Below are 180,843 nucleotides of genomic sequence, written 5' to 3' on the forward strand. Positions count from 1 at the left end.
ACATGGCGACCGGGCAGGGCACACGTCTGGAGGGGCACAAGGGCAAGATCGCGGCGCTTGATGTGTCGCCGGATGGGCAATGGATCGCCTCGGCCAGTTGGGATGGCTCGATCGGAATTTGGCCGGTGGCGGGGGGCAAGGCACGGTTTCTCACCGGGCATGACGGGGCGGTCAGCGATGTCGCCTTTGGCCGGGAGGGAGCGCTCTTATATTCCTCTTCAGCCGACGGGTCGTTGCGGGAATGGCGCTGGCACGAGGCGGGGGCTGCGCCGCGCGAGGTGCTCAATCAGGGATTTGGCATCAATCGGATTGTTCTGGGGCCGGACGATGCCTGGCTGGCCTATGGCGCAGTCGACGGGGCGACTCGGGTGGTCGACCCGAGGAGCGGTCAGCAGATCGCCGATTTCACGCTGGAGCGCCGCCCGGTTCTGTCGCTGGCCTATCATGCGGCAACTTCGCAATTGGCGGCGGGCGATGGGCAGGGCTATATCATGGTGATCGACACGGACGATTGGAGGATCAGCCGCGATTTTCAGGCCATGGCGCGCGGCCCGGTCTGGGCGTTGGAATTTTCGCCGGACGGGCGTATGATCTATGCGGGCGGCCTGAGCGAGGTGGTCTATGGCTGGCCGGTGGACATGCTGGACAGTTATGATCCGGCAGGCGAAACAGAGCACAGTTTTCTGCGGCCTGCGCAGGAGATGGAGAATGGCGAGCGGCAATTCATGCGAAAATGCTCGATCTGCCACGCACTGACGCCGCCACCCTCGCGCAAGGCAGGTCCGACCCTCTACGGTCTCTTTGGCCGTCGTGCAGGCACAGTGCCCGGCTATGCCTATTCCGAGATCCTCGACGGATCGGGGATCGTCTGGACTGACGACACCATTGACGCGCTTTTTGACCTTGGACCGGATCATTATATCCCCGGCTCCAAGATGCCGATGCAACGGATCACAGCGGCAGAGGACCGGCAAGATATGATCGACTATCTGCGCCGGGCGACCGCAACAAGAAGGAACTGAGAGAATGAAAGCAATGATTGCCGCCTTTGCAGCCTGCGCGGTGATTGCCGCCGCTGCCCCGACAGTCCTGCACGAGTTGGGCTATACGTCCGAGGCCAAGCGCGCGGGCGATGCTGTCCGGCTGGGTGACGCGGCCGAATGATGCCGCAACCCGCGCCCGAGGATACACGGGACGAATATGGTCAGAACCTTGCGCATGCGTCGGTGCTTATCATTGACGACGAACCGGGGATGCGCAATTTTCTGATCAAGACGCTGGGGCCAAGATGTCGCCATGTGGAGCAGGCGCGGTCCTGTGAAGAAGGGGCGATGATCCTCGATCAGGCGCATTTCGATCTGGTCATTCTCGACAATATCATGCCGGGCAAGACGGGCCTCGACTGGCTCGAGGAGCAGCGGCGTGTCGGGCTCTTTGCCGATACGATTCTGATCACCGCCTATGCCGATCTTGATACCGCGATCAAGGCGCTGCGCGCGGGGGTCACGGATTTCGTGCTCAAGCCGTTTCGCGCCAATCAGATTCTGAATGCCGTGGCGCGGGCGCTGGACCGCAAGTATCTGGCGCGCGAGAACTATCTCTTGCGGCATGAGTTGTCGGCGGGCGGGCAGGCGGCGCGCGGGCGGTTGCTTGGGAATTCGACTGCCATTCAGGCCGTGCGCGCAATGCTGGGAAAGCTGGCGGCGGCGCCCACCTCGGTGCTGTTCACCGGCGCAAGCGGGACCGGAAAAGAGATTGCGGCGCGCACCCTGCATGGATTATCGAACCGGGCTGACAAGCCATTTGTCGCGGTCAATTGTGCCGCGATTTCGGCGGATCGCATCGCTGAGGAGTTGTTTGGCGTGGTCGAGGACGGGCGGGCGCGCAAGGACGGGCTTTTGCTTCATGCCGATGGTGGCACGCTCTTGCTCGACGAGGTGGCGCAACTGCCGGAACATGTGCAGGCGGCCTTGTTGCGGGTGCTGGAGGACAAGCGCATTCGTCCCATTGGGTCTGAACGGGAGATCCCGCTGAACCTGCGATTTCTCTTTGCCACCAATGCCGATCTGAAAGAGGCGGTGCGGTCTGGACGCTTTCGGGCTGATCTTTATCACCGGATCAATATCGTCAATGTCCAGATGCCAAGCCTCAAGGAGCGTCAGGAGGATATTGTCGAATTGGCGGCCCTTTTCATGAGCGAGTTTTCCGGCGCGCTGGGCATGCCGGTGCTCGATCTCGATGCCGAGGTTCTGCTCAAGCTCAGCCGCTACGATTGGCCCGGCAATGTGCGCGAATTGCGCAATCTGATTGAGCGGTCGGTGATCCTTGGGGCCCTTCCAGAGGAATTCGCGGGTTCTGGTCGGGAGGGCGGCGAACCAGCGCTAGAGACGCTGGAACATGTGGAGCAGCGCCATATCATGGCCGTGCTCGATGCCTGCGGCGGCAACCGGGCCGAGGCGGCGCGGCGTCTGGGCGTGGCGCGCAAGACGATTGACCGCAAATGCGCGGCCTGGGGCGTCTGAGGCGGTTTATTTGGGCGCGCGGGCGCGGGCGGCCATGACATCGCGCCCAAGGGTGAGCGTATAGGCCTCAAGCTCGGTCAGGGCCGATTGCGCGGCCTCTGCGTCAGAGGTGGCCAGCGCATCGGCGATGCGGGTGTGAAAGCCAACGATTGCCCCGCGCGAGCGGGCGGTAAAGGTGATCATGTTCATCAGGGGCTGCATCGCCTCGACCGCTCCTGCGAGTTGATAGCTGAGCACGGGGTTGCCCGCACTGTCCACCAACGCGCGGTGAAAGGCCACGTCAGAGGCGCAAAAGCTCTCATCCGTCAGCCCCGGTTGCCCTTGGCGGTGGATTTCGGCGCGCATGGTGGCCAGAGTATCGGGTGTGCGGCGCTGGGCGGCAAGCGGTGTGCAGGCGCGTTCCAGCGCATAGCGCGCTTCGCAGGCGACATCAAAGCTGATGGCGTTCATGCTGAGGAGGAGCGTGGCGGTGGTGATCTGTTGGCCGTAAGCCTCTGTATAGCTGAGGCGATTGACGAAAGCGCCGCCAAACGCGCCGCGCTGCGTGCGAATGAGCGATTGCGCGGCAAGGCGTTTCAAGGCCTCACGCACCGTGGGGCGCGACACCGCGAAGTGATCGGCAAGCTCTGCCTCGGAGGGCAGGCGTTCATCGACGATGAGTTGACCCGAGACAATCGCATCGCGGATTGCCTCGGCGATCTGGGCCGAGAGGTCGGCTTTGTTATCGGGGTCAATTTTCATTTGTCTTACATTTAAATGTCTGACAATTTAAACGCAAGAGGTGAGTCGCGGGGATGAGGCGATGATTGCGGCGCAGGTCAGGCGGATGGGCGGAGGGCACTGGCTGGTGCTGTTCGGCCTTATTCTCGGGGCCTGGGGGCTGCTCTATGCGATGGCTTTGCCCGCTGATTTGCGCGACGGGGCGGTGATTTTTGGGGCCGATTTCCTGCAAAGCCTGTGCATTGTCACGCCCGATGCCGCTGGATTTGGCCGGATCATCCTGATGTGGGCGCTGATGTCTGCGGCGATGATGGCCCCCACCGCGCTCCCGGCCTTTGCCACCTATGAGGAGCTGAGCCACACCGGCGAGACACGGTTTGGCGCATTGGTGGCGGGGTATCTGGCGGTCTGGCTCGGGTTTTCGGTGATTGCGGCGGGGGCGCAGATGGCGCTCTTTCAGGCGGGGTTGCTGACGGCGTTTGGCGATAGCCGCTCTGGCGTTTTGTCGGCGGGGCTGCTGGCTGTGGCCGGGGCCTATCAGTTCAGCCCGGTCAAGGACGCGTGCCTGTCGAAATGCCGCCGCCCGCTGTCGTTCTTTATGCAGCATTGGGATGAGGGCGCTGTGCGCAATGGCGTGCGGCTGGGGCTGGTCTGCCTTGGCTGCTGCTGGGCGCTGATGGCGCTGGCCTTTGTTGGGGGGGTGATGAACCTCGCCTTCATGGGGCTGGCGACGGTGATCATGGTTCTGGAAAAACTGCCCCAACTTGGTCGCTATCTGACCCGGCCCTTGGGGGCCGGGCTGATGGCGGCGTCTGTTTGGGTTCTGTTCACGTCAATCTGAGAGAGGAGGCTGGAAAATGGCTTTGGATACGTTGGGCACTGTGCCCTGGGCGATCAAAGGGGAGTTGATCCTCAACTGCAACTGCACGGTATTCTGCCCCTGCGTGGTCTCTTTGGGCAAACATGCGCCCACCGAGGGCTATTGTCAGGCGTGGTCGGGCGTGCGCATCGACGAGGGTCACTATGGCGACGAGGACCTGAGCGGCCTCAACGTGGGTCTCATGCTGGAAATCCCCGGCCTCATGGCGCGCGGCAACTGGAAAGCGGCGGCCTTTATCGACGAGCGCGCGAGCGAGGATGCCTATGAGGCGCTGGTCAATATCTTTTCGGGCAAGGCGCGCGGCACGACGGGTCTTTTCGGCGTGCTGGTCAGCGAATTTCTGGGGGCCGAGCGCGCGCCGGTCATTTTCGAGACCGAAGGCAATGCGCGCCGCCTGATGGTGGGCAAGAAGATCCAAGGCGAAGTGGTGCCGGTGCCGGGCCACAAGGGCGAGGATATTGTTGTCACCAACACCGAATACTGGATGGGTCCCGACATCACCGTCGCCACCGCCACCAAGGGGCGCGTGCGCGCCTTTGGCCGGGTGTGGGATTTCGACGGGCGCAGCGCGGAAATCTGCCAGATTGATTGGAAAGGTCCGCGCTGATGCTGCTGGCGGCGGATCATGTGCGCCTGATGGCGCGCTATAATGCCTGGCAGAATGCGCAGATCATGCGCGCGGTGGATGGCGTGAGCCGCACGGTGCTGACCGAGGATCACGGGGCCTTCTTTGGCTCGATCCTCGGAACGCTCAACCATATCCTTTGGGCGGATCGGCTCTGGCTGCATCGGTTCGGGGCCAAAGTCGCGGCGCCGGAGGGCGGCATGGCCGAGAGCACGACACTCACGCCGACGGGGGCTGCGTGGGGCGCGGAGCGGTTCGCCACCGATGGGGCGCTCCGGCTCTGGGCGCGGGGCCTGCACAGCCTTGACCTCACCGGTTACCTCAAATGGTTTTCCGCCGTCAAGGGCGCGGAGGTCAGCCGCCCGATGGCGCTTTGCGTCACGCATTTCTTCAACCATCAGACCCACCACCGGGGGCAGGTGCATGCGATGCTGACACGCGCGGGCCTGCCCGCCCCGGTCACCGATCTTGTCTTCATGCCTGAGGAGGCTTTATGAGCGCACCCCTTTTGTCCCTGTCACGCCGGTTGCGTCGCACGCCTTTTTCTGAAGGGGTCGAAGCGGCGGGGGTCAAGGCCTATACGGTTTATAACCACATGCTCTTGCCCACGGTGTTCCGTTCGGTTGAGGAAGATTATCGCCACTTGAAAGACGCGGTGCAGGTCTGGGACGTGGCCTGCGAGCGGCAAGTGGAATTGCGCGGCCCGGATGCGGCAAAGTTGATGCAGATGCTGACGCCCCGCGACTTGCGCGGCATGACGGCCGGGCAGTGCTATTATGTGCCCATCGTCGATGAGACGGGCGGCATGCTCAACGATCCGGTGGCGGTCAAGCTGGCCGAGGACCGCTGGTGGATTTCGATTGCGGATTCGGACCTGCTCTATTGGATCAGGGCCACGGCACATGGATGGCGGCTGGACGTGTTGGTGGATGAGCCGGACGTGAGCCCGTTGGCGGTCCAAGGCCCGCGCGCCGATGATCTGATGGCGGCGGTTTTTGGCGACAGTGTGCGTGATATCCGGTTCTTTCGCTTTGGGCATTTCGATTTTCAGGGCCGGGATATGGTGATCGCGCGTTCGGGCTATTCCAAGCAGGGCGGCTTTGAGATCTATGTCGAGGGCGGCGATATCGGTATGCCGCTCTGGCATGCGCTGATGGAGGCCGGGAAGGGCATGGATGTCCATGCCGGATGCCCCAATCTGATTGAGCGGATCGAGGGCGGATTGCTGAGCTATGGCAATGACATGACCGACGACAACACGCCGCACGAGTGCGGATTGGGCAAGTTTTGCAACACCCATACGGCGATTGGCTGTATCGGGCGGGATGCGCTCTTGCGGGTGGCCAAGGAAGGGCCGGTGCAGCAAATCCGTGCGCTGGAGATCGAAGGAGCGGCTGTGCCACGCTGTGACCGGTGGTGGCCGGTGATGGCGGGAGGTAAGCGCGTGGGTCGGGTCAGTTCGGCAACGTGGTCGCCGGATTTCGGGACGAATGTGGCGATCTCAATGGTGCGAATGACGCATTGGGATGCCGGGACAGAGGTGACGGTCGAGACCCCGGAGGGGCCGCGCGCGGCACGGGTTCGAGAGAAGTTCTGGGCCTGAGAGGGGATGGGGGCGCTGCCCCCGCCGCCCGTTCCGGGCGTCCCCCCGAGGTATTTTTGGCCAGATGAAGCGGGGCGTAACGCCTGCATGACAGAAGGAGAATGAAATGTTCAAGGCATTGGTCGTCGAGAAAGACGCAGAGAGCGGTAAGACATCCGCTGCGGTGAAGACCTTGACGTTGGACGATTTGCCGGACTCCGAGGTGACGGTGGCGGTCGAATATTCCACGGTGAATTACAAGGACGGGCTCTGCATCGGGCCGGGCGGCGGTCTGGTGCGGTCCTATCCGCATGTGCCGGGAATTGATTTTGCGGGCACGGTCGAGGCAAGTTCTGACGACCGTTACAAGCCCGGTGACAAGGTGGTTCTGACCGGCTGGCGCGTGGGCGAGGCGCATTGGGGCGGGTATTCCCAAAAGGCGCGGGTGCGCGCCGATTGGCTGGTGCCCTTGCCCGAGGGGCTGGATACGCGGGCGGCGATGGCGGTGGGCACCGCTGGCTTTACCGCCATGCTGGCGGTGATGGCTCTGGAGGATCACGGGCTCGTGCCGGGGCATGGCGAGGTGCTGGTCACCGGGGCGGCTGGCGGTGTGGGCAGCGTGGCCACAGCCATTCTGGCGCATCTGGGGTATGACGTGGCCGCTGTGACAGGGCGGCCTGAGCAGGAGGGCTATCTGCATGGATTGGGGGCCAGCCGCATCGTGCCGCGTGAGGAGCTGGCCGAGACGGTCAAGCGACCGCTCGAGAGCGAGAATTGGACGGGTTGCGTCGATGCCGTGGGCGGCGCGATGCTGGCGCGGGTTCTCGGCCAGATGAAATATGGCGCAAGTGTTGCCGCCGTTGGGTTGGCGGGGGGCGTGGGCCTGCCTGCGACAGTCATTCCGTTCCTGTTGCGCGGCGTCAATCTCTTGGGGATCGACAGCGTGATGCAGCCTTATGCGAACCGTCTGCGGGCCTGGGAGCGGATCGCACGAGACCTGCCGATGGACAAGCTCGAGGCGATGATCACACCTGCCACGTTGGCAGATCTGCCGCGTCTGGGGGCGGATATTCTGAAGGGGCAGGTCAAGGGCCGGGTTGTGGTCGATCTGAACGGCTGAGACTTGCCAAAGTGTCTCGCCCCCGCTAGCCATTGCGGGCGGGGGAGAGTGGTATGACAGAACAGGCAGGTATCACGATCAGGCTGGCGCGCGAGGCGGATTTTGCCGCGATCTGGCCTATCGTGCGCGATGTGATCCGGTTGGGTGATACCTATGCCATCGAGGCGGGTCTGACCCGCGAGGCGGTGCGTTCGCTCTGGATGGAGGCGCCGCGCGCCACCTATGTGGCCGAACGCGGTGGCGAGGTTCTGGGCACCTATTACCTCAAGACCAATCAGGCCGGGGGCGGGGCCCATGTGTGCAACGCAGGCTATATGGTGGCCGAGGCGGCGCGCGGGCAGGGCATCGCGCGCGCCATGTGTGTGCAGTCGCAGGATGAGGCGCGCGAGCTTGGCTATCTGGCGATGCAGTTCAATTTCGTGGTCGAGACAAACCGGGGCGCGATTGCGCTTTGGGAGCATCTGGGATTTGAGACGGTGGGGCGTTTGCCTCGGGCGTTTCGCCATCCCCAAGCGGGTCTGGTCGATGCGCGCGTCATGTTCAAGTGGTTGGGCCCCGAGGAGGCGTGATCTCAGGCGTGCAGGCTGAGGAATTGTGTAAGCCTGCCCGCAAAGGCTTGGGGAGCCTCGATCAATCCGAGGTGGCGCAGGGCGGGCAGGATCAGGCACTGGCTGTCCGTGATCTCTGCGGCGATGGCCTCGGCCATGGTCGGGGTTGAGCCGCTGTCGTTTTCACACGTCATCACCAAGCTGGGCAGGGTTAGCGGCGGCTGGGGCCGGATCAGTTCGGTTACGCCCTCTGCCAGCACGAGCCGATGCGCCGCATAGCTGGCGGGATCGGTGGCGAGCACGGTTGCGCGGATGGTGTCGATCTTTTCGGGGCTTGAGGCGCGGAACTCGGGGGTGAACCACCGTTCCAGCGCGGCGTCGATGGTCGCGGCAGGGCCGCCTGCGGCGGCATCGCGCGCCTGTGCCGCGACCCGCGCTTGCAGGTCGGGGGCCCGTTCATGGGGCGAATTTAGGATGGCGAGCGCCGAGACACGGGCGGGGTGATCAAGCGCCACGCGTCGGTTGATCATGCCGCCAAGCGAAAATCCCACGAGGGCCGCGTGCGGCAGCGCCAGCCGGTCCATCAGGGTGACGAGTTGAAGTGACAGCGTGGAGAGGGTGAGCGGCCCCGCGTGGGGGGCGCTCTGCCCATGTCCCGGCAGATCGTAGCTGAGCACGCGGAAGCGTTTCGCCAAGAGCGGCGCGATCACGCCCCATGTGCTGTTGCGCGACAGACCAAGGCCGTGGATCAGCACCACGACGGGGCCCTGTTCGGGGCCGCTCAGGTCATAGGCGGTGCCATCGGGGGAGAGTGCCATTCAGATGCCAGCGGGATTGTCGGGATCATGGCCCATTTCGCGCAGATCCTCGTAGCGGTTGCCGATGCGGTGATGCGGATGCCCGCCAACCGACGCGCCAAGGGCGAGGATGATTTCATCCTCGGCGGGCGCGTCTGGCACAACGGTGTGGATGGTCTGGTAATGCGAGCGCCGCCCGGCGTCGTCCTTGTCCATCAGCGGGATCATCAGGGCGGCCCCGGCGGCGCCGCGGGTGTTGGTGAAGGCGAGGTAGGTCTTGGCCTTGACCGCGTCGCGGAACTGATTGCCGAACCAGAGCGTGTGGGTGAGGGCCATGGCATGTTCCAACTCGCCGCCCATGCCGACGACGCTGGCCTTGCCATAGCCTTCGAGGCGGTCGCCGGTGACCTCAAGGATCATGTCGGTCAGCATGCGGCCCAACACCGGGCCTTGCGCGCGAATTTCGGGGCCGAGATCCTCGACATGACCACGCCCGAACCACGGGTTGCGGATGATCGCCATGGCGGCGACGAGCAGCGTGGGGTCGGCCACATCCTTGCCGCCTTCGCCGTGGGTGCGTTGCACGAGGGTGAGGCTGCGGCGAAGCTCTAGGGTCATGGTCTGTCCTTGGTGATTTGAGGCGGCCGGTGGAAGGTGACACAAAGGGAGCATTCTTGAAAACGAATTGTTTTGCTGCAAACATGCGGAAAATCCGAATTGAGAGTCCTTGATGAACATCACCGCCTTGCAGACCTTTCTGGCCATCGTCGACACCGGCAATCTGGTGCGCGCCTCGCAAAAGCTGAACGTCACGCAATCGACGGTGACGGCGCGGCTCAAATCGCTGGAGGATGAGCTGGGGCAGCAGCTTCTCAATCGGCAGAAATCGGGCACGACGCTGACCCCGGCGGGCACCAAGCTGTTACGTTATGCGCGGATCATGACCGGGCTGTGGCGGCAGGCGCGCTATGAGACGGGTTTGCCTGCGGGTCTCAGTTCGGTCTGCACCTTTGGCTGTGATCGCGAGTTGTGGCACGGGCCGGGGCGGGCGTTTTTCGATGGGGTGGTGCAGGGCCATCCCGATATGGCCGTGTCGGTGCAGCAGGGGGGCGGGCGCGAGTTGGAGGATTGGCTGGCGGCGGGGTTGGTGGATGTGATCCTGACCTATGGGGCCTCGGCGCGGGGCAATCAGACGGTCTATGCGTTACCGCCGGAAGAGTTGGTGCTGTATTCCGACCGCGAAGTGACCTCGATTCGGGCCGATCCCAAGTATATTTTCGTGGATCACGGCGAGGACTATCGCCGCGCCCATGGCGAGACCTATCACGATGCAGGCATTGCGCGGGTCAGTTTCGACAGTTCTTTTTGGGCGCTGCAATTCCTGTTGGAGCGGGGCGGGTCGGCCTATTTGCCGCGTGCATTGGCGGCCCCGCTCGTGGCCGAGGGGCGGCTTTTTGAGTTGCACGAGGCGCCGATCTATAGCCGCAAGAAGATGCTTGTGGTCAATGACAGTGCTGCGGCGAATTGGGAGTGGTTCGCGCCCTTGGTGGGCGCGCTCAGGGCGCGGTCGGCGGATTGGCTGGAGCATCCTGACCGTCGGTTTGTCATTCCGGGCTAGGGGATGTTTCTATTGCGCCTCGTGCGCCCCCCTATTCTAGAAAGGCGCGCTCTTCGTCCGGGGTCATGGGCTGGCTTGCGCCTGTGGCGCTGAAGAAGGCGTCAAGCGCGTCGAGGGCTGAGGCAGGGGCATAAGCGCCCGCTGCATCCGCCGCGCCAGCCTGCGCCATGGCAAACTGCAACTGCCAATCGCCATCTGCGCGACAGGCAACGGCGACATAGCCGCCGCGCTCGGGTGTTGCCGCCTCATATTCTCGGCAGAACTGGCCTGCTGCATCGGTGAAGGAGGCGACCACGGTCAAGGCGGTGCCATCCGAGAGTTGCGCCGCATTCCCCGAAGGCAGGCTGTCGAGGCGTTCGGTAAGGGCGATGCTGAAGGGCGCGCCACGCGGGGTCTCTTCTGCACCGCCTGACAGAAGCAGCCCCGCGCCGATTCCAACGGCGAGGGCGAGGCTGGCAGCGAGGGACAGCGGCTGCCAACGGGTCGGCGCGGCGGGCGCTGGCGCTGTGCGCAGGGACACCACATTGGATGCCTCCGGCGGTGCGCTGGCCTCGCCCATGGCGCGGACGCGCGCGATGAGCGCCTCGGAGACCTGTGCATCGGGATGGTCCTGCATCGCTTGCTGTGCCAAATGTGCGGTCTCGACGAAGAGGGCGTAGCGTGCAGCCAAAGCCTTGTCGGTGACAATCTGGGCAAGCAGTGCCTCGGCCTTGGGGCCTGTGATTTCGCCATCGGCGAGGGACATCAGTGTGTCGTCATCAATCTGCATCGGTTCTGCTCCTTCCCCTTGCCTGAGGATAACGGCTGGGGCTGCTGTCTATTCCCACGGCTTTTGCAAGGGCAAGCCGGGCGCGACTGAGGCGGCTCATGACGGTGCCCTGAGGGATGTCGAGTGTCGCGGCGGTTTCGGCATAGCTCAACCCTTCGATGCAAACCAGATGCATCACCATGCGCTGATCCTCGGGCAAGTCCGCCATCGCGATGCGCACGGCGTTCAGGGTCAGCCGATCATCTGTCTGGGCGGCGCTGTCGATAGGATCAGGTTGCGGGCTTTCGTGGATATCAACGGTCTCGCCGCGCGTCGCGTCGCGTCGCAGGGTGTCAATCCACGCGTTGCGGAGAATGCGAAAGAGCCAAGCCTGTAGATGGGTCGCGGTGTCAAACCGGTCTCGGGCGCGAAACGCGCGCTCGGCCGTGATCTGCACCAGATCGTCGGCGAGATCACCGCGGCGGCAGAGCGACAGCGCAAATCGCTTGAGGGCGGGCAAAAGAGCCACGACATCCTCGGTGAACTTGTCAGACATTGTGGCTTGGCCTCTGAAACTGGGGGGTGTCGGGAATAAAGTCTGATCTATTTCGTTTTACACAACATGGCATGTAGCGTGGGGACGACAAGAGGAGAAAAACAGGTGAGACAGTGGCGACCAAGCGCCGTGCTGATTTTGATTGGCCTCATTGCCCTGACCGGGCCGTGGTTTTCTGGGCTGTCCCCGGTCAGTGTGGCCTGGGCTGACGATGGCGACGGGGATGGGGATGGCGATGATGGGGATGACGGCGATGATGGCGGCGGCGGGTCCGGTGCAGGTCGTATCGGCGTCGGGGAAACCAGTTTCCGCGAATACCGCCGTAATTTGCGCTCGCTGTTCAATCTTCAGCTGCCTCGCCGAACGCAACGCGCAAGCCCTGCGCCGCGCGCCGCGCCCCGCCCGACCGAGGCCGAGCGTGAGATCATTGCACGCGGTCTGAGCGATGAAGACGCCGCAGCGCTTGTGGCGCAGGGCTACGGCATTTTGGACCGCGTTGATCTGGCGAGCCTTGGATTGACCATGCAGCGGCTCTTGGTGCCCGAAAACACCAGTTTGCAAGAGGCGCGTGCGGCGGTTCAGGCACTGCCCACGGGTGAGGTGGCGGATTTCAATCATTACTACCGTGCCGGTGCAGACATGGCATCGGATGCGGTGGGGACAGAGAGTGTCGCGGAGCCATGTGAGGGTCTGCATTGCCCGGCGCGCGGCTTGATCAACTGGCCTGATCATATCGGACCGGGGGGCTGCGGCATGCCGGTCATCATCGGCATGATTGATACCGGGATCAATACCGACCACGCGGCGCTTGCGGGGGCGCAAGTGGCGCTCCTGCGGGTGGCACCTGAAGAATACAATGCCTCGGATGCCATTCATGGGACGGCTGTGGCCGCTCTTTTGGTGGGCGATGCCGCCTCGCGCGCGCCGGGTCTCTTGCCCGGTTTGCCGCTGGTCGCGGTGGATGCGTTTCACAAGGCGTCAGGGGATGAGCGCGCCGATGCCTTTACTCTCGTGCGCGGTCTCGATCATCTGGTCGAGGCCGGGGCGACGGTGATCAACCTCAGTCTCACGGGCCCAGCCAATGCGGTGTTGGAGCAGACATTGGCCGAGTTGGAGCGCGCAGAGGGGATTGTGGTCGTGGCAGCGGCGGGCAATGGCGGGCCCAATGCCCCGCCCGCCTATCCTGCCGCCTACGAGAGCGTGATTGCCGTCACGGCGGTGGACAAGGCAGGGGGCCCCTATCGTCGCGCGGGACGGGGTCCGCATGTGCATCTTGCCGCGCCGGGGGTCGAGGTTTGGACGGCTGCGTCCATCAAGGGGGCGCGGTGGAAAACCGGCACATCCTTTGCCGCCCCCTATGTCACCGCTGCTGTGGCGCTCTGGCAACAGACGCATCCGGGTTCGTCCCCGGCGGAAATCCGGGCCGCCTTGGCGCAAAGCGCGGTGGATCTCGGGGAGGCTGGAACGGATGACATCTTTGGTCATGGACTGCTAAATCTTGGGAATAGCTGCCCGAACCCGGCTCGGGTCGGCATCATTCCGGTTCTGGCGGATTAGATTGGCCCAGAGCCACGGCTGTCACTGGTGACGCTCCAGCATTGGGCGCAGGGCGACGCGGGCCCGGAGTTTGGTGGCGAGCAGGTACATGCCGCCAATCTTGCGGTGCAGGAACATCGTTGCGGGCGGGGGCACATGGGTCAGATCGCGCTCTGACCCCATCGCCAGCCCCATGTCGCGCAGGGTTTTCATAAGATCGGCGCTGCCGAAATCAAACGGTGTGCTCTGGCGCAGCGGGGCCATGGCGGTGTTGAACATCTCGAGGATCAAATCCTGATGCCGGGTGGACGTCGCGGCATCAAAATAGCCGATGCGGAGCATGGCGGCGCGGGTGCGAGCGGCATCGCACTCGAGCGCGGCGTTCAGCAAGCCACGAAAATCCTGTGTGAGATCCGGGGCAATCGCCATTACGGCCCCAAAATCCAAAAGGACGATGCGGCGCGCGGCCGTGTCAAAGCGGTAATTGGCGAGGTTGGGATCGGTCTGCATCAGGCCAAAGTCGAAGAGTTCCCGCAAGGTCAGAGCGATCAGATGCTGTGCAATGTGGTCGCGCAGGTCTTGGGGGGCGTCGATCAGCGCGTCTATGGGCTGGCTCTCGATATAGGACATGGCCAGCACATGTGGCGTGCTGAGATCGGTGTGGAGGTCAGGGAGACGGAACGCGTCTGAACCCGCGAGACGTTTCTGAAACGCGGTGAGATGTCGGGCCTCGGAGAGGTAGTCGGCCTCTTGATGCAGGTGCGCCTTGGCCTCGCGCAGTATCGGGCCAAGGTCCATCTCGCGCGGGATCAGGCCCGGCACGCGCAAGAGTGTCGCCAGATTGTCGATGTCGCTGTCGATGCTGGCGCGCACGCCGGGATATTGCACCTTGATCGCAAGATCGCGGCCATCGACGGTCTGCGCGCGGTGCACCTGTCCGATCGAGGCGGCGGCGAAGGGGCGCAGATCGAAGCGTTTGAACCGCCCATACCAGCCCGCACCCCATTCGGCATTCAGCACTGATTGCAGCTGTTTCGGGGGCATATGCGGCGCCTCGTCGCGCAGGGCGGCCATGATCGCGGTCATCTCGGGCGGCAGCACAAGGCCTGTGTCCATCGACAACATCTGCCCCAGCTTCATCGCCGCGCCACGCATCTGGCCCAGATCTCGGGTCACGCGCCGGGCTGTGGCGGGCGTCAGCAGCAGTCCGGGAAGCCGTGGTCGCTGGCCTTGCGCGGCTTGACGCACTCCACTGGCCACCATGTCGCCCAAGATACCGGTGGTCATGCCACCAAGGCGCAGCATGCGGCCAAGACGGTTGCCGGGCACGGGGTAAGACCCGTCCAGATCGTCGTTGCGCGCCATTTGATCCACTCCTCAGCCCGATGTGAGGGGCAAGATGGGGCGCTGTCGCGTGATTGCCAGACCATGTTGCGGGGGCATAAGCATCGATCAGGCGGTGCTACCCGGGACGAGACGGAACTCTATGCGGGTGATTTTTGGCGGAGTTTCGCCGGCGAGGCTGCGCAGGATGTGATCTGCCGCGACAAAACCGATGCGTTCGCGATTGGACGCGATGGTGGTGAGAGGCGTCGGCAGTGCTTGCCCGATGCTGAGGCCGTTGAATCCTGCAAGGGCGATGTCACCGGGAAGCGATAGCCCGGCGGTCTGACAGTGAAAGACGCCGCCGACGGCCATGTCATCATTGGAGAAGAACACCGCTTTGGGGGCCGGGGACGCGGTGGCGAGAAGCTGCGCCAGACCTGTCCGACCCAGTGGCACCGAGGATGGGCCGTCAAGCATGAGCGTGTTTGCAAGGGTAAGGCCCACTTCGGCTAGACCGTCCTTGAACCCGTCAAGCCGGGCCAACGCGCGAAAATCGGTTGAGATGTCATGACCGATATAGGCAATTCGGCGATAGCCGCGCCCGATCAGGTAATGCGCCATCGACCGTCCGGCGGCGCGGTGCGAGAAACCGACGACCATATCGGCCACATCCGAGTCGGTATCCATCACCTCAACCACTGGCATTTCGGCGGCGCGCAACAGGCGGCGCGTCGCCTCGTTCCCGGCGGTTGGGGCCAGAACGAGGCCCGCAGGTCGCCATGACAGCAGGTCGCGCAAGAGGTGCTCTTCGCGGGCGGCATCATAATGTGAAATGCCGAGGATCGGGTGATATCCGTCCTGTTCGAGGCGGGTTTCGAGGCCCTTGAGCACATCGGCAAAGACGATGTTCGAGAGTGAGGGCAGGATCACCGCGACCTGACGAGAGGCCCCGCCCGCGAGCGTTCCGGCCAGACGGTTTGGCACGTAATTGAGGGCGCGCGCGGCCTTTTCGACCTTGAGGCGGGTGTCATTGGCAACAGCGCTGCCGCCCCGCAAGGCGCGGCTTGCGGTGATTTCACTCACGCCTGCGGCCTCGGCCACCTGCGAGAGGGTCGGGCGGCGGGGCGGTGGATCGGGCGGGTTCGGGTCCATAACTCCAGATTGCGCAAAATGATGGCGCTGTCATTGAGAATCTGTGTGGGAAGGGGTGCAGAGCCGCTCGGCGGCGCGCCGCGACTTGTTCCGCGTGGGGAGGATACGGTCATTTTTGGCGACACAGGAGTTCAAGTTCCGAGGCGGCTTCTCTACCTCCGGCGCCATCGGACAGAACCATATTGACAGCGCTGTCATTACTTGGTTCAGTCCGGATCGAGGGGGATTTGGCGTGCGTATTCTGATCACCGGAGCAGCGGGATTCATCGGTCAGCGGGTCGTGCGCGCGCTCTCGGAGCGGGACAGCCTGATCGTGGATGGTCAAGAGCGCCGGATTGCGGCCCTCCTTGCCACAGATATTGCCGAGGCACCGTTGCTTGATCTGGCGCAGTCCTGTCGGCGGGTGCATGCCCTGCCGGGGGCGCTGGACAGTGCGGAAATATTGGCGCGGGTTGTCGAGGATGCGCCCGAGTTGGTGATCCATCTGGCCGGTGTCGTCTCGGGTCAGGCGGAAGAGGATTACGCGCTGGGCATGGCGGTCAACTTGCAAGCGACGATTGCCCTGATCGACGCCTGCCGCAGCCTGCGCAAACCGCCGGTGTTTGTCTTTTCCTCGTCTGTCGCGGTGTTTTCCTGCGCCGACAATGACACGATTACAGAGGAGACCCAGCCCGCGCCGCTGTCGTCCTACGGCACGCAAAAGCTGATGGGGGAATTGCTGGTGCGCGATGCCAGCCGCAAAGGGTATATCCGGGGCCGCGCGCTGCGCTATCCGACCATCGCGGTGCGGGCGGGCAAGCCCAATCGCGCGGCATCGGGCTTTGCCAGCGGGATCATCCGCGAGCCTCTGGCGGGGATGGCGGCGGAATTGCCGGTGGGGCGCAATTTGCGGATGCATCTTGCCTCGCCCGCCAAGGCGCTCGACTATACGCTGACCGCCATAGGGCTGGCGCAATCCGATCTGGGTCTGGAAACCACCGTGACCCTGCCGGGGATTTCGGTGACGGTGGGGGCGATGCTGGATACGTTGGAGACCTTGGCGGGGTCCGAGGTGGCGGCGCGCGTTACAGAGCGGCCCGATGCCGCGATCGAGCGGATCGTGACCACATGGCCGGGGCAGATCATCACGCCGCGCGCCGAGGCGCTGGGATTTGCACCCAACGGGGATTTTGCAGAGATTGTGCAGGAGTATATGGATAGTCTGGCACGGAACTGACGGGGCACGGGAGGCTCCGGATGACTGAACCAACGAAAACCAAGGAGGAGGATCACATGAGACATTTTGCACTGGGTGCGCTTGCCGCGCTGGGTCTGGCCACCACGGCCGGGGCACAACAGAATATCGTGGTGGGCCACGCGCTGTCACCCACATCGCATTACGGGGTGGGGGCGCAGGCCTTTATCGACACGCTGACCGAATTGTCGGGCGGTGCCTTTACCGGCGAGCAGGCCCCCGCCGGGCAATTGGGCGGCGAGCGGGACATGATCGAAGGGCTGCAAATCGGCTCGCTCGATGTGGTCATCACCTCGACCGGCCCCTTGGGCAATTTCGTGCCGCAGGTCTATGCGCTCGATCTGCCGTTCCTCTTCCGTGACTATGACCATGCCCGCACCGTGCTGGATGGCGAGATCGGGCAGGAATTGCTGGATGAGATCAGCAAGAACAATCTGGTGGCGCTGGCCTGGTCCGAGAACGGGTTTCGCCATGTGACCAACTCGCAGCGCGCCGTGCGCACGCCCGAGGATCTGGCGGGGCTCAAGCTGCGCACGATGGAGAATAAGGTGCATATGGCGGCTTTCGAGGGCATGGGTGCTGCTCCGACCCCGATGGCCTTTCCTGAACTGTTTACCGCGTTGCAGCAGGGTGTCGTGGACGGTCAGGAAAACCCGGTCACGGTGATCACCGCGTCGAAATTCTGGGAGGTGCAGAAATATGTCTCGCTCACCGGGCATGTCTATTCGCCCGCAGCCGTATTGGCCTCGCCGGTCCTGCTCGATGGTTTGAGCGATGAAGAGCGCGGCTGGTTTGCAGAGGCGGCCAAGGCCTCGGCGGCGGCGACGCGCGCAGAGGTCAACCGGCTTGAAGAGGCGGGCGTCGCGCTCTTGCGGGAAAACGGCATGGAGGTGATCACCGACATCGACAAGGCCCCGTTTGCGGCGCTGGCCGAAAAGGCGTCTTACTCGGTCTATACGGATCAGTATGGCGGCGAGATGATCGAGCGGATCAAGGCCGTCGAGTGATCCAAGGCACGAAGCTGCCCCCGGCGCGGGGATCGCGCCGGGGGCTGACGGAAGGGCAAAGATGTCGTTGTTTCTGAGATTTGAGGCCATGACCACGCAACTGGCCTTGCGGTTGGCGATTGGCTTTTTGCTGATCGCGGTCGGACTTGCGCTGTATCAGGTCACGACGCGCTTTGTCTTTGGGCATCCCTCGACATGGTCTGAGGTGATCACGCGCTCGGCGATGATCTGGTGTGTGTTTCTGGCTGTGGCACCAGCGTTTCGAGAAGGGGCGATGATCGCGGTCGAGATCGTGCAAAAGATGCTGCCGCCGCGCCTTGGCTTTGTGCTCTATCTGGTGTCGATGGGATTGTCGGTGGTGTTTTTCTGCATCCTGTTCTGGCAGGGCTGGGCGATGACCGAACGGGTCATGTCGCAAAAGCTGGCGGCGCTGGAAATCTCGATTGCCTGGGTCTATGCGGCGCTGCCGGTGGGGTCGGTGTTTATCCTGCTGGCTATTTTGGGTTGTGTGATACGGGCGGTTCGAAAGGGCGCGGTTGAGTTCTCGGCGGGCCTGCAATGAACGCGGCACTGGCGCTGTCCCTTGCGATTTTCTTTTTGGCCGGGGTTCCGATTGCGGTGGCGATTGGTCTCGCCTCGGTCATCGGGATTGAGGCCAATGGCCGCTTGCCGCTTCTTCTCGTGGCGCAGCGGATGTTCACGGGCATTGACAGTTTCCCGCTGATGGCGATTCCACTTTTCATTCTCGCGGGCAATCTCATGTCGGCGGGGGGGATTTCACATCGTTTGGTGGAACTCGCGAAATCCATAGTGGGCGGCATCCAAGGGGGGCTGGCCGCGTCCTGTGTGCTAACCTGCATGATGTTCGCCTCTGTCTCTGGCTCGTCGGTGGCCACGACCTTTGCGATTGGCGCGATCCTCATTCCGGCGATGGTGAAGCACGGCTATCCGGCCCCCATGGCGGCCTCGGTTCAGGCGAGTTCCGCCGAGTTGGGCGTACTAATTCCGCCGTCGATCCCTCTGATCCTCTACGGGGTGTCTACGGACACCTCGATTGGCCAATTGTTCCTTGCGGGTATAGGGCCGGGGTTTCTGGTGGCAGGATCGTTGATGGCACTGGTGCTGATCCTCTGTCGGGTGCGGGGCATCGGGCTAGAGGATGGGCGAGACCGGCCACGGGTGGGCCCGGCGCTCTGGTCCGCCTTACCTGCGTTGATCGTGCCGGTGGTCATCCTGGGCGGCATCTATTCGGGCGTTTTCACACCGACAGAGGCGAGTGCGGCGGCCGTGGCCGCAGCCGTGATCGTGGGCATGGTGTTCTACCGGGAATTGCGCTTTGCGGACCTGCCCGAAATCCTGAAAAAGACGGTTTTGGCGACGGCGGCGATCATGCTCATCATTGCGGCGGCGGCGCTTTTCTCGTTTCTCATAACGCGCTCTGGCCTGCCCAATGAAATTGCAGCCTGGTTCAAGGATATTTTTGAGAGCCGCTTTGCCTTTCTGCTGGTGGTGAACCTGATGCTGCTGGTGGTTGGCATGTTCATTGAGACATCGGCGGCGATCCTTGTGCTGGCGCCGATATTGGCGCCGATTGCGGTATCCTACGGGGTTGATCCGGTGCATTTCGGATTGATCCTCGTGGTCAATCTGGCGCTGGGGATGATTACGCCGCCGCTGGGCGTCAATCTCTTTGCGGCCTGTGCGGTGGCGAATCTCTCGATTGAAAAGGTCATTCCGCACCTCTTCTGGTTCGTGCTGACCGTGTTCGGCGCGCTCATGCTGATCACCTATATTCCGGCCATCACGCTCTGGCCGATGCAAACCATTCTTTCGGTGGGACCATGACAGAGATCGTGCATTTTGTGGGGCTGGGGTCGATGGGCCTTGGCATGGCGCAATCGGCGCTGCGTGCCGGGTTCGAGACCTATGGCCATGATCCTGATACCGCGCGTCGGGATTTGCTGGGTGCCGCGGGCGGGCATGCGCTGGACCGGGTGTCGCCCAAGGCGGGGGTGCTGGTCTGCGTCGTGCTCAATGCCGCACAGACGCGCGATGCGCTCTTTGGGGCGCAAGGCTGGGCCGATGGGGTGAAGACGGGCGGCGTCATTCTGGGCTGTGCCACGGTCGCGCCAGAGTTTGCCCGCGAGATGGAGGACGAGGCCATGCGCCGGGGGCTGCATTATCTCGATGCGCCGATTTCGGGCGGGGCGGTCAAGGCGGCGGAGGGGCGACTGTCAATCATGGCGTCGGGGCGGCCTGAGGCGTTTGACCGTGCGGCGGGGGTTCTGGCGGCACTGGCGGAAACGGTGCATCGCTTGGGCGATTGCGCCGGGCCGGGATCGGCGATGAAGGCGGTCAATCAGTTGCTGGCGGGTGTGCATATCGCGGCAATGGGCGAGGCGCTGTGTTTTGCCACCTCTCAAGGGCTTGATTTGGCCCGTGTGTTGGAGGTGATCAAGGTGTCGGCGGGCAATTCGTGGATGTTCGAGAACCGCGCGCCGCATGTGATCGAGGCGGATTATAGCCCGCGCTCGGCCATCGACATCTGGCCCAAGGATCTTGGGATTGTCCGGGATATTGCTGCGCGCGCGACCCTGCCCCTGCCGCTGGTCGAGGCGGCGCTGGGCGAATATCGCGCGGCCTCTGCTGCGGGGTTGGGCCGCGCCGATGACGCGGCTATTACCAAGCATTTCGCCGCGCGCGCAGGCCTTCGATTGCCGGGGGACGGCTGATGCTCTTGGGCTGTATTGGCGATGATTTCACCGGGTCGAGCGATCTGGCCAATACGCTGACCAAGACGGGCATGCGGTCGGTGCAATATGTGGGCGTGCCGGTTGCGCCTTCCGGGGCGGGGGTAGAGGCCGGGGTGGTCGCGCTCAAATCTCGCTCGATCCCGGTGACGGAGGCGGTGGCGCAATCGCTGGCGGCGCTTGATTGGTTGCGGGCGCAGGGGTGCCGGCAGTTTCTGTTCAAGTATTGCTCGACGTTTGATTCAACGCCTGAGGGCAATATCGGCCCGGTGGCCGAGGCCTTGGCCGAAGCCTTGGGCGCGCGGCAAGTGATCTTTTGCCCGGCCTTTCCGGGGGCGGGGCGGACGGTCTATCAGGGGCATCTATTTGTGAATGACCGGCTCTTGAGCGAGAGCGGGATGCAGCATCATCCGCTCACCCCGATGACCGACCCCGATATTCGCCGCTGGCTGGCGGCGCAGGTGCGCGGCACGGTCGGTCATCTGGGCGCGCAGGTTGTGCGGCAAGGGGCGGGGGCGATCCGGGCGGCATTGGCGGCGCAAGAGCATCGGTTGATCGTGGCAGATGCGATCAGCGATGCGGATCTGGTGGCCTTGGGCCATGCGGCGGCGGACTTGCCGCTGATCACAGGCGGATCAGGGATTGCCATGGGTCTGCCGGATAATTTCCGGTCGCGCGGGGAGTTGGCGGGGCAGGATGGCCTTTGGCGCGGGCAGGCTGGTCCGGTCGCGGTTCTCTCGGGGTCTTGTTCCCTTGCCACGCGCGGGCAGGTGGCGCGGCACGCGGCCTCTCATCCGGCGAGGGAAATCTCTGCGGCAGAGGTCATGGCGGGTCGGGTTGCCCCGGAGGATCTGGCGGATTGGGCCTTGGCGCAGGGGGGGATTCCGTTGATCTATTCCTCCGCCGATCCCGCCCGTGTGGCGCAGGATCAGGCGACGTTCGGGACCGGGGCTGTGGCCGGGGCGATCGAGGCGCTCTTTGCGGAATTGGCGCAGGCGCTGGTCGCGCGGGGTGTGACGCGGTTGATCAGTGCAGGCGGCGAGACCTCGGGCGCGGTGGTTGAGGGGCTGGGTCTGACGCAGCTAGAGATCGGGCCGGAAATTGCCCCCGGCGTGCCGGTGATGCGCGCGGGGGATGAGCTGTTGCTGGCGCTTAAATCAGGGAATTTTGGCGGGCCGGATTTCTTTGTTGAGGCGGCGCAGATGATGGAGCATTCCGCATGACCGAAAGCCGCCTGCGCGAAGACCTGTGTTTCTGGGCCAAGTCGATGTTTGATCGCGGGCTGACCGGCGGGGCGTCGGGCAATATCTCGGTGCGGACCGAGGATGGCGGGCTGTTGGTGACGCCGACGGGGGTCAGCATGGGGCGGCTTGATCCGGCGCGGCTCAGCCGGTTTGACGCCGGCGGGCGATTGATTTCGGGGGATGCACCGACCAAGGAAATGCCGCTGCACGCAGCCTTTTACGAGACGCGGCAGAGTGCGGGGGCGGTGGTGCATCTGCATTCCACCCATTCGGTCGCTCTCTCGATCCTGCCCGACACGGACCCTGACAATGCCGTGCCACCGCTCACGGCCTATGCGGTGATGCGAGTAGGCAAGGTGGCGCTCTTGCCGTTCTTTGTGCCGGGAGATGCCGCGATGGCCGGGGCGATCCGAGGGTTGGCGGGGCGACGCGCGTCCGTCTTGTTGGCCAATCATGGCCCGGTGGTGGCGGGCAAGGATCTGGAGGCGGCGGTGTTCGCGATGGAAGAGCTGGAAGAGACCGCCAAGCTCGCGCTGATTTTGCGGGGAACCGGGGCGCGGGCGCTGGATGCGGAGCAAATCGCGCAGGTGGTGCGCAAGTTCGAGGTGGACTGGGACTGATGCGGTATTCGGCCAATCTGGGCTTCTTGTTCACCGAGCGGCCCTTGCCCGACGCGATCCGTGCTGCGGCGCGGGTGGGATTTGCGGCGGTGGAATGTCATTTTCCCTATGAGTTTGCCGCAGCAGAGGTGCGCGCGGCGCTGGAGGAGACCGGCCTGCCGATGCTGGGGTTGAACACATGGCCCGGCGACCGGGCGGCGGGCGATTTCGGCTTGGCTGCCCTGCCGGGGCGCGAGGACGAGGCGCGCGCGGCCATCCGGCAGGCGGTGGACTATGCGCAGGCCATTGGCGCGGGCGCGGTGCATGTCATGGCCGGACGCATAGATGGCGGGGCAGAGGCGGAGGCGGTGTATCGCGGCAATCTGGCCTATGCCTGTGATCTGGCCGCGCCCATGGGGCTGACGATCCTGATCGAGCCGATCAATCACCGCGATGTGCCGGGCTATCACCTGTCGTCGAGCGCTGCGGCGGCGGCGGTGATTGCGGCGCTGGGGCGGGATAATCTGCGGATGATGTTTGACTGTTATCATTTGCAAATCATGGAGGGTGATCTGCTGCGGCGGTTTACGCGCTATCAGTCGATCATCGGCCATGTGCAAATCGCCGGGGTGCCGGATCGTGGTGCGCCGGACAGGGGCGAGGTGGATTATGGCTGGCTCTTGCCGCAGATGGTTGATCTGGGCTGGCAAGTGCCGTTCGGCGCAGAATACCGCCCCGGCGACGCGGGCACGGAGGCCACGTTGGGTTGGCTGGCGCACTTCGGGGCGTTGTAAGCCTGTGTCGTGACCCGCGAGCGATCCGGTGCCGGATAGATCATGAAATGTAACGGGGTCCGTCTCTCGGCGCATGGAATTTCTGGAGTCTTACAGGTGCCGGAATTATCCAGGGATCGGGGGCGGCATCGCCGGATTGGCATGCTGAAAGAGGCCGACGCTTAGGTATGTGGATCCCGAACCTTACAATCATGCGCTGATCCTCATACGTCGCCATGTTGGGTGGATTTTTTAATCCAGAGCGGGATTCAATACTGGATCATGCAACGTGGGCGGATATTCTAATTATTTCTGTTCAAAGATCAATCGCAGATAGACTTTTACTGATACTGTTAAGTATCTCATCTCTATAGGTAAAAGCACGATCGCGGGTCTAATTGGGTGGCTGTTTCGCGCGGAGTTTATGGGCATTGGGCGAGTTGTTGGGCTGAATCTCGCCTGCGGAATTTAATAACATATTGACCTTAAACATATTTATTCTGTATCCGTGATGATCGATCCGGAATGACAGGGGCCGAGGCCAGTTGGTATCTCAAATGGATTCTGCAACCTATAAGGTCTTAACAATTAGTTAACTGACCTTTTAATTGAAATTTTAAGAATTCAAGATAACGCAAGGCATTTTTTGTTCGAAAAGGCGTCAGTAATGCATGTTTCATTCTTGATTGAGGAGTAACGAAATGGTTACCTTATGCCGAAGCAGGCGATCATCCATTGTTGGATGGCTGTGCTTCGTACAATTGGACCGATGTTTGCGTGTGAGTAGCCAAGTGTTTTAATCTCAAAGTATGGAATTTCCATCACAGACCTAGAATTCCTAAGAGCAGATACCAAAAACCTACGCCGTTGCGCGTCAAGAACCTGCATTGTCTCGTGTTTAGGCACTTTCATGCGGAAAGAATCCTGTGACCGGAGTTCAGTTCGAACTTGGCGCTAGGTGGGGAGGCACGACATTACCACGTATCGATCAACGGCTCAGTGTTATGGGCTATCTTCCGCAGGACCCAAGACGCACTCGGACTCGAGTCCAGAGCCAAGCGGCAACCAGGAAGTGTTACATGCCAACGGCGGGCCGGTTTGGGCCAACGCCGGGCATTTCCAAAGGGGCATCAGCACAGGTGGGCCGGACGCGCCCAGCCTTAGCCATCACGCAGACAAGATCACGACAGTCCTGTTGCCGGATCAGTCCGGACACAGCCAACCCCGCATCCCTTGTTGTTCCATCACGTTGATCCCGGCCCTCCATCACGGTGCCGCCGGGTCATTCCCCTACTGACCGATCAGGAGAGTTTCAAATGGCCACTGTTGACGATTTTTTGTTTTCTTTCAGTCAATTGCCACGCGTTCCCATGGGCGCGCACGCGGGTCGCGACCCTCTCAGATCCTAATTTCATGGCGCAAGCGGGGCATCACCCACCGCTTGTGTAAACACACATAACGCCGCAGAGCGCGGCACCAAAAAATAGAGCAGGAGCATCCTAAATGGCTTTCAATGTTGAATATGCAGACTCCACCGGCACCATCAATACGAACGAGCTTGCAGTTGATCTGCTGAACGGCACCGTGTTTACAGACACGTCCGTGGTCGTCAGCTTGGTCGAGATTGGCTTGTCTGGCGGTTCAGAGGATGGTTTTGCGGTGCGTTTCAAAGGCGTCGTGAATTTCACTGAAGCAGGTATATGGACGTTTGAGCACAACGCAGATGATGGGTTTGTCCTTTTCATAGACGGTGTGATTGTCGCACAGCGCTTCTCTGGAACTGACATCAACCCTGCCTGGTCCACCACATCTACCTATGAGCTCACGGCTGGGGACCACAATGTCGAGGTTCTCTTCTGGGACAATGCTGGCGGTCAGAGCGTTTTCCTTTCCGCCCAACCGCCCTCTGCAATCGGCTTCACCCAGATTGGCGATTCCAGCGGACTGGTAGTGACTCCCGGCACCTTTGCGAACGGTGAGCTTGCCACGGACATTTCCGCGGATGAGGATGCCACCCCGTTGTCAGTTGCCTTTGATCATGGCGATGCCGTTCTGAACGCGAACGATGCCGCAGGCGATCAGACGCTGACCGTGACTGGTATTGACGCCGATCAGGCGTCGGTTGTGGTGACCGTATCGGATGGCACTACCATAGTGACCGCAACCCTTGGCACGATTGCCGACGGCGGCGCCACTGCGACCCTTTCCGCGGCGCAACTCGCCACTTTGACGGACGGCACGCTGACGGCAACGGTGACGGTGACGGATGCGTCCAACAACGTTGCAACCACGAGCGATACAATTGGCCTCGACACTAACGCAGATGCGGATGCAAACCTGTCTGTTGCCTTTGCGGGCGCGGGCAGCGACACGACATTCAATTCCGGAGAGCTGATCCAGGTGTCTTTCAGCGGCATTGATGCCGATGCGTCAGGGACGTTGACGATTGCATCCACTGGTGGCGGCTCGGTTGTTATTGAGACTGTGAGCAATGGGACATCCAGCCCAATCACACTCAGCCCTTTGCAAATGGCTGCGCTGAACGATGGCACGCTCTCGGTCACGCTTGATGTGACGGATGAGGCGGGCAATACGGCGCAGGTTCAGTCGAACGGCTTTGATCTGGACGTCAACGCGCCTGTGATTGCGTCCGTGACCCTTGCGGGGGGGACCGGTGTTGATGGCGCTGTGATTGACGGTGACGTGGGCGGCTCTGTCACGCTGACGATTGCGTTCAACGAAGCGATGGATACGGCTGTTGATCCGACTGTTGCGCTGGATGTGGCGTCGGCCAGCAGCTTTAGTGAGACCGGGCGTGTGTGGTCGAGTGATGGCCTGAGCCTGACGATCACCTACACGGTTGAGGATCAGAACGTTGATCTGGCCGCGATCACAGTGGATGTCTCGGGCGCGCAGGACGTGGCGGGCAATGTGATCTCTGCCGTATCCGAGGTGTCCACCGGCACCGCGATTGACACCGAGAGCACAGCCTCTGAGACCGAGTCCGTCACGATTGCCGAAATCGCCGATCAGGCTGCCGCGACAACTGGCACGCCAATTGTTCTGGCCTCGCTGTCGGGTGTTGATGGCACGACCTATACCGTGACAGGTGAAGCGGCGGTCAATGCGCATGTCGAGATCGTCAGCGATGGCGGTACCGGATACCTGCTCCAGATCATCGACACCGAAGCCGCGCGCGGATTCTTTGACTTCGAAGAGAACGGCCAGAGCTTTGACATTTCCGTGACCGGCACGGATGACGCGGGCAATGCAACCGCGTCGGTCCTGTCGATCACGCTGACCAATCTCAACGATGCGCCGGAACTGGTGCCGGGTGAGAACGATCTGACCGGCACGGTCAATGAGCGCGATGACGGGGTGCTTGGCGAGAATGCCGCGCCCTTGGGCATCACCGGCACCTTTGGTGTGCATGACGACGATGTGGCTGATGGCCACTCGGTCACGGTGTCCAATATTTCCAGCACCAACGGCGGCTTCCTTGGTGTGTTCCAGGCGGGGTTCTCTGATCCAATTCAGGGTGATGGCAATGGCACGGTGCAATGGACCTTTAACATCGGCGCACCGATCACCAATCCGACGGTTCTCGCAGCCCAGATGGCGATTGTCGATGCGCTGGCCGATGGCGAGAGCATCACGCAGGTCTATGATGTGACGACGACCGAAACCGTTGGCGGCCTGAGCTTTGTTCAGCGGATCGTGGTGACGATCGAAGGCAGCAATGATGCGCCGGTGATTTCCGGTGCGGCCGTTTCGGCGGATCTGACTGAAGTCGTCGATGACGGCAGCAGTGACCAATCGCTGAGCGCAACGGGCACGTTGACCGTGGCCGATAGCGACACCACCGATCAGGTTTCGGTTGCTGTGAGTACGGTTGCGGTTTCGGGGACGTTCGAGGGGCAAAGCCCGCTGGACAATTCAGCCTTGCTTGCGATGATGCAAGTGGCTGCTCAGGGTGGTGAATTTGGTGCCGCTACCGGGCCGATGACGGCAGATCAATCCGCTGCCTCGTCCTTTACATGGCAATTCGCCGCCGGGTCGAGCGAAAGCTCGTCGTTTGATTTCCTGCCTGCGGGCGAAACGCTGGTTCTGGAATATACGCTGACGGCGACGGATGATTCCGGAACCGAGAACGTGACCGATGCGCAGGTCGTGACCATCACCATTACCGGCACAAATGACGTACCGCAGATCGGCGCCAGCAGCACCGCCGGGACCACAGTGGTCGAAGCCGGTGGCGTCGAGAATGGCGCCGAGGGCACAGCGCAAGCCACAGGCAATCTGTCGGCGGATGGCAACTGGACCGATGCCGATGATGGCGAGGCCGCAGCCTTGGTTGTGAGCGAGATTGCCTTTGGCGAAACCAGCGTCGAGGTTGGCGTTGAGGGTGAAACCGAGATCGCAGGCACCTATGGCACGCTCTTTGTCAGTGCCGATGGCAGCTATCGCTATGTGCTGGACGACACGCTGGACGCAACCCAGGCGCTGAATGACGGTGAAGGTGTCACAGAGGTCTTTGACTATACCATCGCCAACAACGGTGGCGGTGCGGGCAATGAGGCAAGCGCCTCGCTGACCGTCAATATCACGGGTGCCAATGACGCGCCGGTCATCAGCTTTGTCGAAGGTCAGGAGGTGGGTACGGTCGAAGAAGAGGGCGTTGATGGGCAAAACGCCGCCATCAACACGCCGCCGACCACCGCCACTGGTACGTTGAGTGCCGATGATGTGGATGCCGAGGATGCACCGGTTGATCTGATCTGGAGCGCTGGAGCGGATACCTTGGCTGGCCAAGCGCAGACAGATTCCCTCACAATTGAAGGGGTTTACGGCAGCTTTGCGATTGACGCGACTGGCAACTGGACATTCACACTGGATAACGAGGCCGAAGCGGTTCAGTCGCTGCACGACTCGGACTCCGTCTTGGAAACCTTCACGGTCACAGTGACCGACGCTCAGGGTGCAACGACCACACAAGACGTGGTGATCACCATCAACGGCACCAATGACGCGCCGGTGATCGTTGCGAATGGCGGGGCCGATACCTCGGTCACAGAGCGAGGCATAAGTGCGGATGCAGTGGATGGGCTCGAGGGGCCAATCCCCTCGGGCGATCCCGACGCCTCGGGCAGCTTCTCGACGTCGGATGTGGACACCGGAGGGACCGATCAGGTGATCTGGTCGATCACCGGAGTGAACGGCGAGCCGATCGAGCATTCGGTTGCGAACGGGTTCGTCGCAGAGGCGGCTGGCACCTATGGTTTCCTGGTTCTGACCAGCGCTGGTGAGTGGTTCTACCAGTTGGACGATCGGGACGAGGACACACAGGCGCTCGCCGCCGGTGTTACGGTCACGGATACGTTCACTGTGCGCGTGGCCGATGGGCTGGGTGGCTATTCCGAGGACACTGTCACCGTTACTGTGACCGGCACCAATGATGCGCCTTCAATTGACATCTTCGGGGGCGATTTGGCGGGTCCGTTGGGTGACGATTCAGCGTCTGGCATCCTTGTGGAATCCGATGCTGCAAACCTGACAGCCAACGGCACGCTGACCGTATCGGATGTGGATGCGAATGATACGGTTTCGGTAACAGTGACCGCGGTTTCGGCATCGGGCACATTGGGCAACTTTGCAGCGGATGACGCGGCGCTTCAGAGCATGATGACCATCAGCGCAGGTTCCCCGCTTGAGACGGGTGCTGGCAATGCAAGTACCCAGATCACCTGGAGCTTTGACAGCGACGCAGAGACGTTCGATTATCTTGGGGCGACGGACAACATCACGTTGCGGTTTACCGTGACCGCGGATGATGGCGACACGACCGTAAACAATACGGTCGTTATCACGCTGTTCGGCACCAATGACCGGCCTGAGATTGTGATCGGTGTCAACGGCGCCAATGCATTTCGACACCCGCTGGAGTGTCGTGGTTCAGCTGGCGGGAAGCAAACTTTGGCAAGTGGGGCCGGGGCCAGCAGTGGCGGAGCCGCTCTGCAATGTCGTGGCGGATGAGCAAGCCGGCGAAGCATTTCATCTTGGTCAACGGATCGCCCTGCCTGAACAGATGAGTTTCGTTAATCTTCAACCTGGTGATTGGCTGATGCTGCCTTGGGGAACCTGGCACGGCACGTATTCTCTTGGCGGATCGGTTTCGGCGACGCTTGCCTTTGCAGAGGGAATCCGACCGAATTTCAATGCTGATTTCTGGGCAAATGGCACGACACGTCTGCCAGAAGGGCTGCGCCTCTTATGTTGAAGGACCTTCAGCGAACCGCCTGTGCGGGTCGGTTTCAACGGCGCGCTGCCGTGCGGCAACAACGGTTGGGCTCTTTGTCCGACTTGCTCTCGGGCAAGAGTGTAGACCCCAATTCGATTGAGCCAATGGCACGGCAGCAGGAACGTGCTCGACTCTTGGCAGAGGCCCGCCCTGCGCTGTCCGCGTCCGATTTGCAGGACGGGCGACGCATCCTTGAAGCGGTGGTGGGGCGTGATGACCGATTGCCGCGCAGCTTTTTGGTGGATGGCGCGCGCACCGCCGATGCAGTTTGCCGTGTTGCAACGCTAACAGACTCGGGACAGCCATCCCTGGGCAGCGGATTTGCGGTTGCGCCGGGGTTGATCCTGACCAACAATCACGTGTTGCCGGACTGGACCGCCGCAGCGCGCGGACAGGTCGAATTCGGGTATTGGTCGAACGAGTCCGCGCGCCAGAACTCCCGCGTTGTTTTGGCATTGGATCCGGGAACATTGTTCCTGACGGACGTGATGCTCGATTTCACATTGGTTGCCTTTGAACCCAACGCTGCCGAAGCAGCACACCGGGTTTTCGGCTCTATCGACATCTTGCCAGACACAGGCAAGGCTCTGATCGGCGAAGCCCTGAACGTGATCCAGCATGGTGACGGAGAGGCTCAGACCATAAGTCTGCGCGACAACGTCGTGGTCGATGTCTTTGATGACTGGATTCACTATACCAGCGACACATCCGCGGGTGCCTCTGGGGCCCCTGTGCTGAACGATCAATGGCAGCTTGCGGCCCTGCATCATGCCGCGTTCGAACATACGGCGGCCGATGGCCGTCGGGTTCTGGTCAATGAAGGCGTGCGGATCAGCTCAATTGCAGGCGCGCTTGCGAGGATGTTGCGATGATGGCAAATGGGTTCCGATCTGCGGCTCAGGCGCTGGATGGCACATTTGGCACTGAAAATGCCGCGCCGTTGCTCTACGCGCTGGCACGATTTGTCAGACCGCGTCGGATATTTGAGGTTGGAGCGGGGCTCAGCACGCTTTACCTCTTGCAAGCGCTCGCTGACACTGCGGCGGATGACCATGAAGATCGCAGTTCTGACCGCAACATCTACGGCAAGACGTCTTGGTATGATCGCCCCTATGCGCCGCGACTGATGACATTGGATGATCAATCCCACGGTCAGAACAAGGTTGAACGGCTTTTGCGTGTTGTCGACGATCTGGGTCTCGCGCCCTATCTAGACCTGCGTCACGATGTCTTTGAAGGCTATGCCGCAAAGCTGTCAGACGACATGCTGCCCCTGGATCTGGTGTGGTTCGACTGCGGAGGATTGGAGGCGTATGTCGACTTCACGCTCGAGTATTGGCCGCTGATCAATCCGAATGGCGGTCTGATCGCCTATCACTCGACCCTGACGAATGCCGAGCTGCGGGTTTTCACCGAGGTCTTGATCAATCGTCAGCGGGCAAGTGGCGAATTTGAGCTTATCAACCTTTTGGAGCCGCATAAGAAGATGCAGAACAGCATGTCTATTCTGCGGCGGCGGTCGGGTCGTCTATCGCCACTCTACACTTGGGAGCCATGAGGCCGCGCTCTGGCGCTGCTTTGGGGTATGCGCGGTCAAGGTTGCGCATGGTCCCGCGTTTCGTTTGGCGGCTTGTGACCACATCCATCACAGCCTTTGACAATGTGATGACAGCGGCGTTGCGTGTTGCGAAATCAGCATCGGCATCCGACAGAAATACCGTGATGACATAGGGGGGCTGATCCGGCGGCGTCACCATCGCGACTATATTCCGGCTATAGGCGCTACTGCCTGATTTATCCGCGACCTGCCAGCCTTTTGGGGTGCTTGCCCGGATCAAGGCGCCTGTGACACCCCCAGCGCTCATCCATTTGATAAGCTGTGCGCGGGATTGCGGGGAAAGAGCATCGCCTGTCAGCATGGTTTCCAGCGTTGACGCCATTGCAGCCGGTGTCGTCGTGTCGCGAGCGTCGCCGGGCGTGAACGTGTTCAGGTCCGGCTCGCGTCGATCAAGCCTGCTGACCGGGTCACCGATAGCGCGTAGGAATGCCGTAACCTTGTGAGGTCCGCCAAGGCGGTCAATCAGAAGGTTTGTTGCCGTGTTGTCGCTCATATCAAGCGCCGCAAAGCAAAGCTCCCCTAGACTCATGGTTTTGCCAATCTCGCTTTCCGTTATTGGCGCGTATTCAAGGATATCCTGGTCTGTGATCTCAAGCTGCTCATCAAGATCGAGCGTGCCCTTGTCGACCCTGCTCAAAACCGCGCCACAAAGCATGGCTTTGAACGTGCTGGCCATGAGAAACCGCTCGTTCGGTCGATGGCTGACAGACCAGCCTGTTGCGCTGTCGTGGATATGGAGCCCGACGCGCGCGTCAAGAGAGTGTTCAATTTGTGCGATTGTCTGGGCAAGGCGGTATTCGGCGTCTTGTGCGACGGCTGACGACGAAGCGAGAAGGCCACAGGCCAAGCCGACCGCCAGAAACGGCATGGAAATACGTGGGAGAAGCATGCGCATATCCTTGGTTGTACCAGACCATATGTGTTTGCCTGACCCTCGGGTGAGGGTGTTAGCCGAAGACGTTGGATCTGGCCGCGACGTGATCACAGATATCACCTGATGTCATGGAGAACGCATAGCCTTACGATTTACGGACCTCAAACGACAAAGTATAACCCATGTCATTAGCTGGAGTAATGGCAATGGATCGTCCGGATATACCATTGAACGGGCTGCGCGCCTTTGAGGTCGCGTTGAGGCAGGGCAGTTTCACACGCGCGGCAATCGAATTGCGGGTCACTCAGGCGGCAGTCAGCCATCAGATCGCGCGCCTAGAAGACCGGCTTGGGGCCAAACTGTTTCTGCGCACCTCCGGCGGTTTGGTTCCAACCGACGAAGGGCGGGATTTGTATCCGGTTTTGGAGCATGGTCTGGACGCTATCGCGCGTGCGTTGGACCGAATTACCGGGCACCGCGACATCGAGACGCTCAAAGTCGGTGTCGTCACGACCTTTGCTGTTGGATGGCTTTTGCCAAGGCTGTCAGAGTTTCGACGTAGCCATCCGACGATTGATCTCCGCATCTCGACCAATAACAACAGGGTTGAGATACTGCGAGAAGGCCTCGATATGGCCATACGTTACGGTGCCGGAACTTGGACAGGACACAATGCCGAACTGGTTTTGGAGGCGCCGCTGACACCGCTCTGTGCGCCATCCGTCGCGGAAACTCTGAGCCACCCGGATTGTTTGAGTCGGCAAGTCCTGCTTCGAAGTTATCGAAGTGACGAGTGGTCGCGATGGTTTTCGGCGGCGGGCGCGTCTTGTCCAGCGCTTACGGGCCCAATCTTTGACTCGTCAATCGCTCTGGCTGACGTTGCATCCGCTGGCGCGGGTGTGGCGCTGTTGCCGGTCGAGATGTTTGCGCGACGACTGGCCGAAGGACAGCTGGTTCAGCCATTTGCAACGACGGTATCGGCAGGACGCTATTTTTTGACTTGGCCGGCTGAACGACCGTCGACGCCAGCCATGATGGATTTTACGAGATGGATCACTCGGGAATCTGCTTAATTACATCCGATTGATGACGCGCAGATCACAGGATTGAGGGCGGAGTAGGCGGCAGGCGTGGGTTAGCGTGGCGGGCTTTATCCCCTTCTCGGTCCGCGAGGCGGCCCCGTGTGGTTGCATCAGCGTTCTGACGTATCGAAGGTCTGCATCCCGACACCGCGCTGTTTCAATGCTGCCCGAGAGGTTTTCTCGGTCGGCGTTCTTGGGAGGAGATCGTCGGTGATTTCGATGTATCGCGGCACCAAGTGACGTGGCGCATTCTCGAGAAAATAGTCGCGCAGCATCTCTGGTTTGAGACCCGAACCGGGACGCCGCAACGCGACCACCATGATATCTTCTTCGGTCAAGTCCGACGGCACGCCGAATGCAGCGCTTTCGACGATATCTGGGTGGCCCTCGGCGATGCTCTCGACTTCATAGGCCGATACATTCTCACCTCTGCGCCGGATCGCCTCGTTGATGCGGTGTTTGAAATAAAGCCAGCCCTCCGCGTCGAGACAACCCGCATCTCCCGAGTGATACCATAGGTTTTGGAGCGTTTGGATCGTCTTTGCCTCAAAGCCGTCATAGCCGGAGAACATGCACCAGCTTTTCTTGGGACGGGCGACGATCTCACCAATCACACCTGCAAGAACTGGTCGATCATGTTCGTCAACCACCGCGACCTCCCAATCGGGGTGCGCGCGCCCACAGGAATTCTCACGGGTCTGATCAACGCTGTCCAGTGTGACAAAGCTGGTTTCCGTTTGCCCGTAGCCAGTGACAACTTTCAGGCCAAAGCGGCTCTCAAAGGCTGGCTTGTCTGGCACGAGGGGGATGCACTGGCAAACGCGCAGAGGGTTTTCGGTCTCATTCGCGGCGGGCGGTGCTCGCATCAAGATCACCGCCATGGCACCCAGCATGTTGGATGCGGTCGCGCCACTGGCCCGCACTTGTTCCCAGAACCGGGAGGCGCTGAACCGATCAACGATCGTGGACTTTGTTCCAAAAACGAGCGGCATGTAGACGCCGAACATCTGCGCGTCCGTGTGAAACAGGGGCAGTGCGGAAAAATAGCTGTCGGACGACGTATAGCCAAGATTGCGGGCCATCGCCTCGGTCCAAGCAAAACATTGATGATGCGACATCACCACGCCCTTTGCCGGACCCGTCGTCCCGGAGGTGTACAAGATCGCCATTGGATCAGAATACCGCACAGCCGGACGATCAAAGGCAGTTTGTGAAGACAGGCACTCTTCATAGGGAATGATCCGGTCGATGAGCACTCCGGCCGCACGCGCTGACGCTGGCGTTGCGTCAACCAGAATGAGGGTGTGGATCAGAGGAAGATGCTGTTGAACGGCGGCAATCTCTTGGAGGGTCGCACCATCCGCAGCCAACACTTCGGCACGGCTGCTCTGCAAATTGTGGATCAGGAGATCACCGCGCAGCCCCGGATTGCTGGGCACCTCAATCGCGCCGAGCTTGGACGCCGCAAACCATAGCGTGACAAATTCGAGGCAATTGGGAAGCAAAAGAGCGATGCGATCCGAGTGTTTGACCCCGAGGTGCCGAAGGCCGTTGGCAAGCTGGTCGGTGATCCGGTCCATTTCGACGAATGTAACCGGGCGCCCGCAGATTTCGAGGAATGGCATATCGCCCAATTGTTCCGCCTGTCGACGGAGAATGAGCGACAAGACGCGATCCGTCATGGATACCATCGCTGACGCCGGGTCACAGGTCACGCCCTGAACCGAAGTGTCGACGCTCATCAGAATTCCCTCACCAAGGCCTGCGACGCGGGTGACAGAAAGCCGCGAACGGTCGCCTCGGTCTCGATCTCCATTGCGTCCTTGAGGGTCGAATGAAACCCTTGATTGATCGCGCGCTTGATGTCCGCGACTGCGACTGCCGGCTTTTCGATGATCGCTGATGCCAGTTGGCGTGCTTCGTTCAAAAGGGAGTCTTCGGGCACCAGCTTCCATGCGATGCCAAGATCGAGTGCCATCTGAGCATCCTGACGCGCCCCGAGTATCATAAGTTCCTTGGTTTTTTGGGGGCCGATCTGTTTCGTCAGCAATGCCGTAACGCCCCCTGTGACGAAAAGCCCATACGACACTTCTGGAAAGAACCACCGGGTGGTTGCAGCAAACAGCCGGAAATCGCAATTGATCACCCATTCGAGCGCGCCGCCCACGCACCAGCCATGGACGGCAGCGATAACGATTTTGTCGGAGTCCATGATCTGCAAGGTGACGCGTTGGATGGTTTCAACCCAGGCCGCCGTTGCGGCGTCCGAGGCGGTCTGCGCATCAAGATCCTTAAGATCATCGCCGGAGCAGAACGCGCGGCCCTCTCCATGCAGGATGATGACCCTGACAGACGGGTCGGCATTGGCGGAGTCGAGCGCGCGAACAAGCCCATCGACCAATGGCGCGTTCATTGCATTCAATCTTTCGGGACGATTCAGCCTGATCCAGCGTATGGGGCCATCACTGTGTGTCAGGACGGGTTCAGGCATCTCGGACTCCTCAGACAATATTGGGTTCATCATAAGCCCCCCAAACCTCGCGCAAGGCGCCGCAGATTTCGCCCAGCGTGGCGCGTGCTTTGACCAATTCGATCGTTTTGGGCAGCAGGTTGGTTTGCTCTGTCCGGGCCTGTTGTTTGAGGGCGCTCAGAAGGTCATTGACCAGGCTGTTGTCTCGGTTTTCGCGAAGCTCCTTCAGACGGCTGACCTGAAGGGTGGTGCAATTCTCGTCGTAGGGATGAATTTCGACTGCTGCTGGCGCGCTATTTGCATCCACATGGCGGTTCACCCCAACCGAAATTTTCTCGCCTCGATCAATGAGCTTGAATGTCTGATAGGCAGAATCCGCAAGTTTCTGTTGGAACCAGCCTTCTTCGACCAGTTTTACAGCCCCACCAAGACGATCCACCTCGTCCAGAACCTTCCAGATTTCCCGCTCCATCTCGCTTGTCAGGCTTTCGACGAAGTAAGAGCCGCCAAGGGGATCAACGACGGACGTTACGTTGATCTCGTCGCGAATGATCTGCTGTGTCCTGATTGCGAGCTTCATCGCCTCTTCGGTGGGAATGGCGAAGGCCTCGTCAAGGCCGTTGGTATGCATGCTTTGACAGCCGCCCAGCACAGCGCCAAGTGCCTGAAACGCTGTTCGCATCAGGTTGTTCTGGTGCTCCATCTTTGTCAGGCTCATCGCTGCGGTCTGGACATGGACACGCAACCGCATGGATTCTGCTTTTTTCGCGCTGAATCTTTCGGCCATGATCTTGGCGAAGACCCGCCGGGCCGCGCGGAATTTGCAAATCTGCTCGAAGAAATCCTGATGACTGATGAAGAAGAACGACAGACGTGGCGCAAAGTCGTCAATGTCCATGCCCGCAGCGATCACCTCTTCACAATAGGCGATGGTAAAGGCCATGGTAAACGCGATTTCCTGAATGGCATTCCCGCCGACGTCCGAAAGGTGATAGCCGCTGAGGCTTATTGGGTTGATTTTCGGGGTCGTTTTCGTGCTGTACATGATCAGGTCACGCAGCAGGCGAACCGCTGGCCGGACTGGATAGATCCATTCCTTTTGCGCGACATACTCCTTGAGCGGATCGGCCTGGAGCGTTCCGGTGAGTTTGGTGAGATCATTGCCGCGACGTTCAGCACTGGCGACAAACATCGCATAGATGACCCAGGCAGAGGGATTGATCGTCAGCGAGACCGATATTTTTTCAAGGTCGATCCCGTCGAACAGCCGGTCAACATCATCAATCGAGTCGATTGATACCCCAACGCGGCCAACTTCGCCAAAGGCCATAGGATCATCAGAGTCGAGACCGAGCAAGGTTGGAAGATCAAAGTCCGTGGACAGGCCCGTCTGCCCTGTTTCGATCATGTACTTGTAGCGCTGGTTGGTCGACTCGGGGTTGCCAAATCCTGCGACCTGCCGAATTGTCCAGGGGCGGCCGCGGTACATCGTTGGGTAAGGCCCGCGCGTAAAGGGAAACTTGCCGGGAAAGCCGATGTCTTCGAGTGGAATATCGGCCACATCCGCCGCCGTGTAGATGCGTTTGAGGGGAATGCCACATTCGGTGCGGTAGTCGGTCTTTTCCTCGGGGCGGATGTTCAGCGTCGCGGCGAGTTCATCCTGCTCCCATTCCGCAAGGCTTGCCCGCAGCTTTTCGGTTGTCTCTGGGGAATCGTCGGTCATGGTTTGGCTTCCATCCTGTTCAATCCCAAAAGCGCGAGAGCTGCCGTCATCGGATCCGAGCTACGGTCGGCCACGGCCTGCAAGTGCGCGGCGAGGTTTGTGGTATTTTCGTCGAACTCTCGGCGGAGGAGATGGTTGAGGGTCGCGAGAATCCGCGTTCGGCAAATGGACCTTTGACGCAGGGCGAGTTCGCCGCTGGCCACGAGGTGGGCGTGGTGGCTGTCGAGACATTGCTTCAGGTCAAGGATGCCATCCCCCGTTGCGACGCTGAGCGTCAGGATCGGAGTCTCCCATTCTGATGGTCTGGCCAAAGGCGTCAGAGACATCATGCCCTTGAGCGCGGAGGCGGTGGCGGCTGCGTCGGGTTTGTCGCCTTTGGAGACAACATGAATGTCAGCAATCTCCGTCACGCCGGCCTTGATGGCCTGTATGTCGTCTCCGAGGCCGGGTGGCGACAGCACCACCACCGTATGAGCGGCGGTGACCACTTCGACCTCATCTTGGCCCACCCCGACAGTTTCGATGAAAATGGGCGAGTATCCCGCTGCATCCAGCACATCAACGGCTTGGAGTGTGGCCCGTGCAAGACCGCCTAAATGGCCGCGTGTGGCCATGCTCCGAACAAAGGCCTGCTGCGCCTCGGCGCTGTCACCCATGCGGATTCTGTCGCCCAGGATGGCACCGCCGGAATAGGGGCTGCTCGGGTCTACAGCGACCACCGCAACCTTGTGACTGTCACCCGAGTAGGCGCGGATCAGCGCCGAGATCAGTGAGGATTTTCCGCCGCCCGGCACGCCTGTGACGCCGATCACATGCGCGCGCCCGGCATGGCGATAGAGTGCTGCCAAGGCACCAGACGCCTCGTCATAGCCAGCTTCGGCGCGCGAAATCATCCGGGCGATATCGGGTCTGGAACCCGCCAGCACTTTGGGCACGAGGTCAGCCGAGGGGCGGTAAATGCCCCGCTTGGGTGTGGCGTTGCGCGTGACCAAAGTCATATGCTACCGCGCGCGTCTACAAGGTCTCGGATCGCGGATACAATCACATCAGACCGCGCCTCTTGCGGCACGATGACATCCACCCCGCTGTTCATCAGCGCGCCATAGTCCTGTTCCGGGATCACGCCACCAGCGACGAGCAGGATATGATCGGCCTGCTGGTCTCGTAGCAGGCTGCCGAGTGCGGCAAAGAGAGGGACATGGGAACCGGACAGAAGGCTGACCCCGATCACGTCAACATCTTCCTGAATCGCGGCGTCCAGAATTTGCGCAGGAGTTTTGTAGAGGCCGGAATAGATGACCTCCATTCCGGCATCGCGAAGGATGCGTGCAACCACTTTGGCGCCTCGATCATGCCCGTCAAGGCCGAGTTTTGCGACAAGAACGCGGATTTTTGTGGTGTTGGACATGGTTTCTGAGCTGGGCATCCGGTCTATCTCGGTGGTCATGTCCTTGGGTCCTTTGCACGGGCATCATGCGTGTGTGCTGTCCCGATCTTGATGCTCTGGCCGCTGGCTCGGTCGGTGGGTGTGACCACGCGCGTCATGGTGGCCTCTATCGCGTCTGCGATTATGGCAAGCCCCTGTTCGAGATCGGTTTCGGTAATCGTGAGAGGGGGGGCGAGGCGGAACACACCGCCCATGCTGGGAAGTTTCACGATGTTCATGCTGAGGCCTCGACGTAACGCTTCGGCGGCGATGCGCGCCCCTGTCTCATGGTCCGGGATGCGGGTTTGCCGGTCAGACACAATTTCGAGCCCGGCAAGCATGCCGCGACCCCGCACATCGCCGACGCAATCAAACCGCTGTTTCAGCGCATGCAGCCCTGCGAAGAGCTGCTTGCCCATAAAGCGCGCACGTTCGACCAGTTGTTCCTGTTCGACCACATCAATGACGGTCAGGCCTACCGCAGCCGGTAATGGATCCGAAACATGGGTGGTGTAGAACAGAAAGCCCTTTTCATGTGCCTTGTCTTCTATTTCGGCCGTGGTCATCACTGCGGCAAGTGGAAGACCGGCGCCGATCGTCTTGGAAAGTGTCAGAATATCAGGTGTTATTCCGTCACGCTGATAGGCAAACATGTCGCCTGTGCGGCCCAGCCCAGTTTGGGCCTCGTCAAGGATCAGCAGCATCCCGCGCTCGTGACACTTTTGCTGCAAGGCGCTCAGATAGCCCTCGGGCAATTCCAGCACACCGCCGCTGGACAGAATTGGTTCTGCAATGAAGGCAGCAAGGTTTCCGGTTGATTGCGCATCAATGAGCGCGAATCCATCATCCAACTCGGCTTTCCAATCAAGGAGCCCTTCTGGAGTTTTAAAGCGGGGGCGGTAGCTGTTTGGCGCCGGTATCGCCAAAGAGCCGACGGATGATGGTCCATAACCCTTGCGTCCAGCGCTATAGGTTGCCGATGCCGCAGCCCCGGTCATGCCATGCCAGCCTTGCGCAAAGGCGACGATCTCGTGCTTGCCTGTCACCAGCTTGGCCAAGCGGATGGCGGCTTCGTTGGACTCCGCCCCGGTCGACAAAAGAAGCACGCGATCCAATCCCGGTGCAATTCCCGCTAACCGACGCGCCAAATCGACAACTGGCCAAGAGAGCATTCCACTGAAAAGGTGAATTGAATCAGCGGCTTGCCGTTGAATTGTGGCGACCACGCTTGGATGGGAATGCCCAAGAAGCGCGCTCATCTGTCCCGACGTGAAATCAAGGATCGCGCGCCCGTCAGCGTCATACACGAAACTGCCCTGTGCCCGCTCGATTATGACCGGATCAAAACTTCCGCCATAACGGAGGAGGTGGGTTCGAACGGAAGTCCAGAACTCGTGATTGCTGTTCGCCGACATTGATCACTTCACCTTTCTTGTCCGGAGACCCGTCTGCATGGGAAAGACTAGACGCCCGTGGTGAATCCAGTAAAATTGATAATAATCAAATGGGATATTAGGGATGCTGATATGCTGCAAACATTGGACCTGCGCTTGCTTCGCACATTCGTGTGTGCTGCGCGGTCAAGATCGCTGAGTGCCACGGCCATTCAGGTGCTGCGGACTCAGTCGGCCGTCACAATGCAAATCCAACGGCTAGAAGAGGTGCTGGAGCAGAAACTGTTTCACCGGTCGGGCAGCGGTATTCGTGCGACCGAGGCTGGGGAGCGATTTCTGATTTATGCTGAGCGCATCCTGAAGTCGCATGACGAGGCGATCTCGGAGTTTACCAACAAGGGTCTCTATGGTTCACTCAGTTTTGGGTGTCCGGAGGACTATCTGATCGCCTTCGGCCCGTCTTTGTTGCAAAGTTTCGGGGCCATTCATTCTGCGGTTGATATCACGGTTGTCGCCGCGCCGACAGTTGAACTGCGCCGATTGGTGCAGCAGCGCCAGATTGATCTGGCTCTGATCTCTACCTCGCATCCGACAGAAGCAGATGAAATCCTGCGGCAAGAAAAGTTGGTTTGGGTTGGAAACAAACCCAAACTTGCCTTGGAAGAGTATGGCGAGTCCTTACCGTTGGCTCTGTCAGCCTCCAATACAATGGATCACAAGGCGGCCTGCGATGCGATGGATCGGGCTGGGATCAACTACAGAATATCCTTTGCAAGTAACAGTTTGGGTGGCTTGATCGCCATTGCAAGATCAGGATTGGCAGTTTGCGTCTTTACGCAGAAGGCGGTTCCGCCAGACCTTTATATCCTTGATCGCTACTTGCCGCGCCTGCCACACATTGGGGTTCTTGTGGATTATTCAGACACAGAACGCTCTGCGGTGGTGAAGACCTTTGGGGAGCATATCCGCAATCTGCTACCCTCTCTGTGACCTGGCTGACGTCAGGACCTGGGGATGGTTGTCATCGCGGCGCTGCTCGGCACTTTTGTGTTGGGTCAGGAGGTCTTTATCACCCTGTCCCGCGACGACAGCGGTCCGGGCTAAGGTGCGGGGCCCGCGTCGATGCGGTCTGCCGAGATGGCCCCGGATCCTTCAATAATGAGACAGACCTCCAGCAAGCCGCGGTCCTCCTCAAGACCATGTGCGAGGATCGCCCCTCCGACCTATAGGACGCCTTTGAAGATGCTATGGCGCGTGGCCCCAAGTGGCGTGGATGGGTCAATGGTGCCATTCTGTGCCTGCAAGTGGGAAGCGACGCGGACAATCACCATCAGTGCGGTCGGGTCTATATAGATCGTTTGCCCGTGACCCCCACGGGCAGCATAGGCACCGTGATCATTGTGGAACACCCACCATTGGCTGGTTTAGCTGCCGTTCGGCATGCTTGGGGGGCCGGTAAATCTTGACGGATCGCCACCCGATGAAATCGATGCAACCATCTCGGCGGGATAAAGGCGCTCACCATTGAGCACGACACCGTTCAGCAAAAGCATTCCCAGCCGCCCAAGGTCTCGAAGGCTCGCGGTGACGCTTCCTCCTGCGAACGGCACGCCTTTGCCATCGACAGTCTGATAGGCGGGTCGCCTCGACGCCTGTCTGATGGAGTTCTGCCCGCTCTGGTCCGGCTATCATTTCTACCTCATAGGCGGGCACCAGAAATCCACCGCACTCACGGCGCTGTTCGAGTATGTTCAAGCCAACCGGCGACGCAACCTGTGAGTGGGACAGGACATCAGGCAGACGAGCGCGGGTGCATGAGCCTCTCCAACTGGATTTTTGCATCTCTGGGCCCGTCAGCAGCTTTGCGTGTCGTCCGCAACACTAGCCGAGAGTGGCTGGCCCATCTTATGCCGCAGCGATGATGGGCCGCTGGCTGTCGAGGGCGCCTTCGCAGAGCGCTCTGAGACGCTGAGTTGGCCGCTCAGCCGTCGATGCCTCTCCCTACGCCAGCACTGGCGGCACGCGCCACTTTCTAGTGGGCACCCTTCCAGCATTCCGCGAGGAGCAGGACGGAGACAGAGGCGTTGCAAGGGGTCCAGGCCGGAGGGAGATTTCCCTCAAATCTGACCACCGACGTTAGGCACCCGTCAGGTAATCGGAGGTCGGATGAGTCTGAGAGGCAAAACTATGATGACTCTCCGACAGAAGTCGCAAGCCCAGCACCATAGCAGCAAAGGATGCGCCGAAATGGCTTTGAAGGCCTGTTATCTTGATTTCACCAAGAGGATTCAACAACTCATTGCCAGGAGCCTGATTACAGTCAGCGATCCGAATTGCAGTGGGCATCACAGCCAGGAATTGCAACATGCCCAAACCACATAGTGCCATCATTCTCGGATCGAACCGCGCGTTGCGCTTTGCGGACAAACCCGCAGCCTGGCTCAAGGAGAAGGCGCAGGCGCGTGACGATATGACGTTTGATGTTCTGGATCTACGGGATCAGAACTTGCCGTTTTTCGATGAGCCGGCTTCGAACCTCTGGATACTCTCACAAGATCCGCAGGCAGGGGCCTGGGAGGAACAACTGGCCAAATTCGACGGCTTCGTTTTCTTGACGTCAGAGCACAACCGCTCGATCACCGGTGCCCAGAGAAACGCGCTGGATCAGGCCTATCAGGAATGGGTCCGCAAGCCGATGGCGGCGATGGGATACGGCGGCGTGGGCGCTTCACGCGCGATGACCGCGCGGGCGCAATCTTGAGCCGTTTCATTCAAAAATGAGGGCCACGCGACACTCAGGAGGCGCGGGTTCCGGATGATCTGCAAGGCAAGGCCAGCAACAACGGGAGCGAAGTCACCATGAAAATCTACCTATTATCACTGGCTGTGGGGATTTTGGTCGGTGCGATCTACAGCTTTTTGAACGTCCGTTCGCCTGCGCCGCCGGTGATCGCACTGGTGGGCCTGTTGGGCATCTTGATCGGCGAGCAGACCGTGCCGCTGCTGCGGCAGGTCATGTCTGGAAACAGCGTCAATCTGACGTGGTTCAATCATCACTGCGGCCCGCATCTGTTTGGGCGGCTTCCTCAATGCCGTGATGCGGCGAGTGACCTTAAAACACCACCATCGGAGAACGCGGGATGAAACCGGACAATCAATCGCACCCCAGCCTCAGTTTCAACCGCCGCGAGGTGATGATCACCGGATCAACCTTTGCAGCCGCGCTTTCCCTTTCCGGTCCCGCGTTTGCTGCGGGCCCGGCCCCCCTTGACCCTTCAACAGGAGATCTGACCATGGGTTATGTAACGACAACGGACGGCACCGAACTCTTTTACAAGGATTGGGGCCCCAAAGATGCGCAGCCTATCGTATTTCACCACGGCTGGCCGCTCAGTTCGGATGACTGGGATGCGCAACTGCTGTTCTTCGTATCGAAAGGCTACCGCGTCGTGGCCCATGACCGTCGCGGCCACGGCCGGTCGGCGCAGGTGTCCGAAGGTCACGATATGGACCACTACGCGTCAGACGCCTTTGCGGTGGCCGAAGCGCTGGATCTGACCAACGCCGTCCATATCGGCCATTCGACAGGCGGCGGCGAAGTGGCGCGCTATGTTGCGAAACACGGTGAGCCGGCGGGCCGCGTGGCCAAGGCGGTTCTGGTCGCCGCAATCCCGCCCCTGATGCTGAAAACCGACAGCAACCCGGATGGCACGCCGATGGAGGTCTTCGACGGGTTCCGCACAGCACTCGCAGGCAACCGCGCGCAATTCTTTCGGGATGTTCCAGCGGGCCCGTTCTACGGCTTTAACCGCGAGGGGGCCACGGTTCATGACGGCGTGATCCAGAACTGGTGGCGTCAGGGCATGACCGGCAGCGCCAAAGCGCATTACGACGGCATCAAGGCCTTTTCCGAAACGGACCAGACCGAAGACCTGAAGGCGATCAGCGTCCCCACATTGATCATGCACGGCGAGGATGACCAGATCGTTCCGATCGCCGCATCGGCGGAACTGGCGGTCAAGCTGCTGCCGAACGGCACGCTCAAGACCTATCCCGGCTTTTCGCACGGCATGTTGACCGTGAACGCCGATGTGCTGAACGCCGACCTGCTGGCATTCATCGAAACCTGAAATCCGTCCTTGTCAAAACCGAAGAAAGACCACGAACATGTCCAAAACCGAAGTTCTTACCCCCGCAAACAGCCAACTGATCTTCATCGACCACCAGCCGCAGATGGCCTTTGGCGTGCAGTCGATTGACCGTCAGGTGTTGAAGAACAACACAGTGGGTCTGGCCAAAGCTGCAAAGATCTTTGATGTTCCGACCACAATCACCACAGTCGAAACCGATGCTTTCTCGGGCCACACCTATCCCGAACTCCTGGACGTTTTTCCCGAAGCACCGCTATTGGAGCGGTCTTCGATGAACTCATGGGACGACCAGAAAGTGCGTGACGCGCTGGCCAAGAATGCCTCCAACGGTCGCAAGAAAATCGTGGTGTCGGGCCTGTGGACCGAGGTGTGCAACACCACCTTTGCGCTCAGCTGCCTGCACGACACTGACTACGAGATATATATGGTCACGGACGCGTCGGGCGGCACCACGCTTGAAGCGCATGACCGAGCAATGGACCGGATGGTTCAGGCGGGCGTTGTGCCGGTCACGTGGCAACAGGTGCTGCTGGAATGGCAACGCGACTGGGCACACCGCGACACCTATGACGCCGTGATGGCATTGGTTCGCGAGCATTCGGGTGCCTACGGCATGGGCGTCGATTACGCTTATACGATGGTTCACAAGGCCCCTAGCCGCAGTCAACACACCGGCAAACGTCTTGATCCGGTAGCCGCAAAGTAAGTCACTCTGGCTGCCGCGGCGCACGCTTCGGCGGCCCGATCTTCTGAAGCTGGAGAACATCATGTCTACACGCCGCCGCACCGTCCTGGCGGGTCTGGGGGCCACCACGGCCCTTGGCCTGATCCATCCCCGATTTGCCTGCGCACAGGAAGAGACCATGACCGACACCACGCTCATCTTGCGAAACGGCAAGATCACCACGCTTGATCCCGACACGCCCGACGCCACGGCGATCGCAATCATTGACGGCAAGGTGGCCGCTGTCGGTACGGATGCAGATGTGATGCGGCTGCATGGCGATGATGTGGACAAGGTCATCGACCTTGGGGGCCGCCGGGTGATCCCCGGTCTGAACGACAGCCACACCCATGTGATCCGCGGCGGTCTGAACTACAATATGGAACTGCGCTGGGAAAACGTGCCATCGGTCTCTGACGCTCTGGCGATGCTGCGCAAGCAGGCCGCCAACACGCCCGCGCCGCAGTGGGTGCGGGTCGTCGGCGGATGGTCGGAATTCCAGTTTGCAGAACGACGGATGCCCACGCTGGACGAGATCAACGACGCGTCTCCGGACACGCCGGTGTTCGTGCTGCATCTCTACGCCGCAGCCCTTCTCAACCGCGCGGCGCTCAGGGCGCTCGGCTTTACCAAGGACACGCCCAACCCTCCCGGTGGAGAGATTGCCCGCGACGCCAAGGGCAACCCCACTGGCATGCTGATTGCGCGGCCATCGGCGTTGATCCTCTATTCAACGCTGGCGCAGGGGCCGAAGCTGGCCATTGAGGACCAAAAGAACTCGACCCGCCATTTCATGCGCGAGTTGAACCGTCTGGGCGTCACATCGGTGATTGACGCAGGCGGTGGCGGTCAGAATTATCCTCAGGACTATGATGTCATTCAGTCGCTGCACGACGCGGGCGAGATGACGCTGCGTGTGGCCTACAACCTCTTCGCGCAGACCGCAGGACAGGAACTGTCGGATTATGAGCGCTGGATTGGCATGACCGAACCGGGGGCTGGTGACGATTGGTTGCGGATGAACGGCGCGGGGGAGAACCTTGCGTGGTCGGCGGCTGATTTCGAGAACTTTCTGGAGCCGCGCCCCGATCCCGCGCCGGTGATGGAGGAGGAACTGGAGCGGATCGTGGAGTTGCTGGCGACGAACGAATGGCCGTTCCGCATCCATGCCACCTATGACGAGACCATCGACCGGTTCCTGAACGTGTTCGAGCGGGTCAACGGCACCACGCCGTTCAAGACGCGGTTTATCATCGACCACGCCGAAACCATCAGCACCCGCAACATCGAACGCATCAAGGCCTTGGGTGGCGGCATTGCCACCCAGCACCGCATGGCGTTTCAGGGTGAATATTTCGTGGACCGCTACGGGGCGCAGGCCGCCGACGCCACACCGCCGATCCGCGAGATGCTGAACACCGGTCTGCCCGTGGGCGCAGGCACCGACGCCACGCGCGTCGCCAGCTACGATCCCTGGGTTTCGATGCACTGGCTGACGACGGGCAAGACTGTGGGAGGGACGACGCTTTACGGTGATGACAAACTGCTCAACCGCGAGGAAGCTTTGGCGCTTTGGACCACCGGCTCGGCGTGGTTCTCGGGCGAGCAATCGGTCAAGGGTCGCCTGACGGTGGGCATGTACGGTGATCTTGCGGTGTTGTCCGACGATCTGATGAACGTGCCCGATGGCAAGTTGCGCGGAATTACGTCAGTGATGACCGTGGTCGGCGGCAAGGTGGTCTTTGCCGAGGGCGACTTTGCCGACCACAACCCGCCGCTGCCACCCGCCAGCCCTGACTGGGCCGCCAACGCACAGTTTGCCAGCCCGGCGCAACGGCAGGCATCGCTGGCACCCGCCTCGATGGACATGCGCGCTTGTCATGACGGCTGCTCTAACGGCTGTGGCCTGCACGGCCACAGCCACGGCATCGCATGGGCCAATCCGATACCTGTACGCGACGCATCGGCGTTCTGGGGGGCATTGGGATGTGCATGCTTTGCGGTTTGAACACGGGCGGGCGCGGGGAGCGCGCCGCTGGACAGGGGGCAGATCAATGTACCTGAGCCGTGCCTTTGTGACCGCGACCAACGTGGTTATTACATGCCCCTTCTGGGCCAGTGCCTTGGTCAAAGCTGCCGATTTTGACGGCACCGTGGCCGAGGTCGCCGCTATGGGTCTGCCCTTGCCTGTCTTCGTCGCCGCCATGACGGTTCTGGTGCAACTGGGCGGTTCCATCAGTCTGATCACTGGACTGTTTGCGTCTGTCGGGGCCGCCATGCTGGTGCTCTTCTCAGGGGCAGCGTCGGTTCTTGCTCATCATTTCTGGAGCATGCCACAGGACGCCTTCCTTCCGAATTTCGCAGCGTTCACGGCCAACATGGGCCTGATCGGCGGGCTGATCGCCGCGGCGATACTGATCAGACTCCAAGAGGACACGTATCCATGACATCACCAAAAATCACCTATACCGAGACAGACAGCAAGGGCCGCTATGCGGCAACCGTTGAGGGCAAGATCGGCGAGGCTGACCTGACCACCTCCAAGCTCTCGGACACGCTTGTGATCGCGGATCATACCGACGTTCCGGACAGCATGCGCGGCACCGGCGTCGGTCGGGCGCTGGCCGAACAGTTGATTGCGGACGCGCGCGCCAAGGGTCAGCGCATCGTGCCGCTGTGTCCCTTTGTGCGGGCCCATGCCATGAAACACCGCGAAGAGCTGGCCGATGTTATCCAGTGGTAACGCTCCCTTAGCGGTCAGCGCCTATGCGCCCTTCGGTCAAGCCGCCTTTGTCTTGCTTTGGACCGCAACGTTGATTTCCAACATCGGCACGTGGATGCACGATGTGGGCGCGGGCTGGTTGATGACCACGCTCGATCCCAGCCCTGCGGTTGTCACATTGGTGCAGGCGGCGACGACCCTGCCGGTGTTCTGCTTTGCCCTGCTGGCTGGAGCATTGGCGGACCGTTTGGACAAGCGGCGGATGCTGCTGGGGATCAATATGGGGCTGCTGGTCGTTGTCAGCCTGTTGACCGTGCTGGTCTGGTTAGAGGCGATGACGCCGGTGCTGCTGATCGTCTTTACGCTGGTGATTGGAACGGGTGCTGCCTTTATGGCCCCTGCATGGCAGGCCATCGTGCCGCAACTGGTGCCGCGCGAGCAGTTGAAGCCTGCCATCGCGCTGAACTCCATGGGCATCAACATATCGCGCGCCATCGGTCCGGCAATTGCTGGGGCGCTGATCGCCAGCGTCGGCCTTGCCGCACCTTTCGCCGTCAACGCCCTCAGCTTTCTGGTCATTCTCACGGCACTGGCGCTCTGGCGGCCCGAGAAGACCGAACGGCGACGTCCGACCGGATCGCTCTTGTCTGACATGGCGACCGGCCTGCGCCATGTCCGCCACAACCCCGCGATGCTGGCCACTGTCGTGCGGGCTGCGGCGTTCTTTTTGTTTGCTTCGGCCTATTGGGCCTTGTTGCCGCTGATCGCGCGCAGTGCCGAAGGCGGCGGAGCGACGCTTTACGGTGCGCTGATGGCACTGATCGGGGCGGGGGCGGTGACGGGTGCCGTGCTTTTGCCCCGGCTCCAGCGGGTCGCCTCCTCGGACGCGACCGTGCGGATCGGCACCGCAGGCACGGCACTTGCGCTGATCCTGATGGCTGTGGCGCAAGTTCCCGTGGCCCTGCTGGTGGCTGCGTTCATGGGTGGCATGTCGTGGATCGCCGTGCTGAGCTCTTTCAACGTCTCTGCGCAGACCGCCCTGCCGAACTGGATCCGGGCGCGGGGGCTTGCCGTGTTCCTGATGGTGTTCTTCGGCTCAATGGCGCTGGGGTCGATCCTTTGGGGGCAGGTGGCGGCGGCGACGTCCATCGCAACGGCTCTGTTCATTGCCGCTGTAGGCCTTGGCGTCGGCGCTGTCCTGACGCGCAACCTGACGATCGGTCAGGGCGAGGCGCTGGATCACAGCCCGGCGTCCGTCTGGCCCGAAGCGCCGACGCATGCAGGTGCACAAAGTGGTGACCAGCCCGCGATGGTCACTGTCGAATATCGCATCCGGCCCGAGGACACGGCGGAGTTTCAAAAACGAATGAAGGCGGTCGCGAAAGAGCGGCTACGCAACGGTGCCACACAGTGGTATGTTCACCAAGGCGTCGAGGAGCCTGCTCTCTGGCTGGAGACCTTTCATCTGCCGAGTTGGGCCGAGCACCTCGAACAGCATGGTCGTGTCAGCGTTGCGGATATGGACACCCACCGGAGCCTGCGCAGCCTGCACCAAGGACCGGATGCACCCCGCGTGCGTCACTATATCGGATCGCACTAGACCTCCCTCTCAACCTGCAAAGGAGACTTACATGAGCTGGAACCCGACCCATACCCCCGAATGTCCAACCACTGGCAACGACGCGCTTGAAACGCTTATTATTCCGCGCGCCCGCGATCTGGGGGGCTTCGAGGTGCGGCGCGCACTGCCCTCGCCAGAGCGCCAAATGGTGGGGCCGTTCATCTTTTTCGACCAGATGGGCCCCGCTGAATTCATCACCGAAGGCGGCATCGACGTGCGGCCGCATCCGCATATCGGCCTCGGCACTGTGACCTATCTGTATAATGGCGAATTCGAACACCGCGATAGCATCGGCACGCATCAGATGATCTATCCCGGAGAGGTGAACTGGATGGTCGCCGGCAAGGGCGTGACGCACTCCGAGCGCACCAGCGCCGAAACACGCGCGACGCGCCACAAGGTCTTTGGCATCCAGACATGGATCGCCCTGCCCGAAGATCGCGAAGAAATGGAGCCGGATTTCGAGCATCACAAGGAAAAAGCGCTTCCGGTGCTGCGTGATACCGGAGCTGAAGCGCGGCTGATCCTTGGATCGGCCTATGGCGAGACCAGCCCCGTCACGATGCAATCCGAGACCTTCTATCTTGATGTGGTTCTCGAGCCCGGCGCGGCCTTTCCTCTGCCAGACAACCACGAGGATCGCGGGCTGTATATTACCCAAGGTTCAATCGAAGTTGCAGGCGACCACTTTGACGAGGGGCGAATGATGGTGTTTCGTCCCGGGGATCATATCTCGGTCAAGGCGGGCCCTGCCGGCGCGCGGTTGATGGCATTGGGCGGGGCCACGATGAACGAGAAGCGGTATATCTGGTGGAATTTCGTTTCCTCTTCGAAAGACCGCATCGAGCAGGCCAAGGAAGACTGGAAAGCAGGTGACTGGACCAAAGGGCCGTTCCGTCTTCCGCCCGGTGATGACGCAGAATTCATCCCGATCTCTGCGGAACTGGATCGGACAAGCCCCAAACAGTTGTAAGGGTTGAAAGTTCGTCCACGGCACAACATCGTACGCCGCGCTGTCATGGCGCGGCGTACGAGAGTGTATCAGGCCGGTGCCGGAACGCGGGCGATGACCTTGATCTCAAAGTCGAACCCCGCAAGCCAGGTCACGCCGATTGCGGTCCAGTTCGGGTAGGGTGCCTGATCAAAGACGGTCGACCGTACTTCCATGATGTCCGCGAATTGTGGGTCCGGGTCGGTATGGAAGGTGGTGACGTCGACGATGTCGTCGACCGTACATCCGGCGGCTTTGAGCACAGCCTGAAGATTTTGGAAGGCAAGCGCGACCTGTTTCTTGAAGTCGGGTTCCGGCGAGCCGTCTTCGCGGCTGCCCACCTGGCCGGAGACAAAGACCAGATCGCCTGATTTGATCGCTGCAGAATAGCCGTGTTCTTGGTAAAGCGCATGGCGGTCTGCGGGGAAAATTGCTTCGTTTGCGAGTTTCATTCTGTCCTCGGGATTTCGTAGGTTGAAGGGATACCACTGTTTTAGATACGCAACGTATGTGAAATGGGAAGATACGCTGCGTATGTCAATGGATGCGGGCTGTGGATCTAAAGCGAAGTTAGATGTGTCTGGGAGACGCCGTGTGCTGCACAAACCGGAAAGGCAGCAAGATCGGCAGGCTTTGCGGTGCAAGTCCACGGAAGTCCGAGACTTTACGAGGGATTTTTCGTAGTTCCGGCAAAAGAGAAATACAACGCAAGAGGTCAGGAAAATGAGCGCGACGCCTAGCACGAAATCTGTAACTGGCATTCATCACGTCACCGGCGTTACCGGTGACGTGCAGGCCAATGTGGATTTTTACGCCGGTTTCCTTGGCCTCAGGCTGGTGAAACAGACCGGCGGGTATACGGATGCCGAACAGTTGCACGTGATTTACGGTGACGGCATCGGCAGTCCGGGATCGCTGCTGACGTTTCTCGTGTGGGAGGCGTCGGGACGGGGCCGGACCGGCATCGGACAGGTCTCAGAGGTGGCGCTTGCCGTGTCGCCCAGATCCTTGGGTGACTGGGTGACCAAAGCGCTCGCGGCCAACGTCCCGTTCGAGGGGCCATCGCGCGAGTTCAATGAACCGGTGCTGCGGTTGAAAGACCCCGACGGGCTGATCGTGAAGCTTGTGGGCATCGACATGCCGACGGCGGCTGCGCTGGCTGATGCGCCCACGCGGGTGCGGGGCGTTACGGTTTTGACCGACAGGGCGGACGAGACCGCATCGTTTCTGTCCAGATTTGGATATGAGCCGGGCCTGCGCGAGGGCCTGACGCAACGTGTGGTGTCCGACACAGATGCGGTCGATGTGCGGGAAGTGTCGGGTTTCGTGCCATCCGTCGCCGGCGCAGGGGTGCCGGACCACGTAGCGTTCCGCGCGCCGGATGCTGATGCCATTCGATCCATGCGCCTTTCGCTCAGAGGTCATGGGCCGACCGACGTTCACGACCGGAAGTATTTTGTGTCGCTTTATGTACGTGATCCGGCGGGTATTCTGCTGGAATATGCCACGGACGGGCCAGGGATGACTGTCGACGAAGCGCCGGACGCGCTTCGTGCCGGATACGGTTGTCGTCGGTGACCCACATCCCGACGTAAGGGTGCTGGTCGGCGCGGACGAATTCGGCGCCGATGGCCAGAAGGGCGGCGGTGAGCATGATTGACTTCTCCATGGTGGACCTCAATTTGCGGATGCTGTGGGGCGGATGGTGATTTCGGTTGTGTCCACGGTCGCCGGGGCGTCGATCAGCTGGCTTACGGCGCGTGCGATATCTGCCGGTTTCAGCGCAATAGCTCGGTAATCCCCCATAAGCGCCTGCGTCTCCTCGTGGGTGATGGTGGAGGCGAGTTCGCTCTCCACCACGCCGGGATTGACGCAAGTGACGCGAATCGAGGTGCTTTCCTGGCGCAGCCCGTCCGAGATCGCGCGCACCGCGAACTTTGTGCCGCAATAGACTGCCGCCGTCGGTACGGCCTGCAACGCGCCGATGGAGCCGATGTTGATGATCTGGCCTTCGCCCTGGCGTTCCATGATAGGCAGGACGGCGCCGATCCCCCACAAGACACCCTTGATGTTGACATCCACCATCCGCGCCCATTCGTCGAATTTGAGGGAGGACATGGGCGACAGGGGCATGACGCCGGCGTTGTTCACAAGCACGTCGATGCGGCCCCACAGGTTGAGCGCCGTCTGCGCAAACTCCTGCATGGAACCGATGTCGGTGACGTCGAGCGACCATGTGGCGACTTCGGCACCGTGGCCGCGCAGCTCCTCTGCGATGGCGTCGAGCCGATCCGTGCGGCGCGCGCCTATCAGCACCTTCGCGCCCCGGGCCGCAAGCTCGCGGGCGATGCCTTCGCCGATGCCGCTCGAGGCTCCGGTGATCAGTATGACCTTGTCCATGGCTTTCTCCTTTTCAGCCTGATTACACGGAGCAACATGGACGAAGGCGGCTGTAGAGGGTATTAGTCTAGTGCTGAACTGGGTGGTTAGCGTTGCGCGACAATGGAGGCGCCGGATGGACCTGAACCTGCTGCCGCTGCTGCTTGCTGTCGCCGAGGAGCGGAACTTCCGCGCCGCTGCGGACCGGCTTGGTGTCACGCGGTCCGCCGTAAGCCAAGGCATACGTCGGCTTGAGGATGCCGTGGGTCTGCAGCTTGTCATGCGGACAACTCGCGCAGTGCGTCTGACGGAGGCCGGGGAGAGGCTAGTGGAGAGCCTCCGCGCGCCGTTGGGGGCGGTTCAGGACGCGCTTGAGGTGAGTACGGACGCGCCCAGTGGCAGGCTGCGGCTGGCCGTCACCTCCATCGCCGAGGACTTCCTGTCGGGGCCCTTGCTGGCGCGCTTTGCCGAAGCACACCCCAAGGTCACATTGGACGTCACTGTGACGGACGACGAGTTGGATATCGTCGCGCATGGCTACGACGCGGGTGTTCGCCTTGGCGAAGTGATCGAGCAGGACATGATCGCCGTGCCCGTCAGCGGCCCGCAATCGGAATTGGCGGCGGCGTCACCCCGCTACCTTGCGGAACATGGCGCACCGGAGCATCCAAAGGATCTTCTGGATCACCGCTGCATCGGGTGGCGGCCCGGTCCCGACACGGCCCCGTGGCGATGGGAATTCGAGCGGGACGGCAAGCCCTTCGATGTCATGGTCGATCCGCAAGTGACGACAAACGACTTGCGTCTGATGTTGCGTGTGGCGCTCGCGGGAGGCGGCATCACCTTCGCGCCACGCGACTGCATGCGGGATCATCTGGATAGTGGCGCGCTGGTCCCGCTGCTGATGGACTATCTGCCGCCATTTGCGGGCTTCTACTTGTATTTTCCGCAACGAGAGCACATGGCCCCCAAGCTGCGGGCTTTGATCGACCACGTTCGCCAGTGGCGCGGTGCGGGCTGATCACGATTTCGCGGTCGGAGCCTCGAAACCGCAGCCTGGAAGTCTCTGCGCGCTTCGACTTGCGTCAGTGGAGGGGGCCGCGCCAGGTTGGGCGCGGCCGCGACTATCTTACCGGCTTGTCACGACCTGCATGACGGCTTCGGACAACTCGATCACCGCGCCGTTGCGGGTGGTGAAGTCGGCATCTGCATCCGACAGGAAGATTGCGATGAAGTAGGGCTCCCGATCCGGAGGCGTTACCATCGCCACGATGTTGCGGTTGAAATTGCCGCTGCCCGACCTGTCCGCGACATGCCAGTCTTCCGGAGTGCTTGCGCGTATCAGGGCGCCGGAGACGCCACCCTCGCTCATCCAGTCGACCAGTTGCGCGCGCGATTGCGGTGTAAGGGCGTCGCCCGTCAGCAACCTCTCCATCGTCGACGCCATCGCTTCGGGCGTGGTTGTATCGCGCGGGTCGTCCGGCGCGAAGGTGTTCACCTCCGGCTCGCGGCGGTCCAGACGGCTCATCGGATCGCCGATCTCGCGCAGAAATGCGGTCACGCTTTGCGGTCCGCCAATTCGGTCTATCAGCAGGTTGGTCGCCGTATTGTCGCTCATGTCGAGGGCTGCATGACACAGCTCACCCACGCTCATCGTGTCGCCGACCATCGTTTCAGTGACAGGGGCGTACTCGAGGACATCTGCCGCCTCGATCGCAATCCGTTCGCCAAGGTCGAGGTCGCCTTCGTCAACGCGATGCAAGACGGCGCCGCACAGCATGGTCTTGAAGGTGCTGGTCATCAGAAAGCGTTCGTCGTCACGATAGCTGACGGACCAATCTGAGGTGCTGTCGCGGATCACAAGTCCGACGCGCGCGTCGAGGTCTTGTTCGATGCGGTCGATGGTTGCGGCAAGATGCAGTTCCGGGTTCTGGCCGAAGGCAGGGGCGCCCGTCAGCAGTGAGAGGGAAAGCCCGGCAGCCAGTAGAGGCAGCATAGCGGGATGTGTCAACATGGGTTCATCCTTGTCTGAAACGATGGCGCACGGCACTGGTTCGTCGCCTGCTCGAGGCGAGTGATGACGAGCGGCCATCAAGGTCTGGAATTTACGAGACATTAATTGATGTCACGCCTTGCCCCTTAGTTTGCTGCTTTACGGCCATCAAACGACAAAGTATCACCCCCGACATTAGCTGGAGTAATGCCGATGGATCGCCCCGGACCTGCCTCTGAACGGACTCCGCGTGTTCGAGGCGGCCTACAGGCAGGGCAGTTTCACCCGCGCCGCCATAGAGTTGCGCGTCACCCAAGCCGCGGTCAGCCATCAGGTGGCAAGGCTCGAGGATCGGCTCGGCGTCACATTGTTCGTGCGCGCATCCGGCGGATTGGTGCCGACCGATGAGGGCAGGGCGCTTTACCCCGTTCTGGAACACGGCTTCGACGCGATGGCGCGGACGCTCGACCGCATCACCGGACATCGCCACATCGAGACGTTGAAGATCGGTGTTGTCACGACCTTTGCCGTCGGTTGGCTTTGGCCGCGTTTGCCTGAATTCCGGCGGGACCATCCGTCGATTGACCTTCGCATCTCGACCAACAACAACCGCGTCGAGATCCTGCGTGAAGGGCTCGACATGGCGATCCGCTATGGCAGCAGTTCCTGGACCGGGCTTGAGTCTGACGTGCTGCTCGAAGCGCCGCTCGCACCGCTATGCGCGCCGTCGATGGCCGAATATTTGGCGACTCCTGAATACCTCGGCCGCGAGGTCCTGCTGCGGAGCTATCGCGGCGATGAGTGGTCGCGCTGGTTCGCAGCGGTGGGGTCGCCCTGTCCACCGCTCACCGGTCCCATGTTCGACACATCGCTGGCCATGGCCGAGATTGCATCGGACGGCGGGGGCGTGGCGCTCCTTCCCATGGACATGTTCACGCGCCACGTTGCAGAAGGGCGGCTGGTTCAGCCGTTCTCGACGATGTTGTCCGCCGGCAGCTACTTCCTGACATGGCCTGCGGATCGGCCGCCCACACCCGCCACGGGGATTTCAGAAACTGGTTACGGGTTGCATCGGCAGAACCGGCCTCACGCACCACTGCCGAGCAGCTGTATCTACCAGCACTTCGGGATCGCCCAATCTGAGGGCTCTCGCAGCCTGCGGGCATGATCTGGCTTAGTTATTGATCATGGTGGGGCCTGGCGAGCCAAAAGAATAGCTATCCTCTTGCGCTCACTGTCACTAAGTGACATTTAGTGCTCGTGTCACTTAGTGACACGTTGGAGCGGGTGAGTCGCAACTCCTCACTTGCCGGAAGTGAAAGACCGCCCAATGGCATCATGGTGAGTGAACAGAGGACACAGAGTGACAGACGGATCGAGACTAGAGGACGCGCGGCTCGACGTGTCCCGACATGCAGCAAGGCTGTTCTGGGAGAAGGGCTTTGATGCGACCAGCGGTGACGACATAGCCGCCGCGGCTGGCATCTCGACGCGAACTGTCTGGCGATACTTCCGATCCAAGGAAGCCTGCGTCGAGCCGATGCTGAAAGTCAGCGAACTGCGCTTCGCGGCACTGCTCGGCCAATGGCCGAAAACCAAGAGCATCGACCAATTCCTGGCCCGGTCCATGACGGCATTCGTCTCTGACGATGCCTTCGTCCGGGACAGCATTGCCGCTGTCCGAATCCTCGCGATCCTGCATCGCGAGCCGGCCCTGCGCTCGGCCTGGCTCATGGCGTGTCACGCTGCGGAGATGGAGCTAATCGGCGTCGTCGCCGACCGTGCGGCGCGGACTGCGGACGATTTCGAGGTCAGGCTCTGCGCCGCTGCCATCACAGCGGCGATGCGCCTGGTGGACGAAGAGATCAGTGCGGCCGTGATCAACGGCGGTATGCACGTGACGTCTGAGGAGGCGACGGCCCGCATCATTTCGGCGATCCGGGCAACCGCGACACTACCGATCTGCGACGCCGTCGCCTGACGGCGGCAGCCCACTCAGGCCAGCGCGTCCGAAAGAAGTAAAGGAAACATCACCATGACAGCACAAAGCAGCCGGCCCGCCGGAGACACAACCATCCGCCAATTGCGCCGAAAACTGGCCGAGCGACAGGGGCGGCGCTCGATGACGATGCACCTTCTTCGAGGGACCGCCGCGGCGCTGCTCATGTCCATCGCCCCGGCTGTTGCACAGGAGAACCCACCGATGACCTACCCGGAAACACGTCAAACCGATACCGAAGAGGTGCATTTCGGCGTCACTGTCGCCGACCCGTTCCGCTGGCTGGAGAATGATCCGCGCCAGGATAACGAGGTCGCGCAATGGATTGCGGCGCAGAACGCCGTCTCAGCGCCCTATCTCGAGGGTCTTTCCGGGCGGGATGTCTTTCATCGCAGGCTGACGGCGATGTTCGACCACGAAACTTTGACCCCACCCGTCGAGCGTGGCGGCCTCTACTTCCTCACACGCAACGGTGGGCTCGACAACCAGGCGCAGCTTCTCGTGCGTGAAGGAGCTGACGGCGCAAACCGTATCCTGATCGACCCGAACACCTGGTCAGAGGATGGCACCGTGGCGCTGGCCGACTGGGCCGCCTCGCCCGATGGCGCGTTCGTGGCTTTTGCCATGCAGGACGGCGGGTCGGACTGGCGGACCATTCGGGTGAAGAAGACATCGACAGGCGAGATCCTGGACGACACGGTGGAATGGGCGCGGTTCACCACGATCGCCTGGCATCCTGATGGGTCGGGGTTCTACTATTCCCGGTTTCCCGAACCCGAGGCAGGGGCAGCCTTCAGCGCCGGCGTCGAAGGCCATGCCGTCTATTTTCATCGACTTGGTTCGCACCAGTCGAAAGATCGGCTGATCCATGTGGCGACGGCGGAACAAGCTCTGTTGCATACTGTCGATGTCACGCCGGATGGCCGTTACCTGATCGTCTACACGTCCGCGCTGACGGGGGGCGTTGCGGTCACGGTGACGGACCTGACTTCCGCCGATCCCGCGCCTGATACCATCATCGAAAGCTACGATGACCGTTGGCTCTTGCTAGGCAACGTCGGCACGAAACTCTTCTTTGCAACGCAGAAGGATGCGCCTCGGGGTCGGATCGTAACAATGGACCTCTCGGAGGCGCAGCCCGAGTTTTCGGAAGTGATCCCGGAACGGCCCGATGCAGTCTTGCGCGAAGGCGGATCCGCGATGCTGGGCGACCGGATGCTCCTGTCCTACACGATTGATGTCCAGTCGCAGGCCGAGCTCTACAATCTAGATGGAGCGTTCGAGGGTACCGTCCCGCTACCGGGGCCCGGCAGCACCGGCCTCGTCCGCGGCCGTCCCGGTGCGAACGAGGCCTTCTTCGCCTTCACCAGTTATGATGCGCCGCTGACCGTCCTGCGCCTTGACGTCGATGCAAACCGCACGACGGTCTGGGCCGAACCCGAAATCGCAGTCGATCTCGACACGATCACGGTCGAGCCGCATTTTTACGCCTCGCAGGACGGCACGCGGGTGCCCCTGTTTGTCGTTCGGCGCAAAGACGTTGACGGTCCGGCGCCGACAATGCTGAATGCCTATGGTGGTTTCGGGATCAGCATGGTGCCACATTTCTCGCCAGCCGCCATGGCCTGGGTCGAGCAGGGCGGCGTCTACGCAGTGGCGAATATTCGTGGCGGTGGCGAGTACGGCCAAGCGTGGCACCATGCCGGTCGGCGCGCCAACAAGCAGAATGCGTTCGACGACTTCATCGCCGCCAGCGAGTATCTGATCAACCAAGGCATCACGCCTTCCGATGGGCTTGCGATCCATGGCGAGTCCAACGGTGGACTGCTGATCGGCGCCGTCGTCAATCAAAGACCGGACCTCTTCGCGGCAGCCCTGCCGGGGGTGGGGGTGCTCGACATGCTGCGTTTCGAACGCTTTACAAGCGGCGTTACTTGGGTTGAGGAGTTTGGCAGCCCTGCAATCGAGGAAGAGTTCCAAACCCTTCTATCGTATTCGCCCCTCCACACAATCCGCGAGGGTGCGCGCTACCCTGCAATTCTTGTCACGACGTCGGATACGGATAACAGGGTCGTTCCCGCGCATTCTTTCAAATATGCGGCCACGTTGCAGGCCGTCGACATCGGGAACAGGCCGCATCTTCTGCGTGTGGAAACCCGCGCCGGGCACGGGACCGGCAAGCCAACTAACATGGTGATCGCAGAGTTCTCCGACATGTGGGCCTTTGCGGCCCACTGGACCGGGCTCGAGGTCAGGGAATTCGACTGAGCAAATCAGTAAAGAGCGCCCTCGCTTTCAGAGGCTGCGCAACATTCCGGTTACCTGACCGATACGTCCGGCAGAGGGTGAATGGATCACCACGGTCCCGGTTGCCGGTGCAGCTATCTCCTGATTTTCGCCAATTACCGATGAAAGGACACCTCAATGACCGAAATCCATCCAGCCAATGGTTCCGAGGATGAAGCACGAGGACGCATCTTGGCGCTACTCGATCAACATTCCAAGGCGGCCGGGAAATCATTCAAGTCCGAGATGGTGTTATTCGAGGCGCATGAAGACGGTCGTTACCTCGGTGGTCTTGCTGCCCGTTTTTCGCTTGATCTGAAGTGGGTGTTCGTCGAGCTCTTGGCAGTGGCCGAGGAGGGCCGCGGCAAGGGGATCGGTGGCCAGCTGATGGCGCGTGTCGAGCAGGAAGCACGCCTGCGAAGGATGGACGGCATTTGGCTCGACACTTTCTCGTTTCAGGCACCTGAGTTCTACAAGCGCTTGGGCTACAGCGAATTTGGCCGGATCGACGGTTATCCTGAGAACGAGGCAAGGCTCTTTTTTGTAAAGCGGCTCTGAGATCTGAAGGTCGAACCCTTCTGCAATGATTGGCTAAAACTCGACGTTGAATGCTTTCCAAGCGTTTTGGCGAAGGGGTCAGGATCTGGATACGAGTATCAACCCCGCAGATTTCCGCTGGGGCCGAGCTTGACATGCAACGGGTGCTCGAACGGGTTTCTACTGCACAGAGGACATCATCCGAAGGGCCCAAAGCGGGCCGCGATTGCGTAGGGCGCGGCATAACGCTCCTCGTGGGTGGACTGAAAGAAAGGAAGATAATGCGTAGCAAGAGCGAGAGTTGGTTCCTGGAACCTGACGAGATTATACGCGTACCTCGGGTTCCTGCCGACTTGGAATACCATCGCGTCTACGCGGGCGAAAAACGGAAGATCGGCCGAAGATTCGTCGCGGTCATCCTGCTATTTGCGGGTCTTATTGTTTTCGCGCAATTGTGCCTCGCCGTCGCCTCTACGGTCGACACCCATATCCTCGGGCGGACAGGCTTCACGCCCCTGATGCACGCTGCGGGGGCCCTTGCTTTGGCTCTACTCATTCCATACAGCATGCTGCTTCAGCGCTGGCTCTATGGAATTCCCACCCGCTCCCTGCATTCGGTGGCAGGACGATTCAGGTTCGGGGTGGTCGGCCGTGCGTTGATTGTATTCGGCCCCTTGCTCCTCATCGTCATGTCCGTCGGATTTCTTCTGACACCCGGTTCCAGGGTCCCATGGAGCACGGCGGACTTGGTCGCGTTCTTCATCATCGGTATGACGCTCACCCCGCTGGCTGCCGCTGGTGAGGAATACGGGCTTCGTGGCTTGATGTTCCGCGTTGTTGGCAGCTGGACACGCGGACCCATTTCCGGCGCAATCCTAGGGATCTTTGTCACGACGGTCTTGTTCTCGCTTTTTCACGGTACCTTGGACCCTTACATCCTTGGCTCGTATCTCGTGCTTTTCGGTGCAATGGCCATCATAACCTGGAGGACGGGGGGCCTTGAGGTCGCCGTCGTGCTGCACGCGGTCTACAACGTCAGCGCCATCGTCTTGGCCACGACGCTCCATCTCGACCTGGGAGGCGACCTGAGCAGGCGCGGTGAGATCGCCGGAACCCCCGCCAACCTCGTGCCGAGCGCCGGGCTTGTCGTCATCACCGCGATCGTCTGGTGGACCACGCGTAAGAGCGGACCGGCGCGGACGCCGGCGATATCGAGCGCGTGATCTGTATCGGTGAGCTCCGGAATTGCCTGAATCACGTTGCAATCAGCGGTTTTCGGAGATCGAGAGGAAACCCTTTGCATGAGCATGCTTCTACCTGTTTCCAGATCGACGCGTTGAACGCGATTGCTCCGCGCGTCGCGAGATGCTTCTCTTGGGTCTAGTCTTGCCTGATCGCGTCAACGAAGTCCGCAACCGCATCCACGACCGAAGGAGCAATCGGCATGGTCGTGTTGGCGTAAGTCGCGAGGTTCGCCGAGGGATCTTCGGATGCCACGGTCTTGAGGACGTGATTGACGTCTGGAAGCAATGCGAGGGTCGCATCAGGTGTGGCATCTGCCAAGATACGTGCGTCCGCCACGCTGACTTGCAGGTCGCGCGTGCCTTGCAGAATGAGCATGGGAACCTCGACACGAGCAGCCAGTTCAATAGGGTCGTAGGACATTGCGTCGATCAAGAAGCCCTGAACCTCTGCGCCAAAAAGGGGCCGCAGGGCGGGACTCATGGTGCCCGCATCGACCCTATCGCCGCGCTTTAGCGTCGCGAGTGCCGCCTCGGCCTCCTGCAGGAAAGGCGTATTCGCGGGGTTGGCGCGCAGCTGTTCGTCTATTACCTCATTCAAGGGTCGGCCAATGCTGGCGATCAAGATCAACCCACAAGCATCCGGCATGCGCGCAATTGCTGCCAAGGCGACCAGTCCGCCCTCGCTGTGCCCAATAGGAATGACGCAGCGCGTGCAGTCCTCCGCGGGCAGCCGCTTCCTGATGGCGGCCGTCCAGGCAAGAAGATCGTCGCCATAGCTTGCGATCGTCACATCGTTCGGGTCCAGAATGGCGCCCTCGGATCCGAACATGCCGCGCTTGTCGATGCGCACCGATGGGTAGCCCCGCTCGGCCAACGCTTCGGCAAGCAGTCTGTAGGGCGCCGCCGCGATGCCGAGAGGTGAATTGCCGTCGCGGTCAGTGGGACCCGAACCGGGCACGACCAGAAACACCGGCACGTCCGCCGGAAGCGGCCCACGCTCGGTCGGTAGGGTCAAGGTTCCCCTGAGGGGGCCAATCGGGCCCGATGCGGTCAGTTCTTCCTCTATCGGCATGATTTCTCCTGTGTCCAAATCGCCGCCTGTTTGAGTGCTCGCGGGCGATGTCATTGCGAATCCAAGCGATACGGCAAACAGTCGGGCGATGATGACGAGCGAAGGTTGCATGTGGATGATGCTCCATGAATTTTCTGAGTAGGGAATGGGCAACTGCGCGCCGCAGTCCTGCGAAGAGCTCAGATCGCTCAGGTTTGTGCAACCGCCAGATCGACCCCCGGCGCATGCAGGCCCTGGGGCGAGAGCGTGAATATCTCGAATCCTTCCGCGGTAACCCCGATCGAATGCTCGAATTGCGCCGACAATGACCTGTCCCGCGTCACGGCGGTCCAGTCGTCGGCAAGCATCTTCACGTCAGGCCGTCCGAGGTTGATCATCGGTTCCACGGTAAAGATCATCCCTTCCCGAAGTTCGGGTCCTGTGTTCCGTCTGCCGACATTCAGGATGTTCGGAGAGTCGTGAAAGACTCGTCCGATGCCGTGACCGCAGAAGTCGTGGACGACGGAACACCGCTGCGACGCCGCGTAACTCTGGATGGCATGACCGATGTCACCCAACCGAGCGCCGGGACGAACTGCCCGGATGCCCCGCATCATTGCCTCATGCGCGATACGGATCAGCCGCTCGGCGGCTCTCTTGGGTTTGCCCACGGCGTACATGCGGCTGGCATCACCATACCAGCCATCAAGGACAAGCGTCACATCCACGTTCACGATATCGTCCTCGCGCAGCTTTCGCGCCGTGGGGGTACCGTGGCACACCACGTGATTGACCGACGTGCAGCAGGGGTATTCATAGCCCTTGTAGCCCAAGGTAGCCGGTCGGGCGCCATGCGTTGCGGCGAAGTCGAGCACGAAGGTGTTGATCTCGGACAGCGGAGTTCCGTCCCGGACAAGGGCGGCGATCTCGTCCAGGCATTGGGCGGTCAGGGCCCCTGCGCGGCGCATGCCCGCGAAGGCGTCCGGCCCGTAGAGCTTGATGCGTTCCGTTCGCCGGGCGCTCTGCGCGGGCGGAGCGACAGGGACGTTGATGTAAGTGACCACCCGATGTCCCTTCTTTGTTGGTGAATCTTCTTGCCGGCGCCGCCCGATTGACGGATCATCACACCGAATATGCGTTTCGTATATGATTCGTATAATTGGGGAAAGGAGAGATCCGGATGGGCATCGTCAAGATCGCCGAGGACCTGCATGAGGAGCTGCGCAAGTCGAGCGCCGTCATGTGCCGTTCGATCAACGCTCAGGCCGAGTTCTGGATGAAGGTCGGCATGTTGGCCGAGGCGAACCCTGGCTTGTCCTACACCGAAATCATGGCCCGGCAACGCAAGCTGGCCGATGTGAAGGTGCCCGAGATCGACGCCGCCTGAGAGGCTCATTTTTCGGCCAGACTTGCCAAATCCGCGGCGGCGTCCCTCAAGGCCATTCGACCCTTGTCCCTTGTCTCTGCCTCGATGCCGAGGCTTCTCGACAGCCAGGCGAACGTCAGACGCCGCGTCGCTTCAAGCGTGTCGGGGACTTCGGCCTCTGTCTCGATTGCGTCCAGACCGGCGATACCGCCAAGGCCGTGGCCCACGCCTGCGATCATCAGCAGCGCGTTGGCTCCCGACGCGTCGGTAAATGCGTCGGCATTCCAGTCGGGACCGCGCGGGACCTTCTCTCGCGCGGAGGCCTGACCAACGCCGAAATCGCGCATCGGGTCGGCTATGGCTCGGCCGGCGCCTTTGTGATGGCTTTCGTCCGCCATGAAGGAACGTCGCCCGGTGTCTTCGCCGAACGGCACGGAAATGCGCAACGCGATGAGGATGTCTGATCCGACGCCGTCAACTCGCGCCCGCTCAGGCGATCCCAAGGACTGACCGCACGCCCAGAAGGCCGACGCCAGCCTCCTGACCGCCAGTTGACGCAGCGAGAACTCGGCAACGGCCGGCAATTTCTGAACTGCGCCATGTTCCTGCAATCTTCTGCTGCATCTTGCGCGGCGACAGAGGTTCGCTGCGATGCGGACAGCCGTCAACCACGAGCAAACAAGAGCCCGAAAGGAAAACTCAATGCAAGATATCTCTTTGTCACACGGTCTGCGAACGACTTCGCGCCTTTTCGTCGTGGCAGCAGTCACGGTCTTGGTAGCCGGGTGCATGCAGGACGACTATTCTTCGTCAGAAAGGTTAGAGAGGGCCCAACTGCAGAACCTGACCAGCGAGACCGCGCTCAATGCCCAGATCATGACCGATCGGGCGCGCGAGCAACGCTGCGACCGCGATCCAAACCGAAGCGAGTGCTGACGTCGTCAGGATCTTGGGCGTGATCCACCATGTTGACCGCGCTTGTGACGCCAACTGAAGAGTTGGAAGTCGCCCAGCGTAGCGGGTCATGCACCAATCAGGGCTGGATCATGTCAGACTGAATGTGTGGAACGGGCGACGGCGTCTAATGCCCGAAGGTGCCCGTTCCGCTATCTGCAAGGGCTGTTTTCCAGACGGGTTCGGTCCACCTCGACGGGGAATTCTGCCGAGATCTGCGTCGCCTCAGTTCGCGGGGTGAGCACACCTCTTTCCACCATGGATGGTCGAATGAGGTCTCAAGGCCGTATCGATTTTCGACTTCACCGATTTATCTGCGCGAAAGAAACCAAAATTCTCGTTGCTTCAGGTTCAGCGCGACAAAGCTGCCGAAGGAGCGGATCGCAGGGGACAATCGCGTGGAGGCGTAAGCGAGCGAGATGCCGATTTTGGGCAGAGGAGGCAATCCGTTGTTGATGATGGAGAGGTCGCAGGGCACGGCGGCGCGGGTCGCCACGCTGACCGCGAGGCCGGAGCGCGCGATAGCCACCAGGCCGGAGAGCCCGTTGCTGGCGTGGGCCACGCAATAGGGACGGGAACTTGCATCCATCGCGCGGCGCGCCTCGATGTGGTCGAGGGAGTCGGGTGCGGCGAGGGCAAGCGGCAATATCGGCTCCTGCAGCAAGGCTGGCGCGTCGGTCGACGCGATCCAGACCAGCGGTTCATAGCGGATGACGTCGGACGGGCCCGCCGTGTCTGGCAGGGACACGAGCGCGAGGTCGATGCGGCGGCGTTGCAGGAGCGACTGCAGTTCGACGGTGGGGGCGCTGATGATCTCGATCTTGAAACCGGAATGCGCGGCGCCGTAGCGCCGCAGCAGGTCGGGGAAGAAGGTAGTCAGGTAATCCTCGGGGCAGCCGAAGACGATCGAGCCGCGGAGGTTGTCCTGCCTGATCGATCCTAGCGTTTCGTCATGGGCGGCGAGGACGCGTTCGGCTCCGGGAAAGAAGCGCTCCGCCGCCACTGTGAGAGCGACGCCGGAACCGGTGCGGTGAAAGAGCTCCACGCCCACGAGGTCCGCCAACCGCTTGATCTGCAGGCTGACCGCTGATTGCGTACGTCCGATGCGTAAGGCGGCGTCGCGCATGGAGCCGGACCGGGACACGGTGACGAAACTGCGCAAAAAGGCAATGTCGAGATCGGGCGTATGAGGTTTTCTCAATTCAGCGGTCTGTAGAATGAATTATACTTGAAGGTCAATCGGCGTTAGCTCTTGTCGCAACTTTTTCCATCGAAGGCATGGTGCAATGCCCGACTCGAGCCGACACTCCGCTTTCTGGTCCGATGTGGACAGCCACGTGATGCGCTACGGCCCGGTGTTCGAACGGCGGATCATCGACCGCGCTGAGGGTTGTTTCGTCTATGACACTGACGGCAAGGCTATCCTCGATTTTACCTCGGGGCAGATGCGTGCCTTGCTGGGGCATTCGCACCCGGAGGTCGTCCGGGTAATTCGCGAGCAGGCAGGGCGGCTGGATCACCTTTTCAGCGGCATGCTCTCACAGGCGGTGGTAACGCTATGCAGCCGGCTGTGCCGCATGGTGCCAGGGCTGGAGAAGACTATGCCGCTGTCGACGGGTGGCGAAGCCAACGAGGCGGCGATCCGGTTGGCGAAATGCGTGACCGGCAAGCACGAGATCGTGGCGTTTACCAAGAGTTGGCACGGCATGACGGGGGCTGCGGCCTCGGCCACCTACAGTGCAGCGCGCAAGGGGTACGGTCCTGTGACGGTCGGCTCTTTCGCGATCCCCGCGCCGGATGCCTATCGGCCGCGCTTCACCCATCACGATGGCAGCCTGGACTGGCAGACGGAGCTGGACGACGCCTTTGCGCTGATCGACGCGCAGTCGACGGGCAGCCTTGCGGCCTTCATAGTCGAGCCGATCCTGTCGTCGGGCGGGATCATCGAGTTGCCAGAGGGCTACCTAGCCGCGTTGAAGCGCAAGTGTGAGGAGCGCGAGATGCTGCTGATCCTCGATGAGGCGCAGACCGGGGTGGGGCGTACCGGCACAATGTTCGCGTTCGAGCGGGACGGGGTTGTGCCGGATATCCTTACCCTTTCAAAGGGGACTGTTGCGTTAATCGGGTGAGCATAGTCGCGGGCCCTTTCATTACCAGAGGTCATGCGGCTGCGTCGAAGAGGCGGTCAATAAACGCCATCTCGCCAAAGACACCGGGTTGTTTGTAATGGATGCAGCCACGTTTGATGGTTCGGATCGTCTCTATCCCGCTTAGGGTCGCTTTGGCCGTTCGGAGTGAGCGGACGCTCTGGCGATACCCTAGCAGCCGCTTCATCGCCGCATGATCGCTTTCGATCCGATTGTTACGCCATTTTCGATCAATGTGGCGGATGCTTTTAAAATGCGGGTCAGAGCGGTAGTTGATCTCACGGATGACTCGGGCGTAGGCCTGCGCCTTGTCGGTACAGATCGTGACCGGGCAATGCAGACGGACACGCTCGATCGCCTTGTTGAGAAAGGCTTTGGCCGCCTTCGCATCGCGCCGCGTGGTGAGGCGGAAATCCACCATCTGGCCGTTGGCATCAATAGCGCGCCAGAGGTAGCGCCACTTTCCAGCGACGCGGATATAGGTTTCATCGACATGCCAGTCGACGCTCGCTCGGCGCAGATGCTTCTCGGTTCGTTTGGTGATCTCCGGGCCAAACTTTTGCACCCAGCGATACACCGTAGAGCGATCAACCGTGACATCGCGCTCGGCAAGCCGATCCACCACGTCCTGATAGGACAGCGGATAGCGCAGATACCAACGTACGGCACAAAGGATGATCTCACGGGGAAAGCGATGATGTTTGAACGGTGACTTGCGCGGCATGTTCAACCTCAAAAGCCAATATCTGGCCGACAAGAAGAGTTAATGCAACAGTCCCGTTGCTGAGCCATGAGATGCTGTTCGATGCCCGTGAGCCGCGCACAGCCTCCCGCCTGACCCGATTCGGAAGGGCCGCGTTCTGGCGGACCGGGTAGAGAGGATGACTGTGCTGGACGTCGCAGCCTGTCGATCTTGCGTAACCGACCGAACGCACCATGAGACATGACGAAAGGGCCGCGCCAAGCGCGACCCCATCTCTTCAGTCCTGTGACGCCGTCTTCGCTGGATCCGCAACCCGCATGACCGTCAGGCCTTTCGCTTTCGCCTTCTGCCCGAGGTTCAGCGCGACCCCGTTGCCGCGATTACGCGCCCAAGCTCTCGAGGATCCTTTTCGTCTCCGGCATCCGGGTCAGTGAGTTCCCGATGTGCTCCCGCCAGCGCGGGCCAACCTCCAGGGCAGCGGCATAGGCAAGGGCCAGATCATCAGGGCGGTCCTCGGCCATCGCCTCGATCAGAAAGGCCGCCTGTTCCCGGTCCTTCGCGGACTTGAGGCTGCCTGCCCCGTCACGCCGCCGATCAGCAACGATCAGTTTGTGGATCGAATAGCGCTCTGGACGAGGAACCTGCACGAGTATGCCGGATCGATAGATCGCCGCCGCATGGATCGGCTCGGCAATCAGGAAGTTGAGGTAGTTCAACGCCTGAGCGTTCACGCCCAAGGCAGGCAAATCGCGGATGGTCTCATCCCCAAACGCCGGTGTAAGAAACTCGACCAACTGGCCGCTTCCACCCTGGGCCCATCGCCACGTCCGACCTTGGTCAAGGGCCGGCAAAGGGTCAAATTTAAGCGCCGCGAAGGTCTCGGCCAGACCCGGGTCGACCTGATCCTGCAGCGCCACGCTGAGCTTCTCGAACTGCGCGATGTCTATGTCGCCGGTATTGGCCATGCCACCTAGGGGCAGACGGATGCCAAGTTCGCCCTCGTAGAGCCGGAATGCGTTCGTTCCGACGATGGTACCGCCCAGTCGGAAGGTTCCGGTTGCCGCCATGGCCGACAGGATAGAACCGGTGGCCCGGTCGGTGGGCGTCATGCCTTCGGCACGCAAGAGCCGAACAAGCCGCGACCGCTCTGCCTGTCGGTCCTTCCCAGTGGCACGCAGCTCTTCGATCCTGTCGATGCGTGCACGCGTATCTTCGCTGTCCTCGCCGATATAGATGAACCGCATCTCGGTTCCGACGCGTCGCGCGGCGTACCAATAGGCCTTATCGCCACGCTTCTTGAGTGTTGGTTTGCCGTCGACGCCCGACAAGGCGTCGTCCTTCAGAAGGCGCACCAAATCGGTGTAGGCGCTCATCGCGATACTGCTGAGAGGTCTCATGCCAATCATTTCCAAGTTTTGCTTAGCACACATATACCTATCAAAACAAAAAATTGCTAGGCATAAGGTTCTAGGGATACGATCACGCCGATGAGAAATGCAAAAAGGGCCGCCCACAGGCGACCCTTCTCAGTTCATGACTCCGCAGTCTTCTTCGCCGGGTCCGCAACCCGCATGACCGTCAGGCCTTTCGCTTCCGCCTTCTGTCCGAGGTTCAGCGCGACCCTGTTGCCGGGATGAAAGCGTGGCCCGTCTCGATCTCGTAGCGTTCCGCCGCTGCCTCGCTCATCACCTCAATGGCGCCGACAATCTCGCGCAGCTGTACCACGCGGTGGATGACCCCTCACAGTGCCGGCCTTGTTGCTGTAGAGCCTCCGAGTAAGAGCGGCCGCTTTGCACGTACTGCGATAGCTGCCTTAAAGATTTCTCGTTTCTAGGCGCGACGTTACATCACAATCATGTTGACGGATCGTACAGCATAGAACGACGCTCAGACGCGCATTTCGCTGAACACATCTGAGACGACCTTGCGCAACCACTTCTGGCCCGGCTCGCGCTCTGTTCTGAGATCCCAGCAAAGATCGAAGGAAAATACCACTTCCTGCAACGGCAGGGGGGCAGACCGCAGGTTGTTCAATCGAGGGTCCAGCGAGAACAGGCGTTGTGGGGCGATGGCGATGAGGTCTGAATTGGCCACGATATCGGGTATTTCAAACCAGCTTGCGACCGTCATTGCCATGTGCCGCGTCAATCCGCGTGCCGCCAGCGCGTCGTCGATGACGGTCGTGCCCGTAGCCGATTGCGACAATTTCACGTGGGCCAATTCAGCGTATAATTCGGCGGTCATCGGCTCGTGCGCGCGCGGATGGTCGCGCCGCATCAGGACGACAATCTCGTCAGCTAGCAGCCGCTGGGACCGGACCATTTCCGGTTGCAGACGCCCCGGTGTCAGACGCACCTGCATGTCGACGCGGTCCCAGACGCTCTCCGGCGAAATGGTAAAGGGCAGGATGTCGATGGACACGCCCGGCGCTTCGATCTGCAGCCGTTCAGCAAGCCGCGGCAGCAGAAAAGCTGAGACATAGTCAGCCACCTGCATGGTAAAAACCCGCTCGGCCTTGGCGGGAAGAAACTGGTGCTGCAAGGAAATAGCTGTCGAGATAAAGCCGAGACCGCGCTCGATATCGGCATAGAGCTCTCGGGCGCGCTCGGTGGGCCTTACACCCTCTGCTGTCCGAAAGAAAAGCTCGTCGTTCAACATCACGCGCAGCCGTGCCAGCGCGTGGCTGACGGCGGAAGGCGACAGACCGATCTCTTCCGCCGCACCCGCAATCGAACCACGATTCATGATTGCCCGAAAGATAACCAGCAGGTTCAGGTCAAAATTGCGCAAATTCACCATGGCGTCACCGCAGTAACTCGACGATTTTCAGGGTCACCGGCGGCACGAAAGCCACCAGAAGCAAGACCCCGATCATCACCCCCAGCATGGGCATCAAGGGTCGGGCGATCTGGCCGATCCTAAGCCCACTTATCGCCGCCCCCACAAAAATCGTGTAGCCAAAAGGTGGCGTGGCCATCCCGATGGTGAAATTGATCGCGACCATCGCCCCGAACTGGACAGGATCCATCCCAAGCTGCTCTCCGATGGGTACAAGAAACGACGCCAGAATGATCATCGCGGCGAGATTGTCCATGACGCAGCCGATCACCAACAACAGAAAATTGACCATTAACAGGTACAGCATGGGAGTGTCGGCAAATACGTCCAGCGTGTGCGTGACTTTCCCGGGCAGTTGTTCAAATGCCATGACCCAGCCAAATCCGTTCGCCAGAGCAATAATGAACATGACGATGGTCATGGTCTTGAGTGATCCGCGGGTGACAGGGACGATGGTCTGCAAAGTCAGTTCCCGGTAAACACCGAAGCCCAGAATGATCGCGAATGCGGCGGCGACGATGGCCGCTTCGGTCGGTGTGACGATGCCGCCATAGATTCCGCCCAAAACGATGATCGGCCCGCACAAAGCCCACTTTGCCGCATTGAAGGCGGCCCAGACTTCGGCGCGGGTGGCCTTGGGTTGGGCTGCGATCTCGTGCTTGCGCGCGTGGTTCCAGCACAGCACCATGAGGCCGAGGGCCAGCAGTATCCCTGGAGCGATGCCAGCCAGGAACAGATCGCTGATCGACGTTTCGGACATGACGCCCCAGACCACCATCGGGATCGACGGGGGCAGCATGGGTCCGATGATGCCACCGGCGACCGCGAGGGCCGTCGCGAAAGCACGCGAGTATCCGCGCTTTTCCATTTCGGGGATCATGATGGCACCGATGGCCGCTGTGGTGGCGGGGGCGGAGCCCGAGAGCGCGGCAAAGAAAGCAGCCGCCAGAACCGCAACCATCCCGAGGCCCCCAGTGCGATGGCGAACCAGCACGTCCGCGAACCCGACAAGACGGCGCGAAATGCCACCCGCTGTCATCAGGTCCCCCGCCAGGATGAAGAACGGAATGGCCAGTAGGCTGAAGGATTGCGTGCCCGACACCATGCGTTGCGCAAAGATCATCATGTCGATGTCGGCAGTCCAAAGCGCGCCAATCGTGGCAAGCCCGACCGCAAAGGCCAAAGGCACGCGCAGCAATAACATCAAGGGAAGGCCGAGCGTCAGTACGAGTACGGTGTTGCTCATGCGATTGCCTCGGCGGGGTCCGGTTGCACAAAGAGCCGGGCGACCCCGTGCAGGATGAAAAGCGCGCCGCATACCGGCACACAAAGATAAAGCGCCTCTATGGGAATTTGCAGCGCTGCACTCTTTTGCGCCGCCGTGCGCAAGACATAGTCGCTGCCTGCGGTCAGGGTGATCCAACCAAAGAAAACAGCCAAGGCGGCGACCCAGCGATTGGCCCATCCTTGCAGCCGCACGAACCGCGAAGGGATGGTTTCAATGGCGACATGAAACCCCTCGCGAAGACCCACGGTCGCATAGAGGAGCACCAGCCAGGCAAAGAGAATAATCGCCAGTTCCTCGGTCCAGCTGGGTGGTGAGCCATGGAAATATCGCATCAGGACCTGTGTCAGCAAAAGGCCAAGTATCACGAAGATCAGTCCAACACATAAATTGGCCACCAGCCGCGAGATCACGCGGCTGGTGGTATCGATACAAGATGCAATTTTCCTCACCGGACCAGTCCAATTGCGTCAGTTCGAGGACACGGCTTGAAGCGCGTTCTCAAGAAGTTCGGTGCCGATGGTTGGCTCGAAGCGTTCGTATACCGGCCCAACCTTGGCCCGGAACGCCGCGACATCATCAATATCGTTGACTTCCATGCCCTTCTCCTGAAGGGCGGCGACCGTGTCAGCCTCAGCTGCCGCCACCGCCTTACGCTGTGCTACAATCGCGGCGCGGCCCGCATCCATCACCGCCTGCTGCACATCCTCTGGCAGACGCGCGAGGCTGCGTTCGGACATCAGCAGATGGATCGCGGAATAGGTGTGCCGCGTAAAGCTGAGAAACTTGGTGACGTCAGCGTAATTGTTGGAATTGACTACAGAAGTGGGAATCTCCAGACCATCGACCGTACCCTGTTGCATGGCGGTGAACACTTCACCCCAGGCCATCGGAACGGGGCTACCACCAAGTGACGAAAACATCTCGATGAACACCGGGTTCTGCATGGTGCGGTATTTGACGCCTTCGACATCCTCGGGCGTGCGCACGGGCCGAGTGTTGTTGATCATATTGCGAAAACCGCCTTCCGCGGCACCGAGAGAGACGACACCGTCGTCGCGCAGGTTGGCGGCAAGCTGTGCGCCAACTTCGCCATCAAGAACCATATGCGCCTGCTCGGTACTGCCAAACAGGAACGGCAGATCGACAAGCTGGTAGGTCGGCTCAAGATTGGCGACCACGGCATTGGTGATCACCCCCATGTCGATGGTGCCAAATTGCAGACCTTCAAGGATCTCCTTGTCGTCGCCCAATTGGCGGTTGGGAAAGAGCTGCACCTCGACCCGGCCGGGCATCGCGGCTTCAAGCTCTTTCTTGAAGGCATGCGCAGTTATCGCATAGGGGTCGGTGGGGCTGTCCGCCGTGAGCCATGCAAGCTTCAGCTCATATTCCGCAGCGTGCGCGGCTCCCGTCAGGGCCGCTGTTGTCAGCACTGCACCAAAAAGTCTGCGCGTCAAAGTCATGGTCATCAGGTATCCTCCCTTAGATGAATTCCGGGCCGAAATCATGCGGCATCCGAAACGTCTGTGAAAAGACTACGCAGGTGATGCCCAATGCAAACAGTGCATAATTTACACATTAACCTGCATATCTTGCATGTTATCAAATGCATATCATGCAGTAAGGCGTGAAAGAAATGAAGTTTTCGCAGGTCCTGCATGACCCTATGCTGTTGAAAATGCAGCACTCGGTACCGGCATGACCGGAAGAATGGGGACGACCATGTCAGAAACTGAATGCGAAAATGGCCTTGGAAAGCAGGGTCTATGCTGGCCGGGGGGACGCCGGATCGCAGTTGTCTTCAACCTTGCCTATGAGATGTGGTCGCCCGGCGCCACGTCCGGCGTCGGTCCGATGGGCAACTTGCTGGCAGATGGTCTGTTCGATCCCAATGCCGACAGCTACGGGCGCTACAACGCCACTCACGGCATCCCACGACTGGTTTCGATCCTTGAACGCCACGGCATATCAGCGACGCTGATGACCTCGGGTTTGGTGGCGGAAGCCTTTCCAGACCAACTGCGCACCTACGCCGAGCGAGGACACGATATTGTCGGGCACGGGCTGGCTCAGAATATGATCTTCCCAACCCTGTCCACGCAAGACGCGCTGCATTCCATCACCCGAACGACCAAACTGATCGAAGCGGCGACTGGCCGACGTCCTGTCGGCTGGATCAGCCCTAGGGTGACGTCGTCGATCGATATACAAGAAATGTTGTCGGCGCAGGGCTATGCTTGGCACGGGGATGTGCTGGACGGCGACCATCCTTACATCCAGCAATTTAGACATGGCAGTATCCTCGCCATCCCCATGTCTGTCGAGTTCAACGACCTGCCGCACGCAATGCGTTTTGGCCGGACGCCCAGACAATTTGTCGATCTCTTCAACGAGGCCCTCGCCGGGATTCGGGCGCAACCTGCAGAAACCATCATCCTTGACATACTTGCCCACGGCCACTGCTATGGCCGCCCCGCCGCGGCCTGGGCCATCGACGAAATTGCAAAGATATGCCGAAACGATGAAACAATCTGGTTAACAACCCGTTCCGAAATCTCGACACTTTGCGCCGGACTGGGCAAAGGCCCTATTTGAATAGGGCAGTCCAGTTCTACGTGGTGGTGAGGAAAATATGTGAGCCCATCGTGGGTCTTTTAGTGATCACCTAAACTGGCCATTTTGTGCCACGTCGCAGGATTTGGAAGACCCTTTACCCATCTACCAGCGACTTTGGATTGGCCAGCAATTCGTTCATGTCCGACATGGCTTTGAGAAACAAGGCGTCAGATGCGCATGTATTTACCGCGAGTCGCACTGCATTCGGGGACCTGCAGTTTGGCAAAGCAAATTCATCTGCGGGCTTGATCAAAATGTCCCGCTTCTCGCAGGCCATAGCAAAACCTGATGCTCGCCATCCCTGTGGCATGTTCAGGTATACGAAGGGTGCATCTTCCCGCCATCGCAAATCCCAAGCGCCAAGAGCATTGACTGCCATCCGTGCCCGCCTTGCGGTCTCTGCTATGACACGATCACGAATTTTGAACGCTGCCCCGCTCACAATCAGTTCGTGGCACAGATCCAGAATTGGCTGTGCCACCCCGTAAAACGAGCTTTGCGCGACTTGTCTCAGTTCTTTATCACGCCCGACCGGGGCTATGGCGTATCCAAACCGTAATGCCCCACTGACTGACTTGGTCAGGGACGAAACAAGGTAGCTCTGGTCGGGCAGGATCGAACGATAGCTGGGGATTTCGCTCGGAGCCGTCGTATGGCAATCATCTTCTATGATTGTAATGTCCAATTCACGTGCGACCTGAGCTATTTCCTGTCTGCGCGCGAGGCTTGTCCGGATTGTTGTCGGGCTATGCACTTCAGCTGCAGTCAGCAGAATTCGACCACCATGATCGCGGCAGGCATGTCTGAAAAATTCTGGTATGATGCCCTCCTCATCCATCGGCAAGCCGACCGTCTGAGCGCGCAGCAAGCGAGCGGCATGACGCGTGCCGGGGTAACCTAGCTCTTCCGTCATGATGATCGGATTTTGACCGCTCAGTTCGGCCTGCAGCGCCAAGAGGCAACAGTTTTGTGCGCCGTTTCCCAGAACGACATTCTCAGGTTCAACCCCGCCCAATCGGTCCTGGTCAATCCAGGATGCGACGGCAATACGTGCTTCCAGATCCGTTTCCGTGGTCGGGTAGTTGATGTGACGACGCCGGTGGGTTTCGGCCAGCTTGATCAGGACAGCATCTATTGTTTGACCCTGCCCTACATCAGGAACGCGGCTACTTCGAAAGTCTGCGACCGCATCGAGGGGCAAATTTACCAAAGGGGTTACGGGCTCTATTTTCACAGCCCGTCCCGCCGCCACGAAAGTGCCGCGGCCCACCTCTGCCCGAAGACGCCCTTCCTCGGTCAACAGGGAATAGGCCCGCGCAACAGTGCCCGGCGTCACTTTCACGCGGAAGGCAAGATCGCGCACGGGCGGCAGTTTCATTCCGGGTGCAAGACGCCCTGTTGCGATGCCTTCGCGAATGGCTTGTGCCAAGGCTTTGTACTTGGACTTCCCTGAAGGTGGCAGGTCAATCGGCCAAATTGTACTAGGCACAATCATTTTGTATCCCTCATGACCGGTTTATTGTATCGTGTTATTGTGCTGATTTTTAATATTGTGTCAATACAATTAAGAGGAACGTCTCCATGGCACCATCGCTTCACACAGCAAAGCTTGCGCTTCTGAACGATCAGGCGCGCCTCCCGCCAGTCGCGCATATCTTGATAGCCATGGCGATCATGGTGACAAAATGGGACCAGCACCGGCGTACGCGCAAAGCTTTGAATGGCCTTGAGCCGCATCTCCTCGAGGATGTTGGGCTCACTCGGGATGCTGCATATAATGAAGCTAGAAAGCCGTTCTGGAAAGATTAGGGATGGCTCTTTAGCGGACAGTTGGCAACGGCGGCAATCATCCGATTGGACGGCACTGGCACCGCTCGCCGGTCGTCGATCATGCACCTGCAACGACTGTCCGATCTAGCTTGGGCGGCGGTGTAGCACCGAACACGTCGGCGAGCAGAAGGTCAGGTCCGCGAACACGAGGAAAATCGTGTGCTGGAGACGCGTGATCGTTCACGCGCGCGCCGCAACCCACTTGGTCCGAGAAATTTGACCGGGACGCATTGGCACGCGTTCTCGGTCCGGTCGTTTCAGTGCTTCCGCGTGTTTTCTGACATGGTCGAGCCAGATGTCCGGCTTCGCGCCTCGCGTGCGTAGCGTCTTGGGGAATGACCCGTCTCGCGTTTGAACGCAGCCGCGAAGGCACTTTCCGAACTGTAGCCAACATCCGATGCAATCCTCACCAAGACGGCGTCTGGTACCAAGAGCCGGTCCATGGCCAGCAACATGCGCCACTGGGTCAAGTATCCGAGCGGCGTTTGCCCGGTGATCTGCCGGAAGCGTTCTGCGAATGTTGTTCGAGACAGTCCGGCCTCGGTGGCTAGACCGGCCACCGTCCAGGATCGCGCTGGCTCGGCATGGATGGCTGCAACCGCACGCGAAATGTTGAGGTCAGAAAGTGCGGCAAGCCAACCGGTGACGCCGCTAGACTCCTGTACGAGAAACGCGCGAAGTGCCTGCACAAGAATGAGGTGGGCCAAATGTGCGATGGTCAGTGCGCTGCCCGGTTCCGGCACGCGCAACTCGCGTGCGATACGGTTGACTGCCCACGACAGCACCTCTCCCTTTTCGCCCCCCCTGACGACCAAAATAGGAGGCAGGGACGGAAGAAGCATCTCGGCGGCAGGCCCCGAGAGCAGGAAACGGCTTCCGGCCATGAAAAACTCTCCACCGCCGCGATAGCTGGCCGTGCCGCCATGCGCGACGGGCGCATAAATTTCATGGGCATCAGTTCCATGACTGACGGAACGCGCTGACAAAATGAACGGCAATCCATGCGGCAGGATCGCGCAATCCCCGGCATCCAGCCATACCGGCTTACCGCCGTCCACGGTGATCCAGCATCCACCCTTGATGACAGAGTTGCACTTCAGCCCGGCATGGCGCTCGAACTGAATGGACCAATCGCCCGCAGCATCGAATCCGGCCGCGACGCAATCGTGAGGCTGAAGCAGAGCGACGATTCCGGACAATGTATCCATGAAGATCCGGACGATGGCGACAAAAATGCGGACTTGCAAGCATAGAAAGTCCGCGCGGTTTGCGTAGATGGTCGAGGGTCAAATGAAAAAGGAAATACCATGATCCTGATCACTACCCCCACTGGCGATATCGGTGCCCGCGTTCTGTCGAACGCTCTGGAAGCAGGGGAAAAGGTCCGCGTTATCTTGCGCGATGCGTCAAAGCTCGATGCGGACACGCGAGGCCGGGTCGATATCGTCGAAGGCTCCCACGCTGACGGTGGCGCGATTGCACGGGCGCTCGATGGAGTCTCGGTGGTGTTCTGGCTGCCGCCGGGATCACTCCGTGCGAAGACTCCCGAAGACGCCTATGTCGACTTCTCACGCGCGTTTTGCACCGCACTGCCCGGTTCGTCGGTGAGCCATGTCGTTGGCGTCTCGGCCCTCGGGCGAGGATGGCCTAAGCCCGCAGGCCTCGCCGCCGCAAGCGTTGCCATGGACGATATGATCGCGGGAACCGGCGTAGCCTATCGGTCGCTTGCCTGCGCCTCACTCATGGACAATATCACGCGTCAAATCGGTCCGATCCGCGACCAGGGCGCATTTTATCAGCCAACGCCGGGCAATCTGAAACTTCCGCATGTCGCGAAGGCCGACGTCGCCACGATCGCCTCTCGGTTGCTGATCGGACAAGACTGGGACAGCGTCGCGGAGCTTGCGCTTTGCGGACCAGAGGACCTGAGCTTCGAAGAAATGGCGACGATCCTGTCAGACGTGCTCGGCCGCGAGATCGCATTCCACGAGATGTCAGTGGAAGATTTCGGCGGCATGATGCGCGGCATGGGTGCGACGGAAGGCATGGCGCAAGGCTATGTCGAGATGATGACCGCCAAGAACGAGGGGATGGACAACGCGGCGTGCCCCAAGGATCGCTCCGCGACGCCGACGACGTTCCGGACCTGGTGCGAGACCGAGCTTCTGCCTTCCATTCAGGCGCAATGATGCGCAGCGCGAGGCATTTGCTCGAACCCCCGGTGTCTGTCAGATCGCGGGCATTATGCGCTCAAGTCAGGTGATGCGTAACCGGGATATCTTATGACAATGCGTTGGACAAAAAGCCCGTAACACAAACCAAGTATCCCAAACGGTCCTTCCCGCGGGCGATTCAAAGGGTTGAGTTTTGGAACATTCTGCGGTGCGGAGAAGGTCCGGAAGGGGCTCATTCTAACGGATGTTATGCTAGACATGAACGTCTAGTGGACCCCTGTATTGACATTCTTCGCGAATCGTAACATGAATTATTACATGAAAAAAGACAGCCGCCTTTCCTCCGTCCTGCACGCGCTTCTCCACATGGCAGAGCATGAGGGGCCCATGACTTCAGATGCTATCGCGAAGTGCGTGGGCACCAATCCCGTTGTAGTCCGACGCACCTTGGGATTCTTGCGTGAGGCAGGGATCGTTTCGTCCGATCGTGGCCAGGCCGGGGGATGGCGCATCACCGCTGACCTTACGGTTGTGAGCCTGCAGCAGTTGCACAGAGCACTTGGCGAACCCGCCATTTTCGCGATCGGAAATCGGACAGAGAACCCTTCCTGTCTGGTGGAGCAGTCGGTGAACGCCGCGCTGGAAGACGCGTTTGCTGATGCCGAAGCGTTGCTGTTGGACCGTTTCGCCCATGTCACCCTTGCCGACCTGGCGGGAGATTTCACGCGCCGCCACACGGAAACTCTTAATCAGAAAGAATGAAAATGCAGGATGTAATTGTAGTCGGGGGTGGCTATGCCGGAATGGCTGCCACCCTGCAGCTTCTGCGTGCGCGCAGGTCAGTGACGATCATCGACACCGGGATGCGACGTAACCGGACAGCGAGCCACTCTTACGGCTTTCTGGGACAGGACGGCGTCGATCCGGCCGAACTGGCCCGCACCGCCAGAACCCAGCTCGAGGCTTATCCGACCCTGACCTGGAAAGAAGGCGAAGCCACCAGCGCTACGCGAAAGAACGATGCGTTCCAAGTGACCCTCAGTACAGGCAAAAGCTTCGAAGCGCGTCGTCTGCTGTTTGCCACCGGCGTCGCGGATGGGCTGCCTGCGGTGAAAGGACTAGCTGAGCGGTGGGGGCGCTCAGTGTTTCACTGCCCATATTGTCATGGCTATGAGCTAAATCAGGGCAATATCGGCGTGATTGCAACCGGGCCCATGTCTGTGCATCAGGCGCAGTTGCTGACCGAGTGGGGCAAGGTCACATTCCTGACCAACGCCGTCATGTCACTCGACGACGAACCCCGTGCCGATCTGGATTGCAGGGGCGTCACTCTCGAGGAAACACCCATCGATCGGATCGAAGGCGAGGCTGAAGTGATCTTGACCGATGGTCGCCGCATGGACTTTGCCGGATTGTTCACGGCGCCCTTCTGTTCGCCGGCCAGCGCGGTCGCCGAAACCTTGGGCTGTGCCCTGGTAGAAACGCCCTTGGGGTCGCAGCTGCGGACCTCCGATGAAAAAGAGACATCCATCCGCGGCGCATTCGCATGTGGTGATGTCGCACGCGTCCCCCACTCGGTGTCGCTTGCCGTGGCTGATGGCGCACTTGCCGGTGCGCAAATTCATAGATCGCTTGTGTGGCCCGCGTGCTGAGATCAGGCTCTTGAAAGGAAACACAATGAAGCTCTACGAACTGAACTGGGCGCTCTTTCCACGTCGCATTGGGATCTACCTTTCCGAAAAGGGGATCACTGATATCGACCGAATTGCCTTTGATGCGATGGATCCCGAAAGCCTTGGCGAACTGAAGGCAGCGAGCTCCCTCGGCACAGTCCCGGTGCTGGAAACTGAAGATGGCCTCAAGATTCGATCCTCGATCGCAATCCTCGAATATCTGGAGGATCGGTATCCGCATCCGAACATGATCGGGCGGTCACCCGCCGCGCAGGCCCGAACACGGGAAGCCATGAGCATCGCAGATGAGGCCGCACTTCAGCTTGGGGTATGGGCCCATAAGGGCAGTCCGGTCTTCGCCGGCATGGAGGAGCAGCATCCGGCCCCTGCGCGTTTCGCAGCGGAGGCCTACCTGAAGCAGCTGGAACGCCTCGATCTTATCCTGACAGAGGCTCAGGGCCCGTTCCTGACAGGCCGTGAAATCACCATCGCAGACTGTATCGCGATGGCGACCGTGCAATTTGCAGCGGACGTCTACGGTGTTCCCTTGCCTGAAAGACTCGAAAGATTGTGCGCTTGGTACGATCTCTGCCTGCAAAGACCGAGTGCCATTTGCCCGCCTTACCCAAAGGATTTCCTGGCGGTTGCTCATGGGCTTCCGGATCACGGTCTCGATTGGTCGCTTGATGATATTGGCTGGAATGCTGCGCGGGCGGTTTGATGCTGATCGGTATGGAGACCGCTGCTTCGAGAGGCTCATCAGAGGTTAAGTCGGGTTGCTGCGTCTCAAGCTTGGCCAGACGTATCAAGAACGATGGCTGCTTGCTATATTCCTAAAGCAGCCATCAGTGCAACGGCAGCGAAAACTCACTTCGTCCCACTATGCGGACCTTCCGCTCTCCGCCAAAAGGGGCCTTCCCGCGACGTTCGAAAGCGGTCCGTCACGCTTGAACGGATCTACCCGTCCGCGTCTCAAGCGGCGCACAATTCAACGCGGAATACGGTGCCACCTCCGGGCGCATCGAGGATCTTCACGCGCCCGCCATGTTGGTCAATCACCTCTCGCACAAGGTTAAGGCCAAGGCCGCTTCCGGTGGCGCGTGGCCGAAGGCGGTGAAAGGGTTCGAATACGCGCTCGCGTTCCGCGGGCGGTATTCCCGGACCGTCATCAGCTACCTCGAAGGCCGCTCCAAGGACGCGGACAACAATATTGGTCCCACCATGATCCATTGCGTTCTGAACAAGGTTCATGAGCACGCGCTCCAACGCAGCCGCGTCGCCTATGCAGATTTCGCTGCCCTCGGCTTCAAGCGAGATAGACCCTCCGTTTGCGATGAGGAGCGGTGCCATATCTCCGACAACCCGTCGGCCAACCTCCGCAAGGTCGAATTGGGCATCATGGCGGTTGTTCTCGAGGCGGTGCAGGTCGAGAAGTTGTTCGGTCATGGTGGCGAGCCTTTGCACATCTAACGACAAGGCACGGACGGCCCTATTGTCAGCAGCATCAACCTTGCTTGCTAGTACCGCGATGGGCGTACGCAACTCATGTGAGGCCGACGCGATGAACCGCTGCTGGCGTTCGTATCCGTCGTCGAGGCGGCGCAGGGCGTCGTTCACCGCCCGCACAAGCGGCGCGATCTCTTGTGGGACATAGGCTTCGCTCAGACGGCGCCCTCGGCTGTTCGCGTCGATTTCCTCCGCCTCCCGCGCAATGCGTGACACGCCTGCGAGCGACCGCCGGACGATCCAGGGTGTGACGACCAGCGAGGTCAGCGTCAGCAAGACGAAGATCGGCAGGATGATGGTGTTGGTCGCAAACACCACCATAAATCCGAGTTCCGACAGCGCGCCATGTCCTAGGATGGTCAGGGTGCCTATGTCCGTATTCTCCCTCCGGATCACCGCTGCCAGATCGTAGGGCGCGACACGGTCGCGTAGTTGTGCATAGGAGAGGTCGCTGAGGCGGCCCAGCAGGGAAGCGTAGTTTTCGGGAACCGTGCCGAAGACCACGCTCGCCCCCCCGTCGTCCTCGGCCACGAACCAGAGGTCGGTCGCCTCCGTGCGCAGGTCGGCTAGTTCCGGCGTCATCACGATGGAGAGACCGCCCGCGGCGTCGCGCGCCACCGCGTCCGCGATGATCGGGATGATCCGTTCATCCGTGTAGGGCCCGCCGCTGTCGATGCGGATCGCAACCGCGATGAGGATGGAGAAGGCGGCAAGTAGCGTGAGGAAGTGGAAGATCAGCGGATAGACGATCAGTGGTCGCTTAAGCGACGGCGACCGTGTCATGTGACTTCGCGCAACAGGTAGCCGACTCCGCGGATGGCGTGGATCTCGATCCGCGCACCGGCGGCGGTCAATTTTCGACGCAAACGGGAGATGTGAGAGTCGAGCGTGTTGGACTGGATTTCGTCGTCAAATCCGAAAACCGCGCTCTCCAGTGCTTCGCGTTGCACGGTCCGCCCGCGACGCTTGATCAATGCCGCAAGGACCCGCAACTCACGCCGCGGAAGGTCGATACGCGCGCCGTCCACCTCCACTCCCTCGTGGGCGAGGTCGAAAACGAGCGATCCGGCACGGATTGTAGCGCCGGCCAATTCCACAGGACGGCGGCGGACCGCTCGGATCCGGGCGAGCATCTCGTCGATGGAAAAGGGTTTGGTGAGGTAGTCGTCCGCCCCGCCGTCAAGACCCGCAACACGGTCATTTACCCCGTTGCGGGCACTTAGGACGATGACGTGGATCCCGGGGTTGTCAAATCGAAGGGAAGGAAGCAGTGAAAGGCCTTCGCCATCCGGCAAAGACCTGTCGAGCAGGACCAGATCGAACGATCCGAGCATGCTGGCTTCCCGGGCGGCCTCCACCCCCTCCGCGTGATCCACGATGAACCGTTCGCGTTCGAGGACCGAGCGCAGCGATTCAGCAAGCCGAGGTTCGTCTTCGACCAATAGAACCCTCATACTGCTGCCTCAACCTGCTTGGATTTATTCTTGGTAGGGGGATCACTTCCCCTGCCTTTCCGGAGGCGACCTAGGCCAGCTTGTGGTGCACCTGCAAGCAAAAACGCGCAAAGATCGAAAGCACGCGGATTCTCTCCGATGGGTGGTTTCGGATGGGCCATTTGGACTTCCGGGGTCGGCTTCGCGCAGGGTCTTTGGTCAAATCAGATGCATGGGTCAGTTTCTATCGGCTCATGCGGAACGCCTCCGCTCGACCTTGAACAGGAAGATAAGCGAGGCCGTCAGCAGGAGCGCCGCGTTGAAGGGGTGAAGGGCAAGGGCGCCAGGGCCGAACGATGCCAGCGCGAGTTGGAGCGCATAGAGGAGACCGATCACACCGGCCCACCATCCGAACCCCCTTAGACGCCGCATGATGAGGGAGCAGCCGAGGAGCGTGAAGACCGGGATCGCAATGACGCCGCCAAGCGCGCCGTGCAGGTTCCAGGGTAGCCCGGTAAAGAGCGCCTGACCGGCCAGAAGGAACTGAAGGGCGATAAGCGGGGGCAGGCTGAATGCTGCGGCAATGAACGGGGCAGGCGTGCCGAGACGAAGCTCGGCGAGGGTGTCGTGGGTCGTTTTTGTCATGGGTCAGGCCGCCGTCTGATCGAGGATGGTCGTTGTCGCGATGAAGTCATTCAGGGCGCGGACATAGCTTTCCTGGGCGGCTGCCAGTTCCGCAGGCTTCAGCTTGTCGGCCCGGAAAACCAGATGGGGCGAATGCCACGGCAGGCCGCAGCGCAGCGCAGTCGCCTTCAGCGGCGCCATGAGTTCATTCATCGTAAAGTGGTTGGCGCCGTTGCGACCGTAGGCAGCAGGCGTATTGCCCGCCGTCGCGGCGATCATCAGCGGCGTGCCGGCCAGCCTTTCACCCTCTGTCACGGCATGGATGTAGTACATCCGCGTCAGCACGGCATCCTGCCAGGTTTTCAGAAGAGGGGGCGTCGAATACCACTGGATTGGGAACTGTAGAACGATCCGGTCGGCTTCCAGAAGCGCGCGCGCCTCGGCTTCGCCGTCTGCATGCGTGTCTATAAGGCCGCTCGGATAACGGGCCTGCATGTCCACGACCTCCGCACCGGGGACGGTGCGGGCAGCGGCTTGCAAGGCGGCATTTGCCTTCGATTTTGCGAGGTTGGGGTGAAAGAGCAGGATGAGAGTCTGGGTCATGGGTGCCTCCTTTGGCTTGGGAATGCTCCGAAGATGGGTCTGCGGCAAAAATTCTTCCAATGGATATAAAATATACCGTAATATTCGTTTTATGAATTTACGTGGCATTGACCTGAACCTCCTTGTTGTCCTCGACGCGCTGCTTGACGAGGCGCATGTCAGCCGTGCCGCGCATCGGCTGAACATGTCGCAGCCTGCCGTCTCGAGTGCCCTGCAGAGATGTCGGGACCTGTTCGGGGATCCCTTGCTTGAACGCGGACGCGGCGGCATGACACGCACGAGCTTGGCACAGTCGCTGCGCGCGCCGTTGCGGTCCATCCTGTCGGAGGTGGACTCGCTTCTCGATCGCGGGGACGTGCCGTTGGACCGGATCGAACGGGTGGTGCGCATCACGACGGCGGACGATCCCGCCGCGATGCTGGCCTGCCCGCTGATTGAGGAGATCGCGCGGACCGCACCGGGCATCACCATCGTGTTCAAGCCGTGGCAGGGGCAGGAGGCCGTAACCCGGGACATCCTGGATGGGGCGACGGACATCGCCATCGCCGTGCTGGATCGCGAGATCGAGAATGTCGAGATCCAGAAGCTGCTCGACGTCGATTACGTAGTTGCCATGCGGCGGGGTCATCCGGCCGCTGATGCCTTCACCCTCGATACCTGGCTGGCCTGGCCGCATGTCGTCGTGTCCGGTCGGGGTGATCTTCGCACCCCGCTTGATGCGCAATTGGCGGCATCCGGACGACGGCGCCGCGTCGGTCTGACCGTTTCGTCGTTCCAGCTTGTGCCGAGGGTTCTGGCAGAGACCGATCTGATCGCAATGCTTCCGCGGCAAAGCGTGGCGACGCAGGCCGAATTCGACCTGATGCTTCACCAACCGCCGGTTCCGGTCGATGGGTTTCCGTTGCACCTTGCCTGGCACGCCCGGCAGAACCACGACACAGTCGTCCAACATGTTGTAGAGGTCATTCGAGCCGTGTTTCGAAGGGCGGGTGTATAACTTCCAGACAGGTCGCTGGACATGGCGCGCGAGCCTCATCCATGACCCGAGATCAGCTCTGGACGCGGTCGGACGAGGGCCGGTGCGGCTGACCGTTGAATCGCTCAGGGAGCTGGTTTTTCTTGAAAGCTGCATCAATCCAATCGATGAAGGCGCGTGTCTTGGCCGGGAGAAAACTCCGCGAGGCGTAGTACACCGAAATCCCGCCGTCGTCCGCGTACCAGTCCGGGAGTAGCCGGATCAGGCGACCCTCCTCCAAGTCCGACAAAACCTCCGCCACCGCCAGAAGGGCGATGCCGAGCCCGAGCTTGGCGGCCTCGCGGATCGCGCTCGGCTCGTTCACGACGACGGTCTCGTTGAGCGCGGCCTCCATCTCCTGTCCGGCTCCGTTGCGCATGGTCAAATGCCGGATTCGACCTGTTCGCAGCACGCGCATCGCAATTCCGTCTAAATCGGCAAGCCCGGCCGGATCGGTCGGACCGCTTCGGCCGGCCATGTATTCTGGCGAGGCGACGGCAACGACGTGCAGCGGCGCGAGCGTGCGGGCGACGGTCCCTGGCGAGCGTTCAATCGCGCCGCCGATGGCGGCATCGTACCCTTCTGCGACCAGATCGACGACGCGGTTCTCGAAATGCCATTCGGCCCGGATCAGAGGATATTGCGCGAGAAAGCCGGGCAGGAGCGGGAGCACATGCGCCAGCCCGAACGAGGGCGGCATGCTGAGCTTGAGCCTACCAGCGGGCGTCGGCCCCTGCGCGGTGACCGCTGAAATGGCGCCTTGAAGCCTGTCGAGCGGTTCTCCCACCGAGGCGAGAAAGCTTTCTCCCGCCTCGGTGAGCCTCAGTCCGCGCGTCGACCGGTGGAACAGCCGGACGCCCAGATTGCGCTCCAACATGGCGACGCTGCGGCTGACCGCGGCTGGCGTTAGCGCAAGCATGCGGGCAGCCCCGGAAAAGCTGCCGCACTCTGCGCTTCGTACAAACGCTTCAAGGTTCGAAAGAGTCTCCATGCTCCCAGCTTCAACGATTCGTTGAAAGAAATGCAAGCCGATTGCGACTAACGCCGACGGCCCACACCGAAGATATTCCCCCCATTCGCAACGCAACGAACCGCGAAAATGGAAATCACTCAAACCAAGGTCGCCTGACCAAAGCCAATGCGCGACATCCCGCACTTGGTCCGGTCGCCCTTCGAGTAACGAAAGGAGCAGAACCATGCCTTCCACTCGTCGACTGCCTCTGGCGCTCAATCGTCGCGACGCCCTGTTCGCGGCCTCCGCGCTCACCGCGAGCGTCGGCCTTCCTCTGGGCGCTGCGCAGGCCAATAAAACCACAACTCCCAACCTGCCAGAAGGAGAACCTTCTATGGGCTACGTTACCACCGATGATCACGTGCAGATTTTCTACAAGGACTGGGGCCCACGCGACGCCCAGCCCATCGTCTTCCATCACGGCTGGCCGCTCAGCTCTGACGACTGGGACGCGCAGATGCTGTTTTTCCTCGCAAGCGGGTATCGCGTCGTCGCCCATGACCGGCGCGGGCATGGACGCTCAAGCCAGCCCACCGAAGGGCATGACATCGACCACTACGCCGCCGACGCCTTTGCCGTCGCCGAGGCACTGGATCTGCGGAATGCAGTCCATATCGGCCATTCGACCGGTGGAGGTGAGGTGGCGCGCTACATGGCCCGGCACGGTGGACCGGCAGGCCGTGTGGCCAAGGCGGTCCTCGTCGCCGCCATCCCGCCACTGATGCTGCGGACCGACACGAATCCCGAGGGCACGCCGATGGAGGTCTTCGACGGCTTTCGAGCGGCGCTTGCCGGCAATCGCGCGCAGTTCTTCCGGGACGTGCCTGCCGGTCCTTTCTACGGCTTCAACCGAGAGGGCGTGGAGGTCCAGGAGGGTGTGGTCCAGAACTGGTGGCGCCAGGGCATGATGGGCAGCCCAAAGGCACATTACGACGGCATCAAGGCCTTTTCCGAGACCGATCAGACCGAGGATCTGAAAGCGATCACCGTCCCAACCCTTGTGCTGCATGGCGAGGACGATCAGATCGTTCCGATCGCCGCCTCTGCACTAAGGGCCGTCGATCTCCTGCCCAATGGCACGCTCAAGACCTATCCCGGGTTCTCGCACGGCATGCTGACAGTGAACGCCGACGTGCTGAACGCCGATCTGCTGACCTTCATCACCGCCTAGGCGACCAACGGCGCGACGTTAGCGCCGCGCCTTCCCCTCACTTTTCCCACCGGCAACAGTCTTTGCCATCAAAGGATGCGGATACATGTCCAACCGAAAAGCTATCTTCCCCGCGAACCGGCACGCGCTCTACGAGGCGCATGGCTACTCCGCTGCAGTTCGCTCCGGCGATCTCCTCTTCATCTCCGGGCAGGTCGGCAGCCGCAATGACGGCTCGCCGGAGCAGAATTTCGCCAAGCAGGTCGAGCTGGCATTTCAGAACCTCGAGGCCGTGCTCACGGCGGCTGGAGCGAGATTCGACGACATCATCGACGTGACCACCTTCCACACTCATCCCGAGACCCAGTTCGAGACGATCATGCCGGTGAAGAACCGGTACTTCACGGCGCCTCCCCACCCGACCTGGACGGCGGTCGGGGTGAATTGGCTCGCCGACTTTGATTTCGAGATCAAGGTTATCGCTCGCATTCCCGGCCAAGCCTGACGCCCGCTGACCGACCATGAGGTGTCCCGAGACGAGGCACCGAACCTCGGGACAAACCCGGTCAAAACCCAGAAAGGAAACCCAATATGCCAACCACCTCCGCGCAAATCCGCTACAAATTCCGACAGGTCGGCGACGTCAACGTGTTCTATCGCGAGGCCGGACCGGCCGATGCCCCGGTTATCCTGCTGCTGCACGGGTTCCCGACGGCCAGCCACATGTTTCGCGACCTGATGCCGCTTTTGGCCGATCGCTATCGGCTCATTGCACCTGACCTGCCTGGCTTCGGGCAGACCAAAGCACCGCCCCGTGGGACGTTCGACTACACCTTTGACCGGCTCGCCGATGTGATCGGTGGGTTCACGGAAGCCCTGTCGCTCGATAGATACGCGCTTTACATCTTCGATTATGGAGCGCCGGTAGGTTTGCGGCTCGCGATGCGTCATCCCGAACGGGTTTCCGCGATCATCAGCCAGAACGGCAACGCTTACACCGACGGTTTCAGCGACCAGTGGGGGCCATGGGAGGCCTATTGGCGTGATGGAAGCGACGCGAACCGCGAGGCCTGCCGCCCATCACTGTCCCCCGACTCGATCAGGACCTGGCAATACGGCACCGGAGCCGATCCCGAGCGTCTTTCTCCCGATGGATACGAACTCGATATCGCCTACATGGCCCGGCCCGGTGCGGAGGAAATCCAGCTCGACCTGATCCGCGACTACCGCACCAACGTGGCGCTCTATCCGGGGTTCCACGCGTATTTCCGCCAGCATCGTCCGCTGCTGCTGGCCACGTGGGGGCGCCATGATCCGGCCTTCATCCCCGCAGGCGCTATCGCCTACAAGCGTGATTTGCCGGACGCCGAGGTGCATCTGCTGGATGCGGGACACTTTGCATTGGAAACGCACGCTGGCGAAATCGCAGCGCTGATACGTGAGTTTCTCGGTCGCGTTCTGTCGGTGGGAAACCAAGACACCGATGCGCTCTCAATGTCCGGAAACCGAATAGCGTAGTGAAAAGCCATCTGGGTCTGCTTTCTGCAGGATTGGACACACCCACCAGGCAGATAACTACCTTTGCTCACATCAGACCCCGCACAATTACCGCCCTTCGCCTGTCTTCGTTCGGGGCAGGGTGGCAGGTCATCCGTCGTGTGCGTATGGTGTAGACTGCCGGTGAGTCGTAAAAGATGGTGGGCCCGAGGAGACCTTTGAATGCCTAGAAACGCAGCCACCGCGGCAGCGCGTCTATCTTGTGCGCCTATGATGGATTGGACAGACCGGCATTGCCGGTATCTGCATCGGCGGCTTAGTCGGCATGCGTTGCTCTATACTGAGATGGTGACGGCGCCGGCTTTGGTGCGGGGGGGGGCGGTGCATTTGCTGGAGCATAGCCTAGAGGAATACCCGGTCGCGTTGCAACTGGGGGGATCGGACCCTGTAGAACTGGCGCAGGCGGCGCGGATGGGGGCGGAGGCGGGCTATGCCGAGATCAACCTCAATTGTGGGTGCCCGTCGGATCGGGTGCAGTCGGGGCGGTTCGGGGCGATTCTGATGACGGAACCGGCCCTTGTGGCCGAGTGTTGCGCCGCCATGATAGCCGCGCAACCTGTTGAAGTCACAGTGAAATGCCGGATCGGGGTGGACGATCAGAACCCCGAGGAGGTGTTGCCGGAGTTCCTCGCGCGGATCATCGCGGCGGGTGTGCAGCGGGTGCAGATCCATGCGCGCAAGGCCTGGCTGGATGGTCTTAGCCCCAAGGAAAACCGCGATATTCCGCCCTTGGATTACGATCTGGTGCAGCGGATGAAGATGCTTTTCCCCAATCTCCACATCTCGATCAACGGCGGAATTACATCATTGGATCAAGCAGTTAGCCTGCTCGATCAGGGGCTTGACGGGGTTATGGTGGGGCGCGCGGCCTATCATCAACCGGCGGATATTCTCTGTGCGGCGGATCGGCGGATTTACGGCACCACTGGGCCGGATACCACAGCAGAAGGGGCCGTGCAGGACATGCTCCCCTATATCGAGGCGCATCTCGCAAGCGGTGGGCGGTTGCACCAGATCACGCGGCATATGTTGGGTCTTTTTGCCGGAAAACCGGGCGCGCGGGCGTGGCGGCGGCATCTGTCGGAGGGCGCATCGCGGCCTGGTGCCGGGCCGGAATTGGTCGAGCGGGCCTTGGCCGAGGTTACAGACCTTACGGACTCCCCCTCTATTTTGTAAGGTCGCGCAACCCCTGACGCGCCCCACGGCGCAGCGCGCGGGTGAGCGGCGCAAGCGCCCCGCCCAAAAGCCGGGTCCATTGCCAATAGAGCGGCGTATCAAACGGGCAATCGGCGTGCAGGAGGCAGAGCGTGCCGCGCGCCAAATCATCGTGCAAGAGCGCCTCGGGGGCCATGCCCCAGCCCATGCCAAGCCGCGCGGCCGTCACGAACCCCTCGGAGGACGGCAGGCGGTGACAGGGCGGCGAGAGCGTGGCGCCGGTTGCCTGCGTGATCCAACGGTGCTGTAACTGATCGTTCATATTGAATTGCAGCATCGGGGCACTGGCGAGGCTCTGGGCAGTGATCCCATCGGCAAAGTTGTGGGCGATGAAATCGGGGCTGGCAATGGCCTGATAGCGCAGCGATCCGAGCGCCATGACATCACAGCCGGGCAGGGGGCTGGCGCGGGTGGTGAGCGCGCCGAGAACTTCGCCGCGCATCAGGCGGTCGTGGGACACATCCTGATCGTCGATCACCAGATCGAAGAGGTGATCGGGCAGGCTGGCCAAGGCCGCGGGCAGCCAGGTGGCGAGGCTGTCGGCATTGACCGCGAGGCGCAGCCGGGTGTGCGGCGCCGGGGTCAGGCTGGTGAGGTCATCGCTGAGGCGCGCCTCGAGCAAGGCAATCTGATCGGCATGGGCGGCAAGGCGTTGGCCCACGGGGGTCGCGGTGCAAGGTGTCGTGCGATGCACAAGCTGCGCGCCGACGCGGGCCTCAAGCGCCTTGAGCCGCTGCGAGATGGCCGATTGCGTGAGGCCAAGCGCCTGCGCCGCGCCCTCGAAACTGCCGGTTTGCAGGATGGCCGTGAGGGTGGCGAGGTGATCGGGCGGCAGCGACATTAGGAAATCTGATTCAAGATAAGCATAATGAATTTGAGTAATGAGGTGCGACCCGATAGGCAAGCCCCGGCGGCGCGGTCGCGATTGAGTATTTGAAGAACGATGAAAGGGCGGGCGGATGCAGGCGGGGCTGGCGGGATTTGCCTTGGGGTTGAGTTTGATTCTGGCCATCGGGGCGCAGAATGCCTTTGTCCTGCGGCAAGGCCTCAGACGCGCGCATGTGTTGGCGGTGGTGCTGGTTTGTGCGCTGTCCGATGCGGTGCTGGTGGCGGCGGGTGTGACCGGCTTTGGCGTGCTGGCCGAGGCGGTGCCGGGGCTGGAGCGGATCATGCGCTATGGCGGCGCGGCATTTCTGCTGGTTTACGGCGCGCGCAGTTTCTGGGCCGCGTGGCGGGGTGGGGCCGCGCTTGAGGCCGGAGAGGGTGCGGGCAGTCTGCGGCGCGCCGTGCTCACATGCCTCGCGCTGACATGGCTCAATCCGCATGTCTATCTCGATACGGTTGTTTTGCTGGGGTCCATCTCGGCGCAATATGCGGATCGCTTTGCCTTTGGCTTGGGGGCGGTCACAGCCAGTTTCGTGTTTTTCTTTGCGCTGGGCTATGGCGCGCGCCTGCTGGCCCCGCTGTTCCAGCGGCCTGACAGTTGGCGGGTGCTTGATGCCGGGGTGGGTTGTGTGATGTGGGCCATCGCAATCGGGCTCTTGCGGGGCTGAGCCATGCGCTGTGCGGCAGGGTGTGTTGCGCAGGCCGCATGGCAAAGCGCCAAGCCAGCCTCGACAGGCGGGCAGAGGCATGAATTAATGCAGGCATGAGCGCGCAACAGGCAAGCAAGGCAGAGAGCACGGCACAACCGGGCTGGGGCATCTTCTGGATGGTGGTGACGGGTATCCTCTTTGTCGGGGTGACGGCGCTGGTCAAGGTGTTGGGCACGCGCGTGCCAGCCCCGCAGGCGGCATTTTTGCGCTATGCCATGGGGCTGGTGTTTCTCATTCCGATGCTCGGATCGCTCTGGCGGTTGCGGCTTGATCGAGGCACTTGGGGATTTTTCGCGGCGCGCGGCGTGGTGCATACGGTGGGCGTGGCGCTGTGGTTCTATGCGATGGCGCGGATTCCCATCGCGGATGTGACAGCGATGAATTATCTGGCCCCTATTTATGTCACGCTGGGCGCGGGGCTGTTTCTGGGCGAGCGTTTGGCGCTGCGGCGGATTTTGGCGGTGGGCGTGGCCCTGATCGGCGCGCTGATCATCCTGCGGCCGGGATTTCGCGAGGTGGGGCCGGGGCATCTGGCGATGATCTTTACTGCCATCTTCTTTGGCGCGTCTTACCTGATTGCCAAGGTGGTATCGGGCCGCAGCAGCCCCGGCGTGGTGGTGGCGATGCTGTCGATCACGGTCACGATTGGTCTGGCCCCCGTGGCGGCGGCGGTCTGGGTCACGCCAACGCCGTGGGAATTGGCGATCCTCTTTGCAGTGGCGACGCTGGCGACGGCGGGACATTACACCATGACGCTGGCTTTTCGCGCGGCCCCTCTGGCGGTGACGCAGCCGGTCACGTTCCTGCAACTCGTCTGGGCCGTGCTCTTGGGCGCGCTGGTCTTTGGCGAGGGGGTGGATGTGTTCGTGGTCCTGGGCGGCATGGTGATCGTGGGCGCCGTCAGTTTCATCAGCTGGCGCGAGGCGGTGCTGAAGCGGCGGATCACGCCGACGGTTTCGGCCACCAAGGTCTGAGCGCGCGCCCGGTCAGGCGCGCGGATCGAGCAGCTTGGCCAGGATGCGGTTGCGGGTGATCTGACCCAAGAGTTTACCATTTTCGGTGACACCGACCGGGCGATCATGCCCTTGGGCGCATTCCATCACGTCCTGAATGCTGGCGTTGGGGCCAACGCAGGTTTCGGGCGTGCCGATCGCAGGCTCCATCACGTCGCGGGCGCAGAGCACGCCAAGCGGATTCATATGGGCCACGAAATCCGCCACATAGTCCGTGGCGGGATTGGTGAAGATGTCCTGTGGCGTGCCGCATTGCACGATGCGCCCGCCCTCCATGATGGCGATGCGGTCGCCCAGTTTGAACGCCTCATCCAGATCATGGCTGACAAAGATGATGGTGCGGCCAAGGGTCTTTTGCAGGTCGATCAGTTCGTCTTGCAGGTGGTTGCGGATCAGGGGATCGAGTGCCGAAAAGGGTTCGTCCATCAGCAGGATTGGCGCATCGGTGGCAAAGGCGCGGGCGAGGCCCACACGCTGTTGCATGCCGCCCGACAGCTCGCCCACGCGGCGGTCTGCCCAGTCTGAGAGGTTCACGAGGGAGAGTTGCTTTTCCACCCGCGTGTTGCGTTCCGCCTTGGGGATGCCCGCAAGTTCCAGTCCGAGGCCCACGTTCTCGCGCACGGAGCGCCACGGGAGGAGGCCGAATTGCTGGAACACCATGGCGATATGGTGCTGGCGCAACCGGCGCAGGGTTGCGGGGTTGGCGTGGGTCACATCCACCATGCCGGTGCCGTCGTGGATTTCGACCGTGCCGCGCACCACCGGGTTGAGGCCGTTGACCGCCCGCAGGAGGGTGGATTTGCCCGATCCTGAGAGGCCCATCAGAACGAGGATTTCACCGGCGGCGACCGAGAGGTCACAGTCATGTACGCCCAGAACCTGACTTGTCTGTTGCTGGATTTCGGGGCGGGTCATGCCCTGATCCATAAGCGGCAGAGCGGTTTGCGGGGCATCGCCAAAGACGATGGAGACCTTGTTGAAATTGACGATTGTATCGGTCATTTGCGTCCCTCCATCCGCAGCATGCGGTCAAGGACGATGGCCACAACGACAATCATCAGCCCCGATTCAAAGCCAAGGGCGATGTTGACCGTATTGATCGCGCGCAGCACCGGCACGCCGAGGCCATCGGCCCCCACCAGCGCGCCGATCACGACCATCGAGAGCGAGAGCATGATGGTCTGGTTGAGCCCGGCCATGATTTGCGGCAGGGCGTAGGGGAGTTCCACCTTCCACAGGGTCTGGCTGTTGGTGGCGCCAAAGGCCTGCGCCGCCTCTAGCAGCGGCTGAGGCGTGTTGGAGATGCCCAAATGCGTGAGGCGAATGGGGGCAGGGACGACAAAGATCACCGTGGCGATGAGGCCGGGCACCATGCCGATGCCGAAAAACACGATCGCGGGGATGAGATAGACGAAGGGTGGCAGCGTCTGCATGAGGTCGAGCACGGGTCGCATCCCGTCATAGAGCCGGGGTCGGTGGGCGGCGGCGATGCCGAGAGGCACGCCCAAGGCCATGCAGAAAATGCAGGAGGATATCACCAGCGTGAGGCTCTCGGTGGTTTCTTCCCAATAGCCTTGGTTCAGGATGAAGAGAAATCCGAGAATGACGAAGAGGCAGGTTTTCCAACTGCGCTGCAACGCCCAGGTCAGGGCGACAAAGACGCCGATGATAACCAAGGGATGCGGCGTTTGCAGCACCCAGAGAAAGGCGTCGATCAGCCCTTCCATCAGCACCGACAGCGCGTCAAAGAAGGCCGCCGCATTGTCCTGAAGCCACAAGAAAAAGGCTTCGGCCCATTTGCCCACGGGGATTTTGTGATCGCTCAGCCAGTCCATTAGTTCGCCTTGTTCAGTGGAATCCAGTTTGCTTGTTTTTCAGACAGGATAGCCGCATGTTCGATCATGACGCGAACAATCTTGGATTTGAGATCGGCACCCTGTCGGATGGTGCCGGCGATCGTCATGGCATCAGTGCAGGTCTCGAGTAACACAAGCTCGCCGTTGCGAAGCCGGTTTCGCAAATGATCGTTGACCCAAACCGACGTCGTCTGAGTTGCCCCGGGCCTGCGGTAATTCTGCATTCGTCGTTGCAGATTAACCGTTTCGCCGACATAGACTGATCGGCTGACCGGCAGTCTTATGCGGTAGAGTCCAGCGCGTGCAGGGAGGCGCGGAAAGTGCAGAGTCTCATCTAGAAACTGAATTTCGCCCACGCTTTGCCAAAAAAATTCGATGTTGATGGATGTAGGCGCGACAGCTTGGATAGTTCCACCCGGCGGCTCCGCCGGGCGGCCCCCGACCGCCCCCGCGGGCGGGGGCTTCTCCCCCACCCGCGGTGGGGGGCTGCCCTCAGTGCCTAGTTTTGACGTTAGAGGAAGATTAGTAATCGCGCCGATGGAGGGCTTTATCCTTCGGATAAGACCCTGTTCCGCAAGTTTGCGGCAGCGAGCATTGACTTGCTGGTGGCGCGATTTAGCCCCCGGAATCATGCGCACGATTTCAGCGTCAGTGATCCCGGGTCTTTCTTCGATCAGGGCGAGAATATCGTCCCTGAGCGTCATTATCACAGCCCCAACTCGGCCTTGACTGCCGCCATGGCGTCGCCACCGTCCTTGGTGGTCACGCCGTCGAGCCAGGGGCCGATGGTGTCCGGGTTGGCCTTGAGCCAGGCGCTTGCTGCCTCTTCAGGCTTGGTCCCGTCATTGAGGATCGCGCCCATGATCTCGTTTTCCATCGCCAGCGTGAATTCGAGGTTCTCCAGCAGTTTTCCCACGTTGGCGCATTCCGCGACATAGCCCGCTCGGGTATTGGTAAAGACCGTGGCACCGCCCAGATCGGGGCCGAACCAGTCATCGCCCCCCGTCAGATAGGTCATGTCGTGATTGGCGTTCATCGGGTGCGGTTCCCAACCGAGGAAGACAATCGGCTCTTCGCGTCGATCGGCGCGCGTCACCTGCGCCAGCATCCCCTGTTCCGAGCTTTCCTTGACCTCGAATCCCTTGAGGCCAAAGGCATCCGCTGTGATCATGTCGAGGATCAGGCGGTTGCCGTCATTGCCGGGTTCGATGCCGTAAATGGTGGATTCGAGCGCCTCAGCGTGTTGCGCGATCGTGTCGAACGAGCTGATCCCAAGGGCGGCACCCGCCGCATTTGTCGCCAAGGTGTACTTTGCGCCCTCCAGATTGGCACGCACCGTGTCCACGGTGCCGGCCTCGCGGTAGGGGGCGATGTCGCCTTCCATTGTGGGCATCCAGTTGCCCAGGAACACGTCGATATCGCCCGCGGCGAGCGACGTGTAGGTAACCGGCACAGAGAGCACCTTGATGTCGGTCTCATAGCCGAGCGCCTCGAGCACCACGGTGGTGGCGGCGGTGGTTGCGGTGATGTCGGTCCAGCCGACATCGGCAAAGGTCACGCTGTCGCAATTGGCCAGTGCGGGCCCGGCGGCTGCCGTGGCGAGGGCAATGGCGGTCAGGGTTGTTTTGAAGGTCATGGCAGGTCTCTCCCGGTTTCGGATTATGCGGGCGCTTGGCCCGGTTTGGCAAAGGCCCGAGAAGAGAACCCCCGGGCCTTGCAGTCAAGTCAGACGGTGTGGATCAGGCCATCCACCACCGCTCGACAAAGCGCATGCCGTCCACATCCCAGTTGGCGCCGAGTGTGTCGGAATGCGCCACTTTGGTGGAGTTGCCAAAGACGTAATTGGCAAACATCGGTACGATCACGCCGCCATCATCGCTACAGATCGCCTGCATTTCGAAATACATCTCGCGGCGTTTGGCCTCATCGAGTTCCGAGCGCGCCTTGAGCATCAGCTCTTCAAAGCGGTCATTGCACCAGAATGTATCATTCCATGCCGCCCCGCATTTGTAGGTTGTGGCAAAGACCTGATCTTCGACCGGACGACCGGACCAATAAACTGCGCAGAACGGCTTTTTCATCCAGACATCGGACCAGTAGCCGTCATTGGGTTCACGGACCGGGGTCAGCTTGATGCCTGCCTGTGCTGCCGAGCTCTGATAGAGCACTGCTGCGTCTACCGCCCCGACAAAGGCCGCGTCTGCCGCCGAAAGTTTGACTTCGATATTGTCGAGGCCTGCCGCCTTGAGGTGGAATTTTGCCTTATCGGGATCAAAGGACTTTTGCTCCAGATCGGTGTTGAAGAAGCGTTGACCGCGACCGATCGGGTGGTCATTGCCAACGGACCCGTAGCCGAACAGGATCTTGTCCACCAGTTCCTGCCGGTCAATGCCGTATTTGAGGGCAAGGCGCAGGTCGTTGTTGTTATAGGGTTCGGCGCGGGTGTCCATGGCAAAGGTGTAATGCTGGGTGCCTGCGACCGAGTTGATCTGGATGTTTGGATTGCGCGCCAGAAGGCCCACGGTCTTGAGGTCGAGCCGGTCTACCACATCCACATCGCCTGAGACGAGCGCAGTCGTGCGGGCGTTCTGATCGACGATGGCAAGCACTTCGGCAGTGTCGAACCATGCCACATCATCGCGCCAGTGGTTCGGATTGCGTTCGACAGCGTAGGACACACCGGGATTGAAATCCTTGAGCACATAGCTGCCGCAGCCATCGCCCGATTTCCAGTCGATGCTTTCGCCTTCGGCCTTGCAGATCACGAGGTGATAGTCGCTGAGGAAGAAGGGGAAGTCGGCATTGCCGCCGCCAAGGGTGATGACAACCGTGTCATCGCCTTCGGTGGCAAGGTCGGTGATTTCAGCCACCAACGGCCCTGCCGCCGAGGTCGATCCCTCGCCACGGTGGAAGTTGAGCGAGTTTGCCACATCGGTCGCTGTCACAGCCTTGCCGGAGTGGAAGGTGACGCCGGGCCGCAGCTTGAAGCGCCAGACGGTGGCATCGTCCGAGGCTTCCCAGCTTTCGGCCAGTTCGGGGATGAGCGTGCCATCGGCGGCCACTTCGGTCAGCCGGCCATGGATGGCAAAGGCGAGCGAGGTGGTGAAGCTGTTGGAATAGGTGCCCGGATCGAGCGTGTCGGTGGTCTGGCCGTGGCCGATGGCCGCGCGCAGATGTCCGCCGCGTGACGGTGCCGCCTTGGCCCGCAGGGGCAGGCCTGCAATGAGCGCCGCGCCAGCGGTGGTGGCCATGAAGCCGCGTCGGTTGATGCGGCCAGAATTGAGAATGGTCATGGTGGTCGTCTCCCTTTGGTTTGCTATCCCGAACCGTCCTTGTGCCTCTTTCAGGTCTCCGCGGCCCCCTGCCGCGTGGCGGTTGGTTTATACCTGCCAAGGCTAATATGACGCTGTGATGAAATACAACGCCATTCTGGCAGGGGGGTATGTCTTGTGATGCGGTCCCTCGTGGTTTTTTATTGATTGACGAGTCAATTAAACACGATTAGGCCAGTCTGGCAACTGGTCTTTGGAGGGGGTGCATGCCGAAAATTGGGATGGAGCCGATCCGGCGCAGCGCGCTGGTGGAGGCCACGATTTCAGAGATCGGCGCGCATGGCAGTCTGGATGTGACGGTGGCGCAGATTGCCCGGCGGGCGGGCATGTCCTCGGCTTTGGCGCATCATTATTTCGGCTCCAAAGAGCAGATGTTCGTGGCCGCGATGCGCCATATCCTCACGCTTTATGGGGCGGAGGTGCGCGGCGCGCTGATCATGGCCAAGACCCCGCGAGACCGGATCGAGGCCATCATCCGCGCCAGTTTCACGCCTGCGCAATTCCGCGCCGAGATGGTGTCGGCCTGGCTCAATTTCTATGTGCAGGCGCAGCGCTCGGACGAGGCGCGGCGTTTGCTGCACATCTATCAGCGGCGGCTGCGGTCGAACCTGCATCACGCCTTTCGTGCGTTGGCCCCGGATGAGGCGCGCACGCTGACGCGTGGCCTCGCGGCGATGATCGACGGGCTTTATATCCGTCAGGCGCTGCGCGAAGGGCCGATGCAGCCCGGCCTCGCGATAGAAGTGCTGCTTCATTACCTCGACACCAGCCTACCCCAGAAGGAGACGCCATGACCGCCCCCAATATCCTGATTTTCATGGTTGATCAGTTGAATGGCACCCTCTTTCCCGATGGTCCGGCCGACTGGTTGCACGCGCCCAATCTCAAGGCGCTCGCGGCGCGCTCCACGCGTTTTGCAAATAGCTATACCGCCTCGCCGCTCTGCGCGCCGGGGCGGGCGAGTTTCATGTCGGGGCTCTTGCCGTCGCGGTCCCGCGTTTATGACAATGCCGCCGAATTCGCCGCCGATATTCCCACCTATGCGCATCACCTGCGCCGCGCGGGCTATCAGACCTGCCTGAGCGGCAAGATGCATTTCGTGGGCCCCGATCAGTTGCACGGGTTCGAGGAGCGGTTGACCACCGACATCTACCCCGCTGATTTCGGCTGGACGCCCGATTATCGCAAACCCGGCGAGCGGATCGACTGGTGGTATCACAATATGGGCTCGGTGACGGGCGCGGGTGTCGCGGAAATCTCGAACCAGATGGAATATGATGACGAGGTGGCGTTTAACGCGCGGGCCAAGGTCTATGATCTGGCGCGGGGGCTCGATGCGCGGCCGTGGTGTCTGACGGTCAGCTTCACCCATCCGCATGACCCCTATGTGGCGCGCAAAAAATACTGGGACCTCTATGAGGACTGCGACCATCTGCTGCCAGAGGTTCCGGCCATGGCGTATGCCGATCACGACGCCCATGCGCGCCGGATTTTCGACGCCAATGACTGGCGCAATTTTGACATTACCGAAGAGGACATTCGCCGCTCGCGGCGCGCCTATTTCGCCAATATCTCGTATCTCGACGACAAGATCGGTGAGATTCTCGAGGCTCTGGAAGCCACCCGGCAAGAGGCGATCATCCTCTTTGTCTCGGATCACGGCGACATGCTGGGCGAGCGCGGGTTGTGGTTCAAGATGTGCTTTTACGAGGGGTCCGCCCGCGTCCCTCTGATGATCTCGGCCCCAGGTATGGCACCGGGGCTGATCACCGATCCGGTCAGCAATATCGACGTCTGCCCGACGCTCTGCGAATTGGCCGGGGCGGATATGTCCGAGGTGATGCCGTGGACCGAGGGGCAATCGCTGGTCTATATGGGGCAGGGGGGCACGCGCGAGGCGCCGGTCGCCATGGAATATGCCGCCGAGGCGTCCCAAGCGCCGCTTGTGTCGCTGCGCTATGGCAAGTGGAAATACAACCGCTGCACGCTCGACCCCGATCAGCTTTTCGATCTGGAGGCTGATCCGCACGAGTTGACCAATCTGGCGGCGGACCCCGCCCATGCCGGAACGCTGGCGCAATTGCAGGCCAAGGCCGCGGCGCGCTGGGATCTTGCCGCCTTTGACGCCGCCGTGCGCGAAAGTCAGGCGCGCCGCTGGGTGGTCTACGAGGCGCTGCGCAAAGGCGGCTATTACCCATGGGACTACCAACCGCTGCAAAGGGCCTCTGAGCGGTACATGCGCAACCACATGGACCTCAACGTGCTGGAGGAAAGCAAGCGCTTCCCGCGGGGTGAGTGATGCGTTCATCGTTCTTTAAATACTCAATTTCGGCCGGGTTCGGCAGGGATTGCGCGCAAGGAAAGAGAGACTGATGCAAGCCGATTATGTCATCGTTGGCGCAGGCAGCGCGGGCTGTGCCATGGCCTACCGTCTGGCCGAGGCAGGCAAATCCGTGCTGGTAATCGAGCATGGCGGCACCGATGCCGGACCGTTCATCCAGATGCCCGGCGCGCTGAGTTACCCGATGAACATGAAACGCTATGACTGGGGCTACCTGAGCGAGCCAGAGCCGCATTTGGGCAATCGTCGCCTTGCCTGTCCGCGGGGCAAGGTGATCGGCGGCTCGTCCTCGATCAATGGCATGGTCTATGTGCGGGGCCATGCGCGCGACTATGACCATTGGCGCGACGAGGGCTGTGATGGCTGGGGCTATGCCGATGTGCTGCCCTATTTCAAGCGGATGGAAAACTGGCATGACGGCGGCCATGGCGGCGATGCGGGCTGGCGCGGCCATGATGGCCCGCTGCATGTCAGCCGGGGGCGGCGCGACAACCCGCTGGTGCGCGCCTTTGTCGAGGCGGGCAAACAGGCGGGCTATCCCGAGACCCATGATTACAATGGCCATCAGCAAGAGGGGTTTGGCCCCTTTGAGATGACCGTCCACAAAGGCCAGCGCTGGTCGGCGGCCAATGCCTATCTGCGGCCTGCGCTGAAACACGGCAATTGCGATCTGGTGCGGGGGCTTGTCACCCGCGTGGTGATCGAAGGGGGGCGCGCGGTGGGCGCCGAGGTGATCATCAAGGGTCACAAGCAGGTCGTGCGGGCCCGACAAGAGGTGATCCTTGCTGCCTCCTCGCTGAATTCGCCCAAACTCTTGATGTTGTCCGGGATTGGCCCGGCTGCGCATCTGGCGGAACACGGCATCCCGGTGGTCGCCGACCGTGCGGGCGTGGGCCAGAACCTACAGGATCATCTGGAGCTTTACATCCAGATGGCCGCAAGCCAGCCCGTCAGCCTCTACAAATACTGGAACCTCTTTGGCAAGGCTTGGGTCGGCGCGCGCTGGCTCTTGAACAAGAGCGGGCCGGGGGCCAGCAACCAGTTTGAAAGTTGCGGCTTCATCCGCTCGGGCGCGGGCGTGGATTATCCCGACATCCAGTATCATTTCCTGCCCATCGCCGTGCGCTACGATGGCAAGGCCGCCGCCGAGGGGCATGGCTTTCAGGCGCATGTCGGCCCCATGCGCAGCCCGTCGCGCGGGGCCGTGACCCTGCGCAGCGCCAATCCCGCCGATGATCCGGTGATCCGCTTCAACTACATGAGCGAGGCGCAGGATTGGGAGGATTTCCGCACCTGTATCCGCCTCACCCGCGAGATTTTCGCACAAAGCGCCTTTGCGCCCTATGTGAAGCATGAGATTCAGCCCGGTGCGGCGGTGCAGAGCGACGATGAGCTTGACGATTTCATCCGCGAACATGCCGAGAGCGCCTATCACCCCTGTGGCACCTGCAAGATGGGGCGCGCGAGCGATCCGATGGCGGTGGTCGACCCAGAGGGCCGGGTGATCGGGGTTGAGGGGCTGCGCGTGGCGGATTCGAGCCTGTTTCCGCGCATCACCAACGGCAATCTCAACGCGCCCTCGATCATGGTGGGCGAAAAAATCGCCGATGCCGTGCTGGGCCGCAGCCCGCTGCCGCCCGAGAATGCAGAGCCTTGGATGCATCCCGATTGGGCGCAGAGCCAGCGGTGAACCGTTAACCTTTTGTTCACCTTCTGTCTTGAATGACGGGCGCGGCCTCTTGCATAAGGGGGCATGTTAAGAATTTGTTTACTCATCGTTCTCGGTCTGGTCCCGCTCTCTGCGGCGGCGGCGGAGGAGTTTGGCGGCCCTGTCCGGGTCATCGACGGCGATACGTTCGACGTGGGCGAGGTCCGCGTGCGGCTGCACGGGATCGACGCGCCGGAACTGGGGCAGATCTGCACCAACACCGATGGCGAGACCTGGGATTGCGGCACGTGGGTGGCCGAAGAGGTACGCGCCCGCATTGAAGGCCGCGCGGCGCGCTGCGAGGCGGTGGAGAAGGACCGCTATGACCGCACCGTCGCGCGCTGCACGGTGGTGGGGCAGGATGTGGGCCGGATGCTGGTGGCGGATGGTCTGGCGCTGGCCTATCGCAAATATTCGATGGCCTATGATCTGGATGAAAAGGCCGCTGTGGTTGCGGGGCGCGGGCTGCACGAGGTGCTGATGGCCCGCCCCGAGGATCACCGCCGCATGGTGCGCGAAGAGCGCGCGGCAGAGGCCCAAGCAAACGCGCCCGCGCCGCAAGGGGGCTGCGTCATAAAGGGCAATCGCAGCGGATCGGGCAATCAGATTTATCATATGCCCGGACAGGCGGATTACGACGCGACGGTCATCACCGAGGCCAAGGGCGAACGCTGGTTCTGCTCCGAGGCCGAGGCCCGCGCCGCAGGCTGGCGGCGCGCCAAACGCTGAGCTGGGCCTGACGCCTCGGGCTTGCCCCGGGGCCTCTTAGCTTGTCACGCGAGGCCCCGGGGCAAGCCCGGGGCGTGAGTTGAGTATTTTTGGAACAGTGAAAGGCGCGCGGCGCTCAGAGCGTGATCGGCTGCATCACCTGCGGTTCGATCACATCGACCCCCGGCAGGGCCGCCGCCAAAGCGTCGGCGGATTGCTCGAGGATCGGGAAAGTCCGGTAGTGGCAGGGGATCACCGTCTTGAAGTCAAAGAAGGTCTTGGCCGCATAGGCGGCGCGGCGCATGTCCATGGTGAAATGCCCGCCTGCGCAGAGAATCCCAATGTCGGGCGCATGCAGCGCGTTGAAGACGCCCATATCGGCCATCACATCGGTATCGCCCGAGACATAGATCACATGCCCTTCGCCTGCGATCATGTAGCCACATTCGCTGCCGGTGACCTGCGGCCCGGCGTCGGTTGCGATCGAGGTGGAATGGGTGGCATGCACCATCGTCACCTGCACCCCGCCCAGATCGACCGTGCCGCCCTTGTTGAAACCGACGGTCTGGATATTCTCCTTGGCCTCCCAATGGGACATGAGGTCATATTGCCCCACGACCGGCACGCCGAGGCGTTTGGCCAGAGGCAACACATCCGCGACATGGTCGAAATGCGCATGGGTGAGCAGGATATGGGTGGCCCCCTCGGTGGCGGGGCGATGTTGATCCTCGGGCAGCATCGGGTTGCCGTTGAGCCATGGGTCAAGGAGCAGGACCTGTCCGCCGATTTCGATCCGGAAAGAGCTGTGGCCGAGCCATGTGATGTGCATTTTTATCTCCGCTTGTTTCCTGATTGCGTTATCTTAGCGGTCCAGCCGCTCAAGGAAAGGGGCGGATGGTGCTGCGCGCCGCGATCCGCTTGCGCCCACGCGGCCCCGGCGGTAAACGCAGGGCAAACGGATCATGGGAGAGGCTCATGTCGATTGATCTCGAAACCGCCGCCAAGGTGGCCAAGCTGGCGCGGATTGCTGTCAAGGACGAGGCGCTGCCGGCGCTGGCCGATGAATTCAACACGATTCTCGGGTTTATCGAGCAGCTGAACGAGGTGGATGTGTCGGGCGTGGAGCCGATGACCTCTGTTACGCCGATGCGGTTGCGGCGGCGCGAGGATGTGGTCAATGACGGCAATCAGCAGACGGCGGTGCTGTCGAACGCGCCGGATGCGCGCGAGGGCTTCTTTGCCGTGCCGAAGGTGGTGGAATAATGACCGAGTTGAACAGACTGACGATTGCCGAGGCGCGCGATGCGCTGCGCAAGGGGGATGTGACGAGCCTCGAGTTGACCGAGGCCTGTCTCGCGGCGGTAGAAGGGGCTGGGGCGCTCAATGCCTTTGTGCATCACACGCCCGATCTGGCGCGGGCACAGGCGCAGGCGGCGGATGCGCGGATTGCCAAGGGCGATGCGCCCGCGATGTGTGGCATCCCGTTGGGCATCAAGGATCTTTTCTGCACCAAGGGTGTGCCAAGCCAAGCTGCGAGCCGGATTCTTCAGGGGTTCCTGCCTGAGTACGAGTCGACCGTATCGCAGAACCTGTTTGATGCGGGTGCAGTCATGTTGGGCAAGCTCAACATGGACGAGTTTGCCATGGGATCGTCCAACGAAACCTCATGCTATGGCAATGCCGTCAATCCGTGGCGGCGCGGCAATGACGCGGCGGCGCTGACCCCCGGTGGATCGTCGGGCGGGTCGGCCAGCGCCGTGGCCGCCGACCTCTGCCTTGGGGCGACCGGCACCGACACGGGCGGCTCGATTCGCCAACCTGCGGCCTTCACTGGCATCACCGGCATCAAGCCCACATATGGCCGCTGTTCGCGTTGGGGGATCGTGGCCTTTGCCTCAAGCCTCGATCAGGCCGGGCCGATGACAAAGACGGTGCGCGATAGCGCGATCATGCTGGGCGCGATGTGTGGCTTTGATCCCAAAGACAGCACCTCGGCCGATATTCCCGTACCGGATTTCGAGGCGATGCTGACGGGCGACATTCGCGGCAAGGTGATCGGCATACCGCGCGAATACCGGATGGAGGGCATGCCCGCCGAGATCGAAAAGCTGTGGTCTGATGGGGCCGATATGCTGCGCGCCGCCGGGGCAGAGATCCGCGATATCAGCCTGCCGCATACGAAATACGCACTGCCCGCCTATTACGTGATCGCGCCTGCCGAGGCGTCAAGCAACCTCGCACGCTATGACGGGGTGCGCTATGGCCACCGGGCCAAGCTGGCGCAGGGCGATGGCATCACGGAAATGTATGAGAAAACCCGCGCCGAAGGCTTTGGCGCGGAGGTGCAGCGCCGCGTGATGGTGGGCACCTATGTGCTCTCGGCCGGGTTCTATGACGCCTATTACAACCGTGCCCGCAGGGTGCGCGCGCTGATCAAGCGTGACTTTGACGACGCCTTTGCCGCTGGTGTCGATGCGATCCTGACACCGGCCACGCCAAGCGCCGCCTTTGGTCTGGGCGAGATGACCGATGCCGATCCGGTGCAGATGTATCTCAACGACGTCTTTACCGTGACGGTCAACCTCGCGGGGTTGCCGGGCATTGCCGTGCCCACCGGGCTGGATGGCAAGGGTTTGCCGCTCGGGCTGCAACTGATCGGGCGGCCTTGGGAAGAAGGCGATCTGCTCAACACCGCCTATGCGCTCGAAGCGGCTGCAGGCTTTGTGGCCAAGCCCGCGAAATGGTGGTAAGGCGCGGGTCGATAGAGTTTTTGGCAGGATTAGGACAGATGCGGTTCACTCTTGGTTTGGTCGCCCTCGTGGCGCTTGTGGCCTGCGCGCCCGCAGTTCCCGATAGCGGTGCCGGGGTCGGGTTTCAGGATTATGGTAGCTATGAGCGTGAGAAAGCGGCGCGCGAAGCCGCCTTGGCGCAAGGTGGTTTGCCACCGCCCGATGCGGTCTCGACCGAGCCGCTGAACGCCACAGGACAGTCCATGTCGGCGGGGTCCGATGATGCAGCGGCCATCGCGGCAGACGCGCGTGCCGCTCTTGATGCGGCGGCGGCCAATTCCGGTGAGGTGCCGCTACAGGCAAGCCCGTCCAACCCTCCGCCCGCAGTCGAGAATGCCGCCGGGATCTCAGAAGAGAATAATTTTGATGCCGTTGGCGCAGAGCGTTCCATCGAAGAGGATGCCGCGCGGATTGCCAATAATCGCGCGCAATATCAGGTGGTCCAGCCGCAAGCGATTGGCAGCCGTCCCAATGACGTTGGTCCCAATATCGTGGAATATGCGCTGAACAGTAAACATGCCGTGGGCACGCCGGTCTATCGACGGATCGGATTGAGTGCGTCGAGCAAGTTCGAGCGGAATTGTGCGCAATACCCGTCTTCGGATCAGGCGCAGTTGGATTTCCTGCGGCGTGGTGGGCCGGAGAAGGACCGCCAAGGTCTTGACCCCGACGGCGATGGCTATGCCTGCGGGTGGGACCCGCGCCCGTACCGCAATGCGGTGCGCGGCTGACAAGCCCGTGATCTCGCGCCCCTCGCCCAATTTCGGTCCGCGCCGAGGGGGCGTGTGGCCGGACATGATTGTCTTGCATTACACGGCGATGGCGACCACAGAGGCGGCGCTGGAGCGCCTCTGTGATGCGCAGGCCGAGGTGTCGGCGCATTACCTGATCTGCGAACATGGCCGCGTCTGGCAACTGGTCGAGGAGGGCGCGCGCGCCTGGCATGCCGGGGCTGGGCAATGGGGGGATGTGACGGATGTCAATTCGCGCTCCATTGGAATTGAGTTGGCGAACACTGGGGCGCATCCGTTTTCCGAGCCGCAGATGGCGGCGCTTGAAGGGGTGATGGCAGGGATCATGGCGCGTTGGGATATTGCGCCCGCGCGCGTCATTGCCCATTCCGACATGGCACCCGCGCGCAAATGCGATCCGGGGCCACGTTTTGACTGGCTGCGGTTGGCGCGGCAGGGTTTGTCGATCTGGCCCGAATTTTTGGCAGAGGCTGAGGTCGCGCCCGCGCAATTCGCCCGCGATGCCGCGCACTTTGGCTATATCCAGGCCGAGGGCGTCAGCGACGCCGATATCCTGCGCGCCTTTCGCCTGCGGTTTCGCCCGATGGCCTCTGGCCCGCTGGAGCCGCAGGACTGCGCGCTGATGGCAGACCTCGCCGCACGCTTCGCCGTTGACCGCACCGCCCCAAGCGCCTAAGTCAGCGCTTGCGCGGAGGGCCGGATGGCCGCGGCACCTGCAAGGGTGACGAGGAAAGTCCGGACTCCACAAGACAACGGTGCCGGGTAACGCCCGGCTGGGGTAACCCAAGGGAAAGCGCCACAGAGAAGAGACCGCCCCCGAGTGATCTGGGGTAAGGGTGAAACGGTGGGGTAAGAGCCCACCGCGGGACGGGCAACCGGACCGGCACGGCAAGCCCCACCGGGAGCAATGCCAAATAGGGACCGCGCGCGGGGGCTGGTCCCGGACCCCGGTCCGGGATACCGCCCGCAGGCACGTCTTGGCCCGGCGGTCCGGGTTGGCAGCTAGAGGGGCGTTGGCAACAACGTCTCAAGAGGAATGGTCATCCAACCCCGGATCACGGTCCGGGGTGGACAGAATCCGGCTTATAGGCCCTCCGCGCCCTTTTCATTTTCCACCGGCGGGTTAAAACCCCGACATGCCGTATGAATGGACCACGCCTCGCACCGAGGCAGACACAGATGTGACCCTCTCGCTCTGGCCGCACCGGTCGCTGCCGCGTCGGGGGTTTGCTGCCTTTGTGCTGGCCACCTTCACGCTCATCACCGTCCCGCTCTATCCGCTGCTAGGCACGGCGGTGCTTTGGGGGCTGTTGCCCTTTTTGCTCTTGGCGGTCGGTGGGGTGTGGTGGGCGCTGGAGCATAGCTATCGCACCGCGCGGCTGCGTGAGGTTTTGACTATCGCGCCCGAAGACGTGCATCTGGTGCGCACCAATCCGCGCGGTAATGTGCAGGAATGGACCTGCAACCGCTATTGGGCGCAGGTCACCATGCATGACACGGGCGGGCCGGTGGCGCATTACCTGACGCTCAAAGGGGCGGGACGCGAGGTCGAGATCGGGGCGTTCTTGTCCGAGGAGGAGCGCAAGGTGCTTTACGGCGAATTGCTCCGCGCGCTGCGCCCGCCTGCGCCGCTGGCCGGGTAAGGGGGCGCGAACGATTGGGCCTGATGATCCCAGAAGCATGACTTTGGCGTGACCCTTGCATGACGGCGCATACCGCCGCAGTGGTCTGCGTCTGGAGGATCGGGGAAAGGCAACAATTGGTCATCACGGACGAACTGCCCGGTCGATGCGCCTAACCGAGGCGGGTTTTGACTTGTGGGCCGACCGCGCCGAAATCCATTTGTCCGGCATGACGATCCTTGAGCTTGCCCATGATCTTGCCCATGTCGCGGATCGTGCTGGCCCCAACGTCGCTGATCGCCTTGTCGATGGCTGCGCTGACCTCGTCCTCTGTCAGTTGACGTGGTAGAAATTCTTCGATGACCTTGATTTCGTCGCGTTCCCGTTCGGCCAGATCAAGACGCCCGCCCTCTTCATAGGCGCGCACGCTCTCGTTGCGTTGCTTGGTCATCTTGGCGAGAATGGCCAAGATGTCGGCATCGCCGACAGGCGTGGCTCCGTCAGCGCTTCGGCCGGCAATTTCTTGATCCTTGATTGCAGCGTTTATCAGGCGAAGCGTTGCCAGCCGGTTTGCCGCCTTGTCCCGCATGGCCTGTTTCAGCGCCTGATCGACCCGGTTGCGCAATTCCATTCCAGTTCATCCCCATGATCTTTACAAGAGGAGGAGCCTAACGTTAATGGGGTGTGATGGCAACTGCCTGACGTGTCGGTCAGCGGGGCAACTGGGCCTTGACCCGACCGGGGCACGCCCGTAGGTATGCGCAAATTTGCCCGCGCCGGAGACTCGCACCCATGGCCCACGCCTCCACTCCCCGCCCGACTGCCTGCCTTGCCCTCGCGGATGGTTCGCTCTTTTACGGCTACGGGTTTGGCGCGGTGGGCGTGACCACGGCAGAGCTGTGCTTCAATACGGCGATGACGGGCTATCAGGAAATCATGACCGATCCCAGCTATGCCGGGCAGATCGTGACCTTCACCTTTCCGCATATCGGTAACACCGGAGTGAACATCGAGGATGATGAGACCGCCGAGCCTGTGGCCGAAGGTATGGTGGTGAAATGGGACCCGACCGAGCCGAGCAATTGGCGCGCGCAAGAGCATCTGACAAGCTGGTTGACCCGGCGTGGTCGGATTGCGATCGGGGGGATAGATACCCGTCGCCTCACCCGCGCCATTCGGCAGCAGGGGGCGCCGCATGTGGCCCTTGCCCATGATCCTGAGGGAAATTTCAACGTTGAGGCGTTGGTGGCACGGGCCCGCGGCTTTCGCGGGCTGGAGGGCATGGACCTGGCCAAGGATGTGACCTGCGCGCAATCCTATCGCTGGGATGAAATGCGCTGGGCCTGGCCCGACGGATATCTGCGTCAGACCGAGGCACGGTATAAGGTGGTCGCAGTCGATTACGGCGCCAAACGCAACATCCTGCGCTGTTTGGCAAGTGCCGGGTGTGACGTGACCGTCCTGCCTGCGACGGCTACCGCCGAGGATGTGCTGGCGCATTCACCGGATGGTGTGTTCCTGTCCAATGGACCCGGTGATCCGGCGGCGACCGGAAAATATGCCGTGCCGATGATTCAGGGTGTTCTGGAGACGGGGCTGCCGCTTTTTGGTATCTGTCTCGGGCATCAGATGTTGGCACTGGCCCTCGGGGCGCAAACGATCAAGATGAACCACGGACATCACGGGGCCAACCACCCGGTCAAGGATCTGGAAACCGGCAAGGTCGAGATTACCTCTATGAATCATGGCTTTGCCGTTGATAGTCAGACCTTGCCTGCAGGGGTTGTCGAGACGCATGTCTCGCTTTTTGACGGATCGAATTGTGGTATCCGGATCAAGGATCGTCCTGTGTTTTCGGTTCAGCATCACCCCGAGGCCAGCCCCGGACCGCAAGACAGTTTCTATCTGTTCGAGCGGTTTGCGGCCTCAATGGCGGATTAAGCCGACAGAAAGTCGTCTCTGTTAACTTCTCCTTAAAACATCGTTAACCAACGGCGCGGTAGCGTTCCTTGAACCGAATGGGGAAAGGGCGCAGCATGGGAATTTCCGAACTCCGCCACATGGGCGCGCACGGGTCTGGAGCGCGGGTGCCGATCAATCCGCTGGGGCGCGCCCTGGTTCGGGCCGGTGCCATCAGCCGATCCGATGCCGCCTTGGCCGAGATGGTGCGGCGGCATTGCGATACGTCCCTCGACCGCATTCTGCAGGCTGAGGGGCTGGCGACTGAAGAAGATTTGCTCGCCGCCCACGCCCGCCGCCTGTCCAGCCAACGGTTGACGGCCCAAGACCTCGCGGTTGCCGACCCTGTTGACGCAGGCATCGACCCACGCATTCTGCTCAAATATGGCGTGCTGCCTTTGACCGGAGCCTCTGGGGCTACGGTTCTGGCCACGGGTGGGCCAGAGAGCCTTGCGGCGTTGCGCCCATCCTTGCCCAAATCGTTGGAGCGTGCGCGCGCAGTAATGGCGCCGCGCCACGCGATTCAGGACCGCATCGCCCAAGAGCACCGTGACCTCTTGCGAGAGAGGGCAGAGGCCCGCGTGCCGGAGACTGAGAGTTGCCGCACCTGGGAGGGAGCGTTTGACCGCCGCTTGCGGATAACATTGGCCGGTCTGGCCGGAATCGCAGTGCTCAGCCTTGCGTTTCCGGTGATGATTTTCGCTCTCTTTGCCTTTTGGGCATGCTTTACCCTTGTGGTGTCTGCCGGGCTCAAGATCGCTGCATTTGTGGCGCATCGTGTGGCCGAGACAGCCACTCCGGCGCTCGATCCCCGATCCCAACGTCCCCTGCCCAAAGTGTCGATCCTTGTACCACTCTTTCGCGAGACCGAAATCGCGCATGCGCTCATTGCCCGGCTGAGCCGCCTCACATACCCGAAGTGCCTGCTCGATGTGATCCTCGTGCTCGAAGAGGAGGATGATCTGACCCGTCAGACGCTGGCGGGTATCGACCTGCCGCCGTGGGTGCGGCCCGTGATCGTGCCCGATGGCAAACCGCGCACCAAGCCGCGCGCGATGAACTTTGCGTTGGATTTCTGCGAAGGCGACATCATCGGCATTTTCGATGCCGAGGATGCGCCCGATGCTGATCAGATCACTGTTGTCGCCCGTCGGTTTCAGCAGGTGCCGCGCGAGGTGGCCTGCCTGCAGGGGATATTGGATTATTACAACCCCACACAGACTTGGTTGGCGCGTTGCTTTACCATCGAATACGCCACCTGGTTCCGCACTCTTATGCCCGGTATGGCGCGGCTGGGGCTGGCTATTCCGCTTGGGGGCACCACGCTTTATTTTCGGCGCGATGTGCTCGAAGAATTGGGCGGATGGGACGCGCATAACGTGACCGAGGATGCCGATCTGGGCTTTCGTCTGGCACGGCATGGCTACCGCACGGAAATGATCAATACCGTGACCGAGGAAGAGGCCAATTGCCGCGCCTGGCCTTGGATCAAGCAACGCTCTCGCTGGCTCAAGGGCTACATGACCACCTATCTCGTGCATATGCGCCAGCCCCGATTGCTTTATGCGCAGCTCGGGCCGCGCAAGTTCTGGGGGTTTCAGGCGCATTTCGTCTCGGCGCTCTCACAATTCCTGCTGGCGCCGTTCTTGTGGTCCTTTTGGCTGGTGCTGCTTGGCCTGCCGCATCCGCTCGACCCGGTTCTGCCGCGTGGGCTGCTGGTGGGATTGGGCAGCCTCTTTCTGACGGTCGAGGTTCTGAATGTCTGCATTCACATGGCGTCTGTCGCGGGGCCGCGTCACAGACACCTGATGGCATGGGCACCGACCATGCATTTTTACGCACCCTTGGGGGCTATTGCCGCCTATAAGGCGCTGTACGAGCTGATCCTCAAGCCGTTTTTTTGGGATAAGACCACGCATGGCCTGTCAGTCGCCGCCCGAGGGCGGCGCACGTCAGACGGTGGATTTGACCTCTCCGGAATCAAGCTTGAGCCGGGTCACAAAGGCCTTTGAAATATGATCGCGCAGGGCCTGTGCCGCAGCCTTGCCATCATGGGCCTCGATCGCCACGACGATCGCGTCATGTTCGCGCAGCGCGTCCTCATCCCGACCCACCGCCGCAAGTGACGTGGTCGCCAAAAGCGCCATCGAGCGATGCACAAGATCGAGTTGTTGCACCAGAAAGCGGTTGTGCGAGGCCAAGTGAATCTGCTTGTGAAACCGCCGGTTGGCGCGCGCGAGTTCCACCGGCTTGCCCAAGAGCGCGCGATCATCCTCGACCATATCACGCAACACGCGCACCTCTTCGGGCGTGGCATGGCGCGCGGCCAGCTCTGCCGCCAGTCCCTCCAATTCGGCGCGCACCACGTAAAGCTCTGCCAACTGGTTGTAATCCAACGAGGATACAATCAGGCTGCGCCCATCCCGGCTCAGCATGGATTGCGTCTCGAGTCGTTGCAACGCCTCGCGGATGGGCGTGCGCGAGACACCGAAGCGTTCGGCAAGATCGCTCTCGACCAGTCGGTCACCGGGTTTGAAGATGCCAACATCTATTGCCTCAAGTATGAGCGAATAGGCATCGGTAGGGGGCGGTTTCATCAGCATGTCCGTTTCTTCTGATTGTTGGTGGGAACCTTACGCGCTTTGGGCGCGGGATCAAGCCTTGGGCGATTGCACGCCATGTCGCGGCCGCCTATATCTGCGCCATGCCCAAGACAGATTTTTCTCACATCCGCACATGGGTCTTCGACCTCGACAATACGCTCTATCCTCCTTCGGCACGGCTCTTTGACCAGATCGAAGTGCGGATGACGCAGTTTGTGATGGACACGCTTCGCGTGACCCATGCAGAGGCGGATAAGTTGCGGCATCACTACTGGCGCGAGCATGGCACGACACTGGCGGGGTTGATGCGGCTGCATGATCTTGATCCGGGGCCATATTTACAGTCTGTGCACGATATCTCGCTTGATCATCTGGAGCCGGACGCCGCGCTGAATGCAGCTATTCGCGCATTGCCGGGACGCAAGATCGTCTATACCAACGGCTCAGCACCCTATGCGGAACGGGTGATCACGGTGCGCGGACTGACCGGGACGTTTGACGCGGTTTACGGCGTGGAACATGCCGGATATCGACCGAAACCCGAGGCCGAAGCGTTTGAGATCATACTGAGGCAGGATGGGAGCGCGCCGCAAACTGCGGCCATGTTCGAGGATGACCCGCGCAATCTTGCGGCGCCGCATGCCATGGGAATGCGCACCGTGCATGTGGCGCCCGAACGGATCGAGGCAGAGCACATACATCACCACACCGATGATCTGGGCGGATTTCTGGCGGCTCTGGTCTGAGCGCTGCGGCGATACGTCCCTTTGAACTCGGCGGGTGGGGCATATCTATGCGGCACGAGATTCATCTTTGACCCATGAGGCCCGACATGACCGCGACCACAGCCCCCAGCAATGCCAAGCAAGCCCTCGCCAAGAGCCACGATCCCGACGCCGCCGCCGTTGGCCCGATCCTGCTGAGCGTGGCGGTTTTTCTGGCCGGATGGGCCACAAGTATTGTGCTTTGGGGCATTCCGGGGCTTTATATTCCGGCACTGGCCCTTGTCCCGGTGATCTGGGTTATGCTGATTTTGATCTCGCGCGGCTGAGCAAGCGCTCGACCGCTTTCGGAGGCTCTGAGAATGGCGCAGGCAGACTATGATATCGTGGTCTCGGGCGGCGGTGTGGCCGGTCTGACGGCGGCTGCGGTTTTTGGCGGCGCGGGGTTTTCCGTGCTCTGCGTTGATCCCGCGCCACCTGTGACCGCGCGTGATGCCGAAGGGTCTGACTTGCGCACTACGGCGTTCTTGCAACCCGCACAGGCGCTCTTGGATCAGGCGGGCCTCTGGGCGCGGCTGGCCCCTTTTGCCACCGACCTGCAAGTGATGCGGATCGTTGATGCGGGCGGCGAGGTGCCCGAACCGCGGGTCGTGCGCGAGTTCAACGCCAGCGATATTTCCGAGCGCCCCTTTGGCTGGAACCTGCCCAACTGGCTCTTGCGCCGCGAGATGGCGGCGCATCTGGAAAGCCTGCCCTCGGTTACGTTCCGGCCCGGCACCGGCACGACCACGCTCTTTACCCGCGAGGCGGAGGCGCGCGTGGGGCTGACTGACGGTGCCCGCGTGCGATGCCGTTTGGTGATTGCCGCCGACGGGCGCAATTCACCGATCCGTGAAGCGGCAGGTATTGGTGTGAAAACAACACGTTATGGGCAAAAGGCGCTTGCCTTTGCCGTCACGCATCCGATCCCGCATGACAATGTATCGACCGAAGTTCACCGTTCTGGTGGGCCGTTCACTCTTGTGCCGCTCCCTGACCACGAGGGACGGCCGTCGTCGGCGGTCGTCTGGATGGAAGAGGGACCAGAGGTGGTTCGCCTGGCTGCGCTGCCGGTGGCTGAATTCGAGGCCATGATGAACGCCCGCTCCTGCCAGCTGTTTGGCCCCCTGACGCTGGCGTCGCGCCGCACCGTCTGGCCGATCATCAGCCAAGTGGCCGAGCGCATGTCAACCGAGCGGGTGGCGCTTGTGGCTGAGGCTGCGCATGTGGTGCCGCCAATTGGTGCGCAGGGCCTCAACATGTCATTGGGCGATATGCGGGTATTGCTGGAACTGGCGGAGGCGAACCCTGAGCGTTTGGGCGACCGCCAGATGCTCGACACCTACCATCGCCGCAGGCATTGGGAAGTGCAGGCGCGCGTGACGGGGATCGACTTGCTCAACCGCGCCTCGATGCTGAGCGCACAGCCCCTGCGGGATGCACGCGCGCAGGCGTTGAGTGCGATCTATTCGCTGGCCCCGGTGCGCAAGACCCTGATGAAGATGGGACTTGGGGCGCGGGGGTGAGGCTCAGAGCACCTTAGCAAGCACCACCTCTAGCCGCTTCAGCGCTGCGGGCACATCGTAGAGCTTATCAAGGCCAAAAAGCCCGAGGCGGAAGGTGCGGAAACCCTCGGGCTCGCCCACTTGCAGCGGCACGCCTGCGGCAATCTGCATGCCCTCTGCCATGAATTTCTTGCCGTTCTGAATGTCGGGATCGCTGGTGTAGCTGACGACCACGCCGGGCGCACCAAACCCCTCGGCGGCGACAGACATCACGCCGCGCGCGGCCAGCATGGCGCGCGCGCCATTGCCCAAGTCCCATTGCGCATCGCGCAGACGCTCGAACCCATAATCGCGGGTCTCGATCATCGTATCGCGGAACCCGCGCAGCGCGTCTGTGGGCATGGTCGCGTGATAGGCATGGCCGCCATTTTCATAGGCCTGCATGATCGCGCGCCATTTCTTGAGATCGAGCGCGAAACTGTCCGACGTCGTCTCTTCCAGCCGCGCCACTGCACGGGCCGAGAGCATCACCAGACCGGCGGAGGGAGAGGCCGACCAGCCCTTTTGCGGCGCGGAAATCAGCACATCGACGCCCGTGGCGCGCATATCGACCCAAGCACAGCCCGAAGCGATGCAATCGAGCACCAAGAGCGCACCAACCTCATGTGCGGCATCGGCCAAGGCGGTGATATAATCATCGGGCAGGATCAGACCGGCAGAGGTTTCCACATGCGGTGCAAAGACCACATCGGGCTTTGCTTCGCGGATCTTGGCCACGACCTCGTCGATAGGCGCAGGCGCAAAGGGCGTCGTTGCCCCGTTGCCGGTTTGCCGCGCCATACACACGGTGGTGTCAGAGGTGAACTGACCCGCGTCGAAAATCTGGCTCCAGCGGAAGGAAAACCAGCCGTTGCGCACGATCAACGCATGCGCGCCGCGCCCGAATTGCCGCGCCACGGATTCCATCGCATAAGAGCCACCGCCGGGCACGAGCACCACGGCATCGGCGGCATAGACGTCCTTGAGCATGGATGAAATGTCGCGCATAACCTCTTGAAAAGAGGCAGACATATGGTTGAGCGAGCGGTCGGTGAACACCACCGAATATTCCAGCAGGCCATCGGGATCGACGTGGTCGAGCAGGGCAGTCATGGGATGTCTCCTCTATCTTGCGGGCAAGATGGCGCGGGATGGCCCATAAGTCCAGTGCGTCACGTCAGCCAATCGGCCCCGGACGACGTTCCTCGCTCAAGAGTACATTGGCCTCGACATCGCCGACCCCCGGCAGGGTCATGATCCGGCGGCGCAGGACGCGCTCGAAATCGGAAATGTCGCGGGCCACCACGCGCAGGCGATAGTCATAGAGGCCCAAGATATGTTCGACCGTCTGTACCTCGGGGATTGCCGATACCGCACGTTCGAAATCCTCCAGGCTGACCCGGCCCTTGGTGGCGAGTTTGACTCCAAGGAACACCGTGACGCCAAAGCCCAGCTTTTCGTGATCCAATTCAAGGCGTTGCCCTTTGATCACGCCGGTTTCGCGCAGGCGGTTGATACGCCGCCAAGCCGCAGGTTGCGATAGGCCGAGGATGCGGCCGACAGCGCTTGCGGATTGCGTGGCGTCACGCACGAGTTCACGCAGGATCAGGCGGTCGGTGGTGTCGAGTTCGATCATAGCGGCAACACCTCGTCGGATTTGATCCGGGCGACATGCATGAGCGCCTCGATATCGGCAATATGGGGCAGGGTGAGAATGGCGCTGCGATACAGTTGCTGATAATGCGCCATATCGCGGGCTATGATCGACAGCCGAAGATCAACGCGGCCGAGAAATGTTTGAATTTCAAGAACTTCCGGGACATCTCTGGCCGCTGCCGTGAATTCGTCAAAGGCGCGTGGTTGGGTTTTGTCCAACGTGATGCGAAGCGAAACCTCGACTTCATAGCCAAGGGCACGCCAGTCGATGACGGCGCGGTTGGCACGCAGTATCCCGTCTTCCTGCATACGTTCCAACCGACGTGTGCAGGTCGCAGGTGCCACACCTGATCTCTCCGCCAACTCGGCGGGTCCGAGAGTCGGTGCATGCTGATATTGCCGCAGAATGCGGCGGTCTGTGTCGTCAAACATGATATTTTTGTCAATTGTGAGTTTGTGAATGATTGCACAAAAATTACTGGATTTCAAACCGAATTCACATGCGTCTTTGCGCGCGGAGTCACTATGCTGCGCCTATCCAATAGAAGAGGAGAACGCCATGCGCGTCTATTACGATCGTGACTGTGACATCAACCTGATCAAAGACAAGAAAGTCGCCATTCTGGGCTATGGCAGCCAAGGCCACGCCCATGCGCTTAACCTGCGGGATTCAGGGGCAAAAAACCTTGTGGTGGCACTCCGTGAGGGATCGAAATCGGCCAAGAAGGCCGAGGCAGAGGGCCTCAAGGTCATGGGCATCGCAGAAGCGGCAGCCTGGTGTGATCTGATGATGTTCACCATGCCCGACGAATTGCAGGGCGAAACCTATCGCAAGTATGTGCATGACAACATCAAGCCCGGTGCGGCGATTGCATTTGCCCACGGTCTCAACATCCATTTCGGCCTGATCGAGCCGAAAGAGGGCGTCGATGTCATCATGATGGCGCCCAAGGGCCCCGGTCACACGGTGCGCGGTGAATATGTCAAGGGCGGCGGCGTGCCCTGCCTTGTGGCGGTCAACAACGATGCGTCCGGTAAGGCGTTGGAACTCGGGCTTTCCTATTGCTCGGCGATCGGCGGCGGGCGCTCGGGGATCATCGAGACCAACTTCCGCGAAGAGTGCGAAACTGACCTCTTCGGCGAGCAGGCTGTGCTCTGTGGTGGCCTTGTCGAACTGATCCGTATGGGCTTTGAGACGCTGGTCGAGGCGGGCTATGCCCCTGAAATGGCTTACTTTGAGTGCTTGCACGAGGTGAAGCTGATCGTCGATCTGATCTATGAGGGCGGCATCGCCAACATGAACTATTCGATCTCGAACACGGCTGAGTATGGCGAGTATGTCAGCGGTCCGCGTGTGCTGCCTTATGACGAGACCAAGGCGCGGATGAAGGCCATTCTGACCGATATTCAAACAGGTCGCTTTGTCCGTGATTTCATGACGGAAAACGCCGTTGGGCAGCCGTTCTTCAAGGGCACGCGCCGGATGAACGACGCGCATCAGATCGAAGAAGTCGGGGCCAAGCTGCGTGGCATGATGCCGTGGATTTCGGCGGGCAAGCTCGTAGATCAAGAGAAGAACTGAACCTATTGAAATATAAAGCGAAAGGGCATCCTTTGTGGGTGCCCTTTTGTGTATGAGGGAATGCCCATGCAAGAGATTTCAGCGCTCAACTGGTTGAGGATTGGTGCGTTGGGCATAATCTGGGGGGCGTCCTTCATGTTTGTCTCCGTCGCGTTGACCGGGGTGGGGCCGTTCTTTTTGGCGGCGGTGCGGATCGTGTTGGGGGCGGGGTTTCTGCTGTGCCTGCTGCGGATCAAGGGGCGGAAACTGCCACCTCTGCGACAGGGGAATGGTCAGAGAATTTGGCAATTTGCCCTGATCATGGCATTGTTTTCAAACGTTTTTCCTTTTATCCTTTTGTCTTGGGCACAACAATCCGTGGCCTCGGGGTTTGCCGGGGTCTGCATGGCGGCGGTGCCGCTCTTGATCTTGCCCTTGGCGCATTTTCTGGTGCCGGGAGAGCGGATGAGTTTGCGCCGGTTGGTGGGGTTCGTGCTCGGGACCGTGGGCGTCGTGGTTCTGATCGGTCCGGAGGCTTTCACGTCGACCGGTAAGGATCTGGAATCCTTGGCAAGATTGGCCTGCCTAGGTGCTGCGGGCGGCTATGCGATCGGCTCGATTGCGACGCGGTTGTCGCCGGAAGTGGACCGTTTGTCCCTGTCCGCCTTGGTTCTGATGCTGGCTGCGGGGATTATCGTGCCGGTGGCGATGGTGGTCGAGGGTTGGCCTACGATGTTGAATATGAAGAGTTTATTGGCCCTCCTCTATCTTGGTGTCTTGCCCACAGGGGTGGCGCAATTGTTGTTGGTGCAGGTCAATCGCGAGGCAGGGCCGAGTTTCTTTAGTCTTGTCAATTACATGGTGCCGGTCTGGTCGGTGATCCTTGGCGCTCTGGTCTTGTCCGAGGCGCTGCCGCCGAGTTTGTTGGCGGCGATGACGTTGATCTTGATCGGTGTCGGGATGAGCCAATGGGGCGCGTTGCGGCGGGTGTTTGGCCGGGGGTGATGCGTACAGGCGGTACATTTTCGGGCGCGAAATGCACGCAATCGCGTCCATCGTCGCAAAATGTAAGCTTTTGGTAACTATTCCCGGATTATCTTTGGTTAAGTGTCAAGCGAAGGTCTGATTCAGACAAGCTCAAAATCGAGGAGCAGAGAGTGTTGCACGCCAGAGATCGAACGCCGCGCGGGTTGCGGCCACGTCATGCACGCGCAGGATCTGAACGCCCTGCGCAAGACCTCCCAAGGCGACGGCGATTGAACCGGGGACGCGGTCGGCGGCGACCGGGGTTCTGCTGATGTCGCCAATAAAGCGTTTGCGCGACGCACCGAGCAGGATGGGGCAGCCGAGGCTGTGAAAGAGCGAGAGGTTTTGCAGGAGGGTCAGGTTATGCGCCACGGTCTTGCCAAAGCCGATGCCGGGGTCGGTGATGATCTGGGTGCGGGGGATGCCCAAGGCGGTGAGCGCCTCGATCCGGGCTGCGAGCCAGTCGTAGACATCGAGCAGCACGGTGTCATAGCACGGGTCGGCCTGCATGGTTTCGGGCGTGCCCTGAGCGTGCATCACGCAAACGGGCAGGGCGTGGGTCGCGGCAAAGGGGGCGAGGGCGGCATCATAGGTAAAGCCTGCCACATCGTTGATCAGGTTGGCCCCCGCTGCATGGGCGGCACTGGCCACTGGCGTCTTGCGGGTGTCGATGGAGATGGGGGTGGTGAGGCCCGCGCGCAGGGCCGCGATCACCGGGGCGGTGCGGGCGATTTCATCCTCGATGGGCACCGGGGCCGCGCCGGGGCGGGTGGATTCGCCGCCCACGTCAAGAATGCTGGCCCCATCAGCCGCCATCTGCCGGGCATGGGCGAGCGCGATCTCGGGATCGAAATGCCGCCCGCCATCGGAAAAGCTGTCCGGGGTGACATTGAGAATACCCATGATCTGGGGCGTGGCCATGTCGAGCGAGACGATGGGCGCACGGGGGGTGGTGAGGTGGTGCAGCGCGTCGGTTGGCAGGTCTGAGGCGGGCATCAGAGAGGAGGGTGCGCCTCGGTCCAGCACCTCGACCGTATCGAACCAGCACCAGCCGCCGGCAAGGGTCAAGGCGCCGGTTGGGCGGGCAGGATCGGTGCGGGGGATCGGGCGGTAATAGGGCATGAGCGACCTCGGAACGACGCGGAGCGTTGAACCGGTGAGGTAAGCGGGTGCGGTCGCGGGGTCAAGGCCGAGGATGGGGCCGAGGTTGGGGCCGGAGAGAGGACCCGTGATGGGGCTAAAGATTGGGCCAGAGAGAGGGCCATAGATTGGGCCTGCAATGGGGCGGATGCAGGCTCAGGCGGTGGCGTCAGGCGCAGGCGTGACCCGCACGCCATTGATGCGCCAGCCGTCCGGGGTTTCGACCATCTCGTATTCAACGATCCAGCCCGCGCCGGTCGCATCCCGCAGGCTCACGCTCTGCCAGAGTTTGCCGGCGATGTCCTTGGCGTCGAGAAAGATGACATCGGACGGTTTCCACACCATCGGATAGCCATCGCGCACCATCGCGCCGAATTGCTCCGGGGTGCCGAATCTTTGCTGAATAAAGGGCGTGGCGTAGCCATAGGCGCGCGCCACGTCCTGTGCCAGAAATGCCTCGATCTGGGCGGAAATGACGGCCCGCGCGCCCTCATCGGCCCGCAGGGGAGCGGCCAGACCAAGGGCCATAACCAGAGACAGGAGCAGATACCGCATGGCGCACCTCCGTTTCGGATAGAGATAGCCCTGCGCTGGCCTGCGTCAACTGGTCAGGATTTTTGCAACCCTTGCAGATAGGTCACCAGATCGACAACCGGTTGGCTGGTCAGGATCGTCTGGCCGCGTTCGGTCGTGAGCCCGATATCGCGATCCTCGAAGAAACTGCCGTAGATCGGCATCGGGCTGCCATGCGAGACCAGCGGGTCACGCCCGTCAATCCGGCGCACCACCCGTTCGACGGGGAACAGTCCGTTGTTCTTGGCCTGCAACATGGTCAGGTCTGTCGGCTGCACCGAGAGGACCGCTTGCATCGGTCCCATTCCGGTGGCGTCCAGCCCGTGACAGGCGGCGCAATAGCGCTCATAGGTTTGCTCGCCCGCGCGCGTGTCCTGCGCCTGTGCGGGGTGCATCAGGCTGAGGGTGACGAGTGTCAATGTGCAGAATGTCGCCCGCATACGTGGTCTCCTTGCTGCTGATCATGTTTCTGGATGGTGCCTGATTTTCGGGGCACGCACCTTGATCCACATCAGCCTGGCACGACCTGACCCTGATCCAATCGCAAGATGCGGTCCATCCGGGCGGCCAGATCAAGGTTGTGGGTGGCAATGAGGGCCGAGAGGCCGGTGCCGCGCACCAGCCCTGTGAGCGCCTCGAACACCTGATCCGACGTGCCGGGATCGAGGTTGCCGGTGGGTTCATCCGCCAAGAGCACGCGGGGGGAATTGGCCAGCGCCCGGCAAAAGGCCACGCGCTGTTGCTCGCCCCCCGACATGGCCGATGGCCGATGCCCGGCGCGCGGCCCAACGCCCACCTGTTCCAGCAGCTCTTGCGCGCGCAGTTCGGCGGTGCGGCGGGCAATGCCATTGGCCAGTTGCGGCAACACGACGTTTTCCAGCGCGCTGAACTCGGGCAGCAGATGGTGGAACTGATAGACAAAGCCCACCTCTTGCCGCCGCACCGCTGTGCGTCGCCGGTCATTGAGGCCGGTCATGTCCTCAGCCCCGATTTCGACCCGGCCTGCGTCGGGCGTATCGAGCAGCCCTGCGATATGCAGCAGTGTCGATTTGCCCGCGCCGGAGGGGGCGACCAGCGCCACCATCTCGCCGCGTGCGAGGGTCAGGTCGACGCCGTTCAAGACCCGCACCTCAGAGCTGAGGCCGCGATTGTAGATTTTCTCGACGCCCGTCAGGCGCAGCATCGCGTCACTCATAGCGCAGCGCCTCCACCGGGTTCATCCGGGCCGCACGCCGCGCCGGAAAGATCGTGACCACGAAAGACAGGCTGAGCGACAGCATCACCGCCGACATCACATCCTCGGCGCGCAGTTTTGCGGGCAGGTGATAGATGCCGCGAATGGAGGGGTCCCAGACCTGACCGCCCATTGCCATGTTCACAAAGCCAAAAATCGGGTCGATGTAAAAGGCAAAGAGGCAGCCGAGGATCACGCCCATGGCCGTGCCGATCATGCCGGTGAAGGCGCCGCAGATGAAGAACACTCGCAGAATAGACCCCTCTGTCAGGCCCATGGTGCGCAGGATGCCGATGTCGCGGCCCTTGTTCTTGACCAGCATGATGAGGCCGGAGGTGATGTTCATCGCGGCGATCAGCACGAGGATCGACAGGATCACGAACATCACGTTATCCTCGACCTCAAGGGCGCGCAGGAAAGAGCCGCTGGCGTCTTGCCACGTCCAGAGCATTGCGCGCTCGCCCGCCGCCTGCAGGAGCGGCAGGGTCAGAGTGTCCACGGTTTCGGGGTCTGAAACCATCACCTCGAGTTCGTCGGCGCGGCCATCGCGGTTGAAGAAACTCTGTGCCTCTTTGAAGGGGAGATAGGCGCGGACCCGGTCGATGTCGTAGCGCCCGGCGGAAAAGATATAGACCACCTCATAGGCATTGACGCGGGGGCTGGTGCCCAGGGGCGTCTTGACCCCGTTGGGAGAGATGAGCTTGATCCGGTCACCCACGGTGATGGCCAATTCCTGCGCCACGCCGGAGCCTATGGCGATGCCTTGGGAAAAGCGCGCGATGTCACCTTGGGAGGTTTCGGGATCGGCGACGCGGGGAATGGTTTGTAGATCCTCGGGCGTGATGCCATAGACCTGCACACCGGCGTTGCGGTCACTGGCATTGGCCATGACCTGACCCTTGATCAGGGGCGCGACGCGCGTGACGCCGGGGACGGCGCGCACGCGCTCGGCCATGGCGGCATAATCCTCAAGGCTGCGATCCACCCGGCCCGAGGCATCGACCGAGCCGGAGTTGTAGACCGTCACATGGGCATTTGCCCCGAGGATCGTATCGACGAATTCCGCGCGAAAGCCCGAGCGCACGGCAAGCGTGGCGATGAGGGCAAAGACCGCGAGCGTGATGCCGATGAGGCTGATCCAGGTCATGACGCTGACGCCGCCCTCGGCCCGCTTGGCGCGCAGATAGCGCCAGGCGATCATCCATTCGAAGGCAGCAAAGGGGGCGGGAGATCTGGCCATTGCGGCTCCTTGGTCTTGGGTTGGGCGGAGAGTGGGGGTTTCGGGTGGGGGCGTCAAGGGAGGGGGAGGCAACCTCAGCCCCCAGTGTTGAGCGGCGCGGTGCCCGACCGCCGGGGGGGCGCACCTACCTCGTCGGCTGGCATTTGATGCCTGCAAGACACTCCCGTGTTTTCCGAATGTTCAAACGTCACAAAGGCGCCCGCCCGAGGGGGCGGTCGGGCGCCGCGCGGCGGTGCCTGCGGCACCTTGATTCCGCGCTTTAGTGCCCACCGCGCGCGCCCTCACACCCTCACAAACTCGGTCGCAGCACATGCCCCGCGTAGATCTGCGCCAGCCTTTCCACCGCAGCTTCGGGCGGCAGTTCTTCGCTTATACCCGTGCGGCGGCAGGTCAATTCGACCACGCCATTCTTGAGCCCGCGCGGCCCCACGGTGATCCGCCACGGCAGGCCGATGAGGTCCATCGTGGCAAACTTGCCGCCCGCCCGCTCGTCGCGGTCATCGTAAAGCGGCTCCATTCCCAGAGCCACCAGCGAGGCATAAAGCGCCTCGCAGGCGGCATCGGCCTCGGCATCGCCTTGCTTCAGGTTGACGATCCCGGCATGGAACGGCGTGACGCCTTCGGGCCAGATGATGCCCTTGTCGTCATGGTTGGCCTCGATGATCGCGCCGATCAGACGGCTGACGCCAATACCATGGCTGCCCATATGGACGGGCACAGATTTGCCATCCGGCCCCTGCACATTGGCGCCCATCGGCTCTGAATATTTGGTGCCGAAGTAGAAAATCTGTCCCACCTCGATGCCCCGGCTGGCACGACGTCGCGCCTCGGGGATGGCGTCATAGAGCGCCGCATCATGCGTCTCGTCGGTGCGCGCATAGGGCGTGGTCCATTCGGTGACGATGGCCGCGCATTCCGCGCGGCTGCTGTAATCCACCACACGCTCGCCAAGGCTCAAGTCGGTGATGGCACTGTCGTAGAACACCTCCGACTCGCCGGTATCGGCCAGCACGAGGAATTCATGCGTGTCGTCGCCCCCAATCGGCCCGCTATCCGCCCGCATCGGAATGGCCTGAAGCCCCATCCGCTCATAGGTGCGCAGATAGCTGACCATGTGGCGGTTATAGGCATGCAGAGCGTCTTCCTTGGTCAGGTCGAAGTTATACCCGTCCTTCATCAGGAATTCGCGCCCGCGCATGACGCCAAAGCGCGGGCGCACCTCGTCGCGGAACTTCCACTGGATGTGGTAGAGCGTGAGCGGCAGGTCTTTGTAGCTGCCGACATGCGCCCGGAAAATATCGGTGATCAACTCCTCGTTGGTCGGACCATAGAGCATGTCGCGATCGTGCCGGTCCTTGATCCGCAGCATTTCCGCGCCGTAATCGTCATAGCGCCCGGACTCGCGCCACAGGTCCGCCGATTGCAGCGTCGGCATCAGCACCGGAATATGCCCGGCGCGCACCTGTTCTTCGTGCACGATGTTTTCCAGTTTGCGCAGGATCTTGAAGCCCAAGGGCAGCCAGGAATAGATCCCGGCACTGGCCTGCTTGATCATCCCCGCCCGCACCATCAGCCGATGCGAGGCAATCTGCGCCTCTGCGGGGGTTTCCTTGAGAACGGGCAGAAAATAACGGCTCAGACGCATGGGCAGGGCACCTTTGGGATGAAATGCTTGGTTGCCCCCGAGTATCCTAGGGCGGGGAGCGCCGCAAGCGTTGAGCGGTTTGGCGCGGTCTCTGGGCGTGCGTCAACTGGCCGTTGCGGGTATTTCCCTATAGGAGAGGCGGTATTACAGGCGAGGATCGACGCGAGACATGCAGAACGAACCCTTTTTTGCTCTGAATTCCTATCACATCGCGCTGGCTGTGATCGGCCTGACCGTGATTGCCGCGCGGTGGCTGCCGCGGCTGGTGTCGAACCGCGAACCGGCGTCCGCGCCGCTGATGATCCTGTTCGGCGCGGCGGCGACGCTCTTGATCCCCGGACTGCCGACAGTGCCGGACCCGCGTCAGACGCCGCTGCCGTGGGAGTTGTTGAGCGAACTGACCGTGATCGTGGCGTTGTTCGGCACCGGCATGCGCATCGACGGCCTGCGTCCTTGGAGGCGCTGGATGCCGACGGTGCGCCTGCTGGCTATCGCAATGCCGCTGACGATACTGGCCATCGCTCTCCTCGGGATTGGTTTGGCCGGGCTTACGCTCGCCGGGGCGATCCTGCTGGGGGCGGTGCTGGCGCCGACCGATCCGGTGCTGGCCGCCGATGTGCAGGTGGGACCGCCGCAAGAGGGGGGGGAGCATCCGGTGCGCTTTACCCTGACCACGGAGGCCGGTCTGAATGACGGTCTGGCGTTTCCGTTTGTGTATCTCGGTTTGATCGTGGCGGTCGAAGGGGTGAACCCAGGAGCCTGGGCCGTGGAGTGGCTGTTGCGCGATGTCGTCTATCGGATCGTTCTGGGGGTTGCGATGGGGTGGCTCGGGGGGCGGGCCTTGGGCTATATCCTGTTCTCGGTGCCCAAGGATGCCGCGCTCGCGGAAACCAGCTCGGGGATCATTGCGCTGGCGGGGGTTCTGCTCTGTTACGGGTCGACCGAATTGATCGAGGGGTATGGTTTCATTGCCGTCGCGGTCATGGGGCTGACCCTGCGGCGCATCGAGACGGAGCATCATTTCCATCGGCGGCTGCACGATTTCTCGGACTCCATCGAGCATGCGTTGACCGCCGTCCTGCTTATTGCGCTGGGGAGCGTGATGCCGCTGCTGTTCGTGGACCTGAGGTGGGTTGATGTGGGCATGGCGGCGCTGCTCATTCTGGTGATCCGACCGCTGGCGGGCTGGGTGGCGCTCTGGGGATCGGATCTTGACCGTCGGAGCCGGGCGGTGGTGTCCGTCTACGGGGTGCGCGGCATCGGCTCGATCTACTATCTCTGCTACGCGGCGGGCCATGTGGATTTCGCCAATGAGGCGCAATTGTGGTCCCTGATCGCCTTGGTCATCCTGATTTCCACCATCTTGCACGGATTCAGTGTTGGGCGGGCCATGGACGGTCTCAAGGACGGGTAAGAGCGGGGGTGTCTTGCGCGGGCCTCTTCCCCAATCCCGTCGCACCTGCTACCAGCCCGCATGCTCAGTTATCAGCACCATTATCACGCGGGCAATCCGGCGGATGTTCACAAGCACGCAAGCCTCGCGTGGGTGCTGGACTATCTTTGCCAAAAGGACAAGCCGCTCAGCTATATCGAGACCCATGCCGGGCGGGGCCTCTATGATCTGGGCGATGCGGCGGCGCTGAAAACCGGCGAGGCGGCGCAGGGCATTGGGCGGCTTGAGGCGGGGTTTGATCCCGATCACCCCTATCGGCGCTGCCTGACCCTGACCCGCGCGGCGCATGGCGCCACCGCCTATCCCGGTTCGCCGCTGATGGCAGCCCTTGCCTTGCGCAGCGTGGACAGCCTGCATCTGGCCGAATTGCACCCCGGAGAGCACGCGCATCTGCGCCGCAATCTGGCGGGGTATGACGTGAAAATCCGCCAGCAGGACGGGTTCGAGATGGCGCAGGAGATTTGCCCGCCGACGCCCCGGCGCGGGATCTTGCTGGTCGATCCCAGTTACGAGGTGAAGACCGAATACGAGAGCATTCCCCGGCACCTGACCCAGATCGCCCGCAAATGGAATGTGGGTATTCTCATGCTCTGGTATCCGATCCTGACCAGCGGGGCGCATGAGGGGATGCTGACCCATCTCGGCGCGGCCTTCCCCGAGGGCCTGCGCCACGAGGTCCACTTCCCCCCGGTGCGCGCCGGGCACCGGATGCTGGGCTCCGGCCTCTTCGTGGTCAACCCGCCCTATGGGCTGGAGGCGGAATTGGCGCGGATAACAGAGGTGTTCGCGGGGAGAGCACGTTGCGTCTGATCGGGTTCATATCGCCCCGGCCCCCGAGCCGGGGCCTCTACGCTGCCTCGGAGAGGTCCCGGGTCAAGCCCGGGACGTGCGTGGTTTCGATGGGGCGCAACACGCCCGAGGGGGTGACGCCCCTTACAAATCCAACGCCCCTTGCGCGCCCCGGTCCTCTTCGCGCGCCGCGCGCATGAACGTGTCATCACGCCGCGCGGGTAGGCGCACGGCCATCATGGCGAGATAGGCCATCATGTCATTCTCACCCAGAAATGACCGCATCGCGCGGAGCATTTCCGCCGCCGCCCCAATGCCCGAGCGCAGAACATCGCCAAACGCCGCTTCCGCCGCGTCGGTCCAATGCCAAGTATCATCAAACGCCTCGATCTACGCCGCAGACTCATTCCCCGCCGGGCCGCGAAACAGCACGTTATAGCTGGCATTGGAATTGAACGGGGGATCGAGATAGACCAAATCCACGCTCTCGCTTTTGATGCTCTCGCGCAGCACGCTCAGATTGTCGCCGTAATAGAGGTGATTCATCGCGCCCGCCCGCCTGCTCTGCCCCGCCATCATGGTCCGGGTCTGGTTAATACAGAGTTTAGGCGCGCAGATGGGCGGCTGTCCATGCCTTGCCGCGCGCGAAAATGCCCCCCAATCCGCCCGTCATCCCCCGCCCCAACCGCAAGGGGGTGCGACAAAATTCTTTGATCTGCATCAATTTCGCGCATTGCCGCGCCCCCCCGGACATTCTAAAACCCAAAAAGATCACGGGCATGTGGGACTCAATCGTTCTGCATGCCGCGGCACTTACACCAGCAGGAGGCAGCCAATGGCAGATGCAGCCATTCACGGCCACGAACACGAAGATCAGCGCGGGTTTTTCACCCGGTGGTTCATGTCCACGAACCACAAGGATATCGGTATCCTCTATCTGATCGTCTCGGCATTCGTTGGCCTGATCTCGGTCACGTTCACCGTTTATATGCGGATGGAACTGATGGAACCGGGCGTTCAATACATGTGCATGGAAGGCGCGCGGTTCATCGCCTCTGATGTCGCAAGCTGCACGCCCAACGGCCACCTCTGGAACGTGATGATCACCTATCACGGCGTTTTGATGATGTTCTTTGTCGTCATTCCGGCGCTCTTTGGTGGGTTTGGCAACTATTTCATGCCGTTGCAGATCGGCGCGCCGGATATGGCGTTTCCGCGCATGAACAACCTGTCGTTCTGGCTCTATGTTGCGGGAACCTCGCTGGGTGTGGCCTCGTTGCTCGCTCCGGGTGGCAATGGTCAGCTTGGCTCGGGTGTGGGCTGGGTGCTCTATCCGCCGCTCTCGACGAATGAGGCGGGCATGTCGATGGACCTCGCGATTTTCGCGGTCCACGTGTCGGGTGCAAGCTCGATTCTGGGTGCGATCAACATGATCACCACCTTCCTCAACATGCGCGCGCCGGGTATGACGCTCTTCAAGGTGCCGCTGTTTTCCTGGTCGATCTTTGTCACGGCCTGGCTGATCCTGCTCAGCCTGCCGGTTCTGGCGGGGGCGATCACCATGCTTCTGACCGACCGCAATTTCGGGACCACCTTCTTTGATCCCTCGGGCGGCGGCGATCCGATCCTCTATCAGCACATCCTTTGGTTCTTTGGCCACCCGGAAGTGTACATCATCATCCTGCCCGGTTTCGGCATCATCAGCCATGTGATCGCCACCTTCTCGCGCAAGCCGATCTTTGGCTATCTGCCGATGGTGTGGGCGCTGATTGCGATTGGGGTTCTGGGCTTTGTCGTCTGGGCGCACCACATGTATACGGTGGGCATGTCGCTGACCCAGCAGAGCTATTTCATGCTGGCGACGATGGTCATCGCGGTGCCGACAGGCGTCAAGGTGTTCTCTTGGATTGCCACCATGTGGGGCGGCTCGATCGAGTTCAAGACGCCCATGCTCTGGGCCTTTGGGTTCCTCTTTCTGTTCACCGTCGGCGGCGTGACCGGCATCGTGCTCAGCCAGGCCGCGATCGACCGCGCCTATCACGACACCTATTATGTCGTGGCGCATTTCCACTATGTGATGAGCCTCGGCGCGGTGTTTGCCATCTTTGCGGGGATCTACTTCTACTTCCCCAAGATGACCGGGCGCATGTTGCCGGAGTGGGCCGGAAAGCTGCACTTCTGGGCGATGTTCATCGGTGCGAACCTGACGTTCTTCCCGCAGCACTTCCTGGGACGTCAGGGCATGCCGCGTCGCTATATCGACTATCCGGAGGCCTTTGCGGTCTGGAACTGGTGGTCGTCGATTGGAGCATTCTTGTCCTTTGCCTCCTTCGTGTTCTTTATAGGTCTGGTGTTTTACACGCTGCTGCGCGGCGCTCGTGAGACCCGGCCGAATCCGTGGAACGAATACGCCGACACGCTGGAATGGACCCTGCCGTCGCCGCCGCCGGAGCATACGTTTGAGACGCTCCCCAAGCGCGAAGACTGGGACAAGCAGCACGCCCACTAAACGGGACGACAAGATACGGCAAAGGCCCCGGACATATCCGGGGCCTTTTGCGTTGCGGCTGCCGCGCGGCGTTCCCCGACTGTCGCATTCGCCCTTTCAAGGGCTTTAGTCCGCATGCTATCCCCTTGCCCAAGTTACGCAGGAACCATGCCATGACCCAAGAAATCCGCCTCGCTTTTGAGCATCCGTCGGCCCGCGCGCGCGCCACCTCGCCCGATGGGCCACTGGATCGCATTTCGGTGCGCGACCATGTGGTCGCGGTCGAGATCGGTGCCTTTCAGGCCGAGCGGGGCACGACGCAGCGTATTTGCTTTAATGTCGTGGTCGAGGTGCGCCCGCTGACCGATGCCATCGAGGATGATGTGGACCGCATCCTGAGCTATGACAAGGTAACAGAGGCGATTGCCGCCGAACTGGCGGAGGAGCGGTTGAACCTGCTGGAAACCCTCGCCGAGCGCATTGCCGAGCGCATCCTGTGGGAGCCGCAGGCGGTGCGCACCTTTGTGCGGATCGAGAAACTGGACCGGGGACCGGGGGCGCTTGGTGTCGAGATCGTGCGCTCGGTTAATGACCTCAAGACCAAGCCGATCACGCCGCATGCCGCCACCACGCCGCATCCGCATGTGGTGTTCCTGACCAATACCGCGATCCGCTCGCCCAATCTTGGCCGCTGGCTCGACCAGCTCGAGGCGCGGGCAGAGCCGGTGATCCTCTGCGTCGGACGCGCCGATCAACCCGCGCCACGGACCGGGCACCGGATGACGCAACGTCGCGTGGATCTCTTGGCGATGGAGCAGAATGCATGGGTGCTGGCGGGGCGCGATGAGCGTTGCGTCGTTGTGGCCACCCGGACCGAGCTGGATTGGTCGATGAAACACGGGCAGATCAGCGTTTGGGCCCCGTCCAAGATCGTGCTTGACGCGGTGGATGGGCCGGGGGTGGCGACGGATGATCCGGTGGCGCTTGCGGCATGGTTTGCGGGGTATATCGAGGCGTCGGATCTGTTGATGATCGGAGAGGCTCCGCCGAAGTCCTGCCGTGTGCCGGTGCTGTTTCAGGACGTGGCGCAATCGGGTCTGTGACAGACGGTTATTGGCACCGCCCTGGGCGGAGACCTGGCCACTGGTGACCATCACATCCAAGTCAACGCAGCCTGTTTTGCCCCCTTGACCAGCAAGGCCATGCGCGGGACGGTGTGATGCTCTTGCTCCTTGGGGCAAAGCCGGGGTAAGAGCAGCAAAAGCACAACCAAGGGAGAGGGAGCATCATGCGGCGTGTCGTTGTCACAGGTATGGGTCTGGTGACCCCGCTGGCCGATGGGGTCGAACTGACTTGGAGTCGTCTTTTGGCGGGTCAATCAGGGGCGGGGACGATCATCCGATTTGACCCGGTCAATGTGGTGACGAAATACGCCTGCCAGATCCCCTTGGGCGATGGCACCGATGGCACCTTTCACGCTGATAAATACATGGAGCCGAAAGAGCGCCGCAAGGTCGATGATTTCATCCTCTATGGCATTGCCGCAGCCCAGCAGGCGGTCGAGGATTCAGGCTGGATGCCCGAGGATGAGGCCGCGCGCGAGCGTACCGGCGTCATGCTGGGATCGGGCATCGGCGGGCTGCGCTCGATCGAGGAAACGGCGGGCATTATCCGCGAAAAAGGCGTGCGGCGGGTGTCGCCGTTCTTTATCCCCGGCGCGCTGATCAACCTGATCTCGGGTCAGGTGAGCATTCGGTATGGCTTCAAAGGCCCGAACCATTCGGTCGTGACCGCCTGCGCCACGGGCGCGCATGCGATTGGCGATGCTGCGCGGCTCATTCAATGGGGCGATGCGGATGTGATGGTGGCGGGTGGGGCCGAGGCCTCGATCTGCGAAATCGGGATTGCCGGGTTCAACGCCTGCAAGGCGCTCTCGACCAAGCGCGCGGATGATCCAAGGGGTGCAAGCCGCCCCTATGACGTGGACCGCGACGGGTTTGTCATGGGCGAGGGGGCGGGTGTCGTGGTGCTTGAGGAATACGAGCATGCCAAGGCGCGGGGCGCTAAAATCTATGCCGAGATTCTGGGCTATGGTCTCTCGGGGGATGCCTATCACATCACAGCGCCGTCCGAGACGGGCGATGGCGGGTTCCGCGCGATGCAGGCGGCGCTGAACCGTGCCGGTCTGACCGCGTCGGATATTGATTATGTCAACGCGCATGGCACATCGACCATGGCGGATACCATCGAATTGAAGGCGGTCGAGCGGCTCTTGGGCAATGCGGCGGCGAATGTGACGATGAGTTCGACGAAATCCTCGGTCGGGCATCTCTTGGGTGCTGCGGGCGCTGTCGAGGCGATCTTTTGCATTCTGGCGATCCGCGATCAGGTGGCCCCGCCGACGATCAATCTGGACAATCCGGCGGTGGAGACCCCGCTTGATCTGGCCCCCAATGCCAAGCGTGAGCGCAAGATCGACGTGGCGCTCTCCAACAGCTTTGGCTTTGGCGGCACCAATGCGGCGCTGATTGTCGGGAAACCGCGCTGATGTGGCGACACATCGTTTCAAATTTCCTGACGCTGCTGGTGGTGGCGGTGTTTCTGCTCGGGGGGGTCATCCTCTGGGGGCAACAGCAATATTCGGCCAATGGTCCGCTCTCGGATGCGATCTGTTTGCGGGTCGATCCGGGCAGCACGATGCGGCGCGTGTCGTCGCAATTGGAAGCGGAGGGCGCGGTCAGCAGTGGCGCGATTTTCCGCATCGGCGCGGAATATGGGGACAAGACCGGGCTGCTCAAGGCCGGAAGCTGGCTTATCCCTGAAGCGGCAAGCATGGCTGAGATCACGGATCTGATCACACGCGGCGGGGCCAGTACCTGTGGCACCGAGGTGGTGTACCGTTTGGGCGTGACCAGTTCGGAGGTGGTGGTGCGCGAATTGGATGCGGCGACGGGGCGGTATGAGGAACGCGCCAAGTTCGATCCCGCCGCCGAGGGCGAGGTTCCGGCAGAGTTTACGCAAGTGCGCGAACAGGCCGATACGCGGTATCGCGTGGCCTTGGCCGAAGGGGTCACAAGCTGGCAGGTGGTCGAGGGGCTGAAGGCGGTCGATGTCTTGACCGGCGAGGTGGCCGAGGTGCCGCCTGAGGGCACGCTGGCCCCCGACAGCTATGAGGTGAGTGCGGACGATACCCGCGAGAGCGTTTTGGTGCGGATGAGCGAGGCGCAAGCGGTCATTCTGGCAGAGGCCTGGCAGGGGCGGGCCGAGGGGCTGCCGCTCGAGTCTGCGCAAGAGGCGTTGATCCTTGCGTCGATCATCGAGAAGGAAACCGGCGTTGCGGATGAGCGGCGGCAGGTGGCCAGCGTCTTTGTCAACCGGCTCAACCGGGGGATGCGGCTTCAGACTGACCCGACGGTGATTTATGGTGTGACCGAGGGCAAGGGTGTGTTGGGCCGGGGTCTGCGGCAGAGCGAATTGCGCGGCGCAACGCCGTGGAACACCTATGTGATCGAGGGGCTGCCGCCCACGCCCATCGCCAATCCGGGCCGCGCCAGCATAGAGGCGGCGGTGAACCCGGATAGCACGGAATACGTGTTCTTTGTGGCCGATGGCTCTGGGGGCCATGCCTTTGCCGAGACATTGGATGAGCATAACCGCAACGTCGCCCGCTGGCGCGAGATCGAGGCGGAGCGCGGGAATAACTGAGGGGGTGGGGCTCAAGCCCCCGCGCGGCGTATCCCGTCTCCCTCACCGCCCCCTGATCCTCGGGTCCAGCGCGTCGCGCAACCCGTCGCCCATGTAGTTGATCGACAGCACCGTGAGCGAGATGCCAAGGCCGGGCCAGAAGACGCGCTCGGGGTAGTCCTGTAGATACTGCGTGGCGTCATTGAGGAGCCGCCCCCATGTCGGGAAATCGGGCGGAAAGCCCAAGCCAAGGAAGCTGAGCGCGCTCTCAGTAATGATCGCATTGGCGATGCCCAGCGTGGCCGAGACCATGATCGGCGACATCACATTGGGCAGGATGTGCCGGGTGATGAGGCCGAAATTTGTCGTGCCGATGGAGCGCGCCGCGAGGATGAATTCACGCTCTTTCAGCGCCAGCACATCGCCGCGCACAATGCGGGCGGTGGGCATCCAGCTTGTCACGCCGATGGCCACCACGATCAGGATGAAAATGCCCCGCTCGGGACCGAAGGTACCGTTGAGCGCCTCGCGGAACAAGAGCACCATCACGAGCAGGAGCGGCAGAAGCGGCAGCGACAGGAAGAGGTCCGTGAGGCGCATGAGCGGCCCGTCGAGCCGGCGGAAGAAGCCTGCGAGCACGCCCACAAGTGAGCCGAGCACCAACGCCAGCAACATCGCCGTCAGACCCACCGCAATCGAGGTCTGCCCGCCGGCCATCATCCGCGCCAGCGTATCGCGGCCCAACTGATCGGTGCCAAAGGGATGGGCCCAGCTTGGCCCCTGATTGCGGGCGCGGATGTCGATGAAGGTGGCGTCATAGGGCCAGACATGGGGTCCGATGAACACGGCGACGATGATAAGTACAAGGATAACCCCCCCGGCGAGGGCGCCCCGGTGGCTCTTGAACTGGTCCCAGACATCGCGCCATTGGCTACGTGGCGGGGCGGTGGGGCCGGTATCGGCGAGGGCCACGATGGGTTTGGGGGTCTCAGTCATAACGTATCCTCGGGTCGAGCACGCCGTAGAGCACATCGGCTATGATGTTGAAGAACACGATCAGCACCGCGATGATAAAGGTCACGGTCTGCACCATCGGCAGGTCATTCGCCTGAATGGCGGTGATCAGGAGCTGGCCGAGGCCGTTCACCTTGAATATCTGTTCGGTGATGATCGCCCCGCCAAAGATCGACGGCACGCCGAGGGCGATGACCGTGATCACCGGGATCATCGAGTTGCGCAGCACATGCACCATGACCACTGACCATTCCGAAAGCCCCTTGGCGCGGGCGGTGCGCACATAGTCCTGATTGAGATTGTCGAGCATCGAGGCGCGCATGAAGCGGCTGATCTGTGCGGTTGTTTGCAGGGCCAGCACCATCACCGGCATGACCATCTGCATCAGTTGCAGTTTGAACGTCTGCCAATCGACCACCACCAGCGTGGTGTCATAGATCGAGGGCAGCCAGCCCAGTTGCACCGAAAAGATGACGATCACCAGCACGCCGGAGAAAAAAGGCGGCACCGAATAGCCGACCATGGTGATGAAGGTGCCGGTCTGATCGAACACGGAATATTGCCGGTAGGCGGAATAGATGCCGATGGGCAGGGCAATCAGGATACCCACGACATAGGACATGGCCACCACCCAGAGGGTTTGCGGCATGCGCTGCACGACCACATCCATCACCGGGGAGCGGAATTGCCAGCTCAGCACGCGCTGTTGGCCTTCGGCCAAGGCCGTGCCAAACAGCCAGTCGAGGAACATCATCGGCTCGACCACGAAGAATTGCCACATCCATTTGACAAAGCGGATATGGGTGGGTTCGCCCAGCCCCAGCGCCAGACGCATCTTTTCCTTGACCTCGGGCGGCACGGTCAGCGGCACCTGTGCCATCGGGTCGCCGGGGGCCAGTTCGAGCAGGAGAAAGATCACGAGGCTGATAAACAGCAGCGTCGGGATCGCGAGGACAAGCCGTCGGATCGTATAGGTCAGCATGCGCGGCGCCTTATGCGGTCGTTCTTATCGTTGTCGGGCAAGCAAGGTGCCGCCCCGGAGGTGATCCGGGGCAGCCAGTCCGGATCAGATCACTTGATCCGGAACCAGTCCGCAGCGTTCCAAAGCTCGGTGTCCCAGGTGTTCAGCTCGACCCCGCCCAGCGTGTTGGAGCGGGCCGAAACGCGGCCACGGTCCACCAGAGGCACGATGGTGTAGCTGTCCTTGGTCAGCATGTCGTTGAGGGTTTTGGCGATTTCCGCGCGCTTTTCCAGCTCTGCGGTGCGGCCCAGTTCCTTGATCAACTCGTCATAGGCCGGGTCGCAGAAGCGGTTGATATTCTCGCCTTGCCACTGGGTTTCGGGGCGCGGTGCCTTGTTGCAGGTGTAGCCTGCCAGATAGGACTGCGGATCGGTGCCGTCAAAGTTGTTGGCGTACATTTCCACATCGGCGTAGAATTTCGGGAAGGTGTCGGGGCTGCCCGGATCGCTGCCGAAGAAGACGGAGGCCGAGATATTGCGCAATTCGGTTTCGACACCGATTTCGGACCACCACTGTTTGATCAGGGCCTGAAAATCCTGACGCACGGCATTGGTCGAGGTCTGATAGAGCAGCGACAGTTTCTTGCCGTCTTTTTCGCGGATGCCGTCCCCGCCAACGGTCCAGCCTGCCTCTTCCAAGAGCGCCTTGGCGCCTTCGATATCCTGCACCAAGCAGTCGGTGTTGTCGGAGGCAAAGATTTCCGGTGCGGGCACCAGATTGCAGGTGGCGCGGCCTGCTTTGCCATAGCCCACTTCGACCAGCAATTCGCGGTCAATTGCCATTGAGAGCGCCTGACGCACGCGCATGTCGGTCAGGATCGGGTGCGGGTGCTTGGCGGTGGCGCGTTCGCCCTCGGGCAGGTCGGGCGAGGGGTCGGTCATGTTCATCTCGATCCGCTCGACCAGCGTGCCAAAGGCCGACATGGCCACGCCCTTGCCCGCCGCCTCCATATTGGCGATGACGTCGGGGGCGAGTTGCAGGTTCCAGGCATAGTCGAATTCGCCGGTTTCCAGCACCGCGCGCCCCGCCGCCGTGGCATCGCCACCGCCCTTGAAGGTCATGGTGGCAAAACGCGGCTTGGCCGGGTCGCGGTAATTCGGGTTGGCCGAGAGCGAGATCACGTCATTGGGGCGGAATTCGTCCACCTTGAACGGGCCGGTGCCGATGGGCGAGAAATTCGCATCGGTGCATTCCGGGGCCTTGGGGCCAAGACACTCGGCGAATTGCGCGGCTTGAATGATCGGGGCCTGACCGCCCATAAACGGGCCATAGGGCACCGGGGTGGGCTGTGAGAAGTTGACCTTGACCGTCAGGTCGTCGATGACCTCGACCGAGGACACGCCTTCGTATTTACCAAGCTGGGCGCAGCCGCCCTCGGGGTGCATGCAGTATTCGGCGGTGAATTTCACGTCTGCTGCGGTGAAGGGCGTGCCATCTGACCACAGGATGCCCGGCTTGATTTTCCATGTGATGGAGGTGAGATCCTCGGACACGCCGCCATTGGAGACGGTGGGGATTTCTTCGGCCAGATAGGGGATCATCTCGCCCTTGGTGTTGTAGCGGCCCAAGGGTTCGATCACGAGGCTGGCGGCCTCGACCTCTTTGGTGCCGCCTGAGAGATAGGGATTCATGATCGAGGGCGCTTGCCAATAGATCAGGTTGACGTGGCCATCCGCGCCGCGCTCTGCCATCGCGACAGAGGCGAGGCTGGTGGCGGCGGTCGCGCCAAGGAGTAGGGATTTCAGGGTCATGGGTTTGGTCTTCCTCCGGTGTTGGACAGCGGTTTGGTGTGCCATCTCATTCGCTTTTTTCCCGGCGCGTCAGGGACGCGAGCGGGCGAGTGCCGCAAAGAGAAGCCGCCCACACCGTCGGTGTCAGGCTGTCGCATCCCCGGACGACATGGGGTATCTCAGACTGGATACGTTTAAATTGCAAGCATTCCATTTGGGCGTGTGCTCAAAGGAGCATCACAATCCCCGTGTTATTTGACTCGGAGGCGGCAAAGTGAGTAGCGTTTGAGCAGTGTTCCCCAAAGTGGAGAGGTCGCGGCGCATGCTGGATACCCCGATTGTCCGGATCGAGAATCTCCGGGTTGAGTTCGAGACACGGGATGGGCCGGTTGTTGGGGTCGAGGATGTCTCCTTTACAGTCAATGCCGGTGAGACCGTGTGCATCGTCGGTGAATCCGGATCGGGCAAGTCGGTGTCGTCGCTGTCGCTGATGCGGCTGGTGGAATATGGTGGCGGCACGATTGCCGGCGGGCGGATGATCTTTGACCGCAAGGAGGGGGGGGCTGTCGATCTGGCCCAGACGGATCAAAGCCTGATGCGCACGATCCGGGGCAATGAGATCGGGATGATCTTTCAAGAGCCGATGACGGCGCTCAACCCGGTGTTCACCGTGGGGCGGCAATTGTCCGAAGGGTTGCGGGTGCATCGCGGGTTGAGCAAGGCAGAGGCACGGGCGCGGGCGCTGGGCCTGCTGCGCGAGGTTCGCATTCCCGAGCCGGAGCGGCGGCTTGATCAATATCCCCACGAATTGTCGGGCGGTATGCGACAGCGGGTGGTGATTGCCATGGCGCTGGCCTGCGCGCCGCGCCTGTTGATTGCAGATGAACCGACGACGGCGCTTGATGTGACGATTCAGGCCGAGATTCTGGCGCTGATTGACCGGCTCAAGCGCGAGACCGGGACGGCGGTGGTGTTCATCACCCATGACATGGCGGTGGTGGCGCAGATGGCTGACCGGGTGGTCGTGATGTTTCGCGGCAACAAGGTCGAAGAGGGCACGGTCGAGCAGATATTCGAGGCCCCGGCACATGAGTATACCCGCGCGCTCTTGGCCGCTGTGCCGAAACTTGGCGAGATGCGGGGCAAGGCCTATCCCGAGCCGATGCGCCTGTTGGGGTCCGATGCGCATGAGATCAAGCCGATCATGGGCTACGATGACGAATTGTTGCATGTCAGCGGCTTGACCACGCGGTTCCCGGTCAAGGGCGGGTTCTTTCGCCGGACACTGGCCAATGTGCATGCGGTCGAGGATGTGTCGTTCACGTTGTCACGCGGGCGCACGCTGAGTCTTGTGGGGGAATCGGGCTGTGGCAAATCCACCGCGGGGCGGTCGACCCTGCGGCTGATCGAGCCAACCTCGGGCGAGGTGCGGCTGGGCGGAGTGGATATCATGGCGCTTACGCCGCCCGAGTTGCGCCGCGCGCGGGTGGATATGCAGATGGTGTTTCAAGATCCCTTCGCCAGCCTCAATCCGCAGATGAAGTTGGCGGCACAGGTGGCGGAACCGATGAAGAACTACGGGCTGGTGTCAGGGTCCGAGATCGAAGACCGGGTGGCGATGCTCTTTGACCGGGTGGAATTGCCGCGCTCTTTCCTGCGCCGGTTTCCGCATGAATTGAGCGGCGGACAGCGGCAGCGGGTGGCGATTGCCCGCGCGCTAGCGCTCAATCCCAAGCTGATTGTCGCGGATGAGGCTGTAAGCGCGCTGGATGTGAGCGTGCAGGCGCAGGTGCTCAACCTGATGATGGAATTGCAGGCGGATCTGGCGTTGAGCTACGTCTTTATCAGCCATGACATGGCGGTGGTTGAGCGGGTGAGCCATGACGTGGGCGTCATGTATCTGGGCCGGATCGTGGAGCGGGGGCCGCGCGCGGCAGTATTCGAGAACCCGCAGCATCCCTATACGCAAGCGCTGATGAAGGCGGTGCCGATTGCCGATCCACGGCGGCGGAAATCCGAAAAGGACCTGAATTTCAAGCCGATCCCCTCGCCCATCCACCGGGTCGGGTATGAGCCGGGACCGTCGGTATATAAAGAGGTTGATCCGGGGCATTTTGTGCTGACCTCCGAGAGCGGGTATTGAGCATGGCAGACCGTTGGACGCCGTTCGAAATCATGGAACGGCTGGTGGGTTTTCCCACTGTTAGCCGGGACAGCAATCTGCCGTTGGTTGACTGGGTCGAGGATTATCTGAGCAGTCACGGGATAGACTCGCATCGCCATTATGACGAGACCGGCGAGAAGGCGGCTATTTTCGCGCATGTCGGGCCGGAGGTGGCGGGCGGTGTCGTCCTCTCCGGTCATACCGATGTGGTGCCGGTGGATGGTCAGCCTTGGGCCAGCGATCCCTTTGCCGTGGTGGAGCGCGACGGCAAATATTTCGGGCGCGGCTGTTGTGACATGAAGGGGTTTGACGCGTTGGCGATCTGGGCGCTGGTCGAGGCGCAGCACGCCGGTGTGGCGCGGCCCCTGCAACTGGCGCTGAGCTATGACGAGGAAGTGGGCTGTGTCGGTGCGCCGCCGATGATCGAGCGGATGCTGGAGGTGCTGCCGCGGGCGGATCTGGCGATCATCGGCGAGCCGTCGATGATGCAGGCGGTGACGGGGCACAAGGGCGGGCTGGGCTATGAGGTGCATATGGTGGGGTTCGAGGTGCATAGCTCGATCATGCATCGCGGGGTCAATGCGATCATGGCGGCGGCGCCCTTGATCGACTGGGCCAATGTTCAGAACGCCGAGAACCGCGCGCGCAGGCCTTCGGAACTGGCGTCGATGTTCGAGCCGCCCTGGACCACCTTGCATGTGGGCACCATCGTGGGTGGCACGGCGCATAACATCACCGCCAAGGATTGCCGGTTCGGCATGGATTTCCGGGTTGTGCCGGGTGAGGACCCGGAAGACTGGGGGCGGCGGTTCGAGGCGCGGGTGGCTGAGGCCGAGGCCGACATGCGGGCGGTGCATCCGGATGCCCGGATTGATCTGCGGCCCAAGTTTCAGGTGCCGGGGTTGAAACCCGAAGAGGCGGGCGCGGCAGAGGGTTTGGTGCGGCAGATCACCGGCGACAATGGGCGCCATGTGGTCAGCTACGGCACCGAGGCCGGGCAGTTTCAGGAGCGCGGGTATTCTGCGGTGATCTGTGGTCCCGGCGACATTGCGCAGGCGCATCAGCCGGATGAGTATATCACCGTGGCACAGTTCGAGGCAGGGCATGATTTCATGCGCGCGTTGTTGGAGCGGCTCAAGAGCGCGTGAGAAACTGGCTCAGGTGGGGGCGAGATGCACCACCTTTGCGCCGTTGAGAGAGGAAGCTGCGGCGTCTATTTCTTCTTTTGACATCAGGCACATGGCGGTGCTGAGGGCGTCGGCGAGTGCTGCGCTGTCGGCGGTGACGCTGATGAGGTGCCAGCGTGGTGTTGCGGGTTTGCCGGTCCGGGGATCGAGGATATGGCCTGCTGTGGCGTCTGCATCAAAGACGGTGCCCAAAGGCGCGGAGGAGGCCAGAGCGCGGTCGCGCAGCCCGATTTGCGGGCGGTCGGGCGCGTCGAGCGTCACCGGCCAGTCACCGCCCTGCGGATTGCCGCCAAGGGCGCGCAATTCGCCGGTGTCGATCAGGATGTCGCTCAACCCTTCGGCCTGCAAGAGATGGGCGATGCGGTCGGCGATATAGCCCTGTGCGATGCCATTGAGCGTGAGCGCCATGCCGGGGCGCAGGGAGATGGCATCGGCGTCATAGCGCAGATCGGCCCATGTTCCATAGGCGCGGGCGGTGGCGATGTCAGCCTCTGCGGGGGCATGGCCCGCGCTGTAACTGCGGGCGTAGAGATCCCAGAGCGGTTGCACGCTTGGGTCAAAGAGCCCGCCTGTTGCGCGGTGCGCGGCAGCGGCCAGAGACAGGCAATCCAGCAACTCGAAAGGCGGCGCGGCGAGATGACCGGTGGCGTTGAGCTGGCTGAGCGCAGAGGTCGCGCGGTAGAGGCTGAAGACCTGTTCCAGCCGTTCAATCTCGGCGCGGGCGCTCTTGGTGATCCGCTCCGCCGCAGGATGGCTGAGCGTGATCGTGGCGCGTGCGCCAAGGGCGGTGCCCTGCCAGCGATAAAGTGGCGTCGCCTGAGCCCTGTGGCCAAAGGCGAGCGTTGCGGCGGAGATGCTCAGGAAACGGCGGCGAGAGAGGGTCATGTCAGTTCTGCCTTTCACGGGACAGTTGGTTGAGCCGTGCCTCGAAATCGTCCTCTTCGGCGCGGTCCGTGGTGCTGGTGACGATCGGCACGGCCGAGAGCACATCGGCATCCGCCACCTCTGCCAGCCTCAGGACATGCCCGCCGCGCGCCTCTGCAAATGCGGTGGCGTCTTGGGCGGTGAGGAAAGGCACCAGTTCCGGCGCGTCCATGCCGCCCGTTGCATCCGAGCCGATCACGTAATGCGCCGCCGTGGCGTCGATCCAGTTCTCGGCGCCGGGCTGGTCCCAACTGGTGGCGGCGGCCATATCGTTGACGTAGATGGCGGTGATGGCGTGGCTCTGTTCAGGCATACGCTGATAGGCGATGGCGTCGCGCACCTGACTGAAAAAGAGCGGGTGATCCAGCCCCTCAAGATGCACCTGCGCCTTGGGACCGGGATGTTCGAGCAGGTCCATCTGGCAGTAATGGCCGACGGCTTCGGCCGTGAGGGACACCGGGTCGGGGAGGGTCGCTGCTTCTTCCTTGCAGGCGGCAAGGGCGAGGGGGAGAATGGCAATCAATAGAAACCTCATGGCGTGACCCTCCGAAGGGCGGCGACCGCCAGTCCAAAGGCTGCAATTGGCCAGAGCAGGACCGAGATCAGGGCATGGGCTGCCGGAATGGTCTGGGCCGCGCCACCAAGGCCAGAGGCCGCTGCGGTCGCCTCGGAGGCGGCAAGGTTGTAGAGGCGGAAGGCGTCGGCGGGATTGGCCAGCAAGAGCCATGGCAGGGCGCGGGTGGTAAACGCCCCGCCGCTATCGGCCACCACGGCCGCCAAGAGGCCCAGATCGTAGAGCACCACGAGGGCAAGCCAGACGCCAATGGCAAGCCCTGCCGCTGTTCCCGGACGCCGCGCGATGGACGAGAGCGCATAGCCCAAGGCGAGAAACACCGCGCCCAAGAGGATCGAAGACCAGAAGAGGCGCAGGAGCGCTGGCAGGCCTGTCACCGCCTCGGGGTCGGTTGCAAGAGCTGTGATGGCAGCCAGCCCATAGCCTGCGCCCACGGCAATCGTCAGCACCGCCAGATGCGCCGCGAACTTGCCCAAGAGGATGCCCGAGCGTGACACCGGATAGGTGAGCGTGAGCGAGAGCGTGCCGCGCTCGACCTCGCCCGCCACAGCGTCAAAGGCCATCAAAAGCGCCATCAGCGGCACCAGATAGACGCCAAGAGATGTGAGGCTGGCCACTGTGACCGAGAGCGCATCCACGCCCACATCGCCCGTGGGGGCGCTGCCTGCGGCTGAGAGGACGAGGGCAAAGAGCGCCATCAGAACAACGGTGATCGTTACCCACCGGTTGCGGAGAGCGATGCGGAATTCGGTGGACCCAAGGGCCATAACGGGGCGGATAAGGGCGGTCATTGGTCATCTCTCCGACTGAAATGGCTGTAGAGGTCTTCGAGGCTGGGCGGGATGATCTCGACATCGTCGATCAGGTCATGCAGGGCGGCGATATCGCCCAACCGGGTCAGTTTCTCATCATGGGCGCAGGTCAGATCGACCATGACGCCATTGCGCCGCCCGCCTGAGAGTTGCGCGGCCACCTCATCCGCTGCCCCCGGACGCGCTGAGACCTGAAGCCGGATGGGCAGGGCAGCCTGACGGCGCAGGGCAGTAAGCGTGTCATTGGCCATGAGGCGCCCCCCGGACAGGATCACGATCCGGTCGGTGCGGGCCTCGACCTCGGTCAGGGCATGGGACGAGAGCAGGATCGCGGCCCCCTCAGAGGCCAAGCTGTCGAGAATGGTGTAGAAGTCGCGGCGTGACACCGGATCAAGCCCGCTGGTCGGCTCGTCGAGGATCAAGAGGCGTGGCTGACCGATCAGGGCCTGCGCTAGACCGACCCGCTGGCGCATGCCCTTGGAATAGGTGCCAATCCGGCGACGGGCGGCGTCGTCCAATCCAACGCGGCTCAGCAAATCCATCGCCTGTGCCGGGTCGCAGCCGCGCAGGCGCAGGTAGAGGCGGATTTGCTCCAGCCCCGTCAAGGCCGGGTGAAAGGCCACGTTTTCGGGTAGATAGGCGGTGCCATCGCGGGCGCTCGGACTGCCGGGGGCGGCGCCCAATACCTCGATCTGACCAGAGGTGGCGGGGATGAGGCCAAGGATGATCTTCATCAGCGTGGATTTGCCAGCGCCATTATGGCCCAAGAGCGCCACCCGTTCGCCGGGGGCCACGGTAAAGCCCACGGCGTCGAGGGCGGTCACGCCATCATAGACCTTAGTGACGTGCGAGAGGGTCAAACTGTTCATCATCTGTCTTTCTGTTGCGCGCGGTGGCCATGGCGCTGGCCTCCATCGCGGCGATGTGGTCTGGCACCGTCACGGTGACGGGTCGCATCAGGGGAGCGCTATCCAGCACGGCGCCGGGCAGGGAGGCGGGGAAATGTTTCTGACCCCAGCGGATCAGTTGCACGGCGGGCGCACCCATCAGGAGGCTGGCGGCGGGTTGGGACCAGAGGATGTGATCCATGAGGTCATTGGGCCGAAAGCTGGCATCGGCGATGCCGTCGCCATCCAGATCAAAGGCGGGATGGTCCGACCAGTAGTTGCCGCGCCCGTCATGGCTCCATTCCACATGCTTGGTGCCCACATATTTCACTTGCGTTTGGTTGCCGACAAAGGCGTTGCCGGTGATGGCGTTGCGTTCCGATCCGGCGGTGAAGTGGATGCCGATCTCGCAGCCCTCAAAGCGGTTGTCGTAGATCAGGTTGCGGTGGGCGTTGTAGATGAAGGTGCATTTCTCGGGGCCGCCGCGCACCAGATTGCCGCGAATATCGGCGTTGTTGGCGTAGTTGAGCATGAGACCGTGGCTGCGGTCCGCGAGGCTGAGATTGTCATGCACGATGATGCGGTTCGAGAACATCAGTGCAAAACCCAGCGTATTGCCGATCGAGATATTGCCCGACACTTCGGAATTGTTTGCATACATGTAATGCACCGCAAAGCGCAGGTCGCGCATCAGGTTGCGGCGGAAAATGCCGTCGTTGGAGGCGTTCACGAAGATGCCGTCGCGGCCAAGGCGGATGTCGTTATCCTCGATGACGGTGCCCGGCGCATTCCACACATAAACGCCATTGCCACGGCTGTTCATATGGTGATCGGTGCGCCCGACAATGCGGTTGCCGCGCACGGTGGCACCCTTGGGGCCATGCACATCGACCCCGTAGAGATTGCCGAGGATGTCGTTATCCTCGACCAGCACGCGCGCCGCAGTCCGGGTGATCTGGACGCCGCTGTCGATGGCGTCATGGTCGCTGCCCGATCCGGTCAGGGTAAGGCCGCGCACGGTGATATCGCTGCCGGTGATGGTGATCACGCTGCCAGTGCCGCCGGCGTCAATGGTGGCCTTGCCCTGTCCGTTCAGTGTTATGGGATGCTCGAGTGTCACCGGGCCTGCGTGCTGGCCCGGTGCGAGGGTGAGCACATCGCCGGGCATGGCCCCGGCGATGGCAATGGCAAGCGCCCCGGTCTCTGCCGGAACATGCCGTTCGGCGGCGGTGACCGAGGTCGCCACGCCGAGAAACAGGATCAGGCCGAGGAGAGCGCGCAACATGGCTCAGGCGCCTTTCGGTTCAACGAACATACGACCGCGCATTTCCATGTGCAGCGCGTGGCAGAACCACTGGCAATAGTACCAGTAAACCCCCGGTTTGGCCGCGACAAAAGTGGCGGAGGCGGTGGCCTGCGGCGCGATCTCAAAGGCAACACCGTGATCGCCCATGCAGAAGCCATGCGTCAGGTCGTCGATATCGTCGATATTGGTGACGATGACCGTGACCTCATCGCCTTCCTTGACGGTAAAGCTCTCAAGGCTGAACGACGGCGCCTGACTTGACATGTAGACGCGCACCTTGTTGCCGTCGCGAATGATCGTATCCGCCCAATCGTCGATATTTACACCGTCCTTTTCGGCCTGCGCGCGGGTCTCGGCCCACATCGGATCGTTGCGGTCCCAGTTGTTGCGCGGGTTCACGACAGAGCGGTGGACGATGATGCTGTCATGCGGTTCGGCAAAGGTCGGGCTGTCGTGCAGAAGCGTGAGATTGGAGCCGTCCATTGAGAACAACTGTTCATTCTCAGGCTTGAGCGGGCCCACGTTCAGGAACCGGTCCTTGGAGAATTTGTTCATCGAGATGAACCATTTGCCATCCGCGTCCAGCGTCTCGCCCATCGAGGTCGAGTTGTGGCCGGGCTGGTAATGCACATCCACCTTGGAGCGGATCGGATCGACGTTCTCGCCCGCATAGGCCTTGACCGCGTCCTCGATATTCCAGACGACGATCTGGCTGTCGAGAAAGAGCGTGGTCAGGGCGTTGCCCTTGCCGTCAAAGGCGGTGTGGAGCGGCCCGAGGCCCAATTCCGGTTCGGCCACCACGACAGAGCGCGGATCGGCCCCGTCAAAGAACACCGCATCGAGTTTGCGCACGTCGATCACCGTGACGGTGGGCGAGAGTTTGCCCGCGATGCAGAGGTGAATCTTGTCGGGGGCCATGTTGCAGCCATGCGGGTTGTTGGGCACCGGGATATAGCGGGTGTAGTTCTTGTTCTGGCCTTTGCGCCCGTCGATGACCTTGACGCCGTTCAGCTCGATAAAGTCGCCCTCGGCGATGCCCTTTTCGATCTCAGCCAGGTTGTAGACAACAACGTGATCGCGCTCGAATTCGGTCATTTCGGCCAGAGAGATACCCATTTCCGAGTTGTAGGAGGTCGAAAACGCGTACTTACCCTCATAATCGGCATCGGTGTTGTCGAGGTTGCCCGAGACCATCACCTGCCACGCCACTTCCATCTTGTCGGCGTCGATGGCGGTGTAGAAGTTCACATATTGCGACGGATCATCGAGGATCTTGCCATCGTTGACCATCGGGCCCTCATCTTCGCCATTGGCAAAGACATAGTTGGTGCGTGGCCATTTCTGCGGGCGCAGACCGTGGATCGCCTTGGCGTTCGGAATTTCGAGGATCTTGTCAGCCTTCATCACATCGAGGCGGACGCGTGCGACGCGGGTATTGGCCTTGTCGTTCATGAAGAGAAACCGCCCGTCGTATTTGCCCTCGGTGAAGGACATGTGGACGTGGTGCAGGTCGCCATTGTCATGCACCTTTTTGCCATTGGCGGCGAGGTAGTTCTTGGTGCGCTCGGACATGCCGTCGGTCAGCACCTTGAGGGATTCGTTGGTCTGGCCCCAACCGGTGGCCGAACAGCGGTTGAACACGGGAATCCGCATGAATTCGCGCATCGACGGGATACCGAGGATACGGACCTCGCCGGTCTGGCCCGAGGACCAGAAGCCGTAATATTCATCGAGTTCGCCGGGGGCGAGATGCGACGAGGCGGCGGCGGCTGTGGCTGTGGTTGGGGTGGTCGCCGCGGCGGTTGCCACACCTGCGGCCCCGCCGATAAGCGCCATGCGCGAAGCTCCCATGGCCCCGAGGGCAGCGGCGCCGCCTGCGGTGGCGCCCAACAGGCCCCGGCGGCTGATCCCGGTTTTCTTGGCATCGGTTGACATGATCATTGTCCTTTCTTCATGTTTGGGTGGTTTGCGATCATCCGGTCCAACGCTGCCGCGCTGTCAGAGGCGCTTTTGCGGCGCTTCACGTTTTTGATGACGACCGGACATTTGGTCTCCGACTGGTAGAGAACCTGACAGTGCAGACAGTTCAGGCACTCGTTCGGGTTGATTTCGCCAGTGGGATGGATGGCCTGCACCATGCATTCATGGGCGCAGGTCTGGCAGGGGTTGCCGCATTCGCGGTAGCGCTTGAGCCAATCGAACATGCGCAGCCGGGCGGGGATGGCGAGGGCGGCGCCAAGCGGGCAGAGGTAGCGGCAATAGAACCGCTCGACGAAGAGGCCCGCCGCCAGGAGTGCCAGCGCATAGGCGACAAAGGGCCAGGCGCGGGCGAATTTGAGCACGATGGCGGTCTTGAAGGGCTCGATTTCGGCCAGATGTTCGGCCTGTTCGATCGAGGCGAGTGAGACACCGAAAAGCCCGAGGAAGATCATGTATTTGATCGGCCAGAGGCGTTCATGCAAGCCCCATGGCAGGGTCCATTGCGGCACGCCCAATTTGCGTGCGATGCGATTGGTCAGCTCTTGCAGCGCGCCGAACGGGCAGAGCCAGCCGCAATAGGCCCCGCGCCCCCAAAAGATCAGTGAGGCCGCAACCGCGAACCAGAGGATGAAGGTCAGCGGATCGAGCAGAAACGCCTGCCAGCTGAAATCCGTGGTCAGCGCGCCAAAGAGCGCCATCAGGTTGACGACCGAAAGCTGCGCATTGGCATACCAGCCCAGAAAGACCAGCGTGACCGTGAGAAACCCCATGCGGAACCATGTTGTGATCCGCTCAGACCGCACGAGATAGCTCTGAAAGAAGAAGGCGAGGGTGAGGATCGTCAGCATGACGCCAAGCCCCACGATTTCGACGGTCTTGTCGCGCCAGATGCGAGTCCAGAGGGCGGTTTGGGCGGCGCTCTCGGTATCGGACACTTGCGCCAGCGGGGCAGCCGGGGCCGGGGCGGCAAGGACGCGCAGGTAGGGTGCGGGCACCTGATAGCTTAGGTCGAAGGTGGTAAAGACCCGTTCGATCGCGGCGACATCGCGCTGCACCAGCAGTTGCAGGCGCCACGGCTCTGCGGGGTCAAAGCCAGCATCTGCGGGGATCTTGAAGATATCCATTTCCGAGAGCATCGGCACGCCATCGACCATGATCTCGCCCACGCGGCGATGACCCCGGTCGCGAAAGCGCACGGAATCCTCGCCCTGCACCAGAATGATGCGGTCGAACACGCCGCCGCGCACATAGCCTGAGCCCTTGAAGGAATAGAGGCCACGGGCGGCGACAAGGATCGCATGCTCGCCCTCGTCCAGCCAGTTGGTCAGGTTGGCGTATTCCGCCTCGCCCAAGAGTTGCCGCCCGATGGCGGGCACGCTGATGAGCGTGGCATACATGTCGATATAGGTGTCGCCGTCGGGCGCGGTGATCGGGCGGGCGGCGGCGCGGGGATCGTCCATCGCGGCAAAGGCGGCGTTGACCTGCCCCACATCCAGCGACATGCGGCGCAGGGTGCCGTCCCCGGTGAGGGTAAACCAGTCGTCGGCGGCCTCTGCGTCGAGGTTCAGTTCGAACTTCGGGCCAGAGGGGGCGGTGAGCGGTGCAAGGCCGCCCAGCGCGAGCGCCCGTGCTACCCGGATGCCCGAACGGGTGATCGAATCGTCGATCACCATGATGGTGACGGTCGCGCCGGAAATGATGTCCAACTCATGCGCCGATCCGCCTGCTTCGGCCTCGGCCACCAGATCGAGGCCGATGAAATCCGCCACCAGCTTTTTCACTTTCGCCTCGGGGATGCCGATCAGGACGATGGGTTCGGAGTGTTTGACCAGCTTGACGCCGGTCAGTTTGGCATCAAGGCCGACGGCGACCATCACATGAATGGGTTTGCCGGAATATCCTGTTGTGCCCACGAAATCGGACGTGATGAAGGCCCAGCCAATGGTTTCTCCGCCGCGCAGCACCGGGGCCACGGGCAGGTCGCTGCGCATCGCGCCATAGCTGTCGGCGCCGTCGACCAGCGTCGCGGCGGGCACGTCCGTCAGATAGGTTGCGAGATACGGGGATTGCGCCTGAACCGCCGTGACGGAGGTCATCAGGATGATCCAGATGGCAATGGCCCACACCACAAAGAAGCCAATGGTGCGGCACGTCGGATCGAGGCAGGCGCGGGGCATTGAGAAGACTTTCATAGAGTGGCCAGCAGGGCCGGGGGCGCGCGACTGCGCGGCTGCAAGACGGTGCTGGGGTGATGCAGGGCGGTGCCGGGCAGGGCGGTGCCGGCGGTTTCACGGGCCACGCCCACGTGGGATACGGCGGTGCCAAGGGTCGCCTGCGCGCCAGCCTGCAAGCAGTGGTCGCAGAGCATCTTGGTGCAGTTCGGCAGATCCACAGGGGTGCCATCGCGGGTGAGATGGACGGTTTCATGCCCCTCGCCATCGGCACAGATCACCAGTTCTGTAAGGGTCGCCTCAAGCACCGCACGGCCTGCGGCACGGCCCGCGGCAATACCGCCGAGCGCCATGGAGAGCGCCAGCAGCAGGCAGAGCATGAAGGGGGCAGTGATCCGTTTCATGAGTCAGACCTTACCAAAGCCGACGCGAGTCGATCTTGATATGGATCAATCTAAATGTCTCTTTAATGAGGTATATGTCGCAGCCGCAGCCTCTTGCCAAACTCCGGTCTTTCAGGATCATGTACAGTAACGGGAGCCTGAGATGCGTCTAACAAAGTTTACAGATTATTCCTTGCGTGTTCTTTTGTATGCGGCGACGTTGAAGCCAAAGCAACTGACGACGATAGAAGAGACATCCAACCTCTATGGTATTTCGCGCGCGCATCTCAAGAAGGTGGTGCTCGGGCTTATCCATGAGGGATTTCTGGAAGGTGTGCGCGGGCGGAGTGGAGGGTTTCGGCTGGCTAGGCCCGCCAATGAAATCAATCTCGGGCAGCTTTTGCGCAAGACGGAGCCGGATTTTGCTCTGGCGGAATGTTTCCTGCCGGATAATGCCTGTCGGGTCACAAAAGGCTGTCGTTTGCCGATCGTTCTGAATTTGGCGCTGAGCAATTTCCTCAAGACATTCGACGATTTCACGCTGGCAGATGTGGCGCTTGCACCGCGATACTTTGGATTGCCGGAGCAAGAGAGCTATCCGCAGCGCGGCCCAAACCTGCCGGAAGCCATCTGATCCCGCCTCGCCCTCTTGGCGTCCCGGCGCGCAGAGACTATCACTGATCTCTCAGATCATCCGAGGGAGTCCAGAGTGACAGACACAGCCGAGCGCATCGCCCGCCTCATCGCCACCGAAATCGACGCACGCCCGGCGCAGGTGGCCTCTGCCGTGACGCTCTTGGATGGGGGGGCGACGGTGCCGTTCATTGCCCGCTATCGCAAAGAGGTGACGGGCGGTCTGGACGATACGCAATTGCGTAATCTGGCCGAGCGCCTGACCTATCTGCGCGAATTGGAGGCGCGGCGCGCGGTCATCCTTAGCTCGATCAAGGATCAGGGCAAGCTGACAGAGCCGCTCGCGCGTGCCATCGCCGGGGCCGAAACCAAGGCGGTGCTCGAGGATATTTACCTGCCCTTCAAACCCAAGCGCCGCACCAAGGCGATGATCGCGCGCGAAAACGGGCTGGAGCCGCTGTTGCGGGCGATTCTGGCCGAGCGGTCTGCGGTGCCCGAAGAATTGGCCGCAGGGTATCTCAATGAGACTGTGACGACCGTGAAAGAGGCGCTGGAGGGCGCGCGCGACATTCTGGCCGAGGAATTGACCGAGAATGCCACGCTTCTGGGCCGCTTGCGCGCGTTCATGCGCGCCGAGGCGATGATCAGCGCGCGCGTGCTGCCGGGCAAGGAAGAGGCGGGGGCCAAGTTCTCGGATTACTTCGATCACCGCGAGCCTTGGTCAAAGATCGCCTCGCACCGCGCCTTGGCCATTCTGCGCGCGGCGAAGGAAGAGATCGTGACGCTGGATATCGCCCCCGATCCCGACACCGGCGCGCCGCGTGCCGTGGCCATGATCGAGGCGGCCATCGGTATTCCGGGCAAGGGTCCGGGGGATATGTGGTTGCGGAATGTGGCCGCCTGGACCTGGCGGGTCAAACTGAGCCTTTCGATGTATGTCGATCTGATGGGCGAGTTGCGCAAGCGTTCCCATGATGAGGCTATCACGGTCTTCGCGCGCAATCTCAAGGATTTGTTGCTGGCGGCCCCGGCTGGGCCACGTGCCACGCTGGGCCTTGATCCCGGCATCCGCACGGGCGTCAAGGCGGCGGTGGTGGATGCCACGGGCAAGTTGCTTGCGACCGCGACGCTCTATCCGTTCCAGCCCAGAAACGATCTGCGCGGGGCACAGGCTATGGTGCTGGACCTCGTCCGCAAGCATGGCGTGGAATTGATTGCCATCGGCAACGGAACTGCCAGCCGCGAGACGGAGCGGATGGTGGCGGAGGCGCTCAAGCTCTTGCCGCAGGGGGCCAAGCGGCCGATGAGCGTGATCGTGTCCGAGGCGGGGGCTTCGGTCTATTCCGCCTCGGAACTGGCGGCGCAGGAATTTCCCGGTCTCGATGTCAGCCTGCGCGGCGCGGTGTCGATTGCGCGGCGGTTGCAGGACCCGCTGGCCGAACTGGTCAAGATCACGCCGCAGTCGATTGGTGTGGGGCAGTATCAGCATGACGTGGATCAGCGGCGGCTGGTGCAGACGCTCGATGCCGTGGTCGAGGATGCGGTGAACGCGGTCGGTGTCGATCTCAACATGGCCTCGGCCCCGCTCTTGGCGCGGGTGGCAGGGCTGGGGGCGTCCTTGGCCCAAGCGATTGTGGCGCATCGCGACGCCGAGGGCGCGTTCCCGTCGCGCAAGGCGCTCTTGAAGGTGTCGGGGCTGGGCCCCAAGGCGTTCGAGCAATGCGCCGGGTTTCTGCGCATCCGGGACAGTGCCGAGCCTCTGGACGCCACGTCCGTTCACCCCGAGGCGTATGGCGTGGCGCGCCGGATCGTGAAGGCCTGCGGGCGGGATATTCGCGCCATCATGGGCACGCCCGAGGCGCTGAATGGTTTGCGGGCCGAGGATTTCGTGGATGACAAATTCGGTCTGCCCACGGTGCGAGACATCCTGACAGAGCTGGAAAAACCCGGTCGCGATCCGCGCCCAAGCTTTGTCACCGCGCGGTTTGCCGATGGTGTGGATGACATCAAGGATCTCAAACCGGGCATGATGATGGAGGGCACTGTGACCAATGTTGCGGCGTTTGGTGCCTTTGTCGATATTGGCGTGCATCAGGACGGGTTGGTGCATGTCAGCCAGTTGGCCGATCGGTTCGTCAAGGACCCGCATGAGGTGGTCAAGGCGGGGGATGTGGTCAAGGTGCGCGTGACCGAGGTCGATGTCGCCCGCAAACGCATCGGTCTCAGCATGCGCAAGGACGGCAGTGCGCCGGAGGCGCGGGTCCGGGAGGCGGCTGCTGGGGCCAAGCCGTCAAAGGCTGGCAAACCAGATGGCCGCGCGCGACCAAAGGTTGAGGCGGCGCACGCTCCCAAGCCTGAGGCGCAGGCCGGGCAGGGGGCCTTGGCCGATGCCCTGCGCGCGGCGATGCGTGGTAAGCCATAAATGGGGCGGACCTGACGCCTGACGCCGTGTCGGGGGCGGTCCGGGCTGGATCATTCAGGTGTCAGAACGCCGTCCTGTCTTTGGTGTCGACGCCGGATGTTGCGGGGTCTTGTGGCGTGATCCGCAGAGCGCGCAGGGCATTCAGGATCACGGCCACGTCGATCGCCTCTTGCAAGAGCGCGCCTTGCACCGGGCTGAGATATCCGAAGGCTGCGGCAATCATGCCGAGTACCGAAAGGCCGATCCCGGCGACCACGCTTTCGATGGCAATCCGCCGGGAGGCCCGCGCGATATCGAGCGCGGGGCCGATCCGGTCAATCCGGTCAACGAGCAGCACGACATCGGCCGCCTCTGCCGAGGCCGCTGCGCCCCGCGCGCCCATTGCAACGCCGACATCGGCCGCCGCGAGGGCTGGTGCATCGTTCACGCCGTCACCGACCATCATCACCGGGCCGTTCTTGCGCTCGGTGAGAACCAGCAAGACCTTTTGATCCGGCGTGAGGCCAGCGCGCAGACCGTCGAGACCGAGCCCTTTGGTTATGCGCTCTGCCACCTCGATCCGGTCACCCGTGGCCAGCAGGATGCGGCTGATCCCACCACGGCGCAGGCTGTCGAGCATCGCCCCGGTGCCCGCGCGCAGAGGGTCGGACATCACCAGATGCCCGGCCATGCGCCCGTCAACGGCGAGTGCGACAAGCACGGACCCAGCCGCAAGCGCGGGATGGCCGCTAGATCCGGTATCGGTATGGTGGCTCACAAAGCCTATGCCCCCAACACTGACCTGGTGACCTTCGACCAGTCCGATCACACCCTCGCCGGGAACCTCTGCAACTTCGGACGGGATCGGCAGCAGGAGGCCACGCGCCTTGGCGGCGGTGACAAGCGCCTGTGCGACAGGGTGTTTGGAGGCCTGATCGAGCGCTGCGGCCAGCCGCAGGATTTCGTCTTGGGACATGCTATCCCGGCTCTCGATTGCGACGATCTGCGGTCGTCCGTCGGTCAGGGTGCCGGTCTTGTCGAGAATGAGGGTGCGAATGCGCGCCATGGTCTCGAATGGTCCGGCACCCTTGATCAGAACCCCGAAATGCGCGGCACGCGACAGGCCCGCGACAAGGGCCACCGGAACTGCGAGGATCAGCGGACAGGGGGTCGCCACGACCAGCACGGCGACGGCGCGAATCGGATCGCCGGTGAGCCACCATGCGGCACAGGCAATGACGACCGTAACCGCCAGAAACCCCAGGGACCAGCGGTCGGCCAGCCGTGACATCGGGGCCTTGGAGCGTTGCGCCTCTTCGACCAACCGCACAATGCCAGCATAGGTGCTCTGAGCCGCGCGTTGAGTCGCCACGAGGTCGAAGGCGTCGCCGGCATTGGTTGACCCGCTCAGCGCCTCTGCGCCGCGCGACACGCGCAGGGGCAACGATTCGCCGCTGATGGCGGATCGATCAAGAAAGGCGGACTCAGAGACCAGATTGCCATCCACAGGCACCACATCGCCCTGACGGATCAGCAGTCGGTCGCCCGGTTCTATGGCGTCGAGAGGCACCTCTTCGAATCCGCCATTGCGGTGTCGGGTGGCTGTGCGGGGCACGCGCGCCAAGAGGCTGTGCATTTCGCGGCGGGCACGTCCTTCGGCGAAGCTCTCGAGAAAGGTTCCGCCGGAGAACATCACCGCGACGACTGCGGCTGCCAGTGTCTCGCCGAACGCAAGGGCCGCTGTCATCGACAGCGCCGCCACGATGTCGAGTCCAACCTCGCCGCGCCTGAGGCTGCGCAGGATTTCAACCACGAGGGTGGCGAGGACGGGCGTGACCCCGGCGGTCCATGCGAGGGACGCGAGATGCTGCTGGCCCGCGGCATAGATCCCGAGACCGGCGATCAATCCAGCCACGGCGAAGAGCAGGAGCGCCGTCTTGAACCGGTCCGTGCCGATGTTCTCCATGCCGTTCACGTTCCTATGCCTGAGGCACCTGCCACCGGGTCGTGTGAGAAAAGCGGGCCGACTCTGACCTCTGTCACCTCGCCTGCATCATGGCGCAGCAGGAAGAGGGCGTCGAGTCCGCGCTCTTCGGCCCTGCGTGCGCCTGTTTGCGGCCCAAGTACCATGAGGGCCGTCGCCCAAGCGTCGGCCTCGGCGCAGCTTGGGGTGACGACCGTCACCGAGGCCGGAGCGGCGATCAGGGGGGCGCCCCGGTGCGGGTCCATGGTGTGCGACAGGCGGCGTCCCTGCACCTCGACCCAATGGCGGTAGTCGCCAGAGGTCGCGACGGCGGCATTCTCCAGCGCAAGGATGGACTGTGCTGCGCGGCGCGTGGAGTCCGGCTTCTCTACCGCGATGGTCCAAGCCGTCCCATCCGGTCGAAGGCCCAACGCCCGCATCTCGCCGTCGATGCCGACAAGGGCTGCGTTGATCCCCTGCGCCTGCAAAGTGTCGGCCAGACGATCAACGCCGTAGCCTTTGGCGATGCCATTGAGGTCGATGGATACAGGCGCGGATTTGCGGATGCCGATTTCGCTTATGTCGAGCGCGTCCTGTGCCGACGTGCGTTTGCGTGTCATGGCCATGCGGATGCGGTCGGGGGTGGCGGTCTCGGGCCCGAAACCCCAAGCGGTGACCGCATCGCCCATACAAATGTCGAATGCGCCACCAGAGGCCCGCCCGATCTCGAGACCGAGCAGCAAAACGCGGCGCAGATGCTCCGGCACTGGCACCCATGTTCCCACTGGGGCGGCGTTGAGGCGCGTGAGGTCGCTGTCGGGTCTCCAGGTCGACATCTGCGCATCCACGCAATCGACGGCGGATTGCAGGGCGATCTGAACAGGGGCAGGGTCAAGGCCGGTTGGGGCAAAGAAGAGCGCCGTCCAGCGGGTGCCCATCGTCGGGCCGTTCAAGGCAAAGCGCTGTTGTTCAGTAGACATCTTCGACATATCGACCCTCCGCCTTGAGCACCGCAGGGGTCAGCCCGGTTGGCGCGAGTATGTCGGTCAGCGCGTCGGCGACGCCTGCGGCCATATCGCGCCCGCCACAGACCATCACGCGGGCGCCATCCCTGATCAGCCGGGCGACCTCGGCGGCGTCGCCGCGCAGGGCGTCTTGCACGTAGTTGGGGCGCGCCCCGCGTGAGACAGCGGTAACCAGTTGGGCTAGCCGACCGTCTTTCTGCCATGTCGGTATTTCGTCACTATAGAAGAAGTCACTGTCTGGGTGGCGCATGCCGAAAAAGAGGTGGATAGGACGCTGTCGCGCGTTCCCGCGCACAAACCCCGCCAGCGGCCCGATGCCGGTGCCCGCGCCGATCAGGATCAGCGGGGTGCGGCCCCGTCCCGGCTGAAAGCCGGGGTTGCGGCGGAGAAAGGCGCTAATGGTGTCGCCCGGTTCCAGCGCGTTGAGTTGACCAGAGCACAGGCCGCCTGGATGTTTCTTGACCACGATTTCAAGGAACCCGTCGCGGCGCGCAGAAGCGAGCGAATAGAGGCGGGGCAGGAGGCTGCCCTCGGGAAGGATGCCGATCAGGTCGCCTGCGTGAAACCGGGCAAAGCCCGCCCCAGTCAGCCTGTCCCAGAGCGATGCGCGCGGCAGGGCAAAGCGCAGGATTGCAGTTGGGGCCTGCACCTCTGCGCCATAGTCACGCCGCGACACCAAGGTCAGGGTTTCTGCCGGGGGCCGGATTGGATCATGGACGAGATCAAGGTCGATCCCCAAGGCCTGCCCAAGGGTCCGCCCCCAGCGTGCAAAATCCTGCGGCGATTGGCGATCCACGGTGTCGAGGGGCAGCAGGTCCGGCCAGCCTTGTGCCTCGGCCGACGCTGCGACGGCCTCGGCAAAGGCGCAATAGGCCGGAAAGCTGCGGTCGCCAAAGCCAAGTACGGCGAGCGGTGCAAGGGCTGCGCCGTCGAGATCCTTGAGCCGGTCGAGAAATCCCTTGGCCGAGGCCGGTGCGGCCCCATCGCCATAGGTTGCAGCCAGCACGATGATCCGAGCGGCGTTGGCATAGCTGCCCGGCGCGAATGCCGACATGGGCGCTGTGTGGACCTTTTGTCCAGCTTGCGTGAGCGCGGCATGCAGCGTTGCGGCAAAGCCCCATGTGCTGCCGCCTTCGCTGCCGACGAGCAGGATCGTATCGGCGTGGATTGCGCGCTGATTGCCACGAATGCGGGGGCGTCCACGCCGGCCTGCAAGCCAGATCAGAACACCGGTCCCCCCCATCGCAGGCACGCCAAGCACCATCAGCCCCAGTGCCAGCCCGAGGGCTGCCGCGCCCTGACCGGTATGGAGCATGTAGATCGTTTCCGACACGCGCTCTAATCCGTTCGGATCAGCCCAAGTCAGGAGCGCGCCCGTGCCCTGATCAATATATCCGGTGCCTTGGTCGGTCTTGAGGGTGAAGACGTCCGATGCGTCACCGGGATAGGGAAAGCTGAGGTCGCGCAGATCTGTGACCAAGGTATTGACCAGCGTCGGCATGTCGAAAAAGGCCACATCGGTTTGGCCACTCACATCCGCCGGAAAGGCCGGTGTGCTGTCCGCCTCCGGCAAGAGACCAAAGGTCGAGGCCGTCATCCACAAGCCAGTGATGGACGACAGGAAAAGGCCCGCCACCGCGATGCGCGCAATCTCGACATGCAGCCGATGCGAAAGCGGACCGCGCAGCGGCGCGAACCAGCGACGCCAGCCTCCGGTGCGCCGCATAACCAGCGCCGCGCCCGTGAGTGACAGAACAAACATCGCCGCCGCCCCAACCGCCATTGCGATGCGGCCGCCGTCCCCCAGAAACAGTGATCTGTGCAGGTTGGTGAGCCAGCGTTCCACTGGATTAGGGTCGGCAGAAGCGACGCCCATTCCTGTTGCGGGATCAATCACGGCGGCACCGGGCGCACCCAGATCGAACCAGTAGGCGGTGATCTGACCAGAGGGCGCGCGACGGATTTGTTCGACGCCGGGATAGGCGATCTGAATGCGGGTGGCGAGCGTGGCCATGTTCAGGCCCGCCTCGACCTGCTGCGCTGCAAGCCGGTCAGCGGCGGGAAAGACCGACAAGGCCGCGCCGCTCAGACTGAGCACCGTGACAAGGGCCAGGGCCAAGAGACCCGGCCAACGATGGAATGCGCGGATCATGGCCCTGTCTCCTCACATGTCGTAGGCGAAGCTGGCGACGTAGCGGCGGCCTTTCGTGGGCATGCCTGCCCCTTGGGTCGTCAGCGGCACAGCGACTTCGTTCGGGCTGTCGCGCATGTCCTCGACGGCGGCGTCGATATGGAGCGTGTAGCCCGCATCAAACAGCGCATCGGCAAGGTCGAGCGTGATCTCAAGCGTCCGGCCCGCGCCGACGCTGGCCCCTGTGATGCCGTTGACCTGAGCTGCGTCGCCAGCCGTGGCACGATGCCAATCGGTCAGGTGCTTGTAATATTTTGATTTTCCACCGGCCATCCACAGGCTACCGGCATAGGCACCAGAGGCATCGGTCACATAAAGCGCGAGATAGGCACCGTCGCCGCCATAGCTGTTGAGGGTGGTGGTCAGTGTTACCGGTCGCGCCATGGCCAGGCCGGGCATGGTCAGGGCCGTTGTCAGCGCGAGGGTTGCAAGAAGTGATTTCATTTCGTCGGTCCTTTGAATTCAAAGATAAAGATTGAACGCGGGCGCAGCGCCGCAGCGATGTTTAGTTCACCTTGACTTGTGGCGGGGCGCCGGTGCCGAAGAGACCGTTCTGCGGCGGCGTGACCGTTCCGGCGGGCGCGGGATTGCGAGCGCCATCGCGACCATTGTCGTCGTCGTCGTCGCCCTCGCCCTCGTCATCATCCTCCTCGTCGTCGTCTTCGTCGTGATCACGGTCATCGTCGTCACCGCTAACGCGCAGGAGCGGCAGCGCTTGCGACCCGTCGTCAAAAAGCGCGGCGAGCGGCCAGAGGTCTTCGCCCTCAGAGGCGCGCATCGCGCTCCAAGCCGGAACACCAATGGCGGCAGTGAGCGCGGTCGAGGCGACAAGAAGTGTCAGGATCTTTTTCATGGCAGTGTCTCCTTTTCATCTGCTTGAGCCAATCTGGAGGCTCGACCTGAGGGCTCCCTGACGGGGTGGCGATTCTCTCTTCAGCTTGGCGTCAGGAAGAAAAATGACCCCGCCTGGAGTACGGGGCCAAGTGGGCCGATGGGACCGTCGGCCTTGGAGAGGTCGCAGGGTCCGGTCAGACGATATCGTCTGGACCGGGCTCACGCTTGTCGCCAGTCACCATGGAACGGGCGAGGTTCTCCTTATGTCGGAATGAGGCAAGGACGACGCCGCCCACATGCAGCGCCACCAAGAAAAGCATCAGATTGGCAAAAACCTCATGTACCTCTTCGAGCATGTCCTCGCTGCCCTTGCCGGATTCGTTGTCCCCATCGGCAAAGGCGGGGGCCACGATCTGCGGCACCTCTGGCAGCATAGCAACGCGATCCGGCTCTTCGAGAAGCCAGCCGCTGAACGCTGTGCCCGACAGCGTGACGAGCAGGGCCACGATCATCGCCGCGCCCGCAGGGTTGTGACCCAGATAGCGCCGCTCTTTGCCACGAACCATGTCGCCCAGATAGGCCAGTGTCGCGTCGGGGCCCTTTATGAAACCGGCAAAGCGTGCGTAGCGGCTGCCGATGAGCCCCCAGACAAGGCGAAACGCGACAAGCGCCGCGATCCCATAGCCTGCGATCTCATGGACGGTCGAAAGCTCCTCTGCGCTGAGCCATGCGATGGCAAAGGCCACAACAAGGGACCAATGAAAAATCCGCACCAGCGGGTCCCAGACCCGGACCGTCCGAACCTTGGTTCTATGGGATGCGAGATCAGTCATTTTTGCGATCCTTGCCGTCGCGGTGCAAGCGACCGTCGTCGTCATCCTCATATTCGAACTCGATCACCGCAAGCGTGGCGGGATGAACCGTCACTTCGATCTGGCGACCATCGGCGTCGCGCCCGTCAATTTCATAGCAGCCGTCGTCGATCTTGATCCGGCGCACGGTCCAGCCGTTTTCAGCGGCGAGACGGGCCACGGCATCGCGCGGTTGCCAGTCGGCCATCGGCACAAAACAGTCGTCGCTGGCCAACGCCATCCCAGCGGGAATGACCGCGAGAAAGCTGAGAATTGTCAATGTCATCTTCATGGGCCAAACTCCTCGTTGCGGCCATCTTGAAACAGGTCATGCGCGACGAAACTGACGTGAACCTGAAGCAGTAGACCCTTTGGCGTCAGTATCATGTAAGCCAGACGGACGAGTGAGGGGCACAGGCACGGATAATAGGGGCAAAGATGCGCATTCTGCTGATTGAGGATGATACGGTTCTGGGGGCCGCCGTGCGCGACCAAATCGCCAGCGACGGGCAGACCGTCGATTGGGTCACCCGGCTGGATGCGGCGGGCGATGCGGTGCGCGGCGCGGCGTTTGACTTGATCCTGTTGGATCTGATGCTGCCGGATGGCCGCGGCATCGGCTTTCTCAAGACGCTGCGCGCGCGTGGGGAGGTGACGCCGGTGATTATCCTGACCGCACTCGATCAGGTGTCGGACCGCATCGAGGGGCTGAACGCGGGGGCTGACGACTATCTGGTCAAGCCGTTTGATCTCGCCGAATTGTCGGCGCGGATTGGCTCTGTTGCGCGGCGGTACAGCGGCAATCCCAATCCGATCGTGACGCATGGCCCGCTGGATATTGATCTGGCCGCCCGTAGCGTTCATCGCGGCGGAAAACCTATCCAACTGACAGCACGCGAATGGGCGCTGTTCGAGGCGTTTCTGGCCCGCCCCGGACAGCTTTTGTCCAAGGCGCAACTGGAGGACAAGCTCTATGCCTATGACGCAGAGGTGGAGAGCAACACCATAGAGGTCCATGTCAGCCGCCTGCGCAAGAAGCTGGGCGCAGGAATTGTCGAGACTGAACGCGGCCTAGGCTACCGACTGGGCAAGGCATGAGGCGGCTGCGCAGCCTCGAGACTCGGCTGGCACTGTCGCTAGGCCTATTGCTGACGCTGCTCTGGAGCGCGGCGGCTTCGGTCACAGCGGTGATCCTGCGCAGCGAAATGGACGCGATCTTTGACTCGGCCCTGCAAGAGACTGCGCAGCGCCTCTTGCCGTTGGCGGTGGTTGATATTGTCGGGCGCGAAGATGACGGGGTCACTCAACGCCTTGGGGCGATCCGCGTCCATGATGAATTCTTGACGTATGTCGTGCGCGATGCCGAGGGGCGGATCCTGTTGCAATCGCATGCTGCGGACGCTGCTGTGTTTCCGGTCTGGGACGGATCTGGGTTTCGCGAGACCGCGACCCATAGACTCTATAACGAAGACGCGGTTCAGGGCACTGTGCGGATCACCGTCGCGGAACCTCTGAAGTATCGCGCGTCGGTGGCGCGTGACATCCAGATGGGCCTTGGGTTGCCATTGCTGATCGTGGTTCCGGTTGCATTGCTGGCGATCATTCTTGCGGTCCGGGCGAGCCTCGCGTCGTTGCGCCGGTTCCGGGAACGTCTTGAGGCTCGGAGCGCCAGAGACATGTCGCCTGTTCCGGCGCAGGATATGCCCTCAGAAATCAGCCCCATAGCGGCCACCGTTAATGTATTGCTCGAACGTCTGAATGCCGCTTTTGAGGCCGAGCGCAGCTTTGCAGCCAATGCCGCGCACGAGTTGAGAACACCGCTTGCCGGGGCGATCGCGCAGGCGCAGCGACTGCGTTCGGAAACCTCGGACCCGCAGGTAATGCGTCGTGCCGCAGAGATCGAGGCGACGCTCAAACGCCTGACGCGTCTGTCTGAACGGCTCTTGCAATTGGCGCGCGCCGAAGGTGGGCGGCTGCGGTTGGAGCGGTCCGCAGACCTGCGTCCTGTTGCGCGCATCGTGGTTGAGGATCTGGCGCGACCTCTCGCTCCGGGCCGTCTCGTGCTGAGCCTGCCGGATGCGCCGCTCCTGTCGGACCTTGATCCGGACGCCTTTGCGATCCTGTGCCGAAATCTCGTGGAGAATGCGCTGCGTCACGGCTCCGGGGATGCGCCGGTTGCCGTGAGGGTGACACAAGAGGGGCGGTTGATCGTTGCCAATGACGGCCCTGTGGTGCCTGCGGAAACGCTGGGCCGCCTGACTGCGCGGTTCGAGCGCGCGGGGGCCGGGCAGGATGGAAGCGGCCTTGGGCTTGCGATTGTCGCGGCGATTGCGGATCGTATCGGGGGGCGGCTTGTCCTCAATTCACCCCGTTCGGACGGCGCATCGGGGTTTGAGGCCTCTGTGAGCCTGCCGATGAACTGAACCCTGTCGGGTTTCGGGATTGAACCCTGTCGGGATTATGGAGTGAACCCTGTCGGGTTTGCGTCACAACGCCGTGCCACGGTCGCTCCAACGCAACGAGATATTGTAGTCGTTTGCCGAGCGGCGAGCCTCTTCGCCCCGCGCGAAGCTCTGCAATGACCTGCGTCAACGGATTGATTTTATTGGCGGAAGCTCAGTCCGCCTATTACTTTTCCTAGTGCATCCGTAGTGTTCCTGTAAGTATATGTAAAACAATAATTTTATCTGATCTTTTGTCCTATTTGTTCCGATGTATTCCGTTTACATCCCACAAAAAGTGTGGGAAAGATTGTGGGGTAAATAGTTGGAGGAAAGCGGGAATGGTGCAGGCGACTACAGGCGGTAAACGTCACCCCGAAAAAGCCTTGTCCGCTGTGTTTGTGCGTCAAGTGACGGAACCGGGCAAATACTCAGATGGCAATGGTCTGTTTCTTCTGGTGCAGCCCAATGGTTCTAAGCAATGGGTGCAGCGCATCACCATTCGCGGCAAGCGTAGTGACATAGGGTTGGGTGGCGCGTCATTCGTTTCCTTGGCCGAGGCGCGCGAGGCGGCGCTGGCAAACAAGAAACAAGCGCGGGCCGGTGGTGATCCGTTGCAGGCCAAGCGCGAGGCGCAGGCGGTGCTTACCTTTACCGAGGCGGCGCGCAAGGTTCACGAAATGCACAAACCGACGTGGCGCAATGAAAAGCACGCGGCGCAGTTTATCAGCACATTGGAAGCTTATGCCTTTCCCAAGATTGGCGCGCGCAAAGTGGCAGAGGTGACAACCGGCGATGTGCTGGGCGTGCTGCAACCGATTTGGCTGGAAAAGCCCGAGACTGCGCGACGGGTGCGGCAACGTATAGGCACCATTATGAAATGGGCTGTGGCGCAGGGGTGGCGACAAGATAACCCAGCTGAGAATATCAGTCAGGCGTTGCCAAAGCATAGCAACGCCCAAGAGCATCGTAAAGCGTTGCCCTATTCCGAGGTGTCAGGCTGCATCAAGGCGGTTCAGGCATCAAACGCATGGCCTGCAACAAAGTTGGCTCTGGAGTTTCTCATTCTGACCGCAACCCGTTCGGGTGAGGTGCGCGGCGCGTTATGGGATGAAATCGAATTTCAGGGCGGTAACACTGCTACAACCGCTACATCCGCTACTTGGTCCATCCCAGCGGAACGCATGAAAATGAAAAAGCCGCATCGCGTGCCATTGTCGTGCCGTGCCTTGGAAATTTTACGCGAGGCTGAGGCTTTGCGTGGTGTATCGGGGCTGGTGTTTCCGTCTATCCGGGACAAGCCGTTGTCCGATATGACGTTGACCAAGTTGGTGAAGGAACAAGGCTTTGACGTGCATGTGCATGGTTTTCGCACGTCATTCCGCACGTGGTCGCAGGAACAGACCAATTTTCCGCGTGAAGTCGCCGAGGCGGCGCTGGCTCATATGGTCAAGGACAAGGCCGAAGCGGCTTATGCCCGGTCGGATTTATTCGAAAAGCGGGGGGAACTGATGGAGGCTTGGGCAGCGTATCTTGCTGTCAGTCAATGTAAGATTCTGAAATTGTTAAATTAAATATAGATCAAGGGCTTTTTGAAATTAAGCAAGCGAGACTTCCGCAGTTCCACTGGCTGAAAACACCGGAAAACAGTTGCTGTGGGTGGTAGAGTTGCTACTCTGCTTGTGCCGAAGCTGTGTAATGCAAGAGTAAGGCATCCCGTAACGTTGCGCTAACAACGTCACGGGATGGTGTTAGGAAAATCTTGATCGGACGTTTCCTAACACCGTTTTTGCATGCCAACCCTTCTGTGACAAGTCTCATGTGAGGATTGTTACAGCCTGCAATACGGAAGAAAAATAAATGCGAGCAGCAGTATATCGACGCCCCGATGTAGAGCGCGTCACCGGGCTTTCCCGTTCGACCCTCTACGCCATGATGGCCGAAGGCGACTTCCCAAAACCAATCAAGCTGGGCAAGCGCGCTGTGGGCTGGCGCGAAGCCGATATAATCGCATGGCTCGAAAGCCGCACGCAAAACGTGGCATGATCCATGACCGGCGAAAAGAGTGCGCGGTGCAGCTTAGGGGCTGGCACGGCGCGGGATTATCCGTTTGCGGCTGCGACGGATACCCGAAACCTATCATCTAATTGCCATAGCGGAGGCACGGCTAACCGGCTGCAAATTGCTTTGCTGATGAACGCGCACGGACTGACCGAGGCGCAAGCTCACGGCATGGCGATGTTGATCTGGGGGGCGTGGTGATGGACGCAAAACAGATCACGGATGCACTTGGCGGCAAATGGTATCGCCGATATGGCAGCGCGCCTTGCCCGGTGTGTCAGGCTGGGGGTGACAAGAAGCAGAACGCTTTGACGTTGGCCGATGGCGATGGCGGGCGGCTCTTGTTGCATTGCAAGAAATTCGGATGCGACTTCGCGGAAATTCTTGAAGCGGTAGGGGTTTCAAGGGCTGATTACTCTGCGCCCGATCTGATCGAGGTGGCGCGGCGGCGGGCGCAGGATCGGGCAGAAATAGGGAAGCGGGCGAAACAAGCGGCTCGGCTCTGGCAAGATGCGCAGCCTATCAAGGGCAGTCTAGCGGAAACCTACCTTCGCAGGCGCGGTGTCACCTGCGATTTGCCGCTTACGGTTCGCTATCATTCGGAGTGCTGGCACGGCCCGACCGCGAAGCGCTGTCCGGCCATGATCGCACTTGTCGAAGGTGGCGAAGGTTTCGCGGTGCATCGCACCTACCTTGCACCAGATGGAAGCGGAAAAGCGGATGTTGACCCGGTCAAACTGATGCTGGGCAATGTCGCTGGCGGCGCTGTGCGGCTTAAAGAGGCGCAGGGACCGCTTGTGGTGGCCGAGGGCATAGAGACCGCGCTTAGCCTGTCGTGCGGGCTTCTGCGAACGCCTGCGACTGTCTGGGCCGCGCTTTCAACGTCTGGCATGCGGGGGCTGCAATTGCCGTCTTACCCACACCGGCTGACCATTGCGCCCGATGGCGATGCACCGGGCCGAGGCGCTGCAAATGCCTTGGCAGAACGAGCAGTGGCGCTGGGCTGGCAGGTGTCGTTATTGCCTGCACCAGATGGCCGCGATTGGAATGATATTCTGACCATGAAAGGGGAAGCCGCATGAACGCCCCCGAACCTATCCCCTTCAAGACTGAGGGACCGCAGCCGCTTTTACGTCACATTCCGGCGGGCCAGCCTTATCCGGTGGCTGCACTTGGGCCGCTGCAAGGGGCCGTGCAGGCGGTGCAAGGGATGGCGCTTGCACCTGTCGCTATACCCGCGCAATCGGCGCTGGCGGTGGCATCCTTAGCGGTGCAGGGCTTTGCCAATGTCGAAGCCTTGGGTGGGATGTGCCCCTTATCACTCTACTGCCTAACCATTGCGGCAAGTGGGGAACGCAAATCAAGCTGCTATGAACCTTTGATCGCCTGCCTGCGCGACTACGAAAGGGAACAGGCCAAGGCCCAGCGCGATGATCTGCAACGCTGGCAGAACGCGCATGCGCTCTGGAAAGCCCAGCGTGACCGCATCTTGCAGGATGCTAAAAACAGTAAGGCCGAAAAGCGGGTGGCCGCCCAAGCTGACATGGACGCTTTGGAAAAAGAACCCGCCGCGCCCCCTTCCCCTGATCGAGTAGTGACGGAACCTACTTTTGAAGGGCTAACGCGGCTCTATGCAACCGGGCAACCGTCGCTTGGCATCTTTTCGGATGAGGGCGGGCAATTCCTTGGCGGGCATGCCATGAACAGCGACAACCGGCAAAAGACCCTGACCGCGATGAATGATCTATGGCAGGGCAACCCAATCCGGCGCACGCGGGCTGGTGATGGTGCCTTAACGCTCTATGGGCGGCGGCTGGCGGTGCATCTGATGGCGCAACCCGGCGTGGCGCGCGGGTTCATGTCGGACCCGCTGGCGGCGGATAGCGGCTTTCTGGCCCGGTTTCTGATCTGCGAACCGCCCAGCCATATCGGGACAAGGCTGCATGCGAATATTAGGCCCGATGATGGCGCGCTGGCGGCATTCTCAGAACGGTTGCGCGCAATTCTTGAAACGCCGTTACCGATGGACGCGGAAACCCGTGAATTGCAACCGCGTGTTCTGGTGCTGGGCGGTGCGGCGCGCGCGCTTCTGATCCAGTTTTCAGATGCAATCGAGCTGGCGCAGGCCAAGGGCGGGAATCTTGAACATATCACCGGCACGGCGTCCAAGGCGGCGGAACAGGCGGCGCGTATCGCTGGTGTGTTGACGCTCTGGCACGATTTGCACGCGGCTGAGGTGTCCGCCAATGATATGGCCGATGCAATCACGCTGGCGCAATTCTATCTGTCAGAGGCGGCGCGCTTGGCGGATGCGGCCACGGTATCGGCTGAAATCGACCGGGCGGAACAGTTGCGCAAATGGCTTGTGGAGCGCTGGGCAGAACCGGAAATCACCGTGCGTGATGTGCTGCAAAAAGGACCGAATGCGCTACGCGAAAGTCCCAAGGCAATGGCAGCTTTGACGGTTTTGGAAAAGCACGGTTGGCTGGTGCGGCTTGAACCCGGCGCTACCATTCGCGGGGCAGCGCGCAAGGTGGCATGGCGGATCGTGCGAGGGGGTGGCGATGTGGTTTGATGCGCAAGCCGCGCTGGCAAATATCGAGGGGGGCGAAAATGTCCATTCTAACCCCGCGCCCCCGTCAAAGCCTGCAAATCCGAATGTAGCAAGTGTAGCAAGTGTAGCGGGTGTAGCAGGGGGTGAGGTGGCAAATCCCATTCTCAAGCCTGATCCAAAACGGTCTGGGCCAGTTTCCCCTTACGGTGCATCCGTAGGGGGAAGGCTGCTGACCTATACCGGGCGCGTGGTGTCTCTGGAGGCTTGGCGCACCCTGTCAGAATGGGAACGCCATGGGGCGAGTGGCGGCGGATAATGCGGGGGCCAAGTGGCAAGAGAGGCGGCCCAGCATATACAAGTCCCCACGCCACAAAGCCCTTTCTATCTCTGGGCAACCGTTGCAAGACTAGGGCAAGGACGTTGCAACGGGGCCGTGGTTTTGCAGATCGAGGATTTCATTACGCGCTGGAAAGGCTCAGGGGGAAGCGAGCGCGCGAATTTCCAGACCTTTGCGAATGAGCTTTGCGATGTGCTCGACCTTCCCAAGCCTGCCCCGGCAACGGATGACCCGGCTACCGATGGATACCGATTTGAGCGGCCCGTGACTTTTATTCACACGGGCAGCCAAACGCGGGGCTTTATCGACCTCTACCGCGCAGCGCATTTCGTCATGGAAGCCAAGCAAGGGGTAGGGGCCACGACGCCCGAGGATGATACCCAGCTTGCGCTCTTGCCTGACCAGCCCAGCGCAACCCGCAAGGGCCATGGCACGCGCGGCACGCGGCGCTGGGATGACACCATGTTGCGGGCGCGTAATCAGGCGGATGGATACGCGCGCGCGGTATCACGCCATGACGGATGGCCGCCATTCCTGATGGTGGTGGACGTTGGGCACGTCATAGAAATCTATGCGGATTTCTCAGGGCAGGGGCAGGGGTATACGCAATACCCTGATGGCAACCGTTACCGGATAACCATGGATGATCTGCGCGACCCCAAAACGCGGGAACGCTTGCGCCTGATCTGGACAGACCCGCACACCCTGGACCCCTCTAAAATCGCGGCCCAAGTCACCCGAGAGGTTGCGGATCGTCTGGCGGCTTTGGGCCGATCTTTTGAAGGGCAAGGCCATGAACCCGAGGCGGTGGCCCGCTTTCTCATGCGGTGCCTGTTCACCATGTTTGCCGAGGATGTGGACCTGATCCCGCATGACAGTTTTTCGGACCTGCTAAAACGCCTGCGCGGGCATCCCGAACACGCGGCCCCGGCGCTCAAGGCGCTATGGGAAACCATGAACACGGGCGGCTTTTCCCAAGCCCTCATGCTGGACCTCAAGAAATTCAACGGCGGCCTGTTCAAGAATGCCGAGGCTCTGCCCTTGTCAGAGGTGCAATTGTCGCTCTTGATCGACGCCGCCGAAAAGGATTGGCGAGAGGTGGAACCCGCCATTTTCGGCACGCTGCTAGAGCGCGCTTTGGACAAGCGGCAACGGCACAAGCTAGGTGCGCATTACACCCCGCGTGCCTATGTGGAGCGGCTGGTGGTGCCCACAATCATAGACCCGTTGCGTGCCGATTGGCGAAATGTGCAGGCAGCCGCACTGACCCTTGCCGCGCAGGGGCGCGAGGATGAGGCCCGCGACGCGGTGCGCGCCTTCCATGCGCAACTCTGTGAAATCCGGGTTTTGGACCCGGCCTGCGGATCGGGCAATTTCCTTTATGTCGCGTTGGAATTGATGAAACGACTAGAGGGCGAGGTGACGGCCCTCTTGGCAGAATTGGGCGAGGAACAGGCGGCGCTATCGCTGGAGGGGCACACCGTTGACCCGCACCAGTTTCTAGGCATCGAGCTAAACCCTTGGGCGGCGGCGGTGGCCGAATTGGTGCTGTGGATCGGCTATCTGCAATGGCATTTCCGAACCCATGGCAGGGCCAGCCCATCGGAACCTGTCTTGCGCGATTTCCGCAATATCGAGAACCGCGACGCGGTGCTGACCTATCAGGGCACCAAGGCGCGGCTGGATGATGCGGGCGCACCTGTGACGCGCTGGGACGGGCAGACCTTTACCACCCATCCCGTGACCGGCGAACAGGTGCCCGAGGCGGGCGCGCGGGTGGCGGTGCTGGATTATCTCAAACCCCAGCCTGCCAAATGGCCCGAGGCAGATTTCATCGTGGGCAATCCGCCATTCATCGGGGCAAGCCGGATGCGCGATGCGCTGGGCGATGGCTATGCCGAGGCGCTGTGGAAGGCCTATCCCAAAATGCCGCAAAGTGCGGATTTCGTCATGTTCTGGTGGGAAAGGGCGGCATTGGCGGCGCGCACATGGAAACCCGGCACGGATAAGGCGCGGGCGAAAGGCACCCGGCGTTTTGGTCTGATCACCACCAATTCGCTGCGCCAAACCTTTAACCGCAAGGTGCTGGAACCGCATTTGGCAGACCCGAAAACCCCGCTGTCGCTGACCTTTGCCATTCCTGATCACCCTTGGGTGGATGCGGGCGACGGGGCGGCGGTGCGCATTGCCATGACGGTGGCGGAACGGGGCCGCGCCACGGGGCGGCTTTTGACTGTGACCCATGAGGCCAAGGGTGCATCTGAGGCCGAGGGGCGGCCCGTCACCTTTGATATTCAGAAAGGCAAGATTTTCGCTGATCTGCGGATCGGGGCCGATGTGGCGGGGGCTGTGCCGTTGAAGGCGAATGAGCGCCTTGCCTATCGAGGTATGCAATTGATCGGGGCAGGTTTTATCGTCACGCCTGAGGAAGCGCACGCCTTGGGCTTGGGCACCGTGCCGGGGCTGGAAAACCATATTCGCGAATATCGCCATGGGCGCGACCTGACCGCGACGCCGCGCGGCGTCATGGTGATTGATCTGTTTGGACTATCTGAGGCCGAAGTGCGCACCCGTTTCCCGGCTGTGTATCAACACGTTCTGGACAAGGTGAAACCCGAACGCGACCAGAATAATCGCGAGGGATACAAGCGGAACTGGTGGATTCACGGCGAACCGCGCAAGGATTTGCGGCCTGCTCTTTTGGGTTTGCAGAGATACATCGCGACTGTAGAAACAGCGAAATACAGAACTTTCCAGTTTATTGATGCGACCGTGTTACCTGACAATAAGTTGATTGTTCTTTGTTTGGATCGAGCGGAAGATTTTGCCGTTTTATCATCGAGATGCCATGAAGTTTGGTCCCTATCCGCCGGAAGCTGGCTTGGGGTTGGAAATGATCCGGTTTACGCCAAATCTAAATGCTTTGATCCCTTTCCCTTCCCTGACCTCACCGAGGCCCAGAAAGTCCGGCTGCGCAGCCTTGGCGAACAGCTCGACGCGCACCGCAAGGCGCAACAAAAGGCCCATCCCAAGCTGACCCTCACGGGCATGTATAACGTGCTGGAAAAGCTGCGCGCCAAAGAACGGATCGAGGGCAAGGACCGCGAAATCTATGACCAAGGATTGATTGGCATTTTGCGCGACCTGCATGACCAGATTGATGCGGCGGTGGCCGAGGCCTATGGCTGGCCCGCTGACCTGTCCGACGATGAAATCCTGCACCGGCTGGTGGATTTGAACCGCACCCGCGCCGCCGAGGAAGCGCGCGGGCATATTCGCTATTTGCGGCCCGAGTATCAGAACCCCCAAGGCATCGTGGCGCAGGCCAAGGGCGAACAGGGGGCAATGGACCTTGGCCCCAAGAATGCCGACGCCAAAGACCCGTGGCCGCAATCCCTACCCGAACAAATCGCGGCGGTGCGCGCCGTCCTGTCCGATCTGGGCGAGGCCACCCCCGAACAGGTGGCCCGCCAATTCAAACGGGGCCGCGCAGGCACGGTGCAACCGCTCTTGGAAAGCCTGACCGCCCTGGGCCAAGCGCGCCTGACCGAAGGCGGGCGGTTTGCCGTCTGACCCTAGCCGCAAGGGCGCTTTGGTGATAGGTTTGCAAATGAAGGTTTGCAGCTTAGCATGTGGCGCAGGCGCGGGTTTCGAAAGGGGCGACCAGCATGAGAGAGGTAGCAGAGACAGAGGCCGCCGATCTGGGCGTGACGCTAAGCGGATCGGCCAGCACGGGGCACAAGATCAAAATCACGCGCGACAACGCCCTTTGCGAGATTTTCGGAACGCCAGACCGTAAAGAGGCGGATGCTTTGCTGGCGCATTGTATCAAGGTGCTCAAAACGGATGAGGCCAGCGATGATCACCCCGGCCATGATGAGCGGGTTTTCATGCTATCCATCATCCGCGACCTAGCCCCGCGTGATGCGGTCGAGCGCATGTTGGCGGTGCAGATGGCCGCAACCCATGTTGCCACGATCCGTTCCGCGCGATGGCTGGCCCATACCGAGAAAATCCCGCAAGTGCAGGCGCACTATACCGGGTTCAACAAGCTGGCCCGCACATTCGCAGCACAGGTCGAGGCGCTGCGCAAACATCGCACCGGCGGCAAACAAACGGTGGTGGTGCAACACATGAACGTGTCGGACGGTGGACAGGCTATCGTGGGCAACGTGCAGCACGGGGGGAGGGCCAGCGATGAATGATGGCGACAACCCCATGTGCAGGGCGCATGCGGCCCCGCGATGCGCCGCCACGTCCAAGCGCACCGGGCAACCCTGCAAGGGGCCAGCCGTGAAGGGATGGCGCGTCTGTCGCTTTCATGGTGCAGGCGGTGGGCATCGCGCGGGCGCTGATCACCCATCCTATCGCCACGGCATGCGGGCGCGGGAATGGATCGAGGCGCGGCGCGAGATTAACGATCTGGTGCGAGAGACCCGAGAGATTGAGCGCGCGCTAGGGGGAGGCGACGGGGGGTGGTTAAAAGTGCGGGACATTGTTTGAAAAGAACCGGCGTCCAAGGTCACTGGTGATAAACCGCAACAAAAAAGGTTTTTGCTCAAGGCTGCGGTCTATATTCGCGACCATACTGGCATTTAATCCCACGCCCCTGTTTCCGACCGGACAAAAGGTAGACAAGTTTTCAGGTCTGCGATTCTGGGGTGTCGAGGTTTATTCCAGCAAAGTCTGCTACCATCCGAAAAATAGTGTGGGCTAAAATGTGGGAAACCGAATCCAGAATAACTACTATGTTATTGATTTAAAATGATTTATTTGAGTTTTGTGGCGGAAGCTCAGGGATTCGAACCCTGGGTACCTCTCGGTACGCTGGTTTTCAAGACCAGTGCAATCGACCACTCTGCCAAGCTTCCGTATCTCTCCCTACACCGAATTCCAAAACCGGTGCAATCGACCGCTCTGTCATATGTGTGGTTCGCCGGTGCCTACAGAGGTCTGGGCGATTCTAAAAGAGGTGTTTCGTGGGGAAAATCGCGCATGTGCCGCCTGCGCACTTTTCACGCGATGGGCAAGCGGTTAGAGTACGCGCGCAGGATCATGCCGGGGCGAGAACAGGCCCGACCGGAAAACCGGCGGCTCAGGCCGGATGGATGCACGAGAAGGCAAGGGGCAAGGGGCAAGAGGCAAGAGATGACATTTCTGAAACAGGGCACGCAGGTACGGCTGTCTCGGCTGGTCCTTGTTGGGGCGGCGATTGCGGTGCTGGCAGGATGCGATGACAGCGGCAAGTTTTCTTTGAAGCCCGACAGCGCCGGGCAGGCCTCTGCGCAGGGCGCCACGGCGACGCGCGCGTCGGTCAAGCTGGTGGAGCGCGATGTTGAGGCTCCCGACGTGTTTCAAGTCACCGATATGGGGCTCTGGGATGGGCGGCCATCGCTGGGCGGGGTCTGGGTGGCGCATCCGGATGTCAAGGAACCTGAGCGGGTCATCATCCGCAGCACATCGGATTCGAAATTTGTGATCGGGGCGCTCTTCCGGCGCGAGCGGGACACTCCCGGACCGTCGTTGCAGGTGTCCTCGGACGCCGCTGCTGCCCTTGGCATGCTGGCCGGCGGGCCGGTTCAACTCAACGTGACCGCCCTGCGCCGGGAAGAGGCCCAAGAAACGGCCCCCGAAGCCGAAGCGACACCGGATGAGGCCATGACCCTTGCCGCCCCGGCGGACATCGAGGCTACGGCGCTTGATCCGGTGGCGGGGGCCGCCGCTGCGATTGACGCGGCTGACGTGGAACAGGCTGCGGCTGGCGAGGTGTCCCCTGTGGCCTCTCCCGCGCCGGTGGCGCGCCCTGCGGCTGCGCCCGCTCCGGCACGCTCCTCCAGTCTTGACAAACCCTACATCCAGATCGGGATATTCAGTGTGGAAGAGAACGCCCGCAATACCGCGACCGCGATGCGGCAGGCTGGGATGGTTCCAACGGTTCTGGAACAGAACACCCAAGGCAAGGCCTTTTGGCGGGTGATCGTCGGCCCCGCGACCACCGCGTCGGAGCGGACTACGCTGCTCAACAAGATCAAGGGGATTGGCTTTGACGATGCCTATGCCGTCACCAACTGAGAGGAATAGGAGCAAATGATCCTTACTCGCCATATCGCCGCAGCGCTGCTGTGCCTCGGGGTGGCACTGCCTGTGCAGGCCTTTGAAACCAGCGCCAAGGCGGCGTTTGTCATGGACGTGACCACCGGCACCGTGTTGTTGGACAAGAACGCTGATACAGCCCTGCCGCCGGCGTCCATGTCCAAACTGATGACGCTCTATGTAGCCTTCGAGGCGGTGCGCAGCGGGCGACTGACGCTCGATGAACGCCTGCCCGTGTCGGAGCACGCCATGAGCTATGGTGGCTCGACCATGTTTCTCGATACGACCGACCGAGTACGGGTCGAGGATCTGTTGCGCGGGATCATCGTTCTGTCCGGGAATGACGCCTGTGCGGTGATCGCCGAGGCGCTCAGCCCCGATGGCACCGAGGCGGGCTTTGCCCGATTTATGACGCAGCGCGCGCAGCAGATGGGGATGACAAATTCCATGTTCCGCAATGCCAGCGGGTGGCCGGCTGAGGGACATGTGATGAGCGTACGCGATCTGGCGCTTTTGGCGCGGCACATCATCGAAGATTTCCCCGATTTCTACAAAATGTTTGCCGAGACCGAGTTTCGTTTTGACGGGCGCGCCCCCAGCAATATCAGTAACCGCAATCCCTTGCTGGGATTGGGCATCGGGGCGGATGGCCTCAAGACTGGACACACAGAACAGGCTGGCTTTGGCCTGACCGGATCGGCCATTCAGGGCGACCGTCGGGTGATCTTCGTGATCTCGGGCCTGGCGACAGCACAGGACCGCGCGCGGGAATCCGAGGCGATCGTGAATTGGGCGTTTCGCCAGTTTGCGCAGAAATCCGTGCTCAAGGCCGGCGATGAAGTGGCGCGTGCCGATGTCTGGATGGGTGAGACGACGAGCGTGGGGCTGACCGTGGCCGAGGATGTCTCGACCCTTCTGCCGGTGCTTGATGGCGGCGAGTTGAAGGGCGAGGTGGTTTATACCGGACCGGTGCGGGCGCCGGTGGCCAAGGGCGATGTGTTGGCCGAACTGGTCTTTGCGCCCGAAGGGCTGCCCAAGACACGGGTGCCGCTTGTCGCCGCCGAAGATGTGGCACAGGGCGGGTTCATGACCCGGATTCGCACCGTCTCGGGCGTGCTTCTGACGCGCTTGCAACAGGGCCCCGAGGGGGCGCTTTGAGCGGGCAGGGGCTGTTCCTCAGCTTTGAAGGGATCGACGGGTCGGGCAAATCCACACAAGCGCGACGTCTGGCTGAGGCGCTGCGCGGGATGGGCCGCGATGTGGTGCTGACGCGCGAACCGGGGGGCAGTCCGGGGGCCGAGGAAATCCGGCGTCTGGTGCTCGAAGGCGACAAGGACCGCTGGTCCGCCGAGACCGAGATCCTGCTTTTTACCGCCGCGCGCCGCGACCATCTGGAGCGGGTAATCGCCCCCGCGCTGGAGCGTGGCGCGGTGGTGATCTGCGACCGCTTTGCCGACAGCACGCGGATGTATCAGGGTCTTGGCCGGAGCGATTTGCGCGGGCTTGTGGATCAGTTGCACGGGCTGATGATCGGACGCGAGCCGGATTTGACGGTCTTGATTGATATCGACCCCGGCGTGGGTCTGGGCCGGGCGCTGTCGCGTGGCGGGGCCGAGGCGCGGTTCGAGTCGTTCGGCGAGGGGATGCAGGCGCGGATGCGCGCCGGGTTTCTGGCCTTGGCGCAGGAATTCGCCCCCCGTTTCGCGGTGATTGACGGCGCGGGCGACTTGGACGCGGTGGCAGAGGATGTGGCCCGCGTGGTGCAGGCGCATCTGCCATGAGCGATGATGGGCTGCTGCCGGAACCGGACCGTGTCGAAGGCGCGCCACACCCGCGCGAAACCGAGCGGCTTTTTGGACAGGCCGCGGCGGAGGCGGAATTTCTCGATGCGTTCAATACCGGACGGCTGCATCACGGCTGGCTGATCACCGGGCCGCGTGGCGTGGGCAAGGCGACACTGGCATGGCGCATCGCGCGGTTTTTGCTGGCCACACCGCTGGTGCAAGAGGAAGGGCTCTTTGGTGCGCCGCCGCCGCCCGCGACGCTGGACGTAGCCCCGGATCATCCGGTGTCGCGGCGCTTGCTGGCCCTGTCTGATCCGGGACTGTTCCTGCTCCGACGCGGCCCCACCGACAAGGGCGACCGGCTGGCCGCCGAAATCCGCGTCTCCGAAGTGCGGCGTCTGGGTAATTTCTTTGCCCTCTCCGCCGCCGATGGCGGGCGGCGGGTGGTGATCGTCGATGCGGCGGATGATCTCAATACTCAAGCTGCCAATGCCATCCTCAAGATGCTGGAAGAGCCGCCCGCGCGCACGGTGCTGTTGCTCATATCGCATCAGCCCTCGGCCCTTTTGCCCACAATCCGCTCGCGCTGTCGCACGCTGCGGCTGGCCCCTCTGGGACCGCAAGAGATTGCGCAGGCGCTGGAGCAGGCGGGCATCGCACCCGAAGGCGATCCGGCGGCGCTTGCAGAATTGTCGGGCGGTTCGGTCGGGGCTGCGGTGCGGCTGCTCAATCTGGGGGGCCTCAAACTCTATTCGGAACTCGTCGGCCTGATGGAGAGCCTGCCGCGCCTGGACCGCCCCCGCGCCCTGCGACTGGCCGAGGCGGCGGCGACGCGGGGGGCGGAAGAGCGGCTTGATCTGCTGTTTTCTTTGACAGACCTTTTGCTGGCGCGTCTGGCGCGGGCCGGGGCCACCGGCCACGCACCACGCGCCGAGGCGGCACCCGGAGAGTCGGCGCTTTTGGCACGGCTGGCGCCCAATGCCCGCAAGGGGCGCGATTGGGCGGACTGTGCCGAGGCAATTGGAGCGCGCGCACGCCATGGGCGGGCGGTCAACCTTGACCCTGCCAGCCTGGTCCTAGATACGGTGTTCAGGATTCAGCAAACCGCCGGGGCCTGAGCCCCCACCAAGGACAGGCATGAGCACCGACATTCGTATCACCGACAGCCATTGCCACCTCGACTTTCCCGATTTCGACGACGAGCGGGATGAGGTGATCACCCGCGCCGTCGCGGCGGGCGTGCACCGCATGGTGACAATCTGCACCCGTCTGGATCAGGAGCCGCGCGTGCGTGCGATTGCCGAGGCACATGCGGCGGTTTTCTATGCGGCGGGCATCCACCCGATGCGCGCGGCAGAGAGCCCGCTTGTGACGGTCGAGGGTCTGGTGAAATTGGCGGCGCATCCCAAGTTTGTCGGCATCGGTGAAACCGGCCTTGATTACCACTACACCGCCGAGACCGCCGACGTCCAAAAGCAGAGCCTGCGGGTGCATATCGAGGCGGCGCGGCGCACCGGACTGCCGCTCATCATCCATGCACGCAGCGCCGATGACGATATGGCGCGTATTCTGGCCGAGGAATACGGCAACGGTGCCTATACCTGCGTCATGCATTGCTTTTCCTCCAGTGCCGCATTGGCCCACGCCGCGCTCGATCTGGGGTTCTACCTGTCGATGTCGGGCATTGCGGCCTTTCCCAAAAGCCAAGCGCTGCGCGATATCTTTGCCAGCGCGCCGGTGGACCGTATTCTCTTGGAAACCGACGCGCCCTATCTAGCACCGCCCCCCTATCGCGGTCGCCGTAACGAGCCTGGCTATACGCTGCACACGGGCCAGAAGGGGGCTGAGGTCTTTGGCATGGACTGGGCTGAGTTTGCCGCGCAGACCGAGGCCAATTTCGAGCGGCTCTTTACCAAGGCGGTGCTGTGATGGCCGAGTTGCGCTTTACCATTCTGGGCTGTGGATCGTCCGGCGGTGTGCCGCGCTTGGGCGGGCATTGGGGCGACTGTGATCCCACCAATCCGCGCAACACGCGCCGCCGCTGCTCTATGCTGATCGAGCGTGAGACCGAGGATGGCATCACCCGCGTGCTGATCGACAGCTCGCCCGACCTGCGCGCGCAACTGCTGGATGCGGGTATCGGCGCGCTTGATGCGGTGGTCTATACCCATTCCCATGCCGATCATGTGCATGGCATCGACGATCTGCGGATGATCGTCTTTAACATGCGCCGGCGCTTGCCGGTCTGGGCCGATGGCGACACGCAAAACGCGCTCTATGCGCGGTTTGGCTATGCCTTTGTTCAGCCCGAGGACAGCCCCTATCCCCCCATTCTCGACATGCACACGATTGACGGGCCGTTCGAGATCGAGGGCGCGGGCGGCGCGATTCGGCTGAACCCGTTTCAGGTCAATCACGGCTCGATCGACTCGCTCGGGTTTCGGGTGGCTGATCTGGCCTATCTGCCCGATGTGGCCGCCATTCCCGAGGATGTCTGGCCGGTTCTGAGTGGTCTGGATTGCTGGGTGCTCGACGCGCTGCGCCGCACGCCACATCCGACCCATGCGCATCTGGCCCGCTCGCTGGACTGGATTATGCGCGCGGCCCCGCGCCGGGCGGTGCTGACCAATATGCATATCGACCTCGATTATCAGACCGTGGAAGAGGAAACGCCTGCGCATGTGACCCCCGCCTATGACGGGATGATCCTGCGTTACACGGTCTGAGCGCGATGCAGGCGCTGTTTGAAATCATCCTGCCGGTCTTTTTGGTGATCGGCTTTGGCTATCTCGCGGTCTGGCGGCGCTGGTTCAGTCAGGCGGGTGTGGATGGTTTGATGAGTTTCACTCAGAAATTCGCCATCCCCTGTCTGCTCTTCACCGCAATATCGCGACTCGATCTGGCGCAAAGTTTCGATTGGCGGCTGTTGCTCAGTTTCTACGTGGGGGCGAGTTCCGGCTTTGCGCTGGGCCTTTTTGGCGCGCGGCTGATCTTTGGTCGAACCTGGGAGGATGCGGTTGCCATCGGCTTTTGCTGCCTCTTTTCCAACTCGCTCTTGTTGGGCCTGCCGATCATGGAGCGCGCTTATGGGGCGGATGCTCTGGCCGCGAATTTCGCCATCATCGCGGTGCATTCGCCGTTCTGCTACGGCCTCGGCATCACCGTGATGGAAATCGTCAAGGCGCGCGGTACGGCGGGGCCGCAGGTGGCGGTTAAGGTGCTTAAGGCAATGTTTTCCAACACGCTGATCATGGGTGTAGCAGCCGGGTTTGTGGTCAACCTGTCGGGGCTGGTGCTGCCTTCGCCGGTGCAGCAGGGGCTAGACCTCATCGCACGCGCGGCGCTTCCGGCGGCGCTCTTCGGCTTGGGCGGTGTGTTGGTGCAATATCGCCCCGAAGGCGATTTGCGCGTCATTCTCTATGTCTGCCTGATTTCGCTGGTGGCGCATCCGGCGATCACATTTGGTCTTGGCCTAGGGCTCGGTTTGCCGGTTGAGGGCGTGCGTTCGGCAGTGGTGACGGCGGCGATGGCACCGGGGGTCAACGCCTATATCTTTGCCAATATCTATGGCCATGCCAAGCGGGTGGCGGCGTCGAGCGTGCTCTTGTCCACCGGACTGACGATTGTCACGGCCTGGGTTTGGTTGCAGGTTTTGCCCTAAAGTAATGGCCTGAAGGGGACAATCGTCCCAAGCGTTGAGCCGCGCGACCGCTGGGCCGGGGACTAGCGATGCATCGGCGGTAACTGCCACTTAATGCCCGCAAAGTCCTTACGACTTCAAGGAGTTGCGCCACACCTCAATATCGCTAGGCCGCGGGACGGCCCAGCGATCGCGCGGCGCCCTTCGGGCTTGATTCCGCGCTTTGGAGATTAGGACCAACGTCCCCTTCAGGCCAAAACCGGCCCTCACTCCACCTCGACCGGCGCGCCGCCGCCAAAGCTGTTGCCATTGACGTAATCACACGGCGCTTCCTGCATTTCGAGATGCAATCCGGTGCCACGATAGGGATTTGCCCGAGCCAGATCTTCGTCCACCTCGATTCCCAAACCGGGGTTTTCCGGCGGAGTGATGAAGCCGCCCTCGACCCGGATGCTCCCCTTGATGAGCGCGTCATGAAATGGTGTCTCGATGCATTCGCACATCAAGAGATTGGGGATGGAAGCGGCAAAACTCACATTGGCGGCCCATTCCACCGGCCCGGCATAGAGATGCGGCGCCATCTGCGCATTGTAGACCTCGGCCATCGCGGCGACCTTCTTCATCTCCCAGATGCCGCCCGCGCGGCCCAGCGCCGGTTGCAGGATCGCCGCCGCCCCATCGCGCAGGATGGGGGCAAACTCTGCCTTGGTGGTCAGCCGCTCGCCAGTGGCCACGGGGATACGCACAGCGCGCGCCACTTGTGCCATCGCGGCGACATTGTCTGGCGGCACCGGCTCTTCGTACCAGAGCGGTGAATAGGGCTCGAGTGCCTGACCCAGACGGATCGCGCCTGCGGTGGTGAACTGCCCATGCGTGCCAAAGAGCAGGTCCGCCTTGTTGCCCACGGCAGCGCGGATCGCCCGGCAAAATTCCACCGAGAGCGAAATATCCGTCATTGCGGGCATATGGCCACCGCGCAGGGTGTAGGGGCCAGCGGGATCAAACTTGATCGCCGTATAGCCGCGTGCGACGCAATCCGCCGCACTCTCGGCGGCCATGTCTGGCGAGGTCCAGAATTCGGCGATGGGGTGGTGGGGCAGGGGGTAGAGATAGGTATAGGCGCGGATGCGGGGGTTCATCTTGCCCCCCAAGAGCGCCCAGACGGGGCGTCCGCGCGCCTTGCCCAGGATGTCCCAACAGGCGATTTCCAGGCCCGAGAACGCACCGATGGTGGTGGGGTCCGGACGCTGCGTAAAGCCTGAAGAATAGACGCGGCGGAACATGAGTTCGATATTCTCGGGGTTCTCCCCGGCCATGTGGCGGGCGAACACATCCTCGATCACCGCGCGCATGGCCTCGGGCCCGACGCTGGCAGCATAGCATTCCCCCCATCCCGTGACGCCGGAATCAGTGGTTACTTTGACCAATATCCAATAGCGCCCGCCCCAGCCGGGTGCGGGGGGCGCAGTCACGATGATGTCAAGGTCTCTGAGCTTCATGGGTGCATCCTGTAAGGTGTCAAGAGCGTGGGTTTGCAAGGCCGGACCGGGGAAGCAACCCCCGACTCCCGAGGTAATTGAGGCCGGATGACCGGCAGTCTGTCGAATCCGAGTACAGGTCGGCGGGCGTTGATCCTTGGTGCAGGTGATCCGGATTCGCGCGCCACCGCAAGCGGGTTTCAGTTAGGCGGGGTCGATATGCCCGGTGGCATGGGCCTTATGCCGACATCGGCATAAGATCCATAATGCCGCGTTTCGGATTATGCCGCGCCGATCCGAACTACCAGTTGCGTTTCAGTTAGATCGGCGCGGCGTGTCAGCATAATTCAGAGCGCTTCGAGGAATGCCAAGAGTTCGTCACCCGGTCGATATCGTCCACCCATCTGGTCAACCGGCTTTGTCAGAGCCATCGCTCTTTCCTTCAGTTCGATATCGGCGTGGATGTAGACCTGTGTCGTCTCAATCGATTCATGGCCCAGCCAAAGGGCAATGATTGTCCGATCAACACCGCTCTGTAGAAGCTGCATTGCAGCGGTGTGGCGCAAGACGTGCGGTGTGACGCGCTTCAATCTGTACGTCGAGCTGGTCGAGGCGGCGGTGGCCGCATGTTTCCGAACAATTCGCTCAACCGCATCTCTGCTGAGCGGCCTGCCACGGATGGTTGCGAACAGGGGATCGCTGGGCTCAGTCCGGCACTGCGCAAGCCATGCCTTCAATGCATCCCGACTGTCTGTCCGAAGCGGCGTTGCGCGTTCCTTTCGGCCTTTGCCCATGCATCTGAGATGCGCTCCGGTGCCAAGCTCGACATCGCCAATACGAAGGCCAATCATCTCTGATACGCGCAGGCCTGTCTGAAGCATCGTGAGGAGCAGCACCTGATCGCGCCGACCAAACCAGGTCGACTGGTCAGGTGCCTTCAGCAGGGCCTCCATCTCGTCACGGGTCAGGAAGTCCACGACGCGTTTTTCGTGCCGTTTGGACGGCATCGCCAGCACCTTCTGGCAATGATGCAGCAACTGGGGTTCACAGCCCGCGACATATTTGAAGAACGAACGGATCGCTGCTAGCCGCGTGTTCCGGCTTCGCGCGCTGTTGCCGCGTTCCTCCTCACAGAACGTCAAGAACCGCCCGATGATGTCGGCATCGATGTGGGCTACATGCAGCTCAGTCGGCGGCAACCTGGTCTCTGCTGTCGCGTATTTCAGCAAGAGCCGGAAGGTGTCGCGATAGCTGGCAATCGTGTTTGGACTGGCCTGCATCTGGGTCAACAGCCGCTCGGTGAAGAACCGTTGCACGTAGATGGGCAATGGATAGGTCGCGATCATGATGCGCCCTCCAGTACCCGTCGTTCGGCCCGCGCCGCGGCCAACTGCATCAGCTCGGGCACGGCCTCGACATACCAGAATGTGTGCTTTGGCTCGGAATGGCCGAGATAGGTGCTGAGCTTGTACATTTCGGATTCGATGTCCCGACCATCGCGGAACCAGTCCAGGATGGTATGGACTGCAAATGTGTGCCGTAAATCATGGATGCGTGGCCCATGACCGTGCCTGTTGAAGGCCTGCGGGGACCGAATGCCAAGGTTTTTGCTCACTTGCGCGAAGTTGTACCGAGCCGCGCAGTCTTTTGCATGTTTGCCATCTTCCTGGATGAAGAACCGGGACGAGTTTTGTGGGACCAGCCGGTCCCG

General features: G+C 61.7%; 175 protein-coding genes, 1 tRNA gene, 1 other RNA gene and 4 pseudogenes (1 of these 181 cut by a window edge). 102 read left to right on the top strand and 79 right to left on the bottom strand.

Features of this window, described 5'->3' with window-relative positions; translation table 11 throughout:
* The 3 genes in view from ACSSVY_RS07295 to ACSSVY_RS07305 are tightly spaced (at most 4 nt apart) and all read left to right on the top strand, a layout consistent with a single transcriptional unit that may run on beyond the window.
* Positions 1 to 1,022 carry the 3' portion of a c-type cytochrome gene (locus ACSSVY_RS07295; protein ID WP_454268747.1) on the top strand. It extends 289 nt beyond the left edge of the window, so the window shows 1,022 of its 1,311 coding nt (coding positions 290–1,311); the start codon falls outside the window, past its left edge; its stop codon occupies positions 1,020 to 1,022.
* A gap of 4 nt (positions 1,023 to 1,026) precedes the next feature.
* Positions 1,027 to 1,164 (top strand): hypothetical protein, encoded by a 138-nt coding sequence (locus tag ACSSVY_RS07300; protein ID WP_009817717.1) that lies wholly within the window; start codon positions 1,027 to 1,029, stop codon positions 1,162 to 1,164.
* Entirely contained in the window at positions 1,161 to 2,522 is a 1,362-nt protein-coding gene (locus ACSSVY_RS07305; RefSeq protein WP_454268748.1) for a sigma-54-dependent transcriptional regulator, read from the top strand. The genes ACSSVY_RS07300 and ACSSVY_RS07305 overlap by 4 nt, the downstream gene beginning before the upstream one ends.
* Before the next feature lie 6 nt (positions 2,523 to 2,528).
* On the opposite strand, the gene ACSSVY_RS07310 is transcribed toward ACSSVY_RS07305, so the two are convergent.
* Complete coding sequence (locus tag ACSSVY_RS07310; protein ID WP_454268749.1) at positions 2,529 to 3,263, bottom strand: FadR/GntR family transcriptional regulator; 735 nt, start codon at positions 3,261 to 3,263, stop codon at positions 2,529 to 2,531.
* An 85-nt stretch (positions 3,264 to 3,348) separates the two neighbouring features.
* Here ACSSVY_RS07310 and ACSSVY_RS07315 point away from each other — a divergent pair, with 85 nt between their 5' ends.
* The 6 genes from ACSSVY_RS07315 to ACSSVY_RS07340 all read left to right on the top strand — a co-directional run bounded on the left by ACSSVY_RS07315 (position 3,349) and on the right by ACSSVY_RS07340 (position 8,018).
* Entirely contained in the window at positions 3,349 to 4,083 is a 735-nt protein-coding gene (locus ACSSVY_RS07315; RefSeq protein ID WP_454268942.1) for a DUF2182 domain-containing protein, read from the top strand.
* A gap of 16 nt (positions 4,084 to 4,099) precedes the next feature.
* The gene (locus tag ACSSVY_RS07320; protein ID WP_037273673.1) at positions 4,100 to 4,729 is read left to right on the top strand and encodes a DUF1326 domain-containing protein; all 630 of its coding nucleotides are present in this window, start codon (positions 4,100 to 4,102) and stop codon (positions 4,727 to 4,729) included.
* The gene (locus tag ACSSVY_RS07325) at positions 4,729 to 5,244 is read left to right on the top strand and encodes a DinB family protein (RefSeq protein WP_454268750.1); all 516 of its coding nucleotides are present in this window, start codon (positions 4,729 to 4,731) and stop codon (positions 5,242 to 5,244) included. The genes ACSSVY_RS07320 and ACSSVY_RS07325 overlap by 1 nt, the downstream gene beginning before the upstream one ends.
* Positions 5,241 to 6,350, top strand: coding sequence for a dimethylsulfoniopropionate demethylase (locus tag ACSSVY_RS07330; protein ID WP_454268751.1), 1,110 nt, complete (start codon positions 5,241 to 5,243; stop codon positions 6,348 to 6,350). Before ACSSVY_RS07325 ends, ACSSVY_RS07330 begins: the two co-directional genes overlap by 4 nt.
* Before the next feature lie 106 nt (positions 6,351 to 6,456).
* The gene (acuI, locus tag ACSSVY_RS07335) at positions 6,457 to 7,449 is read left to right on the top strand and encodes an acryloyl-CoA reductase (RefSeq protein WP_454268752.1); all 993 of its coding nucleotides are present in this window, start codon (positions 6,457 to 6,459) and stop codon (positions 7,447 to 7,449) included.
* 53 nt (positions 7,450 to 7,502) lie between these two features.
* Complete coding sequence (locus ACSSVY_RS07340) at positions 7,503 to 8,018, top strand: GNAT family N-acetyltransferase (RefSeq protein WP_045684742.1); 516 nt, start codon at positions 7,503 to 7,505, stop codon at positions 8,016 to 8,018.
* 2 nt (positions 8,019 to 8,020) lie between these two features.
* Here ACSSVY_RS07340 and ACSSVY_RS07345 read toward each other — a convergent pair whose 3' ends face one another.
* Both ACSSVY_RS07345 and ACSSVY_RS07350 read right to left on the bottom strand, forming a co-directional pair.
* The gene (locus ACSSVY_RS07345) at positions 8,021 to 8,815 is read right to left on the bottom strand and encodes an alpha/beta fold hydrolase (RefSeq protein WP_454268753.1); all 795 of its coding nucleotides are present in this window, start codon (positions 8,813 to 8,815) and stop codon (positions 8,021 to 8,023) included.
* Positions 8,816 to 9,412 (bottom strand): amino acid synthesis family protein, encoded by a 597-nt coding sequence (locus ACSSVY_RS07350; RefSeq protein WP_454268754.1) that lies wholly within the window; start codon positions 9,410 to 9,412, stop codon positions 8,816 to 8,818. It abuts the gene before it with no gap.
* Positions 9,413 to 9,524: 112 nt separating this feature from the next.
* Between ACSSVY_RS07350 and ACSSVY_RS07355 the strand changes: the two genes are divergently transcribed.
* Positions 9,525 to 10,412 carry a LysR family transcriptional regulator gene (locus ACSSVY_RS07355; protein WP_454268755.1) on the top strand — a complete coding sequence of 296 codons (888 nt, stop codon included), beginning with the start codon at positions 9,525 to 9,527 and terminating at the stop codon, positions 10,410 to 10,412.
* A 31-nt stretch (positions 10,413 to 10,443) separates the two neighbouring features.
* On the opposite strand, the gene ACSSVY_RS07360 is transcribed toward ACSSVY_RS07355, so the two are convergent.
* Both ACSSVY_RS07360 and ACSSVY_RS07365 read right to left on the bottom strand, forming a co-directional pair.
* Positions 10,444 to 11,181 (bottom strand): hypothetical protein, encoded by a 738-nt coding sequence (locus tag ACSSVY_RS07360; RefSeq protein WP_454268756.1) that lies wholly within the window; start codon positions 11,179 to 11,181, stop codon positions 10,444 to 10,446.
* A complete protein-coding gene (locus ACSSVY_RS07365) occupies positions 11,171 to 11,716 on the bottom strand; it encodes an RNA polymerase sigma factor (RefSeq protein WP_454268757.1) in 546 nt (181 codons plus the stop codon). The genes ACSSVY_RS07360 and ACSSVY_RS07365 overlap by 11 nt, the downstream gene beginning before the upstream one ends.
* A gap of 105 nt (positions 11,717 to 11,821) precedes the next feature.
* Between ACSSVY_RS07365 and ACSSVY_RS07370 the strand changes: the two genes are divergently transcribed.
* Positions 11,822 to 13,273 carry a S8 family serine peptidase gene (locus ACSSVY_RS07370; protein ID WP_454268758.1) on the top strand — a complete coding sequence of 484 codons (1,452 nt, stop codon included), beginning with the start codon at positions 11,822 to 11,824 and terminating at the stop codon, positions 13,271 to 13,273.
* A 21-nt stretch (positions 13,274 to 13,294) separates the two neighbouring features.
* On the opposite strand, the gene ACSSVY_RS07375 is transcribed toward ACSSVY_RS07370, so the two are convergent.
* Both ACSSVY_RS07375 and ACSSVY_RS07380 read right to left on the bottom strand, forming a co-directional pair.
* Positions 13,295 to 14,617, bottom strand: a complete 1,323-nt coding sequence (locus ACSSVY_RS07375; protein ID WP_454268759.1) for an ABC1 kinase family protein — start codon at positions 14,615 to 14,617, stop codon at positions 13,295 to 13,297.
* 87 nt (positions 14,618 to 14,704) lie between these two features.
* On the bottom strand, positions 14,705 to 15,730 hold the full coding sequence (locus ACSSVY_RS07380) for a LacI family DNA-binding transcriptional regulator (protein WP_454268760.1): 1,026 nt from the start codon (positions 15,728 to 15,730) through the stop codon (positions 14,705 to 14,707).
* Positions 15,731 to 15,962: 232 nt separating this feature from the next.
* On the opposite strand from ACSSVY_RS07380, the gene denD reads away from it, so the two are divergent.
* The 12 genes from denD (at position 15,963) to ACSSVY_RS07440 (ending at position 31,193) form a co-directional block, all read left to right on the top strand.
* Positions 15,963 to 16,946 carry a D-erythronate dehydrogenase gene (denD, locus tag ACSSVY_RS07385; protein WP_454268761.1) on the top strand — a complete coding sequence of 328 codons (984 nt, stop codon included), beginning with the start codon at positions 15,963 to 15,965 and terminating at the stop codon, positions 16,944 to 16,946.
* Positions 16,947 to 17,002: 56 nt separating this feature from the next.
* Complete coding sequence (locus tag ACSSVY_RS07390) at positions 17,003 to 17,971, top strand: TRAP transporter substrate-binding protein (RefSeq protein WP_454268762.1); 969 nt, start codon at positions 17,003 to 17,005, stop codon at positions 17,969 to 17,971.
* An 88-nt stretch (positions 17,972 to 18,059) separates the two neighbouring features.
* On the top strand, positions 18,060 to 18,533 hold the full coding sequence (locus tag ACSSVY_RS07395) for a TRAP transporter small permease (RefSeq protein ID WP_454268763.1): 474 nt from the start codon (positions 18,060 to 18,062) through the stop codon (positions 18,531 to 18,533).
* Positions 18,530 to 19,816, top strand: a complete 1,287-nt coding sequence (locus ACSSVY_RS07400; RefSeq protein WP_454268764.1) for a TRAP transporter large permease — start codon at positions 18,530 to 18,532, stop codon at positions 19,814 to 19,816. Before ACSSVY_RS07395 ends, ACSSVY_RS07400 begins: the two co-directional genes overlap by 4 nt.
* Positions 19,813 to 20,703, top strand: a complete 891-nt coding sequence (ltnD, locus tag ACSSVY_RS07405) for an L-threonate dehydrogenase (RefSeq protein WP_454268765.1) — start codon at positions 19,813 to 19,815, stop codon at positions 20,701 to 20,703. Before ACSSVY_RS07400 ends, ltnD begins: the two co-directional genes overlap by 4 nt.
* A complete protein-coding gene (gene otnK, locus ACSSVY_RS07410; RefSeq protein ID WP_454268766.1) occupies positions 20,703 to 21,944 on the top strand; it encodes a 3-oxo-tetronate kinase in 1,242 nt (413 codons plus the stop codon). The genes ltnD and otnK overlap by 1 nt, the downstream gene beginning before the upstream one ends.
* Positions 21,941 to 22,585 (top strand): 3-oxo-tetronate 4-phosphate decarboxylase, encoded by a 645-nt coding sequence (gene otnC, locus ACSSVY_RS07415; protein WP_454268767.1) that lies wholly within the window; start codon positions 21,941 to 21,943, stop codon positions 22,583 to 22,585. Before otnK ends, otnC begins: the two co-directional genes overlap by 4 nt.
* On the top strand, positions 22,585 to 23,358 hold the full coding sequence (locus ACSSVY_RS07420) for a hydroxypyruvate isomerase family protein (RefSeq protein WP_454268768.1): 774 nt from the start codon (positions 22,585 to 22,587) through the stop codon (positions 23,356 to 23,358). Before otnC ends, ACSSVY_RS07420 begins: the two co-directional genes overlap by 1 nt.
* Before the next feature lie 1,482 nt (positions 23,359 to 24,840).
* Positions 24,841 to 29,370 (top strand): beta strand repeat-containing protein, encoded by a 4,530-nt coding sequence (locus ACSSVY_RS07425; protein ID WP_454268769.1) that lies wholly within the window; start codon positions 24,841 to 24,843, stop codon positions 29,368 to 29,370.
* Positions 29,258 to 29,614 (top strand): JmjC domain-containing protein, encoded by a 357-nt coding sequence (locus ACSSVY_RS07430; RefSeq protein ID WP_454268770.1) that lies wholly within the window; start codon positions 29,258 to 29,260, stop codon positions 29,612 to 29,614. The genes ACSSVY_RS07425 and ACSSVY_RS07430 overlap by 113 nt, the downstream gene beginning before the upstream one ends.
* The gene (locus ACSSVY_RS07435; protein WP_454268771.1) at positions 29,608 to 30,507 is read left to right on the top strand and encodes a trypsin-like serine peptidase; all 900 of its coding nucleotides are present in this window, start codon (positions 29,608 to 29,610) and stop codon (positions 30,505 to 30,507) included. The genes ACSSVY_RS07430 and ACSSVY_RS07435 overlap by 7 nt, the downstream gene beginning before the upstream one ends.
* Complete coding sequence (locus ACSSVY_RS07440) at positions 30,504 to 31,193, top strand: hypothetical protein (protein WP_454268772.1); 690 nt, start codon at positions 30,504 to 30,506, stop codon at positions 31,191 to 31,193. Before ACSSVY_RS07435 ends, ACSSVY_RS07440 begins: the two co-directional genes overlap by 4 nt.
* On the opposite strand, the gene bla (ACSSVY_RS07445) is transcribed toward ACSSVY_RS07440, so the two are convergent.
* Entirely contained in the window at positions 31,138 to 32,142 is a 1,005-nt protein-coding gene (bla, locus tag ACSSVY_RS07445) for a class A beta-lactamase (RefSeq protein WP_454268773.1), read from the bottom strand. The two genes, ACSSVY_RS07440 and bla (ACSSVY_RS07445), sit on opposite strands and share 56 nt — an antisense overlap.
* A gap of 191 nt (positions 32,143 to 32,333) precedes the next feature.
* Between bla (ACSSVY_RS07445) and ACSSVY_RS07450 the strand changes: the two genes are divergently transcribed.
* Positions 32,334 to 33,200, top strand: coding sequence for a LysR family transcriptional regulator (locus tag ACSSVY_RS07450; protein WP_454268774.1), 867 nt, complete (start codon positions 32,334 to 32,336; stop codon positions 33,198 to 33,200).
* A gap of 119 nt (positions 33,201 to 33,319) precedes the next feature.
* On the opposite strand, the gene ACSSVY_RS07455 is transcribed toward ACSSVY_RS07450, so the two are convergent.
* From ACSSVY_RS07455 to ACSSVY_RS07480, 6 genes are read right to left on the bottom strand one after another with little or no spacing between them, the layout of a single operon-like run.
* On the bottom strand, positions 33,320 to 34,951 hold the full coding sequence (locus ACSSVY_RS07455; protein ID WP_454268775.1) for an AMP-binding protein: 1,632 nt from the start codon (positions 34,949 to 34,951) through the stop codon (positions 33,320 to 33,322).
* A complete protein-coding gene (locus ACSSVY_RS07460) occupies positions 34,951 to 35,733 on the bottom strand; it encodes an enoyl-CoA hydratase/isomerase family protein (protein WP_454268776.1) in 783 nt (260 codons plus the stop codon). The genes ACSSVY_RS07455 and ACSSVY_RS07460 overlap by 1 nt, the downstream gene beginning before the upstream one ends.
* Complete coding sequence (locus ACSSVY_RS07465) at positions 35,711 to 37,402, bottom strand: methylmalonyl-CoA mutase family protein (protein ID WP_454268777.1); 1,692 nt, start codon at positions 37,400 to 37,402, stop codon at positions 35,711 to 35,713. The genes ACSSVY_RS07460 and ACSSVY_RS07465 overlap by 23 nt, the downstream gene beginning before the upstream one ends.
* Positions 37,399 to 38,400 (bottom strand): methylmalonyl Co-A mutase-associated GTPase MeaB, encoded by a 1,002-nt coding sequence (gene meaB, locus ACSSVY_RS07470; RefSeq protein ID WP_454268778.1) that lies wholly within the window; start codon positions 38,398 to 38,400, stop codon positions 37,399 to 37,401. The genes ACSSVY_RS07465 and meaB overlap by 4 nt, the downstream gene beginning before the upstream one ends.
* On the bottom strand, positions 38,397 to 38,849 hold the full coding sequence (locus ACSSVY_RS07475) for a cobalamin B12-binding domain-containing protein (protein WP_454268779.1): 453 nt from the start codon (positions 38,847 to 38,849) through the stop codon (positions 38,397 to 38,399). Before ACSSVY_RS07475 ends, meaB begins: the two co-directional genes overlap by 4 nt.
* The gene (locus ACSSVY_RS07480) at positions 38,846 to 40,243 is read right to left on the bottom strand and encodes an aspartate aminotransferase family protein (protein ID WP_454268780.1); all 1,398 of its coding nucleotides are present in this window, start codon (positions 40,241 to 40,243) and stop codon (positions 38,846 to 38,848) included. The genes ACSSVY_RS07475 and ACSSVY_RS07480 overlap by 4 nt, the downstream gene beginning before the upstream one ends.
* A gap of 60 nt (positions 40,244 to 40,303) precedes the next feature.
* On the opposite strand from ACSSVY_RS07480, the gene ACSSVY_RS07485 reads away from it, so the two are divergent.
* Entirely contained in the window at positions 40,304 to 41,212 is a 909-nt protein-coding gene (locus tag ACSSVY_RS07485; protein ID WP_454268781.1) for a LysR family transcriptional regulator, read from the top strand.
* A gap of 1,146 nt (positions 41,213 to 42,358) precedes the next feature.
* On the opposite strand, the gene ACSSVY_RS07490 is transcribed toward ACSSVY_RS07485, so the two are convergent.
* Positions 42,359 to 42,589 (bottom strand): hypothetical protein, encoded by a 231-nt coding sequence (locus tag ACSSVY_RS07490; protein WP_454268782.1) that lies wholly within the window; start codon positions 42,587 to 42,589, stop codon positions 42,359 to 42,361.
* Here ACSSVY_RS07490 and ACSSVY_RS07495 point away from each other — a divergent pair.
* The 9 genes from ACSSVY_RS07495 (at position 42,588) to ACSSVY_RS07535 (ending at position 50,413) form a co-directional block, all read left to right on the top strand.
* A complete protein-coding gene (locus tag ACSSVY_RS07495; protein ID WP_454268783.1) occupies positions 42,588 to 42,983 on the top strand; it encodes an NADPH-dependent FMN reductase in 396 nt (131 codons plus the stop codon). The two genes, ACSSVY_RS07490 and ACSSVY_RS07495, sit on opposite strands and share 2 nt — an antisense overlap.
* Positions 42,984 to 43,081: 98 nt before the next feature.
* Positions 43,082 to 43,366: a XapX domain-containing protein gene (locus ACSSVY_RS07500; RefSeq protein ID WP_454268784.1), complete on the top strand. Its 285-nt coding sequence runs from the start codon at positions 43,082 to 43,084 to the stop codon at positions 43,364 to 43,366.
* Positions 43,363 to 44,352 carry an alpha/beta fold hydrolase gene (locus ACSSVY_RS07505; RefSeq protein ID WP_454268785.1) on the top strand — a complete coding sequence of 330 codons (990 nt, stop codon included), beginning with the start codon at positions 43,363 to 43,365 and terminating at the stop codon, positions 44,350 to 44,352. Before ACSSVY_RS07500 ends, ACSSVY_RS07505 begins: the two co-directional genes overlap by 4 nt.
* A gap of 37 nt (positions 44,353 to 44,389) precedes the next feature.
* Positions 44,390 to 45,079, top strand: a complete 690-nt coding sequence (locus ACSSVY_RS07510) for a hydrolase (protein ID WP_454268786.1) — start codon at positions 44,390 to 44,392, stop codon at positions 45,077 to 45,079.
* A 61-nt stretch (positions 45,080 to 45,140) separates the two neighbouring features.
* Positions 45,141 to 47,105, top strand: coding sequence for an amidohydrolase (locus ACSSVY_RS07515; RefSeq protein WP_454268787.1), 1,965 nt, complete (start codon positions 45,141 to 45,143; stop codon positions 47,103 to 47,105).
* 46 nt (positions 47,106 to 47,151) lie between these two features.
* Positions 47,152 to 47,544 carry a DoxX family protein gene (locus tag ACSSVY_RS07520; protein WP_454268788.1) on the top strand — a complete coding sequence of 131 codons (393 nt, stop codon included), beginning with the start codon at positions 47,152 to 47,154 and terminating at the stop codon, positions 47,542 to 47,544.
* Entirely contained in the window at positions 47,541 to 47,840 is a 300-nt protein-coding gene (locus ACSSVY_RS07525) for a GNAT family N-acetyltransferase (protein WP_454268789.1), read from the top strand. Before ACSSVY_RS07520 ends, ACSSVY_RS07525 begins: the two co-directional genes overlap by 4 nt.
* Positions 47,824 to 49,419, top strand: coding sequence for an MFS transporter (locus tag ACSSVY_RS07530; protein WP_454268790.1), 1,596 nt, complete (start codon positions 47,824 to 47,826; stop codon positions 49,417 to 49,419). The genes ACSSVY_RS07525 and ACSSVY_RS07530 overlap by 17 nt, the downstream gene beginning before the upstream one ends.
* 31 nt (positions 49,420 to 49,450) lie before the next feature.
* Positions 49,451 to 50,413: a pirin family protein gene (locus ACSSVY_RS07535; RefSeq protein ID WP_454268791.1), complete on the top strand. Its 963-nt coding sequence runs from the start codon at positions 49,451 to 49,453 to the stop codon at positions 50,411 to 50,413.
* A gap of 68 nt (positions 50,414 to 50,481) precedes the next feature.
* Here ACSSVY_RS07535 and ACSSVY_RS07540 read toward each other — a convergent pair whose 3' ends face one another.
* Complete coding sequence (locus tag ACSSVY_RS07540; RefSeq protein ID WP_454268792.1) at positions 50,482 to 50,883, bottom strand: RidA family protein; 402 nt, start codon at positions 50,881 to 50,883, stop codon at positions 50,482 to 50,484.
* A gap of 271 nt (positions 50,884 to 51,154) precedes the next feature.
* On the opposite strand from ACSSVY_RS07540, the pseudogene ACSSVY_RS07545 reads away from it, so the two are divergent.
* Positions 51,155 to 51,982, top strand: a pseudogene (locus tag ACSSVY_RS07545) (VOC family protein); the annotation flags it as partial.
* 126 nt (positions 51,983 to 52,108) lie between these two features.
* Here ACSSVY_RS07545 and ACSSVY_RS07550 read toward each other — a convergent pair.
* Entirely contained in the window at positions 52,109 to 52,831 is a 723-nt protein-coding gene (locus ACSSVY_RS07550) for an SDR family oxidoreductase (RefSeq protein ID WP_454268793.1), read from the bottom strand.
* A gap of 115 nt (positions 52,832 to 52,946) precedes the next feature.
* On the opposite strand from ACSSVY_RS07550, the gene ACSSVY_RS07555 reads away from it, so the two are divergent.
* Positions 52,947 to 53,831 (top strand): LysR substrate-binding domain-containing protein, encoded by an 885-nt coding sequence (locus ACSSVY_RS07555; protein ID WP_454268794.1) that lies wholly within the window; start codon positions 52,947 to 52,949, stop codon positions 53,829 to 53,831.
* Between the two features lie 108 nt (positions 53,832 to 53,939).
* Here ACSSVY_RS07555 and bla (ACSSVY_RS07560) read toward each other — a convergent pair whose 3' ends face one another.
* Positions 53,940 to 54,824, bottom strand: coding sequence for a class A beta-lactamase (bla, locus tag ACSSVY_RS07560; protein ID WP_454268795.1), 885 nt, complete (start codon positions 54,822 to 54,824; stop codon positions 53,940 to 53,942).
* Positions 54,825 to 55,053: 229 nt separating this feature from the next.
* On the opposite strand from bla (ACSSVY_RS07560), the gene ACSSVY_RS07565 reads away from it, so the two are divergent.
* From ACSSVY_RS07565 to ACSSVY_RS07585, 5 genes are all read left to right on the top strand, one after another.
* On the top strand, positions 55,054 to 55,971 hold the full coding sequence (locus tag ACSSVY_RS07565; RefSeq protein ID WP_454268796.1) for a LysR family transcriptional regulator: 918 nt from the start codon (positions 55,054 to 55,056) through the stop codon (positions 55,969 to 55,971).
* A 195-nt stretch (positions 55,972 to 56,166) separates the two neighbouring features.
* Complete coding sequence (locus ACSSVY_RS07570) at positions 56,167 to 56,784, top strand: TetR family transcriptional regulator (protein ID WP_454268797.1); 618 nt, start codon at positions 56,167 to 56,169, stop codon at positions 56,782 to 56,784.
* Between the two features lie 54 nt (positions 56,785 to 56,838).
* Positions 56,839 to 59,070: a prolyl oligopeptidase family serine peptidase gene (locus ACSSVY_RS07575; protein WP_454268798.1), complete on the top strand. Its 2,232-nt coding sequence runs from the start codon at positions 56,839 to 56,841 to the stop codon at positions 59,068 to 59,070.
* 156 nt (positions 59,071 to 59,226) lie between these two features.
* A complete protein-coding gene (locus ACSSVY_RS07580) occupies positions 59,227 to 59,646 on the top strand; it encodes a GNAT family N-acetyltransferase (RefSeq protein ID WP_454268799.1) in 420 nt (139 codons plus the stop codon).
* A gap of 260 nt (positions 59,647 to 59,906) precedes the next feature.
* On the top strand, positions 59,907 to 60,848 hold the full coding sequence (locus ACSSVY_RS07585; RefSeq protein ID WP_454268800.1) for a CPBP family intramembrane glutamic endopeptidase: 942 nt from the start codon (positions 59,907 to 59,909) through the stop codon (positions 60,846 to 60,848).
* Positions 60,849 to 61,005: 157 nt separating this feature from the next.
* On the opposite strand, the gene ACSSVY_RS07590 is transcribed toward ACSSVY_RS07585, so the two are convergent.
* Together ACSSVY_RS07590 and map are read right to left on the bottom strand one after the other, a co-directional pair.
* Positions 61,006 to 62,094, bottom strand: coding sequence for an alpha/beta hydrolase (locus ACSSVY_RS07590; protein WP_454268801.1), 1,089 nt, complete (start codon positions 62,092 to 62,094; stop codon positions 61,006 to 61,008).
* 35 nt (positions 62,095 to 62,129) lie between these two features.
* Complete coding sequence (map, locus tag ACSSVY_RS07595) at positions 62,130 to 62,984, bottom strand: type I methionyl aminopeptidase (RefSeq protein WP_454268802.1); 855 nt, start codon at positions 62,982 to 62,984, stop codon at positions 62,130 to 62,132.
* 116 nt (positions 62,985 to 63,100) lie between these two features.
* On the opposite strand from map, the gene ACSSVY_RS07600 reads away from it, so the two are divergent.
* Positions 63,101 to 63,307: a ParD-like family protein gene (locus ACSSVY_RS07600; protein ID WP_454268803.1), complete on the top strand. Its 207-nt coding sequence runs from the start codon at positions 63,101 to 63,103 to the stop codon at positions 63,305 to 63,307.
* 5 nt (positions 63,308 to 63,312) lie between these two features.
* On the opposite strand, the gene ACSSVY_RS07605 is transcribed toward ACSSVY_RS07600, so the two are convergent.
* The gene (locus ACSSVY_RS07605) at positions 63,313 to 63,525 is read right to left on the bottom strand and encodes a hypothetical protein (RefSeq protein WP_454268804.1); all 213 of its coding nucleotides are present in this window, start codon (positions 63,523 to 63,525) and stop codon (positions 63,313 to 63,315) included.
* On the opposite strand from ACSSVY_RS07605, the gene ACSSVY_RS07610 reads away from it, so the two are divergent.
* Positions 63,505 to 63,750: a helix-turn-helix domain-containing protein gene (locus ACSSVY_RS07610; RefSeq protein ID WP_454268805.1), complete on the top strand. Its 246-nt coding sequence runs from the start codon at positions 63,505 to 63,507 to the stop codon at positions 63,748 to 63,750. The genes ACSSVY_RS07605 and ACSSVY_RS07610 overlap by 21 nt on opposite strands.
* A 238-nt stretch (positions 63,751 to 63,988) precedes the next feature.
* Positions 63,989 to 64,222: a hypothetical protein gene (locus ACSSVY_RS07615; protein WP_454268806.1), complete on the top strand. Its 234-nt coding sequence runs from the start codon at positions 63,989 to 63,991 to the stop codon at positions 64,220 to 64,222.
* Positions 64,223 to 64,550: 328 nt separating this feature from the next.
* Here ACSSVY_RS07615 and ACSSVY_RS07620 read toward each other — a convergent pair whose 3' ends face one another.
* Positions 64,551 to 65,441 carry a LysR family transcriptional regulator gene (locus tag ACSSVY_RS07620; RefSeq protein ID WP_454268807.1) on the bottom strand — a complete coding sequence of 297 codons (891 nt, stop codon included), beginning with the start codon at positions 65,439 to 65,441 and terminating at the stop codon, positions 64,551 to 64,553.
* A gap of 85 nt (positions 65,442 to 65,526) precedes the next feature.
* Between ACSSVY_RS07620 and ACSSVY_RS07625 the strand changes: the two genes are divergently transcribed.
* Entirely contained in the window at positions 65,527 to 66,369 is an 843-nt protein-coding gene (locus tag ACSSVY_RS07625) for an aminotransferase class III-fold pyridoxal phosphate-dependent enzyme (RefSeq protein ID WP_454268808.1), read from the top strand.
* A 31-nt stretch (positions 66,370 to 66,400) separates the two neighbouring features.
* Here the strand turns inward: ACSSVY_RS07625 and ACSSVY_RS07630 are convergent, their stop codons facing one another.
* From ACSSVY_RS07630 to ACSSVY_RS07665, 8 genes and pseudogenes are all read right to left on the bottom strand, one after another.
* Complete coding sequence (locus tag ACSSVY_RS07630) at positions 66,401 to 67,111, bottom strand: IS6 family transposase (RefSeq protein ID WP_454268809.1); 711 nt, start codon at positions 67,109 to 67,111, stop codon at positions 66,401 to 66,403.
* Between the two features lie 256 nt (positions 67,112 to 67,367).
* Positions 67,368 to 67,466 (bottom strand): annotated as a pseudogene (locus ACSSVY_RS07635) (DUF2493 domain-containing protein); the annotation flags it as partial.
* Between the two features lie 4 nt (positions 67,467 to 67,470).
* Positions 67,471 to 68,487, bottom strand: coding sequence for a nucleotidyltransferase family protein (locus ACSSVY_RS07640; RefSeq protein ID WP_454268810.1), 1,017 nt, complete (start codon positions 68,485 to 68,487; stop codon positions 67,471 to 67,473).
* A gap of 217 nt (positions 68,488 to 68,704) precedes the next feature.
* A pseudogene (locus ACSSVY_RS07645) lies at positions 68,705 to 68,818 on the bottom strand (DUF2493 domain-containing protein); the annotation flags it as partial.
* A gap of 159 nt (positions 68,819 to 68,977) precedes the next feature.
* Entirely contained in the window at positions 68,978 to 69,889 is a 912-nt protein-coding gene (locus ACSSVY_RS07650) for a LysR family transcriptional regulator (RefSeq protein WP_454268811.1), read from the bottom strand.
* A gap of 4 nt (positions 69,890 to 69,893) precedes the next feature.
* Positions 69,894 to 71,174: a TRAP transporter large permease gene (locus ACSSVY_RS07655; protein WP_454268812.1), complete on the bottom strand. Its 1,281-nt coding sequence runs from the start codon at positions 71,172 to 71,174 to the stop codon at positions 69,894 to 69,896.
* Positions 71,171 to 71,665, bottom strand: coding sequence for a TRAP transporter small permease (locus ACSSVY_RS07660; protein ID WP_454268813.1), 495 nt, complete (start codon positions 71,663 to 71,665; stop codon positions 71,171 to 71,173). Before ACSSVY_RS07660 ends, ACSSVY_RS07655 begins: the two co-directional genes overlap by 4 nt.
* Positions 71,666 to 71,683: 18 nt before the next feature.
* Entirely contained in the window at positions 71,684 to 72,682 is a 999-nt protein-coding gene (locus ACSSVY_RS07665) for a TRAP transporter substrate-binding protein (RefSeq protein ID WP_454268814.1), read from the bottom strand.
* A gap of 253 nt (positions 72,683 to 72,935) precedes the next feature.
* Here ACSSVY_RS07665 and ACSSVY_RS07670 point away from each other — a divergent pair, with 253 nt between their 5' ends.
* Positions 72,936 to 73,808, top strand: a complete 873-nt coding sequence (locus ACSSVY_RS07670) for a polysaccharide deacetylase family protein (RefSeq protein WP_454268815.1) — start codon at positions 72,936 to 72,938, stop codon at positions 73,806 to 73,808.
* 115 nt (positions 73,809 to 73,923) lie between these two features.
* Here the strand turns inward: ACSSVY_RS07670 and ACSSVY_RS07675 are convergent, their stop codons facing one another.
* Entirely contained in the window at positions 73,924 to 75,258 is a 1,335-nt protein-coding gene (locus tag ACSSVY_RS07675; RefSeq protein ID WP_454268816.1) for an aminotransferase-like domain-containing protein, read from the bottom strand.
* A 245-nt stretch (positions 75,259 to 75,503) separates the two neighbouring features.
* Here ACSSVY_RS07675 and ACSSVY_RS07680 point away from each other — a divergent pair, with 245 nt between their 5' ends.
* The gene (locus ACSSVY_RS07680; RefSeq protein WP_454268944.1) at positions 75,504 to 75,638 is read left to right on the top strand and encodes a DUF1127 domain-containing protein; all 135 of its coding nucleotides are present in this window, start codon (positions 75,504 to 75,506) and stop codon (positions 75,636 to 75,638) included.
* A 278-nt stretch (positions 75,639 to 75,916) separates the two neighbouring features.
* Here the strand turns inward: ACSSVY_RS07680 and ACSSVY_RS07685 are convergent, their stop codons facing one another.
* Positions 75,917 to 76,867: an AraC family transcriptional regulator gene (locus ACSSVY_RS07685; protein ID WP_454268817.1), complete on the bottom strand. Its 951-nt coding sequence runs from the start codon at positions 76,865 to 76,867 to the stop codon at positions 75,917 to 75,919.
* Between the two features lie 99 nt (positions 76,868 to 76,966).
* On the opposite strand from ACSSVY_RS07685, the gene ACSSVY_RS07690 reads away from it, so the two are divergent.
* The 4 genes from ACSSVY_RS07690 (at position 76,967) to ACSSVY_RS07705 (ending at position 80,227) form a co-directional block, all read left to right on the top strand.
* Positions 76,967 to 77,848 carry an NAD(P)H-binding protein gene (locus ACSSVY_RS07690; protein WP_454268818.1) on the top strand — a complete coding sequence of 294 codons (882 nt, stop codon included), beginning with the start codon at positions 76,967 to 76,969 and terminating at the stop codon, positions 77,846 to 77,848.
* Between the two features lie 291 nt (positions 77,849 to 78,139).
* A complete protein-coding gene (locus ACSSVY_RS07695; protein WP_454268819.1) occupies positions 78,140 to 78,595 on the top strand; it encodes an Rrf2 family transcriptional regulator in 456 nt (151 codons plus the stop codon).
* Complete coding sequence (locus ACSSVY_RS07700; protein ID WP_454268820.1) at positions 78,592 to 79,485, top strand: NAD(P)/FAD-dependent oxidoreductase; 894 nt, start codon at positions 78,592 to 78,594, stop codon at positions 79,483 to 79,485. The genes ACSSVY_RS07695 and ACSSVY_RS07700 overlap by 4 nt, the downstream gene beginning before the upstream one ends.
* Positions 79,486 to 79,510: 25 nt before the next feature.
* A complete protein-coding gene (locus ACSSVY_RS07705; protein WP_454268821.1) occupies positions 79,511 to 80,227 on the top strand; it encodes a glutathione S-transferase family protein in 717 nt (238 codons plus the stop codon).
* A gap of 251 nt (positions 80,228 to 80,478) precedes the next feature.
* Here ACSSVY_RS07705 and ACSSVY_RS07710 read toward each other — a convergent pair whose 3' ends face one another.
* From ACSSVY_RS07710 to ACSSVY_RS07725, 4 genes are all read right to left on the bottom strand, one after another.
* Positions 80,479 to 81,795 carry a sensor histidine kinase gene (locus tag ACSSVY_RS07710; protein ID WP_454268822.1) on the bottom strand — a complete coding sequence of 439 codons (1,317 nt, stop codon included), beginning with the start codon at positions 81,793 to 81,795 and terminating at the stop codon, positions 80,479 to 80,481.
* Complete coding sequence (locus ACSSVY_RS07715; protein WP_454268823.1) at positions 81,792 to 82,454, bottom strand: response regulator transcription factor; 663 nt, start codon at positions 82,452 to 82,454, stop codon at positions 81,792 to 81,794. Before ACSSVY_RS07715 ends, ACSSVY_RS07710 begins: the two co-directional genes overlap by 4 nt.
* Positions 82,455 to 82,697: 243 nt before the next feature.
* Positions 82,698 to 83,090 (bottom strand): DUF6220 domain-containing protein, encoded by a 393-nt coding sequence (locus ACSSVY_RS07720; RefSeq protein WP_454268824.1) that lies wholly within the window; start codon positions 83,088 to 83,090, stop codon positions 82,698 to 82,700.
* Positions 83,091 to 83,093: 3 nt separating this feature from the next.
* The gene (locus ACSSVY_RS07725; RefSeq protein WP_454268825.1) at positions 83,094 to 83,672 is read right to left on the bottom strand and encodes an NAD(P)H-dependent oxidoreductase; all 579 of its coding nucleotides are present in this window, start codon (positions 83,670 to 83,672) and stop codon (positions 83,094 to 83,096) included.
* A gap of 91 nt (positions 83,673 to 83,763) precedes the next feature.
* On the opposite strand from ACSSVY_RS07725, the gene ACSSVY_RS07730 reads away from it, so the two are divergent.
* The gene (locus ACSSVY_RS07730) at positions 83,764 to 84,669 is read left to right on the top strand and encodes a LysR family transcriptional regulator (RefSeq protein ID WP_454268826.1); all 906 of its coding nucleotides are present in this window, start codon (positions 83,764 to 83,766) and stop codon (positions 84,667 to 84,669) included.
* Between the two features lie 52 nt (positions 84,670 to 84,721).
* Here ACSSVY_RS07730 and ACSSVY_RS07735 read toward each other — a convergent pair whose 3' ends face one another.
* Positions 84,722 to 85,885 carry a LysR substrate-binding domain-containing protein gene (locus tag ACSSVY_RS07735; RefSeq protein ID WP_454268827.1) on the bottom strand — a complete coding sequence of 388 codons (1,164 nt, stop codon included), beginning with the start codon at positions 85,883 to 85,885 and terminating at the stop codon, positions 84,722 to 84,724.
* On the opposite strand from ACSSVY_RS07735, the gene ACSSVY_RS07740 reads away from it, so the two are divergent.
* The 4 genes from ACSSVY_RS07740 to dusA all read left to right on the top strand — a co-directional run bounded on the left by ACSSVY_RS07740 (position 85,884) and on the right by dusA (position 89,582).
* The gene (locus ACSSVY_RS07740; protein WP_454268828.1) at positions 85,884 to 86,870 is read left to right on the top strand and encodes an alpha/beta fold hydrolase; all 987 of its coding nucleotides are present in this window, start codon (positions 85,884 to 85,886) and stop codon (positions 86,868 to 86,870) included. The genes ACSSVY_RS07735 and ACSSVY_RS07740 overlap by 2 nt on opposite strands.
* Before the next feature lie 85 nt (positions 86,871 to 86,955).
* Positions 86,956 to 87,354, top strand: coding sequence for a RidA family protein (locus tag ACSSVY_RS07745; RefSeq protein WP_454268829.1), 399 nt, complete (start codon positions 86,956 to 86,958; stop codon positions 87,352 to 87,354).
* Between the two features lie 86 nt (positions 87,355 to 87,440).
* A complete protein-coding gene (locus ACSSVY_RS07750; RefSeq protein ID WP_454268830.1) occupies positions 87,441 to 88,367 on the top strand; it encodes an alpha/beta fold hydrolase in 927 nt (308 codons plus the stop codon).
* A gap of 201 nt (positions 88,368 to 88,568) precedes the next feature.
* Complete coding sequence (gene dusA / locus ACSSVY_RS07755; protein ID WP_454268831.1) at positions 88,569 to 89,582, top strand: tRNA dihydrouridine(20/20a) synthase DusA; 1,014 nt, start codon at positions 88,569 to 88,571, stop codon at positions 89,580 to 89,582.
* Here the strand turns inward: dusA and ACSSVY_RS07760 are convergent.
* Complete coding sequence (locus ACSSVY_RS07760) at positions 89,572 to 90,462, bottom strand: LysR family transcriptional regulator ArgP (RefSeq protein WP_454268832.1); 891 nt, start codon at positions 90,460 to 90,462, stop codon at positions 89,572 to 89,574. The two genes, dusA and ACSSVY_RS07760, sit on opposite strands and share 11 nt — an antisense overlap.
* Before the next feature lie 118 nt (positions 90,463 to 90,580).
* Here ACSSVY_RS07760 and ACSSVY_RS07765 point away from each other — a divergent pair, with 118 nt between their 5' ends.
* The gene (locus ACSSVY_RS07765) at positions 90,581 to 91,174 is read left to right on the top strand and encodes a LysE/ArgO family amino acid transporter (protein ID WP_454268833.1); all 594 of its coding nucleotides are present in this window, start codon (positions 90,581 to 90,583) and stop codon (positions 91,172 to 91,174) included.
* 95 nt (positions 91,175 to 91,269) lie between these two features.
* A complete protein-coding gene (locus ACSSVY_RS07770; protein ID WP_454268834.1) occupies positions 91,270 to 92,190 on the top strand; it encodes a DMT family transporter in 921 nt (306 codons plus the stop codon).
* A gap of 12 nt (positions 92,191 to 92,202) precedes the next feature.
* Here the strand turns inward: ACSSVY_RS07770 and choV are convergent, their stop codons facing one another.
* From choV to ACSSVY_RS07795, 5 genes are all read right to left on the bottom strand, one after another.
* On the bottom strand, positions 92,203 to 93,231 hold the full coding sequence (gene choV, locus ACSSVY_RS07775) for a choline ABC transporter ATP-binding protein (protein WP_454268835.1): 1,029 nt from the start codon (positions 93,229 to 93,231) through the stop codon (positions 92,203 to 92,205).
* Positions 93,228 to 94,064 carry a choline ABC transporter permease subunit gene (gene choW, locus ACSSVY_RS07780; RefSeq protein WP_454268836.1) on the bottom strand — a complete coding sequence of 279 codons (837 nt, stop codon included), beginning with the start codon at positions 94,062 to 94,064 and terminating at the stop codon, positions 93,228 to 93,230. Before choW ends, choV begins: the two co-directional genes overlap by 4 nt.
* On the bottom strand, positions 94,064 to 94,789 hold the full coding sequence (locus tag ACSSVY_RS07785) for a hypothetical protein (RefSeq protein ID WP_454268837.1): 726 nt from the start codon (positions 94,787 to 94,789) through the stop codon (positions 94,064 to 94,066). The genes choW and ACSSVY_RS07785 overlap by 1 nt, the downstream gene beginning before the upstream one ends.
* A gap of 2 nt (positions 94,790 to 94,791) precedes the next feature.
* Complete coding sequence (gene choX / locus ACSSVY_RS07790; protein WP_454268838.1) at positions 94,792 to 95,721, bottom strand: choline ABC transporter substrate-binding protein; 930 nt, start codon at positions 95,719 to 95,721, stop codon at positions 94,792 to 94,794.
* Positions 95,722 to 95,824: 103 nt separating this feature from the next.
* The gene (locus ACSSVY_RS07795; RefSeq protein WP_454268839.1) at positions 95,825 to 97,378 is read right to left on the bottom strand and encodes an ABC transporter substrate-binding protein; all 1,554 of its coding nucleotides are present in this window, start codon (positions 97,376 to 97,378) and stop codon (positions 95,825 to 95,827) included.
* Positions 97,379 to 97,623: 245 nt separating this feature from the next.
* On the opposite strand from ACSSVY_RS07795, the gene betI reads away from it, so the two are divergent.
* From betI to ACSSVY_RS07815, 4 genes are all read left to right on the top strand, one after another.
* Positions 97,624 to 98,211, top strand: coding sequence for a transcriptional regulator BetI (gene betI / locus ACSSVY_RS07800; protein WP_454268840.1), 588 nt, complete (start codon positions 97,624 to 97,626; stop codon positions 98,209 to 98,211).
* Positions 98,208 to 99,716, top strand: a complete 1,509-nt coding sequence (betC, locus tag ACSSVY_RS07805) for a choline-sulfatase (protein WP_454268841.1) — start codon at positions 98,208 to 98,210, stop codon at positions 99,714 to 99,716. Before betI ends, betC begins: the two co-directional genes overlap by 4 nt.
* A gap of 73 nt (positions 99,717 to 99,789) precedes the next feature.
* Positions 99,790 to 101,448 carry a choline dehydrogenase gene (betA, locus tag ACSSVY_RS07810; protein WP_454268842.1) on the top strand — a complete coding sequence of 553 codons (1,659 nt, stop codon included), beginning with the start codon at positions 99,790 to 99,792 and terminating at the stop codon, positions 101,446 to 101,448.
* Between the two features lie 63 nt (positions 101,449 to 101,511).
* On the top strand, positions 101,512 to 102,195 hold the full coding sequence (locus ACSSVY_RS07815; protein WP_454268843.1) for a thermonuclease family protein: 684 nt from the start codon (positions 101,512 to 101,514) through the stop codon (positions 102,193 to 102,195).
* 115 nt (positions 102,196 to 102,310) lie between these two features.
* Here the strand turns inward: ACSSVY_RS07815 and ACSSVY_RS07820 are convergent, their stop codons facing one another.
* Positions 102,311 to 103,003 (bottom strand): metal-dependent hydrolase, encoded by a 693-nt coding sequence (locus ACSSVY_RS07820; RefSeq protein WP_454268844.1) that lies wholly within the window; start codon positions 103,001 to 103,003, stop codon positions 102,311 to 102,313.
* Between the two features lie 146 nt (positions 103,004 to 103,149).
* Between ACSSVY_RS07820 and gatC the strand changes: the two genes are divergently transcribed.
* The 6 genes from gatC to ACSSVY_RS07850 all read left to right on the top strand — a co-directional run bounded on the left by gatC (position 103,150) and on the right by ACSSVY_RS07850 (position 107,358).
* Positions 103,150 to 103,437 (top strand): Asp-tRNA(Asn)/Glu-tRNA(Gln) amidotransferase subunit GatC, encoded by a 288-nt coding sequence (gene gatC, locus ACSSVY_RS07825; RefSeq protein WP_040651348.1) that lies wholly within the window; start codon positions 103,150 to 103,152, stop codon positions 103,435 to 103,437.
* Entirely contained in the window at positions 103,437 to 104,924 is a 1,488-nt protein-coding gene (gene gatA, locus ACSSVY_RS07830) for an Asp-tRNA(Asn)/Glu-tRNA(Gln) amidotransferase subunit GatA (protein ID WP_454268845.1), read from the top strand. The genes gatC and gatA overlap by 1 nt, the downstream gene beginning before the upstream one ends.
* A 38-nt stretch (positions 104,925 to 104,962) precedes the next feature.
* Positions 104,963 to 105,694, top strand: coding sequence for a hypothetical protein (locus ACSSVY_RS07835; protein ID WP_454268846.1), 732 nt, complete (start codon positions 104,963 to 104,965; stop codon positions 105,692 to 105,694).
* Positions 105,695 to 105,758: 64 nt separating this feature from the next.
* Entirely contained in the window at positions 105,759 to 106,391 is a 633-nt protein-coding gene (locus ACSSVY_RS07840) for an N-acetylmuramoyl-L-alanine amidase (protein WP_454268847.1), read from the top strand.
* A gap of 12 nt (positions 106,392 to 106,403) precedes the next feature.
* Positions 106,404 to 106,817: RNase P RNA component class A (gene rnpB / locus ACSSVY_RS07845), an RNA gene on the top strand.
* A gap of 34 nt (positions 106,818 to 106,851) precedes the next feature.
* Positions 106,852 to 107,358, top strand: a complete 507-nt coding sequence (locus ACSSVY_RS07850) for a DUF2244 domain-containing protein (protein ID WP_454268848.1) — start codon at positions 106,852 to 106,854, stop codon at positions 107,356 to 107,358.
* A 151-nt stretch (positions 107,359 to 107,509) separates the two neighbouring features.
* On the opposite strand, the gene ACSSVY_RS07855 is transcribed toward ACSSVY_RS07850, so the two are convergent.
* Complete coding sequence (locus ACSSVY_RS07855) at positions 107,510 to 107,968, bottom strand: GatB/YqeY domain-containing protein (protein ID WP_454268849.1); 459 nt, start codon at positions 107,966 to 107,968, stop codon at positions 107,510 to 107,512.
* Between the two features lie 161 nt (positions 107,969 to 108,129).
* Between ACSSVY_RS07855 and carA the strand changes: the two genes are divergently transcribed.
* On the top strand, positions 108,130 to 109,278 hold the full coding sequence (gene carA, locus ACSSVY_RS07860) for a glutamine-hydrolyzing carbamoyl-phosphate synthase small subunit (protein WP_454268850.1): 1,149 nt from the start codon (positions 108,130 to 108,132) through the stop codon (positions 109,276 to 109,278).
* Between the two features lie 95 nt (positions 109,279 to 109,373).
* The gene (locus ACSSVY_RS07865; RefSeq protein ID WP_454268851.1) at positions 109,374 to 111,308 is read left to right on the top strand and encodes a glycosyltransferase family 2 protein; all 1,935 of its coding nucleotides are present in this window, start codon (positions 109,374 to 109,376) and stop codon (positions 111,306 to 111,308) included.
* Here the strand turns inward: ACSSVY_RS07865 and ACSSVY_RS07870 are convergent.
* The gene (locus ACSSVY_RS07870) at positions 111,249 to 111,899 is read right to left on the bottom strand and encodes a GntR family transcriptional regulator (protein WP_454268852.1); all 651 of its coding nucleotides are present in this window, start codon (positions 111,897 to 111,899) and stop codon (positions 111,249 to 111,251) included. The two genes, ACSSVY_RS07865 and ACSSVY_RS07870, sit on opposite strands and share 60 nt — an antisense overlap.
* 101 nt (positions 111,900 to 112,000) lie before the next feature.
* Here ACSSVY_RS07870 and ACSSVY_RS07875 point away from each other — a divergent pair, with 101 nt between their 5' ends.
* From ACSSVY_RS07875 to ACSSVY_RS07885, 3 genes are all read left to right on the top strand, one after another.
* A complete protein-coding gene (locus ACSSVY_RS07875) occupies positions 112,001 to 112,645 on the top strand; it encodes a pyrimidine 5'-nucleotidase (protein ID WP_454268853.1) in 645 nt (214 codons plus the stop codon).
* Between the two features lie 86 nt (positions 112,646 to 112,731).
* A complete protein-coding gene (locus ACSSVY_RS07880; RefSeq protein WP_454268854.1) occupies positions 112,732 to 112,950 on the top strand; it encodes a hypothetical protein in 219 nt (72 codons plus the stop codon).
* 33 nt (positions 112,951 to 112,983) lie between these two features.
* A complete protein-coding gene (locus ACSSVY_RS07885) occupies positions 112,984 to 114,186 on the top strand; it encodes a UbiH/UbiF family hydroxylase (RefSeq protein WP_454268855.1) in 1,203 nt (400 codons plus the stop codon).
* Positions 114,187 to 114,189: 3 nt separating this feature from the next.
* On the opposite strand, the gene ACSSVY_RS07890 is transcribed toward ACSSVY_RS07885, so the two are convergent.
* The 3 genes from ACSSVY_RS07890 to ACSSVY_RS07900 form a co-directional block, all read right to left on the bottom strand.
* Complete coding sequence (locus ACSSVY_RS07890) at positions 114,190 to 115,317, bottom strand: aminotransferase class V-fold PLP-dependent enzyme (RefSeq protein WP_454268856.1); 1,128 nt, start codon at positions 115,315 to 115,317, stop codon at positions 114,190 to 114,192.
* A 64-nt stretch (positions 115,318 to 115,381) separates the two neighbouring features.
* A complete protein-coding gene (locus ACSSVY_RS07895) occupies positions 115,382 to 115,840 on the bottom strand; it encodes an Lrp/AsnC family transcriptional regulator (RefSeq protein WP_454268857.1) in 459 nt (152 codons plus the stop codon).
* Positions 115,837 to 116,292, bottom strand: a complete 456-nt coding sequence (locus ACSSVY_RS07900) for an Lrp/AsnC family transcriptional regulator (RefSeq protein ID WP_454268858.1) — start codon at positions 116,290 to 116,292, stop codon at positions 115,837 to 115,839. The genes ACSSVY_RS07895 and ACSSVY_RS07900 overlap by 4 nt, the downstream gene beginning before the upstream one ends.
* A 127-nt stretch (positions 116,293 to 116,419) precedes the next feature.
* Between ACSSVY_RS07900 and ilvC the strand changes: the two genes are divergently transcribed.
* On the top strand, positions 116,420 to 117,442 hold the full coding sequence (gene ilvC / locus ACSSVY_RS07905) for a ketol-acid reductoisomerase (RefSeq protein WP_454268859.1): 1,023 nt from the start codon (positions 116,420 to 116,422) through the stop codon (positions 117,440 to 117,442).
* A gap of 66 nt (positions 117,443 to 117,508) precedes the next feature.
* Positions 117,509 to 118,426, top strand: a complete 918-nt coding sequence (locus ACSSVY_RS07910) for a DMT family transporter (protein WP_454268860.1) — start codon at positions 117,509 to 117,511, stop codon at positions 118,424 to 118,426.
* A 132-nt stretch (positions 118,427 to 118,558) separates the two neighbouring features.
* On the opposite strand, the gene folP is transcribed toward ACSSVY_RS07910, so the two are convergent.
* The 6 genes from folP to proS all read right to left on the bottom strand — a co-directional run bounded on the left by folP (position 118,559) and on the right by proS (position 124,279).
* Complete coding sequence (gene folP / locus ACSSVY_RS07915) at positions 118,559 to 119,569, bottom strand: dihydropteroate synthase (protein ID WP_454268861.1); 1,011 nt, start codon at positions 119,567 to 119,569, stop codon at positions 118,559 to 118,561.
* Between the two features lie 174 nt (positions 119,570 to 119,743).
* Positions 119,744 to 120,142 carry a DUF4864 domain-containing protein gene (locus tag ACSSVY_RS07920; protein WP_454268862.1) on the bottom strand — a complete coding sequence of 133 codons (399 nt, stop codon included), beginning with the start codon at positions 120,140 to 120,142 and terminating at the stop codon, positions 119,744 to 119,746.
* 53 nt (positions 120,143 to 120,195) lie between these two features.
* Positions 120,196 to 120,600 (bottom strand): c-type cytochrome, encoded by a 405-nt coding sequence (locus ACSSVY_RS07925; RefSeq protein WP_454268863.1) that lies wholly within the window; start codon positions 120,598 to 120,600, stop codon positions 120,196 to 120,198.
* Positions 120,601 to 120,671: 71 nt separating this feature from the next.
* Positions 120,672 to 121,355, bottom strand: coding sequence for an ABC transporter ATP-binding protein (locus ACSSVY_RS07930; protein ID WP_454268864.1), 684 nt, complete (start codon positions 121,353 to 121,355; stop codon positions 120,672 to 120,674).
* Positions 121,348 to 122,634 carry a lipoprotein-releasing ABC transporter permease subunit gene (locus ACSSVY_RS07935; protein ID WP_454268865.1) on the bottom strand — a complete coding sequence of 429 codons (1,287 nt, stop codon included), beginning with the start codon at positions 122,632 to 122,634 and terminating at the stop codon, positions 121,348 to 121,350. Before ACSSVY_RS07935 ends, ACSSVY_RS07930 begins: the two co-directional genes overlap by 8 nt.
* A gap of 289 nt (positions 122,635 to 122,923) precedes the next feature.
* Positions 122,924 to 124,279, bottom strand: a complete 1,356-nt coding sequence (gene proS / locus ACSSVY_RS07940; RefSeq protein WP_454268866.1) for a proline--tRNA ligase — start codon at positions 124,277 to 124,279, stop codon at positions 122,924 to 122,926.
* A gap of 169 nt (positions 124,280 to 124,448) precedes the next feature.
* Here proS and ACSSVY_RS07945 point away from each other — a divergent pair, with 169 nt between their 5' ends.
* Both ACSSVY_RS07945 and ACSSVY_RS07950 read left to right on the top strand, forming a co-directional pair.
* A complete protein-coding gene (locus ACSSVY_RS07945) occupies positions 124,449 to 125,693 on the top strand; it encodes a cation:proton antiporter (RefSeq protein ID WP_454268867.1) in 1,245 nt (414 codons plus the stop codon).
* Positions 125,694 to 125,753: 60 nt separating this feature from the next.
* Positions 125,754 to 126,542 carry a 23S rRNA (adenine(2030)-N(6))-methyltransferase RlmJ gene (locus ACSSVY_RS07950; RefSeq protein WP_454268868.1) on the top strand — a complete coding sequence of 263 codons (789 nt, stop codon included), beginning with the start codon at positions 125,754 to 125,756 and terminating at the stop codon, positions 126,540 to 126,542.
* 123 nt (positions 126,543 to 126,665) lie between these two features.
* On the opposite strand, the gene ACSSVY_RS07955 is transcribed toward ACSSVY_RS07950, so the two are convergent.
* Both ACSSVY_RS07955 and ACSSVY_RS07960 read right to left on the bottom strand, forming a co-directional pair.
* Positions 126,666 to 126,818 carry a hypothetical protein gene (locus tag ACSSVY_RS07955; protein ID WP_454268869.1) on the bottom strand — a complete coding sequence of 51 codons (153 nt, stop codon included), beginning with the start codon at positions 126,816 to 126,818 and terminating at the stop codon, positions 126,666 to 126,668.
* A gap of 93 nt (positions 126,819 to 126,911) precedes the next feature.
* Positions 126,912 to 127,067 carry a hypothetical protein gene (locus ACSSVY_RS07960; protein WP_454268870.1) on the bottom strand — a complete coding sequence of 52 codons (156 nt, stop codon included), beginning with the start codon at positions 127,065 to 127,067 and terminating at the stop codon, positions 126,912 to 126,914.
* Between the two features lie 289 nt (positions 127,068 to 127,356).
* Here ACSSVY_RS07960 and ctaD point away from each other — a divergent pair, with 289 nt between their 5' ends.
* The 4 genes from ctaD (at position 127,357) to mltG (ending at position 132,714) form a co-directional block, all read left to right on the top strand.
* Positions 127,357 to 129,030, top strand: coding sequence for a cytochrome c oxidase subunit I (gene ctaD, locus ACSSVY_RS07965; protein WP_454268871.1), 1,674 nt, complete (start codon positions 127,357 to 127,359; stop codon positions 129,028 to 129,030).
* A gap of 152 nt (positions 129,031 to 129,182) precedes the next feature.
* Complete coding sequence (locus tag ACSSVY_RS07970; protein ID WP_454268872.1) at positions 129,183 to 130,112, top strand: dihydroneopterin aldolase; 930 nt, start codon at positions 129,183 to 129,185, stop codon at positions 130,110 to 130,112.
* A 185-nt stretch (positions 130,113 to 130,297) separates the two neighbouring features.
* The gene (fabF, locus tag ACSSVY_RS07975; RefSeq protein WP_454268873.1) at positions 130,298 to 131,557 is read left to right on the top strand and encodes a beta-ketoacyl-ACP synthase II; all 1,260 of its coding nucleotides are present in this window, start codon (positions 130,298 to 130,300) and stop codon (positions 131,555 to 131,557) included.
* The gene (mltG, locus tag ACSSVY_RS07980) at positions 131,557 to 132,714 is read left to right on the top strand and encodes an endolytic transglycosylase MltG (RefSeq protein WP_454268874.1); all 1,158 of its coding nucleotides are present in this window, start codon (positions 131,557 to 131,559) and stop codon (positions 132,712 to 132,714) included. Before fabF ends, mltG begins: the two co-directional genes overlap by 1 nt.
* 42 nt (positions 132,715 to 132,756) lie before the next feature.
* Here mltG and ACSSVY_RS07985 read toward each other — a convergent pair whose 3' ends face one another.
* From ACSSVY_RS07985 to ACSSVY_RS07995, 3 genes are all read right to left on the bottom strand, one after another.
* Positions 132,757 to 133,689 (bottom strand): ABC transporter permease, encoded by a 933-nt coding sequence (locus ACSSVY_RS07985; protein WP_297781659.1) that lies wholly within the window; start codon positions 133,687 to 133,689, stop codon positions 132,757 to 132,759.
* Positions 133,682 to 134,689, bottom strand: coding sequence for an ABC transporter permease (locus ACSSVY_RS07990; RefSeq protein ID WP_454268875.1), 1,008 nt, complete (start codon positions 134,687 to 134,689; stop codon positions 133,682 to 133,684). The genes ACSSVY_RS07985 and ACSSVY_RS07990 overlap by 8 nt, the downstream gene beginning before the upstream one ends.
* 89 nt (positions 134,690 to 134,778) lie before the next feature.
* Positions 134,779 to 136,479 carry a peptide ABC transporter substrate-binding protein gene (locus tag ACSSVY_RS07995; protein WP_454268876.1) on the bottom strand — a complete coding sequence of 567 codons (1,701 nt, stop codon included), beginning with the start codon at positions 136,477 to 136,479 and terminating at the stop codon, positions 134,779 to 134,781.
* Between the two features lie 301 nt (positions 136,480 to 136,780).
* Between ACSSVY_RS07995 and ACSSVY_RS08000 the strand changes: the two genes are divergently transcribed.
* Positions 136,781 to 138,601, top strand: a complete 1,821-nt coding sequence (locus tag ACSSVY_RS08000) for an ABC transporter ATP-binding protein (protein WP_454268877.1) — start codon at positions 136,781 to 136,783, stop codon at positions 138,599 to 138,601.
* 2 nt (positions 138,602 to 138,603) lie between these two features.
* The gene (gene argE, locus ACSSVY_RS08005; RefSeq protein WP_454268878.1) at positions 138,604 to 139,770 is read left to right on the top strand and encodes an acetylornithine deacetylase; all 1,167 of its coding nucleotides are present in this window, start codon (positions 138,604 to 138,606) and stop codon (positions 139,768 to 139,770) included.
* A 9-nt stretch (positions 139,771 to 139,779) separates the two neighbouring features.
* Here argE and ACSSVY_RS08010 read toward each other — a convergent pair whose 3' ends face one another.
* The 8 genes from ACSSVY_RS08010 to ACSSVY_RS08045 are packed head-to-tail and all read right to left on the bottom strand — an operon-like array spanning position 139,780 to position 148,867.
* Positions 139,780 to 140,694, bottom strand: a complete 915-nt coding sequence (locus ACSSVY_RS08010; protein ID WP_454268879.1) for an FAD:protein FMN transferase — start codon at positions 140,692 to 140,694, stop codon at positions 139,780 to 139,782.
* Between the two features lies 1 nt (position 140,695).
* Positions 140,696 to 141,268: a nitrous oxide reductase accessory protein NosL gene (locus tag ACSSVY_RS08015; RefSeq protein ID WP_454268880.1), complete on the bottom strand. Its 573-nt coding sequence runs from the start codon at positions 141,266 to 141,268 to the stop codon at positions 140,696 to 140,698.
* Positions 141,265 to 142,098, bottom strand: coding sequence for an ABC transporter permease (locus ACSSVY_RS08020; protein ID WP_454268881.1), 834 nt, complete (start codon positions 142,096 to 142,098; stop codon positions 141,265 to 141,267). Before ACSSVY_RS08020 ends, ACSSVY_RS08015 begins: the two co-directional genes overlap by 4 nt.
* A complete protein-coding gene (locus tag ACSSVY_RS08025; protein ID WP_454268882.1) occupies positions 142,095 to 142,988 on the bottom strand; it encodes an ABC transporter ATP-binding protein in 894 nt (297 codons plus the stop codon). The genes ACSSVY_RS08020 and ACSSVY_RS08025 overlap by 4 nt, the downstream gene beginning before the upstream one ends.
* Entirely contained in the window at positions 142,957 to 144,291 is a 1,335-nt protein-coding gene (locus ACSSVY_RS08030) for a nitrous oxide reductase family maturation protein NosD (protein WP_454268883.1), read from the bottom strand. The genes ACSSVY_RS08025 and ACSSVY_RS08030 overlap by 32 nt, the downstream gene beginning before the upstream one ends.
* Positions 144,292 to 144,294: 3 nt before the next feature.
* Positions 144,295 to 146,247 carry a TAT-dependent nitrous-oxide reductase gene (nosZ, locus tag ACSSVY_RS08035; protein ID WP_454268884.1) on the bottom strand — a complete coding sequence of 651 codons (1,953 nt, stop codon included), beginning with the start codon at positions 146,245 to 146,247 and terminating at the stop codon, positions 144,295 to 144,297.
* 2 nt (positions 146,248 to 146,249) lie between these two features.
* Positions 146,250 to 148,469: a 4Fe-4S binding protein gene (locus ACSSVY_RS08040; protein ID WP_454268885.1), complete on the bottom strand. Its 2,220-nt coding sequence runs from the start codon at positions 148,467 to 148,469 to the stop codon at positions 146,250 to 146,252.
* A gap of 11 nt (positions 148,470 to 148,480) precedes the next feature.
* Positions 148,481 to 148,867: a hypothetical protein gene (locus tag ACSSVY_RS08045; RefSeq protein ID WP_454268886.1), complete on the bottom strand. Its 387-nt coding sequence runs from the start codon at positions 148,865 to 148,867 to the stop codon at positions 148,481 to 148,483.
* Positions 148,868 to 149,009: 142 nt separating this feature from the next.
* On the opposite strand from ACSSVY_RS08045, the gene ACSSVY_RS08050 reads away from it, so the two are divergent.
* Complete coding sequence (locus ACSSVY_RS08050) at positions 149,010 to 149,480, top strand: RrF2 family transcriptional regulator (RefSeq protein WP_454268887.1); 471 nt, start codon at positions 149,010 to 149,012, stop codon at positions 149,478 to 149,480.
* A 75-nt stretch (positions 149,481 to 149,555) separates the two neighbouring features.
* The gene (locus ACSSVY_RS08055) at positions 149,556 to 151,901 is read left to right on the top strand and encodes a Tex family protein (RefSeq protein WP_454268888.1); all 2,346 of its coding nucleotides are present in this window, start codon (positions 149,556 to 149,558) and stop codon (positions 151,899 to 151,901) included.
* A gap of 61 nt (positions 151,902 to 151,962) precedes the next feature.
* Here ACSSVY_RS08055 and ACSSVY_RS08060 read toward each other — a convergent pair whose 3' ends face one another.
* From ACSSVY_RS08060 to ACSSVY_RS08090, 7 genes are all read right to left on the bottom strand, one after another.
* Positions 151,963 to 153,846 carry a heavy metal translocating P-type ATPase gene (locus tag ACSSVY_RS08060; RefSeq protein WP_454268946.1) on the bottom strand — a complete coding sequence of 628 codons (1,884 nt, stop codon included), beginning with the start codon at positions 153,844 to 153,846 and terminating at the stop codon, positions 151,963 to 151,965.
* 5 nt (positions 153,847 to 153,851) lie between these two features.
* A complete protein-coding gene (locus ACSSVY_RS08065; RefSeq protein WP_454268889.1) occupies positions 153,852 to 154,832 on the bottom strand; it encodes an FAD:protein FMN transferase in 981 nt (326 codons plus the stop codon).
* Positions 154,813 to 157,020, bottom strand: coding sequence for a PepSY domain-containing protein (locus ACSSVY_RS08070; RefSeq protein ID WP_454268890.1), 2,208 nt, complete (start codon positions 157,018 to 157,020; stop codon positions 154,813 to 154,815). The genes ACSSVY_RS08065 and ACSSVY_RS08070 overlap by 20 nt, the downstream gene beginning before the upstream one ends.
* A 12-nt stretch (positions 157,021 to 157,032) precedes the next feature.
* Entirely contained in the window at positions 157,033 to 157,503 is a 471-nt protein-coding gene (locus ACSSVY_RS08075; RefSeq protein WP_454268891.1) for a DUF2271 domain-containing protein, read from the bottom strand.
* Between the two features lie 61 nt (positions 157,504 to 157,564).
* On the bottom strand, positions 157,565 to 157,912 hold the full coding sequence (locus ACSSVY_RS08080) for a hypothetical protein (RefSeq protein ID WP_454268892.1): 348 nt from the start codon (positions 157,910 to 157,912) through the stop codon (positions 157,565 to 157,567).
* Between the two features lie 175 nt (positions 157,913 to 158,087).
* A complete protein-coding gene (locus ACSSVY_RS08085) occupies positions 158,088 to 158,726 on the bottom strand; it encodes a cytochrome b/b6 domain-containing protein (protein WP_454268894.1) in 639 nt (212 codons plus the stop codon).
* Entirely contained in the window at positions 158,719 to 159,036 is a 318-nt protein-coding gene (locus ACSSVY_RS08090; protein WP_454268896.1) for a PepSY domain-containing protein, read from the bottom strand. Before ACSSVY_RS08090 ends, ACSSVY_RS08085 begins: the two co-directional genes overlap by 8 nt.
* A 146-nt stretch (positions 159,037 to 159,182) precedes the next feature.
* On the opposite strand from ACSSVY_RS08090, the gene ACSSVY_RS08095 reads away from it, so the two are divergent.
* The 9 genes from ACSSVY_RS08095 (at position 159,183) to ACSSVY_RS08135 (ending at position 170,640) form a co-directional block, all read left to right on the top strand.
* Positions 159,183 to 159,842, top strand: a complete 660-nt coding sequence (locus ACSSVY_RS08095; protein WP_454268898.1) for a response regulator transcription factor — start codon at positions 159,183 to 159,185, stop codon at positions 159,840 to 159,842.
* A complete protein-coding gene (locus ACSSVY_RS08100) occupies positions 159,839 to 161,167 on the top strand; it encodes an ATP-binding protein (protein ID WP_454268900.1) in 1,329 nt (442 codons plus the stop codon). Before ACSSVY_RS08095 ends, ACSSVY_RS08100 begins: the two co-directional genes overlap by 4 nt.
* 272 nt (positions 161,168 to 161,439) lie before the next feature.
* A complete protein-coding gene (locus ACSSVY_RS08105) occupies positions 161,440 to 162,759 on the top strand; it encodes a tyrosine-type recombinase/integrase (RefSeq protein WP_454268902.1) in 1,320 nt (439 codons plus the stop codon).
* A gap of 286 nt (positions 162,760 to 163,045) precedes the next feature.
* The gene (locus ACSSVY_RS08110; protein ID WP_454268904.1) at positions 163,046 to 163,231 is read left to right on the top strand and encodes a helix-turn-helix transcriptional regulator; all 186 of its coding nucleotides are present in this window, start codon (positions 163,046 to 163,048) and stop codon (positions 163,229 to 163,231) included.
* A 215-nt stretch (positions 163,232 to 163,446) separates the two neighbouring features.
* Positions 163,447 to 164,328 carry a DUF7146 domain-containing protein gene (locus tag ACSSVY_RS08115; RefSeq protein WP_454268905.1) on the top strand — a complete coding sequence of 294 codons (882 nt, stop codon included), beginning with the start codon at positions 163,447 to 163,449 and terminating at the stop codon, positions 164,326 to 164,328.
* On the top strand, positions 164,325 to 165,821 hold the full coding sequence (locus ACSSVY_RS08120; RefSeq protein WP_454268907.1) for a YfjI family protein: 1,497 nt from the start codon (positions 164,325 to 164,327) through the stop codon (positions 165,819 to 165,821). The genes ACSSVY_RS08115 and ACSSVY_RS08120 overlap by 4 nt, the downstream gene beginning before the upstream one ends.
* Positions 165,822 to 166,233: 412 nt before the next feature.
* Positions 166,234 to 169,710: a class I SAM-dependent DNA methyltransferase gene (locus tag ACSSVY_RS08125; RefSeq protein ID WP_454268909.1), complete on the top strand. Its 3,477-nt coding sequence runs from the start codon at positions 166,234 to 166,236 to the stop codon at positions 169,708 to 169,710.
* 95 nt (positions 169,711 to 169,805) lie between these two features.
* Complete coding sequence (locus ACSSVY_RS08130) at positions 169,806 to 170,342, top strand: hypothetical protein (protein ID WP_454268911.1); 537 nt, start codon at positions 169,806 to 169,808, stop codon at positions 170,340 to 170,342.
* Between the two features lie 88 nt (positions 170,343 to 170,430).
* Positions 170,431 to 170,640 carry a hypothetical protein gene (locus ACSSVY_RS08135; RefSeq protein WP_454268913.1) on the top strand — a complete coding sequence of 70 codons (210 nt, stop codon included), beginning with the start codon at positions 170,431 to 170,433 and terminating at the stop codon, positions 170,638 to 170,640.
* Positions 170,641 to 170,920: 280 nt separating this feature from the next.
* Here ACSSVY_RS08135 and ACSSVY_RS08140 read toward each other — a convergent pair.
* Positions 170,921 to 171,008 (bottom strand) — tRNA-Ser (locus ACSSVY_RS08140).
* Between the two features lie 277 nt (positions 171,009 to 171,285).
* Between ACSSVY_RS08140 and ACSSVY_RS08145 the strand changes: the two genes are divergently transcribed.
* From ACSSVY_RS08145 to ACSSVY_RS08175, 7 genes are read left to right on the top strand one after another with little or no spacing between them, the layout of a single operon-like run.
* On the top strand, positions 171,286 to 172,209 hold the full coding sequence (locus ACSSVY_RS08145) for an SPOR domain-containing protein (protein ID WP_454268915.1): 924 nt from the start codon (positions 171,286 to 171,288) through the stop codon (positions 172,207 to 172,209).
* A 15-nt stretch (positions 172,210 to 172,224) separates the two neighbouring features.
* Positions 172,225 to 173,388 (top strand): D-alanyl-D-alanine carboxypeptidase family protein, encoded by a 1,164-nt coding sequence (locus tag ACSSVY_RS08150; RefSeq protein ID WP_454268917.1) that lies wholly within the window; start codon positions 172,225 to 172,227, stop codon positions 173,386 to 173,388.
* Positions 173,385 to 174,011, top strand: coding sequence for a dTMP kinase (gene tmk, locus ACSSVY_RS08155; protein ID WP_454268919.1), 627 nt, complete (start codon positions 173,385 to 173,387; stop codon positions 174,009 to 174,011). The genes ACSSVY_RS08150 and tmk overlap by 4 nt, the downstream gene beginning before the upstream one ends.
* Positions 174,008 to 175,132, top strand: coding sequence for a DNA polymerase III subunit delta' (locus ACSSVY_RS08160; RefSeq protein ID WP_454268921.1), 1,125 nt, complete (start codon positions 174,008 to 174,010; stop codon positions 175,130 to 175,132). The genes tmk and ACSSVY_RS08160 overlap by 4 nt, the downstream gene beginning before the upstream one ends.
* 19 nt (positions 175,133 to 175,151) lie before the next feature.
* Complete coding sequence (locus ACSSVY_RS08165) at positions 175,152 to 175,943, top strand: TatD family hydrolase (RefSeq protein WP_454268923.1); 792 nt, start codon at positions 175,152 to 175,154, stop codon at positions 175,941 to 175,943.
* A complete protein-coding gene (locus tag ACSSVY_RS08170) occupies positions 175,943 to 176,740 on the top strand; it encodes an MBL fold metallo-hydrolase (RefSeq protein WP_454268925.1) in 798 nt (265 codons plus the stop codon). The genes ACSSVY_RS08165 and ACSSVY_RS08170 overlap by 1 nt, the downstream gene beginning before the upstream one ends.
* A 5-nt stretch (positions 176,741 to 176,745) precedes the next feature.
* Positions 176,746 to 177,675 (top strand): AEC family transporter, encoded by a 930-nt coding sequence (locus tag ACSSVY_RS08175; protein ID WP_045683401.1) that lies wholly within the window; start codon positions 176,746 to 176,748, stop codon positions 177,673 to 177,675.
* Positions 177,676 to 177,920: 245 nt separating this feature from the next.
* On the opposite strand, the gene ACSSVY_RS08180 is transcribed toward ACSSVY_RS08175, so the two are convergent.
* Positions 177,921 to 179,153, bottom strand: a complete 1,233-nt coding sequence (locus ACSSVY_RS08180; protein WP_454268927.1) for a mandelate racemase/muconate lactonizing enzyme family protein — start codon at positions 179,151 to 179,153, stop codon at positions 177,921 to 177,923.
* A gap of 87 nt (positions 179,154 to 179,240) precedes the next feature.
* Between ACSSVY_RS08180 and ACSSVY_RS08185 the strand changes: the two genes are divergently transcribed.
* Positions 179,241 to 179,390 carry a hypothetical protein gene (locus ACSSVY_RS08185; RefSeq protein WP_454268929.1) on the top strand — a complete coding sequence of 50 codons (150 nt, stop codon included), beginning with the start codon at positions 179,241 to 179,243 and terminating at the stop codon, positions 179,388 to 179,390.
* Between the two features lie 89 nt (positions 179,391 to 179,479).
* Here the strand turns inward: ACSSVY_RS08185 and ACSSVY_RS08190 are convergent, their stop codons facing one another.
* Together ACSSVY_RS08190 and ACSSVY_RS08195 are read right to left on the bottom strand one after the other, a co-directional pair.
* Positions 179,480 to 180,478 carry a tyrosine-type recombinase/integrase gene (locus ACSSVY_RS08190; protein WP_454268930.1) on the bottom strand — a complete coding sequence of 333 codons (999 nt, stop codon included), beginning with the start codon at positions 180,476 to 180,478 and terminating at the stop codon, positions 179,480 to 179,482.
* Positions 180,475 to 180,843, bottom strand: a pseudogene (locus ACSSVY_RS08195) (tyrosine-type recombinase/integrase); the annotation flags it as partial. The gene ACSSVY_RS08190 and the pseudogene ACSSVY_RS08195, both read right to left, overlap by 4 nt.

The sequence above is a fragment of the Roseovarius sp. MBR-51 genome (assembly GCF_053628575.1).

Excerpts from the sequence above, each read along its gene's own strand:
- ACSSVY_RS07300 (WP_009817717.1), top strand. The coding sequence starts at position 1,027 with ATGAAAGCAATGATTGCCGCCTTTGCAGCCTGCGCGGTGATTGCCGCC.
- ACSSVY_RS07305 (WP_454268748.1), top strand. The coding sequence starts at position 1,161 with ATGATGCCGCAACCCGCGCCCGAGGATACACGGGACGAATATGGTCAG.
- ACSSVY_RS07310 (WP_454268749.1), bottom strand. The coding sequence starts at position 3,263 with ATGAAAATTGACCCCGATAACAAAGCCGACCTCTCGGCCCAGATCGCC.
- ACSSVY_RS07315 (WP_454268942.1), top strand. The coding sequence starts at position 3,349 with ATGGGCGGAGGGCACTGGCTGGTGCTGTTCGGCCTTATTCTCGGGGCC.
- ACSSVY_RS07320 (WP_037273673.1), top strand. The coding sequence starts at position 4,100 with ATGGCTTTGGATACGTTGGGCACTGTGCCCTGGGCGATCAAAGGGGAG.
- ACSSVY_RS07325 (WP_454268750.1), top strand. The coding sequence starts at position 4,729 with ATGCTGCTGGCGGCGGATCATGTGCGCCTGATGGCGCGCTATAATGCC.
- ACSSVY_RS07330 (WP_454268751.1), top strand. The coding sequence starts at position 5,241 with ATGAGCGCACCCCTTTTGTCCCTGTCACGCCGGTTGCGTCGCACGCCT.
- acuI (WP_454268752.1), top strand. The coding sequence starts at position 6,457 with ATGTTCAAGGCATTGGTCGTCGAGAAAGACGCAGAGAGCGGTAAGACA.
- ACSSVY_RS07340 (WP_045684742.1), top strand. The coding sequence starts at position 7,503 with ATGACAGAACAGGCAGGTATCACGATCAGGCTGGCGCGCGAGGCGGAT.
- ACSSVY_RS07345 (WP_454268753.1), bottom strand. The coding sequence starts at position 8,815 with ATGGCACTCTCCCCCGATGGCACCGCCTATGACCTGAGCGGCCCCGAA.
- ACSSVY_RS07350 (WP_454268754.1), bottom strand. The coding sequence starts at position 9,412 with ATGACCCTAGAGCTTCGCCGCAGCCTCACCCTCGTGCAACGCACCCAC.
- ACSSVY_RS07355 (WP_454268755.1), top strand. The coding sequence starts at position 9,525 with ATGAACATCACCGCCTTGCAGACCTTTCTGGCCATCGTCGACACCGGC.
- ACSSVY_RS07360 (WP_454268756.1), bottom strand. The coding sequence starts at position 11,181 with ATGCAGATTGATGACGACACACTGATGTCCCTCGCCGATGGCGAAATC.
- ACSSVY_RS07365 (WP_454268757.1), bottom strand. The coding sequence starts at position 11,716 with ATGTCTGACAAGTTCACCGAGGATGTCGTGGCTCTTTTGCCCGCCCTC.
- ACSSVY_RS07375 (WP_454268759.1), bottom strand. The coding sequence starts at position 14,617 with ATGGCGCGCAACGACGATCTGGACGGGTCTTACCCCGTGCCCGGCAAC.
- ACSSVY_RS07380 (WP_454268760.1), bottom strand. The coding sequence starts at position 15,730 with ATGGACCCGAACCCGCCCGATCCACCGCCCCGCCGCCCGACCCTCTCG.
- ACSSVY_RS07390 (WP_454268762.1), top strand. The coding sequence starts at position 17,003 with ATGAGACATTTTGCACTGGGTGCGCTTGCCGCGCTGGGTCTGGCCACC.
- ACSSVY_RS07395 (WP_454268763.1), top strand. The coding sequence starts at position 18,060 with ATGACCACGCAACTGGCCTTGCGGTTGGCGATTGGCTTTTTGCTGATC.
- ACSSVY_RS07400 (WP_454268764.1), top strand. The coding sequence starts at position 18,530 with ATGAACGCGGCACTGGCGCTGTCCCTTGCGATTTTCTTTTTGGCCGGG.
- ltnD (WP_454268765.1), top strand. The coding sequence starts at position 19,813 with ATGACAGAGATCGTGCATTTTGTGGGGCTGGGGTCGATGGGCCTTGGC.
- otnK (WP_454268766.1), top strand. The coding sequence starts at position 20,703 with ATGCTCTTGGGCTGTATTGGCGATGATTTCACCGGGTCGAGCGATCTG.
- otnC (WP_454268767.1), top strand. The coding sequence starts at position 21,941 with ATGACCGAAAGCCGCCTGCGCGAAGACCTGTGTTTCTGGGCCAAGTCG.
- ACSSVY_RS07420 (WP_454268768.1), top strand. The coding sequence starts at position 22,585 with ATGCGGTATTCGGCCAATCTGGGCTTCTTGTTCACCGAGCGGCCCTTG.
- ACSSVY_RS07425 (WP_454268769.1), top strand. The coding sequence starts at position 24,841 with ATGGCTTTCAATGTTGAATATGCAGACTCCACCGGCACCATCAATACG.
- ACSSVY_RS07430 (WP_454268770.1), top strand. The coding sequence starts at position 29,258 with ATGCATTTCGACACCCGCTGGAGTGTCGTGGTTCAGCTGGCGGGAAGC.
- ACSSVY_RS07435 (WP_454268771.1), top strand. The coding sequence starts at position 29,608 with ATGTTGAAGGACCTTCAGCGAACCGCCTGTGCGGGTCGGTTTCAACGG.
- ACSSVY_RS07440 (WP_454268772.1), top strand. The coding sequence starts at position 30,504 with ATGATGGCAAATGGGTTCCGATCTGCGGCTCAGGCGCTGGATGGCACA.
- bla (WP_454268773.1), bottom strand. The coding sequence starts at position 32,142 with ATGCTTCTCCCACGTATTTCCATGCCGTTTCTGGCGGTCGGCTTGGCC.
- ACSSVY_RS07450 (WP_454268774.1), top strand. The coding sequence starts at position 32,334 with ATGGATCGTCCGGATATACCATTGAACGGGCTGCGCGCCTTTGAGGTC.
- ACSSVY_RS07455 (WP_454268775.1), bottom strand. The coding sequence starts at position 34,951 with ATGAGCGTCGACACTTCGGTTCAGGGCGTGACCTGTGACCCGGCGTCA.
- ACSSVY_RS07460 (WP_454268776.1), bottom strand. The coding sequence starts at position 35,733 with ATGATGAACCCAATATTGTCTGAGGAGTCCGAGATGCCTGAACCCGTC.
- ACSSVY_RS07465 (WP_454268777.1), bottom strand. The coding sequence starts at position 37,402 with ATGACCGACGATTCCCCAGAGACAACCGAAAAGCTGCGGGCAAGCCTT.
- meaB (WP_454268778.1), bottom strand. The coding sequence starts at position 38,400 with ATGACTTTGGTCACGCGCAACGCCACACCCAAGCGGGGCATTTACCGC.
- ACSSVY_RS07475 (WP_454268779.1), bottom strand. The coding sequence starts at position 38,849 with ATGACCACCGAGATAGACCGGATGCCCAGCTCAGAAACCATGTCCAAC.
- ACSSVY_RS07480 (WP_454268780.1), bottom strand. The coding sequence starts at position 40,243 with ATGTCGGCGAACAGCAATCACGAGTTCTGGACTTCCGTTCGAACCCAC.
- ACSSVY_RS07495 (WP_454268783.1), top strand. The coding sequence starts at position 42,588 with ATGCCCAAACCACATAGTGCCATCATTCTCGGATCGAACCGCGCGTTG.
- ACSSVY_RS07490 (WP_454268782.1), bottom strand. The coding sequence starts at position 42,589 with ATGTTGCAATTCCTGGCTGTGATGCCCACTGCAATTCGGATCGCTGAC.
- ACSSVY_RS07500 (WP_454268784.1), top strand. The coding sequence starts at position 43,082 with ATGAAAATCTACCTATTATCACTGGCTGTGGGGATTTTGGTCGGTGCG.
- ACSSVY_RS07505 (WP_454268785.1), top strand. The coding sequence starts at position 43,363 with ATGAAACCGGACAATCAATCGCACCCCAGCCTCAGTTTCAACCGCCGC.
- ACSSVY_RS07510 (WP_454268786.1), top strand. The coding sequence starts at position 44,390 with ATGTCCAAAACCGAAGTTCTTACCCCCGCAAACAGCCAACTGATCTTC.
- ACSSVY_RS07515 (WP_454268787.1), top strand. The coding sequence starts at position 45,141 with ATGTCTACACGCCGCCGCACCGTCCTGGCGGGTCTGGGGGCCACCACG.
- ACSSVY_RS07520 (WP_454268788.1), top strand. The coding sequence starts at position 47,152 with ATGTACCTGAGCCGTGCCTTTGTGACCGCGACCAACGTGGTTATTACA.
- ACSSVY_RS07525 (WP_454268789.1), top strand. The coding sequence starts at position 47,541 with ATGACATCACCAAAAATCACCTATACCGAGACAGACAGCAAGGGCCGC.
- ACSSVY_RS07530 (WP_454268790.1), top strand. The coding sequence starts at position 47,824 with ATGTTATCCAGTGGTAACGCTCCCTTAGCGGTCAGCGCCTATGCGCCC.
- ACSSVY_RS07535 (WP_454268791.1), top strand. The coding sequence starts at position 49,451 with ATGAGCTGGAACCCGACCCATACCCCCGAATGTCCAACCACTGGCAAC.
- ACSSVY_RS07540 (WP_454268792.1), bottom strand. The coding sequence starts at position 50,883 with ATGAAACTCGCAAACGAAGCAATTTTCCCCGCAGACCGCCATGCGCTT.
- ACSSVY_RS07550 (WP_454268793.1), bottom strand. The coding sequence starts at position 52,831 with ATGGACAAGGTCATACTGATCACCGGAGCCTCGAGCGGCATCGGCGAA.
- ACSSVY_RS07555 (WP_454268794.1), top strand. The coding sequence starts at position 52,947 with ATGGACCTGAACCTGCTGCCGCTGCTGCTTGCTGTCGCCGAGGAGCGG.
- bla (WP_454268795.1), bottom strand. The coding sequence starts at position 54,824 with ATGTTGACACATCCCGCTATGCTGCCTCTACTGGCTGCCGGGCTTTCC.
- ACSSVY_RS07575 (WP_454268798.1), top strand. The coding sequence starts at position 56,839 with ATGACAGCACAAAGCAGCCGGCCCGCCGGAGACACAACCATCCGCCAA.
- ACSSVY_RS07580 (WP_454268799.1), top strand. The coding sequence starts at position 59,227 with ATGACCGAAATCCATCCAGCCAATGGTTCCGAGGATGAAGCACGAGGA.
- ACSSVY_RS07585 (WP_454268800.1), top strand. The coding sequence starts at position 59,907 with ATGCGTAGCAAGAGCGAGAGTTGGTTCCTGGAACCTGACGAGATTATA.
- ACSSVY_RS07600 (WP_454268803.1), top strand. The coding sequence starts at position 63,101 with ATGGGCATCGTCAAGATCGCCGAGGACCTGCATGAGGAGCTGCGCAAG.
- ACSSVY_RS07605 (WP_454268804.1), bottom strand. The coding sequence starts at position 63,525 with ATGATCGCAGGCGTGGGCCACGGCCTTGGCGGTATCGCCGGTCTGGAC.
- ACSSVY_RS07615 (WP_454268806.1), top strand. The coding sequence starts at position 63,989 with ATGCAAGATATCTCTTTGTCACACGGTCTGCGAACGACTTCGCGCCTT.
- ACSSVY_RS07625 (WP_454268808.1), top strand. The coding sequence starts at position 65,527 with ATGCCCGACTCGAGCCGACACTCCGCTTTCTGGTCCGATGTGGACAGC.
- ACSSVY_RS07630 (WP_454268809.1), bottom strand. The coding sequence starts at position 67,111 with ATGCCGCGCAAGTCACCGTTCAAACATCATCGCTTTCCCCGTGAGATC.
- ACSSVY_RS07640 (WP_454268810.1), bottom strand. The coding sequence starts at position 68,487 with ATGAGACCTCTCAGCAGTATCGCGATGAGCGCCTACACCGATTTGGTG.
- ACSSVY_RS07650 (WP_454268811.1), bottom strand. The coding sequence starts at position 69,889 with ATGGTGAATTTGCGCAATTTTGACCTGAACCTGCTGGTTATCTTTCGG.
- ACSSVY_RS07655 (WP_454268812.1), bottom strand. The coding sequence starts at position 71,174 with ATGAGCAACACCGTACTCGTACTGACGCTCGGCCTTCCCTTGATGTTA.
- ACSSVY_RS07665 (WP_454268814.1), bottom strand. The coding sequence starts at position 72,682 with ATGACCATGACTTTGACGCGCAGACTTTTTGGTGCAGTGCTGACAACA.
- ACSSVY_RS07670 (WP_454268815.1), top strand. The coding sequence starts at position 72,936 with ATGTCAGAAACTGAATGCGAAAATGGCCTTGGAAAGCAGGGTCTATGC.
- ACSSVY_RS07680 (WP_454268944.1), top strand. The coding sequence starts at position 75,504 with ATGGTGACAAAATGGGACCAGCACCGGCGTACGCGCAAAGCTTTGAAT.
- ACSSVY_RS07685 (WP_454268817.1), bottom strand. The coding sequence starts at position 76,867 with ATGGATACATTGTCCGGAATCGTCGCTCTGCTTCAGCCTCACGATTGC.
- ACSSVY_RS07690 (WP_454268818.1), top strand. The coding sequence starts at position 76,967 with ATGATCCTGATCACTACCCCCACTGGCGATATCGGTGCCCGCGTTCTG.
- ACSSVY_RS07695 (WP_454268819.1), top strand. The coding sequence starts at position 78,140 with ATGAATTATTACATGAAAAAAGACAGCCGCCTTTCCTCCGTCCTGCAC.
- ACSSVY_RS07700 (WP_454268820.1), top strand. The coding sequence starts at position 78,592 with ATGAAAATGCAGGATGTAATTGTAGTCGGGGGTGGCTATGCCGGAATG.
- ACSSVY_RS07705 (WP_454268821.1), top strand. The coding sequence starts at position 79,511 with ATGAAGCTCTACGAACTGAACTGGGCGCTCTTTCCACGTCGCATTGGG.
- ACSSVY_RS07710 (WP_454268822.1), bottom strand. The coding sequence starts at position 81,795 with ATGACACGGTCGCCGTCGCTTAAGCGACCACTGATCGTCTATCCGCTG.
- ACSSVY_RS07720 (WP_454268824.1), bottom strand. The coding sequence starts at position 83,090 with ATGACAAAAACGACCCACGACACCCTCGCCGAGCTTCGTCTCGGCACG.
- ACSSVY_RS07725 (WP_454268825.1), bottom strand. The coding sequence starts at position 83,672 with ATGACCCAGACTCTCATCCTGCTCTTTCACCCCAACCTCGCAAAATCG.
- ACSSVY_RS07730 (WP_454268826.1), top strand. The coding sequence starts at position 83,764 with ATGAATTTACGTGGCATTGACCTGAACCTCCTTGTTGTCCTCGACGCG.
- ACSSVY_RS07740 (WP_454268828.1), top strand. The coding sequence starts at position 85,884 with ATGCCTTCCACTCGTCGACTGCCTCTGGCGCTCAATCGTCGCGACGCC.
- ACSSVY_RS07735 (WP_454268827.1), bottom strand. The coding sequence starts at position 85,885 with ATGGTTCTGCTCCTTTCGTTACTCGAAGGGCGACCGGACCAAGTGCGG.
- ACSSVY_RS07745 (WP_454268829.1), top strand. The coding sequence starts at position 86,956 with ATGTCCAACCGAAAAGCTATCTTCCCCGCGAACCGGCACGCGCTCTAC.
- ACSSVY_RS07750 (WP_454268830.1), top strand. The coding sequence starts at position 87,441 with ATGCCAACCACCTCCGCGCAAATCCGCTACAAATTCCGACAGGTCGGC.
- dusA (WP_454268831.1), top strand. The coding sequence starts at position 88,569 with ATGCCTAGAAACGCAGCCACCGCGGCAGCGCGTCTATCTTGTGCGCCT.
- ACSSVY_RS07760 (WP_454268832.1), bottom strand. The coding sequence starts at position 90,462 with ATGTCGCTGCCGCCCGATCACCTCGCCACCCTCACGGCCATCCTGCAA.
- ACSSVY_RS07765 (WP_454268833.1), top strand. The coding sequence starts at position 90,581 with ATGCAGGCGGGGCTGGCGGGATTTGCCTTGGGGTTGAGTTTGATTCTG.
- ACSSVY_RS07770 (WP_454268834.1), top strand. The coding sequence starts at position 91,270 with ATGAGCGCGCAACAGGCAAGCAAGGCAGAGAGCACGGCACAACCGGGC.
- choV (WP_454268835.1), bottom strand. The coding sequence starts at position 93,231 with ATGACCGATACAATCGTCAATTTCAACAAGGTCTCCATCGTCTTTGGC.
- choW (WP_454268836.1), bottom strand. The coding sequence starts at position 94,064 with ATGGACTGGCTGAGCGATCACAAAATCCCCGTGGGCAAATGGGCCGAA.
- ACSSVY_RS07785 (WP_454268837.1), bottom strand. The coding sequence starts at position 94,789 with ATGACGCTCAGGGACGATATTCTCGCCCTGATCGAAGAAAGACCCGGG.
- choX (WP_454268838.1), bottom strand. The coding sequence starts at position 95,721 with ATGACCTTCAAAACAACCCTGACCGCCATTGCCCTCGCCACGGCAGCC.
- ACSSVY_RS07795 (WP_454268839.1), bottom strand. The coding sequence starts at position 97,378 with ATGACCATTCTCAATTCTGGCCGCATCAACCGACGCGGCTTCATGGCC.
- betI (WP_454268840.1), top strand. The coding sequence starts at position 97,624 with ATGCCGAAAATTGGGATGGAGCCGATCCGGCGCAGCGCGCTGGTGGAG.
- betC (WP_454268841.1), top strand. The coding sequence starts at position 98,208 with ATGACCGCCCCCAATATCCTGATTTTCATGGTTGATCAGTTGAATGGC.
- betA (WP_454268842.1), top strand. The coding sequence starts at position 99,790 with ATGCAAGCCGATTATGTCATCGTTGGCGCAGGCAGCGCGGGCTGTGCC.
- ACSSVY_RS07815 (WP_454268843.1), top strand. The coding sequence starts at position 101,512 with ATGTTAAGAATTTGTTTACTCATCGTTCTCGGTCTGGTCCCGCTCTCT.
- ACSSVY_RS07820 (WP_454268844.1), bottom strand. The coding sequence starts at position 103,003 with ATGCACATCACATGGCTCGGCCACAGCTCTTTCCGGATCGAAATCGGC.
- gatC (WP_040651348.1), top strand. The coding sequence starts at position 103,150 with ATGTCGATTGATCTCGAAACCGCCGCCAAGGTGGCCAAGCTGGCGCGG.
- gatA (WP_454268845.1), top strand. The coding sequence starts at position 103,437 with ATGACCGAGTTGAACAGACTGACGATTGCCGAGGCGCGCGATGCGCTG.
- ACSSVY_RS07835 (WP_454268846.1), top strand. The coding sequence starts at position 104,963 with ATGCGGTTCACTCTTGGTTTGGTCGCCCTCGTGGCGCTTGTGGCCTGC.
- ACSSVY_RS07840 (WP_454268847.1), top strand. The coding sequence starts at position 105,759 with ATGATTGTCTTGCATTACACGGCGATGGCGACCACAGAGGCGGCGCTG.
- ACSSVY_RS07850 (WP_454268848.1), top strand. The coding sequence starts at position 106,852 with ATGCCGTATGAATGGACCACGCCTCGCACCGAGGCAGACACAGATGTG.
- ACSSVY_RS07855 (WP_454268849.1), bottom strand. The coding sequence starts at position 107,968 with ATGGAATTGCGCAACCGGGTCGATCAGGCGCTGAAACAGGCCATGCGG.
- carA (WP_454268850.1), top strand. The coding sequence starts at position 108,130 with ATGGCCCACGCCTCCACTCCCCGCCCGACTGCCTGCCTTGCCCTCGCG.
- ACSSVY_RS07865 (WP_454268851.1), top strand. The coding sequence starts at position 109,374 with ATGGGAATTTCCGAACTCCGCCACATGGGCGCGCACGGGTCTGGAGCG.
- ACSSVY_RS07870 (WP_454268852.1), bottom strand. The coding sequence starts at position 111,899 with ATGCTGATGAAACCGCCCCCTACCGATGCCTATTCGCTCATACTTGAG.
- ACSSVY_RS07875 (WP_454268853.1), top strand. The coding sequence starts at position 112,001 with ATGCCCAAGACAGATTTTTCTCACATCCGCACATGGGTCTTCGACCTC.
- ACSSVY_RS07880 (WP_454268854.1), top strand. The coding sequence starts at position 112,732 with ATGACCGCGACCACAGCCCCCAGCAATGCCAAGCAAGCCCTCGCCAAG.
- ACSSVY_RS07885 (WP_454268855.1), top strand. The coding sequence starts at position 112,984 with ATGGCGCAGGCAGACTATGATATCGTGGTCTCGGGCGGCGGTGTGGCC.
- ACSSVY_RS07890 (WP_454268856.1), bottom strand. The coding sequence starts at position 115,317 with ATGACTGCCCTGCTCGACCACGTCGATCCCGATGGCCTGCTGGAATAT.
- ACSSVY_RS07895 (WP_454268857.1), bottom strand. The coding sequence starts at position 115,840 with ATGATCGAACTCGACACCACCGACCGCCTGATCCTGCGTGAACTCGTG.
- ACSSVY_RS07900 (WP_454268858.1), bottom strand. The coding sequence starts at position 116,292 with ATGTTTGACGACACAGACCGCCGCATTCTGCGGCAATATCAGCATGCA.
- ilvC (WP_454268859.1), top strand. The coding sequence starts at position 116,420 with ATGCGCGTCTATTACGATCGTGACTGTGACATCAACCTGATCAAAGAC.
- ACSSVY_RS07910 (WP_454268860.1), top strand. The coding sequence starts at position 117,509 with ATGCAAGAGATTTCAGCGCTCAACTGGTTGAGGATTGGTGCGTTGGGC.
- folP (WP_454268861.1), bottom strand. The coding sequence starts at position 119,569 with ATGCCCTATTACCGCCCGATCCCCCGCACCGATCCTGCCCGCCCAACC.
- ACSSVY_RS07920 (WP_454268862.1), bottom strand. The coding sequence starts at position 120,142 with ATGCGGTATCTGCTCCTGTCTCTGGTTATGGCCCTTGGTCTGGCCGCT.
- ACSSVY_RS07925 (WP_454268863.1), bottom strand. The coding sequence starts at position 120,600 with ATGCGGGCGACATTCTGCACATTGACACTCGTCACCCTCAGCCTGATG.
- ACSSVY_RS07930 (WP_454268864.1), bottom strand. The coding sequence starts at position 121,355 with ATGAGTGACGCGATGCTGCGCCTGACGGGCGTCGAGAAAATCTACAAT.
- ACSSVY_RS07935 (WP_454268865.1), bottom strand. The coding sequence starts at position 122,634 with ATGGCCAGATCTCCCGCCCCCTTTGCTGCCTTCGAATGGATGATCGCC.
- proS (WP_454268866.1), bottom strand. The coding sequence starts at position 124,279 with ATGCGTCTGAGCCGTTATTTTCTGCCCGTTCTCAAGGAAACCCCCGCA.
- ACSSVY_RS07945 (WP_454268867.1), top strand. The coding sequence starts at position 124,449 with ATGCAGAACGAACCCTTTTTTGCTCTGAATTCCTATCACATCGCGCTG.
- ACSSVY_RS07950 (WP_454268868.1), top strand. The coding sequence starts at position 125,754 with ATGCTCAGTTATCAGCACCATTATCACGCGGGCAATCCGGCGGATGTT.
- ACSSVY_RS07955 (WP_454268869.1), bottom strand. The coding sequence starts at position 126,818 with ATGCTCCGCGCGATGCGGTCATTTCTGGGTGAGAATGACATGATGGCC.
- ACSSVY_RS07960 (WP_454268870.1), bottom strand. The coding sequence starts at position 127,067 with ATGAATCACCTCTATTACGGCGACAATCTGAGCGTGCTGCGCGAGAGC.
- ctaD (WP_454268871.1), top strand. The coding sequence starts at position 127,357 with ATGGCAGATGCAGCCATTCACGGCCACGAACACGAAGATCAGCGCGGG.
- ACSSVY_RS07970 (WP_454268872.1), top strand. The coding sequence starts at position 129,183 with ATGACCCAAGAAATCCGCCTCGCTTTTGAGCATCCGTCGGCCCGCGCG.
- fabF (WP_454268873.1), top strand. The coding sequence starts at position 130,298 with ATGCGGCGTGTCGTTGTCACAGGTATGGGTCTGGTGACCCCGCTGGCC.
- mltG (WP_454268874.1), top strand. The coding sequence starts at position 131,557 with ATGTGGCGACACATCGTTTCAAATTTCCTGACGCTGCTGGTGGTGGCG.
- ACSSVY_RS07985 (WP_297781659.1), bottom strand. The coding sequence starts at position 133,689 with ATGACTGAGACCCCCAAACCCATCGTGGCCCTCGCCGATACCGGCCCC.
- ACSSVY_RS07990 (WP_454268875.1), bottom strand. The coding sequence starts at position 134,689 with ATGCTGACCTATACGATCCGACGGCTTGTCCTCGCGATCCCGACGCTG.
- ACSSVY_RS07995 (WP_454268876.1), bottom strand. The coding sequence starts at position 136,479 with ATGACCCTGAAATCCCTACTCCTTGGCGCGACCGCCGCCACCAGCCTC.
- ACSSVY_RS08000 (WP_454268877.1), top strand. The coding sequence starts at position 136,781 with ATGCTGGATACCCCGATTGTCCGGATCGAGAATCTCCGGGTTGAGTTC.
- argE (WP_454268878.1), top strand. The coding sequence starts at position 138,604 with ATGGCAGACCGTTGGACGCCGTTCGAAATCATGGAACGGCTGGTGGGT.
- ACSSVY_RS08010 (WP_454268879.1), bottom strand. The coding sequence starts at position 140,694 with ATGACCCTCTCTCGCCGCCGTTTCCTGAGCATCTCCGCCGCAACGCTC.
- ACSSVY_RS08015 (WP_454268880.1), bottom strand. The coding sequence starts at position 141,268 with ATGAGGTTTCTATTGATTGCCATTCTCCCCCTCGCCCTTGCCGCCTGC.
- ACSSVY_RS08020 (WP_454268881.1), bottom strand. The coding sequence starts at position 142,098 with ATGACCGCCCTTATCCGCCCCGTTATGGCCCTTGGGTCCACCGAATTC.
- ACSSVY_RS08025 (WP_454268882.1), bottom strand. The coding sequence starts at position 142,988 with ATGAACAGTTTGACCCTCTCGCACGTCACTAAGGTCTATGATGGCGTG.
- ACSSVY_RS08030 (WP_454268883.1), bottom strand. The coding sequence starts at position 144,291 with ATGTTGCGCGCTCTCCTCGGCCTGATCCTGTTTCTCGGCGTGGCGACC.
- nosZ (WP_454268884.1), bottom strand. The coding sequence starts at position 146,247 with ATGTCAACCGATGCCAAGAAAACCGGGATCAGCCGCCGGGGCCTGTTG.
- ACSSVY_RS08040 (WP_454268885.1), bottom strand. The coding sequence starts at position 148,469 with ATGCCCCGCGCCTGCCTCGATCCGACGTGCCGCACCATTGGCTTCTTT.
- ACSSVY_RS08045 (WP_454268886.1), bottom strand. The coding sequence starts at position 148,867 with ATGAAACGGATCACTGCCCCCTTCATGCTCTGCCTGCTGCTGGCGCTC.
- ACSSVY_RS08050 (WP_454268887.1), top strand. The coding sequence starts at position 149,010 with ATGCGTCTAACAAAGTTTACAGATTATTCCTTGCGTGTTCTTTTGTAT.
- ACSSVY_RS08060 (WP_454268946.1), bottom strand. The coding sequence starts at position 153,846 with ATGGAGAACATCGGCACGGACCGGTTCAAGACGGCGCTCCTGCTCTTC.
- ACSSVY_RS08065 (WP_454268889.1), bottom strand. The coding sequence starts at position 154,832 with ATGTCGAAGATGTCTACTGAACAACAGCGCTTTGCCTTGAACGGCCCG.
- ACSSVY_RS08070 (WP_454268890.1), bottom strand. The coding sequence starts at position 157,020 with ATGATCCGCGCATTCCATCGTTGGCCGGGTCTCTTGGCCCTGGCCCTT.
- ACSSVY_RS08075 (WP_454268891.1), bottom strand. The coding sequence starts at position 157,503 with ATGAAATCACTTCTTGCAACCCTCGCGCTGACAACGGCCCTGACCATG.
- ACSSVY_RS08080 (WP_454268892.1), bottom strand. The coding sequence starts at position 157,912 with ATGAAAAAGATCCTGACACTTCTTGTCGCCTCGACCGCGCTCACTGCC.
- ACSSVY_RS08085 (WP_454268894.1), bottom strand. The coding sequence starts at position 158,726 with ATGACTGATCTCGCATCCCATAGAACCAAGGTTCGGACGGTCCGGGTC.
- ACSSVY_RS08090 (WP_454268896.1), bottom strand. The coding sequence starts at position 159,036 with ATGAAGATGACATTGACAATTCTCAGCTTTCTCGCGGTCATTCCCGCT.
- ACSSVY_RS08095 (WP_454268898.1), top strand. The coding sequence starts at position 159,183 with ATGCGCATTCTGCTGATTGAGGATGATACGGTTCTGGGGGCCGCCGTG.
- ACSSVY_RS08100 (WP_454268900.1), top strand. The coding sequence starts at position 159,839 with ATGAGGCGGCTGCGCAGCCTCGAGACTCGGCTGGCACTGTCGCTAGGC.
- ACSSVY_RS08110 (WP_454268904.1), top strand. The coding sequence starts at position 163,046 with ATGCGAGCAGCAGTATATCGACGCCCCGATGTAGAGCGCGTCACCGGG.
- ACSSVY_RS08115 (WP_454268905.1), top strand. The coding sequence starts at position 163,447 with ATGGACGCAAAACAGATCACGGATGCACTTGGCGGCAAATGGTATCGC.
- ACSSVY_RS08120 (WP_454268907.1), top strand. The coding sequence starts at position 164,325 with ATGAACGCCCCCGAACCTATCCCCTTCAAGACTGAGGGACCGCAGCCG.
- ACSSVY_RS08130 (WP_454268911.1), top strand. The coding sequence starts at position 169,806 with ATGAGAGAGGTAGCAGAGACAGAGGCCGCCGATCTGGGCGTGACGCTA.
- ACSSVY_RS08145 (WP_454268915.1), top strand. The coding sequence starts at position 171,286 with ATGACATTTCTGAAACAGGGCACGCAGGTACGGCTGTCTCGGCTGGTC.
- ACSSVY_RS08150 (WP_454268917.1), top strand. The coding sequence starts at position 172,225 with ATGATCCTTACTCGCCATATCGCCGCAGCGCTGCTGTGCCTCGGGGTG.
- ACSSVY_RS08160 (WP_454268921.1), top strand. The coding sequence starts at position 174,008 with ATGAGCGATGATGGGCTGCTGCCGGAACCGGACCGTGTCGAAGGCGCG.
- ACSSVY_RS08165 (WP_454268923.1), top strand. The coding sequence starts at position 175,152 with ATGAGCACCGACATTCGTATCACCGACAGCCATTGCCACCTCGACTTT.
- ACSSVY_RS08170 (WP_454268925.1), top strand. The coding sequence starts at position 175,943 with ATGGCCGAGTTGCGCTTTACCATTCTGGGCTGTGGATCGTCCGGCGGT.
- ACSSVY_RS08175 (WP_045683401.1), top strand. The coding sequence starts at position 176,746 with ATGCAGGCGCTGTTTGAAATCATCCTGCCGGTCTTTTTGGTGATCGGC.
- ACSSVY_RS08180 (WP_454268927.1), bottom strand. The coding sequence starts at position 179,153 with ATGAAGCTCAGAGACCTTGACATCATCGTGACTGCGCCCCCCGCACCC.
- ACSSVY_RS08185 (WP_454268929.1), top strand. The coding sequence starts at position 179,241 with ATGACCGGCAGTCTGTCGAATCCGAGTACAGGTCGGCGGGCGTTGATC.
- ACSSVY_RS08190 (WP_454268930.1), bottom strand. The coding sequence starts at position 180,478 with ATGATCGCGACCTATCCATTGCCCATCTACGTGCAACGGTTCTTCACC.